This window comes from Pseudomonas sp. LB1P83 (assembly GCF_054897885.1).
This window is the reverse complement of record NZ_CM142709.1, coordinates 860,058-1,087,466: the sequence shown is the minus strand read 5'-3', so window position 1 is coordinate 1,087,466 and position 227,409 is coordinate 860,058. Positions and strand designations below refer to the sequence as shown.

The 227,409-nt window shown below is 59.3% G+C and carries 218 protein-coding genes, 2 tRNA genes and 3 pseudogenes (2 of these 223 running past the window's edge); 89 read left to right on the top strand and 134 right to left on the bottom strand.

All coding sequences use genetic code 11. From position 1 onward, the window contains the following. A protein-coding gene (locus tag ACYZTY_RS04865) for an NAD(P)/FAD-dependent oxidoreductase (protein ID WP_461957520.1) crosses the window boundary here: on the top strand, positions 1-1,111 show its 3' portion. The gene continues 503 nt to the left of window position 1, outside the view; 1,111 of the gene's 1,614 nt are visible here — the last part of the coding sequence; its start codon lies beyond the left edge, outside the window; the stop codon is at positions 1,109-1,111. A 136-nt stretch (positions 1,112-1,247) separates the two neighbouring features. On the opposite strand, the gene ACYZTY_RS04860 is transcribed toward ACYZTY_RS04865, so the two are convergent. After that, complete coding sequence (locus ACYZTY_RS04860; RefSeq protein ID WP_461959253.1) at positions 1,248-2,345, bottom strand: PLP-dependent cysteine synthase family protein; 1,098 nt, start codon at positions 2,343-2,345, stop codon at positions 1,248-1,250. A gap of 247 nt (positions 2,346-2,592) precedes the next feature. Between ACYZTY_RS04860 and nhaA the strand changes: the two genes are divergently transcribed. The 4 genes from nhaA (at position 2,593) to ACYZTY_RS04840 (ending at position 5,780) form a co-directional block, all read left to right on the top strand. Next, a complete protein-coding gene (gene nhaA / locus ACYZTY_RS04855; protein WP_461957519.1) occupies positions 2,593-3,780 on the top strand; it encodes a Na+/H+ antiporter NhaA in 1,188 nt (395 codons plus the stop codon). A gap of 120 nt (positions 3,781-3,900) precedes the next feature. Further along, on the top strand, positions 3,901-5,124 hold the full coding sequence (locus ACYZTY_RS04850; RefSeq protein WP_461957518.1) for a colicin E3/pyocin S6 family cytotoxin: 1,224 nt from the start codon (positions 3,901-3,903) through the stop codon (positions 5,122-5,124). A gap of 7 nt (positions 5,125-5,131) precedes the next feature. Then, positions 5,132-5,386 carry a colicin E3-like toxin immunity protein gene (locus tag ACYZTY_RS04845; RefSeq protein WP_083374882.1) on the top strand — a complete coding sequence of 85 codons (255 nt, stop codon included), beginning with the start codon at positions 5,132-5,134 and terminating at the stop codon, positions 5,384-5,386. 142 nt (positions 5,387-5,528) lie between these two features. Further along, positions 5,529-5,780, top strand: coding sequence for a pyocin S6 family toxin immunity protein (locus ACYZTY_RS04840; protein WP_461957517.1), 252 nt, complete (start codon positions 5,529-5,531; stop codon positions 5,778-5,780). Positions 5,781-5,850: 70 nt separating this feature from the next. Here the strand turns inward: ACYZTY_RS04840 and ACYZTY_RS04835 are convergent, their stop codons facing one another. Further along, complete coding sequence (locus tag ACYZTY_RS04835) at positions 5,851-6,315, bottom strand: outer membrane lipoprotein (RefSeq protein ID WP_461957516.1); 465 nt, start codon at positions 6,313-6,315, stop codon at positions 5,851-5,853. A 165-nt stretch (positions 6,316-6,480) separates the two neighbouring features. Between ACYZTY_RS04835 and ACYZTY_RS04830 the strand changes: the two genes are divergently transcribed. After that, a complete protein-coding gene (locus ACYZTY_RS04830) occupies positions 6,481-6,717 on the top strand; it encodes a hypothetical protein (RefSeq protein ID WP_461957515.1) in 237 nt (78 codons plus the stop codon). A 5-nt stretch (positions 6,718-6,722) separates the two neighbouring features. Here ACYZTY_RS04830 and pdxH read toward each other — a convergent pair whose 3' ends face one another. The 5 genes from pdxH to dinG form a co-directional block, all read right to left on the bottom strand. Continuing rightward, positions 6,723-7,370 carry a pyridoxamine 5'-phosphate oxidase gene (gene pdxH, locus ACYZTY_RS04825; RefSeq protein ID WP_461957514.1) on the bottom strand — a complete coding sequence of 216 codons (648 nt, stop codon included), beginning with the start codon at positions 7,368-7,370 and terminating at the stop codon, positions 6,723-6,725. A 24-nt stretch (positions 7,371-7,394) separates the two neighbouring features. Continuing rightward, positions 7,395-8,525: an OmpA family protein gene (locus tag ACYZTY_RS04820; protein ID WP_461957513.1), complete on the bottom strand. Its 1,131-nt coding sequence runs from the start codon at positions 8,523-8,525 to the stop codon at positions 7,395-7,397. Positions 8,526-8,638: 113 nt separating this feature from the next. Beyond that, positions 8,639-9,784 carry a serine hydrolase domain-containing protein gene (locus ACYZTY_RS04815; RefSeq protein ID WP_461957512.1) on the bottom strand — a complete coding sequence of 382 codons (1,146 nt, stop codon included), beginning with the start codon at positions 9,782-9,784 and terminating at the stop codon, positions 8,639-8,641. 232 nt (positions 9,785-10,016) lie between these two features. Continuing rightward, positions 10,017-12,527 (bottom strand): beta-galactosidase, encoded by a 2,511-nt coding sequence (locus ACYZTY_RS04810; RefSeq protein ID WP_461957511.1) that lies wholly within the window; start codon positions 12,525-12,527, stop codon positions 10,017-10,019. Positions 12,528-12,621: 94 nt separating this feature from the next. Then, a complete protein-coding gene (dinG, locus tag ACYZTY_RS04805; protein ID WP_017336806.1) occupies positions 12,622-14,766 on the bottom strand; it encodes an ATP-dependent DNA helicase DinG in 2,145 nt (714 codons plus the stop codon). Positions 14,767-14,865: 99 nt separating this feature from the next. On the opposite strand from dinG, the gene ACYZTY_RS04800 reads away from it, so the two are divergent. After that, the gene (locus ACYZTY_RS04800; RefSeq protein WP_102594168.1) at positions 14,866-15,330 is read left to right on the top strand and encodes a CopD family protein; all 465 of its coding nucleotides are present in this window, start codon (positions 14,866-14,868) and stop codon (positions 15,328-15,330) included. Positions 15,331-15,508: 178 nt separating this feature from the next. Here ACYZTY_RS04800 and ACYZTY_RS04795 read toward each other — a convergent pair whose 3' ends face one another. The 4 genes from ACYZTY_RS04795 to ACYZTY_RS04780 all read right to left on the bottom strand — a co-directional run bounded on the left by ACYZTY_RS04795 (position 15,509) and on the right by ACYZTY_RS04780 (position 18,184). After that, the gene (locus ACYZTY_RS04795) at positions 15,509-16,267 is read right to left on the bottom strand and encodes a collagen-like triple helix repeat-containing protein (RefSeq protein ID WP_461957510.1); all 759 of its coding nucleotides are present in this window, start codon (positions 16,265-16,267) and stop codon (positions 15,509-15,511) included. Beyond that, entirely contained in the window at positions 16,260-16,538 is a 279-nt protein-coding gene (locus ACYZTY_RS04790; RefSeq protein WP_461957509.1) for a DUF1145 domain-containing protein, read from the bottom strand. The genes ACYZTY_RS04795 and ACYZTY_RS04790 overlap by 8 nt, the downstream gene beginning before the upstream one ends. A 146-nt stretch (positions 16,539-16,684) precedes the next feature. Continuing rightward, a complete protein-coding gene (locus ACYZTY_RS04785; protein ID WP_461957508.1) occupies positions 16,685-17,398 on the bottom strand; it encodes an OmpA family protein in 714 nt (237 codons plus the stop codon). Between the two features lie 90 nt (positions 17,399-17,488). Further along, positions 17,489-18,184 carry an OmpA family protein gene (locus ACYZTY_RS04780; RefSeq protein ID WP_461957507.1) on the bottom strand — a complete coding sequence of 232 codons (696 nt, stop codon included), beginning with the start codon at positions 18,182-18,184 and terminating at the stop codon, positions 17,489-17,491. A 189-nt stretch (positions 18,185-18,373) separates the two neighbouring features. Between ACYZTY_RS04780 and ACYZTY_RS04775 the strand changes: the two genes are divergently transcribed. The 4 genes from ACYZTY_RS04775 to ACYZTY_RS04760 all read left to right on the top strand — a co-directional run bounded on the left by ACYZTY_RS04775 (position 18,374) and on the right by ACYZTY_RS04760 (position 20,218). Continuing rightward, a complete protein-coding gene (locus ACYZTY_RS04775; RefSeq protein ID WP_461957506.1) occupies positions 18,374-18,871 on the top strand; it encodes a DUF6231 family protein in 498 nt (165 codons plus the stop codon). Positions 18,872-18,875: 4 nt separating this feature from the next. Beyond that, positions 18,876-19,352: a YchJ family protein gene (locus tag ACYZTY_RS04770; protein ID WP_461957505.1), complete on the top strand. Its 477-nt coding sequence runs from the start codon at positions 18,876-18,878 to the stop codon at positions 19,350-19,352. Between the two features lie 165 nt (positions 19,353-19,517). Further along, on the top strand, positions 19,518-20,012 hold the full coding sequence (locus ACYZTY_RS04765; RefSeq protein WP_461957504.1) for an LEA/WHy family protein: 495 nt from the start codon (positions 19,518-19,520) through the stop codon (positions 20,010-20,012). Continuing rightward, positions 20,009-20,218 carry an SEC-C metal-binding domain-containing protein gene (locus ACYZTY_RS04760; RefSeq protein WP_461957503.1) on the top strand — a complete coding sequence of 70 codons (210 nt, stop codon included), beginning with the start codon at positions 20,009-20,011 and terminating at the stop codon, positions 20,216-20,218. Before ACYZTY_RS04765 ends, ACYZTY_RS04760 begins: the two co-directional genes overlap by 4 nt. Positions 20,219-20,401: 183 nt before the next feature. Here ACYZTY_RS04760 and ACYZTY_RS04755 read toward each other — a convergent pair whose 3' ends face one another. After that, on the bottom strand, positions 20,402-20,959 hold the full coding sequence (locus tag ACYZTY_RS04755) for a cysteine hydrolase family protein (protein WP_461957502.1): 558 nt from the start codon (positions 20,957-20,959) through the stop codon (positions 20,402-20,404). 146 nt (positions 20,960-21,105) lie between these two features. Here ACYZTY_RS04755 and ACYZTY_RS04750 point away from each other — a divergent pair, with 146 nt between their 5' ends. The 11 genes from ACYZTY_RS04750 (at position 21,106) to pdeM (ending at position 35,206) form a co-directional block, all read left to right on the top strand. Then, on the top strand, positions 21,106-21,750 hold the full coding sequence (locus tag ACYZTY_RS04750; RefSeq protein ID WP_461957501.1) for a glutathione binding-like protein: 645 nt from the start codon (positions 21,106-21,108) through the stop codon (positions 21,748-21,750). A 198-nt stretch (positions 21,751-21,948) separates the two neighbouring features. Continuing rightward, positions 21,949-24,399, top strand: a complete 2,451-nt coding sequence (locus ACYZTY_RS04745) for a penicillin acylase family protein (RefSeq protein WP_461957500.1) — start codon at positions 21,949-21,951, stop codon at positions 24,397-24,399. Between the two features lie 189 nt (positions 24,400-24,588). Beyond that, positions 24,589-25,623, top strand: coding sequence for a ligase-associated DNA damage response exonuclease (locus ACYZTY_RS04740; protein WP_461957499.1), 1,035 nt, complete (start codon positions 24,589-24,591; stop codon positions 25,621-25,623). Next, positions 25,620-27,308, top strand: coding sequence for an ATP-dependent DNA ligase (locus tag ACYZTY_RS04735; protein ID WP_461957498.1), 1,689 nt, complete (start codon positions 25,620-25,622; stop codon positions 27,306-27,308). The genes ACYZTY_RS04740 and ACYZTY_RS04735 overlap by 4 nt, the downstream gene beginning before the upstream one ends. 384 nt (positions 27,309-27,692) lie before the next feature. Then, positions 27,693-28,475 carry a transporter substrate-binding domain-containing protein gene (locus tag ACYZTY_RS04730; RefSeq protein WP_461957497.1) on the top strand — a complete coding sequence of 261 codons (783 nt, stop codon included), beginning with the start codon at positions 27,693-27,695 and terminating at the stop codon, positions 28,473-28,475. 56 nt (positions 28,476-28,531) lie between these two features. Next, the gene (locus ACYZTY_RS04725; protein ID WP_131059231.1) at positions 28,532-29,260 is read left to right on the top strand and encodes an ABC transporter permease; all 729 of its coding nucleotides are present in this window, start codon (positions 28,532-28,534) and stop codon (positions 29,258-29,260) included. Next, a complete protein-coding gene (locus tag ACYZTY_RS04720; protein ID WP_131059230.1) occupies positions 29,257-29,967 on the top strand; it encodes an ABC transporter permease in 711 nt (236 codons plus the stop codon). Before ACYZTY_RS04725 ends, ACYZTY_RS04720 begins: the two co-directional genes overlap by 4 nt. Positions 29,968-29,976: 9 nt before the next feature. Further along, positions 29,977-31,095 carry a succinylglutamate desuccinylase/aspartoacylase family protein gene (locus ACYZTY_RS04715; RefSeq protein ID WP_461957496.1) on the top strand — a complete coding sequence of 373 codons (1,119 nt, stop codon included), beginning with the start codon at positions 29,977-29,979 and terminating at the stop codon, positions 31,093-31,095. Between the two features lie 13 nt (positions 31,096-31,108). After that, a complete protein-coding gene (locus ACYZTY_RS04710) occupies positions 31,109-31,873 on the top strand; it encodes an ABC transporter ATP-binding protein (RefSeq protein WP_131059228.1) in 765 nt (254 codons plus the stop codon). A 190-nt stretch (positions 31,874-32,063) separates the two neighbouring features. Further along, entirely contained in the window at positions 32,064-34,553 is a 2,490-nt protein-coding gene (locus tag ACYZTY_RS04705; protein ID WP_461957495.1) for a ligase-associated DNA damage response DEXH box helicase, read from the top strand. Further along, positions 34,550-35,206: a ligase-associated DNA damage response endonuclease PdeM gene (gene pdeM, locus ACYZTY_RS04700; protein ID WP_461957494.1), complete on the top strand. Its 657-nt coding sequence runs from the start codon at positions 34,550-34,552 to the stop codon at positions 35,204-35,206. Before ACYZTY_RS04705 ends, pdeM begins: the two co-directional genes overlap by 4 nt. A gap of 134 nt (positions 35,207-35,340) precedes the next feature. Here pdeM and ACYZTY_RS04695 read toward each other — a convergent pair whose 3' ends face one another. Both ACYZTY_RS04695 and dcd read right to left on the bottom strand, forming a co-directional pair. Beyond that, positions 35,341-35,550 carry a hypothetical protein gene (locus tag ACYZTY_RS04695; RefSeq protein WP_017336784.1) on the bottom strand — a complete coding sequence of 70 codons (210 nt, stop codon included), beginning with the start codon at positions 35,548-35,550 and terminating at the stop codon, positions 35,341-35,343. A 106-nt stretch (positions 35,551-35,656) separates the two neighbouring features. Further along, positions 35,657-36,223 carry a dCTP deaminase gene (gene dcd, locus ACYZTY_RS04690; protein WP_010462661.1) on the bottom strand — a complete coding sequence of 189 codons (567 nt, stop codon included), beginning with the start codon at positions 36,221-36,223 and terminating at the stop codon, positions 35,657-35,659. 354 nt (positions 36,224-36,577) lie between these two features. On the opposite strand from dcd, the gene ACYZTY_RS04685 reads away from it, so the two are divergent. Further along, a complete protein-coding gene (locus ACYZTY_RS04685; protein ID WP_002554837.1) occupies positions 36,578-36,787 on the top strand; it encodes a cold-shock protein in 210 nt (69 codons plus the stop codon). A gap of 109 nt (positions 36,788-36,896) precedes the next feature. Here ACYZTY_RS04685 and ACYZTY_RS04680 read toward each other — a convergent pair whose 3' ends face one another. Then, positions 36,897-37,904: a DUF481 domain-containing protein gene (locus ACYZTY_RS04680; protein ID WP_461957493.1), complete on the bottom strand. Its 1,008-nt coding sequence runs from the start codon at positions 37,902-37,904 to the stop codon at positions 36,897-36,899. Positions 37,905-38,163: 259 nt separating this feature from the next. Between ACYZTY_RS04680 and ACYZTY_RS04675 the strand changes: the two genes are divergently transcribed. The 4 genes from ACYZTY_RS04675 to ACYZTY_RS04660 all read left to right on the top strand — a co-directional run bounded on the left by ACYZTY_RS04675 (position 38,164) and on the right by ACYZTY_RS04660 (position 42,938). Further along, complete coding sequence (locus tag ACYZTY_RS04675) at positions 38,164-38,517, top strand: MGMT family protein (RefSeq protein ID WP_461957492.1); 354 nt, start codon at positions 38,164-38,166, stop codon at positions 38,515-38,517. 44 nt (positions 38,518-38,561) lie between these two features. After that, entirely contained in the window at positions 38,562-40,121 is a 1,560-nt protein-coding gene (locus ACYZTY_RS04670) for an AmpG family muropeptide MFS transporter (protein ID WP_461957491.1), read from the top strand. Between the two features lie 130 nt (positions 40,122-40,251). Continuing rightward, positions 40,252-41,967, top strand: coding sequence for a proline--tRNA ligase (locus ACYZTY_RS04665; RefSeq protein WP_461957490.1), 1,716 nt, complete (start codon positions 40,252-40,254; stop codon positions 41,965-41,967). A gap of 17 nt (positions 41,968-41,984) precedes the next feature. Next, positions 41,985-42,938, top strand: a complete 954-nt coding sequence (locus tag ACYZTY_RS04660; RefSeq protein WP_461957489.1) for a hypothetical protein — start codon at positions 41,985-41,987, stop codon at positions 42,936-42,938. Between the two features lie 100 nt (positions 42,939-43,038). Here ACYZTY_RS04660 and dinB read toward each other — a convergent pair whose 3' ends face one another. After that, positions 43,039-44,100, bottom strand: a complete 1,062-nt coding sequence (gene dinB, locus ACYZTY_RS04655) for a DNA polymerase IV (protein WP_461959252.1) — start codon at positions 44,098-44,100, stop codon at positions 43,039-43,041. 300 nt (positions 44,101-44,400) lie between these two features. Here dinB and ACYZTY_RS04650 point away from each other — a divergent pair. The 4 genes from ACYZTY_RS04650 to ACYZTY_RS04635 all read left to right on the top strand — a co-directional run bounded on the left by ACYZTY_RS04650 (position 44,401) and on the right by ACYZTY_RS04635 (position 48,977). Then, positions 44,401-44,477, top strand: a tRNA-Met gene (locus tag ACYZTY_RS04650). A gap of 207 nt (positions 44,478-44,684) precedes the next feature. Then, positions 44,685-44,761: transfer RNA gene (locus tag ACYZTY_RS04645), tRNA-Met, on the top strand. A gap of 278 nt (positions 44,762-45,039) precedes the next feature. Further along, positions 45,040-47,682: a bifunctional lysylphosphatidylglycerol flippase/synthetase MprF gene (gene mprF / locus ACYZTY_RS04640; RefSeq protein WP_461957488.1), complete on the top strand. Its 2,643-nt coding sequence runs from the start codon at positions 45,040-45,042 to the stop codon at positions 47,680-47,682. Beyond that, on the top strand, positions 47,682-48,977 hold the full coding sequence (locus ACYZTY_RS04635; RefSeq protein WP_461957487.1) for a virulence factor family protein: 1,296 nt from the start codon (positions 47,682-47,684) through the stop codon (positions 48,975-48,977). The genes mprF and ACYZTY_RS04635 overlap by 1 nt, the downstream gene beginning before the upstream one ends. A 263-nt stretch (positions 48,978-49,240) precedes the next feature. On the opposite strand, the gene ACYZTY_RS04630 is transcribed toward ACYZTY_RS04635, so the two are convergent. Together ACYZTY_RS04630 and ACYZTY_RS04625 are read right to left on the bottom strand one after the other, a co-directional pair. Next, positions 49,241-49,528, bottom strand: coding sequence for a type II toxin-antitoxin system RelE family toxin (locus ACYZTY_RS04630; protein WP_461957486.1), 288 nt, complete (start codon positions 49,526-49,528; stop codon positions 49,241-49,243). Between the two features lie 11 nt (positions 49,529-49,539). Continuing rightward, a complete protein-coding gene (locus ACYZTY_RS04625) occupies positions 49,540-49,830 on the bottom strand; it encodes a Phd-YefM (protein WP_027925020.1) in 291 nt (96 codons plus the stop codon). A gap of 525 nt (positions 49,831-50,355) precedes the next feature. Between ACYZTY_RS04625 and ACYZTY_RS04620 the strand changes: the two genes are divergently transcribed. After that, on the top strand, positions 50,356-50,679 hold the full coding sequence (locus tag ACYZTY_RS04620; RefSeq protein WP_461957485.1) for a DUF3077 domain-containing protein: 324 nt from the start codon (positions 50,356-50,358) through the stop codon (positions 50,677-50,679). Positions 50,680-50,868: 189 nt separating this feature from the next. Here ACYZTY_RS04620 and ACYZTY_RS04615 read toward each other — a convergent pair whose 3' ends face one another. Next, positions 50,869-52,770, bottom strand: coding sequence for a potassium transporter Kup (locus ACYZTY_RS04615; protein WP_461957484.1), 1,902 nt, complete (start codon positions 52,768-52,770; stop codon positions 50,869-50,871). Positions 52,771-53,059: 289 nt separating this feature from the next. Here ACYZTY_RS04615 and rimO point away from each other — a divergent pair, with 289 nt between their 5' ends. The 6 genes from rimO (at position 53,060) to tsaA (ending at position 58,276) form a co-directional block, all read left to right on the top strand. Next, complete coding sequence (rimO, locus tag ACYZTY_RS04610) at positions 53,060-54,397, top strand: 30S ribosomal protein S12 methylthiotransferase RimO (RefSeq protein ID WP_131059214.1); 1,338 nt, start codon at positions 53,060-53,062, stop codon at positions 54,395-54,397. A 112-nt stretch (positions 54,398-54,509) separates the two neighbouring features. Continuing rightward, positions 54,510-54,983 (top strand): GNAT family N-acetyltransferase, encoded by a 474-nt coding sequence (locus ACYZTY_RS04605; RefSeq protein WP_461957483.1) that lies wholly within the window; start codon positions 54,510-54,512, stop codon positions 54,981-54,983. Between the two features lie 201 nt (positions 54,984-55,184). Beyond that, the gene (locus ACYZTY_RS04600; protein WP_010462687.1) at positions 55,185-55,895 is read left to right on the top strand and encodes an rRNA pseudouridine synthase; all 711 of its coding nucleotides are present in this window, start codon (positions 55,185-55,187) and stop codon (positions 55,893-55,895) included. Positions 55,896-55,968: 73 nt separating this feature from the next. Continuing rightward, a complete protein-coding gene (locus ACYZTY_RS04595) occupies positions 55,969-56,436 on the top strand; it encodes a YehS family protein (protein WP_461957482.1) in 468 nt (155 codons plus the stop codon). A 208-nt stretch (positions 56,437-56,644) separates the two neighbouring features. After that, positions 56,645-57,415, top strand: coding sequence for an SDR family oxidoreductase (locus ACYZTY_RS04590; RefSeq protein ID WP_461957481.1), 771 nt, complete (start codon positions 56,645-56,647; stop codon positions 57,413-57,415). 159 nt (positions 57,416-57,574) lie between these two features. Beyond that, entirely contained in the window at positions 57,575-58,276 is a 702-nt protein-coding gene (gene tsaA, locus ACYZTY_RS04585; RefSeq protein WP_461959251.1) for a tRNA (N6-threonylcarbamoyladenosine(37)-N6)-methyltransferase TrmO, read from the top strand. Between the two features lie 166 nt (positions 58,277-58,442). On the opposite strand, the gene fpr is transcribed toward tsaA, so the two are convergent. Continuing rightward, entirely contained in the window at positions 58,443-59,222 is a 780-nt protein-coding gene (gene fpr, locus ACYZTY_RS04580; protein WP_003443014.1) for a ferredoxin-NADP reductase, read from the bottom strand. A 123-nt stretch (positions 59,223-59,345) separates the two neighbouring features. Between fpr and ACYZTY_RS04575 the strand changes: the two genes are divergently transcribed. Further along, positions 59,346-60,272 carry a LysR family transcriptional regulator gene (locus tag ACYZTY_RS04575; protein WP_461957480.1) on the top strand — a complete coding sequence of 309 codons (927 nt, stop codon included), beginning with the start codon at positions 59,346-59,348 and terminating at the stop codon, positions 60,270-60,272. On the opposite strand, the gene ACYZTY_RS04570 is transcribed toward ACYZTY_RS04575, so the two are convergent. The 3 genes from ACYZTY_RS04570 to ACYZTY_RS04560 form a co-directional block, all read right to left on the bottom strand. Beyond that, the gene (locus ACYZTY_RS04570) at positions 60,269-60,631 is read right to left on the bottom strand and encodes a diacylglycerol kinase (protein ID WP_008010143.1); all 363 of its coding nucleotides are present in this window, start codon (positions 60,629-60,631) and stop codon (positions 60,269-60,271) included. The two genes, ACYZTY_RS04575 and ACYZTY_RS04570, sit on opposite strands and share 4 nt — an antisense overlap. A gap of 75 nt (positions 60,632-60,706) precedes the next feature. Next, entirely contained in the window at positions 60,707-61,357 is a 651-nt protein-coding gene (gene erdR / locus ACYZTY_RS04565; protein ID WP_010462704.1) for a response regulator transcription factor ErdR, read from the bottom strand. Between the two features lie 208 nt (positions 61,358-61,565). Continuing rightward, positions 61,566-62,324: a tRNA-uridine aminocarboxypropyltransferase gene (locus ACYZTY_RS04560; protein ID WP_461957479.1), complete on the bottom strand. Its 759-nt coding sequence runs from the start codon at positions 62,322-62,324 to the stop codon at positions 61,566-61,568. A gap of 189 nt (positions 62,325-62,513) precedes the next feature. Between ACYZTY_RS04560 and ACYZTY_RS04555 the strand changes: the two genes are divergently transcribed. Then, positions 62,514-62,939: a PA3611 family quorum-sensing-regulated virulence factor gene (locus tag ACYZTY_RS04555; RefSeq protein ID WP_131059206.1), complete on the top strand. Its 426-nt coding sequence runs from the start codon at positions 62,514-62,516 to the stop codon at positions 62,937-62,939. On the opposite strand, the gene ACYZTY_RS04550 is transcribed toward ACYZTY_RS04555, so the two are convergent. Further along, positions 62,940-63,134, bottom strand: coding sequence for a hypothetical protein (locus ACYZTY_RS04550; protein WP_461957478.1), 195 nt, complete (start codon positions 63,132-63,134; stop codon positions 62,940-62,942). 477 nt (positions 63,135-63,611) lie between these two features. On the opposite strand from ACYZTY_RS04550, the gene ACYZTY_RS04545 reads away from it, so the two are divergent. After that, complete coding sequence (locus tag ACYZTY_RS04545; protein ID WP_461957477.1) at positions 63,612-64,730, top strand: LOG family protein; 1,119 nt, start codon at positions 63,612-63,614, stop codon at positions 64,728-64,730. 55 nt (positions 64,731-64,785) lie between these two features. On the opposite strand, the gene recX is transcribed toward ACYZTY_RS04545, so the two are convergent. The 24 genes from recX to ACYZTY_RS04425 form a co-directional block, all read right to left on the bottom strand. After that, positions 64,786-65,253 carry a recombination regulator RecX gene (gene recX, locus ACYZTY_RS04540; protein ID WP_461957476.1) on the bottom strand — a complete coding sequence of 156 codons (468 nt, stop codon included), beginning with the start codon at positions 65,251-65,253 and terminating at the stop codon, positions 64,786-64,788. A gap of 8 nt (positions 65,254-65,261) precedes the next feature. Then, on the bottom strand, positions 65,262-66,314 hold the full coding sequence (recA, locus tag ACYZTY_RS04535; protein WP_461957475.1) for a recombinase RecA: 1,053 nt from the start codon (positions 66,312-66,314) through the stop codon (positions 65,262-65,264). 83 nt (positions 66,315-66,397) lie between these two features. Further along, the gene (locus ACYZTY_RS04530) at positions 66,398-66,898 is read right to left on the bottom strand and encodes a CinA family protein (RefSeq protein ID WP_461957474.1); all 501 of its coding nucleotides are present in this window, start codon (positions 66,896-66,898) and stop codon (positions 66,398-66,400) included. A gap of 80 nt (positions 66,899-66,978) precedes the next feature. After that, the gene (locus ACYZTY_RS04525; RefSeq protein WP_461957473.1) at positions 66,979-67,515 is read right to left on the bottom strand and encodes a lysis protein; all 537 of its coding nucleotides are present in this window, start codon (positions 67,513-67,515) and stop codon (positions 66,979-66,981) included. After that, positions 67,497-68,060: a glycoside hydrolase family 19 protein gene (locus ACYZTY_RS04520; protein ID WP_461957472.1), complete on the bottom strand. Its 564-nt coding sequence runs from the start codon at positions 68,058-68,060 to the stop codon at positions 67,497-67,499. The genes ACYZTY_RS04525 and ACYZTY_RS04520 overlap by 19 nt, the downstream gene beginning before the upstream one ends. Before the next feature lie 74 nt (positions 68,061-68,134). Next, complete coding sequence (locus ACYZTY_RS04515) at positions 68,135-69,151, bottom strand: phage late control D family protein (RefSeq protein ID WP_461957471.1); 1,017 nt, start codon at positions 69,149-69,151, stop codon at positions 68,135-68,137. Positions 69,152-69,160: 9 nt separating this feature from the next. Next, positions 69,161-69,373 carry a tail protein X gene (locus ACYZTY_RS04510; protein WP_461957470.1) on the bottom strand — a complete coding sequence of 71 codons (213 nt, stop codon included), beginning with the start codon at positions 69,371-69,373 and terminating at the stop codon, positions 69,161-69,163. After that, the gene (locus ACYZTY_RS04505; protein ID WP_461957469.1) at positions 69,366-69,749 is read right to left on the bottom strand and encodes a phage tail protein; all 384 of its coding nucleotides are present in this window, start codon (positions 69,747-69,749) and stop codon (positions 69,366-69,368) included. Before ACYZTY_RS04505 ends, ACYZTY_RS04510 begins: the two co-directional genes overlap by 8 nt. Continuing rightward, positions 69,749-71,899, bottom strand: a complete 2,151-nt coding sequence (locus ACYZTY_RS04500; RefSeq protein WP_461957468.1) for a phage tail tape measure protein — start codon at positions 71,897-71,899, stop codon at positions 69,749-69,751. The genes ACYZTY_RS04505 and ACYZTY_RS04500 overlap by 1 nt, the downstream gene beginning before the upstream one ends. Positions 71,900-72,027: 128 nt before the next feature. Next, on the bottom strand, positions 72,028-72,612 hold the full coding sequence (locus ACYZTY_RS04495; protein ID WP_461957467.1) for a phage tail assembly protein: 585 nt from the start codon (positions 72,610-72,612) through the stop codon (positions 72,028-72,030). Between the two features lie 179 nt (positions 72,613-72,791). Next, positions 72,792-73,298 (bottom strand): phage major tail tube protein, encoded by a 507-nt coding sequence (locus ACYZTY_RS04490; RefSeq protein WP_461957466.1) that lies wholly within the window; start codon positions 73,296-73,298, stop codon positions 72,792-72,794. Next, complete coding sequence (locus ACYZTY_RS04485) at positions 73,298-74,464, bottom strand: phage tail sheath protein (protein WP_461957465.1); 1,167 nt, start codon at positions 74,462-74,464, stop codon at positions 73,298-73,300. Before ACYZTY_RS04485 ends, ACYZTY_RS04490 begins: the two co-directional genes overlap by 1 nt. Position 74,465: 1 nt before the next feature. After that, positions 74,466-74,651 (bottom strand): hypothetical protein, encoded by a 186-nt coding sequence (locus ACYZTY_RS04480; protein ID WP_461957464.1) that lies wholly within the window; start codon positions 74,649-74,651, stop codon positions 74,466-74,468. 87 nt (positions 74,652-74,738) lie between these two features. Continuing rightward, positions 74,739-74,996, bottom strand: a complete 258-nt coding sequence (locus ACYZTY_RS04475) for a tail fiber assembly protein (RefSeq protein WP_461957463.1) — start codon at positions 74,994-74,996, stop codon at positions 74,739-74,741. A gap of 10 nt (positions 74,997-75,006) precedes the next feature. After that, positions 75,007-75,627, bottom strand: coding sequence for a hypothetical protein (locus ACYZTY_RS04470; protein ID WP_461957462.1), 621 nt, complete (start codon positions 75,625-75,627; stop codon positions 75,007-75,009). Between the two features lie 76 nt (positions 75,628-75,703). Further along, complete coding sequence (locus tag ACYZTY_RS04465) at positions 75,704-76,234, bottom strand: hypothetical protein (RefSeq protein ID WP_461957461.1); 531 nt, start codon at positions 76,232-76,234, stop codon at positions 75,704-75,706. Positions 76,235-76,305: 71 nt separating this feature from the next. Then, a complete protein-coding gene (locus ACYZTY_RS04460) occupies positions 76,306-76,965 on the bottom strand; it encodes a phage tail protein I (RefSeq protein WP_461957460.1) in 660 nt (219 codons plus the stop codon). Beyond that, positions 76,962-77,957, bottom strand: a complete 996-nt coding sequence (locus ACYZTY_RS04455; RefSeq protein WP_461957459.1) for a baseplate J/gp47 family protein — start codon at positions 77,955-77,957, stop codon at positions 76,962-76,964. The genes ACYZTY_RS04460 and ACYZTY_RS04455 overlap by 4 nt, the downstream gene beginning before the upstream one ends. After that, a complete protein-coding gene (locus tag ACYZTY_RS04450; RefSeq protein ID WP_461957458.1) occupies positions 77,954-78,286 on the bottom strand; it encodes a phage baseplate protein in 333 nt (110 codons plus the stop codon). The genes ACYZTY_RS04455 and ACYZTY_RS04450 overlap by 4 nt, the downstream gene beginning before the upstream one ends. A gap of 11 nt (positions 78,287-78,297) precedes the next feature. Continuing rightward, on the bottom strand, positions 78,298-78,909 hold the full coding sequence (locus ACYZTY_RS04445; RefSeq protein WP_461957457.1) for a phage baseplate assembly protein V: 612 nt from the start codon (positions 78,907-78,909) through the stop codon (positions 78,298-78,300). Positions 78,910-78,912: 3 nt separating this feature from the next. Next, on the bottom strand, positions 78,913-79,425 hold the full coding sequence (locus ACYZTY_RS04440) for a hypothetical protein (RefSeq protein ID WP_461957456.1): 513 nt from the start codon (positions 79,423-79,425) through the stop codon (positions 78,913-78,915). A 47-nt stretch (positions 79,426-79,472) separates the two neighbouring features. After that, a complete protein-coding gene (locus ACYZTY_RS04435; RefSeq protein WP_461957455.1) occupies positions 79,473-79,823 on the bottom strand; it encodes a phage holin family protein in 351 nt (116 codons plus the stop codon). 155 nt (positions 79,824-79,978) lie between these two features. After that, positions 79,979-80,398, bottom strand: a complete 420-nt coding sequence (locus ACYZTY_RS04430; protein WP_461957454.1) for a tail fiber assembly protein — start codon at positions 80,396-80,398, stop codon at positions 79,979-79,981. Between the two features lie 486 nt (positions 80,399-80,884). After that, complete coding sequence (locus ACYZTY_RS04425) at positions 80,885-81,619, bottom strand: LexA family transcriptional regulator (RefSeq protein ID WP_461959250.1); 735 nt, start codon at positions 81,617-81,619, stop codon at positions 80,885-80,887. Between the two features lie 199 nt (positions 81,620-81,818). On the opposite strand from ACYZTY_RS04425, the gene mutS reads away from it, so the two are divergent. Both mutS and fdxA read left to right on the top strand, forming a co-directional pair. Continuing rightward, a complete protein-coding gene (mutS, locus tag ACYZTY_RS04420) occupies positions 81,819-84,398 on the top strand; it encodes a DNA mismatch repair protein MutS (RefSeq protein WP_461957453.1) in 2,580 nt (859 codons plus the stop codon). A gap of 142 nt (positions 84,399-84,540) precedes the next feature. Next, complete coding sequence (fdxA, locus tag ACYZTY_RS04415; RefSeq protein WP_461957452.1) at positions 84,541-84,879, top strand: ferredoxin FdxA; 339 nt, start codon at positions 84,541-84,543, stop codon at positions 84,877-84,879. A 470-nt stretch (positions 84,880-85,349) separates the two neighbouring features. On the opposite strand, the gene rpoS is transcribed toward fdxA, so the two are convergent. The 8 genes from rpoS to ACYZTY_RS04375 all read right to left on the bottom strand — a co-directional run bounded on the left by rpoS (position 85,350) and on the right by ACYZTY_RS04375 (position 92,494). Then, on the bottom strand, positions 85,350-86,357 hold the full coding sequence (rpoS, locus tag ACYZTY_RS04410; RefSeq protein ID WP_056856224.1) for an RNA polymerase sigma factor RpoS: 1,008 nt from the start codon (positions 86,355-86,357) through the stop codon (positions 85,350-85,352). Positions 86,358-86,462: 105 nt separating this feature from the next. Then, positions 86,463-87,320 carry a peptidoglycan DD-metalloendopeptidase family protein gene (locus ACYZTY_RS04405; RefSeq protein ID WP_461957451.1) on the bottom strand — a complete coding sequence of 286 codons (858 nt, stop codon included), beginning with the start codon at positions 87,318-87,320 and terminating at the stop codon, positions 86,463-86,465. A gap of 211 nt (positions 87,321-87,531) precedes the next feature. Further along, positions 87,532-88,167: a protein-L-isoaspartate(D-aspartate) O-methyltransferase gene (locus tag ACYZTY_RS04400; protein WP_461959249.1), complete on the bottom strand. Its 636-nt coding sequence runs from the start codon at positions 88,165-88,167 to the stop codon at positions 87,532-87,534. Positions 88,168-88,208: 41 nt separating this feature from the next. Then, a complete protein-coding gene (gene surE / locus ACYZTY_RS04395; protein ID WP_059407838.1) occupies positions 88,209-88,958 on the bottom strand; it encodes a 5'/3'-nucleotidase SurE in 750 nt (249 codons plus the stop codon). Then, entirely contained in the window at positions 88,946-90,004 is a 1,059-nt protein-coding gene (truD, locus tag ACYZTY_RS04390; RefSeq protein ID WP_461957450.1) for a tRNA pseudouridine(13) synthase TruD, read from the bottom strand. The genes surE and truD overlap by 13 nt, the downstream gene beginning before the upstream one ends. Next, a complete protein-coding gene (gene ispF, locus ACYZTY_RS04385; RefSeq protein ID WP_010462780.1) occupies positions 90,001-90,474 on the bottom strand; it encodes a 2-C-methyl-D-erythritol 2,4-cyclodiphosphate synthase in 474 nt (157 codons plus the stop codon). The genes truD and ispF overlap by 4 nt, the downstream gene beginning before the upstream one ends. A gap of 53 nt (positions 90,475-90,527) precedes the next feature. Next, positions 90,528-91,373, bottom strand: a complete 846-nt coding sequence (gene fghA, locus ACYZTY_RS04380; RefSeq protein ID WP_461957449.1) for an S-formylglutathione hydrolase — start codon at positions 91,371-91,373, stop codon at positions 90,528-90,530. Between the two features lie 8 nt (positions 91,374-91,381). After that, positions 91,382-92,494, bottom strand: coding sequence for an S-(hydroxymethyl)glutathione dehydrogenase/class III alcohol dehydrogenase (locus ACYZTY_RS04375; RefSeq protein ID WP_131059174.1), 1,113 nt, complete (start codon positions 92,492-92,494; stop codon positions 91,382-91,384). Between the two features lie 107 nt (positions 92,495-92,601). On the opposite strand from ACYZTY_RS04375, the gene ACYZTY_RS04370 reads away from it, so the two are divergent. Beyond that, a complete protein-coding gene (locus ACYZTY_RS04370) occupies positions 92,602-93,498 on the top strand; it encodes a LysR substrate-binding domain-containing protein (RefSeq protein WP_461957448.1) in 897 nt (298 codons plus the stop codon). 164 nt (positions 93,499-93,662) lie between these two features. Here ACYZTY_RS04370 and ispD read toward each other — a convergent pair whose 3' ends face one another. From ispD to rpsB, 23 genes are all read right to left on the bottom strand, one after another. Beyond that, entirely contained in the window at positions 93,663-94,370 is a 708-nt protein-coding gene (ispD, locus tag ACYZTY_RS04365; RefSeq protein ID WP_461957447.1) for a 2-C-methyl-D-erythritol 4-phosphate cytidylyltransferase, read from the bottom strand. Next, positions 94,367-94,645 (bottom strand): cell division protein FtsB, encoded by a 279-nt coding sequence (ftsB, locus tag ACYZTY_RS04360; protein ID WP_008028992.1) that lies wholly within the window; start codon positions 94,643-94,645, stop codon positions 94,367-94,369. The genes ispD and ftsB overlap by 4 nt, the downstream gene beginning before the upstream one ends. Positions 94,646-94,816: 171 nt before the next feature. Continuing rightward, complete coding sequence (gene eno / locus ACYZTY_RS04355; protein ID WP_131059171.1) at positions 94,817-96,106, bottom strand: phosphopyruvate hydratase; 1,290 nt, start codon at positions 96,104-96,106, stop codon at positions 94,817-94,819. A gap of 156 nt (positions 96,107-96,262) precedes the next feature. Further along, a complete protein-coding gene (gene kdsA, locus ACYZTY_RS04350; protein ID WP_007949350.1) occupies positions 96,263-97,108 on the bottom strand; it encodes a 3-deoxy-8-phosphooctulonate synthase in 846 nt (281 codons plus the stop codon). Positions 97,109-97,113: 5 nt separating this feature from the next. Beyond that, positions 97,114-98,745 (bottom strand): CTP synthase, encoded by a 1,632-nt coding sequence (locus ACYZTY_RS04345; RefSeq protein WP_461957446.1) that lies wholly within the window; start codon positions 98,743-98,745, stop codon positions 97,114-97,116. Positions 98,746-99,019: 274 nt separating this feature from the next. Then, positions 99,020-100,348 (bottom strand): tRNA lysidine(34) synthetase TilS, encoded by a 1,329-nt coding sequence (gene tilS, locus ACYZTY_RS04340; protein WP_461957445.1) that lies wholly within the window; start codon positions 100,346-100,348, stop codon positions 99,020-99,022. A 131-nt stretch (positions 100,349-100,479) separates the two neighbouring features. Continuing rightward, positions 100,480-101,427 carry an acetyl-CoA carboxylase carboxyltransferase subunit alpha gene (locus ACYZTY_RS04335; protein ID WP_010462799.1) on the bottom strand — a complete coding sequence of 316 codons (948 nt, stop codon included), beginning with the start codon at positions 101,425-101,427 and terminating at the stop codon, positions 100,480-100,482. Between the two features lie 139 nt (positions 101,428-101,566). Further along, the gene (dnaE, locus tag ACYZTY_RS04330) at positions 101,567-105,088 is read right to left on the bottom strand and encodes a DNA polymerase III subunit alpha (protein WP_461957444.1); all 3,522 of its coding nucleotides are present in this window, start codon (positions 105,086-105,088) and stop codon (positions 101,567-101,569) included. Positions 105,089-105,171: 83 nt separating this feature from the next. Continuing rightward, a complete protein-coding gene (gene rnhB / locus ACYZTY_RS04325) occupies positions 105,172-105,810 on the bottom strand; it encodes a ribonuclease HII (protein ID WP_461957443.1) in 639 nt (212 codons plus the stop codon). After that, the gene (gene lpxB, locus ACYZTY_RS04320) at positions 105,807-106,937 is read right to left on the bottom strand and encodes a lipid-A-disaccharide synthase (protein WP_461957442.1); all 1,131 of its coding nucleotides are present in this window, start codon (positions 106,935-106,937) and stop codon (positions 105,807-105,809) included. Before lpxB ends, rnhB begins: the two co-directional genes overlap by 4 nt. A 2-nt stretch (positions 106,938-106,939) precedes the next feature. Next, positions 106,940-107,716 (bottom strand): acyl-ACP--UDP-N-acetylglucosamine O-acyltransferase, encoded by a 777-nt coding sequence (lpxA, locus tag ACYZTY_RS04315; RefSeq protein ID WP_131059164.1) that lies wholly within the window; start codon positions 107,714-107,716, stop codon positions 106,940-106,942. Continuing rightward, a complete protein-coding gene (gene fabZ, locus ACYZTY_RS04310) occupies positions 107,713-108,153 on the bottom strand; it encodes a 3-hydroxyacyl-ACP dehydratase FabZ (RefSeq protein WP_017336708.1) in 441 nt (146 codons plus the stop codon). Before fabZ ends, lpxA begins: the two co-directional genes overlap by 4 nt. Before the next feature lie 108 nt (positions 108,154-108,261). Then, positions 108,262-109,317: a UDP-3-O-(3-hydroxymyristoyl)glucosamine N-acyltransferase gene (lpxD, locus tag ACYZTY_RS04305; RefSeq protein ID WP_461957441.1), complete on the bottom strand. Its 1,056-nt coding sequence runs from the start codon at positions 109,315-109,317 to the stop codon at positions 108,262-108,264. 3 nt (positions 109,318-109,320) lie between these two features. Beyond that, positions 109,321-109,824 carry an OmpH/Skp family outer membrane protein gene (locus ACYZTY_RS04300; RefSeq protein ID WP_010462812.1) on the bottom strand — a complete coding sequence of 168 codons (504 nt, stop codon included), beginning with the start codon at positions 109,822-109,824 and terminating at the stop codon, positions 109,321-109,323. 45 nt (positions 109,825-109,869) lie between these two features. Next, complete coding sequence (gene bamA, locus ACYZTY_RS04295; RefSeq protein WP_461957440.1) at positions 109,870-112,260, bottom strand: outer membrane protein assembly factor BamA; 2,391 nt, start codon at positions 112,258-112,260, stop codon at positions 109,870-109,872. 74 nt (positions 112,261-112,334) lie between these two features. Then, on the bottom strand, positions 112,335-113,687 hold the full coding sequence (gene rseP / locus ACYZTY_RS04290; protein WP_461957439.1) for a sigma E protease regulator RseP: 1,353 nt from the start codon (positions 113,685-113,687) through the stop codon (positions 112,335-112,337). 53 nt (positions 113,688-113,740) lie between these two features. Next, complete coding sequence (ispC, locus tag ACYZTY_RS04285; protein WP_461957438.1) at positions 113,741-114,931, bottom strand: 1-deoxy-D-xylulose-5-phosphate reductoisomerase; 1,191 nt, start codon at positions 114,929-114,931, stop codon at positions 113,741-113,743. Then, positions 114,928-115,734, bottom strand: a complete 807-nt coding sequence (locus ACYZTY_RS04280; RefSeq protein ID WP_461957437.1) for a phosphatidate cytidylyltransferase — start codon at positions 115,732-115,734, stop codon at positions 114,928-114,930. The genes ispC and ACYZTY_RS04280 overlap by 4 nt, the downstream gene beginning before the upstream one ends. Beyond that, a complete protein-coding gene (uppS, locus tag ACYZTY_RS04275; RefSeq protein ID WP_461957436.1) occupies positions 115,734-116,489 on the bottom strand; it encodes a polyprenyl diphosphate synthase in 756 nt (251 codons plus the stop codon). The genes ACYZTY_RS04280 and uppS overlap by 1 nt, the downstream gene beginning before the upstream one ends. Before the next feature lie 13 nt (positions 116,490-116,502). Further along, the gene (gene frr / locus ACYZTY_RS04270; RefSeq protein ID WP_131059158.1) at positions 116,503-117,060 is read right to left on the bottom strand and encodes a ribosome recycling factor; all 558 of its coding nucleotides are present in this window, start codon (positions 117,058-117,060) and stop codon (positions 116,503-116,505) included. Next, positions 117,057-117,800, bottom strand: a complete 744-nt coding sequence (pyrH, locus tag ACYZTY_RS04265) for a UMP kinase (protein WP_003172271.1) — start codon at positions 117,798-117,800, stop codon at positions 117,057-117,059. Before pyrH ends, frr begins: the two co-directional genes overlap by 4 nt. Before the next feature lie 209 nt (positions 117,801-118,009). After that, positions 118,010-118,873, bottom strand: a complete 864-nt coding sequence (gene tsf / locus ACYZTY_RS04260; protein ID WP_461957435.1) for a translation elongation factor Ts — start codon at positions 118,871-118,873, stop codon at positions 118,010-118,012. Positions 118,874-119,064: 191 nt separating this feature from the next. Continuing rightward, positions 119,065-119,802 (bottom strand): 30S ribosomal protein S2, encoded by a 738-nt coding sequence (rpsB, locus tag ACYZTY_RS04255; protein ID WP_007907989.1) that lies wholly within the window; start codon positions 119,800-119,802, stop codon positions 119,065-119,067. A gap of 373 nt (positions 119,803-120,175) precedes the next feature. Here rpsB and map point away from each other — a divergent pair, with 373 nt between their 5' ends. The 5 genes from map to ACYZTY_RS04230 all read left to right on the top strand — a co-directional run bounded on the left by map (position 120,176) and on the right by ACYZTY_RS04230 (position 126,785). After that, positions 120,176-120,958, top strand: a complete 783-nt coding sequence (gene map / locus ACYZTY_RS04250) for a type I methionyl aminopeptidase (protein ID WP_461957434.1) — start codon at positions 120,176-120,178, stop codon at positions 120,956-120,958. Between the two features lie 50 nt (positions 120,959-121,008). Beyond that, positions 121,009-123,711, top strand: coding sequence for a [protein-PII] uridylyltransferase (locus tag ACYZTY_RS04245; protein WP_461957433.1), 2,703 nt, complete (start codon positions 121,009-121,011; stop codon positions 123,709-123,711). A gap of 56 nt (positions 123,712-123,767) precedes the next feature. Next, positions 123,768-124,967: a succinyldiaminopimelate transaminase gene (dapC, locus tag ACYZTY_RS04240; RefSeq protein ID WP_461957432.1), complete on the top strand. Its 1,200-nt coding sequence runs from the start codon at positions 123,768-123,770 to the stop codon at positions 124,965-124,967. A gap of 373 nt (positions 124,968-125,340) precedes the next feature. Then, a complete protein-coding gene (locus ACYZTY_RS04235; RefSeq protein WP_461957431.1) occupies positions 125,341-125,988 on the top strand; it encodes a zinc metalloprotease in 648 nt (215 codons plus the stop codon). Between the two features lie 62 nt (positions 125,989-126,050). Further along, on the top strand, positions 126,051-126,785 hold the full coding sequence (locus ACYZTY_RS04230; RefSeq protein ID WP_461957430.1) for a M12 family metallopeptidase: 735 nt from the start codon (positions 126,051-126,053) through the stop codon (positions 126,783-126,785). Positions 126,786-126,847: 62 nt separating this feature from the next. Here the strand turns inward: ACYZTY_RS04230 and ACYZTY_RS04225 are convergent. Further along, a pseudogene (locus ACYZTY_RS04225) lies at positions 126,848-127,064 on the bottom strand (hypothetical protein); the annotation flags it as partial. A 202-nt stretch (positions 127,065-127,266) separates the two neighbouring features. Between ACYZTY_RS04225 and ACYZTY_RS04220 the strand changes: the two are divergent. From ACYZTY_RS04220 to ACYZTY_RS04205, 4 genes are all read left to right on the top strand, one after another. Then, complete coding sequence (locus ACYZTY_RS04220) at positions 127,267-127,575, top strand: arsenate reductase (RefSeq protein ID WP_229801834.1); 309 nt, start codon at positions 127,267-127,269, stop codon at positions 127,573-127,575. 33 nt (positions 127,576-127,608) lie between these two features. Further along, positions 127,609-128,643 carry a 2,3,4,5-tetrahydropyridine-2,6-dicarboxylate N-succinyltransferase gene (gene dapD / locus ACYZTY_RS04215; RefSeq protein WP_461957429.1) on the top strand — a complete coding sequence of 345 codons (1,035 nt, stop codon included), beginning with the start codon at positions 127,609-127,611 and terminating at the stop codon, positions 128,641-128,643. A 152-nt stretch (positions 128,644-128,795) separates the two neighbouring features. Next, positions 128,796-130,001, top strand: coding sequence for an aminotransferase class V-fold PLP-dependent enzyme (locus ACYZTY_RS04210; RefSeq protein WP_461957428.1), 1,206 nt, complete (start codon positions 128,796-128,798; stop codon positions 129,999-130,001). Next, positions 129,998-130,408, top strand: coding sequence for a SufE family protein (locus ACYZTY_RS04205; RefSeq protein ID WP_461957427.1), 411 nt, complete (start codon positions 129,998-130,000; stop codon positions 130,406-130,408). Before ACYZTY_RS04210 ends, ACYZTY_RS04205 begins: the two co-directional genes overlap by 4 nt. 98 nt (positions 130,409-130,506) lie before the next feature. Here ACYZTY_RS04205 and tcdA read toward each other — a convergent pair whose 3' ends face one another. Then, positions 130,507-131,316, bottom strand: coding sequence for a tRNA cyclic N6-threonylcarbamoyladenosine(37) synthase TcdA (gene tcdA, locus ACYZTY_RS04200; RefSeq protein WP_461957426.1), 810 nt, complete (start codon positions 131,314-131,316; stop codon positions 130,507-130,509). A 217-nt stretch (positions 131,317-131,533) separates the two neighbouring features. On the opposite strand from tcdA, the gene ACYZTY_RS04195 reads away from it, so the two are divergent. The 4 genes from ACYZTY_RS04195 (at position 131,534) to ACYZTY_RS04180 (ending at position 136,759) form a co-directional block, all read left to right on the top strand. Then, entirely contained in the window at positions 131,534-134,125 is a 2,592-nt protein-coding gene (locus tag ACYZTY_RS04195; protein WP_461957425.1) for a glycosyltransferase, read from the top strand. A gap of 220 nt (positions 134,126-134,345) precedes the next feature. Beyond that, positions 134,346-135,497 (top strand): succinyl-diaminopimelate desuccinylase, encoded by a 1,152-nt coding sequence (gene dapE / locus ACYZTY_RS04190; RefSeq protein ID WP_461957424.1) that lies wholly within the window; start codon positions 134,346-134,348, stop codon positions 135,495-135,497. Beyond that, the gene (locus ACYZTY_RS04185; RefSeq protein WP_461957423.1) at positions 135,497-136,306 is read left to right on the top strand and encodes a putative RNA methyltransferase; all 810 of its coding nucleotides are present in this window, start codon (positions 135,497-135,499) and stop codon (positions 136,304-136,306) included. The genes dapE and ACYZTY_RS04185 overlap by 1 nt, the downstream gene beginning before the upstream one ends. A gap of 75 nt (positions 136,307-136,381) precedes the next feature. After that, the gene (locus ACYZTY_RS04180; RefSeq protein WP_461957422.1) at positions 136,382-136,759 is read left to right on the top strand and encodes a hypothetical protein; all 378 of its coding nucleotides are present in this window, start codon (positions 136,382-136,384) and stop codon (positions 136,757-136,759) included. A gap of 121 nt (positions 136,760-136,880) precedes the next feature. Here the strand turns inward: ACYZTY_RS04180 and ACYZTY_RS04175 are convergent, their stop codons facing one another. After that, on the bottom strand, positions 136,881-137,090 hold the full coding sequence (locus tag ACYZTY_RS04175) for a cold-shock protein (RefSeq protein WP_010462862.1): 210 nt from the start codon (positions 137,088-137,090) through the stop codon (positions 136,881-136,883). A 235-nt stretch (positions 137,091-137,325) separates the two neighbouring features. On the opposite strand from ACYZTY_RS04175, the gene plsB reads away from it, so the two are divergent. The 5 genes from plsB (at position 137,326) to ACYZTY_RS04150 (ending at position 142,231) form a co-directional block, all read left to right on the top strand. Next, entirely contained in the window at positions 137,326-139,812 is a 2,487-nt protein-coding gene (plsB, locus tag ACYZTY_RS04170; protein WP_461957421.1) for a glycerol-3-phosphate 1-O-acyltransferase PlsB, read from the top strand. 105 nt (positions 139,813-139,917) lie between these two features. Beyond that, positions 139,918-140,520 carry a hypothetical protein gene (locus tag ACYZTY_RS04165; RefSeq protein ID WP_461957420.1) on the top strand — a complete coding sequence of 201 codons (603 nt, stop codon included), beginning with the start codon at positions 139,918-139,920 and terminating at the stop codon, positions 140,518-140,520. Positions 140,521-140,673: 153 nt separating this feature from the next. Beyond that, positions 140,674-141,039, top strand: coding sequence for a YbaY family lipoprotein (locus ACYZTY_RS04160; RefSeq protein WP_461957419.1), 366 nt, complete (start codon positions 140,674-140,676; stop codon positions 141,037-141,039). Positions 141,040-141,115: 76 nt separating this feature from the next. Further along, the gene (locus tag ACYZTY_RS04155) at positions 141,116-141,514 is read left to right on the top strand and encodes a YbaY family lipoprotein (RefSeq protein WP_461957418.1); all 399 of its coding nucleotides are present in this window, start codon (positions 141,116-141,118) and stop codon (positions 141,512-141,514) included. A 27-nt stretch (positions 141,515-141,541) separates the two neighbouring features. Then, positions 141,542-142,231, top strand: a complete 690-nt coding sequence (locus ACYZTY_RS04150) for a DUF4197 domain-containing protein (RefSeq protein ID WP_461957417.1) — start codon at positions 141,542-141,544, stop codon at positions 142,229-142,231. Positions 142,232-142,280: 49 nt separating this feature from the next. On the opposite strand, the gene ACYZTY_RS04145 is transcribed toward ACYZTY_RS04150, so the two are convergent. The 3 genes from ACYZTY_RS04145 to ACYZTY_RS04135 form a co-directional block, all read right to left on the bottom strand. Further along, entirely contained in the window at positions 142,281-143,627 is a 1,347-nt protein-coding gene (locus tag ACYZTY_RS04145) for a Fic family protein (RefSeq protein WP_461957416.1), read from the bottom strand. Between the two features lie 96 nt (positions 143,628-143,723). Beyond that, entirely contained in the window at positions 143,724-146,789 is a 3,066-nt protein-coding gene (locus ACYZTY_RS04140) for an efflux RND transporter permease subunit (protein ID WP_461957415.1), read from the bottom strand. A gap of 6 nt (positions 146,790-146,795) precedes the next feature. Continuing rightward, entirely contained in the window at positions 146,796-147,896 is a 1,101-nt protein-coding gene (locus ACYZTY_RS04135; RefSeq protein WP_461957414.1) for an efflux RND transporter periplasmic adaptor subunit, read from the bottom strand. Positions 147,897-147,990: 94 nt separating this feature from the next. Between ACYZTY_RS04135 and ACYZTY_RS04130 the strand changes: the two genes are divergently transcribed. Then, positions 147,991-148,635, top strand: a complete 645-nt coding sequence (locus ACYZTY_RS04130; RefSeq protein WP_461957413.1) for a TetR/AcrR family transcriptional regulator — start codon at positions 147,991-147,993, stop codon at positions 148,633-148,635. 123 nt (positions 148,636-148,758) lie between these two features. Here the strand turns inward: ACYZTY_RS04130 and ACYZTY_RS04125 are convergent, their stop codons facing one another. Next, positions 148,759-149,541, bottom strand: coding sequence for a class I SAM-dependent methyltransferase (locus tag ACYZTY_RS04125; RefSeq protein WP_461957412.1), 783 nt, complete (start codon positions 149,539-149,541; stop codon positions 148,759-148,761). Positions 149,542-149,634: 93 nt separating this feature from the next. Between ACYZTY_RS04125 and ACYZTY_RS04120 the strand changes: the two genes are divergently transcribed. Then, the gene (locus tag ACYZTY_RS04120; RefSeq protein WP_461957411.1) at positions 149,635-150,255 is read left to right on the top strand and encodes an energy transducer TonB; all 621 of its coding nucleotides are present in this window, start codon (positions 149,635-149,637) and stop codon (positions 150,253-150,255) included. Positions 150,256-150,272: 17 nt separating this feature from the next. On the opposite strand, the gene ACYZTY_RS04115 is transcribed toward ACYZTY_RS04120, so the two are convergent. The 7 genes from ACYZTY_RS04115 to ppc form a co-directional block, all read right to left on the bottom strand. Next, positions 150,273-150,968 (bottom strand): extensin-like domain-containing protein, encoded by a 696-nt coding sequence (locus ACYZTY_RS04115; protein WP_461957410.1) that lies wholly within the window; start codon positions 150,966-150,968, stop codon positions 150,273-150,275. A gap of 2 nt (positions 150,969-150,970) precedes the next feature. Then, positions 150,971-151,792, bottom strand: a complete 822-nt coding sequence (locus ACYZTY_RS04110; protein ID WP_461957409.1) for an isocitrate lyase/PEP mutase family protein — start codon at positions 151,790-151,792, stop codon at positions 150,971-150,973. Between the two features lie 33 nt (positions 151,793-151,825). Further along, the gene (locus ACYZTY_RS04105) at positions 151,826-152,686 is read right to left on the bottom strand and encodes a DUF72 domain-containing protein (RefSeq protein ID WP_461957408.1); all 861 of its coding nucleotides are present in this window, start codon (positions 152,684-152,686) and stop codon (positions 151,826-151,828) included. Beyond that, the gene (locus ACYZTY_RS04100; RefSeq protein ID WP_461957407.1) at positions 152,686-152,991 is read right to left on the bottom strand and encodes a hypothetical protein; all 306 of its coding nucleotides are present in this window, start codon (positions 152,989-152,991) and stop codon (positions 152,686-152,688) included. Before ACYZTY_RS04100 ends, ACYZTY_RS04105 begins: the two co-directional genes overlap by 1 nt. A gap of 278 nt (positions 152,992-153,269) precedes the next feature. Continuing rightward, entirely contained in the window at positions 153,270-153,944 is a 675-nt protein-coding gene (gene tsaB, locus ACYZTY_RS04095) for a tRNA (adenosine(37)-N6)-threonylcarbamoyltransferase complex dimerization subunit type 1 TsaB (RefSeq protein ID WP_461957406.1), read from the bottom strand. A gap of 93 nt (positions 153,945-154,037) precedes the next feature. Beyond that, a complete protein-coding gene (gene adk, locus ACYZTY_RS04090; RefSeq protein WP_461957405.1) occupies positions 154,038-154,685 on the bottom strand; it encodes an adenylate kinase in 648 nt (215 codons plus the stop codon). A 288-nt stretch (positions 154,686-154,973) separates the two neighbouring features. Beyond that, positions 154,974-157,604: a phosphoenolpyruvate carboxylase gene (ppc, locus tag ACYZTY_RS04085; protein WP_461957404.1), complete on the bottom strand. Its 2,631-nt coding sequence runs from the start codon at positions 157,602-157,604 to the stop codon at positions 154,974-154,976. Positions 157,605-157,819: 215 nt separating this feature from the next. On the opposite strand from ppc, the gene ACYZTY_RS04080 reads away from it, so the two are divergent. From ACYZTY_RS04080 to ACYZTY_RS04070, 3 genes are all read left to right on the top strand, one after another. After that, on the top strand, positions 157,820-158,164 hold the full coding sequence (locus tag ACYZTY_RS04080) for a pilin assembly protein (RefSeq protein WP_461957403.1): 345 nt from the start codon (positions 157,820-157,822) through the stop codon (positions 158,162-158,164). A gap of 376 nt (positions 158,165-158,540) precedes the next feature. After that, on the top strand, positions 158,541-158,954 hold the full coding sequence (locus tag ACYZTY_RS04075) for a DUF4398 domain-containing protein (protein ID WP_131063158.1): 414 nt from the start codon (positions 158,541-158,543) through the stop codon (positions 158,952-158,954). Positions 158,955-159,009: 55 nt separating this feature from the next. Continuing rightward, entirely contained in the window at positions 159,010-159,798 is a 789-nt protein-coding gene (locus tag ACYZTY_RS04070; RefSeq protein WP_461957402.1) for an OmpA family protein, read from the top strand. A 333-nt stretch (positions 159,799-160,131) separates the two neighbouring features. On the opposite strand, the gene ACYZTY_RS04065 is transcribed toward ACYZTY_RS04070, so the two are convergent. The 18 genes and pseudogenes from ACYZTY_RS04065 to ACYZTY_RS03980 all read right to left on the bottom strand — a co-directional run bounded on the left by ACYZTY_RS04065 (position 160,132) and on the right by ACYZTY_RS03980 (position 178,402). Continuing rightward, the gene (locus tag ACYZTY_RS04065) at positions 160,132-160,461 is read right to left on the bottom strand and encodes a hypothetical protein (protein WP_461957401.1); all 330 of its coding nucleotides are present in this window, start codon (positions 160,459-160,461) and stop codon (positions 160,132-160,134) included. Beyond that, on the bottom strand, positions 160,458-161,372 hold the full coding sequence (locus tag ACYZTY_RS04060) for an alpha/beta hydrolase (RefSeq protein WP_461957400.1): 915 nt from the start codon (positions 161,370-161,372) through the stop codon (positions 160,458-160,460). Before ACYZTY_RS04060 ends, ACYZTY_RS04065 begins: the two co-directional genes overlap by 4 nt. Positions 161,373-161,538: 166 nt before the next feature. Then, positions 161,539-162,816 carry a flavohemoglobin expression-modulating QEGLA motif protein gene (locus ACYZTY_RS04055; RefSeq protein WP_461957399.1) on the bottom strand — a complete coding sequence of 426 codons (1,278 nt, stop codon included), beginning with the start codon at positions 162,814-162,816 and terminating at the stop codon, positions 161,539-161,541. Positions 162,817-162,852: 36 nt separating this feature from the next. Then, the gene (locus tag ACYZTY_RS04050; RefSeq protein ID WP_461957398.1) at positions 162,853-163,419 is read right to left on the bottom strand and encodes a hypothetical protein; all 567 of its coding nucleotides are present in this window, start codon (positions 163,417-163,419) and stop codon (positions 162,853-162,855) included. A gap of 157 nt (positions 163,420-163,576) precedes the next feature. Next, complete coding sequence (locus ACYZTY_RS04045; RefSeq protein ID WP_461957397.1) at positions 163,577-164,293, bottom strand: TetR/AcrR family transcriptional regulator; 717 nt, start codon at positions 164,291-164,293, stop codon at positions 163,577-163,579. Between the two features lie 102 nt (positions 164,294-164,395). Then, a complete protein-coding gene (lysS, locus tag ACYZTY_RS04040; RefSeq protein WP_461957396.1) occupies positions 164,396-165,895 on the bottom strand; it encodes a lysine--tRNA ligase in 1,500 nt (499 codons plus the stop codon). A gap of 112 nt (positions 165,896-166,007) precedes the next feature. After that, positions 166,008-167,103 (bottom strand): peptide chain release factor 2 gene (gene prfB, locus ACYZTY_RS04035; protein ID WP_102593528.1). Its coding sequence is split into 2 segments (ribosomal slippage): positions 166,008-167,030 and positions 167,032-167,103, totalling 1,095 coding nucleotides; the frame shifts between segments, so codons are not numbered across the junction. 278 nt (positions 167,104-167,381) lie between these two features. Then, positions 167,382-168,383 (bottom strand): diguanylate cyclase domain-containing protein, encoded by a 1,002-nt coding sequence (locus tag ACYZTY_RS04030; RefSeq protein ID WP_461957395.1) that lies wholly within the window; start codon positions 168,381-168,383, stop codon positions 167,382-167,384. Positions 168,384-168,431: 48 nt separating this feature from the next. Next, the gene (cheB, locus tag ACYZTY_RS04025; protein WP_461957394.1) at positions 168,432-169,442 is read right to left on the bottom strand and encodes a chemotaxis-specific protein-glutamate methyltransferase CheB; all 1,011 of its coding nucleotides are present in this window, start codon (positions 169,440-169,442) and stop codon (positions 168,432-168,434) included. Further along, positions 169,439-171,727 (bottom strand): response regulator, encoded by a 2,289-nt coding sequence (locus ACYZTY_RS04020; protein WP_461957393.1) that lies wholly within the window; start codon positions 171,725-171,727, stop codon positions 169,439-169,441. Before ACYZTY_RS04020 ends, cheB begins: the two co-directional genes overlap by 4 nt. Beyond that, positions 171,724-172,407: a chemotaxis protein CheW gene (locus tag ACYZTY_RS04015; protein ID WP_461957392.1), complete on the bottom strand. Its 684-nt coding sequence runs from the start codon at positions 172,405-172,407 to the stop codon at positions 171,724-171,726. The genes ACYZTY_RS04020 and ACYZTY_RS04015 overlap by 4 nt, the downstream gene beginning before the upstream one ends. Next, positions 172,404-173,669, bottom strand: a complete 1,266-nt coding sequence (locus ACYZTY_RS04010) for a CheR family methyltransferase (protein WP_461957391.1) — start codon at positions 173,667-173,669, stop codon at positions 172,404-172,406. The genes ACYZTY_RS04015 and ACYZTY_RS04010 overlap by 4 nt, the downstream gene beginning before the upstream one ends. Then, entirely contained in the window at positions 173,666-174,202 is a 537-nt protein-coding gene (locus tag ACYZTY_RS04005; protein ID WP_461957390.1) for a chemotaxis protein CheW, read from the bottom strand. Before ACYZTY_RS04005 ends, ACYZTY_RS04010 begins: the two co-directional genes overlap by 4 nt. After that, positions 174,202-175,377 (bottom strand): annotated as a pseudogene (locus tag ACYZTY_RS04000) (methyl-accepting chemotaxis protein); the annotation flags it as partial. The gene ACYZTY_RS04005 and the pseudogene ACYZTY_RS04000, both read right to left, overlap by 1 nt. Continuing rightward, positions 175,357-175,764, bottom strand: a pseudogene (locus tag ACYZTY_RS03995) (MCP four helix bundle domain-containing protein); the annotation flags it as partial. The pseudogenes ACYZTY_RS04000 and ACYZTY_RS03995, both read right to left, overlap by 21 nt. A gap of 192 nt (positions 175,765-175,956) precedes the next feature. After that, the gene (locus ACYZTY_RS03990) at positions 175,957-176,469 is read right to left on the bottom strand and encodes an acyltransferase family protein (RefSeq protein WP_461957389.1); all 513 of its coding nucleotides are present in this window, start codon (positions 176,467-176,469) and stop codon (positions 175,957-175,959) included. 95 nt (positions 176,470-176,564) lie between these two features. Then, the gene (locus ACYZTY_RS03985; protein ID WP_461957388.1) at positions 176,565-177,524 is read right to left on the bottom strand and encodes a YncE family protein; all 960 of its coding nucleotides are present in this window, start codon (positions 177,522-177,524) and stop codon (positions 176,565-176,567) included. A gap of 155 nt (positions 177,525-177,679) precedes the next feature. After that, entirely contained in the window at positions 177,680-178,402 is a 723-nt protein-coding gene (locus ACYZTY_RS03980) for a tellurite resistance TerB family protein (RefSeq protein ID WP_461957387.1), read from the bottom strand. Positions 178,403-178,577: 175 nt separating this feature from the next. Here ACYZTY_RS03980 and ACYZTY_RS03975 point away from each other — a divergent pair, with 175 nt between their 5' ends. The 8 genes from ACYZTY_RS03975 to ACYZTY_RS03940 all read left to right on the top strand — a co-directional run bounded on the left by ACYZTY_RS03975 (position 178,578) and on the right by ACYZTY_RS03940 (position 188,629). After that, complete coding sequence (locus tag ACYZTY_RS03975) at positions 178,578-179,492, top strand: LysR family transcriptional regulator (RefSeq protein ID WP_027924928.1); 915 nt, start codon at positions 178,578-178,580, stop codon at positions 179,490-179,492. 130 nt (positions 179,493-179,622) lie between these two features. Next, the gene (locus tag ACYZTY_RS03970) at positions 179,623-181,080 is read left to right on the top strand and encodes a gamma-aminobutyraldehyde dehydrogenase (RefSeq protein WP_461959248.1); all 1,458 of its coding nucleotides are present in this window, start codon (positions 179,623-179,625) and stop codon (positions 181,078-181,080) included. Positions 181,081-181,162: 82 nt separating this feature from the next. Beyond that, positions 181,163-182,314: a putative ABC transporter substrate-binding protein YdcS gene (gene ydcS, locus ACYZTY_RS03965; protein ID WP_461957386.1), complete on the top strand. Its 1,152-nt coding sequence runs from the start codon at positions 181,163-181,165 to the stop codon at positions 182,312-182,314. 209 nt (positions 182,315-182,523) lie between these two features. After that, the gene (locus ACYZTY_RS03960) at positions 182,524-183,561 is read left to right on the top strand and encodes an ABC transporter ATP-binding protein (RefSeq protein WP_131062597.1); all 1,038 of its coding nucleotides are present in this window, start codon (positions 182,524-182,526) and stop codon (positions 183,559-183,561) included. A 1-nt stretch (position 183,562) separates the two neighbouring features. After that, on the top strand, positions 183,563-184,510 hold the full coding sequence (locus ACYZTY_RS03955; RefSeq protein WP_461957385.1) for an ABC transporter permease: 948 nt from the start codon (positions 183,563-183,565) through the stop codon (positions 184,508-184,510). Further along, complete coding sequence (locus ACYZTY_RS03950; RefSeq protein WP_461957384.1) at positions 184,500-185,324, top strand: ABC transporter permease; 825 nt, start codon at positions 184,500-184,502, stop codon at positions 185,322-185,324. Before ACYZTY_RS03955 ends, ACYZTY_RS03950 begins: the two co-directional genes overlap by 11 nt. Positions 185,325-185,494: 170 nt before the next feature. Next, on the top strand, positions 185,495-186,919 hold the full coding sequence (locus ACYZTY_RS03945; protein ID WP_461957383.1) for a gamma-aminobutyraldehyde dehydrogenase: 1,425 nt from the start codon (positions 185,495-185,497) through the stop codon (positions 186,917-186,919). 225 nt (positions 186,920-187,144) lie between these two features. Beyond that, on the top strand, positions 187,145-188,629 hold the full coding sequence (locus ACYZTY_RS03940) for an APC family permease (RefSeq protein ID WP_461957382.1): 1,485 nt from the start codon (positions 187,145-187,147) through the stop codon (positions 188,627-188,629). 50 nt (positions 188,630-188,679) lie between these two features. Here ACYZTY_RS03940 and ACYZTY_RS03935 read toward each other — a convergent pair whose 3' ends face one another. Beyond that, a complete protein-coding gene (locus tag ACYZTY_RS03935) occupies positions 188,680-189,306 on the bottom strand; it encodes an RloB family protein (RefSeq protein ID WP_461957381.1) in 627 nt (208 codons plus the stop codon). Between the two features lie 2 nt (positions 189,307-189,308). Continuing rightward, positions 189,309-190,559, bottom strand: a complete 1,251-nt coding sequence (locus tag ACYZTY_RS03930) for an AAA family ATPase (protein ID WP_461957380.1) — start codon at positions 190,557-190,559, stop codon at positions 189,309-189,311. Positions 190,560-191,002: 443 nt separating this feature from the next. Between ACYZTY_RS03930 and ACYZTY_RS03925 the strand changes: the two genes are divergently transcribed. Next, positions 191,003-191,515, top strand: coding sequence for a BRO-N domain-containing protein (locus ACYZTY_RS03925; RefSeq protein WP_461957379.1), 513 nt, complete (start codon positions 191,003-191,005; stop codon positions 191,513-191,515). A 59-nt stretch (positions 191,516-191,574) separates the two neighbouring features. On the opposite strand, the gene ACYZTY_RS03920 is transcribed toward ACYZTY_RS03925, so the two are convergent. Continuing rightward, positions 191,575-191,760: a hypothetical protein gene (locus ACYZTY_RS03920; protein ID WP_438662641.1), complete on the bottom strand. Its 186-nt coding sequence runs from the start codon at positions 191,758-191,760 to the stop codon at positions 191,575-191,577. 392 nt (positions 191,761-192,152) lie between these two features. On the opposite strand from ACYZTY_RS03920, the gene ACYZTY_RS03915 reads away from it, so the two are divergent. Continuing rightward, complete coding sequence (locus tag ACYZTY_RS03915; RefSeq protein ID WP_461957378.1) at positions 192,153-193,778, top strand: glucan biosynthesis protein D; 1,626 nt, start codon at positions 192,153-192,155, stop codon at positions 193,776-193,778. A gap of 178 nt (positions 193,779-193,956) precedes the next feature. Here the strand turns inward: ACYZTY_RS03915 and ACYZTY_RS03910 are convergent, their stop codons facing one another. The 4 genes from ACYZTY_RS03910 to ACYZTY_RS03895 form a co-directional block, all read right to left on the bottom strand. Next, a complete protein-coding gene (locus tag ACYZTY_RS03910) occupies positions 193,957-195,063 on the bottom strand; it encodes an NADH:flavin oxidoreductase/NADH oxidase (RefSeq protein ID WP_461957377.1) in 1,107 nt (368 codons plus the stop codon). Positions 195,064-195,321: 258 nt separating this feature from the next. Next, positions 195,322-196,317: an IS110 family RNA-guided transposase gene (locus ACYZTY_RS03905; RefSeq protein WP_461954766.1), complete on the bottom strand. Its 996-nt coding sequence runs from the start codon at positions 196,315-196,317 to the stop codon at positions 195,322-195,324. A gap of 293 nt (positions 196,318-196,610) precedes the next feature. Then, positions 196,611-198,320 carry a single-stranded-DNA-specific exonuclease RecJ gene (gene recJ, locus ACYZTY_RS03900; RefSeq protein ID WP_461957376.1) on the bottom strand — a complete coding sequence of 570 codons (1,710 nt, stop codon included), beginning with the start codon at positions 198,318-198,320 and terminating at the stop codon, positions 196,611-196,613. A 66-nt stretch (positions 198,321-198,386) separates the two neighbouring features. Further along, entirely contained in the window at positions 198,387-198,929 is a 543-nt protein-coding gene (locus ACYZTY_RS03895) for a YaeQ family protein (RefSeq protein WP_010462971.1), read from the bottom strand. Positions 198,930-199,076: 147 nt separating this feature from the next. Between ACYZTY_RS03895 and ACYZTY_RS03890 the strand changes: the two genes are divergently transcribed. After that, the gene (locus ACYZTY_RS03890) at positions 199,077-200,276 is read left to right on the top strand and encodes a CaiB/BaiF CoA transferase family protein (protein WP_461957375.1); all 1,200 of its coding nucleotides are present in this window, start codon (positions 199,077-199,079) and stop codon (positions 200,274-200,276) included. Positions 200,277-200,385: 109 nt separating this feature from the next. After that, positions 200,386-201,198 (top strand): TIGR02285 family protein, encoded by an 813-nt coding sequence (locus tag ACYZTY_RS03885; protein ID WP_371928434.1) that lies wholly within the window; start codon positions 200,386-200,388, stop codon positions 201,196-201,198. Positions 201,199-201,367: 169 nt separating this feature from the next. Here the strand turns inward: ACYZTY_RS03885 and ACYZTY_RS03880 are convergent, their stop codons facing one another. From ACYZTY_RS03880 to ffh, 11 genes are all read right to left on the bottom strand, one after another. Then, a complete protein-coding gene (locus ACYZTY_RS03880; RefSeq protein WP_131062584.1) occupies positions 201,368-201,655 on the bottom strand; it encodes a DUF3509 domain-containing protein in 288 nt (95 codons plus the stop codon). A 162-nt stretch (positions 201,656-201,817) separates the two neighbouring features. After that, positions 201,818-203,173, bottom strand: coding sequence for a transporter substrate-binding domain-containing protein (locus ACYZTY_RS03875; protein ID WP_461957374.1), 1,356 nt, complete (start codon positions 203,171-203,173; stop codon positions 201,818-201,820). Between the two features lie 121 nt (positions 203,174-203,294). Continuing rightward, positions 203,295-204,704 (bottom strand): threonine synthase, encoded by a 1,410-nt coding sequence (thrC, locus tag ACYZTY_RS03870; RefSeq protein WP_461957373.1) that lies wholly within the window; start codon positions 204,702-204,704, stop codon positions 203,295-203,297. A gap of 104 nt (positions 204,705-204,808) precedes the next feature. Next, complete coding sequence (locus ACYZTY_RS03865; protein ID WP_027924910.1) at positions 204,809-206,113, bottom strand: homoserine dehydrogenase; 1,305 nt, start codon at positions 206,111-206,113, stop codon at positions 204,809-204,811. A gap of 133 nt (positions 206,114-206,246) precedes the next feature. After that, positions 206,247-206,978 carry a bifunctional protein-disulfide isomerase/oxidoreductase DsbC gene (gene dsbC, locus ACYZTY_RS03860; RefSeq protein WP_010462985.1) on the bottom strand — a complete coding sequence of 244 codons (732 nt, stop codon included), beginning with the start codon at positions 206,976-206,978 and terminating at the stop codon, positions 206,247-206,249. A gap of 253 nt (positions 206,979-207,231) precedes the next feature. After that, positions 207,232-208,128, bottom strand: a complete 897-nt coding sequence (gene xerD / locus ACYZTY_RS03855; protein WP_010462986.1) for a site-specific tyrosine recombinase XerD — start codon at positions 208,126-208,128, stop codon at positions 207,232-207,234. 99 nt (positions 208,129-208,227) lie between these two features. Beyond that, a complete protein-coding gene (gene rplS / locus ACYZTY_RS03850; RefSeq protein ID WP_003175895.1) occupies positions 208,228-208,578 on the bottom strand; it encodes a 50S ribosomal protein L19 in 351 nt (116 codons plus the stop codon). A 45-nt stretch (positions 208,579-208,623) separates the two neighbouring features. After that, complete coding sequence (gene trmD / locus ACYZTY_RS03845; RefSeq protein WP_173860472.1) at positions 208,624-209,397, bottom strand: tRNA (guanosine(37)-N1)-methyltransferase TrmD; 774 nt, start codon at positions 209,395-209,397, stop codon at positions 208,624-208,626. Continuing rightward, positions 209,379-209,915, bottom strand: a complete 537-nt coding sequence (gene rimM / locus ACYZTY_RS03840; protein WP_010463008.1) for a ribosome maturation factor RimM — start codon at positions 209,913-209,915, stop codon at positions 209,379-209,381. Before rimM ends, trmD begins: the two co-directional genes overlap by 19 nt. A 5-nt stretch (positions 209,916-209,920) precedes the next feature. Then, positions 209,921-210,172 (bottom strand): 30S ribosomal protein S16, encoded by a 252-nt coding sequence (rpsP, locus tag ACYZTY_RS03835; protein WP_007944872.1) that lies wholly within the window; start codon positions 210,170-210,172, stop codon positions 209,921-209,923. Positions 210,173-210,421: 249 nt separating this feature from the next. Next, positions 210,422-211,798 (bottom strand): signal recognition particle protein, encoded by a 1,377-nt coding sequence (ffh, locus tag ACYZTY_RS03830; protein ID WP_461957372.1) that lies wholly within the window; start codon positions 211,796-211,798, stop codon positions 210,422-210,424. A gap of 210 nt (positions 211,799-212,008) precedes the next feature. Between ffh and ACYZTY_RS03825 the strand changes: the two genes are divergently transcribed. The 3 genes from ACYZTY_RS03825 to ACYZTY_RS03815 all read left to right on the top strand — a co-directional run bounded on the left by ACYZTY_RS03825 (position 212,009) and on the right by ACYZTY_RS03815 (position 215,835). Then, entirely contained in the window at positions 212,009-212,821 is an 813-nt protein-coding gene (locus tag ACYZTY_RS03825; RefSeq protein ID WP_461957371.1) for a cytochrome C assembly family protein, read from the top strand. A gap of 12 nt (positions 212,822-212,833) precedes the next feature. Continuing rightward, positions 212,834-214,069: a transporter associated domain-containing protein gene (locus ACYZTY_RS03820; RefSeq protein WP_461957370.1), complete on the top strand. Its 1,236-nt coding sequence runs from the start codon at positions 212,834-212,836 to the stop codon at positions 214,067-214,069. Positions 214,070-214,521: 452 nt separating this feature from the next. Then, a complete protein-coding gene (locus ACYZTY_RS03815; RefSeq protein ID WP_461957369.1) occupies positions 214,522-215,835 on the top strand; it encodes an MFS transporter in 1,314 nt (437 codons plus the stop codon). Positions 215,836-215,948: 113 nt separating this feature from the next. Here the strand turns inward: ACYZTY_RS03815 and purT are convergent, their stop codons facing one another. From purT to ACYZTY_RS03790, 5 genes are all read right to left on the bottom strand, one after another. Further along, entirely contained in the window at positions 215,949-217,130 is a 1,182-nt protein-coding gene (purT, locus tag ACYZTY_RS03810; protein WP_461957368.1) for a formate-dependent phosphoribosylglycinamide formyltransferase, read from the bottom strand. Positions 217,131-217,229: 99 nt separating this feature from the next. Then, complete coding sequence (locus ACYZTY_RS03805; protein ID WP_461957367.1) at positions 217,230-217,697, bottom strand: preQ0 transporter; 468 nt, start codon at positions 217,695-217,697, stop codon at positions 217,230-217,232. Between the two features lie 183 nt (positions 217,698-217,880). Beyond that, positions 217,881-218,096: a DUF1289 domain-containing protein gene (locus ACYZTY_RS03800; protein ID WP_461957366.1), complete on the bottom strand. Its 216-nt coding sequence runs from the start codon at positions 218,094-218,096 to the stop codon at positions 217,881-217,883. Next, positions 218,093-218,617 carry a gamma carbonic anhydrase family protein gene (locus ACYZTY_RS03795; protein WP_150701971.1) on the bottom strand — a complete coding sequence of 175 codons (525 nt, stop codon included), beginning with the start codon at positions 218,615-218,617 and terminating at the stop codon, positions 218,093-218,095. Before ACYZTY_RS03795 ends, ACYZTY_RS03800 begins: the two co-directional genes overlap by 4 nt. A 54-nt stretch (positions 218,618-218,671) precedes the next feature. Next, the gene (locus ACYZTY_RS03790; protein WP_461957365.1) at positions 218,672-219,271 is read right to left on the bottom strand and encodes a CoA pyrophosphatase; all 600 of its coding nucleotides are present in this window, start codon (positions 219,269-219,271) and stop codon (positions 218,672-218,674) included. A gap of 146 nt (positions 219,272-219,417) precedes the next feature. Between ACYZTY_RS03790 and ACYZTY_RS03785 the strand changes: the two genes are divergently transcribed. The 7 genes from ACYZTY_RS03785 to nagE all read left to right on the top strand — a co-directional run. After that, on the top strand, positions 219,418-219,969 hold the full coding sequence (locus ACYZTY_RS03785; protein WP_145306858.1) for an NUDIX hydrolase: 552 nt from the start codon (positions 219,418-219,420) through the stop codon (positions 219,967-219,969). Positions 219,970-220,033: 64 nt separating this feature from the next. Further along, positions 220,034-220,537 (top strand): L,D-transpeptidase family protein, encoded by a 504-nt coding sequence (locus ACYZTY_RS03780; RefSeq protein ID WP_131062569.1) that lies wholly within the window; start codon positions 220,034-220,036, stop codon positions 220,535-220,537. 506 nt (positions 220,538-221,043) lie between these two features. Next, positions 221,044-221,775 (top strand): GntR family transcriptional regulator, encoded by a 732-nt coding sequence (locus ACYZTY_RS03775; RefSeq protein WP_010463034.1) that lies wholly within the window; start codon positions 221,044-221,046, stop codon positions 221,773-221,775. Positions 221,776-221,806: 31 nt separating this feature from the next. Continuing rightward, on the top strand, positions 221,807-222,913 hold the full coding sequence (nagA, locus tag ACYZTY_RS03770; RefSeq protein WP_461957364.1) for an N-acetylglucosamine-6-phosphate deacetylase: 1,107 nt from the start codon (positions 221,807-221,809) through the stop codon (positions 222,911-222,913). After that, on the top strand, positions 222,894-223,916 hold the full coding sequence (locus ACYZTY_RS03765) for an SIS domain-containing protein (protein WP_461957363.1): 1,023 nt from the start codon (positions 222,894-222,896) through the stop codon (positions 223,914-223,916). Before nagA ends, ACYZTY_RS03765 begins: the two co-directional genes overlap by 20 nt. A 156-nt stretch (positions 223,917-224,072) precedes the next feature. Beyond that, complete coding sequence (ptsP, locus tag ACYZTY_RS03760) at positions 224,073-226,589, top strand: phosphoenolpyruvate--protein phosphotransferase (protein ID WP_461957362.1); 2,517 nt, start codon at positions 224,073-224,075, stop codon at positions 226,587-226,589. A gap of 29 nt (positions 226,590-226,618) precedes the next feature. Continuing rightward, on the top strand, positions 226,619-227,409 hold the beginning of the coding sequence (gene nagE / locus ACYZTY_RS03755) for an N-acetylglucosamine-specific PTS transporter subunit IIBC (protein WP_461957361.1). It continues 925 nt past the right edge of the window; only the first 791 of its 1,716 coding nucleotides appear in the window; it begins with the start codon at positions 226,619-226,621; its stop codon lies off the right edge, out of view.

The window sequence follows — 227,409 nt, the reverse complement described above, 5'->3', positions numbered from 1 at the left end:
GCTCTACAGCCAGATCAAGGACCCGAAATTCATCGGTCGCAAAGTCCTGCACGAGTTCGTCAAGGCCGGTGCGCCGGAAGAAATCCTCTACGTCAGCAAACCGCACATCGGTACGTTCCGTCTGACCGGCGTTGTGGAAAACATGCGTGAGCAGATTCGTGCGCTGGGCGGCGAAGTGCGCTTCCAGCAGCGGGTCACCGACGTGTTGATCGAGGACGGCCAACTGGTCGGCGTCGAACTCAATGGCGGCGAACAGATTCATTCCAAACACGTGATTCTTGCCTTGGGCCACAGCGCCCGGGACACTTTCCGCATGCTCCACGGGCGTGGCGTGTTCATGGAAGCCAAGCCGTTCTCGGTGGGTTTCCGCATTGAACACCCGCAGTCGCTGATCGACCGTGCGCGCTTGGGCAAATACGCCGGCCACCCGAAACTCGGGGCTGCCGACTACAAACTGGTGCACCACGCCAAGAACGGTCGTTCGGTCTACAGCTTCTGCATGTGCCCGGGTGGCACCGTGGTGGCGGCAACGTCCGAGCCGGGTCGCGTGGTCACCAACGGCATGAGCCAGTACTCGCGTAACGAGCGCAATGCCAACTCCGGGATCGTCGTCGGGATCACCCCGGAAGTCGATTACCCGGGCGGCCCGCTGGCGGGTATCGAGTTGCAGGAACGCCTGGAATCCCACGCCTTTGTGCTGGGCGGCAGCAACTACGAAGCGCCGGCGCAACTGGTCGGCGATTTCATTGCGGGCAAGCCGTCCACCGAGTTGGGCAGCGTTGAACCGTCCTACAAACCAGGCGTTGCCTTGGGTGATCTGGCGCTGGCTCTGCCCGCGTTCGCGATTGAAGCGATTCGTGAAGCCTTGCCGGCGTTCGAGAAACAGATTCGCGGCTACTCGCTGCACGATGCCGTGTTGACCGGGATCGAGACACGCACCTCGTCGCCGCTGCGGATTACCCGTAACGAATCGATGCAGAGCCTGAATGTGAAGGGTCTGTTCCCGGCGGGTGAAGGCGCGGGTTATGCGGGCGGGATTCTGTCGGCGGGTGTCGATGGCATTCGCATCGCCGAAGCCGTGGCGCGCGATATCCTCGGCCTGGAAGCTTGATCGGCATTTTCTGACACACCAAAAAACCCGTAGGAGCGAGGCTTGCCCGCGAAGAAGTTGACGCGGTCTTCCTGAAAGACCGCATTATCGTTCTTCGCGGGCAAGCCTCGCTCCTACAGGGATAGTGTGTGTGTCTTTAAATGTTGGCGCGCAGCACGGTGGCTGGCAAAGGCTCACCACGCTCGACACTCGCCGCGACAACATCCATCAACCCACTCAACTCATATCCCTGAGCCTTCAGCCAGTCCTGATCGTAATAGCTGGTCTCATAACGCTCGCCGCCATCGCACAGAATCGCCACGATCGACCCCGACTCCCCCGCCGCCGCCATCTGCCCCGCCGCCATCAAGGCGCCGATCAGGTTGGTCCCGCTCGACCCACCAACACGCCGTCCCAAATGTTGAGCCAGGTAATGCATCGCCGCCAGCGACAACGCGTCCGGCACCTTGACCATCGCATCAATCACCTTGGGCAAAAACGAAGCCTCGACCCGTGGCCGGCCAATGCCTTCGATCCGCGAACCATGATCCAGTCGCAGCGTGGCATCGCCGGTCTTGTAGTAATCGAAGAACACCGAACGCTCGGCATCGGCGCACAACACGCGGGTGCAATGCTGGCGATAACGCACGTATCGACCGAGGGTCGCGGTGGTGCCGCCGGTGCCGGGGCTGGAAATCAGCCAGCTCGGTTCCGGGTGCCGTTCGAAACGCATTTGCTGGAAGATCGACTCGGCAATGTTGTTGTTCGCCCGCCAGTCGGTGGCACGTTCGGCGTAGGTGAACTGATCGATGAAATGCCCGTCATGCTCGCGAGCCAGACGCTCAGACTCGGCGTAGATCTGCGTCGGATCGTCGACCAGATGACTCTTGCCGCCGTAAAAAGCGATCTGCGCAATCTTCTCTTTGGACGTGGTCGCCGGCATCACCGCAATGAACGGCAACCCCAGCAACCTGGCGAAGTAGGCTTCGGAAATCGCCGTCGAACCGCTGGACGCTTCAATCACCGGCGCGCCGGGTTTGAGCCAGCCGTTACACAAGGCGTAGAGGAACAACGAGCGCGCCAGTCGGTGCTTGAGGCTGCCGGTGGGGTGGCTGGACTCATCCTTGAAATACAACTCGATACCCGGAAAACCCGGCAGCGGCAAGGGGATCAGGTGGGTGTCGGCGCTGCGCTGGAAGTCGGCCTCGATGATCCGGATGGCTTCGCGGGCCCACTGTCGGTTGTCGCTCATGATGGTTTTCTCGTTGAATCGGACAAGAGTCGGCCTTGTCGCAAGGCTCAGCCAATAAGCTTAGGAAAAATCCCACGTTACGCACAGATACAGCTGAGGCCCAATACGTCTGGCAACTGCTAGGCTCAGGTCCGTGCCGGCCCTTCGCGTTGTAACGGCATATAACAAAAAAGAATATAACTTTTGTTTTAACAACTAACGGTACGGGTTAGGGTGTGCCACCTTTTTGATTATTCGATGGAGAGCGACCTTGCCTCTGCGTAGCACTTTCACGCGTTTCTTTCAGTTGGAAGCTGCCAGCGGTCTGTTATTGATCGCTGCGGCAGCCCTGGCTTTGATCATCAACAACTCCCCGTTGTCGTGGCTTTACAGCAGTTTTCTGGACACGCCCGTGGTGGCGCAGGTCGGTGCGCTGCAAATCGCCAAACCGGCGCTGCTGTGGATCAACGACGGCCTGATGGCCCTGTTCTTCCTTCTGATTGGCCTGGAAGTGAAGCGCGAAGTCCTCGACGGTCAACTGTCGAAACCGTCGCAGATCGTCCTGCCCGGCGCGGCAGCGATTGGCGGCATGGTCGTTCCGGCGCTGTTCTACTGGTTTCTCAATCGTGACAACCCGGCCGCCCTGAGTGGCTGGGCCATCCCGATGGCCACCGACATCGCCTTCGCCCTCGGCGTCCTCGCCCTGCTGGGCAAACGCGTGCCGGTGTCGCTGAAACTGTTCCTGATGACCCTCGCGATCATCGACGACCTCGGCGCAATCATCGTCATTGCGATCTTCTATTCCGGCACCCTTTCGACGCTTTCCCTGGCGTTGGCCGCAAGCTGCATCGTTGCGTTGATCGCGATGAACCGGCTCGGCGTGGTCAAACTCGGGCCGTACATGATCATCGGCTTGATCCTCTGGGTCTGCGTGCTCAAGAGCGGTGTCCACGCGACACTGGCCGGTGTCACCCTGGCGTTCTGCATTCCATTGCGTACAAAAAACGCCGAGCCGTCGCCGCTGCTGACCCTCGAACACGCCCTGCATCCATGGGTCGCCTACGGCATCCTGCCGCTGTTCGCCTTCGCCAACGCTGGCCTGTCCCTGAGTGGCGTGACCATGGAAAGCTTCACCCACCATGTGCCAATGGGCATTGCGGTGGGCCTGCTGCTGGGCAAAACCCTCGGCGTGTTCGGCCTGACCTGGCTGGCCGTGAAAATCGGCATCGCCGCCTTGCCCCAAGGTGCCAACTGGGGCCAGGTGCTGGGTGTGGCGATCCTGTGCGGGATTGGCTTCACCATGAGCCTGTTTGTCGGTTCCCTGGCGTTTGAGCCGGGTGTCAGCGAATACGCCGGGATGGACCGGATGGGCATTCTGACCGGTTCGATTCTGGCGGCCTTGATCGGTTATGCGGTGACGGCGGCCGCGAGTCGCAAGCGCATCGCGCTGCAATCCTGAGTGATAGAGAACACTCTTAACGACATCCAGGATTCGTCCTACAGCCACGATTAGCCCCGTTCGTTAACGTCGCACAGTCCCTTTCTGGGGGCTGCCGACGTACGAACGCAAGGAAGATCAGTGGCTGGCAACAAGGAAATCCCCAGGGTTAAAAACCCGCCGTCCGGCGACGGACATCACGTCACTCACCGCTTCATGACGGCCACCGAACTGGCCGAACGGGACGCCCGACAAAACGCTTACGATGCGATACTCGCCAGGCAAGACGCCTTCGAGCGCAGCCGTGAGGTCGTCGCAAAAAAGGACAAGTCCGTTCGTGCCGGATGCGTCTTCGCCAAGTCCTGCAAGCTGCCGGACGCCATCATCGATTACTCGAACCCTTCGGGCATGGTGCCCACCGACAGCCTCAAGGATTACGGGGAAGTCGCCTGGCTTGGTGCCCGTGAAGCAAACGATGCCGGGCTGCTGAATCTCGAAACCATCAGCGGCAGTACCGTTTCGCTTGGCATTGGCCGAATGGCGCTTCGTGCTCCGGCGCTGGTCGCTCCGGCCGTCGTACTAGGCGCTGCTGGGTCCACCGCATTGGCCACGGTGGTCGCGCTGTTCTGGACGCCAAGCCTGGGCGACAGTGCGCTCTATACAGAAGATCAGCTGCGCGCCTTGAAACAGGCCAGGACTCGCGTTCGCCTGCGAGTGGAACAACAGGCTGATGGCAGCCTCAAGGGATACGCTTTCTACACCGGCAAGAACCGCGACTGGGAAATGGTTGATGTTGTGCAGTTCACACTGCGCGAGAGTCAGCAGGTGGCGAATCTGGGGGATGGGATTGAGCTGATCTGGACACCGGCTGTGGATGGTTCGGACATCCTTGGTATTCCAGCGCTGGAGGCTGCACCGCAAGCGCCGCATATTTGGGTTTATCCACCGACGAAAGCGGCTGACAGCATTATCGTGAATCCGGTTTATCCGCCTGATTACAAGGATTTCATTCTTGTGTTTCCGGTGGGGTCGGGGGTGAAGCCGGTTTACATTGTGGTTAGTGTTTCAGGACGAAAACTTCCTAACCCCGATCACGACTATCACTCCGCGCCCGAAACAGAAGAAATCACCGGATTTTCAGGCTTGCGCGATGCGAAGAAGAAGACGCCACGACAAGGAGGCGGAGGCCTTCGAGAACGTTGGATTGATGCCAAAGGCCGAACCATCTATGAATGGGACTCTTTGCATGGAGAGCTAGAAGCCTATCGTGCAAGCGATGGAAGTCATCTTGGCTCGTTCGATCACAAAACGGGTGAGCAAATAGATCTACCCAAGAAAAACCGAAGCATTAAAAAGTACTTGTGAGGACTACATGGGACTGAAAGTCAGATTGGACTGGTATGACAAGGAAACGGAAATAGCGGACGGAAAGGAATACTCCGCGGACCTTGGCGATGACGGCTCAATAATCGCAGCGTTGGGTTTGATGGCGGAAAGCGAGATATACGACGGAGGATTCGATGTCTTGGTGGCTTGGATTCCTGAGATTCAACCTCTATTCAACCATCAAATTGATATTTCCGCTTTCGACTACCAGATTGCGTTTCGATATCGGAAAGAATGGTGAGAGAAGCCAGTCGTTTTTTTACCAAAAAATAACTAGTCATCAAAAAAAAGCCATGAAACATCCAATTATGGGAGTTAACCGGCGAACGAACTAAAAAGGCAAAGCCTGGGAGAAGAACCTCAAAAAACTGAAGAGAAAAATTATGCGCTATCTATCCATCACCGGTTTTTACCCTGAAAAAAAACAAGATGATTCATTGCAGTTCCAACTGACCATCAAAGACTATGAGATGAACCAGACATTGGCTCAATTGACCGAGTCAAAAAAACTGGAAGACATAGAGCCTGGAGAATTGGAGCTGACAGGTGCTCAACTCCTACAGGTTGCAAAACTACTAAAAGTCGACTTCCCAGAGGGGCTGGAATATTTCATAGGCGCCCGCGCCGCGCCGTGATAATCCTCAAACAAACAAAAACCCCGACCAGTTCACCTGATCGGGGTTTTCTTTTACCGCTCGTTCCCGCTTAGTGCGAAACGCGGCTAGTCCCATCAACAGTAGCAATCCGCACCCGCTCGCCCACACGGAACACTTCATTCTCCTGAACCTGCTGCACATAGGCGCGCATGCTGCCGTCGTCTTCACGCACGGTGATTTCGACGCCTTGGGCGCGGGTCAGGCCTTCTTCAGTGGCCGAACCGATCAGCCCACCAGCCACGGCGCCGATGACTGCAGCGACGATGCTGCCTTTACCGCCGCCGATAGCGCTGCCGCCAACACCACCGACTGCCGCACCGGCGAGGCCGCCGATCGGGGTCTTGGTGCCTTCGATTTTCACCGGACGCAGGGATTCGATGGTGCCCATGCGAACGGTCTGCACACGACGCGCTTCGTCACGGGAGTAGGAGTCACCGGTCAGGCTCGATTGGCAGCCAGTGAGCAACATCGCCATCGTGGAAAAGGAAGCAACCAGCAGAACAGACTTACGCATAGCATCAACTCCAAAGGACAGGTATTCATTAAACTCCGCAGCTTGACGCCTGTCACGTCATCACCCGGATAAAAATGGTTTCATTCAGGCCCGGTACAGGCGCCTCGGACTCACCACACAGTAGCGGCAAATTGAAAAATCTGCGCCACCGACCCAAGGATTTTCATGGATTACTTCATCATTGTCGTCACCACTGTCGCCGGTTTGTACTTCCATTGGTGGCTGTACGTGCGGATCAAACGCTGGATGGACCGCGATCTGGCGTTGGCTCTGGCGGGTAAAGACGAGCAGAAAAAGGCGTTCATGCTCGAGCAACTGGCGAGCGCTCGGGCGCAGAAGGTCAAGCGCCGGGACCTGCCGCAGTGGCTTGAAGCCGCTGCGGCGGGCTATCCCGATCGGTAGACTGCTTAAGGTGCCAGACGTTCAAGAATCCAGTCGGCGCCTTGCTGACGGTAGTTGAGGCGATCGTGCAGGCGGCTCGGACGGCCTTGCCAGAACTCGATGCGCTCGGGTAGCAAGCGGTAACCGCCCCAGTGTTCCGGGCAGTGCGGTTGAGTGTCGCTGAAGCGTTGCTCGGTGTTCTTGAGCAGCGCTTCCAGTTCAGCGCGATCGGCAATCACGCGGCTCTGGGGCGAAGCCCAGGCACCGAGACGACTGCCCAGCGGGCGGACCTGGAAATAGGCGTCGGACTCTTCAGCCGTGACCTTCACCACTCGCCCTTCAATGCGCACCTGACGCTCCAGGGTCGGCCAGAAAAACGTCATGGCGGCGAACGGGTTCGCCGCCAGATGCTGGCCTTTGGCGCTGTCGTAGTTGGTGAAGAAGGTGAAGCCCTCTTCGTCCAGGCCTTTCAGCAGCAAAATGCGGCAATGCGGTCGACCGTCCTGATCGACCGTGGCCAGGGTCATGGCATTGGCCTCCACCGGCGGTTGCTCGGTTTTCACCGCGTCGGCAAACCACTGATGGAACAACCCGAACGGCTCGGCCGGGGCTTGCGCCTCGGTCAGGCCATCACGGGTGTAGTCGCGACGCATATCAGCCAGGCCCTGGGTCATGGCGCATTCCTTTTGGTTAACGAATTACTTTTTGTCCGCATCGGCGGCAACGACTTTCTTGTCGGCCGCTGCGGCTTTGGCTGGCGCCGTTTTTTTCGCAGGCGTTGCCGTTTTAGCCGGTGCTTTCTTGGCTGGAGCCTTGGCCGCTTTCTTGGCCGGGGCTTTTTTCGCAGCAGGTACAACCGCTTTCTTCGCGGCTGGCGCTGGAGTAACCGGCTTGACCACTGGCTTGACGTCCGTGGCAGCGACCATCTTCACTGGCGCCGGCGCTGGCATGTTGTACTTGCTCAGCAGCGCGACCATGGTGTTCTGCGGAGTCACCAGCAATTCCACACGACGGTTCAAGGCACGACCTTCATTGCTGTCGTTGGCAGCACGCGGGGCTTCGCCACCCATGCCGCGCAGCATCAGACGATCACGCTGCAAACCGCTGAGGCGGAAGATCGCGGCCACGGCCTGTGCACGCTCCTGGCTCAGCTTGACGTTGGCCGGTGCTGCGCCCGAGGTGTCGCTGTGACCCAGTACCAGCACGGCAGTCTTGGGATCGACTTCAAGGATTTTCGCAACGCGAGTGAACGGGCCGAGGGTCACCGGCAGCAACATGGCCGGACGGTCCGGGTTGAACGAGCCTTCTACCGGCGCGATAACCACCAACACGTTTTCACGGCGCTCAAGCTTCAGGTTGCTGTCCTTGATCGCGTCGCGCAGGCGCGGCTCGTAATCGTCGAGCCAGGCCTGGGTGACTTTAGGATCCGGCATCGGCACAGCTTTGGCGGTCGGTTGTTCTTTACCACCGAACGGCCACCACCATTTGCCACCGGCATCGGCTTCAGCCTTTGCCACTTCCACAGGTTTGGAGGCTTCGACAGGCTTGGCTTCTGCTTTTACTTCCGGTTTTTTGTCGGCCACTTCATCGGAACCGAACGGCCAGTACCATGGGCTGGAGCTTTCAGCCTTGGCCACTGGAGCTGTGGCGGCAGGTTTCAGCGGCGCGGGAGCCGGAGTGGGTGCCGGGGCGGAATCTTTGGCGGCGACTTTGTCGGAGGAGCCGAACGGCCACCAGCTGCTGCCATCGGAATCACTTTGTGGAGTCTGTGCACAACCGGTGATAGCGACGCACAGGGCCAAGGCAAGGGTGGTTTTATTGAATGACATTGGATATCCACAAAAATGAAGTCATAAAAAATCAGGCCGGGTGACCCGGATAAACAGACGCTTGGAAACCATAAAGGCCTTCGGGTTCCGGCCCTGGAGCCCGAGAGTGCGTTTTACAGACAAGTGGCCAGTACTCGCGCAAGCTTTTGCGCGCGTGGATCCATCAAGACGTACGGCCCCAGGGTATTTGTCACAAAACCGAAGGCGACATCGTGTTCCGGGTCAGCAAAACCGATGGAGCCGCCAGCGCCCGGGTGGCCGAATGCCCGTGAGCCGAGGCCGTAGGTCGCATTGGGAACATCCGGTTGATCGAGCATGCAACCCAGGCCAAAACGGGTCCGGGTCAATAAAGTCTTGTCTTCGCCCAGGCTGTGTTCGCGGGTCAGCTCCTCGAGCATTTCGCTTTCCAGCAGGCTGCCGTCGAGTAGGCCGGCGTAGAAACCAGCGAGGCTGCGGGCGTTACCGTGGCCGTTGGCGGCCGGTTGTTGCATCCGGCGCCATTCGGGTTTGTTGGTGCTGGTCATGATCGACGGCGGGTTGGTGAAAGCCCGGGTGGTCATGGCGGTCGGCTCACGCATGGTCACTTGCAGCAAGCGCTGGGCCGCCGCATCGCCAACATTGCCCTTGCCACGGGCGATGTGCGCCACGCGGTGGAACTCTTCGTCCGTCAGGCCAATGTGGAAATCCAGCCCCAAAGGCTTTGCGACCCGCGCCACAATCGATGCGCCCGGCCCACGACCGTCGACACGACGCAGCAATTCGCCTACCAGCCAGCCGTAGGTGATCGCCGCGTAACCGTGGCCTTCGCCCGGTGTCCACCAAGGTGTTTCAGCGGCCAGGGCATCGACCATGGTGTACCAGTCGTAAAGCGCTTCGGGCGCCAGCAACTCGCGCAGCGCCGGCAGACCGGCCTGATGGCAGAGCAACTGACGCAAAGTGACGGACTCTTTGCCGGCGGCGGCGAATTCGGGCCAGTAGCGAGCCACCGGGGCATCCAGTTGCAACTTGCCTTCGGCCACCAATTGCAGGGCCGTGACGGCGGTGAAGGTCTTGGTGCAGGAGAACAGGTTGGCGATGGTGTCGCTGTGCCAGGCTTCCAGGCCATCCTTGTCGGCAGTACCGGCCCAGAGGTCGAGGACGGTTTCGCCACCGACCCGGATGCACAACGCCGCGCCACGTTCCTGAGGATCGTCGAACAGCGCCGCGAAAGCTTCACGTACCGCTTCAAACTTAAGCTCGTAATGACCCTGAATCTGCACCCGCAACTCCCCGAACTCTACAAAGTGGTCCGCATTGTTCCAGCCCTTGGGGGATTTGGGAACAGGTGCGGGCTGGGCGGTCGGTTGCCCATGGATTGGATCAGAAATTTGTTGTGCCTTTGAGGGTGCCTTCGCGGGCAAGCCTCGCTCCTACGAATCGCACGGACCTGTAGGAGCGAGCGGGCGGCGATCCGACTTGCCCGCGAAGAACGATAACGCGGTCCAGCAGGACTCAGTGGCTGTTGGCCGAATGCCCGCCCGCATGGCCGGCGCCCTGCCCCGCACCTTTGCCGGCGTCAGCTTTTCTGCCGCCCTCGCCTTCATGGCTGGCTTTATCCGCTTCAGCCCTGGCCTTCTCGGCCTCTTTACCCAAATGATCGACGGTCGCCAGGTTGCTCTTGCGCACGCTATCGACGAAACCCTGGAACGGCAGATCGGTAATGCCCACCAGACCAAAGTGACCGTTCTCGCCATCCAGCAGACGGCCGGTCACGGGTTGATCGAGGTATTGAAACCAGTGCACGCCGACAATCGACGGTTCACTGAGCGCTTGTTTGAGGAAGTTGGCATACGCCGGCCCACGGTCTTCTTCCTTGGCCAATTGCGTGACGCCGCCCCAGAACGGGCCGCGATCGGCGGAGCCGAAGTTGAACTCGGTGATCAGCACCGGTTTGTCCAGGCTGCGTAATTTGGCGAAGTCATAGCCGTCTTGCGGTTGCAGGGTGTACATGTTGAAGCTCAGCACGTCGCAGTACTGCGCGCAGGACTCCACGGCTTCCGGGGTGCTGATGGCAAAGCGACCGCCCAGCAACAGCTGATTCGGCGCGTGCCACTTGAGCGAATCGGAGAGGGTCTTGAAGTAGGTATCGGCGAAGACCTTCTGGAAGTATTTGAAATCGGCCTCGATTTCCGGATGTTCGGCGCTTGGCAGCGGCGGTACGAAGCCCGGGTCTTCCATCAGTTCCCAGGCTGGCAAGTCGATGCCCCAGGCCTTGGAAAGGCCGGCCTGGTTGCGATACTTGTCACGCAATTGCTTGAGGAACGCACGTTTGGCCGGCACGTCGGTGGTCATTTTCAACGTGCCATAGGCCAACGCGTAACGGGCTTTCGGATCGTCGCCGGGGCCGGCCCAAGCCAGTTCGTTGTCGGCGAAGTAACCGATCAACCATGGATCGTCGCGATGGTCGCGGGCGGCGATGGCCACGGCCCGTTCGGTGGCCATGGCGAAACGCGGGTCAAACGGGTCGGGCATACCGCCCCACCAGTCGGTGCCGGTACTGATGCTGGCGTAATCGCCGACGATCGACAGCGGCAGGGTGTACGGCACACGGTCAGCATTGGCCAGCGCCGGGGCGCTCCAGTTGCCGACGGTGTTGAAACCCCAGGCTTGCAGGCGATCCAGGGTGTGGCTGGCCCAGCGTTTTTCATCCACCACTGCTTTGCAGGGTTCGGCGGGGGCTTGCTCAACGGCTTTCGCAGCAGCCGCTTCGACTGCGCCGGTCTTGGCGGCTTCGGCGACACCGGATTCGGCAGTCGTAGGCGCGACCGGTTGCTCAGCCGCCTTATCGGCCGTTGCCTCGACCGCATCGGCCTTGGCCGCTTCGGCGACACCTGCCTTGGTATCGCTGCCCAGCGCGCAAGGTTCGCCATACAGGCGCTGCAAGTTAGCGCCATAGAAGTCGTACCAGCGACCGGCGTTATAGCCACGGCCCTGATCGGCACCGTTGCCGCCACGGTTGTCGCCTTCGCCATAATGGCTGGCCATCGGCTCTTCCGGTTTTGGCAGGGATTCAAACATCCACTCGCGGCCGGCGACGTAGGTCTGGTTGACGTCCGGGGTCACGGTGTTGACCCCCAGCGAATAGAACGGATGCCCTTCCGGGGTCACCAGATACCAACGTCCGTCACGCTTTTCAGTGCGGAAAAAACCGCTGGCCTTGAACGCCGGGCCTTTGTTCAAGCCACCGAATTTGTCCAGGGACAACTTCTGGCGCTCGGCGAGCCAGATTTTGGTTTGTTGCTGTTCTTTGGCGGCCGCGCTTTTCAGTTGCTCATCGCTGCCGACCTTCTCTGGCCATTTGGCCCGGGTCGATTGACCGTAGGCGTCCACCAGGCCGCCATACGCGGCCTTGGTCACCGCTTCACCGTCCTGCACACCGAATCGCTCAAGCAAGACACTTTGGGCCACTTTCGGCTGATCCATCGACAACGTGACCGACACCACCTGGCTGCGATCCAGCTCACCGGCGCTACTGGCCAGCAAGACGCGCTGGCCATCAAATGTCATCGGCATCGGCGGTCCGGCTTTCATGCCCAGGCTCAGCGGCGAACTGGGTTGCAGCGGCACCAGCAAGGTCTGCGCTGGTCCGGCCGGAAAATCGACACGACTGATCAACGTCTTGCCATCGTTGCTCTGGATTTTCACGTACAGGGTCACTGCCCAGTCCATCGCGCTCTGGATCCGCAAGCTCATGACGCCTGACTGCGACCAGTCCCAGGCACCGGTTTGCGGGGTGAGGCGCAAGGTCGGTTGCGCCACCGGGTTGAACGTCACTCGACGCAACACTTCGCCTTCGGCCGTTTGCTCCGCATTGGATTGCGGCAGGCTGGCATCCTGAGTCGCCACTTGGACCACGTCAGCGGGGCGCACAAAGTTGAACAGCGTCTGTTGGCCGGCAGGGGCTGCCAGCAAAGGGGCTGAGAAGATCAAGGCGAAAACAGCAGGCAACGAACGGCGAATCATAGGAACGTGGTTCTCCCTAACGACCAAATGGGCCAATGGAAAATCGGTGGCTGAAAGATAGACAACGCGGCGGGCTAAAAAGCCCACCGGTGTTTCAGGAAATTTCGCGACGGAATGGCGGCAATGCGTTGAGGATCGCTTTGCCATAACGCTGGGTAACCAGGCGCCGATCCAGCAGGGTGATGGTGCCGCGGTCTTCTTCGGTGCGCAGCAAGCGACCGCAGGCCTGGACCAGTTTCAGCGAGGCATCCGGCACGGAGATTTCCATGAACGGATTGCCGCCACGGGCTTCGATCCACTCGGCAAGCGCCGCTTCGACAGGATCGTCGGGTACCGAGAACGGAATCTTCGCGATCACCACGTGCTCGCAATACGCGCCGGGCAAGTCGACCCCTTCGGCAAAACTCGCCAGGCCGAACAGCACGCTGGAGTCTCCGCCATCGACCCGCGCCTTGTGCTTGTTCAGGGTTTCCTGTTTCGACAGGTTGCCTTGAATGAACACTTGCTTGCGCCAGTCGCGGTCCAGACCGTCGAACACGTCCTGCATCTGTTTGCGCGAGGAGAACAGCACCAGGGTGCCGCGCGAACCTTCCACCAGTTGCGGCAGGTCACGGATGATCGCCGCGGTGTGCGCCGGTGCATCACGGGGATCGGCTTTCAGGTCCGGCACTCGCAGCACACCGGCGTCGGCGTGATGGAACGGGCTCGGGACCACGGCGGTCACGGCTTTTTTCGGCAGGCCGGCGCGCATGCGGAAGCGGTCGAACGTGCCGAGTGCGGTCAGGGTCGCCGAGGTCACCAGCGCGCCGTAAGCCACGTTCCACAGATTGCGACGGAGCATTTCCGCCGCGAGGATCGGGCTGGCGTTGACCTCGATGTCGAACAGCGAACCGCTTTCGGCCAGGGTCAGCCAACGAGCCATGGGCGGGTTGTCTTCCGGGTCCTCGGCGGTGAACGCGACCCACAACTCCCAGTTGCCCGAAGAGCGCGACAACAGACTGCCGAAAAGCGGATACCACTCTTCGGCCTGGTTGCTGGCGATGCCGATGTTGACCTCGCCGTCCATGCCTTCCTTGAGCAGTTCGGTGAGCCGGGTGAACAGGTCGGTGAGACGGGCAAAGCCCTTCTTCAGCTCGACGCCCATTTCGCGCATGTGCTCGGGAATCACCCCGCCGACGAAGCGATGACGTGGCCGCTCGCGGCCTTCGACGTCTTCGCCGGGTTTGAAATCGGCAACCTGCTCACAGGCGCTGAACATGAATTGCTGCTGGGTCTTGATCTCACGGGCCAGTTCCGGCACCTGCTCGATCAACTTGCCCAGGTCGCCCGGCAATGGATGCTGGGCCAGCAGTTTGGTGAGGTTCTTGGCGGTGGTTTCCAGCCAGTCGGCGGTGGAACGCAGGCGCGTGTAGTGGGCGAAGTGACCGATGGCCTTGTCAGGCAGGTGGTGGCCTTCATCGAACACGTAGATGGTGTCGCGCGGGTCCGGCAGCACGGCGCCGCCGCCCAGGGCCAGATCGGCTAGGACCATGTCGTGGTTGGTGACGATCACGTCAACCTTGCCCATGCCTTCACGGGCCTTGTAGAAGGCGCACTGGCCGAAGTTCGGGCAATGACGGTTGGTGCACTGGCTGTGATCGGTGGTCAGGCGCGCCCAGTCGGCGTCTTCCAGGGCGGTGGACCAACTGTCGCGGTCGCCGTCCCATTTATTGCCGGCGAGTTTTTCGATCATGCTGGTGAACAGCTTCTGACTGGCCTCGTCGACCTCGATCTTGAAACCTTCTTCTTCGAACAGCTGCGCCGTGGCGGTTTGCGCGTGACCTTCCTGGAGCAACATGTCGAGCTTGGACAGGCACATGTAGCGCCCGCGCCCCTTGGCCAGGGCGAAGCTGAAATTCAGCCCGCTGTTGCGCATCAGGTCGGGCAAGTCCTTGTAGACGATCTGCTCTTGCAGGGCCACGGTGGCCGTGGCAATCACCAGGCGTTTGCCGGCCGCCTTGGCGGTGGGGATCGCCGCCAGGCTGTAGGCCACGGTTTTACCGGTACCGGTGCCGGCTTCCACCGCGACAATCGCGGGGTCGCCACTGCGCCGGCCTTCGTCGTCGGTGTCGATGTCACCGAGGACTTTGGCAATTTCGGCGATCATCAGGCGTTGGCCGTAGCGCGGTTTGAGGCTCTTGGCTTCAAGAAAACGCGAGTAGGCGCCCTGGATCGTGGTTTTGAGTTCGGTGCTGATCATGGTTTGTCGGGCGCAAAAAACGCTGGATAAATTTTCAGTGGTTCGGATCGGCCGCTATCATACCCCGCTAATTAATCCCGCGCAGAACGGAGTACCTCAATGACACCTTTTGGCATCGTTTACACCCTGCATGTCCTGTCCGCCCTGGTGTGGGTGGGCGGCATGTTTTTCGCCTGGATGGTCTTGCGGCCTGCGGCGATGAAGGCTCTGGAGGGCCCTGCCCGGTTGAAGCTGTGGGTGGAAGTGTTTCAAGGTTTTTTCCGCTGGGTCTGGGTCGCGGTGGTGCTGTTGCCGATCAGTGGGGTCGGGATGATTCATTTGCAGTACGCCGGGTTTGAGGCCGCGCCACGGTATGTGCAGGTGATGATGGGGTTGTACGTGGTGATGACGGCGCTGTTTATCCGAATTCAGGCGCTACTGCTGCCGGAGTTGCGCACGGCGGTGGCGGCGCAGGATTGGCCGACCGGGGCCGCGACGCTCGGGAAGATTCGCAAATTGGTGGGGATCAATCTGATAGTCGGGTTGGTGCTGGTGGCGATTGCTGCGGCCAGACCGATGTTCTAAAGCAAACAGCGCACCTGTGGCGAGGGAGCTTGTCGAATCGTCGCACCGTCCCGCTGGGTCGCGAAGCGGCCCCAAAACCAGCGTCCCAATCCACACGAAAGTGCGCGGTGCTTGGTTTCACGGCTGCTTCGCAGCCGAGCGGGAGCAAGCTCCCTCGCCACAGGGTTCTCGGGAGTTCTTACAACCGCTGAACCGTCACCGCACCCGCCGCACCGGCAGGCCCGGGCTGGCCATCCACACCAGAGCGGCCGCTTTTTCCGCCATCAGCTTCGTACACCAGGCAGCCCTTGGCCTTACCGCCGGCACCCGGTTTACCGCCAGGGCCCGCAACGCCACCGGCACCGCCCGCCACCTGAACCTTGATCTGTTCCACCGGATAATCACGTGGCACTTCCAGCCTGACCAGCGCACCGGGCGCACCCGGCTGGCCATCACTGCCATTGCTGCCATCGGCACCGCGACCCGCCTGGCCCCAGGTGCAACCCGGTGCCTGACCGTTGGCCCCGTCGAGGCCGACAAAACCTGGCGCGCCCGCGCCACCGCGAGCGTCTACCGACAACTGCGGCGCATTCAGTGCCTTGATCTGCAGATTCAGATTGCGTCCCGAACGGGCAGCCTTGAGGTACGTCCCCGGCGCCCCACGCGCCGTGATCTGGCTGCCTTCGGACAACTCGGCCCGGCTGACTTTCAATTCCAGTGCCTGTTCACTCGGCACAATGGCGATCCGCGCCTCACGCCCCAGATGCAGTTCGCCGACGGTCACTTCAGTCACATTCGAAGGAATCAACAAGGTGCCGTAATCGGCGACTTCCAGGCGTTCGAGTTGCAAGGTGCTGGCGGTGTTGGGCAGGCGCATCAACGAATTGGTTTCGACACTGACCACCTGAGCGCAGGCTAATGGGCTGATGAGTGCGGCGAGCAGACAGAATTTACGCATGGGAAGCCTTCGATGCGGTCGGAGCCGGGAGGGTTTGCAGGTGGAATACGCCGAAAAACAGGATCTTCAAGCGATCACGCCAAGGGTGGGCGCGACCTCTGAGGCTGCGGAAACAGAACACCGCCTCAAGAAGATGAAGGGACGCCAACGCGCCACCGGCCACATCGACCAACTGGTGCAGCGGATTGACAAACGGCATCAGCAGATTGACCAGCACCACCAGCCAGAACAGCAGGGTCAATAACTTCCCCAGCCCCCAAATCACCTTCATACGCCCCCCGTTGAGAATTATTCTTTGCGCGCACAGTAACGGCTTCCGCGAGGGATAAGCCAGAGGGCAACAGAAAATTCTTCATGAAGGCCGCCGAATGGCCGCCGGATCAATCGAAATATCATCCGACGGCTCTAGTTCGGGGTTTAGCGATTAATGTGCAACTCAACCCGACGGTTTTTTGCGCGTCCTTCATCCGTTTCGTTGTCGGCTACCGGCTGGCTTTCGCCCTTGCCTTCACTGGTGAGTTTGTCCGGCGCCAGGCCCTGGCTCAACAGATAGGCGGCCACGCTGCTGGCGCGGCGCTCCGAGAGTGCCTGGTTGTATTCATCCGAACCCACGCCATCGGTGTGGCCGATCACCTTGATGCTCACCACATCGGCGTTTTGCAGTTTGCTCATCAGCGCATCCAGCTGACTCTGCGCGGAGGCACTCAGGTCAGACTTGTTGAAGGCAAACAGCACGTCGCCGGGCAGGGTGATGACTTCGGGTTGCACCACTTCGACAGGTTTCACGCTGGCCGGATACTGCGGCAGTGGACAACCATGATGTTCGACAGGGGTATTGGCCGGGGTATCGGGGCAACGATCACGTCGATCGAAGACACCATCGTCGTCCTCATCGCCATCCTGGGCGTAACAGATCAAGCCACCGGTCAAGATACCGAGCGCTGCTCCACCGCCTGCCCAACCGGCACTTTTGATCGCGCCCAAGCCTCCGCCGACCAGTCCGCCGATGACGCTGCAGATCGGCCAGGTACGTTGATTGAGGGGGGCGGTGCCATCGCTGTGGGTTGCGCAGCCGGTCAACAGGCTGCCTATTAGCAGAACCGGCAAGACGGTCCGTGTGAGAACGCTCATATGGAAAGCTCCTGTGTCACCGGCCCATACCGGTTACACAGGAGTAAAGACCGGCATCCGCGACTGCACAAGCCGCGGAGCGGATGGGGCCTAGCGGTTGATTTTGATTTCAGTACGACGGTTCTGCGCGCGACCGTCAGCGGTTTTGTTATCGGCGACTGGCTGGCTTTCACCGGCACCGGTCACAGATACGAAGCTGCTGCGTGGCACGCCTTGGGAAATCAGGTATTCCACCACCGAGTGCGCACGACGATCCGACAGTTTCTGGTTGTAGGCATCACTGCCCACGCTGTCGGTGTGACCGGTCACGGTCAACTGGGCGGTGCTGGCTTCCTGTTTCAGGCGAGTGGCAATTGTGTTGAGTACATCTTTGTCGGAAGGGGTCAGTGTGGCTTTGTCGAACTGGAAGTGAACATCGCGTATGACGATAACTTCTTCCTTGACCACTACGGCTTCTTCGACCACTGGCGCAGGCACCGGTGGAGGGCAACCGTCAGCATCGACCTTCACGCCTCTAGGCGTACCCGGGCACTTGTCGCGACTGTCCGGCACACCATCGCCGTCTTCGTCTCCATCACCGTGAACCCAGCAATAGGCTGCTGCCGTGCCGCCGACAAGCAGCGCGCCATACCCCGCCCATGCCGAACTCTCGGTCGCACCGAGACCCGCACCGATGACACCGCCGACCGCCGCACAGGTCGGCCAGTCGGTTTTCTGCAAACCTGCGCAACCAGTCAACACACTGGTTAGCAGAACCAAGGGTAATGCTGTCCGAACTATGCTCATCTAGTTTTCTCCTGAGGGATCGGCTTAGAACCGATTCAGGGAGTAAAGACCGGAGTTTTAATCTCCGCCAGCAATAGGCCATTGCTGTTTTGCCCCGTGTTCACGGCAGATCGCCGCTTTTGGAGGAAACACGCTCTAGGCCCGGACGTTTGGGCAGGCTAGTCTTGGTGCTCTGATTGAGGATCTCTGATGATTGCAGGTATTTCTTCGCGCACGCCGCAGCAGGCGTTGGCCGCTTTGCTTGATCGATACGCCCCCGCGCGCCTGTTGTTGATCGGCGCCAGCGAATTTCCCGCGCTTGAGGCGTTCAAGCTCGCGCACCCGGACAGCTGCGTGGCGCATGCAGCACCTGGCGTGTTGCCCGCTGAGCTGGCGGCGCGGCGGTTTGACCTGGCGCTGGTGGTCGATTGCCTTGAACACCTGCCAAAGCGCGACGGTCTGAATTTGTTGGGCGGGATCCGTAATCTGAACGCCAGTCGCATTGCGGTGCTGGCGGATTTGCCGGCGAGCGGTTGGCAGGAGACGGATTTCTTTTCCCTGGCCTTGCAAGCCAGTGAACGTTTCCAGCGCGACGAACAAGTGCTGACGCTGTTCACCTATGATCTGCTTGACTATAAACAGGTGCCCGACTGGCTCAACTCGCGGTTCTGGGCCAATCCGGAAAACTTCGGGAAATATTGGTGGTAACGCAATGAGTACATCCATTTGCCCTTGCGGCAGCGGCACCCTGCTCGACGCCTGCTGCGGCCATTACCATGCCGGGCATCCGGCGCCGTGTGCCGAAGCCTTGATGCGCTCGCGCTACAGCGCCTATGTGCTGGGGCTGATCGACTATCTGGTGGGGACCACCCTGCCCGCCCAACAGCCCGGCCTGGATCGTCAGTCCATCAGCGACTGGAGTGCGCAAAGCACCTGGCTGGGCCTTGAGGTGGAAAGCTCCGAGGTATTCGGCGGTCAGCCGGAACACGCGTTCGTCACGTTCACCGCACGTTGGCATGACGGTGGCGGTGAACACAGCCACCGCGAGCGCTCCTCGTTCGTGCAGAACGCCGGACACTGGTACTTCATTGACCCCACCGTGCAACTCAAGGCTGGACGCAACGATGCCTGCCCATGCGCCAGCGGGCAGAAATTCAAGAAGTGTTGTGCGGGGTATTTCGGCAGTTGAGGGAGCCGCTCGACCTGTAGGAGCGAGGCTTGCCCGCGAAGAACGATTATGCGATTTAACTGAAGGATCGGGGGGCCTTCTTCGCGGGCAAGTCGGATCGCCGCACCGCTCGCTCCTACAGGTCGAGCAGGCTCCGCCAGCTGCTACAAGGGAGGGAGTCAGATCATGCTCAGTCAGCGACGCGCACTTCACGTGCTCACCTTGTTCCTCTTTCTCGGGCTCGGCGGCTGCGCGTCCTGGTTCGGTGACGATCTGCCGGATCCCCAAGTGCATCTGGTCAAAGTCGAAGTGGTCCGGGCCAAGTTGATGGAGCAGAAATTCATCCTGCACTTTCGCGTCGACAACCCCAACGACAGCGACCTGACGGTGCGCGGCCTCGAATACCGCATTCACCTGGGCGACATGTTGCTGGCCGAAGGCGAGCATGAACACTGGTTCACGGTCGGTCCCAAACGCAGTGCCTATTTCAAAGTACCGATCCGTACCAACCTGTGGCCCAAGGTGCGGGATCTGGTGAAAATGCTGAAAAAACCCGATCAGCCCATCCCCTATCGTCTGGAAGGTGAAATGGAAACCGGTTTATTCATCGCGCACTACGTGCACCTGGCGCGCAATGGCGTGATAATCCCCGCCGATTTAATTCCGGAGAAAACCCGATGACCCAGCAACCCCATGTCCATGGCCCTGACTGCAACCACGATCATGACCCTCACGACCACCATGATCACGACCATGGCCATGTCCACGGCCCGAACTGCGGCCACGCCCACCAGGAACCAGTGCGCAACGCCCTGAAAGACGTCGGCCGCAACGACCCTTGCCCATGTGGCAACGGCAAGAAATTCAAGAAGTGCCACGGCGTTTGATGCTTCTGGCGAAGATCTTCTTCGCCGGTTGAATCGCTATCGCGAGCACGCTCGCTCCCACGGGGATCTAAGTCGTTCATAGAACCAATGTAGGAGCGAGCCTGCTCGCGATGACTGCGGCACATCCACTATCGATGTGTCAGTTAAACCGCTTTCGCGAGCAGGCTCGCTCCTACAGGGATTTCAGTCGGGCATGAGAATTTTCGCGGTGCTGACGACCGTCGCATACTCCCCGTGCAAATTCCCCAGCGACATCGCATGCACTTCTTCAGCTGAATGCGCATTGCCAAAAAAATCGGCCTTGTCGAACGTAAAGCACGCATCCTCCGCCACCCACGCCTCAAACCCCAGGTTCCCGGCCGTTCGCGCCGTGGACTCCACCGAGTTGTTGGTCGCAACGCCCACGATGATCAACTGCTCGATCCCCGCCTCGCGCAAACCCGCCTCCAGCCCCGTCACACAAAACGCATCCGGCACCTGTTTGGAAATCAGCTGCTCGCCGATCAATGGCTGGAAACGTTCCTGAATCTCCACCCCCGATTGCTGCGGCCAGAACACTGAGTCCGGTGAACGGGACAGGTGCTGCACATGAATCACCGGCCGCCCGGTTCGACGCCAATGACCCAACAAATCGAGAATTCTCTCTTCGGCCTGAGGATTATTTCGGCGACCGAGTCTGGGCTGCAGGATGCCTTTTTGTTGGTCGATGATGATCAGTGCTGCGTTGGTCTTGAGCTCCATGCCGACTTTTCTCACACAAGGTCATTGAATTTCACGCACTTCAGCATCACCTCCTCTTACAGGCAAGCCATCGAACGCAAACAGGACGACCTGATGCCCGCGGTCGCTGTCCGACCCTATCGACGTCTCTTGATGTGGAGTACTTCATGATCGACCTGTATTACTGGACCACCCCCAACGGCCACAAGATCTCGATTTTCCTGGAAGAAGCCGGCCTGCCGTACAACGTGCACCCGATCAACATCAGCCAGAACGAGCAGTTCCAGCCGCACTTTCTGAAAATCTCCCCGAACAACAGAATCCCGGCCATCGTCGACAATGAGCCGGTGGATGGCGGTGAGCCGTTGTCGGTGTTCGAGTCGGGGGCAATTTTGCTGTACCTGGCGGAAAAGACCGGCAAGTTCCTGCCCAAAGACCTGCGCGGTCGCCAGCAAGCGCTGCAGTGGTTGTTCTGGCAGATGGGCGGACTAGGGCCGATGGCCGGGCAAAATCATCACTTCAGTCAGTTCGCGCCCGAGAAGATCCCTTACGCGATCAAGCGCTACATTGACGAAACGGCCCGCTTGTATGGGGTATTGGACAAGCAACTGGCCAACCATGAGTTTGTCGCAGGCAACGAATACAGCATTGCCGACATGGCGATTTACCCGTGGATCGTTTCCCACAAGTGGCAGAGCCAGAACCTGGAAGACTTCCCGAACGTGCTGCGCTGGTTCAACCACATCCAGAACCGTCCGGCGACGGTGAAGGCGTATGCCTTGGCGGCCAAGGTCAACCCACCAAAACCCTGATGAAAGCAGCCTCGCTTCACTCGACAGCTCCTACACGGTTTTGTATTCCCCTGTAGGAGCTGTCGAGTGAAACGAGGCTGCGATCTTTTGCGTTTGACAGACAAATCCTGAAATAACCTGATACCCCGCTTGCGCGCCCTCCTCCTGCTCTCTAACGTAGCGCCTTTATTGCGCCTCTACCCCCGCAGGAGCTTTGCCATGGCCTCGCCAGCCCTTACACATTTTCTTCCCCGGTTCGGCGTTGCCGCAGCAGTGGCCGGTGTTTTGAGCCTGACCGGTTGTCAGACCTGGAACACTCAGGACACCCTCCCGCCGACCACCGGCGTACAGCCGCTCAAGGGCCTGGCGCAGAACGTTTCGGTACGCCGCAATGCCATGGGCATGCCGCTGATCGAAAGCAACAGCTTCCACGACGCCCTGTTCGCCCTCGGCTACGTCCACGCCAGCGACCGCATCACGCAAATGGTCACCTTGCGCCTGTTGGCCCAGGGCCGTTTGTCGGAGATGTCCGGTTCCGACCTGCTGGACGCCGACCGCTACATGCGCGCCGTCAACCTGAAGAAAAGCGCCGGCGAGCTGTACAAGGCGTCGTCGCCACGTCTCAAACGCTTCTTCGAAGTCTATGCGCGCGGCGTCAACGCCTACCTGTTCCGCTACCGCGACAAGCTGCCGGCCGACCTCGTAGCCACCGGTTACAAGCCCGAATACTGGCAACCGGAAGATTCGGCGCTGATTTTCTGCCTGCTGAATTTCAGCCAGTCCGCCAACCTGCCGGAAGAAATCGCCGCGCTGATGCTGGCCCAGACCGTCACCACCGACAAACTCGGCTGGCTGACGCCGTCCGCTCCCGACGAAAAACTGCCGCTGGGCGAAGCCGAAAAACTTCAGGGCATCAAGCTCAATGGAGCAATCCCGGGCCTGGCCGACATCAGCAAAGCCACCGGGCAACTGTCCGACCTCAATCTGTTGGGCGCCACCTCGTCGAACAACTGGGCCATCGGCCCGCAACGCAGCCGCAGTGGCAAAAGCCTGCTGGCCAGCGACAGCCATGGCCCGCTGGGCGTGCCGTCGTTGTTCAGCTACGTGCAGATTCGCGCGCCGAAGTACCAGGCTTCTGGCGTAACGATTGCCGGTTTGCCCATGGTGCTCGGTGGTTTCAACGGCAAAGTGGCGTGGAGCCTGACTTCGGTCATGGGCGACAACCAGGACCTGTTCCTGGAAAAAATCAAACGCCAGGGCAACGGCCTCACGTATGAAGTCGGCGGCAAATGGCAGCCGGCAATCGTGCGTAACGAAACCTACTTCGTCAAAGGCCAGCGGCCGATTCGCGAAGTGGTGTACGAAACCCGCCACGGCCCTCTGCTCAACAGCGCCCAGGGCACGACGCTGGCCAATGGTTTCGGCCTGGCCTTGCAGACACCGAACTTCACGGACGACAAAACCCTGGACGCGTTTTTCGACTTGTCCCGGGCCCAGAACGTCGAGAAAGCCTCGGACGCCAGCCGTGAAATCCGCGCCATTGCCTTGAATCTGGTGTTCGCCGACGCCAGCAACATTGGCTGGCAAGTCACTGGACGTTACCCGAACCGTCGCGAAGGTGAAGGTTTGCTGCCGTCGCCTGGCTGGGAAGGTCGCTACGATTGGGACGGTTACGCCGACCCGATGCTCCACCCGTATGACCAGGACCCGGCCCAAGGCTGGCTCGGCACCGCCAACCAACGGGTCATTCCCCATGGCTACGGCATGCAGCTGTCCAATTCCTGGTCGGCGCCGGAGCGTGGCGAACGCCTGGCCGAACTGGCGGGTGTGGGCAAACACGACACGCGCAGCGTGATCGCGATGCAATACGACCAGACCACGACGTTCGCCGCCAAACTGAAGAAAATGTTTGAAGCACCGGGCATGTCCCAGCCGCTCAAACAGGCCATCGAAGCGCTGCCGGTTGCCGATCGCGGCAAGGCTCGCGAGGCCTACACCCGCTTGATGGCGTTCGACGGCAAACTCAGCCCGACTTCCGCGGATGCGGCGATCTACGAGCTGTTCCTGCAGGAAAGCACCAAACAGATTTTCCTCGACGAACTGGGCCCGGAAAGCAGCCCGGCGTGGAAAGCCTTTATCGCCAACGGCAAGTTGTCCTACGCGGCGCAAGCCGATCACCTGCTGGGACGTGAGGACAGTCCGTTCTGGGATGACGCCCGCACGCCGCAGAAAGAAGACAAGCCTGCGATCCTCGCCCGCAGCCTGGCGGCGGCGATCAGCGCCGGTGACAGCCAATTGGGTGGCGATCACAAAGCCTGGCAGTGGGGCAAATTGCACCGCTACGAATGGAAGAACGCCAGCGGCCAGACCGTTCGCGGACCGTTGGCGGCCGGGGGCGATCACACCACGCTGAACACTGCGGCGTTCACTTGGGGGCAGGACTTCAACACCACCCTGGCGCCCGCCATGCGCTTTATCGTTGACTTCAGCCAGGCTGAACCGTTGATGGGGCAAAATGGCACCGGTCAGTCCGGTAACCCGGCGAGCCCGAATTATCTCGACAGCATTGATCCATGGCTGAAGGGGCAATACATGAGTTTGCCGATGCAACCGCAGAACTTTGACAAGGTGTACGGGAACAAGCGGTTGACTCTGACACCCGGCAAATAACCCCGTCCCTGTGGGAGTGAGCCTGCTCGCGATGAGGCCATGTCAGCCACCTTTTTGAGTGACTGACACACCGCTATCGCGAGCAGGCTCGCTCCCACAGTGGGATTTCATCTGCCGATGAAAATTCGATAGAACTTCTGCCTTCGCGCAAACCTCATACCTAACAAGTCCCTCCATTTTGGTAACAACATGGATCTTGTTATCGCGCGTCCTGAAGGCTTGTACTGCCCCGCCGGCGATTTCTATATCGACCCGTGGCGGCCGGTCGAGCGTTCAGTCATCACCCACGCTCACGGCGACCATGCCCGTACCGGCAACCAGCATTACCTGGCGGCCGCGCCCGGCGAAGGGATTTTGCGTGCGCGATTGGGCCAGGACATCAACCTGCAAACGCTGCCTTACGGCGAGCGCATGCAGCACCAAGGCGTCACCCTGAGCTTTCACCCCGCCGGCCATGTCCTCGGCTCCGCGCAGGTGCGTCTGGAATACGGCGGCGAAGTCTGGGTTGCCTCGGGGGATTACAAAATCGAACCCGACGGCACCTGCGCGCCGTTCGAGCCGGTGCGTTGCCATACCTTCATCACTGAGTCGACCTTCGGCCTGCCGATTTATCGCTGGCAACCCCAGGCGCAGATCTTTGCCGAGATCAATCAGTGGTGGCAGGCCAACGCCGCCGCCGACAAAACCAGCGTGCTGTTCTGCTATTCCTTCGGCAAGGCCCAGCGAATTCTCCACGGCATCGACGCCAGCCTCGGCCCTATTTTGGTGCATGGCGCGGTGGAACCGTTGAACCGGGTGTATCGCGAGAGCGGCGTTTACATTCCGCCGACGATCTATGCCGGCGACGTGCAAAAGAGCGACCCGATGATGCGCAAGGCGCTGGTCATCGCCCCACCATCGGCGGGCGCCAGCACCTGGATGCGCCGCTTTGGTGATTACAGCGATGGCTTCGCCAGTGGCTGGATGCGTTTGCGTGGCACGCGGCGCAGACGCGGTGTGGACCGTGGCTTTGTCTTGTCCGACCACGCCGACTGGCCCGGCCTGCTCTGGGCCATCGAACAGACCGGCGCCGAACGGGTGATGGTCACCCACGGTTCGGTCGGGGTGCTGGTGCGTCATCTGCGCGAGCAAGGCCTTGATGCCATGGGTTTCAGCACCGAATACGGCGACGATGAGGAAGACAACGCCGCGGTCGAAACCGACAGCGCCGAGGTAGCGTCATGAAGGCCTTCGCCGAGCTGTACGCCGAACTCGACGCCACCACGTCAAGCAACGCCAAACTGGCCGCCATGCAATCCTACTTTGCCCACGCTGCACCCGAAGACGCCGCGTGGGCGGTGTACTTTTTGTCCGGCGGGCGACCTCGGCAATTGGTGCCGGTACGCGTTCTGCGCGAACTGGCGGTCGCGTATTCCGGCCTTCAGCCCTGGCTGTTCGAAGAAAGTTACCAGGCGGTTGGCGATTTGGCGGAAACCATTTCGCTGGTCCTGCCCGAGGCTCTGCACAGCTCCACCGACGGGCTGGCGGTATGGATTGAAGACAAATTGCTGCCATTGCGCGGTGAATCCCCGGAAGTCCTCGCAGAGCGATTGCCTGCGCTCTGGGCGCAATTGGATCGCCATAGCCTGATGCTCTGCATCAAACTCATTACCGGCAGTTTCCGCGTCGGCGTCTCCAAGCTCCTGGTGACGCGCGCCCTGGCGGCCATGGCCGGGATCGACAGCAAACGCGTAGCCCAGCGATTGGTCGGTTACACCGACCTGTCCAATCGTCCGAGCGCTGCCAGTTATCTGAAATTGATCGCGGCCGAATCGTCCGACGAACATGCCCAACGCGGTGGCCAGCCTTACCCGTTTTTCCTGGCCCATGCCTTGGCGCAACCGGTCGAGCAATTCGAAAACGTGCTCGGCCCGGCGAGCCAGTGGCAAGTGGAATGGAAGTGGGATGGGATTCGCGCCCAGGTGGTCAAGCGAGACGGGCGGTTGTGGATCTGGTCGCGCGGCGAAGAGCTGGTAACCGAGCGCTTTCCCGAACTCGACAGCTTGTTGCACGGCTTGCCTGACGGGACGGTAATCGATGGTGAAATCGTCGCCTGGAAAACCACTCGCCCGAACACCGAAGACGCCTTTGACACGCAATCGCCGGCCTCTCCCGCCGTGCTGCCGTTCGCGCGGTTGCAGCAACGGATCGGCCGTAAAACCCTGGACAAGAAAATTCTCGAAGAAGTACCGGTGGTGGTCCTCGCCTACGACTTGCTCGAATGGCAAGGCGAGGACTGGCGCAGTCAGCCTCAGGTCAAGCGCCGCGCTCAATTGGATCAGCTCGTCACGACTTGCAACAACCCGGTGTTACTCGCCTCACCAGTGCTCACCGGCCAAGACTGGTTCGACTTCGCCAGACAACGCGAAGCCTCCCGCAGCCTCGGTGTCGAAGGCATGATGCTCAAGGCCCGGGATGCGCTGTATGGCGTCGGCCGGACCAAGGACATGGGCGTCTGGTGGAAATGGAAAGTCGACCCCTTCAGCGTCGACGCGGTGCTGATCTATGCACAGCGCGGCCATGGTCGGCGGGCGAATCTCTACAGTGATTACACCTTCGCGGTCTGGGACGGCCCGCCCGACGCCAGCGAGCGAACCCTGGTGCCGTTCGCCAAAGCCTACTCAGGGCTGACCGACGAAGAAATGCGCCAGGTCGACAGCATTGTACGCAAGACCACGGTGGAGAAATTCGGACCGGTAAGCAGTGTGAAACCGAGCCTGGTATTTGAACTGGGGTTTGAGGGCATCGCCCTGTCGAAACGCCACAAGAGCGGGATTGCCGTGCGATTTCCGAGGATGTTGAGGTGGCGACAAGACAAGTCGGTGGAAGAGGCTGACAACCTCGCAACGCTGCAAGATTTGCTGGGCTAACCCAATTTCCCTGTAGGAGTGAGCTTGTGGCGAGGGGATTTATCCCCGTTCGGCTGCGCAGGAGTCGCAAACCGGTGAATGCGGTGTGCCTGATGAAACGCGGTGAAAGGTTTGGGGGCCGCTTCGCAGCCCAACGGGGATAAATCCCCTCGCCACACAAGCCCGCTCCCACAGTTTTTTGTGCCATTCTGAACCAAGATGGTGCAGCAATTTTCCGACGCCCGTTTTCGTGCACAAATCCCCGATTGCCATTTCTTGAATCACCTTTTAAAACGCTTGTTCGGGACTCTGGTTCGGAAATTGCTACTTTCATTGAGTCTTACGCTTTCCAGTAACAATAATTCTGCGCCACAAGCGCTCATATTGGTTCTTAGGGATTGAATAATGAAAAAAGCATTGCTGACCCTTTCTGCACTGGCGTTGTGCATGGCTGCTGGTTCCGCCATGGCAAAGGAATACAAAGAATTGCGTTTTGGCGTTGACCCTTCCTATGCGCCATTCGAGTCGAAAGCGGCCGACGGCAGCCTGGTGGGCTTTGACATCGATCTGGGGAACGCGATCTGCGCCGAGCTGAAGGTCAAGTGCAAATGGGTCGAGAGCGATTTCGACGGCATGATTCCGGGCCTGAAGGCCAATAAATTCGACGGTGTGATCTCTTCGATGACCGTCACCCCGGCTCGCGAAAAAGTCATCGACTTCTCCAGCGAGCTGTTCTCCGGCCCAACCGCTTATGTGTTCAAGAAGGGTTCCGGCCTGACCGAAGACGTCGCTTCGCTGAAGGGCAAGACCGTTGGCTACGAGCAAGGCACCATCCAGGAAGCCTACGCCAAGGCTGTGCTGGACAAGGCAGGCGTGAAAACCCAGGCTTATCAGAACCAGGATCAGGTGTATTCCGACTTGATGTCCGGCCGTCTCGATGCAGCCATCCAGGACATGTTGCAAGCCGAACTGGGCTTCTTGAAGTCGCCAAAGGGCGAAGGCTACGAAGTCAGCAAGCCGGTTGACAGCGAATTGCTGCCGGCCAAAACAGCTATCGGTATCTCTAAAGGTAACAAAGACCTCAAGGCACTTTTGGATAAAGGTATCAAAGCGTTACACGACGATGGCACCTACGCCACCATTCAGAAGAAACACTTTGGCGATCTGAATCTGTACAGCGGCAAATAATGCCCGGCGCCCATCTCACGATGGGCGCTTTTTTCACCCGATCAGGTTGCTGATTTATGTTCGAAAACCTATTACAAAACCTGGGGCTCTCAGCCTTCAGCCTCAAGGGCTTCGGTCCGTTGCTGATGGAAGGCACCTGGATGACCATCAAATTATCGGCGTTGTCGCTGCTGGTGGCCGTATTGCTCGGCTTGCTCGGCGCCACTGCCAAACTGTCAAAAGTTAAACTGGTGCGGGTTCCGGCCCAGATCTACACCACGCTGATTCGCGGCGTACCCGACCTGGTGCTGATGCTGCTGATTTTCTACAGCCTGCAAACCTGGTTGACGTCGTTTACCGATTTCATGGAATGGGAATACATCGAGATCAACCCGTTCAGTGCCGGGGTCATCACCCTGGGCTTCATTTATGGTGCGTATTTCACCGAAACCTTCCGTGGCGCGATTCTCTCGGTGCCTCGGGGTCAGGTCGAAGCCGCTACCGCTTATGGCCTTAAACGCGGCCAGCGTTTTCGAATCGTGGTGTTCCCGCAAATGATGCGTTTCGCCCTGCCGGGGATCGGTAACAACTGGATGGTGATGCTCAAGGCGACCGCACTGGTCTCGATCATCGGCCTGGCCGACCTGGTCAAGGCAGCCCAGGACGCCGGTAAAAGCACCTATCAGCTGTTTTACTTCCTGGTGCTTGCCGCGCTGATTTACCTGCTCATCACCAGCGCCTCCAACTTCGTCCTGCGCTGGCTCGAACGCCGCTACGCCGCCGGGTCCCGGGAGGCCGTACGATGATCGAACTCTTGCAGGAGTACTGGAAACCCTTCCTTTATACCGACGGCTACAACATCACCGGCCTGGCCATGACCATGTGGCTGCTGACCGCCTCGATCGTCATCGGTTTCCTGGTGTCGATCCCGCTGTCCATCGCCCGGGTGTCGCCGCACTTCTACGTCCGCTGGCCGGTGCAGTTCTACACTTACCTGTTTCGCGGCACGCCGCTGTATATCCAGTTGCTGATTTGCTACACCGGCATCTACAGCCTGGCCGCCGTGCGTGCGCAACCGGTGCTGGATGCGTTCTTCCGCGATGCGATGAACTGTACGATCCTGGCGTTCGCCCTGAACACCTGCGCCTACACCACGGAGATTTTTGCCGGGGCGATCCGCAGCATGGCCCATGGTGAAGTCGAAGCGGCCAAGGCCTACGGCCTGACAGGCTGGAAGCTGTATGCCTACGTGATCATGCCGTCAGCCCTGCGTCGCTCGTTGCCTTATTACAGCAACGAAGTGATTTTGATGCTGCACTCGACCACCGTGGCGTTCACCGCGACCATCCCGGACATCCTGAAAGTCGCGCGGGACGCCAACTCGGCGACCTTCCTGACCTTCCAGTCGTTCGGTATTGCCGCGCTGATTTACCTGACCATTACCTTTGCGCTGGTCGGCCTGTTCCGCCTCGCCGAACGCCGATGGCTGGCCTTCCTCGGGCCGACCCACTAGGACTTGCAAATGCGCCACCAAATACACGACCTGTTGGCCCCGCTGCCGGGGACTGCACGACAGATTCACAGCTTCCATTTCGGCCCATCGGCGGCCAAAGGCAAAATCTACATCCAATCGTCCCTGCACGCCGATGAAATGCCCGGCATGCTGGTGGCCTGGTACCTCAAGCAGCGTCTGGCGGAACTTGAAGCCGCCGGCCGCCTGCGCAGCGAAATCGTGCTGGTGCCGGTGGCAAATCCCGTTGGCCTGGAACAGGTGCTGATGGATGTCCCGCTGGGCCGCTACGAGCTGGAAAGCGGACAGAACTTCAATCGCTGGTTCGTCGATTTGAGCGAAGCGGTGGGCAACGAGATCGAAGGCCATCTGGGCGATGATCCGCAGCACAACCTCGAGGTCATTCGCACCAGCCTGCGCAATGCGCTGGCCCGGCAAACCGCCGGCACTCAACTGCAATCCCAGCGCCTGACCCTGCAACGACTGGCCTGCGATGCGGACATGGTGCTGGACCTGCACTGCGATTTCGAAGCGGTCGCCCACCTTTACACCACACCCGAAGCCTGGCCGCAGGTCGAACCTTTGGCGCGGTACATCGGCGCCGAAGCGAGCCTGCTGGCGACCGACTCGGGCGGTCAGTCGTTCGATGAATGCTTCACCCTGCTCTGGTGGCAGTTGAAAGAACGCTTCGGCGAACAGTTCAACATTCCGCTCGGCAGCCTCTCGGTCACCGTCGAATTGCGCGGCCAGGGCGACGTCAATCACCCGTTGGCCAGCCTCGATTGCCAGGCGCTGATCGACTACCTGATTCACTTCGGCGCCATTGTCGGCGAACCGGCGCCACTGCCCGAGCTGCCCTACCCCGCCACACCGCTGGCCGGCGTCGAGCCAGTGTCGACACCGGTGGGCGGTCTGCTGGTGTTCACCGCGCTGCCGGGTGAATACCTCGAAGCCGGGCAACTGATCGCCGAAATCATCGACCCGATCGCCGATCGCGTCACCCCTATTCATTGCACCGTCGCCGGCCTGATGTACGCCCGCTCGCTGCGGCGCATGGCCACTGCCGGGATGGTGATCGCGCACGTCGCGGGCACCGAGGCCTACCGCAGCGGCTACCTACTTTCGCCTTGAGGATGCATGCCCCATGTACAAACTGACCATCGAAGGCCTGCATAAAAGCTATGGCGATCATCATGTGCTCAAAGGCGTTTCACTCAAGGCCAACACCGGCGACGTCATCAGCCTGATCGGCGCCAGTGGCTCGGGCAAAAGTACCTTCCTGCGCTGCATCAATTTTCTCGAACAACCCAACGACGGCGCCATGACCCTGGATGGCCAGAACATCCGTATGGTCAAGGATCGCCACGGCATGCACGTGGCCAACCCCGATGAACTGCAAAAAATCCGCACGCGCCTGGCCATGGTGTTCCAGCACTTTAACTTGTGGAGCCACATGACGGTGCTGGAAAACATCACCATGGCGCCGCGCCGGGTGCTGGGTTGCAGCAAAGAGGAAGCCGAAGACCGCGCGCGGCGTTATCTCGACAAGGTCGGGCTGGCGGCGCGCGTGGCGGATCAATACCCCGCGTTTCTTTCCGGTGGTCAGCAGCAACGCGTGGCGATTGCACGCGCCTTGGCCATGGAGCCGGAAGTCATGCTGTTCGACGAGCCGACGTCGGCACTCGACCCGGAACTGGTGGGTGAAGTGCTTCGAGTGATTCAAGGCCTGGCTGAAGAAGGCCGGACCATGATCATGGTGACTCACGAAATGAGCTTCGCCCGCAAGGTGTCGAGCCAGGTGTTGTTTCTGCACCAGGGCCTGGTCGAGGAAGAAGGCGCGCCGGAAGACGTGCTGGGCAATCCGAAGAGCGAGCGCTTGAAGCAGTTCCTGAGCGGCAATCTCAAGTAAACATCAAACCCTGTAGGAGCGAAGCTTGCTCGCGAAAGCGGTGTGTCAGCCGACGTCATCCACGCCTGACATACCGCCTTCGCGAGCAAGCTTCGCTCCTACAAAAACAGCTCCGTACACCCTTGAAATTAAACTAGTCCCATACTGGCGCGGTCACTGAAAGAACACTTTCAGAGCGCACACCGCCGGCATGGGAACCTCCCCCGACTACGCAAAACAATGGTTCAGCGCCCGCGACTGGAAGCCATTCGCCTTTCAGAAGCAGGTGTGGACGGCCGTTAAACGCGGTGAGTCCGGCTTGCTGCACGCCAGCACCGGCGCCGGTAAAACCTATGCAGTCTGGTTTGCCGCACTCAATCGCTTCGCCACCTCGATTACTCCTGTTGAAACCCCTCGCAAACGAAAATCTCTGGCCCAACCGCTGACGGTGCTGTGGATAACTCCCATGCGCGCCTTGGTCGCCGACACCGCCCGCGCCCTGGAAGCGCCGCTGCACGACCTGCAGATCCCGTGGAGCGTCGGCCTGCGCACCGGCGATACCAGCAGCAGCGAACGTGCGCGACAGAGCCGACGGTTGCCCACCACACTCATCACCACCCCAGAAAGCCTGACGTTGATGCTCGCCCGTGCCGATGCGCAAACAGCGCTGTCGACATTGCGCATGGTGGTGGTCGACGAATGGCACGAACTGCTCGGCAACAAGCGCGGCGTGCAGCTGCAACTGGCCCTCGCTCGTTTGCGCCGGTGGAATCCGGATCTGATCGTGTGGGGCGTTTCCGCGACGCTGGGAAATCAAACCCATGCCGAACAAGTACTGATCCCACAGGGTGGCGGCATCAGCGTTCAAGGCCGGACGTCCAAGGAACTGCGGGTCGACACCTTGCTGCCGTCGGCCATCGAGCGATTTCCATGGGCCGGGCACATCGGGTTGAAGATGTTGCCGCAAGTCGTCGCCGAAATAGACTCCAGCCCCAGCAGCCTGGTGTTCACCAATACCCGCGCGCAATCCGAGATCTGGTATCAGGCCTTGCTGGAGGCTCGACCCGATTGGGCCGGGCTGATTGCCTTGCATCACAGCTCACTGTCACGGGACACCCGCGACTGGGTCGAGCGAGCGCTGAAGGAAGGTCAGCTCAAAGCGGTGGTCTGCACCTCAAGCCTGGACCTCGGGGTAGATTTCCTGCCGGTGGAGCGGGTGATGCAAATCGGCTCGGCCAAAGGTGTGGCGCGCCTGATGCAGCGTGCCGGACGCTCCGGGCATGCGCCGGGGCGTGTGTCACGGGTGACGCTGGTGCCGACTCACAGTCTGGAGCTGATCGAGGCGGCGGCGGCTCAAGACGCCGTGGCCCAACGCCGTATCGAGCCCCGCGAGTCGCCGTACAAACCACTGGATGTGCTGGTTCAACACTTGGTCAGCATGGCCTTGGGGGGAGGGTTCGTGCCCGATGAGTTGTATGAAGAAGTTCGTGGTGCCTGGGCTTATCGCGATCTCACCCCGGCGGATTGGACCTGGGCACTGGCTTTCGTACGCAACGGAGGGCTTTCCCTGACAGCCTATCCGGATTATCGCCGGGTCGAACCGGACGAGCAGGGCGTCTGGCGCGTACCGGATGCGCGACTGGCCCGTCGACATCGCATGAGCATCGGCACCATCGTCAGCGATGCGAGTATTCAGCTGAAGTTCTGGAGCAAGGGTGGCGGCGGCAAGCAGCTGGGCAGTGTCGAGGAAGGGTTTATTGCTCGACTCAAACCAGGCGACGGCTTTCTGTTCGCCGGGCGCTTGCTGGAGTTTGTGCGGGTGGAAAACATGACCGCTTACGTCAAACGCAGCACCGCGAAAAAAGCCGCAGTGCCGCGCTGGAATGGCGGGCGAATGCCGCTTTCCAACGAACTGGCACAGGCGGTGATCGCGCGTTTCAGTGCGGCGGAACAAGGCGAGTTCATCGGCCCGGAGATGCAAGCACTGCGTCCGCTGCTGGAGGTGCAACAACGCTGGTCCGGGCTGCCAACCTCAAATACGTTACTGGCCGAAGCGCTGAAATCCCGCGAAGGCTGGCACCTGTTCCTGTACCCGTTTGCCGGGCGCCAAGTGCACCTGGGACTGGCGAGTTTGCTGGCATGGAGGGTCAGCCAACAGCAGGCGGTGACGTTCTCCATAGCGGTCAACGACTACGGGCTGGAATTGCTCAGCGCCACTGACGTGGGCTGGTCGCAGGTTTTTAACCCCGGGCTGTTGAGCCCCGAGCATTTGTTGGAAGACGTGCTCGCCAGCTTGAACGCCGGTGAACTCGCGCTGCGCCGCTTTCGGGAGATTGCACGTATTGCCGGACTGGTGTTTGCCGGCTACCCCGGCGCGCCGAAAAGCACACGACAGGTTCAAGCCTCCAGCGGGCTGTTCTTCGAAGTGTTCAAACAGTACGACGCCGGGAATCTGTTGCTGGCTCAGGCCGGGGAGGAAGTCCTACGTGAAGAACTGGATATTCATCGTCTGGAACAGACGTTGGCGCGCATCAATCAGCTGAAACTGGAAATGCATCAGATCAAACGTCCTACACCGCTGGGGTTTCCACTGTTGGTGGAGCGCATGCGGGAAAGCATGAGTTCGGAAAAACTCGCGGACCGTATCCGACGCATGGTCACCGATCTTGAGAAAACCGCCGCAACCGGAAAAACCAGATGAGTACGCCCTATCCCGTGCGACTGGCCGGCGAAGAACTGTGGCTGCTGCCGGAAAAAGCCATTTACTGGCCAGCGCAACAAGCGCTGCTGATCGCCGATGTGCATTTTGGCAAAGCGGCGGCGTATCGGAGCCTTGGTCAGCCGGTGCCGCATGGCACCACCGCCAGCAATATCGCTGTGCTGGACGAGTTATTGGCCGCCCTGCCCTGCCGTCAGCTGATTTTCCTCGGGGACTTTCTGCACGGGCCGGGCTCTCATGCTACTGGCACGTTAAGCGCACTGGCAGAGTGGCGAGCGCGCCACACTGATCTGCCGATGACGCTGATCCGCGGCAACCACGACAAAAGCGCCGGCGACCCGCCAGCCTCGTTAAACATTCGTGTGATGCCTGAGCCGTTGTTGCTCGGACCGTTCGCCCTGCAACATGAGCCCGACCCGCATCCGCACCGGCATGTGCTCGCCGGGCATGTGCATCCGGTTTATCGGCTGAACGGCAGAGGTCGGCAGAGTCTGCGACTGGCGTGTTACAGACTGGGAGAGGACATCAGCCTGCTACCGGCCTTCGGCGCGTTTACCGGCGGTTATCAGGTCGATCGGGACGACAGCTGCAGGATCTTTGTCATCGGCGACAACGAAATATGGCCAGTCAGCTGAATTCCGCCCCTTACCCTGCAGGAGCGAAGCTTGCTCGCGAAGGCGGTGTGTCAGTCAACACATTCTTATCTGACACACCGCCTTCGCGAGCAAGCTTCGCTCCTACATGAAGCCATTCAATTTCAGATTGGCAATCAGGCTACAGGCGCGGGAGGCGGCTCATCCGGTAGGGTGGGCTCACCGGGCTCGGTAGGTTGTTCGTTGGGGGTATCGGGATCAGGCTGACCGGGGATGCCCCCTGCCATGCTGATGGGCGGATGTGCCAACAAGGACCAGGCCAGGACGCCAACCTGATTGGGCTCAAGCCTTGCCAGTTCGGCACTTATTCGCGGATCGATCTTCATAAAGCACTCCTGAGCGATGGCCCCGTCCGCTGTGCGCGAACCGGGCAGTACACCCAATAGAGTGTCTACCCGCTCAAGAATTCCCGCGACCTGCCAGATGGATCGATCAGGTGCGTGGCAGGGTCACGCCGCGTTGCCCCTGATACTTGCCGCCACGGTCCTTATAGGACACTTCACACTCTTCGTCGGATTCAAGGAACAGCATCTGCGCCACGCCTTCGTTGGCATAGATTTTCGCCGGCAGGTTAGTTGTGTTCGAGAATTCCAGGGTCACGTGCCCCTCCCACTCAGGCTCAAGCGGGGTGACGTTGACGATGATGCCGCAGCGGGCGTAGGTGCTTTTGCCCAGGCAGATGGTCAATACGTTGCGCGGAATACGGAAGTATTCGACGGTGCTGGCCAGGGCGAAAGAGTTCGGCGGGATGATGCAGACGTCGCTGTGGATGTCGACGAAGCTGCCGGCATCGAAATTTTTCGGGTCAACAATGGCCGAATTAATGTTGGTGAACACTTTGAAATGACTAGTACAACGAACGTCGTAGCCGTAGCTCGACACGCCGTAGGAGATCACACGGTTATCGTCGCTGCCGCGAACCTGACGCTCGACGAACGGCTCGATCATGCCGTGTTCCTGCGCCATGCGGCGAATCCACTTGTCCGATTTGATGCTCATGGCGGGTGTCCTGAATAGCGAGGTGGAAAAATTCTGTCCGGCATCTTACCGGGCGCGCGCTCCGGGTTCAAAGTCCGAGGGACAATTCTCGCCGATCCCCCGTGATAACTGGGCCTTCGTCGGAATCCGATGCACCGTCAGTCATGAAAACAGAGAAACCTTCACCGGAAGCATTGGCACGTTCCGGAAAAAGGGTTAAGGTGGCGCCACTGTGCTGCTTGTGTCACTGAGAATCTCTACACGATATGTTGAATTTCGATCCAACCATCTACAAGAATTTTTCCTGCTCTTTGCACTCAGTCTCGGCCAGGGTTCTTCCTGCGTCGCAGTTATCTTTGTTCAAGGAGTTACACCATGTCTAATCGCCAAACTGGTACCGTTAAGTGGTTCAACGATGAAAAAGGCTTCGGCTTCATCACTCCACAATCCGGTGACGACCTGTTCGTTCACTTCAAAGCTATCCAATCCGACGGCTTCAAAAGCCTGAAAGAAGGCCAACAGGTTTCTTTCATCGCTACCCGCGGTCAGAAAGGCATGCAAGCTGAAGAAGTTCAAGTTATCTAACTTGTACTTGCTTTAGTAAAAAGCCCCGCCCTCAAAAGCGGGGCTTTTTTGTGTCTGTGTGATTTGCAGGCAAAAAAAATCGCAGCCAGTGGCTGCGATTTTTTGCGTCTTACCAGGCTACGCCAAACCCTGCGGTGTAGCGGGTCTTGTCCAGATCGGCATCGTCGGTGCCGCTGATGATGTCTCGCTCAGCCTTCAGGTTAAGTGACGCCCAATCGGTGACTTTGTAGCGCAAGCCCATTTCGGCATCGAGCGCGTAATCCGCAACACCCGACAGCGGCTTGCCCACTTCGCCGTTCGTGAAGAACTCCACCTTCTTGCCGATCAGGTAGCGGTTGTAATCCCACTTCATTGCCAGGGAATAGAAGTTTTCCTTGCTGCCGTCGGAGAACTCATAGTCCGTGCGGTTGACCAGCGAACCCAGGGAGAATGCGCCCAGCTCGTTATCCCAGAACTGGTAACCCGGACCGGTACCGACTGTGCGCTGACGGGAGAGGTCTTCAACCTTGTCGCGCTTATAAACCGCGCGCCCCTGCCAGAACCATTTCTCGGTCAAGAAGCGGTCGAGCGAGTATTCACCCCGCCAGTTGTCAGTGGTGACCACGTCATCCTGGAACTCGCGGTTGTACTCACCTTCCGCGATATGCCGCCATTTGCCATGGCGCGCGGTGGTCTTGAAGTCGATGTCGTAGTCATCGGTATCTTTTTCCGCCCGCTGGTAATCCAGCGCCGCGTCGATATTCCCTTTCCACACCAGGTCTTCGACCACCGGCTTGGGCTTGAGAATCTGCTGGATACTGGCCAGCTCGACCGTCTTCGGCGCCTCGCTGTTTTCCAGCGTCACCTTGCCGTCGCCTGCCGCATGCAGCGACTTGGCCTTCTCGCCGGTGTAGGCATCCTGCTTGACCAGCAGCTCCTGATCACTTTCCAGTGTCTTGACCTGTTTCCAGTCGATCGGGACCGCACCGGCGTACTCGGTCTGGATCAGCAATTTACCGCCATCGAACAGCGTGATCTTGCCGCTCAATTTGTCACCGTTCTTCAACCAGACGGTATCAGCGAGCAACGGCGTGGAGGCGCTGAGAACAGCGAGGCACAGCAGGGTTCTGGACACCATAAGCAAATACAGGCTCAAGTTTGCGAAAAAAAGTCGGCATTATCCCGGAGAATAAGACCCTAGCAAGGACTGACCCGACTATTTCTATTGAGTTCATTTCTCAGTCACTGATCGAGGATTTACCCTACAGACGGTAATCCACTGTAGGAGCGAGCCTGCTCGCGATAAACTCAAGATCGACGCGTTTTCCCAGATAGCTCGCGTTATCGTTAACGACCATCGCCGGCAAGCCGGTCTCGCTCCTACAGGGATCCCGGATGTGACCGACACCTATGCAGAAACCGAAAGTGCGGCGCAAATCCGACGCACGGCGCTCTACCTGACCCTCGCGCAGGTGCCCGAGGGCAAAGTGGTGAGCTATGGTCAACTCGCGGAGCTGGCCGGACTCGGCCGCGCTGCGCGCTGGGTGGGCCGCACATTGAGCCAACTGCCCGGCGACACCAAATTGCCATGGCACCGCGTACTCGGCGCCGGCGGTCGGATCAGTCTGCCTGTGGGCAGTCCTTCAGGTGATGAGCAGCGCGCGCGATTGCGCTCCGAAGGTGTCAGTATCCTGAACAATCGTGTTGATATTCAGCGCCATGGCTGGCGCCCGGTAGAGCACAGCGGTTAGAGTGCGCGCTTTGTTTCCGTAATTCTTGAGGCAGACTCCAGCCCATGCCCCGTAAAACCTGGCGCGCCGCGCTCGCCGCCTATGCCAGCCCCTCGACGCTTGTGTTGTTGTTGCTTGGTTTCGCCGCCGGCCTGCCCTACATGCTGGTGTTTTCGACGCTTTCCGTCTGGCTGCGTGAGGCCGGTGTGGCCCGCGAAACCATCGGCTATGCAAGCCTGATCGGTTTGGCCTATGCCTTTAAATGGGTCTGGTCCCCGCTGCTCGACCAATGGCGCCTGCCATTTCTCGGCAAGCTCGGCCGACGACGCTCCTGGCTGGTGCTGTCCCAGGTGCTAGTGATCCTCGGCCTGATCGGCATGGGTTTCTGCGACCCGCAAAAGCATTTGTCCTGGCTGATCGCCATCGCTGTGGTCGTCGCCTTCGCCTCGGCGACGCAAGACATCGCGGTTGACGCCTATCGCCTGGAAATCGCCGATGACACTCGCCAGGCTGCGCTCGCTGCCAGCTATATGTCCGGCTATCGGATCGCCGCCCTGCTGGCGACGGCCGGCGCGCTGTTCTTCGCTGAAGGCTTCGGCTCCACCGGTTTCAACTACAAGCATTCGGCCTGGGCCGGCACCTACATACTGTTTGGCGCCCTGATGGTCCCGGCGCTGCTGACCACACTGTTCATGCGCGAACCGCCCGTCCCCCTGCGCACTCAACTTCAGGCCGGGCGCTACAGCTTTATGCATCAACTGATGTCGGTGTTCGTGCTGATCGTGCTGCTGGTGTCCGTGCCGGCCATGTTCACCCAGCTCTACAACACCGATTTCGCCGGCGTGCTGTTCGAAGGCGTGAGCCCGCTCGACCTGCTGCTCGAAGACCGCGCCTTCCTGCGGGCCATCCTCTACACCACGCTCACGTTTATGTGCCTTTCGGCCATCGGCCGCCGTGGTCTGGCGCCGGTTCTGACACCGATCAACGACTTCATTCTGCGTTACCGCTGGCAGGCGTTCCTGTTGCTCGGGCTGATTGCCACCTACCGCATGTCCGATACGGTTATGGGCGTGATGGCCAACGTGTTCTACATCGACCAAGGCTTTACCAAGGATCAGATCGCCAGTGTCAGCAAAATCTTCGGCCTGATCATGACTCTGGTCGGTGCCGGCATGGGCGGCCTGCTGATCGTGCGTTTCGGCATCCTGCCGATTCTGCTGATCGGCGGCATTGCGTCGGCCGGCACCAACCTGCTGTTCCTGATGCTCGCCGACATGGGCGCCAACCTGAACATGCTGATCCTGACCATTTCCCTGGATAACTTCAGCTCGGGCCTGGCGACGTCGGCATTCGTCGCGTACCTGTCGAGCCTGACCAACCTCAAATTCTCGGCCACCCAGTACGCCCTGCTCAGCTCGATCATGCTCCTGCTGCCACGCCTGATCGGCGGCTATTCAGGGGTCATGGTGGAGAAATTCGGTTACCACAACTTCTTCCTGATCACCGCGCTTTTGGGCGTACCGACCCTGCTGTTGATCGCCTTGCACTGGTTCCAGGAGAGCCGCCGTGCAGGTCCGACGCCGACACCCGAACCGGTGCCGACCCAGGTCGCGGAAGAATCGTAGGACATTTCGCAGAGGGCGCGGCGATTCCCGCCCTCCTGCCACACCGCCGACCGCACGCCTGTACGCCAGCGGATCTCGCCCGTACAATGCTCCGTCATTTCTCGTCATCAGCAACCGACAACGGCCAACCATGCGCACCAGTCAATTTTTGCTCGCCACACAGAAAGAAACGCCTTCCGACGCGGTCGTCATCAGCCACCAGCTGATGCTGCGCGCCGGCATGATCCGCAAACTCGCCTCGGGCCTCTACACCTGGCTGCCGATGGGCTTGCGAGTGATGCGCAAGGTCGAAGCCGTCGTTCGTGAAGAAATGAACGCCGCGGGCTCTCTCGAAGTGTTGATGCCGAGCACCCAACCGGCTGAGCTGTGGCAGGAATCCGGTCGCTGGGAAGAGTACGGCCCTGAATTGCTGCGCTTCAAGGATCGCCACGGTCGCGACTTCTGCGCCGGCCCGACTCACGAAGAAGTGATCACCGACCTGATGCGCAACGAGTTGAGCAGCTACAAACAGCTGCCGATCAACCTGTATCAGATCCAGACCAAATTCCGTGACGAAATCCGTCCACGCTTCGGTTTGATGCGCGGCCGCGAATTCATCATGAAGGACGCCTACTCCTTCCACGCTGATCAGCCTTCGCTGCAGGTCACCTACGACCGCATGCACCAGGCCTACTGCAACGTGTTCACTCGTCTGGGCCTGAAATTCCGTCCTGTAGAAGCCGACAACGGCTCCATCGGCGGCGCCGGTTCCCACGAGTTCCACGTACTGGCCGAATCCGGCGAAGACGACATCGTCTTCAGCAACGGTTCCGACTACGCCGCGAACATCGAGAAAGCCGAAGCCGTGCCACGCGAAACTTCCCGCGCCGCACCGGCTGAAGAACTGCGCCTGGTCGACACACCGAACGCCAAGACCATCGCGCAACTGGTCGAAGGCTTCAACCTATCGATCGAAAAGACCATCAAGACCCTCGTGGTTCACGCCGAAGAGCCAGGCAAGCTGATTGCCCTGATCATCCGTGGCGACCACGAGCTGAACGAAATCAAGGCCGCCAACCAGCCAGGCGTTGCCAGCCCGCTGGTCATGGCTTCCGAAAGCGAATTGCGTGACGCCATTGGCGCCGGTGCCGGCTCCCTCGGCCCGCTGAACCTGCCGCTGCCAATCATCATCGACCGTTCCGTCGAACGGATGAGCGACTTCGGCATTGGTGCCAACATCGACGACAAGCACTACTTCGGCGTGAACTGGGAGCGTGATCTGCCGGTTCCGACCGTTGCCGACCTGCGTAACGTGGTCGCCGGCGACCCAAGCCCGGATGGCAAGGGCACCCTGGAAATCAAGCGCGGCATCGAAGTCGGGCACATCTTCCAGCTGGGCAACAAGTACAGCAAGGCGATGAAGTGCGAAGTGCTGGGCGAGAACGGCAAGCCGGTCACCCTGGAAATGGGTTGCTACGGCATCGGCGTTTCCCGCGTGGTAGCTGCGGCCATCGAACAGGGCAACGACGAAAAGGGAATCATCTGGAGCGACACACTGGCTCCATTCCAGATCGCCCTGGTGCCACTGCGCTACGAAACCGAACAGGTTCGCGAAGCCACCGACAAGCTGTATGCAGAACTGACTGCAGCCGGCTTCGAAGTACTGCTGGACGACCGCGACAAGAAAACCAGCCCGGGCATCAAGTTCGCGGACATGGAGCTGATCGGCATTCCTCACCGGATCGTGGTCAGTGACCGCGGCCTCGCCGAAGGCAATCTGGAATACAAGAGCCGTACCGAACCTGAAGCGCAAGCGCTGCCGGTTGCCGACGTGCTGTCTTTCCTCCAGGCCCGTATCCGCCGCTGACACCAGATAGAGAAGTCATGTTCAAGCGAAACACCTTAGGCCTCGGTGGTGCCGCCCTGTGCGGCACCCTGCTGGTCAGCGGCTGTGCCAATCACATGTCCCAACGCAGCGAGCACGAGGAACGTGTCGAGCGCAAACTGCTCGATCACAGCCTGCAGATCGATGTCGGTGAGCCCAAGGTGCTTGAGCTGCCGCAACGGCGGGTGAAAATCCACGAGCAGAAGACGTTCGAAGTCACCGAATTCGAAGTCACGCGTCACTACGACCGCTACACGCCTTACCAACCCTGGCGGGAGGTCTACGAGATCCCGTTGGGCGCGGTGGCGGTGGTGGGCGGTGTCGGCGCCAATGTGGTCAACGTGTTTGCCCTCGGCAACCTGCCGGACAGCGTCACCAAGGATTGGCTGAGCTACGGTTTTGCCGGGCTCAACCCGTTCATGAACGTGCAGTCCAACGGTCGCGCGCAGCAAAACCTGGCCGGCATCGACGAAGTGCAGCTCGACAAACGCACCGAATACTCGAGCCTGCCCTGGAGCGAGCGTCCGGTTGTGGTGAAAGCCGGCAAGGAAACGTTCGAGCTGAGCACCGACAAAAACGGTGTTTTACGCATTAACCTGCTGGACAGCCCGTTCGCCGAACATGACATCAATCATCTGAGCCGACTGTTGATCAGTGTCGAAGACGGTCAGGACGATGTGCACACCGACTCGTCCCTGGCGGTCAGCAGTGGCTTGCGCGGCAAGTTGCTCGAAGCGCATGGCCTGATTTATGACGACCTCGAAGACGACGAAGTGAGCCAGTGGGTCCACCGGGTCAAGCGTTTGTCGGAACTGGGCCTGGAAGAAGAAGCCAGCGAGCTGGAACAAAGCCTGATCGAACTGACCCGCAATGATCCAGAGTTGCAGACTGAATTCCTGAAGTCGCTGACCAAGGATGCAGGGCGACTGGTGGCGGATCCGGGACCGAACTAAAGGCAAAAGCTTCGGCGGCAAGCCTCGCTCCTACAAGGAATATACGTTACCTGTAGGAGCGAGGCTTGCCCGTGAAGAGGCCACCACATTCACCGCAAATCTACCGCTCAAACAACTCCATCTGCTCAAACCCACCGCGCAAATCCTCCAGTCGCACGCCGACCCCCAACAACCGCACCGGTTTCCCGCCGCGATTGAACGCCTGGGTCAGCAACAGCTTATAACTCTGAAGATCCCGCCCTGCCCCGGCCTGTTCCAGTGTCGTCTGGGTAAAGTCATGGAATTTCACTTTGACGAACGGCTTACCCGGCCGATAGCTGCTGTCGATCCGCGCCATGCGGCCCGACAGGGTTTCCAGCAGCTCGGGTAATTTATCCAGGCAGCTCACCAGATCCGGCAGGTCTACGTCGTAGGTGTTTTCGACACTGATCGACTGCCGACGGCTGTCGTTGTGCACCAAACGCTCATCAATCCCACGGGCCAGGCTCCAGAGTCGCTCGCCGAAACTGCCAAATTCACGCACCAGCGCCAACTTGTCCCACTCGCGCAGATGCGAGCAATCGACAATGCCGAGTTTGCCCAGTTTGTCGGCAGTCACTTTGCCAACGCCGTGCAGCTTGCTCACGGGCAAACCGCTGACAAAGTCTTCTACTTGATCCGGCGTGATCACAAACAAACCGTTGGGCTTCTTCCAGTCACTGGCGATCTTGGCCAGAAACTTGTTCGGCGCGACGCCCGCCGAGACCGTAATGTGCAACTGATTGGAGACTCGGCGGCGAATGTCCTGGGCGATACGTGTGGCGCTGCCACCGAAATGCTCACAGTCGGACACGTCGAGGTAAGCCTCGTCGAGGGAAAGCGGCTCGATCAGGTCGGTGTAATCGCGAAAGATCGTGTGAATTTCCTTCGACGCTTCTCTATAGGCGTCCATGCGCGGCTTGACGATGGTCAGGTCCGGGCACAGTTTCAGGGCATGCCCGGAAGACATCGCCGAGCGCACGCCATAGGCACGCGCCTCATAGTTGCAGGTGGCGATCACCCCGCGCCGATCCGCCGAACCACCCACCGCCAGAGGCTTACCCGCCAGGCGTGGGTCGTCACGCATCTCGATGGCAGCGTAGAAGCAGTCACAATCGACGTGGATGATTTTTCGCTGGGTCATATAAAAGCGGTGTTCATGGTGAAGAAATGGAGTCATGGCGCGCCGGATCGGCAGTATCTCACTGACACCTGTATATAGCACCAGTAGTCTGAATCTTCTTCCACGGTCGTAGGAAAAGTAACCGGAGAATATATTTTCTCAATCGAAAAGCACCACCTGATAGAGCTGCAAGCCTTGCCACACCTGCCTCGCAGACGATCACCTGCCCCACCTTATAGCTAAGCGATTGAACCAGAAGAGATTTTATCCGGATTGAAGGTTGACAGCCCGGCAATCCTCTGTAGAATGCCGACACACAGACGCGGGATGGAGCAGTCTGGTAGCTCGTCGGGCTCATAACCCGAAGGTCGTCGGTTCAAATCCGGCTCCCGCAACCAAACATCAAAAAAGGCTACTCGAAAGAGTGGCCTTTTTTGTGCGTGACTGTTTTGTGCTCCTCTATACTTACCAGAGGGAGAAATCGTTCTGATTCCGAAACTTAAGTCTGCCCTGCGACCGTTCGCCGCTTATTTACGCTTATTTGACCCGGTTCCAGATTAACGGTTGACACACCGGCGTATCTCTATAGAATGCCGCCACACAGACGCGGGATGGAGCAGTCTGGTAGCTCGTCGGGCTCATAACCCGAAGGTCGTCGGTTCAAATCCGGCTCCCGCAACCAAACATCAAAAAAGGCTACTCGAAAGAGTGGCCTTTTTTGTATCTGTTGAAAAAGTCCTTTCGCAACAATGACCTGTCACTGTGTAGAGAAGCGTTCGGGATCTCCAAGGCTGTGAGTTCAGACTATGTTGAATCGCAGACAGAACCCTCTACGACCAATGGCATGCCATCGCCGATAACCGGTGAGAGGCGTTAATATTTGTGATTATTTTTTTCTACAGGGATTGGTAACTTGGCTGGATACCCCCATCCTGTCGCGCACAATCCAAGAGGTGATTGATGCGCGCCAACTCGTCTGATCCACAAGACACCGTCACAGCGACACAACCGATCAAGGTCGAGCGTCTGCGCTGGCTGGATCTGGTCAGCAAGTACCGTCAGCCCATCGGCCTGGCGGTCACTCTGCTGTTGTTCGCTATCGCGCTGATTGCCTGTCGTCATCTGCTGAGCGAACTCGATCTGTACGCTTTGCATGACTCGATCCTGGAAGTACCGAAACCGGCATTGTTGGGGGCATTGGGTGCGACCGTGGTCGGCTTCATCATTCTGCTGGGGTACGAATGGTCGGCCAGTCGCTACGCGGGCGTGACACTCGCGCCGCGAATCCTCGCTCTGGGCGGTTTCACTGCATTTGCCATTGGCAACGCCATCGGGCTTTCGATGCTCTCCGGGGGCTCGGTCCGCTACCGTTTATATGCACGTCATGGCTTGGGGGCTTCGGAAGTCGCTCACATGACATTGTTCGCCAGCCTCTCGCTCGGCTGCGCCCTGCCGCCACTCGCGGCCCTGGCAACCCTCAGCAACCTGCCTGCTGCCTCAGCTGCCTTGGGCCTGTCCGAAAGTTTGCTGGGCGCAGTTGCAGCGGCCGTTTTGCTGCTCTTCAGCGTATTGGCCATCGGCATCTACCGCCGTCGTCTTCCGGAACAACCTTCCAAGGACAACTTGCTGGTCAAGGTCGGACGCCGCACCTTGCGCCTCCCCGGCCGGCGCCTGACCTTCCTGCAACTGATCATCACCGCCCTGGACGTGGCCGCCGCCGCGACCGTGCTCTATTTGTTGCTGCCGGAAGCGCCGCCCTTCGGTGCGTTCCTGCTGGTGTACCTGCTGGCCCTGGCCGCTGGCGTGCTCAGCCATGTGCCCGGCGGTGTCGGCGTGTTTGAAGCCATCTTGCTGGCCGCCTTCGCCGACACACTCGGCGCCGCGCCACTGGCCGCTGCGCTGCTGCTCTATCGCCTGATTTATGTGGTGCTGCCATTGCTGGTGGCGTGTGTGTTCCTGTTGATCAACGAAGGCCAGCGTCTGTTTCAGTCGCGCCAGTCCCTGCGGGCCGCTTCCGGTCTGGCGGCGCCGATTCTGGCGGTGCTGGTGTTCCTGTCCGGCGTGGTGCTGCTGTTCTCCGGCGTGACGCCGGAAATCGACACCCGCCTGGAACACATCGGTTTTCTGATCCCGCATCGACTGGTCGACGCTTCGCACTTCGGTGCCAGCCTGATCGGTGTGCTGTGCCTGCTGCTGGCTCAAGGTCTGCGTCGTCGGCTGTCCGCCGCGTGGATGCTGACCACCATTCTATTGCTGGTCGGCGCCCTGCTCTCCCTGCTCAAGGGCTTTGACTGGGAAGAAGCCTGCCTGATGACCCTGACGGCGAGCCTGTTGGGAGTTTTCCGGCGCTCGTTCTATCGCCCGAGCCGTCTGACCGAACTGCCGTTCTCGCCGCTGTATCTGGTGTCCAGCCTGTGCGTGCTCGGCGCGTCGATCTGGTTGCTGCTGTTCGCCTATCAAGACGTTCCGTACAGCCATCAACTCTGGTGGCAGTTCACCCTCGACGCCGATGCCCCGCGTGGCTTGCGCTCGCTGCTCGGCGCCGCCGTGCTGCTGGTGGTGGTGTCCCTGACTTGGTTGCTGCGCACCGCGCGTCCGGTGATTCACCTGCCGACGCCTGACGAACTGGATCGCGCGATAAAGATTCTCATGGCCTCCTCGCAACCGGACGGTGGCCTGGCCCTGACCGGTGACAAGGCGCTGCTGTTTCACCCCAACGACGAGGCGTTCCTGATGTACGCCCGCCGTGGCCGCAGCCTGGTGGCCTTGTACGACCCGATCGGTCCGACCCAGCAACGGGCGGAAATGATCTGGCAGTTCCGCGACCTCTGCGACATCCACCACGCTCGCCCCGTGTTCTATCAAGTCCGCGCCGAAAACCTGCCGTACTACATGGATATCGGCCTGACCGCGATCAAGCTCGGCGAAGAAGCCCGGGTCGATCTGCAACGCTTTGATCTCGAAGCCAAGGGCAAAGAGATGAAAGACCTGCGCTACACCTGGAACCGCGGCACCCGCGATGGCCTGTCGCTGGAAATCTTTGAGCCGGGCCATGCGCCGATGGATGAGCTCAAGGCTATTTCGGACGCCTGGCTGACCGGCAAGAACGTGCGCGAGAAAGGCTTCTCGCTCGGCCGCTTCAGCGACGACTACCTCAAGCATTTTCGCGTGGCGGTGATTCGTTTCGAAGGGCGCCCGGTGGCGTTCGCCAACCTGCTCGAGACTTACGGCCATGACCTGGCCAGCCTCGACCTGATGCGCGCGCACCCGGACGCCCCCAAGCTGACCATGGAGTTCATGATGGTCGGCCTGATTCAACATTATAAGAATCATGGATACGCGCGCTTCAGCCTGGGCATGGTGCCGCTGTCGGGGTTGCAACCCCGGCGTGGCGCACCGCTGACCCAGCGTCTGGGCTCGATGGTTTTCCGCCGTGGTGAGCAGCTCTACAACTTCCAAGGCTTGCGCCGCTTCAAAGACAAATTCCAGCCTGACTGGGAACCCCGTTATATGGCCGTGCCCGCCGGACTCGATCCGCTGGTAGCCCTGGCCGATACTGCTGCCCTGATTGCGGGCGGCTTGACCGGATTGGTGAAACGCTGATGATTCAACGCTCCTTGCGGTACGTACTGGGCACGCTGGTCGTGCTGGCCCTGATTGTCGGTGGCGGTTACTGGTACCTGAAACGCCCGGCACCCCAACCGACCCTCGAACAGCTGACACCGGCCGATGGCACGGCGATGACCCGCGTCATCCCCGGCAACACGCCACGCGCCCAAGTGCTGGTGGCGGTCAACGAAGACCAGAAACTCAGCGACAAACAATTGATGACCCTGAGCCGCACCGGCTCGGCGCAGATTGTTCAGGTGATCCTGCCTAAAGACTGCCTGCTGCAAAGTCGCGCCCTGCAATCGGGCCTGAGGGAACTCAACGGCCCGGCGACCCTGGTCAGCGGCATCGGCCCTGGCGCCGTGCTGGCGTGGCGCTGGTTGTCCGAGCAGAAGGACGACAAGGCGCAGGCCGTCTCCGTCGACCTGGCCCTGGAAAAACCCGGTTGCACCCACCTACTGCCAAAAAGCGCCGCTCACGGTCACTGGCTGGTGGCCTGGAACGACAACCCGGACGACACCAGCGCCGGCTTCGTGCGTGATCAACCCAACGCCGAAACCAGCATCAGCGACTACGACATCAACCTGCCGCAAGTGCTGAACAACGAACTGCGCAAGCTCCTCGTCGGCGGCGACAAAGCCGCCGGTGGCCTGCAAATCCCCGTGGTCGAAGTCCCGGCCGGTCAAGCCAAGGACACCGTCACCCTGTTCCTGTCGGGTGACGGCGGCTGGCGCGACCTCGACCGCGACGTCGCGGGCGAGATGGCCAAGATCGGCTACCCGGTGGTCGGCATCGACACCCTGCGCTACTACTGGCAGCACAAGAGCCCAGAGCAAAGCGCTCTGGACCTCGCTGAGCTGATGCAACACTACCGGCAGAAATGGGGCACCAAGCGCTTCATCCTGACCGGCTACTCGTTCGGCGCCGACGTCCTGCCGGCGATCTACAACCGCCTGGAGCCTGCGGAACAGCAACGCGTCGACGCAATCATCCTGCTGGCCTTCGCCCGCACCGGCAGCTTCGAAATCGAAGTCGAAGGCTGGCTCGGCAACGCCGGCAAAGAAGCCGCCACCGGCCCGGAAATGGCCAAGCTGCCGCCGGAGAAAGTGGTGTGCATCTACGGCGAAGAAGAAGTCGACGAAAGCGGCTGCACCGACAAGAGCGCCGTGGGCGAAGCGATGAAACTGCCTGGCGGCCACCACTTCGACGAGAACTACCCGGCGCTGGCAAAGCGCTTGGTGGACATCATCGAGAAGCGCCAGGCCAAGGGTGAGACGGCTCAGGAGTGATCTGAGGCCCGTCCCAAAAAAGCCCCCGCAGCCATGAGGCTGCGGGGGCTTTTTTCATTTCTACAGACACCACAAATCTCTTGGGTAGATCAGATCCCTTGTAGGAGTGAGCCTGCTCGCGATAGCGGTCTGCCAGATACACCGATGGTGAATGTCAGCCCGCTATCGCGAGCAGGCTCACTCCCACAGGGATGGTCAGTGGCTTCAAAATCACCGGGCACAAAAAAGCCCCCGTCACCTTCACGGCAACGGGGGTTTCCTACTTATAGGCGACGCTCTGCGGCGTCATAAACCTCTTCATCACGTCGGGCCCCGACTGCAACGATCAATACCTGAATGGCCTTGCCGTCGACTCGATATACAATCCGCGTGTCGCCTGTCCGGATCCGTCTGCAGCCCGCAAGACTGGCTCTTAGGGGCTTGCCGCTCTTGTCCGGCTCACCATTGATAATCCGCTCTTCGATAACCTCAAGAATGCGATTCGCCACCACAGCTCCCAGCAGATCCAGATCCTTCTGAACCTCCGGATGATAGATAACGCCCCAAACCATCCACAGCTCCTTTAGTCTTTCTTGGCGTACCGCGCCCGCATATCGTCGTGGCTGACAGCCTTGGCCTGATCAAAACCGATCAGTCGCTCTCGAGCCGCCGCTTCAACCCGAAGGTCCTCAAGCTCGTCGAGCATTTCCTGATACGCATCGACATTGATAATGACCGCTGCGGGTTGGTTATCTTTGAAAATGACCAGCCGTTCGGTGGCTCGGCTGGAAATCTCCTTTAGCCTCGCACTAAACCCCCTGACCATCGCAGTCACCGAAATCGCTTGGTCAGCACGTTCCAGTAATGCCGTCATACTCACCTCTCTACACAATCATGCAAATTTGAACACACAGTTCTACGCAGAGTATTGCGTTTGATTCGACATACAGCAAGCTGCAAAAAACGCGAATTCGTCAACCCGCGTTTTTCGTGCCGACAAAAACATGAGCCGATCGACGTATAAACGCTCTCTCCACGTTTAGTTTCGTTTACTTAAGGTGTCGCAATATCGGATGACGCCCGCTTACCTTGTAGGCAAACTCCGAATCTTGCGTTTGGGCACTTTGCCGCCTTGTTGCGCTTTTCTTCGACGGGATACTCTCCGGACGTCGCTGACCATTCAGCGATCGGGCTTGGAAACCCGTCGGATCACAGCGCAATGGCACCTTCACCACGATTCCAGACGTTTTTACGACTGCGAACCTAGTGTTATGGCGGCTGTGCGTGGGACGCCTTCGGGCGTGCCGGTTTTGTGGTCCCCGGTTTTCCAACCTGCGTACAGCCGCCACCCATTCGCTTGGAAACGAACGTGGCGCTCCTCTAATTCTGGAGAATGACCATGACTAAAATTGATTCAACCGCGATTTCAGATTTAAAAACCATAGGCTTCACCCCACTCATCTACTGCCCGGATCAGGCGTTGTTCAACGTCCGCGCCGGCGTTCCCATCGTTGATGCCTTGTCACAAGCCTCCGATCTGCTGTTCCTCGGCAAATCATTCGCCGAGGATGCCGCCTACGCAAAAGACACCGACCGTCATGCCTGGGCCGCTCACTATCTGACGGCGATGGGTAAGGCGGTGATTGATGATGTGGTGAAGGTGCTGACGCCGCGACCTGCACGGACGAAGACTGAATCCGAAGAAGACCTGCCCGAAAACTAATAACACCGCAAAGCCCCTGTAGGAGCGAGCCTGCTCGCGATGGCGGTGTATCAGCCGATGCAGGTATCAACTGACACGACGCCATCGCGAGCAGGCTCACTCCCACAGGGGATGGTCAGTGGATTCGAAATCATCGGCCACAAAAAAGCCCCCGCTGCCGCACTGGCAACGGGGGCTTTTTTAATCAGGCTACATCTCGACCTGCGTACCCAACTCAATCACCCGGTTCAGCGGCAAATTAAAGAACCGCAAATTGCCATTGGCATTCTTCAACATGAAGGCGAACAGCGCTTCACGCCAGCGGGCCATGCCTTCGAGTTTGGAGGCGATCACCGTCTCGCGGCTGAGGAAGTAGGTGGTGCGCATCGGGCTGAAGTCGAGGTCATCGAGGTGACACAGCTTCAGCGCTTGCGGCACGTCCGGCTCGTCGATGAAACCAAAGTGCAGGATGACCCGGAAGAACCCTTCGCCGTGGGATTCAACCTCGAAACGCCGTGTGGGCGGTACGCGCGGGATGTCTTCGTAGACCACGGTCAGCAGCACAACCTGTTCGTGCAATACCTGGTTATGCAGCAGGTTGTGCAACAACGCGTGGGGCACGGCGTCCGGACGCGCGGTGAGGAACACCGCGGTGCCCTGGACCCGATGCGGCGGTTGCACGGCGATACTGCTGATGAATATCGGCAGCGGCAGCCCGCCCTCGTCCATGCGTTCCACCAGCAGCTGTTTGCCGCGCTTCCAGGTGGTCATCAATACAAACAGCGCGATACCGGCGATCACCGGGAACGCACCACCCTGAAAGATTTTCGGCACGTTGGCGGCGAAGTACAGACCGTCCACCAACAGGAAACCGAGCAACAGCGGCACCGCGAAGATCGGAGGCCATTTCCACAGCAGCAATATCACCGCCGAGACCAGGATGGTGGTCATCAACATGGTCCCGGTCACCGCCACCCCGTAAGCCGAGGCCAGGGCGCCGGAGGATTCGAAGCCGATCACCAACAGGATCACGCCGACCATCAGCGCCCAGTTCACCGCGCCAATGTAGATCTGGCCTTGTTCGGCACTGGAGGTGTGCTGGATGTGCATGCGCGGAATGTAACCGAGCTGGATCGCCTGACGGGTCAGGGAGAACGCGCCGGAAATCACCGCTTGCGAGGCAATCACCGTGGCCAGGGTAGACAAACCGACCAACGGGATCAACGCCCAGCTCGGCGCCAACAGGTAGAACGGGTTGCGAGCGGCTTCCGGATTACCGAGCAGCAAGGCGCCCTGACCGAAGTAGTTCAGCACCAGCGCCGGCAGCACGAGGATGAACCAGGCGCGGGCAATCGGCTTGCGACCGAAGTGGCCCATGTCGGCGTACAACGCTTCGGCGCCGGTCAGTGCCAGCACCACCGCGCCGAGGATGGCTACGCCCATGCCCGGGTGCACGATGAAGAAGCGCACGCCCCAGACCGGGTTCATCGCTTGCAACACTTCCGGATGCTGCAGGATGCCGTAGACACCCAGTGCACCCAACACCAGGAACCAGGTGACCATGATCGGCCCGAACAGGATGCCGATGCGCGCGGTACCGTGGCTCTGGATCAGGAACAGCGCCACCAGCACGACCAGCGACAACGGCACCACCCAATGGTCGATGCCATCGAATGCCAGCCCCAGGCCTTCAATTGCCGAGAGTACGGAAATCGCCGGCGTGATCATGCTGTCGCCGTAAAATAGCGCCGCACCGATCAGCCCGCAGACCACCAGAAAAATGCGCAGCTTTGGATGCCCGGCCGCAGCCCGCCGAGCCAGGGCGGTCAAGGCCATGATCCCGCCTTCGCCCTGGTTGTCGGCACGCAGCACGAACAGCACATATTTGATTGAGACAACCCATATCAGCGACCAGAAAATCAGCGCCAGAATCCCGAACACGCCGTCATGGTCGACCGGTACACCATAGTGACCGGAAAACACTTCTTTAAGGGTGTACAGCGGGCTCGTGCCGATATCGCCATAAACCACCCCGACCGCCGCGACCAGCATGCCGATCGGCTTCGCGGCCGAATGCTCGGCACCCGCCGCCTGACTACTTGCCTGACCCATCCACCACTCCTACTACCCAGACCGGGCTTCTTTGAAAGAAGCACTATGCTTTGCCACGCAGCATGCGCTGTTTTACATGACGTTACAGACGTTTCGTTGACTGTAAAGAATCGGTAAAGCGTAACGGCGCGAAGCATAGCGCAGCACTCGTCGTATTTCCCTGCATAAAGCTGGTCAACTGCGCCTCTCATCGCTAGAATTGCGCACTTTTTGACCAGAGGCGCAACATAGCGCCCGTCAGTCGCCTTGCCGTCTTCGGCTGGAGGCGTCTCAAATACCGAGGTTAGACATGTCCACCACTCCTGCGCCGGCCAATCCAAAGGTTGGCTTCGTATCCCTGGGTTGCCCCAAAGCACTGGTCGACTCCGAGCGCATCCTTACCCAGCTGCGCATGGAAGGTTATGACGTTGTGTCCACCTACCAGGACGCCGACGTCGTGGTGGTCAACACCTGCGGTTTCATCGACTCGGCCAAGGCAGAATCGTTGGAAGTGATCGGCGAAGCCATCAAGGAAAACGGCAAGGTCATCGTGACCGGCTGCATGGGCGTCGAAGAAGGCAACATTCGCAAGATTCATCCGAGCGTGCTGGCCGTGACCGGTCCGCAGCAGTACGAGCAAGTGGTCAACGCCGTGCACGACGCCGTGCCGCCGCGTCAGGATCACAACCCGCTGATCGACCTGGTGCCGCCGCAAGGCATCAAGTTGACCCCGCGCCACTACGCGTACCTGAAGATTTCCGAAGGCTGCAACCACAGCTGCAGCTTCTGCATCATCCCGTCGATGCGCGGCAAACTGGTTAGCCGTCCGGTCGGTGACGTGCTCGACGAAGCCCAGCGCCTGGTCAAGGCCGGCGTCAAAGAGCTGTTGGTGATCTCGCAAGACACCAGCGCCTACGGCGTCGACGTGAAGTACCGCACCGGGTTCTGGAACGGCGCGCCGGTGAAAACCCGCATGACCGAACTCTGCGAAGCCCTGAGCACCCTCGGCGTCTGGGTGCGTCTGCATTACGTTTACCCGTATCCGCACGTCGACGAGCTGATCCCGCTGATGGCCGCCGGGAAAATCCTGCCGTACCTGGACATTCCGTTCCAGCACGCCAGCCCGAAAGTCCTGAAGTCGATGAAACGCCCGGCCTTCGAAGACAAGACCCTGGCGCGGATCAAGAACTGGCGCGAGATCTGCCCGGACCTGATCATCCGCTCGACCTTCATCGTCGGCTTCCCGGGCGAAACCGAAGAAGACTTCCAGTACCTGCTGAACTGGCTGACCGAAGCCCAGCTCGACCGCGTCGGCTGCTTCCAGTACTCGCCGGTGGATGGCGCTCCGGCCAATGATATGGACCTGGAAGTCGTTCCGGACGACGTCAAGCAAGACCGTTGGGATCGCTTCATGGCGCACCAGCAGGCCATCAGCTCGGCGCGCCTGCAAATGCGCGTCGGCCGTGAAATCGAAGTGCTGGTCGATGAAGTCGACGAGCAAGGCGCCGTTGGCCGCTGCTTCTTCGATGCCCCGGAAATCGACGGCAACGTGTTCATCGACAACGGCAGCAACCTGAAGCCGGGCGACAAGGTCTGGTGCAAAGTGACCGACGCCGACGAATACGACCTGTGGGCTGAACAGATCTAAACGCAAAAAATACGAAAAGCCCCGCTCACTTGACGTGATGCGGGGCTTTTTTACGTCTATCGTTTCGTGAGGAAAGGATTCTCGACACTCACAAGAAAAGGGGCATCCGGCCATGCGCCAACATTCGGTTATCCACACGCCGAAACAGAGCGACTACGTAGAACTCACGCAAGTCTGGGAAGCTTCGGTGCGCGCCACCCACGACTTTCTGCCGGACAGCTACATTGAATTGCTGAAGAACCTGGTGCTGACCCGCTACCTCGACGCGGTGATGCTGATCTGCACCAGGGACTCGCGCCAGCGCATCACCGGGTTTGCCGGGGTGGCGGCGGGCAAGATCGAAATGCTCTTCATCGACCCGGCCCACCGCGGCCAGGGCCTGGGCAAGAAGTTGCTGCGCTATGCCATGGAACACCTGAACGCTGACGAACTGGACGTCAACGAGCAGAACCCGCAGGCGCTGGGGTTCTACTTCAAGCAGGGTTTCGAGGTGATCGGCCGCTCGGAAGTCGATGGCATGGGCCAGCCTTATCCGCTGTTGCACATGCGTTTGCGCCAAACGCAACAAAAGACACGCAATGGCTGACCTGTAGGAGCCGGCTTGCTGCGGGCGGCGTTCCGACGATGGCATCTCATCGGTCTGTCAGATGCACCGCGGTGATGCCATCGTCGGAACGCCGCCCGCAGCAAGCCGGCGCCTACAAAAAAGCTTCCTGCGCAAATGGAGCCGGGATTAACCGGCGCCACGCAGGTACAATGCCCACCCCTTTTTTGTTACGGCCCTGTCATGACTGACCCGATTCGTCTCTCCAAACGCCTCATCGAACTCGTCGGCTGTTCCCGTCGGGAGGCTGAGCTGTTCATCGAGGGCGGCTGGGTCACCGTGGACGGCGAGGTCATCGACGAGCCGCAATTCAAGGTCGACACCCAGAAAGTCGAGCTCGATCCCGAGGCCAAGGCCACTGCACCGGAGCCGGTGACCATCCTGCTGAACGTGCCCGTGGGCATGGACGCGGAAACGGCGATGGCGACCATCAGCGCCGAGACCCTGAGCGAAGAACACCGCTTCAGCAAACGTCCGCTCAAGGGCCACTTCCTGCGCCTGACCGCCAGCACCGACTTGCAGGCCAATGCCAGCGGTCTGCTGGTGTTCACCCAGGACTGGAAGATCCTGCGCAAGCTCACTGCCGATTCCGCCAAGATCGAACAAGAATATGTGGTCGAGGTAGAAGGCGACATGGTGGCTCACGGCCTCAACCGCCTGAACCACGGCCTGACCTACAAAGGTAAGGAACTGCCGCCGGTCAAGGCCAGCTGGCAGAACGAAAACCGCCTGCGTTTTGCGATGAAGAACCCGCAACCGGGCGTGATCGCCCTGTTTTGCCAGGCCGTAGGCCTGAAGGTCGTCGCCATCCGCCGCATCCGCATCGGCGGCGTGTCCATCGGCAAAGTGCCGTTGGGGCAATGGCGTTACCTGTCCGGCAAAGAGAAGTTCTAAGACTTCTCACGCCGCCACACATTTCGGCACCGCTTTATGCGGCGCCCACTGCTGAATATCAGGATTGCACACCATGATTCATAACGACGTACTGCGCAGCGTGCGCTACATGCTCGACATCAGCGACAAGAAAGTCATCGAGATCATCAAGCTCGGCGGCATGGACGTGTCCCTGGAAGATCTGCTGACCTACCTCGACAAGAAAGAGGAAGACGAGGAAGGCTTCGTACGCTGCCCGGACGAAGTCATGGCGCATTTCCTCGACGGCCTGGTGATCTTCAAGCGCGGCAAGGACGAAAGCCGTCCTCCGCAGCCAATCGAAGTGCCGGTGACCAACAACATCATCCTGAAGAAACTGCGCGTGGCCTTCGAGCTGAAAGAAGACGACATGCACGCGATCCTCAAGGCGTCCGAATTCCCGGTGTCCAAGCCTGAGCTGAGCGCGCTGTTCCGCAAGTTCGGCCACACCAACTACCGCACCTGTGGCGACCAGTTGCTGCGCAACTTCCTCAAGGGGCTCACTCTTCGAGTGAGAGCGTAAAAGAAGCTGCAAGCTGCAAGCCACAAGGGGATTACCTCTAGCTTGTAGCTTGTAGCTTGTAGCTTGTAGCTTGTAGCTTGTAGCTTGTAGCTTGTAGCTTGTAGCTTGCAGCTGGGCCGAATGGCCCTTCATTCCTCGCAAAAATAGTGGCTCCGCTTCTGGCGGCTGACGACTAGGGTGTATTGACCCTCAGCTCTCAGGATTCGCCATGCACCCGTACTTTTCCCTGCAAGGCCGCACCGCTCTGGTGACCGGCGGCACCCGTGGTATCGGCAAAATGATCGCCAAGGCGTATGTCGAGGCCGGCGCTACCGTTTACGTCTGCGCGCGGGATGCCGAAGCGTGCAAGCAAACGGCTGATGAATTGAGCGCCTTCGGGACTTGCCACGGTGTGGCGGCCAATCTGGCCACCGAAGAAGGCGTGCAGCATCTGGCCCTGCGGCTGGGTGAGCAAATCACTCATCTGGACATTCTGGTTAACAACGCCGGCACCACGTGGGGCGCTCCGCTGGAAAGCTATCCGGTCAAGGGATGGGAGAAGGTCATGCAGCTCAACGTGACCTCGGTATTCAACTGCATCCAGCAGTTTTTGCCACTGCTGCGCAAGGCCGGTTCAGAAGCCAATCCGGCGCGAATCATCAACATCGGTTCGGTGGCGGGGATTTCTTCCTTTGGCGAACAGGCTTATGCCTACGGGCCGAGCAAGGCCGCCCTGCATCAACTGTCGCGGATTCTCGCGCGGGAGCTGGTGAGCCAGCACATCAACGTCAACGTGATTGCTCCGGGGCGTTTCCCGAGCAAGATGACGCAGCACATCGGCAATGATGAGCAGGCGCTGGCCGAGGATACGGCGTTGATTCCGATGAAACGCTGGGGGCGCGAGGAAGAGATGGCGGCGCTGGCGATCAGTCTGGCGAGTACGGCTGGGGCTTACATGACCGGGAATATTATTCCGCTGGATGGTGGGTTTAGTCTCTAGATCGGCGGGGCGGCCATCGCGAGCAGGCTCACTCCCACAGGGGATTGCATTCCAAAATGTGGGAGTGAGCCTGCTCGCGATGGCGGACTGACAGGCACCACCGAAGCAACGGTCGATCGGGTTATCATGCCCGCCCAAATTCCCGCCTCGACCCAAACCATGACCTACAGCGTTTCCCCCATCGGCTTCGTGCGCTCCTGCTTCAAGGAGAAGTTTGCCATCCCGCGCCAGCCGCAACTGGCCCCGGCCGCTCGCGGCGTGCTGGAACTGGTGGCGCCGTTCGATCAGGGCGATGCAGTGCAAGGCCTGGAACAGGTGAGCCACGTCTGGTTGCTGTTCCTGTTTCATCAGGCCCTGGAAGAAAAGCCACGCCTGAAAGTCCGCCCTCCTCGCCTGGGCGGCAACAAATCCATGGGTGTGTTCGCCACCCGCGCAACGCATCGGCCCAATGGCATCGGTCAATCCGTGGTGAAGCTGGACAAGGTTGAAGCCAATCGCCTGTGGATTTCGGGAATCGACCTACTCGACGGCACGCCGATTCTCGACATCAAACCCTACGTGCCTTACGCGGACATCATCGACACGGCCTCCAATAGCATTGCCAGCGCCGCGCCACTGTTGATTCCCGTGCAGTGGACGGATTCAGCGCTGCGACAGGCTCACGAGCACGCTCAGCGCCTTGAAGAGCCCTTGGTCGAGCTGATCGAGCAATGCCTGGCGCAAGATCCACGGCCGGCGTACCAGACGCCAACACCGGAACGAGAATACGGCGCACAATTCTGGGACCTGGATGTGCGCTGGCATTACCCTGAGGCTGGTGTGATCCGCGTTCTCGAAGTCATTTCCGCCTCCAACCTGTAGGAGCTGTCGAGTGAAACGAGGCTGCGATCTTTTGATGTTGCTTGTAAAAACAAGATCAAAAGATCGCAGCCTCGTTTCACTCGACAGCTCCTACAAGGTTTGCCTCAGGCATAAAAAACCCCCATGCCTGCACAGGCAATGGGGGCTTTCTGGTGGTGCGTTGTGCTTACTTCTCTACGAATGCGCGCTCGATCAGGTAGTCACCCGGCTCGCGCATCCGCGGCGAAACTTTCAGGCCGAAGCTGTTCAACACTTCGCTGGTCTCGTCGAGCATGCTCGGGCTGCCGCATAGCATGGCGCGGTCGTCCTGCGGGTTGATCGGTGGCAGACCGATGTCGCTGAACAGCTTGCCGCTGCGCATCAGGTCGGTCAGGCGACCTTCGTTCTCGAATGGCTCGCGGGTCACGGTCGGGTAGTAGATCAACTTGTCACGCAATGCCTCGCCGAAGAACTCGTTCTGCGGCAGGTGCTCGGTGATGAACTCGCGGTAAGCGACTTCGTTGACGTAACGTACGCCGTGGCACAGGATCACTTTTTCGAAACGCTCGTAGGTTTCCGGGTCCTGGATGACGCTCATGAACGGCGCCAGACCGGTACCGGTGCTGAGCAGGTACAAATGTTTGCCAGGCTTCAAGTCATCCAGCACCAGGGTACCGGTAGGCTTTTTGCTGATGATGATCTCGTCGCCTTCCTTCAGATGCTGAAGTTGGGAAGTCAGCGGGCCATCAGGCACCTTGATGCTGAAGAACTCGAGATGCTCTTCCCAGTTCGGGCTGGCGATCGAGTAAGCGCGCATGAGCGGCCGGCCGTTGGGCTGTTGCAGGCCGATCATCACGAACTGACCGTTCTCGAAGCGCAGGCCCGGATCGCGGGTGCACTTGAAGCTGAACAGAGTGTCGTTCCAGTGATGAACACTGAGGACACGCTCGTGGTTCATGTTGCTCATGTACGTGGGACTCCTGGGAGATTTTGCCTGCGCCGCTGATGTGCGCAATTGCATCGCATTCTAATGGCAGCGACAATATCTGTTAAATGGATTATTAAGATAAGGGTTATCGGTTATATAGATATGCGATTTACTCTCCGTCAACTTCAAGTATTCGTCGCCGTCGCCCAGCAGGAAAGCGTATCCCGTGCTGCCCTGACGCTCAACCTCTCGCAATCGGCGGCGAGCACCTCGATCACCGAGCTAGAGCGCCAGTCCAGCTGCCAGCTGTTCGACCGCGCCGGCAAACGGCTGAGCCTCAACGCCCTCGGCAAACAGCTATTGCCGCAAGCGGTGGCGCTGCTCGACCAGGCCAAGGAAATCGAAGACTTGCTCAACGGCAAATCCGGTTTTGGCTCTCTGGCGGTCGGCGCGACCCTGACCATCGGCAATTACCTGGCCACCTTGCTGATCGGCAGCTTCATGCAGCGCCATCCCGAAAGCCAGGTAAAGCTGCACGTGCAGAACACTGCCAACATCGTGCAGCAAGTTGCTCACTATGAAATTGATCTGGGTCTGATCGAAGGCGATTGCAGCCATCCGGACATCGAAGTGCAGAGCTGGGTCGAAGATGAGCTGGTGGTGTTCTGCGCACCGCAGCATCCACTGGCCAAGCGTGGCAGCGCGACCATGGAAGAACTGACCCACGAGGCCTGGATTCTGCGGGAACAAGGCTCTGGCACACGGCTGACCTTTGACCAGGCCATGCGTCACCATCGCAGCGCGCTGAACATCCGTCTGGAACTGGAACACACCGAAGCGATCAAGCGCGCGGTGGAATCAGGCCTGGGGATTGGCTGCATTTCGCGCCTGGCGCTGCGCGATGCGTTCCGTCGCGGCAGTCTGGTGCCGGTTGAGACACCGGATCTGGACCTGGCGCGGCAGTTCTATTTCATCTGGCACAAACAGAAATATCAGACGTCGGCGATGCGCGAATTCCTCGACCTGTGCCGCGCCTTCACCGCCGGGGTTCAGCGCAGCGACGAGATCGTGCTGCCCACCATCGCTTAAAGCAGAATCACCGCCCACACCAGCGCGATCATGCTCAACGCCACGAACTGAGCGGCGCTGCCCATGTCCTTGGCGTTCTTGGACAGCGGGTGCAGCTCAAGGGAAATGCGGTCGATGGCCGCTTCCACTGCCGAGTTCAGCAACTCGACGATCAACGCCAACAGGCAGACCGCGATCAGCAACGCCTGCTCGACACGGCTGACGTTCAGAAAGAACGAAAGCGGGATCAGGATGACGTTGAGCAACACCAGTTGCCGAAAAGCCGCTTCACCGGTGAAGGCTGCGCGCAGGCCGTCCAGCGAGTAGCCCGAAGCGTTGAGGATACGTTTGAGGCCGGTTTGGCCTTTGAATGGAGACATAGAGTAGGCAACTGACCAAAAAGGAGTGGGAAAGCTAGATCAACCAAAGTCAAAAAAGCGTGAACAGGCCAACTCTTAGTGGCTCGAAATTGACTCAAGTTGTTGCAAGAGCAACGCAGCCTGGGTGCGAGTGCGCACATTCAGCTTACGGAAAATCGCCGTGACATGCGCCTTGATGGTCGCTTCGGAGACGCTCAACTCGTAGGCAATCTGCTTATTCAGCAACCCTTCGCAGACCATGGTCAACACCCGAAACTGCTGAGGCGTGAGGCTGGCAAGGCCTTCACTGGCCGCCTTGGCTTCAGCGGAAACGCTCACGGCCTCGAACGCCTGGGGTGGCCAGAACACATCGCCATCGAGCACCGCACGCACGGCTTTCTGGATGACGCTCAGATCACTGGACTTGGGAATGAAACCGCTGGCGCCGAATTCGCGGGACTTCACCATGATCGAGGCTTCTTCCTGGGCCGACACCATCACCACCGGAATCTGCGGGTACTGACCACGGAGCAGCACCAGCCCGGAAAAACCGTAGGCCCCCGGCATGTTGAGGTCCAGCAGCACCAGATCCCAGTCAGATTTTTCGTCCAGTCGGGTTTCCAGCTCGGCAATGCTTGCCACTTCCACCAGACGGACATCCGGCCCCAGACCGAGGGTCAACGCTTGATGCAGGGCGCTACGAAAAAGAGGGTGGTCATCGGCAATCAGGATTTCGTATGTGGCCATTTTTCTAATGATCCTGTTTTTCTAACAACTAAGGCACAGCCACGGAGCTGCACCAACAGGGCACGTTCAACGCCAATCACGTGGCTATCACGTAAAGAATACGGCGTATCAAACTTTGGCCGCGCCCCAATCGGCGCCAAGCATGCCCAGCGAAACCGGGGTGGTCAAGGTGCCTGGCCGGTACAGTTCTTTGCAGTATGGGCGACAATCAGCAGATGACCGGAGCCCTGTTCTGCACGAAAGGCATCAGTTCGGTGTGGGCGGGCGTGGCAACGTTCATGTCCAGCTGATGTTTCGCGTCCAGGTAATGCTGGCTGAACACATCGAAATAAGCGTCCAGCGCCGATGCCGCCTCGGTATCGCCCGCAAGATCCAGACACAAAGCCGCCACTTCGGCGGTGCACAAGTGCTCGCTGCGGGTCGACCTGCGCAACCGGTACCGCGACAGTTTCTCGGGCAGCAGGCTCAGGATCGGCAGCCGATCAAAATACGGGCTCTTGCGGAAAATCTTCCGGGCTTCGGTCCAGGTCGCGTCGAGCAGAATGAACAATGGCCGCTTGGTGCTATCGGCCTCGACGGTGTTCGTCACTCGCTCGGGCTCGACGTATTCACCCGGAAAGACCAGGTACGGTTGCCATTGCGGATCGGCCAGCAACGCCAGCAACTGCGGATCAGTTTCCGTGCGGGACCAGATAAAGGCATGGTTGTCGCGCACCACATCAGCAATCAGCCAGCCGGTGTTGCTCGGTTTGAACACTTCTTTATTGGTCATGATCAGGCACACGCCCGAGCGCGCATCGACCTGCGGGCGCCAGGCGCACAGGCAGTGGCTCTCGATCACGCGGCAGGCACGGCAACGCGGCGCCCTCCAGCCACGGGCCTGGGTCGGCTTGATGCCCTCCTCTTCTCGCTCGTCGCGCAAGCGGGCGACGGCGTTTGCAGCAAAGGGTGGGGGGACAGGGCTCATCGAAGGCAGCACCGGAGGGGATAGAAAATCGACACGAAAAGCACTCGACAGGGCACAAAGACGCGGCAGTTTATCAGAGCAGCCGGTGCAAGCCTGTACCGTCCAGGCCTCGTCCCCTATAATTCGCCGCCACTGAACGCACAGTCATGTGACAGGTCGAACCACCAGTCACTGAACCAGGAGAGTTTCATGCTGCGCCTTATCGTTCCCACCGCTGCCATTTTGCTGGCGTCGTCTTTCAGCGCTCAGGCTGCGTCCTTGAGTGAGCAGAATCTCAATCGAGAACTGCGAAACGTCGCCGCACAAAGCAGTGTTGGCACTCCACGGGCGATCAACGAAGACATTCTTGATCAAGGCTACACCGCCGAAGGCAATACGCTGATCAACCACTTGAGCGTACAAAGCAGCCACGCCAACAAGATGCGTGCCGATCCCAAAGCCGTGTATTTCCAGTTGGGTGCCTCTGTGTGCAACAACCCATCGTTCCGCAAACTGATGGCCAAGGGCGCGGTCATGCGTTACGACTTTACCGAAGTGAAGACCAATCGCTCGGTCGGTTCCGCCAGCTATCAGGAATCGGATTGCCCCAAAGCTGCACCGGCCAAGAAAAAGTAATCATCCGGAATTGGCGCGCCGTTGTTCATCCTCGGCACGCAGTTCTGCCACCAACGCCTGCAAATAACGCGAACGCTGCTCCGCGCCTTCCAGACGCCGGCAGCACTCCTCTTCGAGACTCAAATGATGGGTCTCGGCGGATGACTTCAGTAATCGATACAGTTGCGTATCGATTTCCAGAATGACTCTGGCCATCGTTTCCAGCCTCCCTGCACCTCGCCCTGTTTGGGCGAAAAATCCTTGAACCGCTTGAACCGTGCGCCCTGCCTTTGACGCAAAGTTGTCGTGTCACGCCTGTCACTTAGTAAATCAGAGCGGTGAGCCCGTGGCTTACGTTCAGACGAACGGTGAATTCACCTTGCAAATCGTCAATAAGCGATTGCCAGGAAAGACTTTGCGGCGCAATGATCAAGTCAGCGAGAATCTCTGCAAGGGTCTAGATTCAGAGTGTTCACGATCACTTTTCAGGGCAGGAAAGGGGCTGCCCGTCGCGTGTCTTGTTGTGCGAACGTTTCTTTCATCCAAGGGAAAAACAGAGCCTGTATGGACGACTCGAACCGAGTCGGGTGGAGCGCCCAGGCATGGGCTTGGGCAGACAGCGACACATGAGGTGTCGCGGCGCTGACGACTGCTTTGTCGGCGCCAAGGGTTCTGTGCAGAAGGAGTAGTTGAATGCCTTACCAACCGAATGACCTCCTGAGCCGTCATTTCGAAGAAAGCGGCCACGACCTCATCAGCAAGGTCGAAGAGCAACTCAACCTGGTTTCACCCAACAGCCCCAACATCCCGATTTACCGCGACATGATCCTGACCGTGCTGCGCATGGCCCAGGAAGATCACAACCGATGGAATGCCAAGATCACCCTTCAAGCCCTGCGCGAACTGGAGCATGCCTTCCGCGTGCTCGAGCAGTTCAGGGGGCGACGCAAGGTCACCGTTTTTGGCTCGGCGCGCACACCGATCGAACACCCGTTGTATGGCCTGGCCCGGGAACTCGGCGCCGCGCTGGCGCGCTCGGACCTGATGGTCATCACCGGTGCCGGCGGCGGCATCATGGCGGCGGCCCATGAAGGTGCCGGCCTGGAACACAGTCTGGGGTTCAATATCACCCTGCCCTTCGAGCAGCATGCAAACCCCACCGTGCAGGGCACCGCCAACCTGCTGCCCTTCCACTTCTTCTTTACCCGCAAGCTGTTCTTCGTCAAAGAAGCCGATGCGCTGGTCCTGTGTCCAGGCGGTTTCGGAACCCTGGATGAAGCGCTCGAAGTCTTGACGTTGATTCAGACCGGCAAAAGCCCATTGGTGCCTGTGGTGCTGCTGGACGCGCCGGGTGGTAAGTTCTGGCAGGGCGCGCTGGACTTCATTCACCATCAACTGGAGGAAAACCGCTACATCCTGCCGACCGACATGAAGCTGGTGAGCCTGGTCTACAGCGCCGAAGAAGCGGTAGAGCAGATCAATCAGTTCTACGGCAACTTCCACTCCAGTCGCTGGCTCAAGCATCAGTTCGTGATCCGCATGAACCACAAGCTCAGCGACCAGGCGCTCGAAGACATGCAGGAAGCGTTCGCCGACCTGTGCCTGAGCGATCACTTTCATCAGCATGCCTATAACGGCGAGGAGCACGATGAAGCGCAGTTCAGTCATCTGGCGCGACTGGCCTTCAACTTCAACGCCAGGGATCATGGCCGTTTGCGGGAACTGGTGGACTACATCAACCTGCCGGAAAACTGGGCCCATTCCAAACCCCAGGCGCCACAGCGCACGCGAGAGCCGTCCAAGGTGACATGAAGCAAAAGCCAGGCAAAAAAAAACGGCCCGCTATCGAAATAGCGGGCCGTTTTTATTAATCATCCACTCCCCTACCGCTGAACAAGCGGCCGATCATTTCCATGGAGTATCCCCGATAACTCAGGAAACGCCCCTGCTTGGCGCGCTCCCGGACGTCTATCGGCAGATGCCCGGCAAATTTGCGTCGCCAGGTCTCTTCCAGTTGCTCCTGCCAGTTGATACCGCTCTCGCGAAGGGCGAGTTCGATGTCGTTACGTTGCAGGCCGCGCTGGCTCAATTCTTCGCGAATACGCAAAGGGCCGTAGCCGGAACGAGCACGGTAGGAAACGAAGCTTTCGAGGTAACGGGATTCGGACAGCAAGCCCTCTTCCGTCAAACGGTCGAGTGCTGTGTCGATCATTTCAGGGAGAGCGCCGCGCTGACGCAGTTTACGCGTCAGCTCGACTCGACCGTGCTCGCGTCGTGCGAGCAGGTCCATGGCGGTTCGCCGCACTGCGACGAGTGTATCGAGTACGGCGGTCATCGGATCAATCAGATATCCGCGTCAGCCAGGTCATCAGCCGTCACTTTGGCGGGCGATGCTTTGACGTCAGGAGCGGGGGTCAGCAACTTGTCACGCAGTTGCTTCTCGAGCTTGGCGGCGATTTCCGGATTGTCTGCCAGGAACTTGGCCGAGTTGGCCTTGCCCTGACCAATCTTGGTGCCTTCATAGGCATACCACGCGCCGGACTTCTCAACGAAACCGTGCAGCACGCCCAGGTCGATCATCTCGCCGTTGAGGTAGATGCCCTTGCCATAAAGAATCTGGAACTCAGCCTGACGGAACGGCGAAGCCACCTTGTTCTTGACGACTTTTACGCGGGTTTCGCTACCGACGACTTCATCACCTTCTTTCACCGCGCCGGTACGACGGATGTCCAGACGAACCGAAGCGTAGAACTTCAGCGCGTTACCACCGGTGGTGGTTTCCGGACTGCCGAACATCACGCCGATTTTCATACGGATCTGGTTGATGAAGATCACCAGGCAGTTGGCGTTCTTGATGTTGCCGGTGATTTTACGCAGCGCCTGGGACATCAGACGGGCTTGCAGGCCCACGTGCATGTCACCCATTTCGCCTTCGATTTCAGCCTTCGGAACCAGGGCCGCCACGGAGTCGACGATGATCACGTCAACCGCGTTGGAACGCACCAGCATGTCGGTGATTTCCAGGGCTTGCTCGCCGGTGTCCGGCTGGGAGACCAGCAGGTCGTCGACGTTGACGCCCAGTTTGCCGGCGTATTCAGGGTCGAGGGCGTGTTCGGCGTCGACGAATGCGCAGGTCGCGCCGGCTTTTTGAGCCTGGGCGATCACCGACAGTGTCAGCGTGGTTTTACCGGAGGATTCAGGACCGTAGATTTCAACGATACGGCCTTTTGGCAGACCGCCAATGCCGAGCGCGATGTCCAGACCCAGAGAGCCAGTGGAGATAGCCGGGATCGCCTGACGGTCCTGATCGCCCATACGCATTACGGCACCCTTGCCGAATTGACGTTCGATCTGACCCAGGGCCGCAGCCAAGGCTTTCTTCTTGTTGTCGTCCATTAAAGTCCTCACGTAATCAATAAGGCCTGACGGCCAACACCTGTATAAGTAGCCAGTATTATTCCACAGCGTTTCAGGATCGCCTACCCCTGATTTGAGATTTCTCCAGCGGCATGACGCAGCAGCCCCTCTAGCGCGGCCTTAACCGTTTGTCGGCGGACCTCATCGCGGTTACCGGCGAAGTGCTGCACCTCGCTGAACACCTGCTCACCGACGCCCCAGGCCAGCCAGACCGTGCCGACCGGTTTGTTCGGAGAGCCGCCATCCGGGCCGGCCACACCACTGACCGCCACGGCAAAGTACGCCCGGCTCTTTTCCTGCGCGCCGCGAACCATCGCCTCGACCACCTCGCGACTGACCGCGCCCACCACAGGGAACAATTCGGAAGGCACGTTCAACTGCTCGGTTTTCTGTCGGTTGGAATACGTGACATAACCGGCCTCGAACCACGCCGAACTCCCCGGAATGCGAGTGATCGCCTCTGAGATCCCACCGCCGGTACACGACTCGGCAGCGGTGACGTGAGCATTCAGAACCTGCAAGCGCCTGCCAAGTTCAGCGGCCAGTTGAGTGATTTCTTTCACGGTCATCTCCTGAGCGGGCGGAATGAGCACTACCGTACACGAGCAGATTGCGCTTGCAAGGCACAGGATCGATCAAAATGTTAGCGAACGACGGCTCTGACATAGGCCTGGCAGGCCTGCAAAGCAATCAGTCCGCTGTCGCCGGCACCGGTGATGGCGATAATTCGTTGAGCATGCGCCGGGTCAAGTCGGGCTCGCGCCGTTCCATGATCCACGCCGCCGGCACCGGAGGTGGCTGACATTGAACAGCCTGAGGCAGCGTCATTGGTATCGAGGAGGACTGACAAGCGCAGATCAGCAGTGGCAAGACGATCGCGCAGGCGACCTTGATCACGTTGGGCATCGCTTAGCGCTCGATAGTGGGTTTGTTCACTGGCCGACAGACGTTGCTCCAGGGCCAGGCGTTTGTCCTGCTCGGCCTGTTGCTGGGTTGCGGCGGCCAGCGTCAGTTGATTCAGTGCCTCGGCGTGCAACCTGGCCTGTTCCGCCAGTTGCCGACCGTACCGCCAATCCTGAAAGTGCCAGGCCAGCGCCGCCGAGCCACCGGCCAACACCGCCAGAAACACAATAAGGCCGATTGCCCGGTAAGGCGCCGCCATCAAACCGAAGTCTGGCATAACACCGCCCTCGCCCGCGCCCAGAGTTGCAAGCGATCCTGCAACCCGTTCAAGCCGCCATTGATGCGGCGAGTGATGCTGTTGAACTGATCGCGGTCAGCCAGTTCGTTAAGGCCGTTTTGCTCCCAGAACCAGGCGGCTGATTCGACGGCCCATTGCGGCTTTTCCAGCAGTTCAGGCAAAAACAGCAAACGATCATCGCCGAACAGTCCGAGGCTGCATTGGCGATAGTTGTCGCGACCGGTGATCTGGATCAGGCCTCGGCCGCGGTACTTTTGGCCGTCGCCGTCGGGTTCCGGGGTGTTGCCCAAGCGGCTGGCCAAGGAGCCGGTGTCGTACTTGCTCAGATACTGCTCACTGCCGAGTTCACGCACGTACTGCAACTGACCCGATTCGTGCCCGACTTGTGCCAGAAAAGCAGCGATGCGTTTGGGCGTGTTGATGTTGAATCGCCCCATGGCGAGGTTGAGACAGGAAACAAAAACGCCCGCTTGCTGGCGGGCGTTGGGCAGGATGCTTTGCAACATTTGTTGAGTAACCGACATGATCCCCCCAGAGAGAGAATGGGAAACAGCATTGACGTTATTGGGTTGGCGCATTCACGAATCGAGCAAGGGCGTCAGACCTTGGCGTCCAGGCAGGTCGCGTCTATCGAACAGCGATAGCTTTTCTCCCGACTGCCGCTGGCGGTGACCTTGTCGATCGACCAGCGACCGCGCATGAAATCCGGCCAGGTGGGATCCAGCAGTACGACGCCTTCGGCGGACAATCCGGGATTGCCCGGGCACTCGATCGTCACCTTGAGGGCTTCCCGCAGCATCCGGCGAACCTCGCCCTCTCCTGCGGCCTGGGCATCGTCCGCACTCTGGTAGCGCTGGCGCATTGTCTTGAACGGCGCGATGCCGCTTTCCACCACCTGCACTTTGCCGGCGGCCGCGTCCCACCAGCCGGTTTTGCAACCCTGATATTTCGCCCGGGCGGTTTCCACCAGCACCGCGGAGATAAAGGCGTTATCGCCCGGGCGATTGTTGGTCGTCACCGACAGCTTTATGTTCGGTAGAACTTTGCCCGACAAGGATTTCGCCTGACCGCGCCGCGCCAACACATACAGTTCGTTGATCGGCTTGGCGACGGCGTCATGAAGGTGGGCCAGCCGAGTCAGAAACCCCATGTCCGTTTCGTTGGACTGATCGATGTGTTCGATTCTGATCAGCGCCAGCTCGGGTGCGACACGAGGCGAAAACCCGTGCCTGGACGTCAGTTGGCGAAACAGCGCACCCAACGTCGTCGGACCATGGCTGACCGATCGACGCTGCTTGAAACCGGTCTGGTCCGCCGCACTGAACGGTGCCGCCGTGGCCACCAGCATCAGGCGCAACGGGAACAGCGTCGGCGTACGTCGTGTAATGACGAACTCGCCTTTGTCCACCAGTCCCGACTCCCGATAACCGACCCGCAGGCCGATCTTTCCACCCAGGTCCGGCAAGCCTTCAATCCCGTCCAGACTGATGGTCAGCGTCAAACTATCGGACTCGATTCCCGCCGCATCGACGTGCTGCCAGGAGAGCAATCGTTCGTTGAGCAGCGCAGCGTTGGCGCCATAAATTTCCACCGCAGGGGTGAATCCCAGTGACATGTTGCCTCCTTAATCCCAGGCCGAAACCGGCGTGGGTGCAACGGGTTTTGCATCCACTTCCGGCAAGACCACCCACACCCCTGCCGGCAACACAGCAGCGTATTCGGCCAGCCCCGGATTGAGCCGCCAGAGCGCTTCCTCGACGGCGTCGTCACAACGCTCGAGCTCGCGGTAGAGCAACAGATTCACCGAATCACCGGCAATACTTCGAACCCTACGCATTGGCGACCTCCATCAACTCAATCGTCCAGTCGACCACCATCGCGGTACCGTCATCAATGATGTTGTTTTGGGTTTCCGACACATCGTTGATCCGCCACAAGCCCCAGTTGCGACCGATGCCGTCAACCAATGGCAAAGGGATGCGCAGCGCCTGCAAGGCACGCAGTTCATCGAGCCGATCCATGGCGGTCGCGTACATTGATTTGCCCGAAACCGTCAGGGTTTGCAGGCCTTGGCCGATCTGGATGGACCTGGGTTTGCTGGTGAGGATTTCGATGTTCGTCCAGCCACCGCTCGACTTGTGCACCAAGGCGCTGTAGGCGAAGTTTCTGGACAGGCCGAAAATGAAACTGCCCAGGATCATTTGCTGGCGCATTACGTACCTCCGTCGGTCAGGGCCGCGTCACTTCGCACAGAGAGCGGATTGATCATCATCGGCATAAATTCGCCGTTGAACTGCATGCGCAGGTTCGCCATGATTTTTTCAGTCAGTCGATCAGAGTCCGTCGGATCGGCACCGGTGATTTGAATGACCGGCGAGTAGTTGATCTGTCGGTTGTCTGCGGCTGCGCCGGTCAGGTCTTTGCTGACCTGGTCCGGTGACCGAAGCCGGTCAACCTCGGTGTAGAGAGACTCCCCAAGCATTTCCCCGCCCTGACTGCCGACGTAGGAACCGATCAGGCCGCCGACCAAAGCGCCAATGGCAGTGCCCACGACCGGGACCGGGATGAAGCTGCCGATCATCGCGCCGGTGGCGGCGCCCGCATAGCCGCCGGCCAAACCGCCAACGCCCGACCCGAGAGCTCCGGAAGCGGCTTTGTAATCACCCGCCATCAGCGCTTTAACGCCGTCGTAACTCGCGCTGGCGACCGCCATAGGAGCGCCCAGCCTACCGGTGAAGGTCTTGGCTCTGGCCATGGAAGTGGCCAGCCGACTACGCATCGCAGGACGTGGGGCTTTGGTGTTAGCAGCACCCTGTGGTTTCTGTTTACCGTCGTTGTCCGGCGTGCCGTCGCCTGCCTTTTTCTGGTCTTGACCCACGACCTCATCACTTCCCGGTGGCTTGATGGCAGCGTCCGGTTTCAGCAGTTCTGTTTTTGCGGAAGAAACAATCGACGTCAGCTTGTTCATGATCGCCCCGCGAAACGGAGTCGCAAGCGCGGCACCCAGCAAGGACAATCCGGCGATGACTTTCGGGAGTGTCTCAACCACCGAACTGACGCCGCTGACCACAAGATCGGCGCCGAGTATCGCAAGATCCGTGATGGGAGCGACCGCGTTACCGAGCGCCGTATAAAGACGGGTCAGGCTTGCGTCCAGCGCACTCCAGCGTGCTTGCGAGGTATTGCCACGGGCGTCGGCAGTCTCTGCCATTGAACCTTTGTTCTTATCGGACGCCACCGTAAACGCGGTATTCAGGTCCTGAGGGCTCTTCAGCAATTCGCGGATGCCGGCATCGCCCTCAAACAGCGTCTTGATCAATGCGCCCTGTTGCTCGGCAGGCTTGCTACTCAGCGCCGCCAGCACATCCTTGATCGCGCCCGATGCGTCCGTGCGCATCCTGCTGGCCAGTGCTCCCGGCTCGATATCAAGCTCGGCCCAGGCGGCCCGTTGCTCCGGCGTCGCCTTGTCGCCCTTGCCGAACGCCGTGCCCAGCGTTTTCAACGATGCCCCGGCGCCTTCCTTGCTCACGGAAGCGCTCAGCAGGGCCGCCGCGATCGCTGCCACTTGCTCGGGCTTCATGCCCGCCGCCAGACTCGTCTCGCCACCGTTTTTCACCACCGAACCGATGTCTGCCGCTGAGGCTTTCAAATCGACACGGGCGCCAAGGCGATTGGCCGCATCGCCCAGGTCGAGACTTTTTGCCCGATCAAGTTTCAACGACGTATGCCAACCAGCCATCAGCTCGCCGGCCTCCTTGGCGTCAATCTTGTACGCAGACGCCATGGTGCCGGTATCGCGAGCGAAATCCGTCAGCACTTGCGTCAGGTCATCCGGTTTGACGTTTTTGACCAGGCCCGTATTGACCGCCGCCAGTTGAACCTGCAACAGCTGCACCCCTGTCGTACCACTGGGAGAGGTGCGTTTTTCAGCGGCTATTTTCGAGGTTTCATTCGCCAGCGCCTGAAGCGTTTCCGGATCCAGCTGCAACTTTTGATTGAGGTCGACCAAGGCCGTCTGCATCGCCATTGCCGGCTTTAACTCCTCCGGTGGTGCACGCTGGTCAACCTCGGCCTTGAGCTTTGACTTTGCCTCAGCGGCTGGCACAGGTGCCGATGCGTTTGCCTTGAGCAGCGACTGCTGCGACGACAGGGCACCGTTCAACGACGCCAGGGTTTCGCGCAGCTTTTCCTGCGCCGCCACCAACAAACGGATGTCGAGGCTGGCCGTGGTGAGTGCCAGATTCAGCCCCGACAAAGGGTCCCGGATACCGGCAAGTCCCGGCGTTTCTGATGCACTGCCGGGTTGCGGCAGCTCAATTTGCTTTATCGCCGCACCGGGCGGCGAATATTTGCTCTCTGCCATCCCGCTCTACTCCTGTTTTACGCCAAGGCGAGTGATCGCGATGTCGTAGCGGCGCAATGCCTTGCCGGCGTCCCATTCCAGAATTTCCGCCTCACTTACCGAGTAAATGAGGGGCACCACATCGAGGATTACTTCGATGTCGCGCTCCGAAAGAAGTCCGCCGGTTTGTTTAAAAAATCGTCGATGCGTACCTGAAGCTGTGTCCAGTCGGGCACGGTCAGCAGGTCCAGATCGGGAAGCATCAGCCCGGTGCAATGGGCGGTGATGAACTCGGCGCGTTCCTTGGCCGTTTTCAGTTTTTTCATCGCCTTGGTCGCCCGCAGTACCGGCATTTCCAGGGTCAGCGAGGTCAGGCTGCGGCCCGCTGCGTTGAGCGGCTGCAGCAGTTGCACTTGGTCGGGATCGTCCGATGCTGCGTCAGCTTCGCTGTCTTTCTGTAGAAAATATGACGCCGGTCGGGTCGACATCTCATGCACGTACTGCGCGATGCTCACGTAGTCCGGGCGCTTGAGCTGGTCGAGTTCCTTGACCGACAGGCCGGTGGCCAATTTGGCCAGCTCGAAGAACTGATCGTCTTCATCATCGCCGGCACGGGCCAGGGCTTCTTTCTGTGCGGCATAAAACAACGGTTTGAGCTGAATCTGCTCGAGCGTCGATTGATCGTCGGCAGTGATCGGCGACAACAGTTCATGTTTGGGTGGCATCCAGGACATGGAAGAAATTCCTTGGTGACTCATGGAGGGGTGCTGCGCAGGGAGCTGTTCGCCACAATCCTTGTGGGAGCGAGCCTGCTCGCGATAGCGTCGGGGCAGTCAACAATGATGTTGAAAGTGAAGCCCTCATCGCGAGCAGGCTCGCTCCCACAGGTAGTGCGCCTTGGTTGGTCTTGGTGTTACGGGATCAGCACAGCGCGGCGGGCGTTGCCGAGAATGTCCACGCCGTTGAGCACGAACTTTTGCGTGCGCACATCGATGTCGATCACCGGGATGCCGTTTTCGAGGCGGTTGTAGGTGCGGCAGGAAAGCTCGAGGGTGGTCTTGGGTTTGTCGTTCATTTTGAGGACGGCTTCCTCAAGGGATTTCAACTTGCCGCCAACGGTGTGGTAGGTGAACCAGGTGTTACCGTCCTGATCCTGACCGGCTTCACGCACGTTCAGCAGAATATCGTCGCCCAGCTTCACGCCGAGGGCGAGCATGATCTCCGGTCCGGCGCCTTGCAGGATCAGCTTGGAGGTCAGCGCCTTGCCACTTTTGGCCATTTCTTCGCCGATGAAGCGGCCGCCGACCATGTTTTCCATCTCGAACTCGATCTTTGGCGGGGTGAACTCTTCCACCGTCGCCGACAACGGCAGGCCTTGCAGGGTGGCCGCGATGGCCTGTCTTACGCGGTTGGTAAACATTAGAGAACGTCCTCCAGGAATTGCTCGATGATTTCATCGCGGGCGTTGAGTTGATAAACCATGTGTTCGTTCGGCGCGTAGCGGCCGTAGTCGATGACGATGAACCAGGTGCCGTTCTTGTATTTCTCGACACTGTTCAATTCCGGGTGCAGGTACACACTGCCGCCAGGGATGGTTTCATCGGCAACCAGGGTTTGCAGCCAGTCGTTGATGCGCTTGACCTCCTGATCCATGAACGACTTGGTCAGGTTTTTCGCCATGGCTTTCTGGCCGGCCTTGACCAGCTTGCGGCTGATCGCATCTTCGAGGCCGACGTAGCTGATGAACTTGCCGGTGATGGAGCGGTTACCCAACAGCGAGAAGCCGCCGAGGATGGTCCGGGCGTAGTAGCTGATGCCGTAGCGGTTGAGCAGATCGCCTTCGGTGGATTTGTCGAGGATGTTGTATTCCACGACCCGCGACACGTCTTCGGCGAAGGTCACCTGGTTGCCCGGGCTCTCCCACTGCTTGACCTTGGCCAAGGCGGCGATGGCCAGGCTCGATGGCGACAGGAACACGTTTTTCTTCGCCGCCTTGGAGTACACCGACGGCATGTTGTGCACCAGCAGGCAGCGGTCGAAGCCGAGGTCAGCGCCGCCCAGCTCCTGGCTGTAGGTCACTTGATCGGCCACCGCGGCGTCCTTGCCGTCGAGTACCACACGCGCCTTGATGCGCTTGCCGAACGAGGCGAATTCACTGGCCACGGCTTTGGTGCCGGTGAAGCCTGGTGCACCGATGATGGTCAGGTCTTCGGGCACACCGCTCAACGCGGCCAGGCCCAGTTTGCGACCGGTGAGAGGCTCGACGCCGCCGATCACGTTATTCACCGTGTCCGCCGGGGTTGCGCCCTCTTCGACGATGACCACGTAGACCGGCACCTTGACCACTTTCAGGATCTGGAACACCGCGTGGAACAGCGTGCCCGACTCAGTGCCGGTCGGATCGAGCAGCGCCTGAGTGGTGAAGCTGTTGATGCGGAAAGGGGCATTGCGCGGAATCAGCGGATCGGCCTTCGGCGCGGTACCGATCAGTCCGATGACGTTGTCACCGAGGCCACCCATGGCCTCGGGGGATTCAGTGGCATTGACGGTAATGCCGTTGTGCTCGAAGTTCAAAACCTCAGCCATGTTATTCAGCCTTCTTGGCAGCGGCCTTCACGGCCTTGGTGGATGTGGATTTCAGCTCCAGGCGACCGGCGCTGAGCAGTGCATTGGCCTCGACGTCGAGCAGGTCCAACTCTTGGCCGGAGGCGGACCAGTGACCGCGCCCGACGGGGAACGGGACGAGGACGGTGTAGGTTTGGCGGATAGACATTTGCGAATTTCTCCAGACGCAAAAACACAAAACCCCCTTCATGGGGGTATTGTGCGGGCGAAAAAAAACCGCTTTCGCGGTGGGGGGTTACTTCACGACGGCCGGGAGCTCCGGCCACACCAACTTGTCAGGGTGTTCAGCCATTTCAGGAATATCCCGCAGCGCCTTACGGTAAGCGGTGACCTGGGCCAGTTGTGCAGCCGTGACCGGATAATCCGGCAACTGGGTAAAATCCGTTGCGCGCAGAAGCTGATCGCGACGGGTACGAACCGCCGCCCATTCGATTTCAGGCAGAGGCACTGCGAGCGGCATTTGCGTGCTGCTGATGACAGGTGTATCGGACATTATTGACTCCTTAACTAAAGGCTACGGTTTCAGCGAGCGACAACTTTGTTTTAAGATCACCCAAATTAAACAAACGTCCGTTACCCACTCGCATGGTGTCGATGCGTACTGTTGTGTAATAAATATTCGGGATCAGAATACGCATAATAACGTTCCCATTAGCATCGGCATAAACAGCAGGTGTCATGTTGCCGAACGTCGAAACGTTTTGCAGTGTACGAGTGGGCTGGTAGCAATAGCCAACCAGCGTCTCTTCAATGATCTTTGCAGTTCCGTAGCTGTAACCCTTGATATTGAACCAGAACATCTCCGAATTGACGTTGATGTTTAGCGGCACTTTGAAATGCATGTAAACATTGGCGCTGATGCCGAGGTCGGTCGAAACAAAGTCGCCCTGCCCTCCAACACCTTGCAAGCCGCCGGTACCCGGGACAAACCCTTGCAACAGGTTGCGGCGAATAGTGCCGAGTGCTGCCGGATCCCCTTCTACGTCCTTGAGGTTCCGCCATTCACTGAACTGGCTCAACGCGGTGGCCATGGTGCTGTTGATGCTGCCAATCTTTCCATTGACTACAGTGGTCAGGTTATTGGCCGCCGTCACCAGCGATGCGACAGTAGTTTCTAAACTCACGCTTCAGATTCCTTTGCAATTAATCAGGTCGGCAGTATTCAGGCACAAATACTTTCCATGTGAACTTCACATCGTATTACTTGGTTTGCAGCGACATCACTCGAAGCAGCAACTCGACATGGCGTGCCATGTTGTCAATATCGGCGCAGGCGAGTGCTGTAAACTCTTCACTCAACAAGATATTGAGATTTTCCGATCCTACAATCACCGTTACGCTTTCCGTTGGTAACGGTGAAACATCCAATGTGAACTTCTGCAGGACTCGAGCGGCGGCGGCCTTATACGTCAGCAAACTACCGGCAACGGAATAAACCGCAAGCAAAGTGCCGCTGGCAAGATAAAAGCCGAACTCACCAATTTCATATTCATCCGGGCCACTGAACAGCGCCCCCATCCGGAGTTCCCCGGCGCCCAGGTCCTCATAATCAACAATCGCCACCCGCTGGCGCTCATCACGCAGAGCCGTTTCCGAGCCATTCGGGTCATAACGAGCCGTCCCGGCCCCGATATGGGTAATTTCTCCTTTCAAGCCTTGGTTCTTTGCCTGTAACACTTCTGCCAGACCGGCGGAAGTGAAGCGAACCAAGCGCGTAATTTCATCTGTCATGGCAGCGCCTTGAGATCGTCGTTCGTTAATGGTTTAGCACCAGGAGGCCCCGGCGCCGATAAGTCCGGCCGTTAACCTTGACCGGGCAGTGCGGCGCGAAGAGGCAACTCGCCAACTGAAAGCGGTATCCACATCGCACTGCTCAACACCAGCGCGCTGCTGAGTTTTACGTCGGGCAATAAGGTTGGCTGGCTGTCGTCGCGGACAGTCAGTACAGGATCCGCCGCGGCAGTCATCCGCAGGCCACCGCGGGTTTCATGCACGATGGTGATGGTTGCTTGGTCGCGCTCGCTTTTGGCCGCATTGATGCGGCGTATCAAGCGCGTGTGATCGCCGCTCGACCAACTGCGCCCGACAGTCGCCTGTACGTCGAAGGTGTAGGGATTGCCGCGCGGTTGCTGTTGGTACCAGGGCGAGATGTGGGGCGTAAAACCCATCGACTCGACAGCGTGACTCAACGCTTTGTCAGTGCCGGCCTGACGCTGGATTTGCCAGGAAAGCGCGACCGTCAGGCGCTTTTCCGATTCACTGGCCTGCGTGTCCCACTCGCCGACTCCGCGATCCAGCGCAAGGTACGGAAGGAATGCGAAGGGGGTGGCGGATGGCTCCATCAACTCTGGAAACGGAGGCTCGATACGCTCAAGCAATGTGCCAAAGCCAAGATCGAGGGCTTTTTCCAACAGTGAACTGTTGGCAGGCAACAGGCTAGGACGAGGCTTGTCGTCACTCATAACGTATTCACCTCGACCTCGACGCCCGTGCAAAACGGTGCTTCAAAGGCGGTTGTCACAATCGGCTCGACCGGTTCGAGAATCTCAAGCTGAACCGCGCCGGCACTGTGCAACGTGTAGTCGATCCAGCTCGGATCCACCCGCCCTTCCAGTCGATGACAGGCATCGGCATACGCTTGCAATTGCTGTTGCGCGGCCACCTTGGTCAACCCGGAATCAGGCCCGGCGTTGATCGTCGCCACGACCCGGATTTTGTAGGTCTTGATGTGCGCTCCCTGCACCGTGACAAGGTCCGTTTCGGGGCGCACATCAGGTCGGGCGAAATGCTGTCGAACACCGTCAAGTAACGTTTCGGATGGCGTGCCATCGCCCTCGCGGGCAAGTACGGTGACCATCACTTCGCCGGGGGCAGTGCGGCGTCCGTTGCCGTCCTTGACCTGGGCCGCGTAGCCGTCCGGGTCGAACGTGTAGGTGACCGTCACCACGCCCGCAGCAGGGGTGTCCACCTTCACAGCGGGTCGCTCACCGAGGGTGAATACTTCACGACGGTATTGCATGCGCGACCCGGCCGCCGGTGCATGGGGCGCCAGGTAGTAACGCAACCGGGCGTCATCGTCGCTTTCATAAACCGGAGCCACTGGCGGAAATGCCGCCGGATCGCCCGGGTGCAGCAACTGTCTTTCAAGGCCCATGTCCGCCAGTCGCGCGTCGAGATTGCTACCCGTCGCCCACCACGCCAGCATCTGCTTGATGCGGGCGTTGTACTTGCGTTCGTGGATTTGCAGACGCACACAAAAGGCTTCAAGGGCCAGGGTCAGCAACTCGCTTTCGTTGTCGAAGCTGACTTTGAGTTTTGCCGCACGCTCGGGGGAGCGGGCTGCGACGTACTCGACGACAAACGTCTTGAACTCCGCAAGCAGGTCCTCGAACGCTTCGACGGTGACGATCGCAGGTTCGGCCAGCTGATTCTGGCCAGGTATCAACATACTCATGTCACCACCTCGAATGTCTGATTACGGTTTTTCCAGAGGCCGGCGAAACGCAACAGCAGCCCTGCCCCGTGGCGGCTGGCAACAATGACCTGAGGCTGGAAATCACCAATGCCGTTCTGCTCGTTGTAAAAAGCCTGCGCCGCGTGGCTCTGGGCAAGCATCAGCAGGTCGTCGCCGAGGTTCTGGCCGAGCAGGTCCGGGATCAGGGAGCCGTACAAGGGACGCTTCTGACGAGTGCCCAAAGGAGTGGTCAGCGCCCGTGTCGCGCGCTGTACGAACTGCAGCCAGTCGTCGACCGTTACGCCGGTGTTTCTATCGATTCCGATCATGGAAAACTCTTTTATGCAGTGCTAATGACTCGACCCTGGTGATCCACCAAGGGGCCGCTCAGGTGCACACCGGATGCGTCGAGCCGTAAGCCGGTCGCACCCAGTTGCAGTTGGATCGCCTCAGGCGTCATGACCAACCGGGCCGGGCCGATGCTCAGTTCGAGCGATTCGCGAGTGCCGGTAAATGCTGCCGGGCCGTTTTGCCAGCGCAGGGCATGACTGGCGTCGTCGTAGCCACTTTCGGTGCCGTCCTGATAGCGACGACGCGTCAGCGAAGCCTGCGTTGAGACCGGCGGAAACTGGCCACCATTGAGGCCGAACAACGCAACGGACTGACCGCTGCTGGCGCCGCCGCCATGGTTCAGCAACACACACTGTTCACCGACGGAGGGAATGCGCGACTCGCTTTGTGCACCGGCACTCGGGTTGAAAAAGCGGATGGCCGGGGTTAGCAACTCACCATGGCGGACCCTGCACGTATTGCTGCTCGCATCGACTTCCTCGCACACACCAATGCGGCAGAGGCTGTCGGTGCGCCGGTGCAGGTCTTCAATCTCGGTTTCCATTTCGGCCAGACGCTCGATGATCGGGCCCAGTTGCTGGTTGAACAGTGCATCGAACATGGATTACGCCTCGAGTGGCTGGTACTGGTCCGGATCGTCGATGTTCGACACCTCCCAGGTACGGGCGAATTTCGGAGTGCCCACCGGGTCGTCCAGCAGCAATGGACCGAGGTACAAGGTCTGGGTGAAGGAGACGGTCCAGGTGGCGTATTCCCGGGCGCCGCTGATCAATGTGGACGCAATGCCGTCGATGCTCACCGGCAGATCGCATTGATCGGCGGGTAGCTTCCAGCGGTTGTCAGTGATCAGGTTTTTCAGCTGGCTGCCCAGATCGCAGGCGGCCAGAGCAGAAACGGGCGACACGACCTGCAACGAAACCGTCATTGCATGAGCGATGCGTCCGTCATTGCCACGGTCGCCGGGTGCGTCGTGTTCCAGTGCAATCAGAACCGAGGCGGAATCGTCCGTACTGTCGAATTCTTGATGACTTGATACTTTCAATCCTGCAATTGCAGTGCGCAGCGCCTCGGTGATGGCGTAAACCAGCTGCGAAGGTTTTTCGATGATGGCGGGCATTAATGGCCTCCTGTTCCTATAGCAATGCGAAGATCAACGAGGCCTGCTCACTGTCGATCAGAGCGAGAGTCGCGCGGCGGCGCTTCGCAAACACCTATCCGCCTGGCAGCCCAGCGCTCATAAAGTCCGATGGACACGTCCGCCCCGGCCATCGCTGTCAGACAGCCAAACGCACCAGCAGCCCACATCGACATACCCGCCGCGTACAGCAGCATGATGGCCGACACCCCGCAGACCATGCAGGCTCCGGATCGCAACGCCAGGCGCCGCAGCAGAGACCAGCCGCGGGCGCCCTCCTTGTCCGCGCGCCACATTTCGCCGGACACCCCGCCCACCAGGGCAAGGACGATGACGAGCCAGATCGGCATGTCCAGCAACGCTTGTTGCTCGTTTGTCATGTCACGCCTCCCGGGGTGATTGATGAATGATGTGTGGTTGTTTCACACGGTGTCTCTTGAGGACTCTGGCGGTAGGCAGGCACTCCAAAAAGCCCGGCGTTGGCCGGGCTTTTCAGTAATGCAGTCCTGCGTTGTATCGCGATGGCAGAGCTTGCTTAAGGCTGTACCGGCCAAACGATGGTCAGCGGAAAACCAGCTTGTTTATTCACCTGATTGAAAGCGACGCAATATTCCTTGAAGGCCTGCAGGTAAGCCTCCTCTGCATCCGTGGCCACACCCAGATCGACTTTGAACTGCAAGGTCGAAGACGCGACGCTGGCGGTGAGTTTGTCGAGGCGCTGAGTTCGTTCGTTGCGCAACTGCTCACCCAACACAGATTGCGGCCAAGGAAAACCGGAGTTGAACGTCCATACACCGTCTGTGTTGACTGCGTTATACGAGTAGTCGACCTGACTGGTGACGGTGCCGGTCACATCCACCCAGAGTTGATCGGCGGGAAACTCATCCGTGATGGCGTTGACGGTTTCGTAGAGGTTGTCGACTTTTCCATCGACAACGCGGGCGTACTTTTTCATGTTCATATCCTTATTGATTGCCGGCATCCGGCACGCTTTTATCTGCCTGACCGTAGGTAGGCATTCCAAAAAGCCCGGCGCTTGCCGGGCTTTTCAGTAATGCGGTCCTTCGCGTTGACTTTTCGGCGCTACTGGCGCGGTACGAGTCCATTCAGATTGTTTTTCCGACCGCGGTCCCTGCCCGCCGGATAACTGCTTCTGGTGCTTTACGCTGCACACCCGGGTCAGTTGCCAACCCTCTGAACCGTTGAGGCCGGTTCATCGCTGCCTTGTGGTGGAACTAAAGAGCTTCGTTTCGAGCTGCTTTGTTGAGCGGCTTGAGACAAAGAGTATGCATGGATGCATATACAGTCAATGCATAAATGCATTTATTTATGCGTGACAAATGCACTGACGCATCAAAGTCCTGCAAACAAAGGCGCTGGCGGTTTTTGGCAGGCGAAAAAAAACCCGCTCTCGGACGGGTTTTAGCGGACGGCGGTGAGGTTAACGGGCGTACATGCCCCACCAGAAAACGTGGCCGAGGATGACGATTTGCTCTTCCTGGACTTCCTGGAAGGTGTAGTCCTCGTCCGGATGTTCATCGCGATTGAAGCTGCGCAGGCGAATGCCGGTGGGCAAGCGATAAAGCTGTTTCACGCGCAACTGGCCGTTGTGGTTGATGGCATACAGGTCGCCATCAATGATGTCGCCAATCCCGCACTTGCCCGCATTCACGCCAACGGTGGCGCCATCGCGCAGCACCGGCAACATGCTGTTGCCGCGCACCGTCACGCATTTGGCCTGATCGAACTGCACGCCGTTGTGGCGCAGACTGCGCTTGCCGAAGCGCAGACTAGAGCGTTCGCTCTCTTCGATGACGAATCTTCCTGATCCAGCAGCCAATTCAACCTCGCGAAGAAAGGGGACCGACACCTCGTCATCATCGACAGGCGTATCGTCGTCCCACAGACTTATGTCCTTGAGTTCGGAATGCAATTGATCGCGCCCGGTATTGACGGTTGCAGCGACATCCGCGCGCCCCCGCAACTGATCGGTGCTCACGGCGAAGTACTCGGCGATCTTCGAAATGTGTTTATCCGAAGGATCGACGATCTTCCCGCTGAGGATCCGCGAGAGAGTGGATTGAGGCACGCCGGTGCGACGGTGAAGCTCCGTGGGGGAGATCCCGTGCTGATCGAGCAGCGCTCTTAGGACGGTAGAAACATTGCGTTTTTGCATAACGGGCATAGTGCTTGAACTTTTTTCGGAAGACAAATGCTGTTTTGCATAAATCGTGCATAGGCAGCAGAAATGTGCAGCAGGGCGTTCATGCCTGCGCCCAGCAGACCGCTCATGTTAACCTTGCGACCATCGCGGAAAAGCCGGGCCGATGTCCCTCCTTTGCCCTACACCTTTCAACGAATTTGCCTGATATCCGATGAATAAAGCACTCTCCGATCTGTCCTCCCACACGCCAATGATGCAGCAGTACTGGCGCCTGAAGAACCAGCACCCCGACCAGCTGATGTTCTACCGCATGGGCGACTTCTACGAGATCTTCTATGAAGACGCGAAGAAGGCCGCCAAGTTGCTGGACATCACCCTGACGGCCCGCGGGCAGTCGGCCGGTCAGGCGATTCCGATGTGTGGGATTCCTTACCACGCCGCCGAAGGTTACCTGGCGAAACTGGTCAAGCTCGGCGAGTCGGTGGTGATTTGTGAGCAGGTCGGCGATCCGGCCACCAGTAAAGGGCCGGTGGATCGTCAGGTCGTGCGGATCATCACGCCGGGTACGGTCAGTGATGAGGCGCTGCTGGATGAGCGTCGGGACAACCTGATCGCGGCGGTGCTGGGGGATGAGCGTCTGTTCGGTCTTGCCGTGCTGGACATCACCAGCGGCAACTTCACCGTGCTGGAAATCAAAGGCTGGGAAAACCTGCTGGCGGAACTGGAGCGGGTCAATCCGGTGGAGCTGATGATCCCGGATGACTGGCCGAAGGATCTGCCGGCGGAAAAACGTCGTGGGGTTCGTCGCCGTGCGCCGTGGGATTTCGAGCGCGACTCGGCGCTGAAAAGTCTTTGCCAGCAATTTTCCACTCAGGACCTGAAGGGTTTTGGCTGTGAAAACCTGACCCTGGCCATCGGCGCCGCCGGTTGCCTGCTCAGCTACGCCAAGGAAACCCAGCGCACCGCCCTGCCGCACTTGCGCAGCCTGCGTCATGAACGTCTGGACGACACCGTGGTGCTGGATGGCGCGAGCCGTCGCAACCTCGAACTGGACACCAACCTGGCGGGCGGGCGCGACAACACGTTGCAATCGGTGGTCGATCGTTGCCAGACGGCCATGGGCAGTCGTCTGCTGACGCGTTGGCTGAACCGTCCGCTGCGCGATCTCACTGTATTGCTGGCACGCCAGACCTCGATCACCTGCCTGCTCGACGGTTACCGTTTCGAAAAACTGCAACCGCAGCTCAAGGAAATCGGCGACATCGAGCGGATCCTGGCGCGGATCGGCCTGCGTAATGCGCGTCCTCGTGACCTGGCTCGCCTGCGCGATGCGCTCGGTGCACTGCCTGAGTTGCAAGTGGCGATGACCGAGCTGGAAGCTCCCCACATCATTCAACTGGCGAAGACCACCAGCACCTACCCCGAACTCGCGGCACTGCTGGAAAAGGCCATCATCGACAACCCGCCCGCGGTGATCCGTGACGGCGGCGTGCTGAAAACCGGTTACGACAGCGAACTCGACGATCTGCAATCGCTCAGCGAAAACGCCGGGCAATTCCTGATCGATCTGGAAGCGCGCGAGAAGGCTCGTACCGGTCTGTCGCACCTGAAGGTCGGTTACAACCGCATTCACGGCTACTTCATCGAGTTGCCGAGTAAGCAGGCCGAGTCGGCGCCGGCCGACTACATCCGCCGCCAGACGTTGAAAGGTGCCGAGCGGTTCATCACCCCGGAATTGAAAGCGTTCGAAGACAAGGCGCTGTCGGCCAAGAGCCGTGCCCTGGCCCGCGAGAAGATGCTCTACGAAGCGCTGCTCGAAGACCTGATCGCCCAGTTGCCGCCGCTGCAAGACACCGCCGCCGCACTGGCCGAACTGGACGTGCTGAGCAACCTTGCCGAGCGCGCCCTGAACCTCGACCTGAACTGCCCGCGCTTCGTCGACGAGCCGTGCATGCGCATCACCCAGGGTCGCCACCCGGTGGTCGAGCAAGTGCTGACCACACCGTTCGTGGCCAACGACCTGAGCCTTGACGACAATACGCGCATGCTGGTGATCACCGGTCCGAACATGGGCGGTAAATCCACCTACATGCGTCAGACCGCGTTGATCGTGCTGCTGGCGCACATCGGCAGTTTCGTGCCGGCGGCCAGTTGCGAATTGTCGCTGGTGGACCGGATCTTCACCCGTATCGGCTCCAGCGATGACCTGGCGGGCGGACGCTCGACCTTCATGGTCGAAATGAGCGAAACCGCGAACATTCTGCACAACGCCACCGAACGCAGTCTGGTGCTGATGGACGAAGTCGGTCGCGGCACCAGCACCTTCGACGGCCTGTCCCTGGCCTGGGCCGCCGCCGAACGCCTGGCCCATCTGCGGGCTTACACGCTGTTCGCCACCCACTATTTTGAGCTGACGGTGCTACCGGAGGCGCAACCGCTGGTGGCCAACGTTCACCTCAATGCCACCGAGCACAACGAGCGCATCGTGTTCCTGCACCACGTGCTGCCCGGGCCTGCCAGCCAGAGCTACGGCTTGGCGGTTGCGCAACTGGCCGGCGTGCCTAGCGAAGTGATCGTGCGTGCTCGCGAGCACCTGGGACGACTGGAAGCCACCGCACTTCCGCATGAAGTTCCGAAGCCAGGCAAAGGCAAACCGGCCGCGCCGCAGCAGAGCGATATGTTCGCCAGCCTGCCGCATCCGGTGCTGGATGAACTGGCCAAACTTGATCTGGACGACATGACACCGCGTCGCGCGCTGGAAATGCTCTATGCACTAAAGACACGGATCTAACGCACTTGCCTGCAAGCTGTTAGAATCTCGCGCGGTTTGGGATGCTGCAGGCTAATAGCCTGGCCTGCAGACTATCGCTCCCAAACCTGGCGACCCCAACGTGAAGGGGCTCCGCTGCCGCCGCCTGAGGAGAAAATTAGAAATGACCTTCGTCGTCACCGACAACTGCATCAAGTGCAAGTACACCGACTGCGTAGAAGTCTGTCCGGTGGACTGCTTTTACGAAGGCCCGAACTTCCTGGTGATTCACCCGGATGAGTGCATCGACTGCGCACTGTGCGAACCAGAATGCCCTGCCGTGGCCATCTTCTCGGAAGATGAAGTCCCGCAAGACATGCAGGAATTCATTCAGCTGAACGTGGAGTTGGCCGAAATCTGGCCGAACATCACCGAGAAGAAAGAATCGATGCCCGATGCTGAAAAGTTTGATCGCGTCATCAATAAATCTGTAGGTAGCAAACTTAAAGACCTCGAACGCTGATTAGCCCGCGTTCTCGAAAAGGCCCTCGCGGGCCTTTTTGCTTTTCTGCAGGCAAAAAAAGGGGCGGTTTGACCCGCCCACATTTTTTCCCTATTCCCTGTGTTCCTTTTCATCGTCCTGATGAATCGCTTCCTGCGATGTCCCTTCCCCTCATCCTTGAAGGGCGTGTCTGTCCGTCGACACAGTTCAGATACTAGAGAGTTCACTACCAAGAGCAATCGGCCAAAATCACCGAAACCGTTTGTCATATGCTTTTAACATTAAAAAACAATCATAAAAATCAGATAGATAGACACACATGTGGAGGAAGATGGACGACAGCCACGCTGTAAAAATAACGAACACTTACGAGAGAGTAAGCAAAGACTTACAGCGCAAGACTACAAACCTGAGTCGATTGCCACCCATATCCCAGGCAATAAAAAACCCCGTACCAGTCGGGGTTTTTTAATGCCTCTCAAGCTTGCCGCTTACTGAAACAGCGACTCGCTCGACAGGCCATTCTTCTCGAGAATCTCCCGAAGACGTTTCAGGCCTTCCACCTGAATCTGTCTGACCCGTTCCCGGGTCAGGCCAATTTCCAGGCCCACATCTTCAAGCGTGCTGCTCTCGTGACCGCGCAGGCCGAAGCGGCGTACCACCACCTCGCGTTGCTTGTCGGTCAGCTCCGAAAGCCATTGATCGATGCTCTGGGACAGGTCGTCGTCCTGCAACAGTTCACAGGGATCGGTTGGGCGGTCATCCGTGAGGGTGTCCAGCAGGGTTTTATCCGAATCCGGACCCAGCGAGACGTCGACCGAAGAAACCCGCTCGTTCAAGCCGAGCATGCGCTTGACCTCTGCCACTGGTTTTTCCAGCAGGTTGGCAATTTCTTCAGGCGAGGGTTCGTGATCGAGCTTTTGAGTCAGCTCCCGTGCAGCCCGCAGGTACACGTTAAGCTCTTTGACCACATGGATCGGCAACCGGATGGTCCGGGTCTGATTCATGATTGCGCGCTCGATGGTCTGACGAATCCACCAGGTAGCGTAGGTCGAAAAGCGGAAGCCGCGTTCAGGGTCGAACTTTTCCACTGCCCGGATCAGTCCAAGGTTGCCCTCTTCGATCAGGTCCAGCAGCGACAGCCCACGATTGACGTAACGTCGGGCGATCTTCACCACCAGCCGCAGGTTGCTTTCAATCATGCGCTTGCGCCCGGCTGGATCACCACTTTGCGACAAGCGCGCAAAATGAACTTCTTCTTCCGGGGAGAGCAATGGGGAAAAGCCGATTTCATTGAGGTACAGCTGCGTGGCATCGAGTGCCCGCGTGTAATCGATGTACTTGTGTTGCTTTAACGAAGCGGAGTGTTTGGATTTGGCACGAACGGAAGGTGGAGCAGCCCCTTCATCATTCGACATCGAATCCGTACCGATGCCGGTCTCCATAAGGAGAACCTCATCGTCGATGTCAAACTCCGGCACTTCTTTACTGAGAGCCATTGTTATAGTCCTTTGGTGAGTTCGACCTCAAGCTCAAGCGGCGCCTTTATCCTTGGCAACGCTGGAGCCTGTTCCCTCTACGTGACGGAACAGGCTGACAACAAATCAACGACGTGGCAGGAATTGCAGCGGATCTACAGGCTTACCTTGTCGGCGAATCTCAAAATGCAGTTTCACCCGGTCTGTACCCGTTGACCCCATTTCGGCAATTGTCTGTCCGACCTTGACCTGCTGCCCCTCCCGAACCAACAGCCTGCGGTTATGTCCGTAGGCACTGACGTAGGTATCGCTGTGTTTGATGATGACTAATTCGCCGTAGCCCCTTAAGCCACTCCCGGCGTATACCACCGTCCCATCAGACGCAGCTAAAACAGGCTGTCCCAAATCCCCGGCGATATCAATTCCTTTATTCAAACTGCCGTTTGAAGAGAATTTTCCAATCAGGATGCCATTAGAAGGCCATCCCCAGCCGGTCGGGGCCGGACCGGCTGGGGGCATCGGAGCCGGGGTCGGCTTGCTGCCGACGGACGGTGCAACCACCGGTGTGCTCGTAGTTGCGCCATTAGGCTGGCGCCGGATTACCGTGGTTTTCAGCGACGACGAAGGCGTTGAATCGGTAGCGCTGGCGACCGGCGCCGGGGTTGAACCGGGGCGACCATCGAAGCGAATTGTCTGACCCGGGTGGATCGTATACGGCGTAGGAATATTGTTCCGTGCGGCGAGGGCTTTGTAGTCCCAGCCGTAGCGAAAAGCGATCGAGAACAACGTATCTTTGGGTCGAACGACGTACTGACCCGTGGTCACCGCCGGACGCTGGGCGACGGTCTTGTTGCGGTCGACGACACGCACGTCACTCGTTTTGGAACTGGAGCAACCGACCAGCAAGGTGCTCAAGACGAGGCCAGTCACCAGGCGCTGAAAGCTCTTTGTACCCATACGCTGCGCAATGACTGTGAGACTCACCCGCCGCTCCCTTTGTGGTGGCTGAAATTGTGGATTGCCGTGTTCTGGCACGAAATGTCGCAAGTATAACGGGCCAAACAGGCTTTACCTTTAATGAAGCAAAATCGTTTCGCGCACACGTTTGCTGGCTGCCGATGAATCCCGTTTAACACTTCGATGCCGCTGTAAGACCCGGGCAATCGAAGAGAATTCAGCGCGCCTGAATAAATGCTCAGGCCAGCGGTCCGTTGAGCAGTGGCACAAAGCGAACCGACCCCAGAACACGACGGGAAAAGCCTTGTTCTTCGCGGATGATCAGCATCAGTTGCTGCACCTCACCGGAGCCGACAGGGATCACCAGTCGCCCGCCTGGCGCCAACTGATCGAGCAGCGCCTGAGGTACGTCGGTGGCCACCGCAGTGACGATAATGCCGTTGTACGGCGCCAGTGCCGGCCAGCCTTCCCAACCATCACCCCACCGGAACACCACGTTGCGCAGGTTCAGCTCCACCAGGCGTTCCTTGGCCCGATCCTGCAAAACCTTGATGCGCTCCACGGAAAACACCCGCTCAACCAGCTGCGACAGCACCGCCGTCTGGTAGCCCGAACCGGTGCCGATTTCCATCACCTTGTCCAGCGGACCGGCTTCCAGCAGCAGCTCGCTCATGCGAGCCACCATATAAGGCTGGGAGATGGTCTGGTTGTGGCCGATCGGCAGCGCCGTGTCTTCGTAGGCGCGATGAGCCAGCGCTTCGTCGACGAACAGGTGACGCGGTGTGCGACGGATGACTTCCAGCACCTTGGCGTTGCAAACGCCCTCTTCATACAGGCGCTGAATAAGGCGTTCGCGGGTCCGTTGCGAGGTCATCCCGATACCGCGACGCAGCATATCGTCTTGTTCACGAGCCATTAGCGCAGTCCCTCCAACCAGCCATCGAGACTTCTGAAGGCATCATTGAAGGTGCGATCCAGTTGCAGCGGGGTAATCGACACATAGCCCTGCATCACCGCATGAAAATCGGTGCCCGGGCCGCCATCTTCGGCATCCCCGGCGGCGGCGATCCAGTAACCGGATTTGCCTCTCGGGTCGACCACTTTCATCGGCGCCGCAGCACGTGCGCGGTGCCCGAGGCGGGTTAGCTGGATACCGCGAATGTGATCCAGCGGCAAATTGGGAATATTCACGTTCAATACCGTGCGCGGTGGCAATTCGAGGTCAGCGTGGGCCTCGACCAGCTTGCGCGCAAAGTACGCGGCTGTGGGAAGGTTCTCCACTTGCCGTGAGACCAACGAAAAGGCGAACGAAGGACGCTCAAGGAAACGCCCCTCAAGTGCCGCAGCGACGGTGCCGGAATACAACACGTCGTCGCCCAGGTTGGCGCCCAGGTTGATGCCGGAAACCACCATGTCCGGTTCGCGCTCCAGCAAGCCGTTAAGGCCCAGGTGCACGCAATCGGTGGGTGTGCCGTTCAGGCTGATAAAGCCGTTGGCCAGGGTTTGCGGGTGCAACGGACGGTCGAGCGTCAGCGAGCTGCTGGCGCCGCTTTTGTCCTGGTCCGGGGCGATAACCACGCACTCGGTGTAATCCGCCAGCGCAGCATAAAGCGCGGCGAGACCGGGTGCGGTCACCCCATCGTCGTTAGAAATCAGAATACGCATGGGCTGTCCGTCTGCCCCACCGGCACCAGATCAACAAGCTCGCGCACCAATACGGTGGCAAAGCATCCGGCCGGGAGGACGAATTCCAGTTGCAGAATGTCAGGCTCGGGATAATGCCACGTCAACCCACCAATGGGCAGCCGCAGGATGCGACGTTCGTGGCTCATTCCGGCGTTAATCAACCAATCGCGCAGATCCGCTTCGCGAGCGGCGATTGCCTGCTCCAGTACATGGACAGCGCCGGTCGCCGGCGAGTCACCTTCGCCCCACTGAGGACCGGTCGGGTGCAGGTCGAGAATCGCCAGGCGCGGGTCGCTGCACTCGGCAACACCTGCCGGGAAAAAACTGCGGCTGTCGGTGAAGGCCAGCAGATCGCCGACCAGCGCTTGCTGCCAGGTACCATCGGCCACACGCGCCGCCAACACCTGATTGAACAGAAAACTGCGGGCAGTGGAGAGCAGACGCGAACGCACGTTGCGCTGCTCCGGCAGTGCTTTACGCGCGGCCCAGGCACGGGCATCGACCACGTTACCGCCGTCGAACCCGAAACGCTGGGCGCCGAAATAATTCGGAATACCTTGCTTGGCGATCAGTTGCAGTCGCGCTTCGATGGCTGCCTTGTCGCCAGCAAATTGCGTCAGGCGCAAGGTGAAGCCGTTGGCCGAGTGGGCACCGCGTTGCAACTTGCGCTTGTGCCGACCAGTCTTGAGGATTTTCAGCGTGTCGTTTTCCGCCGCCGACAAATCAGGATCAGCCTTGCCCGGCAGTTGCACGCTGAACCACTGGCGGGTCAGCGCCTGGCGATCCTTGAGGCCCGCATAACTGACGGTGCGCAACGGCACGCCCGCCGCCTTGGCGATCCGTCGTGCCGCTTCTTCCGTATTCAGGCCGCGTTTTTCCACCCAGATCCACAGGTGTTCGCCATCGCCACTGAGGGGGATATCAAGCACTTCATCGACCTGGAAATCTTCCGCCGTGGCTTTTAAAACCGCAGTGCCGAGGGCTTCACCATAGGCCCGCGGGCCGAGCAATTGCGCTTCGTTCATGCGCGCAGCAACAAGGCAACGGAATGCACGGCAATGCCTTCTTCGCGACCGACAAAGCCGAGCTTTTCGGTGGTGGTAGCTTTCACGTTCACTTGATCCAACTCAACTTGAAGATCCGCGGCAATTAGCGCGCGCATCGATTCGATATGCGGGGCCATTTTTGGCGCCTGGGCGACGATGGTGTTATCGACGTTGCCGACTTTCCAGCCTTTGGCGTGGATCAGTGCGACGACGTGACGCAACAGCACTCGGCTGTCGGCGCCCTTGAATGTCGGGTCGGTGTCCGGGAAGTGCTTGCCGATATCACCCAACGCAGCAGCGCCGAGCAAGGCATCGCTCAAGGCGTGCAGCAGGACGTCACCGTCGGAGTGAGCGAGCAGCCCGAAGCCGTGTGCAATGCGCACACCGCCCAGAGTAATGAAATCGCCTTCAGCGAAACGGTGCACATCATAGCCGTGGCCAATACGCATAAAAAAACGCCCCGATTTTTGTCAGGGCGTGATTCTACCTGCTTTGTCGGACATTAGGCGCTTAGAGCGCGCGCATGATGTTGCAAGTGGTCGTCGATGAAACTGGCGATGAAGAAATAGCTGTGGTCGTAGCCCGGTTGCAGGCGCAACGTCAGCGGATGACCGGCCAGTTTGGCAGCCTGTTGCAAAGCTTCAGGCTTGAGCTGAGTGGCGAGGAAATCATCGCGATCACCTTGATCGACCAGCAACGGCAACTGCTCGTCAGCCTCGGCAATCAATGCACAGGCATCCCATTCGCGCCACTTCGACCGGTCTTCACCCAGGTAACGGGAAAAGGCTTTCTGGCCCCACGGGCAATCCATCGGGTTGTTGATCGGCGAGAACGCCGACACCGAATGATATCGCCCCGGATTGCGCAAGGCACAGACCAGCGCACCGTGGCCGCCCATGGAGTGACCGCTGATGCCGCGCTTGTCCGACGCCGGAAAATGGGCTTCGACCAATGCCGGCAATTCCTGCACGACATAGTCATGCATCCGATAGTGACGCGACCATGGTTCCTGCGTGGCATTCAGATAAAACCCGGCACCGAGACCGAAGTCCCAGGCACCATCCGGATCGCCCGGCACATCAGGGCCGCGCGGGCTGGTGTCTGGCGCAACGATGATCAATCCAAGCTCGGCGGCCATGCGCATCGCGCCGGCCTTGTGCATGAAATTTTCATCGGTGCAGGTCAGGCCGGACAACCAATACAGCACCGGCAGCTTGCCGCCCTGCTCCGCTTGCGGCGGCAGGTACACGGCGAACACCATGTCGCAGCCGAGCACATCGGAGCGGTGCTTGTAGCGTTTGTGCCAGCCGCCGAAGCTTTTCTGGCAGGAGATATTTTCCAGGCTCATGACCGACCTCAGAAATGGATGACGCTACGGATGCTTTTGCCTTCGTGCATCAGGTCGAATGCCTTGTTGATGTCTTCCAGGCCCATGGTGTGGGTGATGAACGTATCCAGCGGAATTTCGCCGGTCTCGGCCATTTCGACATAGCTTGGCAACTCGGTACGACCGCGTACGCCGCCGAATGCCGAACCGCGCCAGACGCGACCGGTCACCAACTGGAATGGACGGGTGGATATTTCCTGGCCAGCACCGGCCACGCCGATGATCACCGACTCGCCCCAACCCTTGTGGCAGCACTCAAGTGCGGCGCGCATCAATTGGACATTGCCGATGCACTCGAAGGAAAAGTCGACGCCGCCATCGGTCATGTCGACGATGACTTCCTGGATCGGGCGGTCGAAATCTTTCGGGTTCACGCAGTCGGTTGCACCCAGCTGCTTGGCGATCTCAAACTTGCCCGGGTTGATGTCGATGGCAATGATCCGCGCAGCCTTGGCTTTGACCGCGCCGATCACGGCCGACAGACCGATGCCGCCGAGACCAAAAATGGCCACGGTGTCACCCGGTTTTACCTTGGCGGTATTGAGTACCGCACCGATGCCGGTGGTGACACCGCAGCCCAGCAGGCAGACTTTTTCCAGTGGCGCTTCTTTAGCAATCTTGGCGACGGAGATTTCCGGCAGCACGGTGTACTCGGAAAAAGTCGAGGTACCCATGTAGTGGAAAATCGGCTGGCCCTTGTAGGAAAAGCGCGAAGTACCGTCCGGCATCAGACCTTTGCCTTGCGTGGCACGAATGGCCTGGCAGAGGTTGGTTTTGCCCGACAGACAGAATTTGCACTGACGGCATTCCGGGGTGTACAGCGGGATCACATGGTCGCCGACGGCGACGGAGGTCACGCCCTCACCGATCGCTTCAACCACCGCGCCACCTTCGTGACCCAGGATCGACGGGAAGATGCCTTCCGGGTCAGCGCCCGACAGGGTGTAGGCATCGGTATGGCAGACACCGGAGGCCACCACACGCAACAGAACTTCACCAGCCTTGGGCATGGCGACATCGACTTCGACGATCTCGAGAGGTTTCTTGGCCTCGAAGGCAACGGCAGCGCGCGACTTGATCATGTGGATTCTCCAGTGAATAAAAACGAGACAGGGAGTGTAATACACCGCTTTACGAGGAATAATCCGGACAAAAGCAAAACATTATTGCCATACAGGGATAATCCTTGATGTCCGAAAATCGCTGGGAAGGGATCGACGAGTTTGTCGCCGTGGCCGAGTGCAGCCAATTCACGGCGGCTGCGGAACGGCTTGGGGTTTCTTCCTCTCACGTCAGTCGACAAATCGTACGCCTCGAAGAGCGTCTTCAGACCCGTCTGCTTTATCGCAGCACCCGCCGGGTCACGCTGACCGAAGCCGGGCAAACCTTTTTGCAGCATTGCCAGCGTTTGCAAGATGGTCGCGAAGAAGCCTTGCGCGCGGTCGGCGACTTGACCAGCGAGCCCAAGGGGATGCTGCGCATGACCTGCGCCGTGGCGTATGGCGAACGCTTCATCGTGCCGCTGGTGACCCGCTTCATGGGCGTCTATCCGCAACTGCGCGTCGACATTGAACTGAGCAACCGCCCGCTCGATCTCGTGCACGAAGGGCTGGACCTGGCGATCCGTCTCGGCCGTCTTCAGGATTCGCGACTGGTCGCCACACGCCTGGCACCACGGCGCATGTACTTGTGCGCATCACCGTCCTACCTGGAACGGTATGGTCGCCCACACAGTTTGTCGGAACTCAGCCGCCACAATTGCCTGATCGGCAGTTCGGACATGTGGCAACTGGAACAGAACGGGCGGGAATTTTCGCAACGGGTACAGGGAAACTGGCGCTGCAACAGTGGGCAAGCGGTATTGGATGCGGCGCTACAGGGTGTCGGGCTGTGTCAGCTGCCTGATTATTACGTGCTGGAGTATCTGAAAAACGGTGAATTGATTTCTCTGCTGGAAGCGCACCAACCGCCGAACACGGCTGTTTGGGCGCTTTATCCGCAGCAACGGCATCTGTCGCCGAAGGTGCGCAAGTTGGTGGATTATTTGAAGGAAGGATTGGCTGAAAGGCCGGAGTATCGGAGCTAGGTGTTCGCTGGCTTGCCAGCAAGAGATCGATTGCCTGGCCTACCGCAATCGCGAGCAGGCTCACTCCTACAGTGGACGGGGAAATACACAAATTTTGTGTACACCAATAAACCTTGTAGGAGTGAGCCTGCTCGCGATTGGGGATAACACTTAACCCGAGAAAATCAGCGACGATTGGCCCAACGCTGACGCAGCCATTCCAGGTCTTCAGGGCGTGTGACCTTGAGGTTATCGGAACGGCCTTCGATCAAGCGTGGTGCCAGCCCTGCCCACTCCATGGCCGAAGCCTCATCAGTCACCAAAGCATCCGCCACCAGACTGTCAGCCAATGCCCGATGCAACGCGCCAAGGCGAAACATCTGCGGCGTATAGGCTTGCCAGATCACGCTGCGATCCACGGTTTCAACCACGCGACCGTGCTTGTCGACCCGCTTGAGGGTATCGCGTGCCGGCACTGCCAACAGCCCACCCACCGGATCATCAGCCAACTCTGTCAGCAACTTGTCCAGATCATCACGGCTCAGATTCGGCCGTGCGGCGTCGTGAACCAGCACCCAGTCTTCATCGTCAGCACCCAGCACATGCAGATGCAGCAAGGCATTGAGCACCGAACCGGAACGCTCGTCGCCACCGTCTACCCGCTGAATGCGCGGATCGGTAGCACACGCCAGGTTCGGCCAATAAGGATCATCAACAGCAAGACTGACCACCAACCCCTTCAGGGCAGGATGATCAAGGAAACAGCCAAGGCTGTGTTCGAGAATAGTGCGCCCGCCCAGTTGCAAGTATTGCTTGGGACGGTCCGCAGCCATACGGGCACCGACGCCCGCGGCAGGAATCACGGCCCAGAAGGCCGGAAACGACTGGATCATTGGGCCAACTGGTAAAGGGTTTCACCGTCCTTGACCATGCCCAACTCATGGCGAGCCCGCTCTTCGACGGTCTCCATGCCTTTTTTCAGCTCACTGACTTCAGCGTCCATGACCCGATTGCGTTCCAGCAACCCTTCGTTCTCAGCGTGTTGATCCGCGATCTGCTGAGTCAGCTCGGCCACTTGCGCCAGACTGCCATTACCCACCCACAGGCGGTATTGCAGGCCAGCCAGCAGCAAGAGCAAGACGAGGAACAACCAATTGGGACTGCGCATCGAATATCAGGTATCCAGTGGAAAAAGACAGCCATGCCAAAACTTTGAAGCTTTTGATAGCACGAAGCCTGGAAAATCCAGGCTTGTGCTTATAAGGCATCAGATTAGTGGCAAAAACGTCGCTGTAGCGATTTTTCCGACACAATCCGGTGTCTTTTTACCAGTTAACGATTAACCGCGGAATTCGCTGCGACCGTTGTACTTGGCTTTGCCATTCAACTGCTCTTCGATACGCAGCAGTTGGTTGTACTTGGAAACGCGGTCCGAACGGCACAGGGAACCGGTCTTGATCTGGCCTGCAGCCGTGCCCACAGCCAGGTCGGCAATGGTCGAATCTTCGGTTTCGCCGGAGCGGTGCGAGATAACGGCAGTGTAACCAGCGGCCTTGGCCATCTGGATGGCTTCCAGGGTTTCGGTCAGGGTGCCGATCTGGTTGAATTTGATCAGGATCGAGTTGGCGATCTTTTTATCGATGCCTTCTTTCAGGATCTTGGTGTTGGTCACGAACAGGTCGTCGCCTACCAGCTGGGTTTTCTCGCCGATCTTGTCGGTGAGGATTTTCCAGCCAGCCCAGTCGGACTCGTCCAGACCATCTTCGATCGAGATGATCGGGTAGCGCTCGGTCAGGCCTTTCAGGTAGTCAGCGAAACCTTCAGCGGTGAACACCTGGCCTTCGCCGGACAGGTTGTATTTACCGTCTTCGTAGAATTCGCTCGCCGCGCAGTCCAGTGCCAGGGTCACGTCGGTGCCCAGCTTGTAACCGGCGTTGGCCACGGCTTCGGAGATCACTTTCAGTGCGTCTTCGTTGGAAGCCAGGTTCGGTGCGAAACCACCTTCGTCACCCACAGCAGTGCTCAGGCCACGGGCCTTCAGAACGGCTTTGAGGTGATGGAAAATCTCGGTGCCCATGCGCAGACCTTCCGAGAAAGACTTGGCGCCAACCGGCTGAACCATGAATTCCTGGATGTCGACGTTGTTATCGGCGTGCTCGCCACCGTTGATGATGTTCATCATCGGAACCGGCATCGAGTAAACACCCGGGGTGCCGTTCAGGTTGGCGATGTGCGCGTACAGCGGCAGGTCCTGGTCCTGTGCTGCTGCCTTGGCCGCGGCCAGGGAAACGGCGAGGATCGCGTTGGCGCCCAGGGAACCTTTGTTTTCAGTACCGTCGAGCTTGATCATCGCGTGATCCAGCGCTTTCTGGTCGCTTGGGTCTGTACCTTTCAACAGGTCGCGGATCGGACCATTGATGTTGGCGACGGCTTTGAGTACGCCTTTGCCCAGGTAACGGCTCTTGTCGCCATCACGCAGCTCGAGCGCTTCACGCGAGCCAGTGGAAGCACCGGACGGCGCGCAAGCGCTACCGATGATGCCGTTATCGAGAAGCACGTCCGCTTCCACGGTGGGATTGCCACGGGAGTCGAGAACTTCACGACCTTTGATGTCGACGATTTTTGCCATTGTTGTAAACACTCCAAAGTTGACGAAAACGACGCAGCTAGAGGAAATCTTTTACCGTCGGCAAGTGGTGTGCAGCGGGCAGACTTGCGGACGATAAGGCTCAGGCCCAAGGGCCTGAGCAACAAATCGTGCGGTACTTTACCGGAGAAATGAGGTTTACGCGGTTTCTACCGTCGGAAAACTCTTCACCAGTTCGTCCAGCGCTTTGAGCTGGGCCAGGAATGGCTCCAGTTTGTCCAGACGCAAGGCACAAGGGCCGTCGCACTTGGCGTTGTCCGGGTCCGGGTGGGCTTCGAGGAACAGACCGGCCAGCGACTGGCTCATGCCTGCCTTGGCCAGGTCAGTGACCTGGGCGCGACGACCGCCGGCGGAATCGGAGCGACCGCCGGGCATTTGCAGCGCGTGGGTCACGTCGAAGAACACCGGGTATTCGAACTGCTTCATGATGCCGAAGCCGAGCATGTCGACGACCAGGTTGTTGTAGCCAAAGCTCGAACCGCGTTCGCAGAGGATCAACTGATCGTTACCCGCTTCCACGCACTTGCTCAAGATGTGTTTCATCTCATGCGGGGCGAGGAACTGGGCTTTCTTGATGTTGATCACCGCGCCGGTCTTGGCCATCGCGACCACGAGGTCGGTCTGGCGCGACAGGAAGGCCGGCAGCTGGATGATATCGCAGACTTCAGCGACGACCGCGGCCTGATCAGGCTCGTGGACGTCGGTGATGATCGGCACGCCGAAGGCTTGCTTGATGTCCTGGAAAATCCGCATGCCCTCTTCCAGGCCGGGGCCGCGGTAAGAGGTCACGGAGGAACGGTTGGCCTTGTCGAAGCTGGCCTTGAACACGTAAGGGATACCGAGTTTCTCGGTGACCTTGACGTATTCTTCGCAGACCTGCATCGCCATGTCGCGGCTTTCCAGCACGTTCATGCCACCGAAAAGCACCATTGGCTTGTCGTTGGCAATCTCGATATCGCCTACACGGATGATCTTCTGCGCCATCGGATTTACGCCTTCTTCTGGTGTTGGATCAAAGCTGCTTTAACGAAACCGCTGAACAACGGGTGACCGTCGCGAGGTGTCGAGGTGAACTCAGGGTGGAACTGGCAAGCGACGAACCATGGATGATCCGGGGCTTCAACCACTTCTACCAGCGCGCCATCACCGGACCGACCGGAGATTTTCAGGCCGGCTTCCATGATTTGCGGCAGCAGGTTGTTGTTCACTTCGTAGCGATGACGGTGACGCTCGACGATCACGTCCTTGGCGTAGCAATCGTGAACCAGGGAACCTGGCTCAAGCAGGCAATCCTGCGCACCGAGGCGCATGGTGCCGCCCAGGTCAGACGTTTCGGTACGGGTTTCGACGGCGCCGGTGGCATCTTCCCACTCGGTGATCAGACCCACGACCGGATGACCGCTGGCGCGATCGAACTCGGTGGAGTTGGCATCTTTCCAGCCCAGCACGTTACGAGCGAACTCGATCACGGCCACTTGCATGCCCAAGCAGATGCCGAGGTACGGAACCTTGTTTTCGCGAGCGTATTGAACGGCGGTGATCTTGCCTTCCACGCCACGCAGACCGAAGCCGCCCGGTACGAGGATCGCGTCGACACCTTCCAGCAGCGCGGTGCCCTGGTTTTCGATGTCTTCGGAATCGATGTAGCGCAGGTTGACCTTGGTACGGTTGCTGATGCCGGCATGACTCATCGCTTCGATCAGCGACTTGTAGGCGTCCAGCAGTTCCATGTACTTGCCGACCATCGCGATGGTGACTTCGTGTTCCGGGTTCAGCTTGGCGTCAACCACCGCTTCCCACTCGGACAGATCGGCGCTGCCGCATTGCAGGCCGAAACGCTCGACAACGAAATCATCCAGACCCTGGGAATGCAGGATGCCCGGGATCTTGTAGATGGTGTCGGCGTCTTCCAGCGCGATCACCGCACGTTCTTCAACGTTGGTGAATTGCGCGATCTTGCGACGCGACGAGATGTCGATCGGGTGATCGGAGCGGCACACCAGCACGTCTGGCTGCAGGCCAATGGAACGCAGTTCCTTGACCGAGTGCTGGGTCGGCTTGGTTTTGGTTTCGCCGGCCGTGGCGATGTACGGCACCAGCGTCAGGTGCATCAGCATCGCGCGCTTGGCGCCGACTTCGAAACGCAATTGACGGATGGCTTCGAGGAACGGTTGCGACTCGATGTCACCCACGGTGCCACCGATCTCGACCATGGCCACGTCAGCATCGCCCGCGCCCTTGATGATGCGGCGCTTGATTTCGTCAGTGATGTGCGGGATCACCTGGATGGTTGCACCCAGGTAGTCACCACGGCGCTCTTTGCGCAGGACGTGTTCGTAGACACGGCCGGTGGTGAAGTTGTTGTTCTGGGTCATGGTCGTGCGGATGAACCGCTCGTAGTGGCCCAGGTCCAGGTCGGTCTCGGCGCCGTCGTGGGTGACGAACACTTCACCGTGCTGGAACGGGCTCATGGTGCCCGGGTCAACGTTAATGTACGGGTCCAGCTTCAGCATGGTGACCTTAAGTCCCCGCGCCTCCAGGATGGCCGCCAATGAAGCCGAGGCAATGCCTTTCCCCAATGAAGAAACAACACCGCCCGTGACGAATATGTAGCGCGTCATGAAAAACCCTAGAAGTCTGCGTTAAAGCGGTCCGAGCCGCCGGGGAAAGCGAAGGAAGGCCGAAGCCCCCGATCACCTGCATTAATCACAGTGCAACCTTCGAAAAAACCGCCGCGTTGGGACAGACCGGCAGATGAAACACCGGTACGTTGCTCGCTACACATTTTTTGGAATCGCCCAGCAAAGACTGCTTGGTAATCGGCAACTCCTGCAATTCAGGCGAATCCACAGAAGTTGTATCAAGAAGGGAGCGTAGTCTACCGGAAAGCCCCTTTCAGCTCAAACCTTGATCTTCGTTCGGTGGCTGCCAATGCAAATGCCAGCCGTCCTGCTCACTGCCATTCAAGCCCCGCAGGTTGGCCACCGCCAGCAATTGTTCGCCGCGATAGACCAGCGGCAATCTGCCACGGACAAAGCCCGGAACCCCGCGTTCATTGAGCAAACGCTTGAGATCCCGGTGGCCGCGACCAGGCAGATTCATGACCTCACCTCCCTCACGATAGCGGATATGCAGCGGGCCAGCGGGGATTTGGCCGGTGCAGGTGAGCACACCATTTTCCGGTAACGCCAGCGCTGTCGAGGGATCAGCCCAGACGCCGGCGTATGGCGGGATACGCAGCCAACCGCCTGACAGCCACCAGATCCGCCCACCCGCCCTATGTAAGTCGCCATCCGCCAATCGCCAAACCGGACGGGCATCACCCGTGGCATCGCGCAAGTCGTCCCAACCCGACCAATGGTCGCTATCGGGTAGCCGCGTCAGCGCCGAGAGCCAGTGACTCAATGCGTTGCGTTGTCGCGCAGTAGAGAGTTTTGCGAACGGCGCCAACGCCAGGGACGGCAAACCCAGCCAATCGAAATCACTGACAGTGCGGGCACTGGCCAGATCGATTTGCGCCAGGTCATCGAGCAACCCCTGCGCTTCACTCAGGTGGGCGGCGCTGCGAGCCATGGTCGCCATCGCTTGCGGCCAGCGCTCGGTCAACACCGGGAACACCTGGTGCCGCAGGTAATTGCGCGAGAACTGTCGGTCCTGGTTCGAAGGGTCTTCGATCCAGCTCAACTGATGCTCGGCCGCGTAGGCCTCAAGCTCGGCGCGGGTGACATCGAGCAACGGCCGCAGAAGATGCCCGCGACCCAGGACGCGCTCGCGAGGCATGCCCGACAAGCCCCTCACCCCTGCCCCGCGCAGCAGCCGAAACAACAGGGTTTCCGCCTGATCGTCGCGGTGCTGTGCGGTCAGCAGCAGTTCATTCGCTTGAGTGGTTTCAATGAACGCGCCATAGCGCGCATCCCGGGCCGCACGCTCAAGACTGGCGCCCGACTGAACCTGAACATGCACCACCTGTAGCGGCACGCCCAGCGCGTCACAGACCGACTGACAATGTTGTGGCCACGCATCAGCCGCAGTCTGAAGGCCGTGGTGGATATGAATGGCTTGAAGTTCGGGCAGGGATTGGTTTTTTGCGAGATGGGCGAGGAGGTACAGCAGAACGGTGGAGTCGAGCCCGCCGGAGAAGGCGATGCGCCAGGTTTTGGCCTCGCGCCAGGGCTTCAGACTCAGCAAGAGCCGGGAAGGCAAATCAATCATGGACTGACCCATATCGTTCTCTTTGCCCAAATCAAATGTAGGAGTGAGCCTGCTCGCGATAGCGGTGTAACAGCCAACACATCTGTTGAATGTTACGCCCTCATCGCGAGCAGGCTCACTCCTACATGGATACTGCAGTTGGCTTAGAGACCGTAGCTCATCAGACGCTCGTAACGACGGGCCAGCAGCGCTTCGTTATCGAACTTCTTCAGCATCGCCAGTTGCGAGCTCAGCTCGGCACGGATCGATGCAGCGGCCGCAGCCGGATCACGATGAGCGCCGCCCAAAGGCTCGCCGATCACTTTGTCCACGATGCCCAGGCCTTTCAGGCGCTCGGCGGTGATGCCCATGGCTTCAGCGGCGTCCGGCGCTTTTTCGGCGGTTTTCCACAGGATCGAAGCGCAACCTTCCGGCGAGATCACCGCATAGGTCGAGTACTGCAGCATGTTCAGCTGATCGCAAACGCCGATCGCCAAAGCACCACCCGAACCACCTTCACCGATCACAGTGGCGATGATTGGGGTTTTCAGGCGGGCCATGACGCGCAGGTTCCAGGCAATCGCTTCGCTCTGGTTGCGCTCTTCAGCGTCGATGCCAGGGTAGGCGCCCGGGGTGTCGATGAAGGTCAGGATCGGCATTTTGAAACGTTCGGCCATTTCCATCAGGCGGCACGCCTTGCGGTAGCCTTCCGGACGCGGCATGCCGAAGTTGCGGCGAACTTTCTCGCGCACTTCACGGCCTTTCTGGTGACCGATAATCATCACCGGCTGATCGTCCAGACGGGCAATGCCGCCAACGATCGCAGCGTCGTCGGAGAAGTGACGGTCGCCGTGCAGCTCGTCGAACTCGGTGAAGATATGTTCGATGTAGTCCAGGGTATACGGACGTTTCGGGTGACGCGCGAGACGTGCGATCTGCCAGCTGGTCAGCTTGCCGAAGATGTCTTCGGTCAGCGTGCTGCTTTTGTCCTGCAGGCGGGAGATCTCATCGCCGATATTCAGCGAATTGTCGTTACCGACCAAGCGCAACTCTTCGATCTTGGCTTGCAGGTCGGCGATCGGCTGTTCGAAATCTAGAAAATTCGGGTTCATAGGCGTCCGTCTTGGGTCGACGTCCAAGAGAGCTTGGGCCGGCCGGTTGTCTATTCGCGCCCTACCTTAAGGGACAGGCGCGTTCAGGTCGAGATTAAAAATTCAGGTCGAGATCAGGGCCTTCGGCAGAACCTGACCGTCAACGGTATTGGAGGAAGACGTTGTCTCGCCCGAACTGGTCACGCAAGGCTTGAATCAACGCATCCGCCGGGTCGATTCGCCAGGTCTCGCCAAACTGCAGCAAGGCCTTCGCATCGGGGCTTGTGTACTCCATGGTGATCGGGCACGCGCCACGGTGACGCTTGAACAGCTCACCCAGCCAGCGTAGCTGATCGCCCTTCAAATCCTTGGTCTGCAGCTTCAGGCGCAAGCTTTCGGCGAGGTTGGTGCGCGCATCTTCCATGCTCATCACCCGCTTGACCCGCAGGCGCAAGCCGCCGGAGAAGTCGTCGTTGCTGACTTCGCCTTCGACCACCACCATCGCGTCGGTCTGCAACAGCGATTGCGCGGAATGGAACGCTTCGGCAAACAGCGAAGCTTCGATTCGCCCGGAGCGGTCATCGAGGGTGATGAAACCCATCTTGTCGCCCTTTTTGTTCTTCATCACCCGCAAGGCGATGATCATGCCCGCGACGGTTTGCGTATCGCGAGCCGGCTTCAGGTCGATGATGCGTTGACGGGCAAAACGGCGGATCTCGCCTTCGTATTCGTCAATCGGGTGGCCGGTCAGGTACAGGCCCAGGGTGTCTTTCTCCCCTTTCAGGCGTTCCTTCAAGGTCAGCTCTTTCGCCTTGCGATGATTGGCGTAGACATCGGCGTCTTCCTCGACGAACAGCCCGCCAAACAAGTCGGCGTGGCCGCTGTCGTGGGTGCGGGCGGTTTGTTCGGCGGCCTTGATCGCCCCTTCCATCGCATTCAGCAAAACAGCGCGGTTCTGGTCGATGCTGGCCTGGTAGGCTTTCGGTTCGTCATGGAAATAAGGCCCCAGACGATCCAGCGCGCCGCTGCGGATCAAACCGTCCAGGGTGCGCTTGTTGATTCGCTTGAGGTCGACACGGGCGCAGAAGTCGAACAGGTCCTTGAACGGACCGTCTTGGCGCGCCTCGGTGATCGCTTCCACCGGACCTTCGCCCACACCCTTGATCGCGCCGAGGCCGTAAATAATCCGGCCTTCGTCATTCACCGTGAACTTGAACTCCGACGTATTCACATCCGGCGCGTCGAGACGCAGCTTCATGGTGCGAATTTCTTCGATCAAGGTCACGACCTTGTCGGTGTTGTGCATATCCGCCGACAGTACCGCAGCCATGAACGGCGCCGGGTAGTGCGTTTTCAGCCACGCGGTCTGGTACGACACCAGGCCGTAAGCAGCGGAGTGGGATTTGTTGAAGCCGTAACCGGCGAATTTTTCTACCAGGTCGAAAATGTTACCGGCCAGGTCCGCGTCGATATTGTTAGCGGTGCAACCTTCAATGAAACCGCCGCGCTGCTTGGCCATTTCTTCGGGCTTTTTCTTACCCATGGCCCGACGCAGCATGTCCGCACCGCCGAGGGTGTAACCGGCCATGACCTGGGCAATCTGCATCACCTGTTCCTGATACAGGATGATGCCGTAAGTCGGTGCCAATACGGGCTTGAGGCCTTCGTACTGGTAGTCCGAGTGCGGGTACGCCAGTTCGGCGCGGCCGTGCTTACGGTTGATGAAGTCGTCCACCATGCCCGATTGCAGCGGGCCCGGACGGAACAGGGCCACCAGTGCGATCAAGTCTTCCAGGCAGTCGGGCTTGAGCTTTTTGATCAGCTCTTTCATGCCGCGCGACTCGAGCTGGAACACCGCAGTGGTTTCAGCTTTTTGCAGCAACTGGTAAGTCGGCTTGTCATCCAGCGGGATGAACGCGATGTCCAGCGGCGGCTCATCGACCTTGGCACGGTCGCGGTTGATGGTTTTCAGTGCCCAGTCGATGACCGTCAGGGTCCGCAGACCCAGGAAGTCGAACTTCACCAGGCCCGCAGCCTCGACGTCATCTTTGTCGAACTGGGTCACCAGACCATCACCGGCCTCATCGCAATAGATCGGCGAAAAGTCCGTCAGCTTGGTCGGGGCGATTACTACACCACCGGCGTGCTTGCCGACGTTACGCACAACGCCTTCCAGCTTGCGCGCCATTTCCCAGATTTCCGCGGCTTCTTCATCGACCTTGATGAAGTCGCGCAGGATCTCTTCCTGCTCGTAAGCTTTTTCCAGGGTCATGCCGACTTCGAACGGAATCATCTTCGACAGACGATCCGCCAGACCGTAGGACTTGCCCTGCACCCGCGCCACGTCACGGACCACAGCCTTGGCGGCCATGGAACCGAAGGTGATGATCTGGCTCACCGCATTGCGGCCGTATTTCTCGGCCACGTAGTCGATCACGCGGTCACGACCGTCCATGCAGAAGTCGACGTCGAAGTCGGGCATGGAGACCCGTTCCGGGTTAAGGAAACGTTCGAACAGCAGGTCATATTCCAGCGGATCGAGGTCAGTGATCTTCTGCACATAGGCCACCAGCGACCCGGCACCCGACCCCCGGCCAGGGCCGACCGGCACGCCGTTGCTCTTGGCCCACTGGATAAAGTCCATAACGATCAGGAAGTAACCCGGGAACCCCATCTGGATGATGATATCCAGCTCGAAATTCAACCGGTCGACATAGACCTGGCGCTTGGTTTCGTAGTCTTCGGTGGTGTCCCTGGGCAGTAGCACGCTGAGGCGATCTTCCAGACCGTCGAACGAGACCTTGCGGAAATACTCGTCGATGGTCATGCCATCAGGAATCGGGAAGTTGGGCAGGAAGTGAGTGCCCAGCTTCACTTCGATGTTGCAGCGCTTGGCGATCTCGACGGTGTTGGCCAGCGCCTCGGGAATGTCGCTGAACAGCTCGGCCATTTCCTCAGCGCTTTTGAGGTATTGCTGATCGCTGTAATTCTTCGAACGCCGCGGATCGTCAAGGGCGCGGCCCTCACCGATGCAGACGCGGGTTTCGTGAGCGGCAAAATCTTCCTGCTTGATGAAACGCACGTCGTTGGTGGCGACCAGCGGCGCACCGATTTTTTCGGCCAGGGCCACGGCGCCGTGCAACTGTTCTTCGTCGTTGGGGCGGCTGGTACGCTGGATCTCCAGATAGAAACGGTCCGGGAACACGGCCATCCATTCACGCGCGAGGTTTTCCGCTTCAGCCGGATTGCCACTGAGCATCGCCAGGCCGATCTCGCCCTCCTTTGCCGCCGACAGCATGATCAAGCCTTCGCTGGCTTCGGCCACCCACTCGCGCTCGATGATGACCGAGCCATTGCGCTGGCCATCGATGAAGCCGCGGGAGATCAGTTCGGTGAGGTTGCGATAGCCCACGGCGTTCATCGCCAGCAGGCTGATCCGGCTCAAGGCGTTGTCCGGATCCTTGTTCGACAGCCACAGGTCGGCGCCGCAGATCGGCTTGATGCCTGCGCCCATGGCCGCTTTATAGAATTTGACCAGGGAACACATGTTGTTCTGGTCGGTGACCGCTACGGCAGGCATGTTCATGCCGACCAGGGTCTTGACCAGCGGTTTGATCCGCACCAGACCGTCGACCAGGGAATATTCAGTGTGCAGGCGTAGATGAACGAATGAAGCCGGCATAGTGATCCTGTCTAGAAACTAGAAACGTGAAGACAACAAGGCCCGGATTGTACCGGGCCTTGGCAAAAACATCAGCCTTGCAACTAACTCTCGATCAGGTTTTCCCGCGCCTCATAAGCCAGGCGTACCGGGGCGAACGAGCGACGGTGAATCGGGGTCGGGCCCAGGCGTGCCAGGGCTTCCAGATGAACGGGTGTCGGGTAGCCTTTGTGGCCGCCGATCCCGTAACCCGGGTAAATCAATTCGAAAGCAGCCATTTCACGATCACGGCTGACTTTGGCCAGGATCGATGCCGCAGCAATGGCCGGCACCTTGCCGTCGCCCTGCACCACCGCTTCGGCGCGCATGGACAGTTTCGGGCAACGGTTGCCGTCGATCATCGCCAGTTTCGGCTGGATGTGCAGGCCTTCGATCGCGCGCTGCATGGCCAGCATCGTGGCATGCAGAATGTTCAACTCATCGATTTCTTCGACTTCGGCCCTGGCGATGCACCAGCTCAGGGCTTTTTCGCAGATTTCATCGTAGAGCTTTTCACGGCGGGCTTCGGTGAGTTTCTTCGAGTCGTTGAGACCGAGGATCGGACGGTTCGGATCAAGAATCACCGCCGCCGTCACCACGGCACCACACAGCGGGCCGCGGCCGACTTCGTCAACGCCGGCAACCAGGTCTTCAACTTCAGCGACCAGAGTGAAATCGAGGCCCATCTGTAGTGCTTTTGTCATTGTGTTTTGCCGATCAGGTTCAATACTGCGTCCGCTGCCTGATTGGAGGCGTCCAGACGCAAGGTACGGTGGATTTCATCGAAGCCACGGGTCTGTTCCTGGCCACCTTCGATCAGTGGCGACAACGTCTGGGCCAGCGCTTCAACCGTCGCATCGTCCTGCAGCAACTCGGGCACCAACAGGCGCTGGGCCAGCAGGTTCGGCAACGAAATGTAGGGGCTCTTGACCATGCGCTTGAGAATCCAGAACGTCAGCGGCGCCAGACGATAAGCGACGACCATCGGCCGCTTGTACAACAACGCTTCAAGGGTCGCCGTTCCGGAAGCAATCAATACCGCGTCGCAGGATGCGAGCGCCAGATGAGACTTGCCATCAAGCAGGGTCAGCGGCAGATCGCGACCGGCGAGCAACTCTTCAAGCTGCGCGCGGCGCTGAGGGCTGGCGCACGGAATAACGAACCGCACGCCTGGGCGCATGGCGCGCAAACGCTCGGCGGTATCGAGGAACAACGCGCCCAGGCGCCCGACTTCGCCACCGCGACTGCCCGGCATCAGCGCGACCAATGGTCCATCAGGCAAACCGAGTTCGGCGCGTGCGGCGGTACGATCCGCTTCGAGGGGGATCGCATCGGCCAGGGTGTGCCCGACAAAACGCACCGGCACGCCCTTCTCTTCATAGAATTTTGCTTCAAACGGAAAAAGCGTCAGCATCAGGTCGCAGCCTTCGCGAATCTTCAGCACCCGCTTCTGCCGCCACGCCCACACCGACGGGCTGACGTAATGCACGGTCTTGATCCCGGCCTGACGCAGCTTTAGTTCGATATTGAGGTTGAAGTCCGGGGCATCGATGCCGATAAACGCGTCCGGCTTTTCGGCGATCAGGTCGGCAATCAGCTTTTTGCGACGCGCCATCAACTCGCGCAATCGACCCAGCACTTCCACCAGGCCCATGACCGAAAGACGCTCCATCGGGAAATACGAAGTCAGGCCTTCGGCCTGCATCAGCGGACCACCGACACCGATGAACTCCACCGCCGGATGCTGAGCCTTCAGCGCGCGCATGAGACCCGCGCCCAGAATGTCACCGGAAGCCTCACCCGCCACCAGCGCTATACGCAGATTAGCCATGATTAACGTGTGATGCCGCGGGTCGAAGACTGGATGGAATCACGGAACACCGCGACTTCCGGGAACTGGTCCGACGGTTCAGCCAATTCGGCGAGTGCCTGTTCAACCGTCAGGCCCTGGCGGTAAACCACCTTGTAGGCACGACGCAGGGCGTGGATCGCGTCTTCGCTGAAACCACGACGGCGCATGCCTTCGAAGTTCATGCTGCGCGCTTCGGCGGGGTTGCCAAACACCGTGACGTACGCTGGAACATCCTTGCCAATGGCGGTACCCATGCCGGAAAAGCTGTGGGCGCCGATGTGGCAATACTGGTGGACCAGGGTAAAACCGGACAGGATCGCCCAGTCTTCCACGTGCACATGACCCGCCAACGCTGTGTTGTTGACCAGGATGCAGTGGTTGCCGATCACGCTGTCGTGGCCGATGTGGGCATAGGCCATGATCAGGTTGTGATCGCCCAGGGTCGTTTCCGAACGGTCCTGAACAGTCCCGCGGTGAATCGTCACGCCTTCACGGATGACGTTGTGGTCACCGATGACCAGACGGGTTTCTTCGCCTTTGTATTTCAGATCGGGCGTGTCCTCACCTACCGAAGAAAACTGGTAGATGCGGTTATGCTTACCGATTCGGGTCGGGCCCTTGAGAATCACATGCGGCCCGATCACTGTCCCCTCGCCGATTTCCACACCTGCGCCGACGATCGACCATGGGCCGACCTCGACACCTTCGGCCAGAACGGCCGTCGGATCGATGATTGCGCGAGGGTCAATCAAACTCATAGTTTGCGTTCCGCGCAGATGATTTCAGCGGAGCAGACTGGTTTGCCATCGACCGAAGCCTGGCACTCGAACTTCCAGATCTGGCGCTTGCAGCTGATGAAGCGGGCTTCGAGGATCAACTGATCGCCTGGGGTGACGGGCTGGCGAAAACGCAGCTTGTCGGAGCCGACGAAGTAGTAAAGCGTGCCGTCGGCGGGCTTCACGTCGAGCATTTTGAAGCCAAGGATACCGGCAGCCTGAGCCATCGCTTCGATGATCAACACGCCCGGCATGATTGGATGCGCAGGGAAGTGACCATTGAAGAACGGTTCGTTGATGCTGACATTCTTGTAGGCGCGAATGCGCTTGCCTTCCACATCCAGTTCCACGACCCGGTCCACCAGCAGGAACGGGTAACGGTGAGGCAGGTATTCGCGAATCTCGTTGATGTCCATCATTTCGGGGGGAAGCCTATGTAAAGATTGGGAGCGCGCGACTGACGCGCACCCCTCTAGCAAATCAAGGAGGCAGTCTAGCGGCTGTGCACACTTGATATGGAAATGGTATCAGCCATCTGATGAAGCATTACCGTCAGGGGTCACGTCCCCTACACGCTTTTCCAGCTGTCGCAAACGTCGCGCGATGTCATCGAGCTGACGGATACGGGCCGCGCTTTTGCGCCATTCGGCTGCTGGTTGCATTGCCGTACCGGAAGAATAGGAACCCTTTTCGGTGATCGAGTGGGTCACCATGGTCATCCCGGTGATAAAAACGTTGTCGCAAATTTCGATATGCCCCACCAGCCCTACGCCACCGGCGAGCATGCAATGCTTGCCGATTTTGGTGCTGCCGGAGATCCCCACGCACGCGGCCATGGCGGTGTGATCACCGACCTGCACGTTGTGGGCGATCTGAATCTGATTGTCGAGCTTCACACCATTACCAAGAACGGTATCGGCCAGCGCGCCGCGGTCGATAGCGGTATTTACGCCAATCTCCACATCATCACCAACCAATACACCACCGATCTGGGCGATTTTCTGCCAGACACCCTTCTCGTTGGCAAAACCGAAGCCTTCGCCACCGAGCACGGCACCGGACTGAATCACGACCCGTTTGCCGATGCGCACGTCGTGGTACAGCGTGACCCGCGGGGCCAGCCAGCCGCCCTCGCCAATTTCGCAGCGGGCACCGATGAAGCAGTGCGCACCCACGGTCACACCGGCAGCAATACGTGCGCCGCTTTCGATCACCGCAAAGGCACCGATGCTCGCCGCCGGATCAACCACTGCGTCCACGGCCACTACCGCTGTCGGGTGAATACCGGCAGGCGCCTTGGGCTTGGGATCGAACAGATGGGAAATACGCGCGTAGGCCAGATACGGATCAGGCACCACCAATGCATCGCCGGCATAACCTTCAGCGTCAGCAGCCTTCAGCAACAGGGCTGCGGCCCGGCAGTCCACCAGGTATTTACGGTATTGGGGGTTTGCGAGAAAGCTCAACTGAGCTGGGCCAGCCTCTTGCAAAGTGGCTAGCCCAGTAATTTCTTTCTCCGGGTCGCCACGTAGCGTGGCGCCGAGGAACTCGGCCAATTGGCCGAGCTTTATAGTCGCTGTCATGGATTACTTCAGCTGATTCATGCGCTCGATAACCTGGCGAGTGATGTCGTACTGAGGTTTGACATCAATCACTGCGCCACGCTCGAAGACCAGGTCAAAAGCACCTTTTTTGATGACTTCTTCCACAGCGCTGTCCAGTTTCGGCTTGAGCTGCTTCAGCATTTCACGGTCGGCAACGGCTTTGGCTTCGTTCAGTTCCTTGGACTGGAACTGGAAGTCACGGGCCTTTTGCTTGAATTCGAGCTCAAGACGTTCACGCTCGCCTTGCTGCATCTTGTCGCCGCCCGCCATCAGACGGTCCTGGATGCCTTTGGCGCTGCTTTCCAGCGTCTTGAGCTTGGACAGTTGCGGGCCGAACTTCTTCTCGGCATCCACGGCGTATTTCTTGGCTGCGTCGGATTCCAGCAGGGCCATCTGATAGTTCAGAACGGCGATTTTCATGTCGGCAAAAGCCGGACCTGCTACCAGTACGGTCGCCAGTAGAACCAATTGAGTCAACTTACGCACGATGCACTCCTACAAAATCCATTGTCGTTATTGTGGGGCAGACGCTTAGAACGTCTGGCCAAGAGAGAATTGGAACACTTGAGTCTCAGCGTCATCCGGTTTCTTGATCGGCATGGCCAACGCGAAACTCAGAGGACCCAGTGCGGTGACCCAGGTCACGCCTACACCGACGGAACTCGCGACGTTGCTCAGGCTGATGTCGTTGCACTCTGTCTGAGAGGTCGAACCGACATTGGCGTTCGTCGTTTTGTCGCACTTGGAATCGAATACGTTACCCACGTCCCAGAATACCGAAGTACGCAGGGAACGCTGATCCTTGACGAATGGCAGCGGGAACAGCAACTCGACACCACCCTGGATCAGGACGTTACCACCGAACGGCAGCGGATCCTGGTCCGGGTCGGCGAGCGTACCGGTGTTACCTGTCACATCCTGACCACGGCTAGGAGTACTGCGCGGGCCGAGGGTACTGTCCTTGAAGCCACGAACCGAGTTGAAACCACCAGCATAGTAGTTTTCATAGAATGGCAAGCCATCGGTGGAACCGTAGCCATCGCCATAACCCAGTTCGGTGTGAAGACGAACGGTGTAGTTTTCAGTGATTGGCTGGAACAGCTGACCACGGTAATCAAGTTTGAAGAACGACAGGTCGCTGCCCGGTGTGGTGGTTTCCAGAGTCAGGCTCTGGGAATGGCCACGGGTCGCCAGGACGCCTTTGTTCAAAGTCGACTCGGACCAGCCGGCAGACGCCTTGAAGTTCAGGTAGCTGTCGCCTTCACGGTTAACGAAGTCGAAAATCTCGTCGACGGTGTATTGACCGGTCTTGATCTTGTCTTGTTGCGCCGTCAGGCCGAAGGTCAGACGCGACGTCTCGCTGATCGGGTATCCGACGCTCACACCAGCACCCAGGCTGTCTACGGCATAGCTGGCTACGTCGACATCGAGGTCATCGTAATCGGTGGTGCGATAGAAAGCGTTGTAACCCAGGCTCACGCCATCAGCAGTCCAGTACGGGTCGACATAACCGAAGTTATAGCGGCTCTGGTATTCACTGCGGGTCAAACCGATGCTGACCTTGTTACCAGTACCCAGGAAGTTGTTCTGAGTGATCGAACCACCGAGGATCAGGCCGGCGCTCTGCGCAAAACCGACGCTGGCGGTGATCGAACCGGAAGCCTGCTCTTCAACGCTGTAGTTCACGTCAACCTGGTCATCGACACCCGGTACGGCAGGTGTTTCGACGTTGACCTCTTTGAAGAAGCCCAGACGCTCAAGACGGGTCTTGGATTGGTCGATCAGGTAGGTCGAAGCCCAGCCGCCTTCCATCTGACGCATTTCACGACGCAGCACTTCGTCTTCGGACTTGGTGTTGCCACGGAAGTTGATGCGGTTGACGTAAGCACGCTTGCCCGGATCGACGGCGAAAGTAATATCGACCGTGTGGTCTTCATCGTGTGGCTGAGGCACGCCGTTGACGTTGGCGAAGGTGTAACCCTCGTTACCCAGGCGACGGGTGATCAGCTCGGACGTGGTGGTCATCAGCTTGCGCGAGAACACTTGGCCTTTCTGAACCAGCAGCAGGGACTTGACCTGGTCTTCAGGGACTTTCAGGTCGCCGCTCAGCTTGACGTCGCGAACGGTGTACTTCTCGCCTTCGTTGACGTTGACGGTGATATAGACGTGTTTCTTGTCCGGCGTAATGGACACCTGGGTCGAAGCGATATCCATGTTGATATAGCCGCGGTCCAGGTAGTAGGAACGCAGACGCTCCAGGTCACCGGAGAGTTTTTCACGAGCGTACTTGTCATCGTTCTTGAAGAACGACAGCCAGTTGGTGGTTTTCAGTTCAAACAGGTCGATCAGGTCTTCATCAGGGAAGACCGTGTTGCCCACCACGTTGATGTGCTGGATAGCCGCAACGGTGCCTTCGTTGATATTGACCTTCAGGCCGACGCGGTTACGCGGCTGCGGCACCACTTCGGTGTCGACGGTAGCCGAGTAGCGACCCTGGGCGACATATTGGCGCTGCAGTTCGTTACGGACACCTTCGAGGGTGGCGCGCTGGAAGATTTCGCCTTCGGCCAGACCGGATTGTTTGAGGCCCTTCATCAGGTCTTCAGTAGAGATCGCCTTGTTACCTTCGATCTCGATACTGGCGACCGACGGACGCTCGACTACCGTGATGACCAGGACGTTGCCATCGCGGCCCAGCTGGATATCTTGAAAGAACCCGGTTTTGAACAGCGCACGAGTGGATTCCACCAGGCGACGATCATCCGCCTGTTCACCGACGTTTAACGGCAAAGCACCAAAGACGCTACCCGCGGAGACCCGCTGGAGGCCATTGACGCGAATATCAGAGATAGTGAAGGACTCGGCGTGAACTTCGGCGATCATCAATACGGTGAGAACCGCAGTTAGCAGCAGACGTTTCATGAAGTCCTTTCTTATTCCAACTGGCAATAAACAAACTGCCGCAAAATGCGGCAGATTCGCAATTCAGCGAAGTGTTACAGACGGCCCAAATCATTGACCAGAGCAAGCAACATCACCCCGACCACCAAACTGATACCGATCTGTATCCCCCAACCCTGCACCCGATCTGACAAGGGACGACCACGCGCCCACTCGATCAGATAAAACAACAAATGCCCCCCATCCAGTACAGGAATGGGCAGCAAATTCAGAACTCCCAGGCTAATACTCAGATAAGCAAGGAAATTCAGGAAATCAGCGACACCCGACTGGGCAGAAGCGCCCGCCACTTTAGCAATGGTTATCGGTCCACTCAAGTTTTTTACCGAGAGCTCGCCGAACAACATTTTCTTGAGCGAATCGAGGGTCAGTACGCTCATGGTCCAAGTGCGTCGAGCACCCTCGCCAATTGCGGCCACCGGGCCATAACTGACTTCGCGAATCATCTCTGGTGGCCAATCGACCGCTTTCACCCCGGCGCCCATATAACCGGTAGGCGCCTTTTTCTCGCCGCGAGCGGCCAAGGTCACTGGGACGTCGATTTGAGCACCATCACGCTCAACGCGCAGCATGATTTTGGTATCGGGATGCATACGCACCGTGTCGACTACCTGCTGCCAGTCATCAAGTGACTTGCCATCGAGGGCCAGCAGTCGATCACCGGTCTTCAGTCCCGCGGCCTGGGCCGGCCCTTTCGGATCAAGTTCGGCCAACACGGGCGGCAACGCCGGACGCCAGGGGCGAATACCCAGCGAACGAATCGGGTCCGGCTCGTCAGCGCCCTTGAGCCATTTATCCAGCATCAGCTCACGCGGCGAATCTGCCGTGGAGCCTTGCTCACGCACCAACAATTGAAGAGAACCGCTCTCGCCAAGACGACGGACCAATTGCAGATTCACTGCGGCCCAGCCGGAAGTCGGCTCGCCATCGATGGCAATGATTTCCTGACCGGCACCCAGACCGGCCTTGGCAGCGATGCTGCCGGATTCGACCGCGCCGATGACCGGCCGCACCTGCTCGCTGCCGAGCATGGCCAACACCCAAAAAAACACCATTGCCAATAAAAAATTGGCGATTGGTCCCGCGGCCACGATAGCAATACGCTGACGGACAGATTTGCGATTGAAGGATTGATCGACCTGATCGGCCGGCACTTCGCCTTCGCGCTCGTCGAGCATCTTCACGTAGCCGCCCAACGGAATGGCCGCCACCACGAACTCTGTGCCTTTCTTGTCGTGCCAACGCAGCAGTGGCATGCCGAAGCCCACGGAGAAACGCAGCACTTTGACTCCACAGCGACGTGCGACCCAGAAATGGCCGAATTCGTGGAAGGTGACCAGCACGCCCAATGCAACCAGGGTGCCGACAATCATATAGAGCGCGCTCATCTACTTTCTCCGCAATCCTATCCAGTGCTGCATGGGCCAACGTATTGCAGCACTCACCGCCCGTGACGACTCAACCATTGCCCGGCCAGTACACGCGCTTTCGCGTCGGCCGTGAACACCGCCTCGAGATCATCCACCGCAACGACAGGCTCGAGGTTTAACACTTCCTCGATGATACTCGCGATTTCCGGGTAGCGAACCCGCCCGTCGAGAAACGCCGCGACAGCCACTTCATTCGCCGCATTGAGCATGGCCGGCGCGCTATTGCCCGCTTCCGCGGCCTGACGCGCAAGGCGCAGGCAAGGGAAACGTTCCTCATCGGGCGCCTGGAAGTCCAGGCGGGCGATGGCAAACAGATCCAGCGGCGCTACGCCCGACTCGATGCGCTCCGGCCAGGCCAGGGCATTGGCGATCGGCGTGCGCATGTCCGGATTGCCTAACTGCGCCAGCACCGAGCCATCGATATAGTCGACCAGCGAATGAATCACGCTCTGCGGGTGAATCACCACTTCGACCTGGGACGGCTTGGCGTCGAACAGCCAGCAGGCTTCAATCAACTCAAGCCCTTTGTTCATCATGCTGGCCGAGTCGACCGAAATCTTGCGACCCATGGACCAGTTTGGATGAGCGCACGCTTGCTCAGGGGAAACATGCGCCAACTCGGCCATCGGTGTCTGTCGGAACGGACCACCAGAGGCTGTCAGCAGAATCCGACGCACACCGACTGCGCCAAGCCCACGGGCGAAATCCTGTGGCATGCACTGAAAAATCGCGTTGTGTTCGCTGTCGATCGGCAGCAGCACCGAGCCGCTTTTGTGCACGGCCTGCATAAACAGGGCGCCCGACATGACCAGCGCTTCTTTGTTCGCCAGCAGGATCTTCTTGCCCGCCTCGACCGCCGCCAGGGTCGGACGCAAGCCCGCCGCGCCAACGATGGCCGCCATGACCGCATCGACTTCGGGGTCGGAAGCAACCTGGCACAGGCCCTCCTCCCCTACCAACACGCGGGTCGACAGGCCTGCGGCGCGCAAGTCGTCCTGCAAGGTTCGGGCAGCGCCCGCTTCCGGCACGACGGCAAACCGCGGCGTATGACGCACGCACAAGGCCAGTAGCTCACTCAGGCGGCTGAAACCGCTCAAGGCGAACACCTGATAGCGCTCGGGATGGCGAGCGATCACGTCAAGGGTGCTCAGACCGATCGAACCGGTCGCCCCCAGAACGGTAATCTGTTGTGGGCGGCTCACGGTGCGGCCATCCACAACAGCACGGCAAAGACAGGGATCGCGGCCGTCAGGCTGTCGATGCGATCCAGCACACCGCCATGCCCCGGAAGCAGGTTACTGCTGTCCTTGATGCCCGATTGACGCTTGAACATGCTTTCGGTGAGGTCACCCACGACCGAGATGAATACGATCACTGCCGCACCGATCAGGCCCATCAGCATCTGCCCGAAGCTCCAGTCACGCACGAAGCCAACGATCGCCGTGATCACCAGGCTCAGCAACAAGCCGCCGTACACGCCTTCCCAGCTCTTGCCAGGGCTGACCTGCGGCGCCAGCTTGCGCTTGCCAAAGGCCCGACCGGAAAAGTACGCGCCGATATCGGCACCCCAGACCAGCACCATCACCGCCATGATCAACCAGTTACCCAAGGGTTGCTGCTTGATATAAACCAGACCTTGCCAGGCCGGCAGCAGGATTAGCAAACCGATCACCAGCTTGCAGGCGGCGCTGGACCAGCGCTCGCTGGAGCGCGGATAGGTCAGCACCAAGTACGTCGCCGCGCCCCACCACAGCACTGAAGCGCCCAACACCCACGGCGCAAGCTCCGGCCGGATGTGCATGACCAACAGCATCAGCGCGACCACTGCCGCATAGGCCACGCGAATCGGCTGGGCGTTGAAGCCTGCCAGACGAGCCCACTCCCATGCACCGAGGGTCACGACCAACCCGATGAACAGCGCAAAGCCTGCGCCTTCGAGCAGGAAAAACCCGCACAAGGCGATCGGCAGCAGGATCAGTGCGGTGATGATTCGTTGTTTAAGCATTAAACCCGGGCTCCAGACTCGACCTGCTCGCTCGTTTTACCGAAGCGGCGCTGACGAGAAGCGAAATCGGCCAGCGCGTTACGCATGGCGTCGTGTTTGAAGTCCGGCCAGAACAGGTCGGAGAAGTACAACTCGGCATAAGCCAGTTGCCACAGCAGGAAGTTACTGATGCGGTGTTCGCCACCGGTGCGGATGCACAAATCCGGCAACGGCAGATCACCGGTGGCCAGACAGGTCTGCAACAGCTCGGGCGTGATGTCCTCCGGACGCAGATGCCCGGCCTGAACCTCACGAGCCAGACGCTGTGCAGCTTGCGCGATGTCCCACTGACCGCCGTAGTTGGCGGCGATCTGCAAGACAAAACGGTTGGCACCGGCGGTCATCGCCTCGGCTTCACGCATGGCAGCCTGAAGCTCGGGATGAAAGCGCGAACGATCACCGATGATGCGCAGACTGATGTTGTTGTCATTGAGGCGCTTGGCCTCGCGACGCAACGCCTTGAAGAACAGATCCATCAAGGCACTGACTTCATCGGCCGGGCGCTGCCAGTTCTCGCTGGAGAAGGCGAACAGGGTCAACACCTCGACCCCGGCCTCGGCGCACACCTCGATCACTGCGCGAACGGCATCCACGCCCGCTTTATGCCCGGCGACACCCGGCATAAAGCGCTTTTTCGCCCAGCGATTATTACCATCCATGATGATCGCGACATGGCGCGGCACCGCGGACGGCGGAGTCTGCTTAGTCTTTTCCATGAAAACGCGACCCTTATACGGCCATCAGGTCGGCTTCTTTCTGCTTGGTGGCCGCATCAATGTCAGCCTCAGCCTTGTCGGTCAGTTTCTGGATATCGGCAGCGGCACGACGCTCTTCGTCTTCGCTGATTTCCTTGTCTTTCACCAGCTTCTTCAAATCACCCAAAGCATCGCGACGGATGTTACGTACCGCCACACGAGCGTCTTCGGCAGCGCTACGTGCCTGCTTGGTAAAACCTTTGCGGGTCTCTTCGGTCAGCGCCGGCATGGAGATCAGCAGCAGCTCACCCAGGTTGGTCGGATTGAGGTTCAGACCTGCGCTCTGGATAGCCTTGTCGACAGCGGCAAGCATATTGCGTTCAAAAGCTACTACTTGCAGGGTGCGGGAGTCTTTTACGGTGATGTTGGCCACTTGGGTGATGGATGTATCTGCGCCGTAGTACGGCACCATCACGCTACCCAGAATGCTCGGGTGTGCCTTGCCAGTGCGAATCTGGCCAAATGCATGGTTCAGAGAATCCAGGGATTTCTGCATGCGCTCTTGAGCGTCTTTCTTGATTTCATTGATCATTGTTGGCCTTCCTCGATCAGGGTCCCTTCAGCGCCGCCATGCACGATATTCAGCAGGGCGCCGGGCTTGTTCATGTTAAAGACGCGCAACGGCATCTTGTGGTCGCGGCACAGGCAAATGGCCGTCAGATCCATCACGCCCAGCTTGCGATCCAGCACTTCATCGTAGGTCAGATGATCGAACTTCTCGGCATGCGGATCTTTGAATGGGTCAGCGGTGTAGACGCCATCGACCTTGGTCGCCTTGAGCACGACATCGGCGTCGATTTCGATCGCTCGCAAGCAGGCTGCAGAATCCGTGGTGAAGAACGGATTGCCGGTACCGGCCGCAAAGATCACGACTTCCTTGGCGTTCAGGTGACGCATGGCTTTGCGGCGATCGTAGTGATCGGTCACGCCAACCATGGAAATGGCCGACATCACGATGGCCGAGATATTGGCACGTTCCAGCGCATCGCGCATGGCCAGGGCGTTCATCACAGTGGCCAGCATGCCCATGTGGTCGCCAGTCACCCGATCCATGCCGGCTGCGCTCAGCGCTGCACCACGGAACAGGTTGCCACCGCCGATCACCAGACCGACCTGAACACCGATGCCGACCAGCTGGCCGACTTCAAGCGCCATGCGATCCAGAACTTTCGGATCGATCCCGAACTCTTCCGAGCCCATCAGGGCCTCGCCGCTAAGCTTGAGTAGAATGCGTTTATAGCGAGCCTGATAACCACTGCCCTGCTGAGCCATTGCGAATCTCTCCTGCGGCGTATTTTAAAATTCTTTGCTAGCTGTTTACAGCTGGCGTTCACTCTAGCTTGGCGCTGCTTCAGCGCCATCGGAACATGGCTTTGTAAGCCAGTTCCAAAGGGAAACCAATTAAAAATTGGTGCCCCATCTGAAAAGAGGCTGCGCGCGTAAGCGGGCAGCCTCTTCAGGGCGACAGTTAAAAAACCGTCTTATTGCTTGGCGGCAGCCAGCTGGGCAGCAACTTCTTCAGCGAAGTTGTCGACCGGCTTCTCGATGCCTTCGCCTACTTTGAAGTAGGTGAAAGAAACGATTTCTGCACCGGCTTTCTTGGCCAGGTCGCCGACCTTGATTTCAGGGTTCTTGACGAACGCCTGCTCAACCAGGCTCGCTTCAGCCAGGAACTTGCTGATACGGCCTTTGACCATGTTTTCAACGATGTTTTCCGGCTTGCCGGCGATCTTGTCAGCGTTGAGGGTCAGGAACACGCCTTTCTCGCGCTCGACCGCTTCAGCGGAAACTTCCGATGGCAGCAGGAATTCAGGGTTGGTGGCCGCTACGTGCATAGCGATGTCTTTGGCCAGCTCAACAGTGCCGCCCTTCAGAACAACCGCAACACCGATCTTGTTGCCGTGCAGGTAACCACCAACAACATCACCTTCAACGCGAGCCAGGCGACGGATATTGACGTTTTCGCCAACCTTGCCGACCAGAACCAGGCGATCAGCTTCTTGAGCTGCGATCAGCGGAGCAACATCAGTCAGCTTGTCAGCGAATGCTTTTTCAACGCTGGAAGCAACAAATGCCTTGAAGTCGTCCTGCAAAGCCAGGAAGTCGGTCTGCGAGTTCACTTCCAGCAGAACGGCGGTTTTACCGTCTTCTTTCAGAGCGATAGCGCCTTCAGCAGCTACGTTGCCTGCTTTCTTGGCAGCCTTGATGGCGCCCGAAGCACGCATGTCATCAATGGCTTTCTCGATGTCGCCGCCAGCCTTGGTCAAGGCCTTTTTGCAGTCCATCATGCCTTCGCCAGTACGCTCGCGCAGTTCTTTGACCAACGCTGCAGTAATCTCTGCCATTTCAAAATTCCTCTTGGATAGGTTTTCAACCATTCCACCCGATCGAACGGGCGATCAATTCTTCCCGAACCCACTTGTTAGCAGCTGCACGTTACAGAGGCTGTAGCTGCGCCGCTCACAAACGGTTTTCGAGGTGGCAAAAAGGGGGCCAAGCCCCCTTTTTGCTTACTGAGTCAACGCCAAGGCGTCAATTACTCAGCTGCAGCCGCCGGAGCTTCTTCAACGAACTGCTCGGTGCCGCCAGCAACGTGGTTGCGACCGCGGATTACTGCGTCAGCCATCGAACCCATGTACAACTGGATAGCGCGGATTGCGTCATCGTTGCCTGGGATGATGTAGTCAACGCCTTCCGGGCTGCTGTTGGTATCGACTACGCCGATAACCGGGATGCCCAGCTTGTTGGCTTCGGTGATCGCGATGCGCTCGTGATCAACGTCGATAACGAACAGAGCGTCTGGCAGACCGCCCATGTCCTTGATACCACCCAGGGAACGATCGAGCTTCTCAAGATCGCGAGTGCGCATCAGCGCTTCTTTCTTGGTCAGCTTGGCGAAAGTACCGTCTTCGGCTTGAACTTCAAGGTCACGCAGACGCTTGATGGAAGCACGGATGGTTTTGAAGTTGGTCAGCATGCCGCCCAACCAGCGGTGATCGACGTACGGCGAACCGCAACGTGCTGCTTCTTCAGCAACGATCTTGCCAGCGGAACGCTTGGTGCCGACGAACAGAATCTTGTTTTTGCCCTGGGCCAGACGCTCTACGAAAGTCAGAGCTTCGTTGAACATTGGCAGGGTTTTTTCAAGGTTGATAATGTGGATCTTGTTACGCGCGCCGAAAATGTACTTACCCATTTTCGGGTTCCAGTAACGGGTCTGGTGACCGAAGTGCACACCGGCCTTCAGCATATCGCGCATGTTGACTTGGGACATGATAGTTCCTTAATAAGTCGGGTTTGGCCTCCACGTATCCCAATGACCAACCAGCAGCATCAGCTGAAGGCACCCAGGTCATCGTGTCGACACGTGTGTGGATTTAAGCCTTTCGGGGTATCCCCGGAAAGCGGCGCATTTTATATCACAGGGCTGCAAAAAACGGAACCCGGATTCTCGATTCCTGACGCACGACTTCAGCCGCGCCCTTGGAATCTCCCAAGAATGCGCCAATCTATAGAGAGAAGCGATGCACAGAGGCTCAGATTTGCGCTGATCGTCTGTTAGAATCGCGTTTTTCAGGGCCGCGAAGACCGATCGCGCAATGCCCATTTCGTTTTAGCAAGCGCCATCGAGCGCAGAGAGAGCCTGTATGACCGTCACCCTCAAAACCCCCGAGGACATCGCCAAGATGCGTGTCGCCGGCAAACTGGCCGCCGATGTGCTGGAAATGATTGCCGAACATGTCAAGCCGGGCATCACCACCGAAGAACTCGACCGCATCTGCCACGACTACATCGTCAACGAGCAAAAAGCGATCCCTGCCCCGCTCAACTATAAAGGCTACCCGAAGTCGATCTGCACCTCGATCAACCACGTGGTCTGCCACGGCATCCCGAACGAGAAGCCGCTGAAGGATGGCGACACCCTGAACATCGACGTCACCGTCATCAAGGACGGTTTCCACGGCGACACCAGCCGCATGTTCCACGTTGGCACCGTGCCGGTCTGGGCCGAGCGCTTGTCGCAAATCACCCAGGAATGCATGTACAAGGCCATCGAAATCGTCAAACCCGGCTGCCGCTTGGGCGACATCGGTGAAATCATCCAGAAACACGCTGAAAAGAACGGTTTCTCGGTGGTTCGCGAGTTCTGCGGTCACGGCATCGGCAAGGTGTTTCACGAAGAGCCGCAAATCCTGCACTACGGCCGCGCCGGCACCGGCATGGAACTGAAAGCGGGCATGACCTTCACCATCGAGCCGATGATCAACCAGGGCAAGGCCGACACCAAGGTATTGGGCGACGGCTGGACCGCGATCACCAAGGACCGCAAGCTGTCGGCCCAGTGGGAACACACTCTGTTGGTGACCGAGACCGGTTACGAGATCTTTACCTTGCGCGCCGATGACACCATCCCGCGCGTTTCGGCCTGATCCGAACCCAGGCAGCACCCAGCCTTATAGATAGATAGGAAAGCCAATCGATGCCGCAGGTGGATCCCGAACTCTTCGACCGCGGCCAGTTCCAGGCTGAACTGGCCCTGAAGGCAAGCCCGATCGCGGCCTTCAAGAAGGCGATCCGCCAGGCCCGCGAGGTACTCGACGGGCGCTTTCGCAGCGGCCGGGACATTCGCCGGTTGATCGAGGATCGCGCCTGGTTCGTCGATAACATCCTGCAAAAGGCCTGGGAGCAATTTAACTGGAGCGAAGACGCCGACATCGCGCTGGTCGCGGTCGGCGGCTACGGTCGCGGCGAGTTGCATCCTTATTCCGACATCGACCTGCTGATCCTGCTGGACAGCGCCGATCACGAAGTTTTCCGTGATTCCATCGAGCGTTTCCTGACGCTGCTGTGGGACATCGGCCTGGAAGTCGGTCAGAGCGTGCGCTCGGTGGACGAGTGCGCCGTTGAAGCCCGCGCCGACCTGACGGTTGTTACCAACCTGATGGAAAGCCGCACCATCTGCGGGCCCGAGCGCTTGCGCCAGCGCATGCTCGACGTCACCAGCACCGCACATATGTGGCCGAGCAAGGACTTCTTCCTGGCCAAGCGCGCCGAGCAAAAGGCTCGTCACCACAAATACAACGACACCGAATACAACCTGGAACCCAACGTCAAAGGTTCGCCCGGAGGCCTGCGGGACATTCAGACAATTCTGTGGGTGGCCCGCCGCGAATACGGCACCCTGAACCTGCGGGCCCTGGCCGGCGAAGGCTTCCTGGTCGAAAGCGAAAACGCCCTGCTGGCCTCGTCCCAGGAGTTTTTGTGGAAGGTCCGGTACGCGCTGCACATGCTTGCCGGTCGCTCCGAAGACCGCTTGCTGTTCGACCACCAGCGCTCGATCGCCGGGCTGCTGGGTTTCGAGGGCGATGACGCCAAGCACACCATCGAAAACTTCATGCAGCAGTATTACCGGGTGGTCATGAGCATTGCCCAGCTCAGCGACCTGATCATCCAGCACTTCGAGGAAGTCATCCTCGCCCCGGAAGACGAAGCGCCGCCGCAGCCGATCAATTCGCGGTTCCAGTTGCACGATGGCTACATCGAGGCGCGCAACGACAACGTGTTCCGTCGTACGCCGTTCGCCATGCTCGAGATCTTCGTGCTGATGGCCCAGCAGCCGGAAATCAAAGGCGTGCGTGCCGATACCATTCGTCTGCTGCGTGAGCATCGTCACCTGATCGACGACGATTTCCGCAATGACATTCGCAACACCAGCCTGTTCATCGAACTGTTCAAGTGCAAGATCGGCATCCATCGCAACCTGCGCCGGATGAACCGCTACGGGATCCTCGGGCGTTATCTGCCGGAATTCGGCTTCATTGTCGGGCAGATGCAGCACGACCTGTTTCACATCTATACGGTCGACGCCCACACCCTGAATCTGATCAAGCACCTGCGTAAGTTGCAGTACACCCAGGTGTCGGAAAAATTCCCGCTGGCCAGCAAGCTCATGGGCAAACTGCCAAAACCCGAGCTGATTTACCTGGCCGGGCTGTACCACGACATCGGCAAGGGCCGGCACGGCGATCACTCGGAAATCGGTGCGGTGGATGCCGAAGCCTTTTGCCAGCGCCACCAATTGCCGGTATGGGACAGTCGCCTGATCGTCTGGCTGGTGCAGAACCACCTGGTGATGTCGACCACCGCCCAGCGCAAGGATTTGTCCGACCCGCAGGTAATCCACGACTTCGCACAAGCCGTCGCCGACGAAACCCGTCTCGATTATCTGTACGTGCTGACCGTTGCCGACATCAATGCCACCAACCCGACCCTGTGGAATTCCTGGCGGGCCAGCCTCTTGCGTCAGCTCTACACCGAGACCAAGCGCGCCTTGCGCCGCGGCCTGGAAAACCCGGTGGACCGCGAAATGCAGATCCGTCAGACCCAGAGCGCAGCCCTGGACATTCTGGTGCGCGGCGGTACCGATCCGGACGACGTCGAACAGCTGTGGTCGCAATTGGGCGATGACTATTTCCTGCGTCACACCGCCGGCGACGTCGCCTGGCACAGTGACGCGATCCTCCAGCAGCCGGCCGATGGCGGGCCGCTGGTGTTGATCAAGGAAACCACCCAGCGCGAATTCGAGGGTGGCACGCAGATCTTCATCTACGCGCCGGATCAGCATGATTTCTTCGCGGTGACCGTGGCCGCGATGGACCAGCTCAACCTGAACATTCACGACGCCCGGGTCATCACCTCCAGCAGTCAGTTCACCCTCGACACCTACATCGTGCTCGACACGGACGGCGACTCGATCGGCGATAACCCGGCACGGGTCAAGCAGATCCGCGACGGCCTGACCGAAGCCCTGCGCAACCCGGATGATTACCCGACCATCATCCAGCGCCGTGTGCCGCGCCAGCTCAAGCATTTCGCGTTTGCGCCGCAGGTGACGATCCACAACGACGCTCAGCGACCGGTGACGGTGCTGGAACTCAGCGCGCCAGATCGCCCCGGGTTGCTGGCGCGAATCGGCACGATCTTCCTCGAGTTCGATCTGTCGCTGCAGAACGCCAAGATTGCGACCCTCGGTGAACGGGTGGAAGACGTGTTCTTTATCACCGACGCCCACAACCAGCCGCTGTCCGACCCGCTGCTGTGCACCCGCCTGCAGGATGCGATCGTTGAACAGCTGAGCGTCAGCCAGGAACCCGATATCAAACTGTCCCGACTCAGTATCTGAGTTAACACATTTTCCCCTGTGGGAGCAGGCTCCCTCCCACATTTAAAGAGGCCCCCATGAACAACGCTTTGTCCCAGTTGCAGCCCTACCCGTTCGAGAAGCTCCGCGCCCTGCTCGGCAGCGTCACGCCAAACCCGGACAAGCGCGCCATCGCGCTGTCCATCGGCGAGCCGAAGCACCGTTCGCCAAGCTTTGTCGCCGAAGCCCTGGCTAGCAATCTGGATCAGATGGCCGTTTATCCGACCACCCTCGGCATCCCGGCCCTGCGTGAAGCCATCGCCGCATGGTGCGAACGCCGCTTCAGCGTCCCGAACGGCTGGCTCGACCCGGCGCGCAACATACTGCCGGTCAACGGCACCCGCGAAGCGCTGTTTGCCTTCACCCAGACCGTGGTCAACCGTGGCGATGATGCGTTGGTCGTCAGCCCGAACCCGTTCTATCAGATCTACGAAGGCGCGGCGTTCCTCGCCGGGGCCAAGCCGCACTACCTGCCATGCCTGAACGAAAACGGCTTCAACCCGGATTTCGACGCTGTTTCGCCGGACATCTGGAAACGCTGCCAGATCCTGTTCCTGTGCTCGCCAGGTAACCCGACCGGTGCACTGATTCCGGTCGACACCCTGAAAAAACTGATCGCCCTCGCTGACGAATACGACTTCGTCATTGCTGCGGACGAGTGCTACAGCGAACTGTATTTCGACGAACAAACCCCACCGGCCGGCCTGCTTAGCGCCTGCGTCGAACTGGGCCGCAAGGATTTCAAGCGTTGCGTGGTGTTCCACAGCCTGTCCAAGCGCTCCAACCTGCCAGGCCTGCGCTCGGGTTTTGTGGCCGGCGATGCCGACATACTCAAGGGCTTCCTGCTCTATCGCACCTACCACGGCTGCGCGATGCCGGTTCAGACCCAACTGGCCAGCGTCGCCGCGTGGAATGACGAAGTGCATGTACGCGCCAACCGTGCGCTGTACCGCGAGAAATATGATGCGGTACTGGAAATTCTCGGCCCGGTAATGGACGTGCAACGTCCAGATGGCGGCTTTTACTTGTGGCCGAATGTTGAAGGCGACGACGAGGCGTTCTGCCGTGATCTGTTTGTTGAAGAACACGTGACGGTGGTGCCGGGTTCTTATCTGTCCCGTGAAGTGGACGGATTTAATCCGGGCGCAGGCCGTGTGCGCATGGCGTTGGTTGCGCCGTTGGCTGAGTGTGTTGAAGCGGCCAAGCGGATTCGCGCATTTATTACCAGCAAGCAGTAAGCCATGAAACCGTGCCAGTCAATCTGGCACGGAAACTTGTACTATCAGCACCCTACTTCAATACAAACAACCCTGCTCAATTATAAGACACCAACGTTTTTATAAAACCATATTGCTTGCCGAGTGCAATACCCGGCAACTCTAACAACACCAAGTAACACATCCCGCAAGTTCTCCCCTTTACCAAATCCAATACCAACACTAGATTCTACTTCCGCAGACAAATCTGCTCCTTCACTAATAAACAAGGAAGTTAAATCATGTACTCCACAGTAACTTTTACGATCACGATGCCCGAAAACCTAGAAGCGCCCAGCAACTTTGCATTTAAACGACACACCCCTACTCAGATTTTCCCAGGAGTAGCAGAATAATGTGGGCCAAGAAAAACCCTTCCAAACTCTGGACTCCCGGCCGCACTCTACGCATCGCCTTCCTCAATGGCACCGAAGAGTTCAAGGCCGCGACCATCGCTGCCGCCAGCAATTGGCTGCCGCACATCAATTTAAAATTCGACTTCGTCGAAGGTAAAGAAGGCGACATCCGCATACTTAGCGAGGAAGGAACGTTCTCGTCTACCGTCGGCACAGACGCATTGTTATCTACAGATGAACCGACGATGAGGCTCTGGCCACACTCACCGATTCACGCACGTTATTTTGCAGCCAATGTAATGCATGAATTCGGCCATATGCTGGGGGCCGAACATGAGCAGACCAACCCGACAGCCAACATCCCCTGGAACACGTCAGCCTTTTATGCAGAGCATGGATTAACCGACAACCCTGAAAAAGACGACTACCAAGCCAAAAGGACACGAGAAACGCTGCACCAATGGTATCTGGATCGCGCAGCCCCCGACACGAGCATTTATTCAGAGTACGACCGAAAGTCGATCATGCACTACGTCATCTACCAATCCTGGACCGAGGGCGACTTCGCGGTCTATCCCATTCTTGATCTCAGCGAAAAAGACAAGGCTTTCATGTCAAAAGCGTATTCCTATCAGGAAAGCGAATGAGGCAGGCACGTTTTCGCCCTACATTAAAAATACTTACCCACCTTAAACAAGGAAGTTTTTAGATGTGCAAATTATCATCCTGTATAGCGTTCAAGCCTGAAAACGAACACGCATCGTACGAGGCAGCAATCAATGCAAATCCAGATAACGCACCCCAACCTGCACCCGGTGGCGCAAGCATCAGTGCTATTGCCAAACACACAAAATTTTGGCCAAGGCATCGCTGGTTAACCATCTCCTTCGTCGACAACCCACCCGAATCATTACAAGACGCAATCGAACAGCTTATTTGGCAATGGGACCCGCACGTCAGCCTGATTTTCGGCTTATCCAAGGATGCCAATGCGGACATCAGAATTTCGACAAACACGCAGCTGAATGGCTCCTGCATCGGGACTGATGCGCTGACTGTTGAAGCTGGCGAACCGACAATGTGGATCGGCCTCAAACCTGCTGACCCAGATTTCAAGGTGACTGTTTTGCATGAGTTTGGCCACGCATTGGGCCTGGAACATGAACACCAACACCCTCGAGCGAATATTCCGTGGAACAAACCAAAAGTCTATAAAACCTATGCTTCGCAATACGGTTGGGACAAAGAGACGGTTGATGAGCAGATATTCACACCAAAAGTCGCGGACAGCTTGCGAAACGCCCCCTACGATAAAACCTCGATTATGCATTACCCCATCCCGAAGGAATTTACCGATGGCGTTTGGGAAGTCGGCACCTATTCGGAGTTGAGTGAACAAGACATAAAGTCCATTAAAGAGTTTTATCCAAAGACCAGCGCCTGACTTCAGCCCACTTACGACGTTGTTCGTCCGGATTTTTTCCGTACCGCGACAACAGCGCCGACCTCGGTGAACAGCAGCGAGGGCAAGAACAGGAAGTGGAAGATACCGATTCAGCGTCACATGCAATGCGAGAGTCGGCCAGGCCAACAAGGTGCCCGCGCCGATTTGCACCAGCGGCAACGGCAACGGCAACGGCAGCAGGATTACCTGCCCGATCAGACTTGAAACGCCAAATCCTTGTGGGAGCGAGCCTGCTCGCGAAAAAGGACAGACATTCACTCGAGATGTCGCCTGATGTACCGCTTTCGCGAGCAAGCCCGCTCCCACAGGTTTTGCGCTGGCATGACAACCGCAGCCGACGCGAAACCGTCCGGTCATGGCATAATCCGTCACCTTTAATTTCCAGCACCTGCAAAGGGGCAATTCCTTGACCGTTTCAAGCAAAACGTTGCACCTTTTCGGCATCAAAGCCTGCGACACCATGAAAAAGGCGCGCACCTGGCTCGATGAACACGCTGTCAGCTATGACTTCCATGATTACAAGACGGCCGGAATCGACCGTGAACACCTGACCCAATGGTGCGACGAGCACGGCTGGCAAGTGGTGTTGAACCGTGCAGGCACGACCTTTCGCAAACTCGATGACGAACGCAAAGCCGATCTCGACCAAGCAAAAGCCATCGAACTGATGCTCGCACAACCCTCGATGATCAAGCGCCCGGTGCTTGATCTCGGTGACCGAACCCTGATTGGCTTCAAGCCAGATATCTACGCGGCAGCTCTCAAGTAAGGCAGCCCGTTCCATTTTGTTAGAGGTATCAACATGTCCACTACTCTGTTCAGCCTGGCCTTTGGTGTCGGCACTCAAAACCGTCAAGGCGCATGGCTGGAAGTGTTTTACGCACAGCCACTGCTCAACCCGTCGGCCGAACTGGTCGCGGCCATCGCGCCGGTTCTGGGCTACACCGAAGGCAATCAGGCCATCGCGTTCAGCACCGCTCAGGCTTCGCAACTGGCTGAAGCGCTGAAAGGCGTCGACGCTACACAGGCTGCCTTGCTGACCCGTCTGGCCGAGAGCCACAAGCCGCTGGTTGCCACCATTCTGGCTGAAGACGCGCAACTGACCTCCACGCCTGAGGCTTACCTCAAGCTGCATCTGCTGTCCCATCGCCTGGTCAAGCCGCACGGCCTGAACCTGGCGGGCGTGTTCCCGTTGCTACCGAACGTGGCCTGGACCAGCCAGGGCGCAATCGACCTGGCCGAACTGGCCGAACATCAACTGGAGGCCCGTCTGCGCGGCGAGCTGCTGGAAGTGTTCTCGGTAGACAAGTTCCCGAAAATGACCGACTACGTGGTTCCGGCCGGCGTGCGTATCGCTGACGCGGCGCGTATTCGTCTGGGCGCTTACGTCGGCGAAGGCACCACCGTCATGCACGAAGGTTTCGTCAACTTCAACGCCGGCACCGAAGGCCCGGGCATGATCGAAGGTCGTGTGTCGGCTGGCGTGTTCGTCGGCAAGGGCTCGGACCTGGGCGGCGGTTGCTCGACCATGGGCACCCTGTCGGGTGGCGGCAACATCGTGATCAAGGTCGGCGAAGGCTGCCTGATCGGCGCGAACGCCGGTATCGGTATTCCGTTGGGCGACCGCAACACCGTTGAGTCGGGCCTGTACGTGACCGCGGGTACCAAAGTGGCGCTGCTGGATGAAAAAAATCAGCTGGTCAAAGTCGTGAAGGCCCGTGAACTGGCCGGTCAGCCTGACCTGCTGTTCCGCCGCAATTCGGAAACCGGCGCCGTGGAATGCAAAACCCACAAATCGGCGATCGAACTGAACGAAGCGCTGCACGCTCACAACTAAGCAGCGCGTTAAACGATCCTCTGACCTGTAGGAGCGAGGCTTGCCCGCGAAGCTTTTGGCGGCCTCGAGGGCCCCTTCGCGAGCAAGCTTCGCTCCTACAGGGACATGAAGGTCAGGCGTACATTCGCCCATGTTTACCAGGGCCCGATAGCATGATGATTCCCTCTCCCTGGCGCGCCGATTTTCCGGCCATCGCCGCATTACAACGGCAAGACCAGACGTATCTGGACAACGCCGCCACCACGCAAAAACCTCAAGCCCTGCTGGATGCCCTGGCGCATTACTACGCCAATGGCGCGGCCAACGTGCATCGGGCGCAACACTTGCCCGGCGCCCATGCCACCCAGGCCTTCGAGGCCAGCCGCAGCAAAGTCGCCCAATGGCTGAATGCTGGCGAGTGCGGGCAGATCATCTTTACCCACGGCGCGACTTCCGCGCTGAACCTCCTGGCGTATGGCCTGGAACACTTATTCAACCCGGGCGATGAGATTGTCATCAGCGCCCTGGAGCATCACGCCAACCTGCTGCCATGGCAACAGCTGGCCCTGCGTCGCGACTTGAAACTGGTAATCCTGCCCCTGGACGCTGACGGCTTGATCGACCTTGACTCCGCCGCACAATTGATCGGCCCGAACACCCGCTTGCTGGCGGTCAGTCAGCTGTCCAACGTACTCGGCGCCTGGCAGCCCTTGTCCGCCTTGCTGGCGATGGCCAAGGCGCACGACGCGTTGACCGTGGTCGATGGCGCGCAAGGCGTGGTTCATGGCCGGCATGACGTGCAGGCGCTGGGTTGCGACTTTTATGTGTTCTCCAGCCACAAGCTCTATGGCCCCGACGGCTTGGGCGTTCTGTTCGGTCGCCATGAAGCGCTGAAACAACTGCGCCATTGGCAGTTCGGCGGCGAGATGGTGCTGGATGCGGATTACCACAGCGCACGCTTTCGCCCCGCTCCACTGGGGTTTGAGGCGGGCACACCGCCGATTGCCGGTGTGATCGGCTTGGGGGCTACGCTGGATTATCTCGCGGGGCTGGATCAGGACGCTGTGTCTGCCCATGAAACGGCGCTGCATGACTATTTGTTGAAGGGTCTTGAAGCGCGCAATGGCATTCGACTGTTGGGCAAGCCGCAACTGGCGCTGGCCAGTTTTGTCGTCGAGGGTGTGCATAACTCGGATCTGGCGCATCTGCTGACGGAACAGGGCATCGCGGTGCGCGCCGGACATCACTGCGCCATGCCGCTGCTCAAAAGCTTCGAACTGGCCGGGGCGATCCGGGTGTCGTTGGCGCTGTACAACAATTCCGAAGACCTGGAGCGGTTCTTTGAAGCGCTGGATCAGGCTCTGGAGCTGTTGCGATGAGCTTGCCGGCCGATGCCGTTGTTGCACTCGAAACCTTTCAAAATGCTGCAGGCTGGGAACAGCGGGCGCGGCTGTTGATGCAATGGGGCGACCGCCTGCCTGCGTTGAGTGATGTGGATAAGGTGGAGGCCAACCGTGTGCATGGCTGTGAAAGCCAGATGTGGCTGGTGGCTTCGCTGGATGACGGTCACTGGCAGTTTGCGGCCAGCAGCGATGCGCGAATGATTCGAGGGTTGGTGGCGTTGCTGCTGGCGCGGGTTAACGGGTTGTCGGCGGATGAGTTGCGGCAGGTGGATTTGCCGCAATGGTTTGATCAGCTTGGCTTGTCGCGGCAACTGTCACCTTCGCGCAGTAATGGCCTTAATGCCGTGCTACAGCGGATGCGGGAGTTGTCTACGCCCCTGTAGGAGCGAGCGGTGCGGCGATCCGACTTGCCCGCGAAAGCGGTGTGTCAGGTAAGACGCCTTCGCGGGCAAGCCTCGCTCCTACAGGATTTGTGCGAAGGTCAGGCAGGTTTAACCCGATCCGCCGGGCGCCGAACGCCCGCCACAATCTTATCCACAGCCTTGGTCGCCGCGACCATGCCGAACGTCGCCGTCACCATCATCACCGCGCCAAACCCGCCGGCGCAATCGAGCTTCACGCCATCGCCGACAAAACTTTTCTGCAAACAAATGCTGCCATCCGGCTTCGGATAGCGCAGTTGTTCGGTCGAAAACACGCACGGCACGCTGTAATGACGGGTCACAGTGCGTGAGAAGTTGTAATCCCGGCGCAGGGTCGAGCGCACTTTCGAGGCCAACGGGTCATTGAAGGTCCGGTTCAGGTCGCAGACCTGAATCAGCGTCGGGTCGATCTGCCCGCCCGCCCCGCCGGTGGTGATGATCTGGATCTTGCGACGTTTGCACCAGGCAATCAGCGCCGCCTTAGCATTCACGCTGTCGATGCAATCGATCACGCAGTCGATGTTCGGCGTGATGTACTCGGCCATGGTCTCGCGCGTCACGAAATCCGCCACCGCGTGCACGGTGCAGTCCGGGTTGATCCCGCGTAAACGCTCGGCCATGACCTCGACCTTGGGTTTGCCTACGGTGCTGTCCAGCGCGTGCAACTGACGGTTGGCGTTGCTGACGCAGACGTCATCGAGGTCGAACAGGGAAATTTCGCCCACGCCACACCGGGCGATGGCTTCCGCCGCCCAGGAACCGACGCCACCGACGCCGACGATGGCCACATGGGCCGCGCGCAGCCGCTCAAGGCCGTCGATGCCATACAAACGGGCGATGCCTGCAAACCGCGGATCTTCTGTACTCATGACCATTACCCTAAAAACCGGCGCGCATTATAGGGCTACCGGCCAACAAGATCTAAGTTACCGCGACAAGTGTAAGAACTTATACGAAACGGGATTGCCAAACGTAAGGCATTTCCCTGTCAGCTATACGCTCAGGGAATGCCCGGTGTAGGATGCGCGCCCCTTGGCACACGCCGACCGGTCCTTCGTTCCACAGCCTTTGGAACCTGAAATAGCTATGTCATCGCGTAAATTTGGACTCAACCTGGTCGTGGTGCTCGCCATCGCAGCCTTGTTTACCGGCTTCTGGGCGTTGATCAATCGCCCGGTCACCGCTCCCAACTGGCCTGAACAGATCTCCGGCTTTTCGTATTCGCCGTTTCAACAAGGCCAGTACCCACAAAAAGAGCAGTACCCGACCGACGATGAGATGCGTCGCGATCTGGAGATCATGAGCAAGCTCACGGACAACATCCGTACTTACTCAGTCGACGGTTCCCTTGGGGACATCCCCAAACTGGCGGAAGAATTCGGCTTGCGGGTCACCCTCGGTATCTGGATCAGCCCGGACGAGGTGCGCAACGAGCGTGAGATCCTGCGCGCCATCGAACTCGCCAACACCTCCCGTAGTGTGGTTCGCGTGGTGGTAGGCAACGAGGCGATCTTCCGTAAGGAAATTACCGCCGCGGAACTCAGCATTATTCTGGATCGCGTTCGCGCCGCGGTGAAAGTGCCGGTGACCACGTCCGAGCAATGGCACGTCTGGGAAGAGAACCCGAGCCTGGCCAAGCACGTCGACCTGATCGCCGCCCACGTCCTGCCGTATTGGGAACATGTGCCGATGGAGCAATCCGGGCAGTTTGTACTCGACCGTGCCCGTGATCTGAAAAAAATGTTCCCGAAAAAGCCGCTGTTGCTGTCGGAAGTCGGCTGGCCGAGCAACGGCCGCATGCGCGGTGGCGCCGACGCATCGCCGGCGGATCAGGCGATTTACCTGCGCACGCTGGTCAACAAGCTCAACCGCCAGGGTTTCAACTACTTCGTGATCGAAGCGTTTGACCAACCGTGGAAGGCCAGCGACGAAGGTTCGGTGGGCGCTTACTGGGGTGTTTTCAACGCCGCGCGCCAGCAGAAATTCAACTTCGACGGACCGGTCGTTGCGATCCCGCAATGGCGCGTGCTGGCGGTCGGCTCGGTGGTCTTGGCCCTGCTGTCCCTGACCCTGTTGATGATCGATGGCTCGGCCTTGCGTCAACGGGGCCGTACCTTCCTGACCTTCATCGCCTTCCTTTGTGGGTCGGTACTGGTGTGGATCGGTTACGACTACAGCCTGCAATACAGCACCTGGTTCAGCCTGACGGTCGGGTTCCTCCTCGCCCTCGGCGCACTCGGGGTCTTCATTGTGCTGCTGACCGAGGCGCATGAACTGGCCGAAGCGGTCTGGACCCACAAGCGTCGGCGTGAATTCCTGCCGGTGGTGGGCGATTCGGACTACCGACCAAAAGTGTCGATCCACGTCCCTTGCTACAACGAGCCGCCGGAGATGGTCAAACAGACCCTCAACGCCTTGGCCAACCTCGACTATCCGGACTTCGAAGTCCTGATCATCGACAACAACACCAAGGACCCGGCGGTCTGGGAACCGGTGCGCGATTACTGCGAAACCCTCGGCCCGCGCTTCAAGTTCTTCCACGTCGCACCGTTGGCCGGCTTCAAGGGCGGCGCGCTGAATTACCTGATTCCGCACACCGCCAAGGATGCCGAAGTGATTGCGGTGATCGACTCCGATTACTGCGTCGACCCGAACTGGCTCAAGCACATGGTGCCGCACTTCGCCGACCCGAAAATCGCTGTGGTGCAGTCGCCACAGGATTATCGCGATCAGAACGAAAGCACCTTCAAGAAGCTCTGCTATGCGGAATACAAAGGCTTCTTCCACATCGGCATGGTCACCCGCAACGACCGTGACGCGATCATCCAGCACGGCACCATGACCATGACCCGGCGTTCGGTGCTCGAGGAACTCGGCTGGGCCGACTGGTGCATCTGTGAAGACGCCGAGTTGGGCCTGCGCGTGTTCGAAAAAGGTCTATCGGCGGCGTATTACCACACCAGCTACGGCAAAGGCCTGATGCCTGATACCTTTATCGACTTCAAGAAACAGCGTTTCCGCTGGGCCTATGGTGCGATTCAGATCATCAAGCGTCACACCAACAGCCTGTTGCGCGGCAAGGGCACCGAGCTGACCCGTGGCCAGCGCTACCACTTCCTCGCGGGCTGGTTGCCGTGGGTGGCGGACGGCATGAACATCTTCTTCACCGTTGGCGCGCTGTTGTGGTCGGCGGCGATGATCATCGTGCCGCAGCGGGTCGATCCGCCGTTGCTGATTTTCGCGATCCCGCCACTGGCGCTGTTCGTGTTCAAGGTTGGCAAGATTATCTTCCTCTACCGTCGTGCGGTCGGGGTCAACCTCAAGGATGCGTTCTGCGCGGCACTGGCCGGGCTGGCGTTGTCGCATACCATCGCCAAAGCGGTGCTGTACGGCTTCTTCACCAGCAGCATTCCGTTTTTCCGCACACCCAAGAACGCCGATAACCACGGCTTCTGGGTGGCGATTTCGGAAGCGCGCGAAGAAGTGTTCATCATGTTGCTGTTGTGGGGCGCGGCGCTGGGGATTTACCTGGTGAACGGCATGCCGAGCAACGACATGCGCTTCTGGGTGGCCATGTTGCTGGTGCAGTCGCTGCCGTACCTGGCGGCGCTGATCATGGCGTTCCTGTCTTCGCTGCCGAAACCGGCACCTGAGGCCGAAACGGCACCGGCAGTCTAAATCTGCGCAGATGCACTAAACGGCGGCCAATGGCCGCCGTTTTGCTTTAAGATAACCGCCATTTTGCAGGGCTTGGCGTGATATCCATCCCTGTGGGAGCCAGCCTGCTGGCGATGGCAATGTAACAATCAACGTTTATGTTGACTGACACACCGCCATCGCCAGCAGGCTGGCTCCCACATTTAGTCCGCGCCCATATTCAAGATTTCCGGAGTTTTCCATGACGGCCCACGCCGACCTTTCGCCGACCCTTCAACTCGCCATCGACCTGATCCGCCGTCCGTCCGTGACGCCGGTCGACGCCGATTGCCAGAAGCAGATGATGCAGCGCCTGGGCGATGCCGGTTTCACCCTGGAACCGATGCGCATCGAAGATGTGGATAACTTCTGGGCGACCCACGGCAAACAAGACGGCCCGGTGCTGTGCTTCGCCGGTCACACCGACGTGGTGCCGACCGGCCCGGTGTCCGCCTGGCAGATCGACCCGTTCAACGCGCTGATCGACGAACACGGCATGCTCTGCGGCCGCGGCGCGGCGGACATGAAAGGCAGCCTCGCCTCGATGACTGTGGCGGCCGAGCGCTTCGTCGCCGACCACCCGGATCACAAGGGCAAGGTCGCGTTCCTGATCACCAGTGACGAAGAAGGCCCGGCGCACCACGGCACCAAGGCAGTGGTCGAACGCCTCGCGGCGCGCAAGGAGCGTCTGGACTGGTGCATCGTCGGCGAACCGTCGAGCACCACCCTGGTCGGTGACGTGGTCAAGAACGGCCGTCGCGGTTCCCTCGGTGCCAAGCTGACCGTACGCGGTGTGCAGGGTCACGTGGCGTATCCGCACCTCGCCAAAAACCCGATCCACCTCGCCGCCCCAGCCCTGACCGAACTGGCCGCCGAGCATTGGGACCACGGTAACGATTTCTTCCCGCCGACCAGTTTCCAGATTTCCAACGTCAATTCCGGTACCGGCGCGACCAACGTCATTCCGGGCGACCTGGTGGCGGTGTTCAACTTTCGCTTCTCCACCGAGTCCACCGTTGAAGGCCTGCAAAAGCGCGTCGCCGACATCCTCGACAAACATGGCCTGGACTGGCACATCGACTGGGCGCTGTCCGGTCTGCCGTTCCTGACCGAGCCGGGTGCACTGCTGGATGCCGTCGCGTCGAGCATCAAGGACATTACCGGCCGCGAAACCAAGGCGTCCACCAGCGGTGGTACTTCCGACGGGCGCTTCATTGCGACCATGGGCACGCAAGTGGTTGAACTGGGCCCGGTCAACGCGACGATCCACCAGGTCAACGAGCGTGTACTCGCTGCCGACCTCGACGTGCTGACCGAAATCTACTACCAGACCCTGATCAAGTTGCTCGCCTGATGCTCGCCTGCCCGATCTGCAGCGAACCGCTGAACGCGGTGGACAACGGCGTGGCCTGCCCCGCCGGGCATCGTTTCGACCGTGCGCGGCAGGGTTACCTGAACCTGCTGCCGGTGCAGCACAAGAACAGCCGCGACCCTGGGGATAACCTGGCCATGGTCGAAGCCCGTCGCGACTTCTTGAACGCCGGCCATTACGCGCCGGTGGCCAAGCGCCTGGCTGAACTGGCGGCGCAATACGCGCCCCAGCGTTGGCTGGACATCGGTTGTGGCGAGGGTTACTACACCGCGCAAATCGCCGAGGCCTTGCCGAATGCTGACGGTTACGCGCTGGACATCTCCCGGGAAGCGGTCAAACGCGCCTGCAAACGCAACCCGCAGCTGACCTGGTTGATCGCCAGCATGGCGCGGGTGCCGTTGGCCTCGGGGAGCTGCCAGTTTCTCGCCAGTGTCTTCAGCCCGCTGGATTGGGAAGAAGCCAAGCGCTTGCTCAGCCCCGGCGGCGGTTTGATGAAAGTCGGGCCGACCAGCGGCCATCTGATGGAATTGCGCGAACGGCTGTACGACGAAGTCCGTGAATACACCGACGATAAGCATCTGGCCTTGGTGCCGGAAGGCATGGCGCTGCAACACAGCGAAACCCTGGAGTTCAAACTGACGCTTTCAAAGGGTCAGGACCGGGCGAACCTGCTGGCGATGACCCCTCACGGCTGGCGCGCCAGTGCTGAACGTCGGACAGCAGTGATCGAACAGGCCGAGCCGTTCGAGGTCACCGTATCGATGCGCTACGATTATTTCGTACTTCAATAATTTTTGGTTTCGAGCAATGGCTCGAGGCCGGCTAAATCCGCGAATGGATTTTTCAGACCCGCAGTGAGGACATCCATGCGCCAACCCGATATCGAGATTTACCTGAAAGACGCCGACGTCGACTACAAGGCCATCGCGGCCTGGCTCGGTGCCGCGTTAGGTCCTTGCACCGACTGGGTCCAGAAAGGCCAGACCTTCAAGTGCAAGGCCGGCAACGTGCCAGTGACCTGGCTGCCAAAAGCCGTCGGCAAATGGAACAGCCTGTATCTGGAAAGCGGTCAAACCCCGTGGGAAGACGACATCGCCTGCGCCCGCGCAGCGTTTGCCGCGCTGAATGTCGAGGTGCGATGCGCACCGGGAACGTGGGTTGAAGAAGAAGGCGAAGAGACCGCGGATCGCTGGATGCGCATCAGCGCGGATGGTGAAGAAGAAATCACCTGGAAAACCACTTAAGCCGCCTTTCACGAACCTGTAGGAGCGAGGCTTGCCCGCGAAGCTTTTAGCGGCGCCAGTGATGACGCCTTCGCGGGCAAGCCTCGCTCCTACAGGGATTTGAGTGATCTGGAGGGTGGGTTTACAGACCCACCACATCCTCAGCCTGCAAGCCCTTCTCGCCAGTCACCACGGCGTATTCAACCTGCTGACCTTCAGCCAGCGAACGATGCCCCTCGCCGCGGATCGCGCGGTAGTGCACGAACACGTCCACCCCGTCCTCACGCTGGATAAAGCCGTAGCCCTTGGCGTCGTTGAACCACTTCACGTTGCCGGTTTCACGTGTTGCCATCTGTTCATACTCCTTTCTTATTATTGATCGGGCTTTTCGCAGGAAAGCCTCGGGAACATTGCTTGCACTGAGAGGTGCCACTGTATGGCCAGTGCGGGCACGCCGAGTATATGACAGGCACCAAAACTCTCAATAGGAGATTACTTCACCGCTTTTTTGCCGATTTTCGACGAATCCGGCACACTACCGACCGCCCGAGCAAACGCTCGGTTTTATTCACTCATGCAGATGCCGTATGACCCGTTCCCCGTTCCGCCGTCTTGTGTTTGGCACCCTGCGCCGACTGCTCTATCTCTGGGTTCGCTCGGAGACGATCAACCAGTCGTCGTTCACCCTCAACCTCGACCGCAGTCGTCCGGTGTTCTACGTCCTGCAAAACCCTTCGATGACCGACCTTGCCGTGGTCGACACTGAATGCAGCAAGGCCGGTTTGCCCCGTCCGGTGCTGCCAGTGTCGGTAGGCAACCTGGTGGAACCGGCCGCGTTTTTCTACCTGACGCCGGAGCCCGACTGGCTCGGCCGTCAGGACAAACGCGGTGCGCCGCCGACCCTGACCCGTCTGGTCAGTGCCCTGAGCCAAAACGTCGCCGAAGACGCGCAGATCATTCCGGTCAGCGTGTTCTGGGGGCAGTCGCCGGACAGCGAATCGAGCCCGTGGAAATTGCTCTTCGCCGACAGCTGGGCCGTGACCGGGCGCCTGCGCCGGTTGCTGAGCATCATCGTGCTGGGGCGCAAGACCCGGGTGCAGTTCTCGGCGCCGATTCACTTGCGCGAGCTGATCGACCACGACAAAGGCCACGAGCGCACCGTGCGCATGGCCCAGCGGATCCTGCGCGTGCACTTCCGTAACCTCAAGGCTGCGGTGATCGGCCCGGACATTTCCCACCGTCGCAATCTGGTCAAGGGCCTGCTCAATCAGCCGCTGGTCAAACAAGCGATCCTCGACGAAGCCGAGCGCGAAAATATCTCCCCGGAGAAAGCCAAGGCCCAGGCCCTGCACTACGGTAACGAAATCGCCTCGGACTACACCTACACCGCGATCCGCTTTATGGAAGTGGTGCTGAGCTGGTTCTGGAACAAGATCTACGACGGCATCAAGGTCAACAACATCGAAGGCGTGCAGAAGGTCGCCCCCGGTTACGAAGTGATCTATGTGCCGTGCCACCGCAGCCATATCGACTACCTGCTGCTGTCCTATCTGCTGTTTCGCAACGGCCTGACCCCGCCGCACATCGCCGCCGGGATCAACCTCAACATGCCGGGCATCGGCGGCCTGCTACGTCGCGGCGGCGCGTTCTTCATGCGTCGTACCTTCAAGGGCAACCCGCTCTACACCTCGGTGTTCAACGAATACCTGCACACCCTGTTCACCAAAGGTTTCCCGGTCGAGTACTTCGTCGAAGGCGGCCGCTCGCGCACCGGGCGCATGCTGCAACCGAAAACCGGGATGCTGGCGATTACCCTGCGCAGCTTCCTGCGTTCGTCGCGCATGCCCATCGTGTTCATCCCGGTGTACATCGGTTATGAGCGTGTACTGGAAGGCCGGACTTACCTCGGCGAACTGCGTGGCGCGAGCAAGAAGAAAGAATCGATCTTCGACATTTTCAAAGTCATCGGCGCGCTCAAACAGCGTTTTGGCCAGGTGGCGGTGAACTTCGGCGAACCGATCAAACTCGCGGAATTCCTCGACAGCGAACAGCCCGACTGGCGTAAACAGGAGCTCGGTCCGCAGTTCAAACCGGCCTGGCTCAACGAAACAACCAACCGTTTGGGCGAGAAAGTCGCGCAGCATCTGAACGAAGCGGCGGCGATTAACCCGGTCAACCTGGTGGCGTTGGCATTGCTGTCCACCACCCGCCTGGCGCTGGACGATCGCGCCATGGCGCGGGTGCTTGATTTGTATCTGGCGCTGTTGCGCAAGGTGCCGTACTCGCCGCACACCACGCTGCCGGAAGGTGACGGTCGAGCGCTGATCGAGCATGTGAAGGACATGGACTTGCTGTCTGAACAGAGCGATGCCCTGGGCAAGATTCTGTATCTGGACGAGCAGAACGCTGTCCTGATGACCTACTACCGCAACAACGTGCTGCACATTTTCGCCTTGCCGGCGCTGCTCGCGAGCTTCTTCCAGAGCGCGTCGCGCATGAGCCGCGAACAGATCCTGCGCTACGCCCGGGCGCTGTATCCGTACCTGCAATCGGAACTGTTCATTCGCTGGACGCTGGACGAGCTGGATGGCGTGATCGATCAATGGCTCGAAGCGTTCGTCGAGCAAGGGTTGTTGCGTTTCGAGAACGACGTCTACCTGCGACCGGCGCCAAGCTCGCGGCATTTCGTATTGCTGACCTTGTTGTCGAAGAGCATCGCCCAAACCCTGCAACGCTTCTACATGACCGTTTCCCTGCTGCTCAACAGCGGCCAGAACAGCATCAGCGCCGAAGAACTGGAAGACCTGTGCACCGTCATGGCCCAGCGCCTGTCGATCCTGCACGGGCTGAATGCCCCGGAATTCTTCGACAAGAGTTTGTTCCGGCACTTCATTCAAACGATGCTGGATCTCGACGTGCTCAAGCGCGACGAGGCCGGCAAGCTGAGCTACCACGAACTGTTGGGGGAACTGGCAGAAGGTGCGGCCAAACGGGTGTTGCCGGCGGAGATTCGTTTGTCGATCCGTCAGGTGGCGTTGCATCGAAGTGAAGATGCGGCGGATCAGGCTAGTTGAAGTAGCCCGTAACTTTCTGACAATGACTATAGGAACAAGGATGTTCTTATAATCGGTCAGTTATGGATTAATAGAGTCCTATTTAATTCAGATACGGATATCGCAATGAACCCATTGGAAGACGTCAACCCGTACGTCACCCTCACTTTTAGTTTGCCTGAAGACTTTCTGCCGCCAAGCGATGGATTAGGCGAAACCTATATAAGCGTTCAAACCGCCAATGTTTTATCTCCCGTCACAGTGGCGCAATCCCGCAAGCCGGAACTGTATAGCGGGCGTTGGAACTTTTCATTTGCGCACAACTATTCCGATGTCAGCGTCAAATACCTTGTGACGATCAACATGACCCACAATGGAGTCCCCCTGTTGATAGACCTGGACTATTTTGTGATTGTCCATCGTACGCCGCACCGACAGACCCTGCATCTCAGCCCGATCGGCCGCCTCTATATCCAGGCGCAAGCGCCTCGATCAGTCGAGCCCGAACACGCCGTCACCGTTGCCGCCCATGAGCACGACAACACCCAGGCACTCGTCACTCAAATACATATCAGCGAAAAAGCGGCGGAAGCATTTTATCTGGAATACGATCCAGCCACTGTCGTTCCCGGCAAGCGCTATACCCTGACCGCCACCGAAAACGAATACCGGAATTCAATCGCGGTGTATCCGGGATCCGTTGTATTGAAGCCCTTTGGCACCGTTTGAAAGAAGCCCGACAAGATCACCTACGCCGCTCGATATCTATCTGGCAGCCTATTCGTTCAGCATGTCAGGAAATACCCTACATAGCATTCGTTGCTCTCGGCTATATCCTGATGACTCGTCATTTCCGACGATGAAATTGATAAGGAAATCAAAATGAGCACCGATTACGAAAAGAGCATCAGCGGCACCGTGCACTATCTGCTGAAAATTCAGTTACCACCAAACTCGACACTTCACGTCAATCTGCTGGATGTCACTTTCGCAGACGCACCTGCCAAAGAACTCGCCCAGCAAGTCATCCCTCACGCAGAAACAACAGGGTTGAACTTTGACTTGCTGTACAAGGTTGCCGACGTCCTGCCTGACCATCGCTATGCAATCCGTGCACGGATCGAAACCACCGAACAAGTGATCTTCGCGACCACTAAAGATCACGCAGTGCAGTTGGGTGTCGACCACCTGCGCCCTGAGGACGTCGTTGTCCGCAACGTTCGTACAAAACCAGACAGTAACTTCTAAGCCTTGGGCTGAAAAAATCCGTTAAATTGTCGTTGGCGCCGGTCTTATTCGGGCGCCAATGACAGGGATTTACCTCATGAAAAAACTATCGCTTCTTGGGCTTACCGCTCTACTCGCAGCCTGCCAATCGCTACCACCTGCCGCGAAAACCAGCCTCGATGGTGAAGTCTTCTACCTGCAACGCATCGCCCTGCCGCCAAGCGCCACCTTGAGCGTCAGCCTTCAGGACGTGTCCCTCGCCGACGCGCCCGCCGTTATCCTCGATGAACAGAAAGGCCCGGTCAAAGGCCAGGTGCCCCTGCCGTTTCATCTGAGTTACGATCCGGCCCAAGTCAAACCCGGCCATCGCTATTCGGTCAGCGCGCGCATCGAAGTCGACGGCAAACTGATGTTCATCACCACCGAACACCACGCCGTACAGCTTGATGGCCGCGATCCGCAGCCACTGAAAATCCGCGTCGACGCCGTCCGCTAATTTCCTCTTTCGAACAAGGAAGCTGCCATGCTCCGCCCTACCCTTCGCTTCGCCGGCCTCTGCGCAGGCTTGATGATCTCCGCCAGCGCGATGGCCCTGTCGCTCAGTGACCTGTCACAAAAAGACGCCACCGGCGGCCTCAAGGACGCCCTGACCCAAGGCGCACAACTGGCCGTCAAACAACTCGGCACGCCGGGCGGTTTCAGCAACAATCCGGACGTGAAAATCGAACTGCCGGGAAAACTGGGTAAAGTCGCCAGCAAAATGAAACAGTTCGGCATGGGCGATCAGGTCACTCAGCTGGAAGCCAGCATGAACAAAGCGGCCGAAACCGCTGTGACCCAAGCCCAGCCAATCCTGGTGGACGCCGTGAAGAAGATGAGCGTCGAGGACGCCAAAGGGATTCTCAGCGGCGGCAACGACTCGGCCACCCAATACCTGAGCAAAACCAGCCGCGAACAGATTCGTCTCAAATTCTTGCCGATCGTGAAACAAGCCACCGACCAGGTCGGCCTGGCCAAGCAATACAACACGTTCGCGGGCCAGGCGGCGACCATGGGCGTGCTGGATACCAAGAACGCCAACATCGAAAGCTACGTCACCGAGCAGGCGCTGAACGGCTTGTTCGAGATGATCGGCAAACAGGAAGAAACCATCCGCCAGAACCCTGCGGCGGCGGCGACGAGTTTGGCGAAGAAAGTTTTCGGTACGCTCTAAGCCTTAACACCGATCCTGTGGGAGCGGGCTTGCTCGCTCCCGCAAAAGTTCAGATCGCCGAGGCGGCACGCAGAAAGAACACCCATTCACGCCCCATCTTTCTCTTCTCAAACACATTCAACTCCACCAGCCCGTTCAACGTGGCTGAGGCGGTGTTGTACGAGCAGTCCAGATTTTCCTTCACATTGACAGCCGTGAACTCTTTCGCCATTCCACTCTTGGCCACTTGGTAAACGGCGCGCTGCTTCTCGGTCAGGCGATCGAAAAATCCGGATTCTGTCAGCCAGCGATCAAAGCGTTCCGTATACGCCAGACTTTTCCGATAAGCCTCGGTAAAACCAGTGACAGCTCGCAGAATCACTGAACACTGAAAGTCGATGAAATAGGTCAGATCCAGATCGTCAGCCTCGGTATTCAAATAGGATCGCCCATATTTCACCGGCGCATTGCGCAGCAAAATGCTGATCGCTATATAGCGAAACGCAGAGAAATCATTCTTGAACATGAACCAGTAGAACAGCGCCCGCGCGACCCGGCCGTTGCCATCACGGAAAGGATGCTCATAACCCAGGGCAAAATGCAGCGCGATGCCTTTAATCATCGGATGCAGATAGTCCACCCGCTCGGGATTGTCGTGTGACTGGTTGATCCATTCCGACAATGTACGTAATCGCGAAACCAGACCCGCAGCAGGCGGCGGTGTATAAACGGTGTTGCCCTCCCCGTCCTGAACCACCACATCGTCGTTGGCCCGCAATACCCCAGGGGAATACTGAGTGTCATCAATACCCTCGACACCAACACGGTGCATCGCCGTCATCAGTTCGACACTCAACGGTTCGTAACACTGTTCCCAGGCGAAGTTCATCATCTTGTAATTGCCCACCACCATTCGCTCATCCGGCGTGCGCGGCAGACGCTTGCGCTTGAGCATGTCCTTGGCCACCCGCGTGGTGGTGGCCGCACCTTCGAGCTGACTGCTGCTGATGGCTTCATCTTCGATCAGATCATTCAGCAGGTAGCTGAAATGCGCATGCTCACCGATCTGGCTGGTCATGTACTCCAGCGCAGCGGTCGTGGCTTGTCGGTCGACGATCGAAATGGCTTTTTGCGCCAACGGGGTCAGCACGCAGTTGCCCCACTGAACGGGCTCGCCCAATGGCAGAAGGCTTGAATATTGTGCGATCCGGGCTTTCTTCACCAACGCCCAGCACAGACTGGAATCCATTCCTGGCGACCAGCGATAGCGTAATTCGTCGAATGGAAGGTACCGCCCCTGATCATCCAGCGGCTTGAGCAAGGCGAGATAGTCCGGGAGTCGCTCTTTGTGGGGTGATTGCGCCAACCGGTCAAACACCGGGGCCGACCTCCCCGTGAGCACGGGCGGTTTTTTCATCATTGATATCTCAAGTGCTCATTAAACTGAGCCTTGAGTACAGCATCCGGATCTCTCTGACTCAATATCAGAGAGATCCGAGATTGTCGTAGGAATTCAGACCGACTCTTTCTTGATCCTGAACCACGCCGCATACAACGCCGGCAAGAACAGCAACGTCAATGCCGTCGCCACGATCAGTCCGCCCATGATCGCCACCGCCATCGGCCCGAAGAACACGCTGCGTGACAACGGGATCATCGCCAGCACCGCCGCGAGCGCCGTCAATACAATCGGCCGGAAACGCCGCACCGTGGCTTCGATAATCGCTTGCCACGGTTTGAGCCCGGCCGCGATGTCCTGCTCGATCTGGTCCACTAGAATCACCGAGTTACGCATGATCATCCCGGACAACGCGATGGTCCCGAGCATGGCCACAAAACCAAACGGCTGACGGAACACCATCAGGAACAGCGTCACACCAATCAAGCCCAGCGGCGCGGTCAGGAACACCATCACCGTACGAGAGAAGCTGCGCAACTGCAGCATCAGCAAGGTCACCACCACCACAATGAACAGCGGCACGCCAGCCTTCACCGAGTTCTGCCCACGGGCCGAGTCTTCCACGGTGCCGCCGACGTCCAGCAAGTAGCCATCCGGCAGTTCGGCGCGAATCGGATCGAGGGTCGGCATGATTTGCTGCACCAGCGTCGCCGGTTGTTCCTTGCCGTAGATGTCAGCGCGGATCGTCACGTTCGGCAGGCGATTACGGTGCCAGATAATGCCCTCTTCGAAGCCATATTCCAGGGTCGCGACTTGCGACAGCGCCACGCTGCGACCGTTGTCGGTCGGCACCGCCAGGCTTGGCAGCAACGACAGTTCGGTGCGCTCGTGCAAGGTGCCGCGCAGCAGGATCTCGATCAATTCGTTGTCTTCGCGGTACTGGCTGACACTCGAACCGGTCAGGGAGCTTTGCAGAAACTTCGACAGGTTCGCCGTGCTCACACCCAGCGCCCGGGCGCGGTCCTGATCAACGTTCAGGTACACGACTTTGCTCGGCTCTTCCCAGTCCAGATGCACGTTCACCACGTGCGGGTTCTCGCGAACCTTGGCCGCCACTTTACGGGCCAGTGCGCGGACTTCCTCGATGTGTTCACCGGTCACCCGGAACTGCACCGGATAGCCAACCGGCGGACCATTTTCAAGTCGTGTGACCCGCGAGCGCAGGGCCGGGAATTGTTCGTTGAGGGTTTCGATCAGCCAGGTGCGCAGGGTTTCGCGCTCCTCGATGGTCTTGGCCAGGACGACAAACTGGGCGAAGCTCGCCGCCGGCAGTTGCTGATCCAGCGGCAGGTAGAAACGTGGCGAACCCGTGCCGACGTAGGCCACGTAGTTGTCGATGCCGGCGTGATCCTTCAGCAAGGCTTCAAGGCGTTTGACCTCATCGGCGGTGTTGCTCAGGGACGCGCCTTCAGCGAGTTTCAGATCGACCATCAATTCAAGTCGACCCGAGGCCGGGAAGAATTGTTGCGGCACAAAACGAAACAGCACGATAGAGCCGATAAACAACACCACGGTCAACACGATGACGGTTTTACGCCAGCGTACGCACCACTCCACCAAGCGTCTGACCCGCTGATAGAACGGCGTGCCGTAAGGATCCGGCTGACCCGTGCCATGTTTGGCGGCATGAATCTTCGCCAGGTCGGGCAGGAGTTTTTCCCCCAGATACGGTACAAAAACCACCGCCGCAATCCACGAGGCCAACAACGCGATGGTCACTACCTGGAAGATCGAACGGGTGTATTCGCCGGTGCCCGACTGCGCGGTGGCGATCGGCAGGAACCCGGCAGCGGTAATCAGGGTGCCGGTGAGCATCGGGAACGCGGTGCTGGTCCAGGCGTAACTGGCGGCCTTGATGCGGTCGAAGCCTTGCTCCATTTTGATCGCCATCATTTCCACGGCGATGATCGCGTCGTCCACCAACAAACCCAACGCCAGCACCAACGCACCGAGGGAAATCTTGTGCAGGCCGATGCCGAGGTAATACATGCAGGCGAAGGTCATCGCCAACACCAGCGGAATCGCCAACGCCACCACCATGCCGGTGCGCACGCCGAGGGAGAAAAAGCTCACCAACAACACAATCGCCAAGGCTTCCACCAGCACTTGAACGAACTCGCCAACACCGGTTTTCACTGCGGCCGGTTGATCGGAGACCTTGCGCAGCTGCATGCCTGCCGGGAGGTTTTTCTGGATGCGGTCAAACTCGATTTCCAGCGCCTTGCCCAGCACCAGAATGTCGCCGCCCTCCTTCATCGCCACCGCCAGGCCGATGGCGTTTTCTGCCATGAAGCGCATGCGCGGGGCCGGTGGATCGTTGAAGCCGCGACGCACGTCCGCCACATCGGAGATGCGGAAGGTGCGATCACCGACGCGGATCGGGAAGTTCTTGATCTCGTCGACTGTCTGGAAATTCCCCGAAACCCGTAGCTGTAATCGCTCGCTGGTGGTTTCAAAGAACCCGGCCGTGGACACCGCATTCTGCTCTTCAAGGGCTTGCTGCACGGCGGCCAATGGCAAACCGAGTGTCGCGAGTTTGACGTTGGAGAGCTCGATCCAGATCTTCTCGTCCTGCAACCCGAGCAGATCGACCTTGCCCACATCCTTCACCCGTTGCAGCTGAATCTGGATGCGGTCGGCGTAATCCTTGAGCACCGCGTAATCAAAACCGTCGCCGGTCAGCGCGTAGATATTGCCGAAGGTGGTACCGAATTCATCGTTGAAAAACGGTCCCTGAATACCCGGCGGCAAGGTGTGCCGGATGTCACTGACCTTTTTGCGAACCTGATACCACAGCTCCGGTATTTGCACCGAATGCATGGAGTCACGGGCAATGAAGGTCACCTGGGATTCGCCGGGACGCGAGAAGGAGACGATGCGCTCGTATTCACCGGTTTCCATCAGTTTCTTTTCAATGCGCTCGGTGACCTGACGCGACACTTCCTGCGCCGTGGCGCCCGGCCAGTTGGTGCGGATCACCATGGCTTTGAAGGTGAACGGCGGGTCTTCGCTTTGGCCGAGCTTGGTGTAGGAAAGCGCGCCGACGATGGCCAGCAAGAGCATCAGGAACAGTACGATCTGGCGATTGCGCAGCGCCCATTCGGAAAGATTGAAACCCATCGGGGATTACTCCTTGTCGGCCAGATTGACCACGCGGTTGGAGCGATCCACCGGGCGCACTTGCTGCCCCTCCAGAAGGACATGGACACCCGCGGCCACCACCCAGTCGCTGGCATTCAGGCCTTCGAGTACCGGAACGGTTTTCTCGCCGAATGCACCGACCCGGACCGGGGTTTTCTTCAAGGTATTGTTGGCGCTGACGACCCAGACGTAAGTCGCGCCGTTTTCCGCGGTCAATGCCGACAGCGGCACAGACAGCGGTATCACATCAGCGGTCTGGACGAACACCCGGGCGCTTTGGCCGAGTTCAGCGGGGACCTTGCCGCCGGTGAATGAAATTCGCGCAGCGAAGGTACGAGACTTTGGATCGGCGGCAGGCGACAGCTCACGGATGCGCCCGGCGAAACGCTGATCGGGTTGGGTCCAGAGTTCTACCGACACCGGCTGACCGACCTTGAAGCGACCGAAGCTCTGCTCCGGCAGGCTGATCAACACTTCGCGTTCGCCATCGGTGGCGAGGGTAAATACGGTTTGCCCGGCCGCCACCACTTGTCCGACTTCAACTGCACGTTTAGCCACCACGCCATCCTGAGGCGCACGCAGCACCGCGTAACTGGCCTGATTGGTCGAGACGTTGAATTCGGCTTTGATTTGCTTGAGGCGCGCTTCACCGGATCGGTAAAGGTTTTCGGAATTGTCGTACTGCGAGCGGCTGACCATCTGACGGTCCATCAGCGTCTTGTAGCGATCACGCTCGGCGCGCACCAGGCTCAGATTGGCCTCGGCGGCGGCCACCTGGGCACGGGTGGCTTCCAGTTGCAGGCGTACATCCTGAGGATCGAGTTCGGCCAGAGGCTGATCGGCCTTGACCCGCTGACCCTCTTCGACCAATCGTCGGCTGACTTTGCCGCCAATGCGAAACGCCAGGTCCGGCTCATAACGAGCCCGCACTTCACCCGGATAGCTTTCCATTGCCTGCGCCGAAGGCTCTGGCTGCACGACCATGGCCGGGCGGACAACGTCCTTGGGCGCCTCTTCGTGGCCACACGCAGACAATAAAAACGCCAGACTGACTGGCAACGCGAGGGGCAAGGCATAGCGGAACATGGTGAAGGACCTTTCGCTAATGGTGCTTGGAATAATTATACTGGCGAGTATGTTATTAATAGCAAACTCACCAGTCCAGTATTAAAAGCGAAGAATGTCGAACAATCTTTCAGCACCCAACGGTCCGGGCCGTCCCAAGGATCTGGCCAAGCGCCAGGCCATCCTCGATGCGGCGAAAATTCTGTTTCTGAGTAATGGTTACGCCAGCACCAGCATGGATGCCGTGGCGGCTGAAGCCGGCGTGTCGAAGCTGACGGTCTACAGCCACTTCAATGACAAGGAGACGCTATTCTCCGCCGCCGTGATGGCCAAGTGCGAAGAGCAGCTGCCCACGCTGTTTTTCGAGTTGCCGGACGGTGTTTCAGTCGAAACGGTGCTGCTGAACATCGCGCGCGGTTTTCATCAACTGATCAACAGCGATGAATCGGTGAACCTGCATCGGCTGATGATGACCCTGGGCAGCCAGGACCCGAAACTCTCGCTGATCTTCTTCGAAGCCGGGCCGCAACGCATGCTGCATGGCATGGAGCGGTTGCTGACCAAGGTTGATCAGAGCGGCGCACTGAGCATCGATAAACCGCGCAATGCGGCCGAGCATTTCTTCTGCCTGCTCAAGGGCGCGGGGAATTTTCGGTTGCTGTATGGCTGTGGTGAGCCGGTGACGGGCGATGCGGCCGAGGAGCATGTGCGGGAAGTGGTGGGGTTGTTTATGCGGGCTTATCGACCAGAGACAGCCTGATAGATATTGGATGTCTGGTCTGGCGTCTTCGCGGGCAAGTCGGATCGCCGCCCGCTCGCTCCTACAGGGGTCAGCGCAGATCCTGTAGGAGCGAGGCTTGTCCGCGAATGAGGCGACGCGATCTCAGGGCTTGAGTGCTTTCTTCGGATAAATATCATACCGACTGGATTTCCCGTCCAGCGCATGACTGGGCTTGGGCCCCGCAATACAAGGCGCCTTGCGCGGCCGCTTGACCACCACACGATGGCTGGCCAGTGCCAATGCGGCTTCGAGCAGCGCCGGCGCATCCGGATCATCGCCGACCAACGGCCGGAACAGACGCATTTCCTTCTTCACCAACGCCGTTTTCTCACGATGCGGAAACATCGGGTCGAGGTAGATCACCTGCGGCGGCTCCCCTTCCCAATTGCGCATCACCTCGATGGAATTGCCCTTGAGCAATTTCATCCGCGCCACAATCGGCGCTACATCGAAATCTTCCGCACCACGGGCCAGCCCATCCTCCAGCAACGCACCAATCAGCGGCTGACGCTCGATCAGGTTCATCTCGCAGCCCAGGCTCGCCAGCACGAACGCATCCTTGCCCAGCCCCGCCGTGGCATCCAGCACGCGCGGACGCACGCCTTGGGCGATGCCAACCGCCTTGGCGATCATCTGCCCCGTGCCACCGCCGAACAACCGGCGATGCGCCGCGCCACCTTCGACGAAGTCCACCCGCACCGGCCCTGGTGCGTCCGGCCCGAGTTGTTGCAGCTGCAAACCCTGTTCGCCCACCTGCAAGGCAAACTCGCCGTCATCCACGTGCAAAGGCAAGCCCAGGCGTTCGGCCCATTGCTCGGCTTGTGGCTGAAATGCCGGGGCCGAGGCCTCGACATGGATGCGGCAGGCCGCAGGTTGCTCAATCATGGGAAAACACGCTCAAAAAATTAATGATCGGCAAAAACGGCCGATAACAAAACTAACGAGCATTTTGCCAGAGCTGAGCGTCGACCGAGAAAAATGTCAGGCATTCAATCCACATCCGTAGGCTACCTATCGCGTCATGGCGATTATGGCCTGCGAAATTCACAGGCACTGAGCGGCGTCAGTCACCTGTGGCAGGATTTTTTTGCCCAGGCCCTGGCCGAACAGTCGACCGATGTGGTGCCGGCGTGCGGGACTTTCCCACCGGTTGATCTTGAAAGCCCGGTCGAGCCGACCGTCGGCAGCGAGCTGCTGGCGCACATCGTCAGCCAGCGCGAATGCGATGTGAAAGAAACCCAAGTCAAGCCACCCGAGCCGCTGTTCCTGCCGATTGCCGAGTTCGAAATGGACCTGGCCGACAAGCCTTTCCCGCCGTTCCCGGCTGAAGAAATCGTCGCTCAACAGAAACAACAAGACTTCGAAAGCGGTTGGGTGCGTCCGATCGTGCTCACCGCCGGTCAGCCTGTGCCCGAAGCCGGCCCGGCGCCACAACCGCGTCCGCTGCACTTGCCGATCGCTGAATTCGAACTCGACCTGCTGGACAAACCGTTCCCGCCGTTCTCCCCCGAAGAATTGGTGGCGCAACAGAAACAACTCGATTTCGACAACGGCTGGGCTCGCCCGATCGTCCTGCAGAACCTGCGCATCGCCGCCTGATCTTTAATAACAGGCAGTCAGCGACACACCCACCACGGCCCGACATCGACATGAAAGTGATTGCGATGGGCTGCGTTGTAGTCCGGGCTCAACACCACACTGAACAGACCACAGGCGCCATCGCGAACCTGGCGTAGAAACCGTGCGTCCTGATTATCCTTCGGCCAATCCTTGAGAACGCTGATGGATCGACCGTCAGCCAGGCGAAAACCGGCAATGTCCAGCGCATCGGCGCTGGCATGCTGGCTTCGCCTGCCGTTTTCGCGACCGTAGACGTTGCGGCAGGCAAAGCTGCCGAGATGATCGACCCGGCTGACGGGCTGACCATAAACCGCTTGCGCGGCAGGTTGCAGGGCATGGTGTTCGAACAGGGCAAACGAAACCGCCAGGCGGCAACTGGCGAGGAAGCTGCTGCTCAGCGCCACATCGCCGCCCTGCACGCGCAAAGTGTTGATCAACGGACAGGTCGCACCAGGGCTGTCGGCTTGATGCGCAACGCGTAATCCGGAGCTGCTCAAGGCTTGATTACACAATTGCGAATCATCGCGCAGGCGCATCAGTTTGTAGCGCGTCAGAAAATTCGGTTCGGCCTTCACGTCCAGCGGCGCCCAAGGGTTCCACTGGGGTGGCAGAGAGATCCAGCCGCGCCAGACGCTCACGCCCGTCGCACCGATGATCAACAGCACCAGCAACAGCCACCACCGAAACCGCATCGTCAGCCTTTGAACAATTGATTGGCCTTGGCGTACGGCATGGACCGCGACGTAAATCCGAAGGTGCCCGACGTCTTGATCTCTTCAGCCGCGCGGAAAAACTCGCCATAAGCCGCCAAGGCCAGCGCCGACCCCACGCTGATGCGTTTGACGCCCATCTCGCTCAACTGCTCAACCGTCAATTTGAGCCCGCCGGACATCAACACATTGACCGGTTTGGGTGCCACGGCACGGACCACCGCCAACACGTCTTCAGCGCTGCGCAGACCCGGCGCGTACAACACGTCGGCACCCGCCTCGGCGAACGCCTGCAAACGGCGAATGGTATCGGCCAGGTCAGGATTGCCGTGCAGAAAGTTCTCGGCACGGGCGGTCAGCATGAAAGGGAAAGGCAAGCTGCGAGCGGCTGCGACGGCGGCTTCAATGCGCGCCACGGCATGCTCGAAACAGTAGATCGGTGCGTCTGCACGGCCGGTAGCGTCTTCGATCGAACCACCGACAGCGCCGGCCGCGGCAGCCGACAAAATGCTTTGCGCGCATTCGGTCGGATCGTCAGCGAAACCGTTTTCCAGGTCCACCGCCACCGGCAAGTCGGTTGCCGCGACAATCGCCCGGACGTTCGCCAGCGTATCGTCCAGCGTCAACCCGCCATCGGGCCGGGCGTTGGAAAAAGCGTAACCGGCACTGGTGGTCGCCAGCGCCTCGAAACCCAGGCTGGCAAGCATCTTCGCCGAGCCGGCGTCCCACGGATTGGGAATGACAAAAGCGCCCTCGCGTTCGTGCAGTGCTTTGAACGCCTGGGCTCGAAGGGTTTGCGCATCCATTGGCAGGCTCCTGAAAAGGGGAACGAATCCGCCTCAGAGCAGGCCAAGTTGCTCGGCGGCGGGCTCTCTGTATAGCTCAGGCAACGGCGGCAAGCCAGGCAAACGCACCATCAGCTTTGCGTGAAAACGTTGCGCCAGCTTGGCGGCCAACAGGTTATCGGCGGTGTGCAGGAAGATGTAGGGCGTACGACCCTCTTCGATCCACACGGCAATTTTCTCGACCCATGGCTCCAGGAACGGATCATTCGCCTCAAGCTGTGGATGGCCGATGAATCGCACCTGCGGGAATTGAGTAAACGCTGCCGGACGCGGCGGCACCCTGGGCTTTTTCGATTGGGCGTGGAGCACCGGCGGATCGGTCGACGTGCAGCTGAACAGCGCTCGCGGATCGAGGCAGATACGTTCTACGCCACGATCCAGCAGCAGACGATTGAGCATTCGCTCGCTATCGCCTTTGGCGAAGAATTCGTCATGCCGCACTTCAACGGCCAGCGGTCGCTCAAGCGCATCGATGAAGCCGGCCAGTTCGGGCAATCGGTGCGGGGTGAAGCTTTTCGACAATTGCAGCCACAGGGGCGAAACCCGTTCACCGAGTGGGCTGAGCAATTGCAGGAAGGTCTCGGCGGCGGTCAGTTGTTCGCGCAGGTCACCGCCGTGGCTGATGTCGCCGGGAAACTTGGCCGTAAAGCGAAAGTGTTCGGGCATGGTCTCGGCCCAGCGTTGCACGGTGCTGGAGGCCGGGCTCGCGTAGAAGGTCGTGTTGCCTTCTACGGCGTTGAATACCTGGGAATAGAGATTCAGAAATTCGGTGGGTTTGGCGTCCGGCGGATACAGATAATCGCGCCAGGCGTTTTCACTCCAGGACGGGCAGCCGAGGTAGTAAGGCAGCACCATCAGATGTACAGGTCGAGGCCCAGCACATCCGCATCCCAATCGACAAAACCGGCGGTACTCAGGTAGCTGGCGAGTGCCATGGCTACGCTTTTCTTCATGGCGCGATGGTAGATCATGTCTTGCTGACGAGCCGGAAGATTGCTCAGGCGTTGCGCAGAAGTTTTGGCGGCACGGGCGGCCAGTTGCTCTTCGGACGGAATTTCCAGCTCGCCGTCGATATCGACGTAGTCGTCATCCGCCACAGGGCCTTTGCGGGGCTTGCGCTTTATGGGGTAGGACTGGGAGGAAACGCCGTCTATACGCATGAGTACATGTCCGGTATCAGTAATGGCAGTTTAGTGGCACACAACCCACTTCGCAAACCGCCGAGTGATAACTAGAACACAGAAATACGAAAAGGTTTAAAAGCGGGGGGAGAAATCGACGATTGGCTGCAGCTGGAAAGTTTTTTGTGGCGAGGGAGCTTGCTCCCGTTCGGCTGCGCAGCAGTCGCAAAACCTGCCGGCTCGGCGTTACTGATGAACTCCTGGGGTCGCTTCGCAACCCAACGGGAGCAAGCTCCCTCGCCACAAAAGCAGTGGGATCAACGAGCCTTGGGTGTCGCCACTTTGTCGCGCAGATAAACCGGCTGAGCCAAATCCGCCACAATCGCCTCACCGCGTTCCCAGGCAAATCGCGCCAGCGTCAGCAGGTCTTCAGCGTGCGGCAACATGCCTGCGTCCTGCCCGCTCGGATTGACGGCGATGCGCTCGGCATACCCCCAGCCCGTGCCGGCACCGAACCATTCACCACTGGCATCGGCCGGCAAAGCGGCCGCTTCCGGCGGCAACACCGCTTCATTGCCGACCAGGCGCATCTCGCCCGCCGTTTCGCGGTAGCAACCCCAATACACCTCGTCCATCCGCGCATCGATGGCAGCCGCGACCTGGCTGACGCCGTGCTCGCGATAGGCCCGCTGCGCCAGCACCGCCAGGTTGGAGACCGGCAACACCGGGCGGTCCAGTGCAAACGCCAGGCCTTGCACCACACCGATGGCGATCCGCACGCCGGTGAAAGCGCCCGGCCCGCGACCGAAGGCGATGGCATCGACCGCTTGCAGGGTGGTCCCGGCATCGGCGAGCAACTGCTGGATCATCGGCAACAGTTTCTGCGCATGCAGGCGCGGGATCACCTCGTAATGACTCGTGACTTTGCCGTCATGCAGCAAGGCAACGGAGCAAGCTTCAGTCGCGGTGTCCAGGGCCAGCAAGGTGCTCATCGATGTTTCCGTAAGAGAGGTCAGAAAAAGTGCGCCAGTATAAACAACTACGGCCCGCAAGCGGGCCGTAGAAGATGAAGCGGTTCAGACTTTTCAGTTCAGTGCTTCAAGCACCTTCCCTGTGATCGCTTCAACCGAGCCAACACCTTCGATGTGGCTGTACTTCGGTTTGCCCTGAGCGGCGGACAGCTCCTGGTAAAACTTCACCAGTGGCTCGGTCTGAGCGTGGTAAACGGAGAGACGATGACGCACGGTTTCTTCGGTATCGTCTTTGCGCTGCACCAGCTCTTCACCGGTGATGTCGTCTTTACCGGCAATTTTCGGCGGGTTGTAGACGATGTGGTACACGCGGCCGGAAGCCTCATGCACGCGACGACCGGCGATACGCTGGACGATGTCTTCGTCCTTGACGTCGATTTCGACCACGTGATCCAGTTCAACGCCGGCTTTCACCAGGGCTTCAGCCTGAGGAATGGTGCGCGGAAAACCGTCAAACAGGAAACCGTTGGCGCAATCCGCCTGGCTGATGCGTTCCTTGACCAGATTGATGATCAGGTCATCGGAAACCAGGCCACCGCTGTCCATGATGCTCTTGGCGATCAGGCCCAGCTCGGTGCCGGCCTTGACCGCAGCACGCAGCATGTCGCCGGTGGAGATTTGCGGGATGCCGAACTTTTCGGTGATGAACTTAGCCTGAGTACCTTTACCGGCCCCGGGAGCTCCCAGCAGAATGACGCGCATCGATGTGCTCCTCAATTTTTTATATAGATAACAACGGATTCGCCTCGTGGGGCCAATCTCAAAAACAGGGTCGTGACCGCCCAAACGGCCAAAGGCTGATCAAGATACACAGCAGGCCCGGACCACACAAGCCGCCGAAAGTCGGAGAAACCTGCGCCACGCGTGACCTTTCGACGGGGTACCCCAAGTCGCAACCCCATCATTAACTGTCGCCTTGCAGACCTTTTCTGCCCCTCGCCCACAGGCACCCGACGCTCGCGCCGGGCACCTTCCCCCACGACGAAAACCTTAGCCGGTATTTCGCAAACCGGCAGCAATCCCCGCCACAGACACCAGCAGCGCCTGTTCTACCGGGCTGCCCTGCGCCACTTCCTGTTGCCGAGAACGTGCCAACAGTTCGGCCTGCAATAGATGAAGCGGGTCGAGATAGGTGTTGCGCAAGCGGATGAATTCGAGGGTGTCTGGGCTATGTGCCAGTAGTTGAGACTGGCCAGTCAGCCCAAGGACCACGGCGCAGGCCTGCGACAATAGGTCGCGTAAATGCGCACCCAAAGGGAGCAAATCCGGCTCGACCAGCCGCTCATCGTAGGATCGGGCGATGTCGGCATCGGCTTTGGCCAACACCATTTCCAGCATATCGATGCGCGTGCGGAAGAACGGCCACTGTTCGCGCATCTGCCCCAGCAGCTCGCCTTCGCCACGCTCCAGTGCCTTGCTCAGCGCCGCTTCCCAGCCGAGCCAGGCCGGCAACATCAGGCGCGTCTGGGTCCAGCCGAAGATCCATGGAATGGCGCGCAGGCTTTCGATCCCGCCGGCACGGCGCTTGGCCGGGCGGCTGCCCAACGGCAAACGCCCCAGTTCCTGTTCCGGGGTGGACTGGCGGAAATACTCGACGAACTGCGGATTTTCCCGCACGACGGCGCGGTAAGCCTTGACCCCGTCAGCGGCCAATTCATCCATCAGATGGCGCCAGGCAGGTTCCGGTGGAGGGGGCGGCAGCAAGGTCGCTTCCAGCACGGCGGCCAGGTACAGATTGAGGTTTTGCTCGGCGATGTCCGGCAGGCCGAATTTGAAACGAATCATTTCCCCCTGCTCGGTGGTACGGAAACGCCCCGCCACCGAACCCGGCGGCTGCGACAGAATCGCCGCATGCGCCGGACCGCCGCCGCGACCGACGGTGCCACCGCGACCGTGAAACAACAGCAGCTCAACTTGCTGCTCGCGGCAGATATCGACCAAGCGCTCCTGCGCCCGATATTGCGCCCAAGCCGCCGCGGTCGTGCCGGCGTCCTTGGCCGAGTCGGAATAGCCGATCATCACTTCCTGCGGGCCTTGCAGGCGCGAGCGATAGCCCGGCAGCAGCAACAGTTTTTCAATCACCGGACCTGCGTTGTCGAGGTCGGCGAGGGTTTCGAACAGCGGCACCACGCGCATCGGCCGCAACACGCCGGACTCTTTGAGCAACAGTTGCACGGCGAGCACGTCGGAAGCGGCGCCGGCCATGGAGATCACATAAGAGCCGAGCGAAGCCCCCGGGGCGGCCGCAATTTCCCGGCACGTCGCCAGCACCTCGGCAGTGTCGGCCGATGGTTTGAAGTACGTCGGCAACAACGGCCGGCGGTTGTTCTGTTCACGCACCAGGAAGGCGATGCGCTCCTCCTCGCTCCAGTCTTCGTAGCGACCGAGGCCGAGGTAATCGGTGATTTCTGTCATGGCCGCGGTATGCCGCGACGAGTCCTGTCGTACATCGAGCCGTACCAGGAACAGCCCGAAGGTCACCGCGCGGCGCAGGCAATCGAGCAACGGACCATCAGCGATCACGCCCATGCCGCACTCGTGCAAAGACTGGTAACACAACTCCAGCGGATCCAGCAGGTCACGGTTGTTGTGCAGCACATCGACCGGCGCCGGGGTGGTTGCCGTCAATGAAGCGTGCGCCCAGCTACGCGTGGCCCGCAGACGTTCGCGCAACTGTTTAAGCACCGCGCGATAAGGTTCGGCGCTTTCTCCGGCCTTGGCTTTCAGTGCATCGCTGGCCTGCTGCATCGACAGTTCGGCAGCGAGCTGATCGACATCACGCACGTACAAATCAGCGGCCATCCAGCGCGCCAGCAGCAAAACTTCGCGGGTCACGGCGGCCGTCACGTTGGGGTTGCCGTCGCGGTCGCCGCCCATCCACGAGGCGAAGCGGATCGGCGCGCCTTCCAGCGGTAAATGCAGGCCGGTAGCGGCATGCAGGGCTTTATCGGCCTTGCGCATATAGTTCGGGATCGCCTGCCACAGCGAATGCTCGATCACCGCGAAACCCCATTTGGCTTCGTCGACCGGCGTCGGACGCGTGCGACGGATTTCTTCGGTGTGCCAGGCTTCGGCAATCAGGCGCTGCAACTTCGCCTGGATCTGCTCGCGCTCGGCAGTCGTCAGATCGCGATGGTCCTGGGCGGCCAGTTGCGCAGCGATGGCGTCGTATTTCTGGATCAGCGTGCGGCGCGCCACTTCGGTCGGGTGAGCGGTGAGGACCAGCTCGATCTCCAGCCGACCCAGTTGTCGGGCCAGGGATTCGGCGCTATGGCCTTCAGCGCGCAGGCGAGCGAGCAGCTCCGGCAGCACCCGTGATTCGAACGGGGCCGGCTGCGACTCTTCGCGGCGGTGAATCAGCTGATACTGCTCGGCGATATTGGCCAGGTTGAGAAACTGGTTGAACGCCCGCGCCACCGGCAGCAACTCTTCTTCGCTCAATTGGTTGAGGCTGGCGCTCAGTTCAGCGTCCATCGAACCACGACGGTCGGCTTTGGCGCCCTTGCGGATCTGCTCGATCTTGTCGAGAAAGCCGTCCCCGTACTGTTCACGAATGGTATTGCCCAACAGCTCACCCAACAGGTGAACGTCCTCGCGCAAGCGTGCATCAATATCGGTCATCAGCAGTTCTCCAGCGAAAATCCGGGTGTCTTGGAATGCCATGCTCTGATAGCAGAGAGTGCCGCTCTAAAGCGCTTCTTACAAGCAGACGACGAAGGGACGTTAAACCTTGTGCGTTCGAGCTAGTCTGAAGAGTAAGCCGTACAACGGCTTGCCGCCGACCATTGGCGGACACTCACACCGCCTGCCACGAGCAGGAGCGCAATGAGGTTTTTATGAAAATCCGCGAACTTGCCCAGCATTGGGAAGAAAACGCCAAGGGTCGCCTGACCGACACCGGTTACAGGATTCATCTGGACATGGAAGCCGCCGCACGGCTGGCGGCGATTACCGAGATGTACCCCAAACGCCAACCCGAAGAACTGCTTGGCGAGCTGATTGGCGCCGCGCTGGAAGAGCTCGAAAAGAGCTTTCCTTACGTGAGAGGATCGACCGTGGTGGCCACCGATGAAGAAGGTGATCCGCTGTATGAAGACGTTGGTCCGACCCCGCGTTTTCTCGCGTTGTCCCGTCGTCATCTGCACGATTTGTCATCCGGTGACGACAAGCAAAAACATTGATTCCCCCCGACCCCCTGTAGGAGTGAGCCTGCTCGCGATTGCGGTTGAACATTCAAAATTTCTGTTGAATGACACACCGCAATCGCGAGCAGGCTCACTCCTACATTAGCTTGCGCACCCCCTTCAAAAATGCGTGTTCCGAGCGTTGAAACGGTCGGGGATACCGCTGCACATCGCCAAAGTTCCCGATCTAGAGCCTTTTCCGCTCGGTCAAAGTTTTTTCGGGCGTTAGGCCATCTTCTCTGAACTTTTGAAAAACGCCTCGGGTCACAGCCATTAACCACGCCTGGGACGGCCGTTTCAGAACACCCCCGGAAATTGACGGTTACGGCTCCTTGCCCAGCATGGATTTTTGAGTTTTTCAGGAGTTTTACCAATGGAGTTGAAGACCATGAAGATCAGCACTGCCAAGTCCTCGTTCAATCACCTGCGCGGTCTGAAACTGGCTGCCCTGGCAATCGGCAGCAGCTTCGTACTGGCCGGTTGCGCGGGCAATCCGCCGACCGAGCAATTCGCTGTGACCCAATCCGCTGTGAATGGCGCCGTCAGCGCCGGCGGCACCGAGTTTGCCGCCGTGGAAATGAAGTCCGCGCAGGACAAGCTCAAACAAGCCGAAATCGCCATGCACGACAAGAAGTATGCCGAGGCTAAGGTTCTGGCCGAACAGGCTGAGTGGGACGCTCGCGTAGCCGAACGCAAAGCCCAGGCACTGAAAGCCGAACAAGCTGTGAAGGACTCCCAGAAAGGGGTTCAGGAACTGCGTCAGGAAAGCCAGCGCACCGTGCAGTAAGCGCGCATCCAGACCTCAGACTTGAAGCTCTTATCGATAAAAAGGACGAATTATTATGCGTAAACAACTGATGATCCCCGCTCTCCTGGCCGCAAGCGTTGCACTGGCTGCCTGCTCCACCCCGCCTAACGCGAACCTGGAACAGGCCCGCACCAACTACAGCGGCCTGCAAGCCAACCCGCAAGCCAGCAAAGTGGCGGCACTGGAAACCAAAGACGCCAGCGATTACCTGGACAAGGCCGACAAGGCTTATCTGGACAAAAAAGATCAGAACGAGGTCGACCAACTGGCCTATCTGACCAATCAGCGTGTTGAAGTGGCGAAGCAAACCATCGCCCTGCGCACCGCTGAAGCCAACCTGAAAAATGCTGCCGCGCAACGTGCCCAGGCCCGTCTCGATGCTCGCGATCAGCAGATCAAGCAGTTGCAGGACAGCCTGAACGCCAAGCAGACTGATCGCGGTACGCTGGTGACCTTCGGTGATGTGCTGTTCGCGACTGACCGTGCAGATCTGAAATCCAGTGGCTTGGTGAACATCAACAAACTGGCGCAGTTCCTCTCGGAAAACCCTGATCGCAAAGTGATCGTCGAGGGTTACACCGACAGCACCGGCACCGCGAGCCATAACCAGTCGCTGTCCGAGCGTCGTGCCGGTTCTGTGCGCATGGCGCTGGTGAAAATGGGCGTTGATCCAGCACGCGTCGTTGCGCAGGGTTATGGCAAGGAATACCCGGTTGCGGAAAACACCAGCACCTCGGGTCGTGCGATGAACCGTCGTGTGGAAGTAACCATTTCCAACGACAACCAGCCCGTGATTCCGCGTTCGGCTGTCAGCTCGAACTAAGCCTCACCTGCTGAAACACAAAAGCCCCGTCTGAGTCGATCAGGCGGGGCTTTTTTATGTCCGCGGTGTGTCTGACGCTCCGCGTTATCGTTCTTCGCGGGCAAGCCTCGCTCCTACGGGATGGTGGAGAACTTGTAGGAGCGAAGCTTACTCGCGAAGGACGCGACTCGGCGTGTCTGACGCTCCGCGTTATCGTTCTTCGCGGACGCCTCGCTCCCACGGGATGGTGGAGAACCTGTAGGAGCGAAGCTTGCTCGCGAATGAGGCGACTCGGTGTGTCTGACGATCCGCGTTATCGTTCTTCGCGGGCAAGCCTCGCTCCTACGGGATCGATTACTGCTCGAGTTTTTGTGGGGTTTCTTCGCCCATGCAGCGCACGGCTTTTTTCTTGCTGTTGATCAATACGCCGGTCAGGCCTTTTTGTTCGGTGTCGAACATCACCAGCACGCCATCGATGCACTGGGCCACTTGCGACGCGGGTTCCAGGGAGACTTTGTAGTCTTCACCCGGCACGGTCTTGAGCATGGTGAAGTCGCTGAGCAGCAGCGCATCTTCAGGTTTGGCGAAGTGCAGGTAGCCGTAGAACCACAGGGCCCCGACGGTGCCGAGGATGCTGCAGATACCGGTGATGATCAGCGGGATGGCGTTACGTTCTTCACTCATTGCGGGCTCTCTGATGGTTCATCTTCTGAATGCTTGGGTGCCGGGTAATTGGGGATTTCACCCAGGCGGCGCAGGCCGTTGAAATGCTGCGGATCGTCGAGATAACGCAGCATCACTTTGCGCCAGACCGGGTCGGCGAATGTCTGCACATGACCACCCCGGGTCAATTGCAGCACGCGCGGCGGCGGCGCAGCTTGATACAGACGGATGCCGTTGGAAAGAGGCACGATCGGATCGTCGATGCTGTGGTAGATCAGTTTCGGCACGCCGTTGAGCTGCGCCATGGAATTGATCGCGCTGTCGCCGTCCGGCACCAGCCAGGATAACGGCACCTGGAACGCCCAGGTCAGCCAGGAATTGCTCAGGGCAAACCGGCCGATGCTGCGATAGCTGGCGGGCACGCCGTCGAGGACGAAAGCCTTGAGTTGTTTCTGGCGCTCGGGATGTTGAACCAGGTAATGCACGGCCATCGAACCACCGAGGCTCTGGCCGAGCAGGATCAGCGGTTTGCCTTTGACCTCGGGTGCCTGATCGAGCCACTTGAACGCGGCGTCGATGTCCTGATAGATCGCCGGCAGACTTGGTTCGCCTTCGGACAGTCCGTAACCGCGATAATCGATCAGCAGGACCTGATAGCCTTCCTCCGGCAACCACCAGCTGCCGCCCAGGTGCATGGGCAAATTACCGCCGTTGCCGTGCAGATGCAGCACCGTGCCCTTGACCTCGACGCCTTTTTTCGCCGGCAGCCACCACGCGTTCAGCCTGAGGCCGTCGGCGGTGGTCAGGGTCACTTCGCGGTATTCGAGCTTGGCTTTTTCCGGGGTGAACAACTGACCGGGTTCGGGGTAGAACAGCAGGGAGCTGCAACCGCTCAGGGTCAGGAGAAGGCAGAGAATGCCGAGGATTCTCATCCGTTGAAACCTCGCGAAAATGGGGGTTGGAATACACCGCTGACCTTGTAGGAGCGAGGCTTGCCCGCGAAGGCGTTGTGTCAGTCAACATACCTGTTGAATGTTATACCGCCTTCGCGGGCAAGTCGGATCGCCGCACCGCTCGCTCCTACAGGTCTTGTGGTGATTACAGGATGTTCGAGTAATCCGCTTCGATCCGGTCCAGGCTCAGGTGGTTGAGGAAGTTGGAGAAGCACATCCACGCCGACAGTGCGTTCAGGTCGCGGAACTGATCCGGCAAATACTTCGGTGGCACCACCAGCCCTTCGTCCACCAACTGGCGCAAGGTCCGCATGTCTTCCAGTGTGGTCTTGCCGCAAAACAGCAGCGGAATCTGCTCAAGCTTGCCTTTACGCACGGCCAACTGAATGTAGTTGTAAACCATGATAAAGCCCTTGAGGTAGGACAAGTCTTTGGTAAACGGCAGACCGGTCGGTATCGAACCACGGAAAACCCGGCTGGCGTTGCCGTAGCTTTCAGCCATTTCGAAGCCTTGTTCGCGGAAAAATTCGAAGACCTGCAAAAAGTCCGCGCCCTCCTCCACCATGTGAATGGCACGGGTGCGGTTGGTCAGTTTGCGCAGGCGGCTCGGGTAGGAAGCGAAGGTGATGATTTCCATCAGGATCGCCAGTCCTTCCTGAGTCACGGTCGACGACGGTGGGCCTTTGGAGAGGAAGGTGCAGATTGGCTGGTTCAGCCCGTTGAGCGTGGTGCCGACGTGCACCAGCCCTTCATGGACCTCCAGGGCGCGCACGTCACGTTCGTTGAACATCGCGTCGGTGCGGATCTTGATGTAGTCGGCGCCGGCCGCCGCATCGGCAACGATACCGTCAGACTCGAACACACGAATGGTTTCCTCGGCTTCGCCAAACACCTTGCTCAGCCGGGTTTGCAATAAATGCACGGCGTCTTTGGCAGTGAGGATTTTCGGCTCGTCCTTCAGGTCACCCCGGCCATCGATGTTGTTCAGGTAATCGGAGAGCATCAGGCCGAGGTCGGACAGGGTCGGGTCACCGGCGTGGAACGCGTCGGACGCGGCGCCGTACAACTCCTGGGAAATCAGCCCGAAATCTTCGGTGCCGCGCGCTTCGAGCATGCGCACCACCATCCGGTACTCCTTGCACATGCGCCGCATGATCTGGCCGACCGGGTTGAACTGGCCGAGCTGACGGGTGATATCACGCTCGATGTTCTGGAATTCCAGTTTCACTTTGCTGGAATCAAACGACAGCGGCCGATTGAGGTAATAGTCACGGTCCACCGCCGGCATTTCCTTGCCCTTGGCCTTGAGGAAATTCTTGCGAATGCTGTCGTCCCACTTGACCGCATCGAGGACGCGAATCGGCGTCTGTGCCAGCACAATGCGATCGGACAAAATGCGTATCGTCTGCTGGTAATCGTCCACCCGAAACTCCTGTAGAAAAACCGTTATGTGCTGGCTTTATTTAACTTCAGCTTTGGCTTTGGCCAGGCGCTGATAGCGCGCCGCCTCGACGAAGACATCGGAATTGGCCGGATCATCGAGGTAAGCAAAGACCTGATCCATGCTGGTGCTGATCAACACGCCGTCGCCATCGTCGGTCTGGAAGCCTTCGCCGCTCAGGACTTTTTGCCCCAGGGCCTGATTGATCTGCTCGAGATCGAGGTTGTAGACCACCAATTCGTGCTTATCGTTGAGTTCAAATCCGAAGAGGGTGAAATGCCCGCCGAATTGCGCCGGGACCTTCGCCGACAGGTACCAGCGACTGCCATGGCGCGATACCGTAAAGGGATAGGCTTCACGCTCTTTGGGCTTGGCCTTGAAGTAGCTGACCGCCTGGTAGCGATTTTCGCCCAGACGCGTCAGTTCAAGGTTCATCGGCTCGCCCCAGGCGTTGGTGCTGGTCCATTTGCCGAGCAGACCTTTGGGCGCGGGGTCGCTGGCGGGCAGTGGCTCCTTGAAGGTCACCAGACAGCCACTGAGCAGCAGGAACGACAAGGCGATCACAACGACACGCCAGGCTTTCATTCAACACTCCCTATGAACACAGTTCCCCGAATGCTCACCGTCCTTGTAGGAGCGAGGCTTGCCCGCGAAGGCGTAGTGTCAGTCAACATACCTGTTGAATGTTAAACCGCCTTCGCGGGCAAGCCTCGCTCCTACAGGGTTGCGGTCAAGCGAGGAGTTACACCGACGCCAATACCAGGTGCATGTAGCGATTGAGGATACCGAGCATTTCGGCTTCGGCGACAGGCTCGGCGTCGTTGAGCAGGCCCTGATATTCCATCCGTCCGATAATCGCCGTCAACACCTTGGCATCCTGTTGCGGTTCGCGCGAACCCAATACCTGGAAAAGCTGGCACGTACCCTGGAGCAGAATTTGCTGATGCGAGCGCACCAACAGCGCCAGGCGCGGGTTCAGCAGCGCTTCCTGGCGGAACGCCTGTTCGGCCATCAGGTGTTCGCGGCGGTTGATCAGTTGCCGGTGAACATAGTCCGCCATCAACCGCGCAATGTCGTCCGCCAGTTGCGAGCGCGACTCGGGGCTGCCGTCGCCGCTGACCACCATCTCGCGCAGCAGGCCTTCGTTGTTGACCCACAACTTGGCCATGAAAGCCGCGCTGCGTTCCACGTATTGGGCGAAGGTATCGGTGAGCAAGTCATCGATATCCTTGAAATAGTAAGTGGTGGCCGACAGCGGCACACCGGCCTCAGCAGCCACCGCGCGATGACGCACGGCCCGCACGCCATCACGCACGACAATGCGCATCGCCGCATCGAGAATGTCCTGTCGACGCTGCTCGCTGCCCTGTCGGCTGGCCTTGCGACCCTGGTACTGAACGCTTTCAGCGACCGCAGTGGCGATGCCCGCTGCACCTTCTTGAGCAATTGCACGGTTCACGACAGGTATTCCTCTCTTACTTCAAAAGTAACCATTTGATACGTTTGTACCAGACAGGCAATAAAAAGCCGCCTGTTATAGGCGGCTTTTTTATTGAAACACTTACGCTTGCGGCCGCATGTGCGGGAACAGGATCACGTCGCGGATCGACGGTGAGTTGGTCAGCAACATCACCAGACGGTCGATGCCGATACCTTCACCCGCCGTTGGCGGCATGCCGTACTCCAGCGCACGAACGAAGTCGGCGTCGTAGTGCATGGCTTCGTCGTCGCCCGCGTCCTTGTCGGCCACCTGAGCCATGAAGCGCTCGGCCTGGTCCTCCGCGTCGTTCAACTCGGAATAGGCGTTGGCGATTTCGCGGCCACCGATGAACAGTTCGAAACGGTCGGTGACGCTTGGGTTCTCGTCGTTACGACGGGCCAGCGGCGACACTTCGAACGGGTATTGGGTGATGAAGTGCGGCTGCTCCAGCTTGTGCTCGACCAGTTCTTCGAAAATCATCACCTGCAACTTGCCCAGACCTTCGAAGCCCAGCACTTTGGCGCCGGCCTTCTTGGCGATGGCGCGAGCCTTGTCGATGTCGGTCAGGTCGTCAGCGGTAAGCTCAGGGTTGTACTTGAGGATCGAGTCGAACACCGACAGACGCACGAACGGTTCGCCGAAGTGGAACACCTTGTCGCCGTACGGCACGTCGGTGCTGCCCAGAACCAGCTGCGCCAGTTCACGGAACAGTTCTTCGGTCAGGTCCATGTTGTCTTCGTAGTCGGCGTAAGCCTGGTAGAACTCCAACATGGTGAATTCAGGGTTGTGACGAGTCGAAACACCTTCGTTACGGAAGTTGCGGTTGATCTCGAACACTTTCTCGAAGCCGCCGACAACGAGGCGCTTGAGGTACAGCTCAGGTGCGATACGCAGGAACATTTCCATGTCCAGCGCGTTGTGGTGCGTCTCGAAAGGCTTGGCCGCCGCGCCACCGGGAATGGTTTGCAGCATCGGTGTTTCGACTTCCAGGAAGTCGCGCTTCATCAGGAAGCTGCGGATGTGCGCAATCACTTGCGAACGCACGCGGAAAGTCTGGCGCACCTCTTCGTTGACGATCAGGTCAACGTAGCGCTGGCGATAGCGCTGTTCGGTGTCGGTCAGGCCGTGGTGCTTGTCCGGCAGCGGGCGCAGCGACTTGGTCAGCAGGCGCACTTCGGTCATTTCAACGTACAGATCGCCCTTGCCGGAACGGGCCAGGGTGCCAACGGCTGCAATGATGTCGCCCATGTCCCAGGTTTTCACCGCGGCCAGGGTTTCTTCGGACAGGGTCTTACGGTTGACGTAGACCTGAATGCGCCCGGTCATGTCCTGGATCACCATGAACGAGCCACGGTTGAGCATGATGCGACCGGCAACCTTGACCGGGATCGCAGCCTCTGCCAGCTCTTCCTTGGTCTTGTCCGCGTACTGTTTCTGCAAGTCTTCGCAGTAGTTGTCGCGGCGGAAGTCGTTGGGGAAGGCATTGCCCTTGGCGCGCTCGGCAGCCAGCTTTTCCTTGCGCAGGGCGATCAGGGAGTTTTCTTCCTGTTGCAGGGCCTGGTCGATTTGTAGGTCGCTCATGTCTTTAAAAATTCCATCACAGGTTCGTTGCCCCCAGCCTGCGGCTGGGGATCGCGGGCAAGCCCGCTCCCACAGGGATCGCGATGTATCAGGCGATCCCGTGTTGCATGTCTTACAGCCCTTGTTTCAGGCTCGCCACCAGGTATTCGTCGATATCGCCGTCGAGTACCTTGTCGCAGTCACTGCGTTCGATGTTAGTGCGCAAATCCTTGATTCGCGACGCATCAAGCACGTAAGAGCGAATCTGGTGACCCCAGCCGATGTCCGACTTGGTGTCTTCCAGGGCCTGGGAGGCGGCGTTGCGTTTCTGCACTTCCTGCTCGTACAAGCGCGCCCGCAACATTTTCATCGCGGTGTCTTTGTTGGCGTGCTGGGAGCGTTCGTTCTGGCAGCTGACCACGGTGTTGGTCGGTACGTGGGTGATACGTACGGCCGAGTCGGTGGTGTTTACGTGCTGACCACCGGCACCCGAGGAGCGGTAGGTGTCGATGCGCAGGTCCGACGGGTTGATGTCGATTTCGATGTTGTCATCGATTTCCGGCGACACGAACACGGCCGAGAACGAGGTGTGGCGACGGTTGCCGGAGTCGAACGGGCTCTTGCGCACCAGACGGTGCACGCCGATCTCGGTGCGCAGCCAGCCAAAGGCATATTCACCCTTGATGTGGACCGTGGCGCCCTTGATCCCGGCGACTTCACCGGCCGACAGCTCCATGATGGTCGCGTCGAAACCGCGTTTGTCAGCCCAGCGCAGGTACATGCGCAGCAGGATGTTGGCCCAGTCCTGGGCCTCGGTACCGCCAGAGCCGGCCTGGATGTCCAGGTAGGCGTTGTTGGCGTCCATCTCACCGCTGAACATGCGACGGAATTCGAGTTTTTCCAGCGACTCGCGCAGGCGCTCGACTTCGGCAGCGACGTCATCGACGGCGGCCTGGTCTTCTTCTTCGGCGGACATCAGCAGCAAATCTTTGGCGTCGGCCAGACCGCTGTGCATTTCGTCGAGGGTTTCGACGATCTGAGCAAGCAGGGACCGCTCGCGGCCCAGTTCCTGAGCGTACGACGGGTTGTTCCAGACAGCCGGATCTTCAAGCTCGCGATTGACTTCAGTCAGACGCTCATGCTTTTGATCGTAGTCAAAGATACCCCCGAATAGTTTCGGAGCGCTCGGACAGGTCCTTGATACTGTTAAGGATCGGGTTGATTTCCATGGCGGGCAGCACTCGTTGGCGAACTTTTGAAAGCCGGCGAGTATAACGTAATCAAGCTGTCACGGCAGCCCGCCTGGCGGCTTTAGGGCGAATGGTTTGCGAACACCTGCAGCAGCGGTCGAGCCCCGCGAGGCCGCGTTCGGCGGCGAAGCCGTCGTAAACCATACAACATGGTCTTTCAGACAAACCGCGTACACAGGACTGGCGAGGACTTCGTCCTCGGACGCGGCCTCGCGGGGCTCGACCGCTGCTACATGGGATCGTATTTCAGCAACGAATTACTCAATCCCCACCTGATTACGCCCATTGTTCTTCGCCAGGTACAGCCCCTTGTCCGCCGCCGAGATCAATTGCCGGCAGTCACTGCCCTGCTGCGGGATCATGGTCGACAGGCCGATGCTAATGGTCAGGCTTGAGCCTTCGCTGGGGAAAATGTGCGGAATCTTCAGCGCTTCCACGGTCATGCGCAGTTTTTCCGCCACCAGCCGTGCGCCACCCGGCGTGGTGTTGGGCAGCACCAGGACAAACTCTTCTCCACCGTACCGGGCCGGCAGGTCCGAAGGCCGGGCGCTTGCGTTTCGAATCGCGGTAGCGACTTTACGCAGGGCTTCATCGCCTTCAAGGTGGCCAAAGCTGTCGTTGTAGGACTTGAAATAGTCGACATCAATCATCAACAGCGACAATTGGCTCTGATCACGCAGCGAACGGCGCCATTCCAGTTCCAGGTATTCGTCGAAATGCCGGCGGTTCGACAGCCCGGTCAAGCCGTCGGAGTTCATCAACCGCTGGAGTACCAGATTGGTGTCGAGCAACTGCTGCTGGCTGACCCGCAACGCGCGGTAGGCCGCATCGCGCTGCAACAACGTCATGTAGGAGCGCGAGTGGTAGCGAATGCGCGCCACCAGTTCGATGTTGTCCGGCAGCTTGACCAGATAATCATTGGCCCCGGCCGCAAACGCCGCGCTCTTGATCAGCGGGTCTTCCTTGGTCGACAGGACAATAATCGGAATGTTTTTGGTCGCCGGATGGTTTCGGTATTCGCGCACCAGGCTGAGGCCGTCCAGACCGGGCATCACCAGATCCTGGAGGATCACCGTCGGCTTGATCCGGATCGCCTGCGCGATGGCCTGGTGCGGGTCGGCGCAGAAGTGGAAGTCGATATTCTCTTCGTTCGACAACCCGCGGCGCACCGCCTCGCCGATCATTGCCTGATCGTCCACCAACAACACCATGGCGGCGTTTTCGTCGGTCTTGAAGTCGTCGAGTTGTAAGTCATTCATGTGCGGTCACCTGAATACTGCCTGGGTCAGGATTGCTGCGAAAAGTCTTCATTTGGGGAAAATCTCCAGCAATCGTGGCGCTATCTTGTCCAGTGGGCGAACTTCCACGGCGGCATCGATGGCCGCTGCCGCTTTCGGCATTCCGTAGACCGCACTGCTTTGTTGGTCCTGAGCGATGGTCATGTAGCCCTGTTGGCGCATGAGTTTAAGCCCCTGCGCGCCGTCACGCCCCATCCCTGTGAGCAAAACACCCACGGCATCGCCGTTCCAGTAACTGGATACGCTCTCGAAAAACACATCGATCGAGGGCCGATAGATCTCGTTGACCGGTTCGGCGGTGTAGGCCAGCGTGCCGTTTTTCAACAAGCGAATATGGTGGTTGGTGCCCGCCAGCAACACGGTGCCGGCCAATGGGGGCTCGCCTTCCTGGGCCAGGCGCACCTTCAGGCCGCTGGCGCTGCTGAGCCATTCGGCCATGCCGGCGGCGAACACCTGGTCAACATGCTGCACCAGCACGATGGCAGCCGAAAAATCTTTTGGCAGGCCTTTGAGCAAGACTTCCAGCGCCGCAGGACCGCCTGCAGACGAGCCAATCGCGACCAGTCGCTGGCGTGAAGCCGAACTGCGCAGCGGGCTGGGGGCCGGTCGCTCCCGGTTGCCCTTGTCACCAATCAGCCAGCCGATGTTCATGATCTTGCGCAACAATGGCGCCGCCGCCTCTTGGGCATTGCCCGCACCGAGGGCCGGGGTGTCGACCACGTCCAGCGCGCCGTGGCCCATGGCCTCGAACACCCGGTGCACGTTCTGCTGCCGGTCGACCGTGACGATGACGATGGCGCAGGGGGTTTCGGCCATGATCCGCCGGGTCGCCTCCACGCCGTCCATCACCGGCATGATCAGGTCCATCAAGATCAGGTCCGGGGTATTTTCGGCGCAACGCTGCACCGCCTCGGCGCCATTGCCGGCGACCCAGACCACTTCATGCGCCGGTTCGAATGCCAAGGCGCGGCGCAGGGCCTCCACCGCCATGGGCATGTCGTTGACGATGGCTATTTTCATGCCCGCGCTCCTCCTATGAGCTCAACCACTGCATCGAGCAGGGCGTCGTCATGAAAACTGGCTTTGGCTAGATAATAGTCGGCTCCGGCGTCCAGTCCACGACGACGGTCCTCTTCGCGATCTTTATAGGACACCACCATAACCGGCAGCGATTGCAGGCGATTGTCCTGGCGCAACAAAGACACCAGTTCGATGCCGTCCATGCGCGGCATATCAATATCGGTAATCAGCAGATCGAAATCCTCCGAACGCAGGGCGTTCCAGCCATCCATACCGTCGACCGCCACGGCCACGTCGTAGCCGCGATTGAGCAGCAACTTGCGCTGCAACTCCCGCACGGTCAACGAATCGTCTACCACCAGAATCCGTTTGCGCGCCGCCTCGATGGCCTGGCTGCCTTGACGAGCAATCCGCTCCAGACGCCCAGTATTGAGCAGTTTGTCCACCGAGCGCAGCATGTCTTCGACGTCGACGATCAGCACCACCGACCCATCGTCGAGCAAGGCCCCGGCGGAAATGTCCTGCACCTTGCCCAGACGTTCGTCCAGCGGCAAAACGACCAATGTCCGCTCGCCAATAAACCGCTCGACTGCCACGCCGTAAATTGCCTCGCGCTCGCGGATGACCACGACTTTCAGGGTTTGTTGACTGCTCGGGCTCGCAGGCCGCTGCAACAACTGACTGGCGGCGACCAGTCCGACATGCCGGCCTTCGTGCCAGAAGTGCTGGCGCCCTTCGACCTGAACGATGTCCGCCGCCTCCAGATCACACATGCGCTCGATGTGCGCCAGCGGAAAGGCGTACGCCTCGTCACCGACTTCCACCACCAGACTGCGCACCACTGACAGCGTCAGCGGCACCTCGAGGTGAAAACGGCTGCCCTCGCCCGCCGTCTGCTCCAGCACCACCGCGCCGCGCAACTGACGGACCATGTGCTGAACCGCGTCCAGGCCGACGCCGCGCCCGGACACTTCAGTCACCTTGTCGCGCAGGCTGAAACCGGGCAGGAACAGGAACGTCAGCAGCTCTTCTTCGCTTAACTGGGCGGCGGTTTCGGCTGGGGATAGCTGCCGCTCGATGATGCTGCGGCGGACCTTTTCCAGATCGACGCCGTGACCGTCATCGCTCAACTCCAGCACCAGCAGACCCGCTTGATGGGAAGCGCGCAGCCGAATCAGGCCTTCTTCAGGCTTGCCGGCCAGCAAGCGTTGTTCGGGGGACTCGATACCGTGATCGACGGCGTTGCGCAGCAAGTGCGTCAGCGGCGCTTCGAGCTTTTCCAGGACGTCGCGATCAACCTGGGTTTTCTCGCCCTCGATCTCCAGCCGCACCTGTTTACCGAGGCTGCGACCGAGGTCGCGGACCATGCGCACTTGTCCGCTCAATACGTCGGCAAACGGCCGCATGCGACAGGCCAGCGCGGTGTCGTACAACACCTGCGCCCGTTGACTGGCTTGCCAGGCGAACTCATCCAGTTCGGCGTTTTTTTCCACCAGCAATTGCTGGGACTCGGCCAGCAGCCGCCGGGCATCGCTCAGGGCTTCCTGGGCTTCGAGGCTCAAGGCATGTTCCTTGAGGTGGACGTTGAGGTTTTCCAGCGCCCGCAGGCCATTGTTCTGCATTCGCTTGAGGCGCTGCATCGTGGCCAGGTGCGGCTTGAGTCGCTGGGTTTCCACCAGGGATTTGCTCGACAGGTCGAGCAGGCTGTTCAAGCGTTCGGCCGTGACGCGCAGCACGCGTTCGCCGCCTTCGGTGGTGCGCCGGTTTTTTTTCGGTGGTTCTGCGGCTGGCGGTTCGGCAACCGGAACCAGCTCCTCGACCTTTGGTGCGAGCGCTTCGGGCTCGAACTCGGTGATGAACGGCGCTATCGGCGTGCTGATTGGCATGGCTAACGCCAGCGGATCCAGCAACCGCGCCATCAGCGCCACATAGGCCTCGATGTCCGCCGTCCCGGGATTGTTATTCGGTGTCGCGATGCGCATCAGCAAATCGGTGCCTTGCAGCAAGGCGTCAATGTGCTCGGGCCGCAAGTACAGGCGCCCTTCCTGCGCACTGACCAGGCAATCTTCCATCACATGCGCGACGCTCACGCCGGCATCGACCCCGACAATCCGCGCCGCGCCTTTTAGCGAGTGGGCTGCACGCATGCACGATTCGAGGTGATCGGCCTGGGTCGGATCGCGTTCAAGCGCCAAAAGGCCTGCGCTCAGCACTTGGGTCTGGGCTTCGGCTTCGAGGCTGAACAGCTCCAGCAACGAGGCGTCGCGCATTTGCTCGGGGGTCATGTGAGGCTCCGGGTCACGGCGGACAACAGCTGTTCTTCATCCAGCCAACGCAGGCTGCGACCTTTGAATTGCAACACGCCCCGGGTGTATTTGGCACTGGCCTGGGTGCCGGACTGCGACGCGGCATCAAGGATGCGCTCGTCGATGGCGTGAATCCCGTCCACTTCATCCACCGGCACCACCACCGGCCCGCCGTGGGCAGCGATGATCAGCATCCTCGGCATCACCCGGGCACCAGACGCCACGCTGCCGGTGCCATCGAGCCCGAGCAGCTCCACCAGCGACAAACACGCCACCAAAGCACCGCGCACGTTCGCCACGCCGAGCAGAGCCCGGGAGCGCTGGTGCGGCAAGGAATGAATCGCTTGCAGCGGCGCCACTTCCACCAGACTGCGGGTGGCCAGGCCCAGCCATTCTTCGCCGAGACGAAACATCAGCAGCGAGCGGGTTTTCACGTCGATTTCGGCCGCCGTCGAGACCTGCTCGTGATCGTCCTGTTGCAAGGCATAGCGGTCGAGCAAGCGCGTGGCAGCGGCGGAATACACCGCGCAGTTGCGGCAATGAATGTGCTCGATCAGCAGCGGGCAGGACTTGTCGCCGTGGATACCGATACGGTTCCAGCAGTCGTCGATGGCCTGGGCATCTTCATGGGTGACGCTCAAGGTGTCGGCGGCCTTCATCGTTTACGCTCACTGTCGGCGGTGCGCTCGCTGCGGGCGGCGCGGTCTTGCAATCTTTTCGCACCCGCCGTATCGCCCTGGGATTGCAGCAAGGCTGCCAGGTGCATCAACGCGTCGGGGTGTTGCGGTTCGAGGTATAAGGCCTTGCGATAAAAACCCTGGGCTTCGAGGACTCTGCCGGCGACATCGCTGAGCAGCCCCAACCAGTAAAACACCTGGGCCACCGGTTCGTGACTGCGCAAATAACGTTCGCAGGCCGCGCGGGCATCGGCGCTTTTGCCTTCATTGGCCAGCGCGGCGATGTTCGCCAGCAGTGCGGCAGCATCCGAGGTTTTCGGGGTGACGGTCGGTGGCGTAATGGGTGTGAACGGGCGATTGCGCACGGGTGACGGTGTGACGCTGCGCACCGGTTGACGCACCGGCAGCGGTGTTGGGACGAAGGCTGGCAGAGGCTCGGGCACAGGTGCGCTTTGCCGGCTGAACGCAAAAGACTGCGGGATGCCAATCGAGCGCATGCCGAAACGACCGAGCAAACTGCCTTCGGCCGGGCCGATAAACAGCACGCCGTCGACATGCGTCAGGCGTTTGAGCACTTCGAAGACTTGCTGCTGGGTGGGCAGATCGAAATAGATCAGCAGATTGCGGCAGAACACAAAATCATAAGGCGGCTCGCTGGCCAGCAACGCCGGATCCAGCAGATTGCCGACCTGCAAACGCACCTGTTCAAGCACTCGCTCGCTGAGGCGGTAGCCGTCTTCTTCGGCACTGAAATGCCGTTCGCGAAACTCGATGTCCTGGCCCCGAAACGAATTCTTGCCGTACAGCGCACGCCTGGCTTTTTCCACCGACAGCGGGCTGACATCCATGCCTTCGACCTTGAACTGATGCGGTTTGAGTCCGGCATCGAGCAAGGCCATGGCGATGGAGTACGGCTCCTCGCCAGTGGAACAGGGCAGGCTGAGAATCCGCAGCGCGCGCATATTGTTGATGTCGGCCAAGCGTTTGGTGGCCAGTTTCGCCAAAGTGGCGAAAGATTCCGGGTAGCGGAAAAACCAGGTTTCGGGAACGATCACCGCTTCGATCAACGCCTGCTGTTCGTCCTGCGAGCCTTGCAGCGTGTGCCAATACTCATCGGCCGTCATCGCCCTGGAAGCCGTGCTGCGCTGGCGTACCGCGCGCTCGATGATCGCCGGCCCCACCGACGTCACGTCGAGGCCGATGCGCTCCTTGAGGAAATCGAAAAAACGCTGATCGCTGCTCATCGCCGTTCCTCCAGCAGCGCCAGGTCCAGCGGTGGCGAAGGAAACAGCAGCGCGCGCACCTGATCATCGAGCAGATCGGCCACCCGCACCCATTGCAGCAAGCCCTGGGCATCTTCACGAACCGGCCCCAGGTAGGGCGCCCGGCGATTGTCCAGGCCATAGGGTTTAAAGTCCGCCGGGTTGCAGCGCAAGGTATCGGTGGCTTGCTCCAGAATCAGCCCGAGCAACTGTGAAGGCGTCTCCTCATCCGGCCAATAGTGCACCAGTACCAGCCGCGTACTGGTGCGGGCTTGCGCCGGTTGACCAAAGGTCAGCGCGCTGAGGTCGATCACCGGCACCACCGCGCCGCGATAGGCGAACACCCCGGCGACCCAGTCCGGTGCCTTGGCAATCGGCTTCAACGGCAGGCGCGGCAGCACTTCGGCCACTTCGCGCGCCTGCAAGGCATAACGCTCGTTGCCGATGCGAAACAGCAGAAACAACGCGTGTTTTGCCGGCATCACCGCGCCGCGTTTGACCACAAGTTCGCTCATCAGACTTTGAATCGCGAGACGCCGCCCCGCAGCCCCACGGCCACCTGGCTCAGCTCGTCAATGGCGAAACTGGCCTGGCGCAAGGACTCGACGGTCTGGCTGCTGGCATCGCCCAACTGCACCAGCGCATGGTTGATCTGTTCGGCGCCGGTGGCCTGCGCCTGCATGCCTTCGTTGACCATCAACACCCGCGGCGCCAGCGCCTGAACCTGGTGGATGATCTGCGACAGCTGCTCGCCGACCTGCTGCACTTCGGACATGCCACGGCGCACTTCTTCAGAGAATTTGTCCATGCCCATGACCCCGGCCGACACCGCCGACTGGATCTCGCGCACCATCTGCTCGATGTCGTACGTGGCCACGGCAGTCTGGTCCGCCAGACGCCGCACTTCGGTGGCGACCACGGCAAACCCACGACCGTATTCACCGGCCTTTTCAGCTTCGATGGCGGCGTTCAGCGACAGGAGGTTGGTCTGGTCGGCGACTTTGACGATGGTCACCACCACCTGGTTAATGTTGCCGGCCTTCTCGTTGAGGATCGCCAGTTTGGCGTTGACCAGATCGGCCGCGCCCATCACCGAGTGCATGGTCTCTTCCATCCGCGCCAGGCCTTGCTGCCCGGAACCGGCCGCTACCGAGGCCTGATCGGCGGCGGTGGAAACTTCGGTCATGGTGCGCACCAGATCGCGAGAAGTGGCCGCGATTTCACGGGACGTCGCGCCGATTTCGGTGGTGGTGGCGGCGGTTTCGGTGGCGGTGGCTTGCTGTTGCTTGGAGGTGGCGGCGATCTCGGTCACCGACGTGGTGACCTGCACCGAGGAGCGTTGGGCCTGAGACACCAGCGAGGTGAGCTCGGCCATCATGTCGTTGAAGCCGGTTTCCACCGCATTGAATTCGTCTTTGCGCTCCAGGTTCAGACGGCCGCTGAGGTCGCCGGTGCGCATGATTTCGAGGATCTGCACAATCCGGTTCATCGGCGCCATGATTGCGCGCATCAACAGCAAACCGCAGAGACCGGCGGCTAACACGGCGACCAGCAGGGAAACGCCCATGATGATTTTGGCGGTGACCACGGCGTCATCGATGTATGCGATGTCCTGGTCGGCCACCGCTTTGTTTTCGCGCAGGATGTCATTGAGCTTCATTCGACCAGCGCTCCAGGCCGGAGTCAGTTGCTCGTTGAACAGCTTGATGGCGTCGGCCTCTTGATTGCGCTTGTGCAAGTCGAGCACCGCGGCCAGGAGCTTGCCGTACTCCGCATGGAGTTTTTCGAATGTCGCGAATTCGACCTTGTCTTCCTCTGTAGTAACGGTGGCGCGATAGTTACTCATCGCTTCCTGCACACGCGCTTCGTAGCTTTTGAAGTCTGCGGCGTCTTCGGCACTGATGCCCTGCCCTTCCTTCAGGCCCAGCATTTCCTGAATATGGAGAAAACTGTCGACCCAGGCGCCGCGAATCGTCGAGCTGTAATAGACCCCGGGCAACGCGTCCTCACGGACACTGGCTTCGCTGGTTTCAATCTTCAGCAGTCGGGAATACGAGACGACGACCATCAGCAACATGATGGTGATAATCACCGCAAAGCTCGCCAAGATGCGTTGGCGCAACGTCCAGTTCTTCACAGTCAGTCCTCGGGGCGGTTCAAATGCTGCGGAGTATAGCTGAGGGTGTTCCATTTATAAGACAGGTGACATGCCTCTGCCTCCCCCGACGAATACCCGTTGGGTGACTGCATTCGTCAGCCGCGGCAATCCTCAAGAGTTGTTGTCGCTTGCTCGCGGGCTCACCGGCTGCAGCCCTTGTGCCAGACCGGTCTGCAGTCTTCTGTTGATTGTCCTTGCGAGGCTGACGCAGGGCTTTTCCAGCAGGACATAGCTGATGCTCGACAGCGTGAGCGTCGCCAGGACATACAACAGAAAAACACCCACGTTGAATGCGGCCGACAGGTCTGTGGCGTGCGCTGCCCATTCCAGAAAGAAAGGGTGCACCAGATAAACTGAATAACTGATGGTGCCCAGCCAGGCCAGGCTCTTTATTGTCTTGCGGAAAAACAACGTCATGGCGATAGCGCATGCCATTCCGGCCATGTAGCTAATCAAGTAGGCGTAGGGATTTTCGTTATGTCCATAGTCGGCGTTATAGGCGAGCACACAGATAAACGGCAGTAAAACCAGGAATAGCGCTACCCACAAAAAATGTAAAAGCGAACCTGTCTGGTAACAGGCCCCAAACTGGCGTCTCGCCAAAAACTGCCTGGCAATTTCCAAGCATTGTTCCGAAACTTATGTATTGAGCAACGTGACATTGAATACAGGAGTCGTTATCACCTCACCGACTCCTGTTATTTTTTCAGCTCGGCTGACTAGACATCCTCTACCGCCTCAGACTGCAGAGATGCCGGACTGATAACCGAGATCGAGTTAGACAATACGTTGGCGACATACACAAACTCACCAATACCATCAGCCGCAACATCGTATGGAGACGATCCAACATCCCAGCGCGTAATCTCTTCAAATGTTTTGGTGTCGAAAACACAAACCACGTCTTGTGAGTGAAGACACACGTACGCATGCAGACCGTCAGGGCTTAGCGCGACGGCAATAGGCGAACCTCCAAGAGCAACTGTCAAAACCACCTGATTTTCGACCAGATTAACAATTGAAAGAGTATGATCTAACTGATTACATACCCAGAGGAAACAGCCATCTTTCGAGATAGCGATATCAAATGGTTTTCTTCCAACTGTTATAACGCCGACAACTTTCAGATCGGCAGCATTAAACACCGTGATTTCGCCTTTCTCTTCCCCTGACAAGTAAATCTTGGGCTCAGTCGGACTAACGGCAACCGCTAATGGAGTGCCACAGTCCCAAATCGAGTGAACCTCTTCCAAAGTTTTAGCATCTAACACGACAAGCTGGGGCAATCTACGCCGAACAAAATAGATGTGTTTCCCATCCGGACTGTACGCCACCGACAAATCGGAACCAACACATGGAGTAGCTTTTATAAACTCCAACGTAACAGCGTTAAAAAGCGAACCGCCGTTCTGCCAACATGCAATGAAGCGCTGACCATCCGGACTAACTGCTATAGCTCTAACCGCCCTATCGACTTCGAGCACTTTTATTACCGAAGAAGTTTTTACATCAATTACCGATATTGCACCTTTACCGTCAGTATCGTGACAGACGAATGCACGCGTCCCATCCGGACTGAAACCAACGGAGATAGGTCTCTCGCTGACAGCGATTTCGGGATGTTTACCCGTATTGGTTAAGGCACTGATGCTGTTTTCAGATAGTGAGTTAGCGATCATGGTAATGGCTCCTGCCAATGGTTTTGACAGGAACATTGAATGCCCGAAACAAGATATCCGGCTACTGTCAGATCTGACAGTAGCCGCCGTATTCCGATGAGTGGTGACAATGAATATTCAACGCGATACAGATGTCTGCAGGTGTCCGGATCGGCCTACATGGCAGCCTGTCGCACCTGCTTCTCCAACTCCGCCTTCAACCCCGGCTCCAGCTTCAACTGCCGCGCCAGTTCATCCAGGTAGGACTTCTCCATGAAACTCTCCTCATCCACCAGCATCACGCTGGCGATGTACATCTCCGCAGCCATTTCCGGCGTGCTGGCAGCGCGCGCCACTTCCGTCGGGTCGAGCGGCTTGCTGAGTTCGGCGTGCAGCCACTGCTGCAATTCCTGATCGTTGTCGAGTTTGGTGAATTCGCCTTCTATCAATGCCCGCTCGCGCTCATCAACGTGGCCATCGGCTTTGGCCGCGGCGACCAACGCTTTGAGAATCGCCTGGCTGTGCAGTTCTACTTGGGCCGGAGGCAAACGATCGAGTGTCTGCGGCTCAGTCTTCGGCGCAGTGCCCTGCTGGGCCTGCCAGTTGCCGTAAGCCTTGTAAGCAATGACGCCAAGCGCCGCGAGGCCACCGTAGATGGCGACTTTTCCGCCAACGTTGCGGGCCTTTTTGCTGCCGAGTAACAGGCCCATGGCGCCTGCGGCCAATGCACCACCGCCCGCCCCCGAGAGCAAACCGCCGAGGCCGCCCGAACCACCGCTGCCACCGAGCAATCCGCCCAATCCACCGCTGGACGCTTTGTTCTGAGCGCCGCCGGCCTTGTTCTGCATCAGGTCCTGACCGGACTTGAGTAGTTGATCGAGCAATCCACGCGTATTCATTTTGCCGCCTCCACGAAAGGGGTTAACCGGACACTAAGGCCACCAGCCTAGAACGAAAGTGCCCGGCGACCGGGGAAGAGAGTGCTTCTGAATGTTGCCTGGAAAAACCTGGCCATCGATAAAAGCGATATACACTCAAGCGAATCTATAAAAACCGCCCACCGGGTAATTCCCCATGATGACCTTGCGTCAGATTCGTCACTTCATCGCCGTGGCCGAGACCGGCTCGATCTCCGCTGCCGCGCAAACCGCGTTCATATCCCAATCGACATTGACCCTGGCGATCCAGCAACTGGAAGAGGAGATTGGTGTCGGCCTGTTCAACCGACATGCCAAGGGCATGAGCCTGACGCACCAGGGCCATCAGTTCCTGCGCCAGGCACACCTGATTCTCGCCACTGTGGACAACGCAAAACGCAGCCTGCAACAAAGCACCGACCAGGTCGCCGGCCAGTTGATCATCGGCGTGACCAGTCTGGTGGCCGGTTACTACCTTGCGGATCTGCTTACTCGTTTCCAGCGTGCGTACCCCAACGTCGAAATCCGCGTGATGGAGGACGAGCGGCCGTACATCGAGCATTTGCTGGTCAGCGGCGAAATCGATGTCGGCGTATTGATCCTTTCCAACCTCGAAGACCGCCACGCCTTGCAGACCGAAGTGCTGACTCACTCGCCCCATCGCCTGTGGTTGCCGGCCCAGCATCCGCTGCTGGAACACGACAGCATCAACCTCGCCGACGTGGCCCGTGAGCCGCTGATTCAGCTCAACGTCGATGAAATGGACCGCAACGCCCAGCGCATGTGGTCCGCAGCCTCGCTGCAACCGCGCATCACCCTCAGAACAGCCTCGACGGAAGCCGTTCGAAGCCTGGTGGCCGCAGGACTGGGCGTATCGATCCAGCCCGACATGACCTACCGCCCATGGTCTCTGGAGGGCGACATCATCGAAGCGCGGCCGATTGCCGACCTGAGCCAGACCCTCGACGTCGGTCTGGCCTGGCGTCGTGGCACGGCGCGCCCGGCGTTGGTGGACCCGTTCTTGACCGTCGCCCGCGAGCAACCCCACGGCGGGCGCAAGCCATCTATTTAATCGAACGCCACCTTCAGTATTTAGAATTTGTCGACCTCGGGCCCGCGCACTAGTCTTGGTACATCAATAAGACGGCCGGGCCCCAGTCACAGGGAGCACCATGGCCACACAAGAAAAGAGAACCCGAAAAATGGCTGGCGCGCAGACCCCGTTGTTCACCGCGTTGTTGATCGATGGCGAATTGGTCGCGGGCCAGGGTTTTGTCGAACCGATCCTCAACCCGGCCACCGGGGAAGTGCTGGCCCACATCGCGGAAGCCAGCACCGAGCAAGTCGAAGCCGCCATCCTCGCCGCCCACCGCGCCTTCGCCGGCTGGTCGCGGACCACACCGCAGCAACGCTCGAACCTGTTGCTGGACATCGCCAACGCCATCGAAAAACAAGCCGACCTCCTCGCCCGCCTCGAATCCCTGAACTGCGGCAAGCCGTTGCACCTGGCCCGTCAGGACGACTTGAGCGCGACGGTTGACGTGTTCCGCTTCTTCGCCGGTGCCGTGCGCTGCCAGACTGGCCAGCTTAGCGGCGAATACCTGCCGGGCTACACCAGCATGGTCCGTCGTGATCCGATTGGCGTGGTCGCTTCGATTGCGCCGTGGAACTACCCGATCATGATGGCCGCGTGGAAAATCGCCCCGGCCCTCGCTGCCGGTAACACGCTGGTGTTCAAACCTTCCGAACACACGCCGCTGTCGATCCTGGCCTTGGCGCCCGCGCTGGCCGAGATCCTTCCTCGTGGCGTAATCAACATTGTCTGCGGCGGCGGTGAAGGCGTCGGCAGCCACTTGGTCAGCCATCCGAAAGTGCGCATGGTGTCGTTGACCGGCGATATCGTCACCGGGCAAAAAATCCTCCAGGCCGCTGCAAAAACCCTGAAACGCACGCACCTTGAGCTCGGCGGCAAAGCACCGGTCATTGTCTGCAACGATGCGGACATCCAGGCCGTGGTCCAAGGCGTACGCACTTACGGTTATTACAACGCCGGCCAGGATTGCACCGCGGCTTGCCGAATTTATGCACAGGCCGGGATTCACGACCGCTTGGTGGCTGAACTCGGCGCGGCGGTCAGCAGCCTGCGCTTTGCCGGTAAACGCGACGCCGACAACGAAATCGGCCCGCTGATCAGCACCCGCCAGCGCGACCGCGTGGCCAGTTTCGTCGAGCGTGCCCTCGGCCAGCCACACATCGAACGGGTGACCGGCGCGGCGGTGCATTCCGGCGCCGGCTTCTATTACCAGCCAACCTTGCTGGCCGGTTGCAAACAGAACGATGAAATCGTCCAGCGCGAAGTGTTCGGGCCGGTGGTTACCGTGACCCGCTTCGATGAACTCGAACAAGCCGTGGACTGGGCCAACGACTCGGAATATGGCCTCGCCTCGTCGGTCTGGACCCAGAACCTCGACAAGGCCATGCAGGTCGCGGCGCGGTTGCAGTATGGATGCACCTGGATCAACAGCCATTTCATGCTGGTCAGCGAAATGCCCCACGGCGGCCTGAAGCGTTCGGGCTATGGCAAAGACTTATCCAGCGATTCGCTTCAGGACTACAGCGTGGTGCGGCACATCATGGCGCGCCACGGACAGCATCTCTGACTACGCTAATAACAAGCCGCTAACGGCATGCTTCACCACGTTCACAACTGCCCCGACCATAATTAAAGAAGAGGGAATTCCCATGTTCGTGCACAAGACCGCACTGCTCAGTGCAATCACCACCGCGCTGTTGGCCAGCGCCAGCCTCCAGGCCGCTGAACCGCTGAAAGCCGTCGGTGCCGGCGAAGGTCAGCTGGATATCGTGGCGTGGCCCGGCTACATCGAACGTGGCGAAAGCGACAAGGCGTACGACTGGGTGACCGGTTTTGAAAAGGAAACCGGCTGCAAGGTCAATGTGAAGACCGCGGCGACTTCCGATGAAATGGTCAGCCTGATGGCCAAGGGCGGTTATGACCTGGTGACCGCATCGGGCGATGCCTCGTTGCGGTTGATCGCCGGCAAGCGTGTGCAGCCGATCAACACCGCGTTGATCCCGAACTGGAAGAACATCGACCCTCGTCTCAAGGATGGCCCGTGGTACGTCGTCAATAACCAAACCTACGGCACTCCGTATCAGTGGGGCCCGAACGTGTTGATGTACAACACCAACGTGTTCAAGACGGCACCGGACAGCTGGAGTGTGGTGTTCGAAGAGCAAACCCTGCCGGACGGCAAGTCCAACAAGGGTCGGGTTCAAGCCTATGACGGCCCGATCTATATCGCCGATGCGGCGCTTTATCTCAAATCGAAACAGCCGGAGCTGGGCATCAAGGACCCGTACCAGCTCAACGAAGTGCAATACAAAGCGGCGCTGGACCTGCTTCGTAAACAGCAGCCTCTGATCCATCGCTACTGGCACGACGCGACCGTGCAAATGAGTGACGTCAAGAACGAAGGCGTCGTGGCGTCCAGCACCTGGGGCTACATGGTCAACGGTCTGGTGGCGGACAAGCAGCCGGTGGCCTCGGTCATTCCAAAGGAAGGCGCAACAGGTTGGGCCGACACCACCATGCTGCACGCCGACGCCAAGCACCCGAACTGCGCTTACAAGTGGATGGACCATTCGCTGCAACCCAAAGTCCAGGGTGACCTGGCCGCCTGGTTCGGTTCGTTGCCGGCGGTTCCTGAGGGTTGCAAAGCGAGCGAGCTGCTCGGTGCCGAAGGTTGCAAAACCAACGGCTTCGACCAGTTCGAGAAGATCGCCTTCTGGAAAACCCCGCAGGCTGAAGGCGGCAAGTTCGTGCCGTACAGCCGCTGGACCCAGGACTACATCGCGATCATGGGCGGTCGCTAGTCCCTTGTAGCAGCTGCCGAGGAACGAGGCTGCGTTGCGTGTCCGCAGGACCGCCCTCGGGGGCCGCTGCGCAGCCCAACGCAGCCTCGTTCCTCGGCAGCTGCTACAGATCGCTCCCACAAGATCACCGCAAAATCTGTGGGAGCGAGTCGGCTCCGACGGCGATCCGACGATGCTTTTGAAGATTCAGATTTTTGGAGTTGAGCACCATGACGCTTGCAGTCCAGTTCACCAACGTTTCCCGTCAGTTCGGCGAAGTGAAGGCCGTTGACCGGGTTTCCATCGATATCCAGGACGGCGAGTTCTTTTCCATGCTGGGCCCTTCCGGCTCGGGCAAAACCACGTGTTTGCGCCTGATCGCCGGTTTCGAACAACCGAGCGCAGGTTCTATTCGAATTCATGGCGAAGAAGCCGCCGGGCTGCCGCCGTATGAGCGTGACGTCAACACGGTGTTTCAGGATTACGCGCTGTTCCCGCACATGAACGTGCTCGACAACGTCGCCTACGGCTTGAAAGTCAAAGGCGTCGGTAAAGCCGAACGGCAGAAACGTGCCGAAGAAGCCCTCGACATGGTCGCCCTCGGTGGCTACGGCGAGCGTAAACCGGTGCAACTTTCCGGCGGTCAGCGCCAGCGTGTGGCCCTGGCCCGCGCCCTGGTCAATCGCCCCCGCGTACTGCTTCTCGACGAGCCGTTGGGCGCGCTCGATTTGAAGCTGCGCGAACAAATGCAGAGCGAGTTGAAGAAGCTGCAACGCCAGCTCGGCATCACCTTCATCTTCGTCACCCACGACCAGACCGAAGCGCTGTCGATGTCCGACCGCGTGGCCGTATTCAACAAGGGCCGCATCGAGCAGGTCGACACACCGCGCAACCTGTACATGAAACCGGCCACCACATTCGTCGCGGAATTCGTCGGCACGTCCAACGTGATTCGCGGTGATCTGGCGAAGCAATTGAGCGGCAATCCACAGCCGTTTTCGATTCGCCCGGAACACGTGCGTTTCGCCGAAGGTCCGCTGGCCAGTCACGAGATCGAAGTCAGCGGCTTGCTTCACGACATTCAGTACCAGGGCAGCGCCACGCGCTACGAACTGAAACTGGAAAACGGCCAGACCCTCAATATCAGCCAGGCCAACGTGCAGTGGCTGGACGTCAGCGCCCAGCACCAGACCGGGCAACGCATCAGCGCACGCTGGGCGCGCGAAGCGATGATCCCGCTACACGACACCGTTGTTGGCGGGGTGTGAGATGACCAGCGTGGTTATCCCTCAAACTCCGGCCGGCGGTTCGCCGTTACGCAGGTTTTCCAACCTGCTGTATCGCCGACCGAATTTCTACCTGTCGCTGCTGCTGGTGCCGCCGCTGCTGTGGTTCGGTGCAATTTATCTCGGCTCGCTATTGGTCCTGCTGTGGCAAGGCTTCTACACCTTCGATGACTTCACCATGGCGGTCACCCCCGACCTGACCCTGGCGAACTTTGCAGCGCTGTTCCAGCCGGCGAACTTCGACATCATCCTGCGCACTCTGGGCATGGCCGTTGCCGTGTCGATCGCCAGCGCCATCGTCGCGTTCCCGATTGCCTACTACATGGCGCGTTACACCACCGGCAAGACCAAGGCGTTTTTTTACATCGCGGTAATGATGCCGATGTGGGCCAGTTACATCGTCAAGGCGTATGCCTGGACTTTGCTGCTGGCCAAGGGCGGCGTGGCGCAGTGGTTCGTTCAACACTTGGGACTGGAGCCGGTTTTGCAGTTCGTGCTGGGCATTCCCGGTGTGGGCGGCAGCACGTTGTCTACCTCGCATCTGGGCCGTTTCATGGTGTTCGTCTACATCTGGCTACCGTTCATGATTCTGCCGATCCAGGCTTCACTGGAACGTCTGCCGCCGTCTCTGCTGCAGGCTTCTGCCGACCTCGGTGCCAAGCCGCGCCAGACCTTTATGCAGGTGATTTTGCCGCTGTCGATTCCAGGCATCGCGGCCGGTTCGATCTTCACCTTTTCCCTGACCCTGGGCGACTTCATCGTGCCGCAACTGGTGGGGCCGCCGGGCTACTTCGTCGGCAGCATGGTTTATGCCCAGCAAGGCGCGATCGGCAACATGCCGATGGCGGCGGCCTTCACGCTGGTGCCGATTGTGTTGATCGCTATTTACCTGACCATCGTCAAACGACTGGGGGCCTTCGATGCACTCTGACTCTTCATCACAACGGCAGGCTTCCATCGGATTAAAAATCGCAGCCTGGGGCGGGTTGGTGTTTCTGCACTTCCCGATCCTGATCATCTTCCTGTACGCCTTCAACACCGAAGAGGCGGCGTTCAGTTTTCCACCCAAGGGCTTCACCCTGAAGTGGTTCAGCGTGGCGTTTTCCCGTCCCGACGTGCTGGAGGCGATCAAGCTGTCAGCTGAAATTGCCGCCATCGCAACGTTGATCGCGATGGTCCTCGGCACCCTCGCCTCCGCGGCGTTGTATCGGCGGGATTTCTTCGGCAAGCAAGGCATCTCGCTGATGCTGATCCTGCCGATTGCGCTGCCCGGGATCATCACCGGGATCGCGCTGCTGGCGACGTTCAAGACATTGGGGATCGAACCGGGGATGTTCACCATCATCGTCGGCCACGCGACCTTCTGTGTGGTGATCGTCTACAACAACGTCATCGCCCGTTTGCGTCGCACTTCACACAGTCTGATCGAAGCCTCGATGGACCTCGGTGCCGACGGCTGGCAGACCTTCCGCTACATCGTCTTGCCGAACCTCGGCTCGGCGCTGCTGGCCGGCGGCATGCTCGCGTTTGCGCTGTCGTTCGACGAGATCATCGTCACTACCTTCACCGCCGGCCATGAACGCACCCTGCCGCTGTGGCTACTCAATCAGCTCAGCCGCCCACGGGACGTGCCGGTGACCAACGTCGTCGCGATGCTGGTGATGATGGTGACCATGCTGCCGATTCTCGGCGCGTATTACCTGACCCGGGGTGGTGAGAGCGTGGCGGGCAGTGGCGGGAAATAACTGAATGAGCACTGAAGGAACCGAATCTCTGTAGGAGTGAGCCTGCTCGCGATGACTGACTGTTATTCAACAGTAATGTCGACAGTAAGACTGCTATCGCGAGCAGGCTCACTCCTACATTTAGATCCGGTTCAGGCAGAAAAATAAAAGTGTTAGTGAGGACAAATGCCATGCAAACCAAACTCTTGATCAACGGCCAACTGATCGACGGCGACGGCCCCGCCCAACCCGTATTCAACCCGGCCCTCGGTCGTGTGCTGGTGGAGATAAACGAAGCCAGCGAAGCCCAGGTCGATGCCGCCGTGCGTGCTGCCGACAGCGCCTTCGAAAGCTGGTCACAAACCACCCCCAAAGAACGTTCATTACTGCTGCTCAAACTCGCCGACACCATTGAAGTCCACGGTGAAGAGCTGGCCAAACTGGAGTCGGACAACTGCGGCAAACCTTACAGCGCCGCGCTGAACGACGAGATCCCGGCGATTGCCGACGTGTTCCGTTTCTTCGCCGGCGCCAGCCGTTGCATGAGCGGTTCGGCGGGCGGCGAATACTTGCCCGGCCACACCTCGATGATCCGCCGCGACCCGGTCGGTGTAATCGCCTCCATCGCGCCGTGGAACTACCCGCTGATGATGGTCGCCTGGAAAATCGCCCCGGCCCTCGCCGCCGGTAATACCGTGGTGCTCAAACCGTCGGAACAAACCCCTCTGACTGCACTGCGTCTGGCTGAATTGGCGTCGGAAATTTTCCCGGCTGGTGTGCTCAACCTGGTGTTTGGTCGGGGTCCTACGGTGGGCAGCCCGCTGGTCACCCATCCGAAAGTGCGCATGGTTTCGCTCACCGGTTCGATCGCCACCGGTTCGAACATCATTTCCAGCACCGCCGACAGCGTCAAACGCATGCACATGGAATTGGGCGGCAAGGCTCCGGTAATCATCTTCGACGACGCCGATATCGACGCCGCCGTGGAAGGTATTCGCACCTTCGGTTTCTACAACGCCGGCCAGGACTGCACCGCGGCTTGCCGTATCTATGCGCAGGAAGGCATCTACGACAAATTCGTCGAGAAGCTCGGCGAAGCGGTCAGCAGCATCAAGTATGGGTTGCAGGATGATCCGTCGACCGAGCTGGGGCCGTTGATCACTGCACAACATCGCGACCGTGTGGCCGGGTTTGTCGAACGTGCCGTGGCGCAACCGCATATCCGTCTGGTCACCGGCGGCAAGTCTGTGGAGGGCAATGGTTTCTTCTTCGAACCGACCGTGTTGGCGGATGCCCAGCAGGACGACGAAATCGTTCGTCGCGAAGTGTTCGGGCCGGTGGTGTCGGTGACCAAATTCTCCGATGAAGCACAGGTGCTGGGCTGGGCCAACGATTCGAATTACGGCCTGGCGTCGTCGGTCTGGACCTCGGACGTCGGTCGCGCACATCGCTTGTCTGCACGCTTGCAGTACGGCTGCACCTGGGTGAACACGCACTTCATGCTGGTCAGCGAAATGCCCCATGGCGGTCAGAAACTGTCCGGCTACGGGAAGGACATGTCCATGTACGGGCTGGAGGACTACACCGTCGTTCGGCATGTGATGTTCAAGCACTAAAAGCTTCGCGAGCAAGCTTCGCTCCTACGGGTTCACCGCAATCCCGTAGGAGCGTGGCTTGCCCGCGAAGGCGTCACCTCGGTTTCAAGGCAGAAACCGGCACCACGCACCACCAGGTTTCAAAGCCAGAAAAACAAAACAATAACCACCGACCCGGGCAGCGCCTTCACGGCCCCGCCACGGTTTCGGACATCCGAAATCTGCCGATTTTCCGGAGCTAACACCATGGATACAACCCCCGAACTCGCTGTACCCGTCGCGGACAGCGATGCCGAGCAGCTACGCAAGCTGGGTTACACCTCGAACTTCAATCGCAGCATGAGCCTGTGGGAAAACTTCGCCCTGGGCTTCACTTATCTCTCCCCGGTCGTAGGGGTTTATACCCTGTTCGGACTGTGCCTCGCCGCCGGTGGACCACCGATGTTCTGGGCCTATTTGCTGGTCGGTTGCGGCCAGTTGCTGGTGTGCCTGATCTTCGGTGAAGTGGTCTCGCAGTTCCCGATTTCCGGCGGCGTGTATCCGTGGGCTCGCCGCTTGGTGGGCAAGCGCTGGGCGTGGATGGTCGGCTGGATCTACTCCATCGCCCTGTGCGTCACCATCGCTGCCGTTGCCGTCGGTGCCGGCCCGTACCTGGCCGCAATGATGGGTTTTGAACCGAGCAACAACACCAACATCGTCATCGCGCTGTTCCTGACGCTGTTCGCCACCCTGGTCAACCTCAGCGGCACCAAAGTGCTGGCGCGGATCGCCATGTTCGGCTTCCTCTGCGAACTGGTCGGCGCAGTGATTGTTGGCGTTTATCTGCTGATCTTCGAGCGTCACCAGTCGATCAGCGTGTTGTTCAACACCTTCGATATCAGCATCAACGGCTCGTACTTGCCGGCCTTCCTCACCGCCTCGCTGGCGGGGATGTTCCTGTACTACGGCTTCGAGGCCTGCGGCGATGTCGCCGAAGAAACCCCGAACCCGAGCAAACAAATCCCGGTGGCGATGCGCATGACCATCTACATCGGCGGCATCGCGGCGATGTTCGCCTGCCTGGCGCTGATCCTCGCCGTACCGGACATGCAAGCCGTGATCAACGGCACCGACAAAGACCCGGTCACCACAATCCTCAACAACGCCTTCGGCCCGGTCGGTTCGAAAGTGGTCATGGGCGTGGTGATGATTTCCTTCATCTCCTGCGTCATCAGCCTGCAAGCGGCGGCGAGTCGTCTGCTGTATTCCTACGCCCGGGATGAAATGGTCATCGGCAGCTCACTGCTGAAGAAGATCTCTCCTACGACGCAGGTGCCAGTTGCTGCACTGTTCGTGTCCGGCGTCCTGCCTGCACTGATCATCATCCTCGGCTTCTTCCTGCAAGACGCAGTGGCCACGATCGTCAGCTTCGCCGCGATCGGCATCTACCTGGCGTTCCAGATGATCGTGCTCGCCGCGCTGTATGCGCGCATGAAAGGCTGGAAACCGAGCGGCAAATTCACCCTCGGTGCCTGGGGCTGGCCCGTGAACATCGGCGCGCTGGTTTACGGCGTCGGCGCAATCATCAACATGGCCTGGCCGCGCACGCCGGATGCGGCGTGGTACATCAACTACGCGATGGTGCTGAGTACGGCGATCGTTATTGGGTTGGGGTTGTTGTACATGTGGATTGCCAAGCCGTATGACCACGGGACTGCGCCTGCGGGGGATGCCTGGAAGGTTAGTCGGTAAATGAGTTCGCCCCGGGGCTGGTTGTTGTGCCGGGGCGAGTTGTTTCGAGGTTAGATCGATTGAGGCCTGGAAAGGCTTTCAAACTCATTCATCAGCAGATGGATTTCAGTGCTGGGGTTGGGCTCACCGCTGTTAACAGCATCGAGAAGAATTCGAGGGGCGAGTGTCCTGGCAGTAATAAAAGGCTCTCCCTTCAACAGATCAAAATGACTGACATTTTTACCCTTCTCATAACCCTCCATCAGAGGCTGGCCCCTAAGACTTTTGGTGACAAGATCGCGTGGGGATTTCCCTCCCGCAGCAGCGAATGGCTTTCTGTTGTAGCCAAAGTGCAGTAGCAACCAAAACTCGAAACAGGGAAAAGACGCTATCACTTTTATCTTGGGATGCGGCTTTGCCAAGTCGACCGCACGGTCGAAGCAAAGATGAGTGTCGCGGTCCAAGGCACAAAAAACCTTATCGAAGTTTTTTTGCCGTGCAATTGCCCTTTCGACAATCCCACTTGGATGAGTCACGCCGCAATGAGCAATTTCAACTTGAGCATTGGCTCGAAAGTGAAATGCCGCATCCTCCAGGTATCGCTTTCCTGACTGACTGTCCTCACAAAGGATCAGTACTTTGGGTTGCGGTTTGAACCGCGATTTCTTTCGATCAAATAAGCGTGTCGTGCGCACCATGGTCACCTCCGCCTGATCAGCGGCAAACCACGGTAACGGCCTTCGAAGTAACGCTTTTCGACATCTTCTCCCTCGCGCCCGTCAAAATCGTGGACGGAAAAAAGGCAAGTTGCACCATTGGCATCGCGCTCGGTGATCCAGATTTGATCTCGCCGAAGCGTCTGGGTATTCATCAGATGGGTGTCGTGAGTTGTAAAAATCAGCTGGGTGTTCTGCCCGCTGTCCAAATGTTTTGCAATCAGATCAGCGACTGTTGCCGGGTGAAGGCTGCTGTCCAACTCATCGACGGCCAGTATCCCGCTCCCATCGGTGTGATTGATCATGAACCAGGGCAACCAGAATCCAATCAGGTTTTTCGTGCCGCCGGACTCTTCAGAGAAATCAAACTCCGCTTTCCCCAAATGACTCGTATGCGTCAGGGTCACTTTGTCTTTTCGCGCCGCGGCGAAGAACTCTTTAAGCGTGAGTTTTTTACTGGCTGGAGCAGAGTCTGCATCAGTATTGAGCTGAATATCCGAGACTGGAATATCGACCTCCTTCAGAAAGTCTCTCAAGTCGCTGGTGTAGTCCGATGCCATTTGAAGAAACCTTATGGATGCCGCCGACAACCCCATCATGTTGTTCTGCTCAATGACGAGAAGTCCGGATTGAAACCAGGTGAAGGGTTCTCGCAATTGCGTCAGCTCTTCGCTGCTATTCGCGACGGCCTGCGCAATAAACAACATCTTCGGACTGGTCAAACGTCGCCAGGCATTGTGAACCTCTTTGCCCCCCTCGAGGCTTGAACCAAAAACGTACTGCTCACCCTCCTCACCCAAACACCGCTGATACAACAGTGTTTCCTTGCCCTTGGGGTATGAAACGAGGTGTTCCTCGAGTATTCGCTGAGCCGTCATGCGCAGTACAAACCGATAGCGGAGTGTGCCTTGAATAAAGTTGTATTCGAAACAACTTGGCTGGTCTTTAAGCAGCGGGTCAAAGCGAAACGGGGAAACCGGCAGTGGCTCCTCATTTGAGACCGGGGGCGAAGCGAGCAAACTTCCCATGATTCCCATCGCCCGGACCAGCGACGATTTACCCGACGCGTTCGGCCCGTATATCGCAGCGACCTTCAGTAAATCCGGTAGCTTCTCTCCGTTCACCGGCGGCTTGAAGATGTTGCGCTTTTTGCTCAGGCGCGGCGTCGCTGCCATGGACAGGGTTTGCCTGTCACGGAAGGAGCGGTAATTGGAAACTGAAAATTCGATCAACATGTAGCAAACCTGCAGTTCGTTCCTGAAAGCGGAAAAAACTATAGGAAAAACCACGGCAATGATGCGGCTTGCCTGCACTTCGGGCGAAAACAGGAAATTCCTACAGACCGAACCTTCCCGTAAAAGCTCCAATTCCTACAACATGCGGCGCCAGAGTAGACTTGGCGCCGCGAGCGCCTGAACGATAGGCTTTACCTCGTCGCTGCCAAATCAGCGACCCGGGGTCGAAGCCGGGAAATCATCAACATGGCGCATCCGCGCCCCCATATGAACTGGGGCAATTTTTTGCCTTTCAGTTTCGCTTTATGGTGGGCCGTGTGGCGCGGGCCTCTCGGCTTTTCCGTGTTGATCGAGAATGTTCCGACTTCGAACGCCGCACGGTCCGCCACCCATAATCTGTCGAAGGATTAGTGGCGGCTCCTTTTTCAACATGGAGTCGAAAAATGCTTAAGCACACGCTAAATCCGTCTGAAACCCATCCTCATTTCACCCCCACTGTCTTCACCCGCCACAACCGCTTCCTCCACGCTTTCATGCAAGACAACCAAGCCTGGTTCTGCGTCCAGGTCCTCGGTCGCCTGATGGGCCGTCCGCTGGACCAACGCCTCACTTTTAAACTTGATCCCGATCAACGCCGATACGTCTGGCTGCAGAAGGACGGCAAAACCGTCGAATCGCTGATGGTCAGCGAATCGGGAATGTATGCCCTGCTTGTCCATCATTTCATCCCGGAAAACCGAAACCTGCGCCAATGGTTGAGCAACGAAGTCATCCCCATGCTGCGTAATTCGAATGCGCCATCTGTGGATAACATTCCAAGCCTCAGCTCGTTGCAGTGGGCAGGCATCTCGGTGCCGCTGTTGCATTGGCAGAATCAGGCGTGGATCAAGTGGCGGGACGTGCCTGATCTGATGCAGGCACAACGACCGTTCACGATCGTGGGCACTTGCAGTTGAGGGAAGGGTGAAAGAATGAAAAAGGGGCAGACTTCACAGTCCGCCCCTTGGTTTATCGCTCAAAACCGCGAAACACTCCGCATCGCATCCACCAGATACCGCATCGCGATCCGGTCGCTCTCCGACAATTCGCGATACCGCTCCAACAGCTTCATTTCGTCCGAATTGAGGCGATGCCTTCGCCGCCCGGTCGCCAGGCAGGGAAAGATTCCTAACATTTCAGTGATGCCTTGTACTTTCGTCATGGACGATGTCCTTCTATAAGACCGAGAAAACTTCAAAAACCGCATCGCCCTATCCTTTTCATTAGCCGCCGGCCTGAAGGGCAGAAACCGGTCATGCACACAGAATAGGAACATTCCCGACGCTGAAAAGCAGTTTTTAGAGTAATTAGTCAAAAAAAGCAGAAATGCCCTATAAATCAGAAAGTGCTGTCGGAAAACTTAACCGACATTTCTTGTTTCATTGCCGCATCATCAAAGTGCTACCAATCATTTTTTCTCTGCGGCCGAACGGTTTAAGCTAATTGGCATCTGTTTAGAGTCCGTTGCGTTTGGCCGAAGGCATGTCCGAACCGATATTTTTGATCCAGCACGTGCCAGGAACGGCGCGGGATTGTTAACGACAGGTTGTACTTATGCATCGCAGGAATTTGCTCAAAGCGTCCATGGCCATCGCTGCCTATACCGGCTTGTCAGCCTCCGGCTTGCTGGCCGCGCGTGCATGGGCGGGCACCGGAGCCGCTGATGGCGAGGCTCAGGCGTTCGATTTCGAGGCGCTGAAGATTCAGGCCAAGCAACTCGCCGGCAATCGCTATCAGGACACCAAGCAGGTGCTGCCGCCGACGCTGGCGACCATGACGCCGCAGAATTTCAACGCGATCCGCTACGACGGCAACCACTCGCTGTGGAAGGACCTGAACGGTCAGCTGGACGTGCAGTTTTTCCACGTTGGCATGGGCTTCAAGCAGCCGGTGCGCATGTACAGCGTCGACCCCAAGACGCGTCAGGCACGTGAAGTGCATTTCCGCCCTTCTCTGTTCAACTATGAAAAAACCACGGTCGACACCAAACAGCTGACCGGCGACCTGGGGTTTTCCGGATTCAAGTTGTTCAAGGCACCGGAACTGGACAGGCATGACGTGTTGTCCTTTCTCGGCGCCAGTTATTTCCGTGCGGTAGACGCCACTGGCCAGTACGGTCTGTCAGCCCGCGGGCTGGCGGTCGATACCTACGCCAAGAAACGGGAGGAGTTCCCGGACTTCACCAAGTTCTGGTTCGAGACCCCGAACAAGGACAGCACCCGCTTTGTGGTCTACGCCCTGCTGGATTCGCCGAGCGCCACCGGCGCGTACCGCTTTGACATTGATTGCCAGGCCGAACGCGTGGTGATGGAGGTTGATGCCCACATCAATGCGCGCACCGCCATCGAACAACTGGGCATCGCACCGATGACCAGCATGTTCAGCTGCGGCACCCATGAGCGCCGCATGTGCGACACCATTCACCCGCAAATCCACGACTCCGACCGACTGGCCATGTGGCGCGGCAACGGCGAGTGGATCTGCCGGCCGCTGAACAACCCGGCGACCCTGCAATTCAACGCCTTCGCCGACACCGATCCGAAAGGTTTCGGCCTGCTGCAGACCGATCACGAGTTCGCCAATTATCAGGACACCGTCGACTGGTACAGCAAGCGCCCGAGCCTGTGGGTAGAACCTACGACTGCTTGGGGCGAAGGCTCTATCGATTTGTTGGAAATTCCTACGACTGGCGAAACCCTCGATAACATCGTCGCGTTCTGGACCCCGAAAAAACCGGTCGCGGCCGGTGATTCCCTGAACTATGGCTACAAACTCTACTGGAGCGCCCTGCCACCCGTGGGCACACCGTTGGCGCGGGTCAACGCGACCCGTTCGGGCATGGGCGGCTTCATCGAAGGCTGGGCGCCGGGCGAGCATTACCCGCAAGTCTGGGCACGACGGTTTGCCGTGGACTTCACCGGTGGCGGTCTGGACCGTTTGCCGGAAGGCGCAGGGATCGAGCCGGTTGTCACGTGCTCGAACGGTGAGGTGAAGGACTTCAATGTGTTGGTGCTGGATGACATCAAGGGCTATCGGATTACCTTCGACTGGTACCCGACCAACGACAGCGTGGCGCCGGTTGAGCTACGGTTGTTTATTCGCACCAATGACCGGACGTTGAGTGAGACCTGGTTGTACCAGTATTTCCCTCCGGCGCCGGATAAGCGTAAGTACACCTGATAGTAAGAGTTTGTCTGGGCCGCCCCATCGCGAGCAGGCTCACTCCTACAGGGGCATGCGATTAACTGTAGGAGCGAGCCTGCCCGCGAAGACGGCCTGACAGGCAACAAAAATTCCAGCACAGAAACACAAAAGCCCCGATCACATCGATCGGGGCTTTTTGTTTTTACAGCCGCATTCAGTCGCGCAAATCCGACTCATGAATCGGCTGTTCGCGATGGGTCGCCCGCTGATACTGCGCCGGCCAGATAGCCTTGCGACCACCCAAATCGTCATCCGCATGCAGCGGCCAATACGGATCGCGCAACAGCTCCCGCGCGAGAAAGATGATGTCCGCCTGGCAGGTGCGCAATATGTGCTCGGCCTGGGCCGGCTCGGTAATCATGCCTACCGTACCGGTGGCGATGCCTGACTCCTTGCGCACACGTTCGGCGAAACGGGTCTGATAACCCGGCCCTGTAGGAATTTCAGCGTTGGCCGCCGTACCGCCCGACGAAACGTCTATCAGATCCACGCCCAGATCTTTCAGGCGTCGCGCCAACTCTACCGTTTCATCCGGGTTCCAGCCGTCTTCCACCCAGTCGGTGGCCGACACTCGCACGAACAACGGCAGTTCTTCAGGCCAGACAGCACGCACCGCTTCGGTGACTTGCAGCACCAGCCGGATCCGGTTCTCGAACGAACCGCCATATTGATCGCGTCGCTGATTGCTCAGGGGCGAAAGAAACTGATGCAACAGGTATCCGTGAGCGGCGTGTATTTCGACCACTTTGAAACCGGCAATCAGTGCCCGCTTGGCTGCGGCGACAAAGGCCTGAATGACTTCGGCGATCTCGCCGTCATCCAGCTGCTTGGGGTGCGTGTGCTGCGGGTCGAAAGCAATCGGCGAAGGCCCCACCGGCACCCAGCCACCGTCTTCGGGCTTGACGCTGCCGTGCTTGCCGATCCATGGCCGATGGGTGCTGGCCTTGCGCCCGGCGTGCGCCAGTTGAATGCCGGCCACCGCCCCCTGAGCAGCGATGAAGCGCGTGATGCGTTGCAGGGGTTCGATCTGTTCGTCATTCCACAAGCCGAGATCCTCGGCGGTGATGCGCCCGTCGGCCGTGACCGCCGTGGCTTCGGTGAAAACCAGACCGGCGCCGCCGACGGCACGGCTGCCGAGGTGGACCAGATGCCAGTCATTGGCCAGGCCATCGACGCTGGAGTACTGGCACATCGGTGAAACGGCAATGCGGTTGAGCAGGGTCAATTGACGAAGGGTATAGGGTTCAAGCAGCAGACTCATGGGGCACCTCTCGAATCAGTGGGCAGGCTCCAGGGTTCTGTTTGAAAAGTCGACGAGTGACAGGAAAAAGGCGCAGCACCCGCCCCCGCGGGCAAAAAATTCGACAAGACGTCACAAGGCCAATCAAGCAGTGCTTAGAGCCTAGTCGACATCGGGGGATGAGGGAGGGTTCCGAGGGATTGGATGTCAGATAGATCGCTTTCGCGGGCAAGCCTCGCTCCTACAGTGAACGGTGATCTGTAGATACTCTGTTCACGGTCAAGCTTTCGCGAGATGTTTTTCGCTAAAAAGCTTGGCCGTATTAAATTCTTCTCCAGAACGCATGCATGCCCATAACCCGGTCAGGTATTTGCGCATCACTGCTCCGATGGCCTGCATTTTCTTCTTGCCGCGGGCTACCAGCGCCTCGTAAAAGGCTTTCACATTCTCATCACAGCGAATTGCCGTCATTGCCGGCATGAACATCGCTGCACGTAAATACGCGTTGCCGCATTTGGACATTCGGCCTGGCCGGTTCACGCTGGTGCCTGACTGGGTCAACCTTACATCGAGTCCTGCATAACGGCTTACCTGCGCCGATTTAAGCGTCACAGGAAGTGTCGTCAACTCAGCCAGTGCTGCGATGGCCGAGGCCTCTCCCACGCCGGGTGCAGCCATCATGCAGCGAAACTGCAAGCTCAGATCTGGGCATTTGGCGATGGCCTCGCGAGCGGCCTTCTTCAAACGATCAATCCGTGTGTCTAGCGCTGCAATCGCATCTTTTTCATCCTCGATCAGCAGCTCAACACTCGTTTCCGTCGCTTGTAGTGCGTGCAACTCATTCTTGGCTCGGGTCCGATGGCCAATCAGCCGGTTGATATGGCGACCAATAGCACGCAGCATCAGTTGATCTGCAGTAGGTGGCACCCACAGTCTAGGCGCCATACGTTCGCCATACTCGGCCAGCAACTGAGCATCAATCTGGTCAGTTTTGCTGTTTTGCAGCATCAGCTTGGCAAAGTTATGGAAGCTTTTGGGGTTGATCACCGAGACCGGTAAGCCGGCGGCATGCAACTCTATCGCCAGGTCCAGGTAGTAAATGCCGGTGGCCTCCATGACCACGCTCAGCGGTTTGAGGCCCAACATCTTGGTCACGGCAGCCTTACGCCCCTTGGGTGTGTGCTGAATGTCCCACTGGCCTGATGTTTTACCGTTCTGCCGCCATCCCATAGCAGATGTGCGGGCACCAATGTCTATGCCGACATGAGTATTCATGCTTTTCACTTCCCTGACTTTCGGTAAGATTGCTCCTGGTTCCCCCGACCTCGAACTTCATGCCACTGCAACCTTGTAATGCGAAGTCCGACTTGTCGGCTTCTCGATACTCTTCGTGGTGGGCAATGAGGCGGGGGGGCCTCTCTACAGACAAGGTCAGGAGTAAATCCTGCCTTTAGGAGCGATCGACCTCCCCCAGAAACACACTTGATGTTGTATGAGTCCTTGAGCGTAACCTCTCTCGTTGGAATCAGGGTCAACATACAAGGAGCGAAGCTTGCTCGCGAATGGGGTCAACGCGGTTCGATGTGGGCAATCATCAGTTGCACGGTCTCGTTGCCACGGAACTCGTTGAGGTCGAGCTTGTAGGCCAACTCCACCCATTTGATGGTCGGGTTCGGCCAGATGTCGCGGTCGATGCCGAAGGCAATTCCATCAAGTTTCACCGAGCCGCATTCGCTTTTCAGCACCACTTTGAGATGTCGCTCACCAACGACCCGCTGTTCAACCAACTGAAACACGCCATGGAACAGCGGCTCCGGGAAGTGCTGCCCCCAAGGTCCGGCATGCCGCAGCGCGCGGGCCAGTTCAAGGTGGAATTCCTCGACCGCCAGCGTGCCGTCCGACAGCAGACGGCCGGTCAGGTCTTCTTCGCGCAATTGCCTGCGCACTTCAGCGTCAAAGGCTTCGGCGAACAACGGAAAATTCGCTTCCGGCAAGGTCAAACCGGCCGCCATGGCGTGGCCGCCGTACTTGCTGATCAGGTTCGGATGTTGCGCGGCCACCACGCTCAAGGCATCGCGAATATGAAAGCCTTGAACCGAACGCCCCGAGCCCTTGAGCAAACCATCGCCGGCATCGGCAAAGGCAATGGTCGGACGGAAATAACGCTCTTTCATACGCGAGGCGAGGATTCCGATGACACCCTGGTGCCATTCGGGATCAAACAGGCACAGGCCAAACGGCATCGATTCCACCGGCAGATCTTTCAGCTGAGCCAGCGCTTCACGCTGCATGCCCTGCTCGATGGATTTGCGGTCCTGGTTCATACCGTCAAGCTGCACGGCCATTTCCCGCGCCAGACCCGCGTCGTCGGTGATCAGGCATTCGATACCCAGGCTCATGTCATCCAGGCGCCCCGCCGCATTGAGGCGCGGGCCGACAATGAAGCCCAGGTCGGTCGAGGTGATGCGCGCCGGTTCACGCTTGGCCACTTCGAGAATCGCCTTGATGCCCGGACGGGCTCGCCCGGCGCGAATCCGTTCCAGGCCTTGGTGCACCAGAATCCGGTTGTTGGCATCCAGCGGTACCACGTCGGCAACGCTGCCCAGCGCCACCAGGTCCAGCAATTCGCCGATGTTCGGCTGTGGCGTGTTCGCGTACCAGCCGAGGCTGCGCAAACGCGCGCGCAGGGCCATCAACACATAGAAAATCACCCCGACGCCGGCCAATGCCTTGCTCGGAAACTCGCAACCCGGCTGGTTCGGATTGACGATGGCATCGGCCAGCGGCAGTTCGTCACCGGGCAAGTGGTGGTCGGTGACCAGCACGTTCAGGCCAGCCTTTTTCGCCGCCGCCACGCCTTCGACACTGGAGATGCCGTTGTCCACGGTGATCAGCAACTGAGGCGTGCGCGTCAGCGCCACTTCAACGATTTCCGGGGTCAGGCCGTAGCCATACTCGAATCGGTTCGGTACCAGATAATCGACATGCGCCGCGCCCAGCAACCGCAACCCCAGCACACCCACGGTACTGGCGGTCGCGCCATCGGCATCGAAATCGCCGACGATCAGAATCCGCTGGCGCTGTTCGAGCGCCGTGACCAGCAAATCCACCGCCGCATCGATGCCTTTGAGCTGCTGGAACGGAATCAGCCGCGCCAGGCTCTTGTCCAGTTCCGCCTCCGATTGCACGCCCCGCGCCGCGTAAAGACGCGTCAACAGCGGCGGCAGATCACCGAGGAATGGCAGAGTGTCGGGCAACAGGCGAGGTTCGATGCGCATGGGGTGACAGGTGCTTCTCTTGAATACGTAGGATAAAACCGGATAACGCGAACGACTGGCGAAAAATCAGCCGCGTTCGCCGCTCAGCCACTGCAACTGGACTTCGTGCTGACCACGGTCGTCAGTGACGAAAATCGTCCCTTCACTAATCATCACGTCCCACTTGATAACGCGGGGCATGTCTTTGGCCAGGGTTTCCAGGATGTCCTGCGGAACAGCTGCGATGTGCACGTTCTTCAGGTTTTTGATCGCCGGAATCACTTTGGTTTCCCACACGCGCAGGCTGCCGTAGGCCAACAGGCTGGTGCGCTCGGTACGGCGCGAGCACCAGGTCAGGCGATCAGCATCAGGCTGGCCGACTTCGATCCAGTGCAGGACACGGTCGTCCAGGCTCTTTTCCCACAGGGCCGGCTCATCCACGTCTGACAGACCGCGTCCGAACGACAGCTGCTCGTTGTACCAGAAGGCGTAGGCCAGCAGCCGCACGGTCATACGCTCTTCGGTTTCCGAAGGGTGACGGGCGATGGTCTGCTTCACGCTCTCGTAAACGCTGCGGTCGAGGTCGGTGAGGTTCAGTTCAAACTTGTAGGTCGTGGACGGCTGGGCCATGAACGGGCTTCTTGATACGAGGAAAGGCGGCAAGTCTAACCGATGCAGTAGGCAATCAACGAATTGAAGGCGATCAACCTTGGTCGTCTGACATTCGGCTATGTTAAAAGGCTATATCCGCTCAGCCTTTGTCCTACAGGATCCAGCATGCCCTTCACCGCCAAACCGCTCTCAGGTCTGAAAGTCATCGAATTGGGCACATTGATCGCCGGGCCGTTTGCCTCGCGCATTTGCGGTGAGTTCGGCGCCGAAGTGATCAAGATCGAATCCCCCGACGGCGGTGATCCGCTGCGCAAATGGCGAAAACTGTACGAAGGCACCTCGCTGTGGTGGTTCGTCCAGGCTCGCAATAAAAAATCCCTGACCCTGAATTTGAAACACCCGGACGGCCTGGCGATTCTGAAAAAGCTGCTGAGCGAAGCGGATATCCTGATCGAGAATTTTCGCCCTGGCGTGTTGGAAAAGCTCGGCCTGGGCTGGGAAGTCTTGCACGCCCTCAACCCGAAACTGGTGATGGTGCGGCTGTCCGGGTTTGGCCAGACCGGGCCGATGAAAGATCAGCCAGGTTTTGGTGCCGTTGGTGAGTCCATGGGCGGCCTGCGCTACATCACCGGTTTCGAAGACCGGCCTCCGGTGCGCACCGGGATTTCCATCGGTGACTCGATTGCCGCGCTGTGGGGCGTGATTGGCGCGCTGATGGCTCTGCGTCATCGTGAGGTCAACGGCGGCCAGGGCCAGGTGGTGGACGTCGCGCTGTATGAAGCGATCTTCGCCATGATGGAAAGCATGGTGCCGGAGTTCGACGTTTTCGGCTTCATCCGCGAACGCACCGGCAACATCATGCCGGGCATCACGCCCTCCTCGATCCACACCAGCGCCGACGGCAAGCATGTGCAGATCGGCGCCAATGGTGACGCGATCTTCAAACGCTTCATGCTGATCATCGGTCGCGAAGACCTGGCCAACGACCCGGTGCTGACCAGTAACGACGGACGCGACAGCCGCCGCGACGAGATTTACGGAGTAATCGATCGCTGGGTCAATTCGCAGCCGCTGGACACCGTACTTGCGCTGCTGAATCAGGCCGATGTGCCCGTCAGCCGGATCTTCAGCGCCGAAGACATGTTCAGCGATCCACAATACCTGGCCCGGGAAATGTTCCTGCAGGCCAAGCTGCCGGACGGTAAAGACTTCAAGATGCCGGGAATTGTGCCGAAACTCTCTGAGACCCCCGGCGATTGCGAATGGGTCGGGCCCCAACTGGGTGAGCACAACGCACAGGTACTCAACGAACTTGGCTATAGCGTGTCGCAGATTGCACAGCTGCGCAAAGATGGAGCCATCTAAGCTGAGGCGCCGGCTAGTGCACTCCATCAGAATCTGCCTGACGCATGGCGGGGGGGCGGGGCGCGCGTTGCTGGTTACGCTTCTGTTCGTCGGACTGTCCCCGTCAGCGATGGCGCAACCCAAGGAAACGCTGGTCTGGCTGATGCGCGATTTGCCGCCGCTGACGATTTTCGAGGGACCGAAAAAAGGCCAGGGGGTTATCGATCAACTGTTGCCGCTGTTGATCGCCGGCATGCCGCAGTATGAACACACGCTGATGCGGGTCAATCGCGCCCGCGGCTTGCAAATGCTCCACGAGCCCTCCCTCACTTGCGACGCGGCGCTGAACAAGAGCAAGGAGCGCGAGCGCTGGATCGCGTTTTCCGTTCCGGTTTTTCGAGCAATGAGTAACGGTGTTGCGGTACGGCGCGTGGATCGTGAGACGCTGACGCCCTTTATCCAGAACGGTGAATTGGACTTGGCCGCTCTGCTCGCCAGTGGCCGTGAGAAGCTGGGCATCATTGCCGAGCGCAACTACGGCGAGTACCTCGACGCGCTGCTCAAGCAAGCGCCGCCCGGCGCGCTGACGCTGCACTACGGCAACGACGCCCTGGGCAGTCTCCTGCAAATGCAACGCCTGGGGCGCTTGCGCCTGTTGCTGGGCTATCGTCCGGAAATCCGCTACCAAGCCCAGCAGCAGGGGATCGCGGAGGATGATTTGCAGTTTTACCCGATTCGTGGCGCGGAGAAATTCCTGTCCGGTTACATCGGCTGTACCGACACGCCCATGGGTCGGCAGGCGATCGTCGAGATCAACCAGCTGCTACGCAAACTTCCACGCGACCACTTGAGCGAGGCCTATGCCGAGTGGCTCGACCCGGAAAGTCGCAGCGCTTACCTCGAAGAAGCCCGAGTGTTTTTCGAGCATCAGGCGCAGCAATGACAAATCGCAGGCAAAAGAAACCCCGAGAAGTGGGGAGACGACTCGGGGTTAAACGTGGTCTACATAAAGACCAGTAACAGCAAGCTACAAGCACCGGAGCACAATGCTTGATCCTGCTGTTACATGCTCTGACTGACCTGAGAGCCGGAAGGTTCCCACAAAAAAAAATTCAATTTCTGCGGGCCAGAATCTTGTCCTGAGCCGCATGGCGTAAAGCCGCGATCACGCAGGGCTCCAGCCGTCCTTCGGCAATCAGCACGTCGCGGTGCAAGCCGTCGACAACATCCGTCAGCAGGCGGTAATCGGTTAACTGGGCCTGATTGAATGCCCGCTCGACCACGATCGCGCCGGTCGCATTCTTCAGTGTCACCAGGCATTCGCCATGGGCGCCCGACGGGGTCAGCGTGACCTGATACGGGCTCAGAGCCTCACCGAGCAATAGACTGATACTTTCCATCTCGATCACCACTCAATAGTCCGAAAACAAAGTGCCTGGGGCGTGTTCACAGTAAATGACCACTGGCCCGAGAAGAAAGTTCTGGATTCCAGGTGCAGACGCGTCGGCGTCCCTGGTCGATAGAGCATGCACGGCAAAGATGACAGGGAAAAAACAGTCGATTCACCTGTGCCTTGTGCGGTGACCGATATCGGTCCAGCCCCCCAGCAATCCTCGCAATTGACCGTCGGCGCTGTAGAACGGTACGGTCCACTGGTAGATGTCCCTGACACCGTTGTTGAACATCAATTGACGCTCACTGAAGCGTGGCTTTCGAGTCTCCAGCTGAGCCATGAATTCTGCATGCAGCATCGCAGCGGTTTCCTTGGGCAACACATCGAGTTCAATCAGTTGTCGCCCCTGAACCTGATCAAACCGGGCGCAGAGACTTTCCTCGTAACTCTTGTTGCACATGATCAAACGCCCTTCCAGATCACGAACAAACATCGGATCGGGCATGGCGTCCATCAACGCTTGCTGGAACGCCAGTTGATCGCCCAGACCTTTCTCAGCGTCTATGCGTTGCTTGATCAGCGCTGCGAGCCTGCGGTTCCAGAGCAAGGAAAGCAGACCGAACAGGCTGACGATGAACATGCCCCAGCAAACCCAGTGAGTCATCTGCCGCCAGGGAGACGGTGGCTGAACGGGAGCGATTCCATTGAGCCATTTCAGGCGAATGGCGCGCAATTCAGCCGCAGGAAAAGCCTCAAGCGCCTTGTTCAGAATGCTCAGCAACGGCGACTGACCTTTGCGAACCGCGAGGTGATCAGCCTCCCATTTGCCCTCCACTGCCCGCCCGAACTTGAGTTGTCCCAACGGATAGAGCTGCGCCCCGATTTCATTTTCGATGGTCGCATAGGCTTCACCACTTTCAACCAGCGCCCGGGCTTCGGCGTAAGTCTTGACCGTGCGCAACTCGATCGCCGGGTAGTCGCGGCGAATCGTGCCCTCGAGTGCATGCCGGGCCGGCAGCACCAGCACTCGTTTTGCCAACTGCTCGAGGGAGTGCACGACAGGTGCATCTGCCCGCCCGACAACCACCCAACCAGCGCCACCGAACGCGTGACTGAAATCCAGGAATACCTTTCGCTCCTCATTCATTGCCAGGGTGGTGCTCATGTCCGCCTCGCCACTTTCCAGACGCCCGAGCAACTGATCGGTGGAAAACGACTCTTCGTGAACAAACTGCAAGCCCGTCATGGCACTGATGCGATTGAGCAGATCGTTGTTCAAACCGCTCCACTGACCGTGCTCATCCTTGAACAGATAAAGCGGGTATTGCACCGACGAAACAATGACTTGCGGGTGCTCGGCAATCCATCTCGACTCCTGGGCATCCAGCTCGATGGTGGCGCCGACTCCCGATCCCCTGGATTCTGGAATCGCCAATTGAGCCGCCGCCCCTCCTTGAGCAACGCCCAGGACGCCGATCAAAAACATCCAGCACGCAGCTGGCCTTAACCCTCTGAAAAACAGCATTACCACTTCCTTCACGATCAACTCGCCCGTCCTTCCCGGGGCGAAAACGCGACAAGTGTGGCATGCAGAAATGAGAAAGCCCGTCAGGAGACGGGCTTCAAAATGTGACAGCTTTTACCGGTTACAGAGGCTTGCCGCGGTTGCCATGCTGACTGACAAAGGCCTGCACGGCTTTCAAATCATTCGGCAACACGGTGCAACGCTCATCTCGCTCAAACAAATCAGAAAGATGTGCAGGTAGTTCGAGCGCTTTTCCTACGCCGGCTTTCTCCACTGCATCCGGGAATTTGACCGGATGGGCGGTGCCGAGAATCACCATTGGAATATCCAGGCTACGACGGCATTCGCGCGCAGCTTTCACACCGATGGCGGTGTGCGGGTCCAGCAACTCGCCGGTCTGCTCGTAGACTTCGGCGATGGTTTCGCAAGTTTGCGCGTCATCCACGGCCAGGGAATCGAACAACTTGCGGGCTTCGGTCCAGCGCTCCTCTTCGACGCTGAAACCGCCACCCTGTTTGAACGTATCCATCAATCCGGCAATCGCGGCGCCGTTGCGACCATGCAGGTCGAACAGCAGGCGTTCGAAGTTCGACGAGACCATGATGTCCATCGACGGCGACAGCGTGGCGTGCAGGGTTTCTTTGACGTACTGATTGCCGCTCATGAAGCGGTGCAGGATGTCGTTGCGGTTGGTGGCGACGATCAATTGGTTGATCGGCAGGCCCATGTTGCGCGCGAGGTAACCGGCGAAGATGTCGCCGAAGTTGCCGGTCGGCACCGAGAACGACACCGAACGTTCCGGGCCGCCCAACTGTAGGGCTGCGTGGAAGTAGTAAACGATCTGGGCCATGATCCGCGCCCAGTTGATCGAGTTCACCGCCACCAGGCGCGTGCCCTTGAGGAAGCTCTGGTCGGCGAAGCTCGCCTTGACCATTTCCTGGCAGTCATCGAAGTTGCCTTCGATGGCGATGTTGTGGATGTTCTCGCCGAAGATGGTGGTCATCTGGCGACGCTGCACTTCGGACACACGGTTGTGCGGGTGCAGGATGAAGATGTCGACGTTTTCGCAGTGCTTGCAGCCTTCGATGGCAGCCGAACCGGTGTCACCGGAGGTAGCGCCAACGATGACCACGCGCTCGCCGCGTTTTTCCAGCACGTAATCGAGCAAACGACCGAGCAGTTGCAGGGCGAAGTCCTTGAACGCCAGGGTCGGGCCGTGGAACAGCTCCAACACCCATTCGTTACCGTTCAGCTGACGCAGCGGCGCAACGGCGTTGTGGGAAAACACGCCATACGTTTCTTCAAGAATCTTTTTGAAATCGGCATCCGGGATGCTGCCGGTGACGAACGGGCGCATGACGCGGAAAGCCAGCTCGTGATACGGCAGGCCGGCCCAGGAAGCGATTTCTTCCTGGGTGAAACGTGGCAGGTTTTCCGGGACGTACAGACCGCCGTCGGTGGCGAGACCGGCCAGCAGGACATCTTCGAAATTCAGGGCCGGTGCCTGGCCGCGGGTACTGATATAGCGCATAGGGGCAAACCTTCGGTTTGGGCTTCAAGGGGCAAGCTACAAGCTGCAAGTAAAAGCCGATCTGCCTTTGACTTGCTGCTTGAAGCTTGCTGCTTGCCGCTGTGTTAATTCAGGTGTTCGACGCGGATCCGTACGACCGGACCGACCACGCCTGTCAGGGCTTCCAGAGCGGCGATCGCGTCGTTCATGTGCTGTTCCAGCACGCGATGAGTCAGCAGGATCATCGGCACCAGACCGTCATGCTCTTCGACTTCTTTCTGCATGATCGATTCGATGTTGATGCCACGCTCCGACAGGATGCTCGCAACCTGGGCCAACACGCCCGGATGGTCTTTGGCCTGAATGCGCAGGTAGTAAGCGCTTTCGCAGGCTTCGATCGGCAGGATCGGGTGCGCCGACAACGAATCCGGCTGGAAGGCCAGGTGCGGCACACGGTTTTCCGGGTCGGAGGTCATGGCGCGAACCACGTCCACCAGGTCGGCGATCACCGACGAAGCGGTAGGCTCCATGCCGGCTCCAGCGCCGTAGAACAGGGTCGATCCGGCAGCGTCACCGTTGACCATCACCGCGTTCATCACGCCGTTGACGTTGGCGATCAGGCGATCGGCCGGGATCAGCGTCGGGTGCACGCGCAGTTCGATACCGGCCGCGGTGCTGCGCGCCACGCCCAGGTGCTTGATGCGATAGCCCAGCGCTTCGGCGTAGTTCACGTCAGCCGTGGTCAGCTTGGTGATGCCTTCGGTGTAGGCCTTGTCGAATTGCAGCGGGATGCCGAACGCGATGGACGCCAGGATCGTCAGCTTGTGGGCTGCGTCGATGCCTTCAACGTCGAAGGTCGGATCGGCTTCGGCGTAACCCAGGGCTTGCGCCTCGGCGAGTACGTCTTCGAAGGTGCGACCCTTCTCACGCATTTCGGTAAGGATGAAGTTGCCGGTGCCGTTGATGATCCCGGCGACCCAGTTGATGCGGTTGGCGGACAGGCCTTCACGGATCGCCTTGATCACCGGAATGCCACCGGCCACAGCCGCTTCGAACGCCACAATCACGCCCTTCTCGCGAGCCTTGGCGAAAATTTCATTACCGTGAACAGCAATAAGCGCCTTGTTCGCGGTGACCACATGCTTGCCATTCTCGATGGCCTTGAGTACCAGCTCGCGGGCAACGGTGTAGCCGCCCATCAGCTCTATAACGATGTCGATCTCAGGGTTCGTGGCCACTTCGAAGACATCGTTGGTAATCGCAATACCGGTCGTTTGGAACTGAGGCTTTGGCGTGCGCATGGCAATTTGTGCCACTTCGATTCCACGCCCGGCACGACGAGCAATTTCCTCGGCGTTGCGCTGAAGTACGTTGAAGGTACCGCCACCGACGGTCCCTAACCCACAGATGCCTACTTTGACCGGTTTCACTGTGAACTCCCCATAAAACGGCCGACTCAAGGCCGGCCGTGAAAACAGCCGCATGCTCGCGGCTCTCTATTAATGGCCCGGCAAATGTTGCCGCCGGACCATGATCGTCAAAGGCTGGCCGTGACGATGCGAATTATTTCGCGCCCAGCGCCAGTTTGGCGACTTGTGGCGCAGGCTGGTAGCCCGGAATGACCTGACCGTCAGCCAAAACGATGGCCGGTGTGCCGTTCACGCCAATCGACTGCCCCAGGGCGAACTGTTTGGAAACCGGGTTATCGCACTTGGCGGCCTTGATTTCCTTGCCGTCGACCATTTTGTCCATGGCGGCTTTCTTGTCTTTCGAGCACCAGACCGCTTGCAGCTGTTCGTCACCCGGCGAGCCCAGGCCCTGGCGCGGGAACGCGACGTAACGCACTTCGATGCCGCGCTTGTTCAGCTCAGGCACTTCGGCGTGCAGTTTGTGGCAGTACGGGCAGGTGGTGTCGGTGAACACGGTGATGTGCGATTTGGTTTCGCCGATCGCCGGGTAGACCACGGTTTCCGCGACTGGAATGGCGTTGACCAGTTTGGACACGCCCAGGCGTTCGGTCTTCTCGGTCAGGTTGACCGGCTTGCCGTCCTTGAGCTGGAACAGGTAGCCCTGAACCACGTATTGGCCGTCGGCGCTGGCGTAGAGCACGCGGCTGCCTTGCAGTTTGACTTCGTACAGGCCTGGCAGCGGACTGGCGGAGATGCTTTCTACCGGCACTTCGAGCTGGAGGTTTTCCAGGCTTTTACGAATCGCTTTGTCGGCCGCGTCATCGGCGACGGCAAAGGTGCTGACCAACGCAATGGCTGCGGCGGCGAAAATCTGGGTCAGACGCATGAGAACTCCTGAAGACGGACAAATGGGACGATCAGAACGCCCGTGCCGAAGCACCGGGTCATAACCGCCCATCGTGCAAACCGGCAAAGCCTACCACATAAGGCCCCTGTGGCCGAATGCGCCTGACGCAAGACATTGGGACAACGCAATCCCCTGTAGGAGTGAGCCTGCTCGCGATAGCGGTAGTCCTGACAACACAGCGGTGACTGACAGATCGCCATCGCGAGCAGGCTCACTCCTACAGGGACTTTGTTCAGCCTCTGGGGTGATGTTTGGCGTGCAGGTCCTGCAAGCGTGCGCGGGCGACGTGGGTGTAGATCTGCGTGGTCGACAGGTCGCTGTGGCCGAGCAGCATTTGCACCACCCGCAAGTCGGCGCCGTGGTTGAGCAAATGCGTGGCGAAAGCGTGACGCAAGGTGTGTGGCGACAGCGACTTGCCGATCCCGGCGACCTTGGCCTGGTGCTTGATGCGGTGCCAGAAGGTCTGACGGGTCATCTGCTCGCCGCGCTGACTGGGAAACATGACATCGCTGGGACGCCCACCGAGCAGCTCCTGGCGGCCATCACGCATATAACGTTCGACCCAGACAATCGCCTCCTCGCCCATCGGCACTAACCGCTCCTTGCTACCCTTGCCCATCACCCGCAGCACACCCTGGCGCAGATTGACCTGCTCCAGTGTCAGGCTGATCAACTCCGTCACCCGCAGGCCGCAGGCGTAAAGCACTTCGAGCATGGCGCGGTCACGCTGACCGATGGCTTCGCTCAAGTCCGGCGCCTTCAGCAGCGCTTCCACGTCGGCTTCCGACAGCGATTTAGGCAACGGCCTACCCAGCTGGGGCATATCGACACGCAACGTCGGATCGACTGCGATCAACTTTTCCCGCAGCAAGTAGCGATAAAACCCACGCACGCCAGAGAGAAATCGCGCCGTGGAACGGGGTTTGTAATTCTGCTCCAGGCGCCAGGCCAAGTGATCGAGGATCAATTCACGGCCGGCGTTGATCAACTCCAGCCCCTTCTCCTGCAGCCAGCCGTTGAATAAGGCCAGGTCACTGCGGTAGGCATCGCGGGTGTTATCGGAAAGACCTTTCTCCAACCACAGCGCGTCGAGAAACTGGTCTATCAAAGGATGATCGATGGCGGGCATAAAGACTCAGGCAAGACCGACAGTACGGTCAGGGAAGATAAATCGCAGGCAACAAAAAAGCAGCCCGTAGGCTGCTTTTTTCTGCATCGGAAGCTGGACTTAAGCCAGTTTTTCCTTGATGCGAGCTGCTTTACCGGACAGGTCACGCAGGTAGTACAACTTGGCTTTACGTACGTCACCGCGACGTTTAACGGCCATGCTGTCGATTTGCGGGCTGTAGGTCTGGAAAGTACGCTCTACGCCAACACCGTTGGAGATTTTACGAACGGTGAAAGCACTGTTTACGCCGCGGTTACGCTTGGCGATAACAACACCTTCGAACGCTTGCAGACGCGAACGGTCGCCTTCCTTCACTTTCACCTGAACGACAATGGTGTCGCCCGGGGCAAAGGTAGGGATCTCTTTGGTCATCTGCTCTGCTTCGAGTGCAAGGATGATTTTGTTAGTCATGCTGTGCTCCTAAGGTAAATCGTCGGATCTACCATCGATACGTTGTTAACTATCGTCCCGCTCGCGGATGTATTCCTCGAGCAGCTTCTTCTCTTCTCCAGAAAGCGAGCGGCTTTCCAGAAGATCGGCGCGTCGTTCAAAGGTCCTACCAAGGGACTGCTGTAAACGCCAACGCCGGATATGCGCGTGATTGCCACTTAGCAACACGTCGGGAACACGCTGATCCGCATACACCTCAGGTCGGGTGTAGTGCGGGCAATCCAGCAAACCATCCGTAAAGGAATCTTCCTCGGCGGAGTCCGCATGCCCTAAAGCTCCAGGCAGCAGTCGTGTAACCGCATCGATCAGGACCATCGCTGGCAGCTCGCCGCCAGACAGTACATAGTCGCCAATCGACCACTCTTCATCGACATGAGCATCAATAAAACGCTCGTCAATGCCTTCATAGCGGCCGGCAATCAGGATCAATGCATCCAGATTCGCCAACTCGCGTACCGCCGACTGAGTCAGTTGACGGCCTTGGGGGGACAGGTAAATTACCTTCGCCGCCTCCCCGGCTGCTGCCTTGGCCTGAACCAGTGCATCTTCCAGGGGCTTGATCTTCATCACCATGCCCGGACCACCGCCAAATGGGCGATCGTCCACAGTGTGATGTCGATCCGTCGTGTAGTCTCGCGGATTCCAACAGGTGAGCTGCAACAGCCCCTGTTTCACCGCACGACTGGTGATGCCGTACTCGCTGATGGCGGAGAACATCTCGGGAAACAAACTGATCACTTCTACGCGCAAGTTAGCCACGCTTAGAAGTCCGCATCCCATTCCACCTTCATCTCGCCTGCTGCGAGGTCGACGGCCAACACGCATTGCTCCGTATAGGGCAACAGGCGTTCGCGATCATCCAGGCTGCCAGCGCAAGGCTTGACCACCATTACATCATTGGCGCCGGTTTCCAGAAGATGATCGATTTTCCCGAGCAATTGCCCGAGTTGATCAATAACCTTCAGACCTTCCAGCTGGTACCAGTAGTACTCGCCGTCGGTCAATTCAGGGAACAGGTTGCGCGGCACGCAGATCTCATAACCGGCCAGAAGACGAGCTTCTTCACGATCATCAAGACCCTTGAGCTTTGCGACCAGGAACTTGTCGTTCCCACGTCCGCTGACCAGCTCGACCTGTTTCACATTGCCTTCGCGCTTGAGCGTCCAGGTTTTGTACTGCAACAGGTTTTCAGTCGGATCAGTAAAGGAATAAACCTTCACTTCGCCGCGAACGCCATGAACAGAATAAATCTTGCCGATAACGATCAAATCATCAGCAATAGCAGGCGTCGCGTTCATATTGCTCAGGCCGCAGCCTTAGCAGCGTCCTTCAACAACTGAGCAACACGCTCAGAAGGTTGTGCACCAACGCTCAGCCAGTAGGCTACGCGCTCTTGGTTCACGGACAGACGGACTTCTTGACCACGAGCAACAGGGTTGAAGAAACCAACCTGTTCCTTGTGCGAACCGTCGCGCGGGTTGCGGCTGTCGGTTACGGTCAAGTGGTAAAACGGGCGCTTTTTGGAGCCGCCAAGGGCAAGACGGATTGTTAGCATGTGAACATCGTTCCTGTAGTCGGTGCTGCAAATCTAAAGGCACAGCGGGCATAGGTGCCCGAAAGGCCGCATATTCTAAGGAATATCCGGACTTTTGCAAATGTCTTTTTCCGGCGGCCTAGCGGACGCCATGCAGATTTGCTATAGAGCCGTCGTTGAAAACGGCCAGTCAGCTCCCGCCAAGTGCGGGTTTGCTGGAGATCCCACTTCCGTGTGGGCTGCGCAAGAGCAAGCCCTTGCGCGAATTCTTTACATTTTCGGCATGCCGCCGCCGGGCAACATACCGCCCATGCCGCGCATCATTTTGGCCATTCCGCCTTTCGCGGAGAATTTCTTCATCATCTTCTGCATCTGCTTGTGCTGCTTGATCAAGCGACCGATGTCCTGCACCTGGGTGCCGGAACCCATGGCGATCCGGCGTTTGCGCGAACCGCTGATCAGCTCAGGGTCGCGGCGCTCGGCCGGGGTCATGGAGTTGATGATGGCTTCCATCTGCTTGAATTGTTTCTCTGCCGCGCCCTGGGCATTGCCCATCTGCGCCAGGTTCACGCCGCCGATGTTTGGCAGTTTGTCCATGAGGCCGCCGAGGCCGCCCATGTTCTTCATCTGTTGCAGCTGATCACGGAAGTCTTCGAGGTCGAAACCCTTGCCCTTCTTCAGCTTCTTGGCCAGTTTGTCGGCCTTGTCCTTGTCGAGGGTCGCTTCGGCCTGTTCGATCAGGCTGAGCACGTCGCCCATGCCGAGGATGCGCGAAGCAATACGCTCGGGGTGGAACGGTTCGAGCGCTTCGCTCTTCTCGCCCATACCGATGAACTTGATCGGCTTGCCGGTGATGGCACGAACCGACAGGGCGGCGCCGCCACGGGCGTCGCCGTCAACCTTGGTCAGGATCACACCGGTCAGCGGCAATGCGTCGCCGAAGGCCTTGGCCGTGTTGGCGGCGTCCTGGCCGGTCATGGCGTCGACCACGAACAGGGTTTCGACCGGGTTGATCGCGGCGTGCAATGCCTTGATCTCGCCCATCATCTCTTCGTCGATGTGCAGACGACCGGCGGTATCGACGATGACCACGTCGATGAATTTCAGTCTTGCTTCTTTAATAGCCGCTTGCGCGATGTCGACCGGCTTCTGGCTCAGGTCGGACGGGAAGAAGGTAACGCCGACTTCACCCGCGAGCATTTCCAGCTGTTTGATCGCCGCCGGACGGTAAACGTCCGCGGACACGACCATGACCGACTTCTTCTTGCGCTCTTTAAGGAAGCGCGCGAGTTTGCCGGCGGTGGTGGTTTTACCCGCACCCTGCAAACCGGCCATCAGCACGACGGCTGGCGGCACGGCGCTCAGGTTCAAATCTTCGTTGGCCGCGCCCATCAGGCTTTCGAGTTCGGCCTGGACGATCTTCACGAAGGCCTGGCCCGGCGTCAGGCTGCGTGACACCTCGGTGCCGACGGCGCGTTCCTTGACCGAATTGACGAAGTCTTTCACCACTGGCAAGGCGACGTCAGCTTCGAGCAACGCCATGCGCACTTCGCGCAGGGTGTCTTTGATATTGTCCTCGGTCAGCTTGGCCTTGCCGGTGACATGGCGCAGCGTCTGCGAGAGACGGTCGGTTAAGTTTTCAAACATTGCGCGATCCTTTCAGGCCCTGTGTAGACCGGGATAATGGCGGCCCAGACCGGAATAAACATGTGCTCGGCGAGCCTGCGGCGTGGGCAGGTCGCGGATTATAGCGAAGACTGCGTCTGGCGGACACCTCATCGTCAGGTTGCATGGTCTTTCGTGCTACGGGGGTTCTATGCCAAACTCAGCGCCTTTCGGGCTTGCCTAACAGGATTTATGCTCCCCTTGTCACCCAGTTTGCTGACTACCCTCGCCGCCGCCTGCTTATATGCCGCTGCGACCCTCTATCAAGGCACTCGTCTGGCCACCGGCGCCAAGGCGAACAAACGCCTGCTGGTCACGCTCGGCGTACTTGCCGTGCTGGCTCACAGCGCCAGCCTGTTTACCCACCTGCTGACACCGATCGGCCTGGGACTGGACTTTTTCAGTGCCGCCAGCCTGATTGCCGCAGCGGTCATCACCCTGACCCTGCTGGCCTGTTCGCGGATCCCGGTGGAAAACCTACTTATATTGTTGTTCCCGCTCGGGGCCGCCACGGTACTGCTTGCGCAGTTCGCCCCTGCCGGCACGGTGCAGGTCATCGACGAAGAGCCGGGCATCCTCGCCCACATCCTGCTGTCGATCCTCGCCTACGGCATGTTCACCATCGCGATGTTTCAGGCCTTGTTGCTGCTGGTCCAGGACCATCAGCTCAAGCACAAGCACCCGTCGGGGCTGATCAAGAACTTCCCGCCGCTGCAAACCATGGAAAGCCTGTTGTTCGGCTTCCTCTGGGCCGGCTGGACCCTGCTGTCGCTATCGCTGCTGTCCGGCTGGTTGTTCGTCGACAACCTGTTCGCCCAGCACCTGGTGCACAAAACTCTACTGGCTTGCCTGGCCTGGATCGTCTTCAGCGTGCTGCTTTGGGGCCGTAACCGCCTCGGCTGGCGCGGACACAAGGCCATTCGCTGGACCCTCGCCGGTTTCTGCCTGCTGATGCTGGCGTACTTCGGCAGTAAGCTGGTCCGTGAATACATCCTGCACATCTGACGGGCGGCATTAATGGACGACTTGCCCATAGGGCCGATGCTCGCGGTATTGGCCCTGCTGATTCTATGGTCGGGGCTGTTTACCGCCATCGAAACGGCACAGCAGTACTTGCTGGCCCAGCGCACCGCCTCGCGCTCCAGCGACAAACCGGTCGCGAAGCTGAGCTTCCCGCTGAACAGCCTGATCTTCTGCAATACCCTGTGCCGCGCACTGGCAGTGGTCATCAGCACCTTGCTGGCGATCTTCATCTGGGCGGAAAACGGTCCGTGGATTGCCTGCCTGGGTGCAGGTGCCGCGCTTCTGGTGTTCGCCGATTACCTTCCGCGCACCCTTGCCGTGCGATACCCCGACGCCGTCCTGGCCTTGGGCAACACGCTGCTCGGCGCGCCCCTGAAAATCATCTACCCGGCCGCCTGGCTGCTCAATGGCTTCACCCATCTGCTGATGCGACCGTTTGCCCGCAAAGTCAAAGTGGTGCAACAGAGCGAAGACGAAAGCCCGAACGACCGGAATGACGATTACGATCAAGCCGTCTGCCGCCCACACCCGCTGGCGGGCATCCATGCGCTCGACAACATCACGGTCAACGACATTCTGGTGCCGCGCAGTGACGTCGACGGGATCAACCTCGACGACTCCCTTTCAGAGATCATCGAGCAACTGCGCAACAACAAGCGCACCCGCCTGCCGGTGTTCCACAGCGACATCAACCAGGTCGAAGCGGTGCTCAATACCCGGCAGATCCGCCACTTGCTGGCCGATGCGAGCCTGACCCTCGAAGCGTTGCTGGCCGCCAGTCACGAACCGTACTTCGTGCCGGAAAGCACTCCGCTGCAACTGCAACTGCTGAATTTCCACAAACAGCAGCGGCGCCTGGGCATGGTGGTCGACGAATATGGCGAAGTGCTCGGTATCGTGACCCTGGAAGACATTCTCGAAGAAATCGTCGGCGAATTCGAAAGCCAGCACAGCCTGGACAACCCGCACATCCATCCGCAGGCCGATGGGCGCCTGGTGATCGAGGGTGCAGCGTCGATCCGCGAATTGAACAAGAGCCTGGGCTGGCACCTGCCCAGCGATGGCCCGAAAACCCTCAACGGGTTGGTGACCGAGGCGCTGGAGACGATTCCGGACAGTGCGGTGTGCCTGAAGATCGGGCGTTATCGGCTGGAGATTCTGGAGACGGAAGACAATCGCGTCACGCGCGTGCTGATCTGGCATACCAGCTCGGTTCCGGCAGTCGTCTAAACCGTGACACCTCCTCTGTAGTGGGGGATTTATCTGTGGTGTGGGGTTTATCTGTGGCGAGGGGATTTATCCCCGTTGCGTTGCGAAGCAGCGCCAAAATCTCTGCAATCAGGCAAACCTCTTGGGGCTGCTTCGCAGCCCAACGGGGATAAATCCCCTCGCCACACTTTGATTCCCAATCTTAGTCACTGGTCGCTGGTTATCGTCGCCAGCGATTGGCCACTTGTTTGATCGTTAGCCACCTTCCTATAATCAAACCCGCTTACCCAAGCCCCGCCGGATCACGTGCTTACCCCGCACGCAGCAGGTTCCGGCCAGTCCATCGGCAATATCCGCACGACACCGACGACTGTTCCTACCTTGAACAGCGGCCGCGCCTCACTCCCACATCCCTGGGTGTTCGACCATAATAATTCGCTCCACTGGGGCACATGACTGTCAGGGAAAACCGCATGACAACCAGCACGACTTATATCGACGCGCCTACCCAACCGACGAACTCCGCCACCCGCGTAGCCACGGCGAGTTTTATCGGCACGGCCATCGAGTTTTACGACTTCTACGTCTATGCCACCGCCGCTGCGCTGGTGATCGGCCCGGTGTTCTTTCCGCAGACCTCCGGCACCGCCCAGATGCTGTCGGCATTCCTCACCTTCGGCATCGCCTTCCTTGCCAGACCATTGGGATCGGCGCTGTTTGGGCACTTCGGTGACCGCATCGGGCGCAAATCGACACTGGTCGCTTCGCTGCTATTGATGGGCGTGTGCACCACGCTGATCGGCGTATTGCCGGGTTACGACAGCATCGGGGCCTGGGCGCCAATCCTGCTCTGCGTGCTGCGTTTCGGCCAAGGCCTTGGCCTGGGCGGTGAATGGGGCGGTGCGGCGCTGCTGGCGACGGAGAATGCGCCCAAGGGCAAGCGTGCCTGGTTCGGCATGTTCCCCCAGCTCGGCCCTTCGATTGGCTTTCTGGCGGCTAACGGCCTGTTCCTGACGCTGGCCATGACCCTGAATGACGAGCAGTTCCGCTCGTGGGGCTGGCGGATTCCGTTCCTGCTCAGCGCCGCGCTGGTGATGGTGGGTCTGTATGTGCGACTCAAACTCCACGAAACCCCGGTGTTTGCCAACGCCATGGCGCGCCAGGAGCGAGTGAAGATCCCGCTGGTCGAGCTGCTCAGCCAGTACTGGGCGCCGATGCTGCTGGGTGCCGGGTCGATGGTGGTGTGTTACGCACTGTTCTACATCTCGACCGTATTTTCGTTGAGTTATGGCGTGGCGACACTCGGCTACAGCCGCGAAACCTTCCTCGGGCTGCTGTGCTTCGCCGTATTGTTCATGGCGGCGGCAACGCCGTTGTCGGCCTGGGCCAGCGACCGTTACGGGCGCAAACCGGTGCTGATCATCGGCGGCGTGCTGGCAGTTCTGTCCGGATTCTTGATGGAACCGTTGCTGACCCAAGGCTCGACCTGGGGCGTGGCGCTGTTCCTGTGCATCGAGCTGTTTCTGATGGGCGTAACGTTTGCACCGATGGGCGCGCTGCTACCGGAGCTGTTTCCGACTCGTGTGCGGTATACCGGCGCGTCGGCAGCCTACAACCTGGGCGGAATCGTCGGGGCCTCGGCGGCGCCGTTCTTCGCGCAGAAACTGGTGGCGATGGGCGGTTTGAGTTATGTCGGCGGGTATGTTTCAGGGGCGGCAGTGTTGAGTTTGATTGCGGTGCTGTGCCTGAAGGAGACGCGGCATAACGATTTGAATCGGATTGCCTGACAGAAAAAGCTTCGCGGGCAAGCCTCGCTCCTACAGGGTTGGGTTGAACCACAATTATGTGTTCGACGCTGATCCGTAGGAGCGAGGCTTGCCCGCGAAGGCCGCGCCTCGGTTTACAGCTCGACTACGACAGCCTGAGAAGCACGGGTCGCTTTTGCACGAGCAGCCTCAATCGACTCATCCCGCGCCAACGCCACGCCCATCCGGCGCTGGCCATTGACCTCTGGCTTGCCGAACAGACGCAACGCCGTATCCGGCTCGCTCAAAGCAGCACCCAAATTGGCGAAAGCGGTCTGGGTCGACTGCCCTTCCACCAAAATCACCGCCGAAGCCGATGGCCCGAACTGACGGATCAACGGAATCGGCAGGCCTAGAATCGCCCGTGCGTGCAGCGCGAACTGCGACAGGTCCTGGGAAATCAGGGTCACCAGACCGGTGTCATGCGGGCGCGGCGAGACTTCGCTGAACCATACCTGATCACCTTTGATGAACAGTTCGACGCCAAACAGACCACGGCCACCCAAGGCTTCGGTGACGGCTTTGGCAACGCGCTCGGATTCAGCCAGGGCAATCGGGCTCATGGCTTGTGGCTGCCAGGATTCCTGATAGTCGCCTTTCTCCTGACGGTGACCGACTGGCGCGCAGAAGGTCGTGCCGCCCACGTGGCGCACGGTCAGCAAGGTGATTTCGTAGTCGAAGTCGATGAAACCTTCGACGATCACGCGACCTTTACCGGCGCGACCGCCTTCTTGAGCGTAATCCCACGCGGTTTTCACATCGTCGGCGCTGCGCAGCAGGCTCTGGCCTTTGCCTGACGAACTCATCACTGGCTTGACCACGCACGGGAAGCCGAGGTCCTGGACGGCCTTGCTGTAGTCCTCGAAGGTATCGGCGAAATGGTACGGCGAGGTCGGCAGGTCCAGCTCTTCAGCGGCCAGGCGACGGATGCCTTCGCGGTTCATGGTCAGCTGCGCAGCGCGCGCGGTCGGGATTACGGTGAAGCCTTCAGCTTCCAGTTCGACCAGGGTCGCGGTGGCGATGGCTTCGATTTCCGGCACGATGAAGTGCGGCTTCTCGGCTTCGATCACGGCACGCAGGGCAGCGCCGTCGAGCATGTTGATCACGTGGCTGCGATGCGCAACTTGCATGGCCGGCGCGTTGGCGTACCGGTCGACGGCAATCACTTCAACGCCCAGGCGTTGCAGCTCGATCACCACTTCCTTGCCCAACTCGCCACAACCACACAGCAATACGCGGGTCGCGGTTGGCGACAATGGAGTTCCGATACGGGTCATCTCAGGTCCTCAAGAAGCGGATCATCGAGGGATGCAACGCCACGCGCGCTTCCCATGGGGAGAAAGCGCGGCATTTTACATGAACCGAAGGGTTTGGCTTCAGCTGGCGACGGCCTGTTTGCGCAAGCGCCAGGCCATGATCAGCCACACGACCGTCACACCCGCGAACTTCGAGCCCATGGCGGTGAGAATCACGGCCGGGGTGAACGCGTCGATCATGCCGAAGAAGATGAAAGTATCGAGGGGAATGCTCAGGGCCGAACTTATCCACAGCCGATCGTGCAACGGGCGTTTGGTGATACTGAACACCAGCCAGTCGATGCATTCGGACACCGCGAAGGCTGTGGCGCTGGCCAAAGCGATGGACGGGTCGGACGTGACATAGGACAAAACCAGCGCCGCGAGCATCGCCGCGATGGCGCCATGGCCAAAACGGGTTTGCACCATGTCGCGCAAGATAAACACCAACCCGCCCCAGGCCGACCAGATGATGTCCAGGTGCGGGGCGGTGGAAAAGGCGTAGTTGATCAGCACGACGCTGCTGATGTAGGCGATCAGGAAGAGCATGGGGATGTGGAAGGCCTGAGAATTCAAGGCGCACAGGGTACTTCAGGTAGTGGGGTCCGGCCAATGGAGGTGTTAGCGTCAGTGGGGACGCCTTCGCGGGCAAGCCTCGCTCCTACAGTTTGAACGCATCATGCAAATCGCCCCAGACCTGTAGGAGCGAGGCTTGCCCGCGAAGGCCGCACCTCAGGAGTCGGATTTGGAAGGCAACATCCAGAGCAAACCACTGGATTTGGCCCGCTCATGACACAACCCCAACACCTTGCGGCGCTCTTCGTTGTGCATCCGGCTCCAGCGCGTGATCTCCTCGACCGTGCGCTGACACCCGGTGCAGATATCATCCTCATCCAGCGCACAAATATTCACGCACGGCGACAGAACCGGCCGTTCGGACGTGTTCATTCTTCCTGCTCGGCCAGATCGCGGGCGTAACGCTGGGAGTTATGCACGTAGTGGGCGGCGCTGGCTTCGAGCATTTTCTTCTGCTGTTCAGTCAGTTCGCGCACCACCTTGCCCGGCGAGCCCATGACCAGCGAACCGTCGGGAATCTCCTTGCCCTCACCGATCAGCGAGTTGGCGCCGATGATGCAGTTCTTGCCGATTTTCGCGCCGTTGAGAATCACCGCATTAATACCGATCAGGCTGTAATCGCCCACGGTGCAGCCATGAAGCATGGCGTTGTGGCCGATGGTCACGCCCGTGCCGATGGTCAGCGGGTAGCCCATGTCGGTGTGCATCACCGTGCCGTCCTGGACGTTGCTGTTCTTGCCGATCAGGATCAGTTCGTTGTCGCCCCGCAACACGGCGTTGAACCAGACGTTGGCGCCCTCTTCCAGTTTGACCTTGCCCACCAGCACGGCATTGGGTGCGACCCAGCTCTGCGGATGGGTTTCGACGCGGGCGTCGCCCAGGCGATATTTCATCTAATTGTCCTCAAGGCTCAGGCAGCCGCGTTTCACGCCATACGAACGATGGCTTCAAATATTGATAAAGCTTTTGGGTGGGTGGTGCAGGCTGATGTCGGCGTCATAGAGCAGGTTGATCAACTCGACGATCATGATCGCTGTCAGACCCCAGATCTTATACTCGCCATAACGATAACTCGGCACGTACCAACTGCGCCCCTGGTAATCGATGCGATGGGTATGTTCACGAGGGTCCTCGCGGAAGAACTCCAGGGGAACGCTGAACACTGCGGCGATCTCCGCATCGTTGGCCAGGTACTCGACGAAATCAGGAATCACCCCGACATAAGGCGTGACCTTGATGCCGTGCAGGGAGATCAGCGGGCTCAACGGACCAATCACTTCGACCAGCCCCGGCGGCAAGCCGATTTCTTCTTCAGCCTCACGCAGCGCGGTGAAAATCAGGTCCGGGTCTTCGGGGTCGCGTCGCCCGCCGGGGAAGGCGACTTCACCGCCATGGGTCGAGAGCCCGCTGGCGCGCAGGGTCAGAACCAGTTCCGGTTCGTCACTGCGAGTGATGGGCACCAGTACCGCGGCTTCAGGGAAACGTTTGTCGGTTTCCAGTGTGCGAGGGGTGTGGTTACTTACTCGATGCAGTAGCTCGTCCAGCATGAGTCTTCTCGATCTGTTGGCTACTTTGCATCATGCACCAATCGAACCGGCCGCCCAAGCCCATAACCACTGCATGTCGCTAAACGACAACTTGCCGACTGACACCGTCGCACGCCAAGATAGGCGCAGCATTCAGGAACCCAAGCATGAAATTTTGCAGTCAGTGCGGCAACCCGGTCACCCAGCGCATTCCCGAAGGCGATTCGCGTCTGCGTTTTGTCTGTGACAGCTGTCAGGCGATTCACTACCAGAACCCCAATATCGTCGCCGGTTGCGTGGCGACCTGGGGCTCGAAAGTGTTGCTGTGCCGACGCGCCATCGAGCCTCGGCTCGGTTACTGGACCCTGCCCGCCGGTTTCATGGAAAACGGTGAAACCATCGAGCAGGCGGCCATTCGCGAAACGGCAGAAGAAGCCTGCGCGCGGGTGCGCAACCTGAGCATTTATACGTTGATCGACGTGCCGCACATCAGTCAGGTGCATGTGTTCTTTCGCGCAGAGCTGGTGGACCTGGATTTTTCCGCCGGCCCCGAGAGCCTGGAAGTGCAGCTTTTCGACGAAGCCGACATCCCGTGGTCCGAGTTGGCTTTCCGCACGGTGGGCCGTACCTTAGAATGCTTCTTCGCTGACCGGCGGACCGAGGTCTACCCCGTGCGGTCCGAGTCGATCCCGCCGCTTGCTCAGCCTGCCATCACATAAAGCTCCTGGCTCCAAAATCACCTATAACTAAATAGTCACGACACCTTTCAGGGATATCGTTTCAATGCGCTGGTTGCTTGCCGTGTTTTGCTTGTCGTTCGTCGCCATGTCACAGGCTTCCGTTGCGGAAACCCTGAACGGCAAAGTCATCGAAAAAGTTCTGGTGCTTAAATCCGCCCACCAATTGCAATTGATCAATGACGGCAAGCCGCTCAAGACCTATCGCATTTCCCTGGGCAAACGGCCCAAGGGGCCGAAGCTGATGGAAGGCGACAAACGCACGCCCGAAGGTTTCTATTGGCTGGACTGGCGCAAGGTCAGCGATAAATTCAACCTGGCGATGCACATCTCCTACCCGAATGTCAGCGACTCTGCCCGCGCGCGGCGCGAAGGCGTCCCGCCTGGCAGCATGATCATGATCCATGGCACACCGGACACCGAAGAGACCCCGGAAGACCTGTTCCACACCCTGGACTGGACCGACGGCTGCATCGCCATGCGCAACATGGACATGCGCGAGGTTTGGGGTCTGGTGCCGGATGGCACGATGATCGAAATCCGCCCGTAACCTAAAAACTTCCAGCCTGCTGAAGGGCTTTTGTGGTGAGGGGATTTATCCCCGTTGCGCTGCGAAGCAGTGCTAATACCTGCAATTGCATTATGTCTGACTCACCGCGTCGGCTGGTTTCACGACTGCTTCGCAGCCGAACGGGGATAAATCCCCTCGCCACAATGAACCGCGCCAGCCGCGCCTTCTCCTTTTGAACCACCCCATCCGTAACTTCTCCTTTTGAGCGCTACCTTCGGTCGCTCCTCCAAAAATAATTTCAAAAGAACGCAGCCTGCGGTAACGCCTGACGTGAAGATACCAATCCTCCCGACACGCATTACCGCAGGCTGCGATCTTTGCGCTCTAAATCCCCACCTCTAATACCACTTGAAACCACTGCGTCTGACAGAGCAGGCTTTCGCGTGCCATGCGCAAAGTGGTGGCATTGACATGGTATTCAAGTGGTATTAGTTTTCGACCATTCGCGGAAAACAACACTCCAATATCCGCATCGGACATCGCCCATGAATGACCTCCAGGCCCTACGCCCTGACGACACGCAGCCCACGCCGTTGTACCTGCAACTGGCGCGCAATCTGGAAGCGGCGATTCATGCCGGCCAGTGGAAAGCCGAGCAAGCGATGCCCTCGGAGCGCAACCTCAGCGAGCTGCTGGGCATCTCACGCGTCACGGCACGCAAGGCGCTGGAAGTCTTGTTCGAGCAAGGCCTGATCCGCCGCAACCAAGGTTCCGGCACGTTCATCACGCCGCGCCTGGAACAACCGCTGTCGCGCCTCTCGGGGTTCAGCGAAATGTTGCGTCTCAAGGGCTTCGTTCCCGGCTCGCAATGGCTGGAACGTGAAATCACCCCGCCGACCCACGAAGAACTGATCCGCCTCGGCCTCTCGCCCAACGACAAGGTCGCGCGGCTCAAGCGCCTGCGCAAAGCCGACGACACGGTGATGGCGATCGAGATGAGCACCCTGCCCGCTTCGATCATTCCCAAGCCGCAGGCGGTGGGCGACTCCCTCTACGAATACCTCGACGGCATCGGCAAGCCGATCGTCCGCGCGCTGCAGCACATCCAGGCGATCAACGCCTCGGACGAATTCGCCGCCCTCGTCGGCATCGCCCCCGGCACCGCCATGTTGCTGATGACCCGGGTCGGCTACCTGGAAGACAACACACCGATCGAAGTCACCGACACCTACTGCCGCAACGACTACTACGACTTTGTCGCAGAGCTTCGTCGATAAAGAGCTTCGCTGTTAAAACCGAGAACCGATCATGTCCGAAGACAACATCCTCACCGCCCACGGCTGGGTTCGTGGCCGGCTGATTCACGAACACGGCAAGGTCGTGTCCATCGAAGGCGTGCCGTGCGATCCGGCCGACAACGACTTGCCCTATCTGCTGCCCGGCTTTATCGACCTGCACGTTCACGGCGGCGGTGGCAAAGACATCATGGAAGGCGCGCCGGCCTTCGAAACCATCACCAAGACCCACGTGCGCTTCGGCACCACGTCGTTGCTGGCGACCACCATGACCGCACCGCCGGCAGAGATTTCCAGCGTGCTCAAGGCCGTGGGCGAGTTCTGCGAGCAGCGGCCAACAGGCAGCGCCCGCGTGCTCGGCGTGCACCTCGAAGGCCCGTACATCAACCCCGGCAAACTCGGCGCCCAGCCGAATTTCGCCCACACTGCGTTGATGGCCGAAGTCGAGGAATACCTGGCGCTGGCACCGATCCGGGTGATCACCATCGCCCCGGAAATTGCCGGCCACGATGCCTTGATCCGCACCCTCAGCGCTCGCGGTGTGCGCATGCAGATCGGCCACACCCTCGGCAGTTACGAGGAAGGCGTCGCTGCACTGGCCGCCGGCGCCAGCAGCTTCACTCACCTCTACAACGCCATGAGCCCGCTGCATCACCGCGAGCCGGGCATCGTCGGCGCGGCGCTGGCCCACGCCAAATACGCCGAACTGATCCCGGACTTGCTGCACGTGCACCCCGGTGCCATGCGCGTGGCCCTGCGCGCAATTCCATGCCTGTATTGCGTCACCGATTCCACCGCTGCTGCCGGCATGCCCGACGGTGAATACAAGCTCGGCAGCCACACCGTGACCAAATGCCTGGGCGGCGTACGCTTGCCCGACGGCACGCTGGCCGGCAGCACGCTGACCATGGATCAGGCACTGCGCAATCTGGTGAAGATCGGTTTGCCGATCGCCGAGGCTTCGCAACGTCTTTCGCAATTCCCCGCCGATTACCTCGGCCTTCAAGAACGTGGCCGCCTTGCTCCTGGCAGCTGGGCCGACTGCGTGCGGCTGGATCGCTCACTCACACTCACCGCCGTCATGGTCGAAGGAGAAGACATTGACTTCAAAAATGCTTGAAGAGGCGCTGTCCTCATTCGAGGCCGTGCAAGCCCAACTGCAACAACTCGACCCGCAGATGATCGAGATCGCCGGGCGCCTGCGCCGCCAGCCGCCGCAAGTGGCAATGACCGTCGCGCGCGGCAGCTCCGACCATGCCGCCAGTTATTTCGCCTACCTGACCATGCAGCAACTGGGCATCCCGGTGGCGTCGTTGCCGATGTCGGTGGTGACCATGCAACAGGCACCGCTGAAGGTCAGCGGCCAGGTGGCGTTTGCGTTCTCGCAGTCGGGACAAAGTCCGGATCTGGTGAACAGCCTGCGTCTGCTGCGCAAACGCGGCGCTTTGAGCATTTCCATGGTCAACGCCGAAAGTTCACCACTGGAAGCAGCGTGCGAATTCAGCCTGCCGCTGTGCGCCGGCACTGAAAGCAGCGTCGCCGCGACCAAGAGTTTTATCGCCACCCTCAGCGCCAGCGCCCGTCTGATCGCCCATTGGAACGAAGACTTGGAGTTGCTGGAGGCCGGCAGCGCCTTGCCGGAAGGTCTGCGCGAAGCGGCGCAACAGGATTGGAGCCTGGCCATCGACGCCCTGCGCGATTGCCAACGCTTGATGGTGATCGGTCGGGGCGCCGGTTTTGCCATCGCCCAGGAAGCGGCCCTCAAGTTCAAGGAAACCTCGGCGATTCAGGCCGAGGCCTTCAGCAGCGCAGAAGTCCGTCACGGTCCGATGGCATTGATCGACGAAAATTATCCTCTGCTGATCTTCGCCCCACGCGGTGCCGAGCAGGCCGGTTTGCTGAGCCTTGCTGCGGACATGCGCCAGCGTGGCGCTCGCGTTCTGCTGGCGGCACCGGATGACATCGCCGAACGCGACCTCACCCTGACCCGCGCCGAGCACCCGGCCCTTGATCCGATTCTGGCGATCCAGAGTTTTTACGTCATGGCCGCCGGTTTGGCCGTGGCCCGTGGCATGGACCCGGACCAGCCACGGCACCTCAGCAAAGTCACACGCACGCACTAGTCGAATGGCAACCCGATCCCTCATGTAGGAGCGAGGCTTGCCCGCGAAGAAGTCACCGCGGTCTATCTGAATGACCGCGTTATCGTTCTTTGCGGGCAAGCCTCGCTCCTACAGAGACCGCGTTGATCCGAACTGTATTTTTAATGAGACCGAGCCATGCATAACAACAATAAAGAGCTGACCCTAAGCGCCCCGCTCAGCGGCCCGGTGCTCACGCTCGCCAAAGTCCCGGACCCGGTGTTCGCCAGCGGTGCCATGGGCGACGGGATCGCCATCGACCCGCTGAACGACACCCTCCACGCCCCCTGCGCCGGCGTCGTGGTGCACGTCGCCCGCAGCGGTCACGCCGTCACCTTGCGTGCCGACAACGGTGCCGAATTGCTGTTGCACCTGGGCATCGACACCGTCGAGTTGCAGGGCGAAGGCTTCTCGATGCTGGTCAAGGAAGGCGCGCGGGTCAGCAACGGCCAGCCGCTGTTGCGCTATGACCTGGACAAGGTCGCGCAGCAGTGCAAAAGCCTGGTCAGCCTGATGATCCTGACCAACAGCCAGGACTTTCAGGCGCGGCCCATTACGCTGAAATCGGTGAAGGTCGGCGACCCGCTGCTGCACATCATTCGCCGGCTGGCGCCGGGTGCTCAAGCGGACGTGGACCTGTCGGGCGAAGAACTTTTCGGCCACGTTTGCATCGCCCATCGCGGCGGTCTGCACGCACGACCGGCCGCGCTGATTCGTCAGACCGCGCAAGGGTTCAAGAGTAAATCGCAGCTGCATTTCGCTGGCAAATCGGCGACCTGTGACAGCTTGATCGGGTTGATGAGTCTGGCCGTCGGCGAGCAGGACGAGGTTCAGGTCAGTTGCCAGGGCCCGGATGCCGAAGCGGCGTTGCAAGCCTTGCTGATCGCCTTGTCCACAGCGTTGGCCGAAGACAGCCACGCCGCCGCGCCGACACCGATTAACCGACGCCATCGGGCGGCCGAAGCGGGCGTGCTGCACGGTGTCTGCGCAGCTCCCGGCCTGGTCGGTGGGCCGTTGTTTCGCTTGAACGCCATCAGCCTGCCGGCGGATACCGGCCGTCACGATCCCGAGCAACAATTGCACGCCCTCGAGACCGCGCTGACCGTCGTGCGCAGCGAAATCGACCACACCCTGACCCTGGCCAGGAAACACAAGGACACTGACGAAGAAGCGATCTTCACCGCGCACATCGCCTTGCTCGAAGACCCGGCGCTGCTGAACGCGGCCAACGTTTCCATCGTTCAAGGCATGGCCGCGACGCACGCCTGGAGCCAATCGATCGATGCGCAGTGCGACGTACTCCAGCAACTCGGCAGCGCATTGCTGGCCGAACGCGCCAACGATCTGCGCGACCTCAAACAACGGGTGCTGCGCGCCTTGCTCGGTGAAGCCTGGCATTACGACGTGCCAGCCGGCGCCATCGTTGCCGCCCATGAACTGACGCCGTCGGACCTGCTGCAACTGAGCGAGCAAGGCGTCGCCGGGTTGTGCATGGCCGAAGGCGGCGCTACTTCCCACGTCGCGATTCTGGCGCGCGGCAAAGGTCTGCCGTGCATGGTTGCATTGGGTTCCGCGCTGCTGGAGCAGACGCAAGGCCAGGCAGTGGTGCTGGATGCCGACGGCGGTCGTCTCGAATTGGCGCCGACGGACGGACGCCTGGCCGACGTGCATCAAGCACAACTTGATCATCAGCAACGCCGTGCGCTTCAACAATCTCAGGCTCACACCCCGGCACTGACACTCGATGGCGTGCACATCGAAGTCGCCGCTAATGTCGCGTCCAGTGCAGAAGCAGCCGATGCACTGGCCAATGGCGCCGATGGCGTCGGCCTGCTGCGCACCGAATTCCTGTTCGTCGACCGCAACACCGCGCCGGACGAACACGAACAACACCTCGCCTATCAAGCTGTGCTCGACGCCATGGGCGACAAGTCGGTGATCATCCGCACCATCGACGTCGGCGGCGACAAGCAACTCGATTACCTGCCGTTACCGGTTGAGGCCAACCCGGTGCTCGGCTTGCGCGGCATTCGTCTGGCTCAGGTGCGTCCGGAATTGCTCGATCAGCAACTGCGCGCGCTGTTGCACGTCAGCCCGCTGTCACGCTGCCGGATCCTGTTGCCGATGGTGACCGAGGTCGATGAGCTGCTGCACATCCGCCAGCGACTTGATGCGTTGTGCACTGAACTTGGAGTGAGTGAACGCCCGGAGCTGGGGGTGATGATCGAAGTCCCGGCCGCTGCGCTGCTGGCCGAGCAACTGGCCGAACATGCGGACTTCCTGTCCATCGGCACCAACGATTTGTCGCAATACACCCTGGCCATGGACCGCGACCACGCCGGCCTCGCCTCGCGAGTCGACGCGATGCACCCGGCGCTGCTGCGGCTGATCGCCCAGACCTGCGCCGGTGCGGCGGTGCATAACCGTTGGGTAGGGGTCTGCGGCGCACTCGCTTCCGACCCGCTGGCCACGCCGGTACTGATCGGCCTCGGTGTCAGCGAGCTGTCAGTCAGCCCGGTACAAATCGGTGAAATCAAAGATCGCGTGCGCCACCTCGACGCTGCCGAATGCCGACGCATCAGCCACGACCTGCTCAAGCTGAGCAGCGCCAGTGCGGTGCGTCATGCCTGTCACCAGCAATGGCCTCTGAGCTGAACAACAAAAAGAATCCAGGGAGATACGCCATGTACCAATACTTTATCGAAGGCCTGCAACGGCTCGGTCGCGCGCTGATGCTGCCCATCGCGATCCTGCCGATTGCGGGATTGCTGCTGCGACTGGGCGACACCGATCTGCTGAACATCGCGATCATCCACGACGCCGGCCAGGTGATCTTCGCCAACCTGGCAATGATCTTCGCCATCGGCATCGCGGTCGGTTTCGCCAAGGACAACAACGGCACCGCCGGTCTCGCCGGGGTCATTGGTTACCTGGTGATGATCTCCACGCTCAAAGTGCTGGATGCGAGCATCAACATGGGCATGCTCGCCGGGATCGTCAGCGGCTTGATGGCCGGCGCGCTGTACAACCGCTTCAAGGACATCAAGCTGCCGGAGTACCTGGCGTTCTTCGGTGGCCGGCGCTTCGTGCCAATCGTCACTGGCTTCGCCGCCGTCGGTTTGGGGGTGATCTTTGGTTTGATCTGGCCGCCGATCCAGCATGGCATCAACGGTTTCGGCACATTGATGATGGAGAGCGGCAGCATCGGAGCCTTCGTTTTTGGCGTGTTCAACCGCCTGCTGATCGTCACTGGCCTGCACCACATCCTCAACAACATGGCGTGGTTCGTCTTCGGCAACTTTACCGACCCGACCACGGGCGCGATGGTCACCGGCGACCTCTCGCGTTACTTCGCCGGTGACCCGAAAGGAGGCCAGTTCATGACCGGCATGTTCCCGGTGATGATCTTCGGCCTGCCTGCCGCCTGCCTGGCGATGTACCGCAACGCCCTGCCGGAACGACGCAAAATCATGGG

Coding starts and splice junctions, on each gene's coding strand:
- ACYZTY_RS04845 (WP_083374882.1), top strand. CDS start 5,132: ATGGGACTGAAAGTCAGATTGGACTGGTATGACAAGGAAACGGAAATA.
- ACYZTY_RS04840 (WP_461957517.1), top strand. CDS start 5,529: ATGCGCTATCTATCCATCACCGGTTTTTACCCTGAAAAAAAACAAGAT.
- ACYZTY_RS04835 (WP_461957516.1), bottom strand. CDS start 6,315: ATGCGTAAGTCTGTTCTGCTGGTTGCTTCCTTTTCCACGATGGCGATG.
- ACYZTY_RS04830 (WP_461957515.1), top strand. CDS start 6,481: ATGGATTACTTCATCATTGTCGTCACCACTGTCGCCGGTTTGTACTTC.
- pdxH (WP_461957514.1), bottom strand. CDS start 7,370: ATGACCCAGGGCCTGGCTGATATGCGTCGCGACTACACCCGTGATGGC.
- ACYZTY_RS04820 (WP_461957513.1), bottom strand. CDS start 8,525: ATGTCATTCAATAAAACCACCCTTGCCTTGGCCCTGTGCGTCGCTATC.
- ACYZTY_RS04810 (WP_461957511.1), bottom strand. CDS start 12,527: ATGATTCGCCGTTCGTTGCCTGCTGTTTTCGCCTTGATCTTCTCAGCC.
- dinG (WP_017336806.1), bottom strand. CDS start 14,766: ATGATCAGCACCGAACTCAAAACCACGATCCAGGGCGCCTACTCGCGT.
- ACYZTY_RS04800 (WP_102594168.1), top strand. CDS start 14,866: ATGACACCTTTTGGCATCGTTTACACCCTGCATGTCCTGTCCGCCCTG.
- ACYZTY_RS04795 (WP_461957510.1), bottom strand. CDS start 16,267: ATGCGTAAATTCTGTCTGCTCGCCGCACTCATCAGCCCATTAGCCTGC.
- ACYZTY_RS04790 (WP_461957509.1), bottom strand. CDS start 16,538: ATGAAGGTGATTTGGGGGCTGGGGAAGTTATTGACCCTGCTGTTCTGG.
- ACYZTY_RS04785 (WP_461957508.1), bottom strand. CDS start 17,398: ATGAGCGTTCTCACACGGACCGTCTTGCCGGTTCTGCTAATAGGCAGC.
- ACYZTY_RS04780 (WP_461957507.1), bottom strand. CDS start 18,184: ATGAGCATAGTTCGGACAGCATTACCCTTGGTTCTGCTAACCAGTGTG.
- ACYZTY_RS04775 (WP_461957506.1), top strand. CDS start 18,374: ATGATTGCAGGTATTTCTTCGCGCACGCCGCAGCAGGCGTTGGCCGCT.
- ACYZTY_RS04770 (WP_461957505.1), top strand. CDS start 18,876: ATGAGTACATCCATTTGCCCTTGCGGCAGCGGCACCCTGCTCGACGCC.
- ACYZTY_RS04765 (WP_461957504.1), top strand. CDS start 19,518: ATGCTCAGTCAGCGACGCGCACTTCACGTGCTCACCTTGTTCCTCTTT.
- ACYZTY_RS04760 (WP_461957503.1), top strand. CDS start 20,009: ATGACCCAGCAACCCCATGTCCATGGCCCTGACTGCAACCACGATCAT.
- ACYZTY_RS04755 (WP_461957502.1), bottom strand. CDS start 20,959: ATGGAGCTCAAGACCAACGCAGCACTGATCATCATCGACCAACAAAAA.
- ACYZTY_RS04750 (WP_461957501.1), top strand. CDS start 21,106: ATGATCGACCTGTATTACTGGACCACCCCCAACGGCCACAAGATCTCG.
- ACYZTY_RS04745 (WP_461957500.1), top strand. CDS start 21,949: ATGGCCTCGCCAGCCCTTACACATTTTCTTCCCCGGTTCGGCGTTGCC.
- ACYZTY_RS04740 (WP_461957499.1), top strand. CDS start 24,589: ATGGATCTTGTTATCGCGCGTCCTGAAGGCTTGTACTGCCCCGCCGGC.
- ACYZTY_RS04735 (WP_461957498.1), top strand. CDS start 25,620: ATGAAGGCCTTCGCCGAGCTGTACGCCGAACTCGACGCCACCACGTCA.
- ACYZTY_RS04730 (WP_461957497.1), top strand. CDS start 27,693: ATGAAAAAAGCATTGCTGACCCTTTCTGCACTGGCGTTGTGCATGGCT.
- ACYZTY_RS04725 (WP_131059231.1), top strand. CDS start 28,532: ATGTTCGAAAACCTATTACAAAACCTGGGGCTCTCAGCCTTCAGCCTC.
- ACYZTY_RS04720 (WP_131059230.1), top strand. CDS start 29,257: ATGATCGAACTCTTGCAGGAGTACTGGAAACCCTTCCTTTATACCGAC.
- ACYZTY_RS04715 (WP_461957496.1), top strand. CDS start 29,977: ATGCGCCACCAAATACACGACCTGTTGGCCCCGCTGCCGGGGACTGCA.
- ACYZTY_RS04710 (WP_131059228.1), top strand. CDS start 31,109: ATGTACAAACTGACCATCGAAGGCCTGCATAAAAGCTATGGCGATCAT.
- ACYZTY_RS04705 (WP_461957495.1), top strand. CDS start 32,064: ATGGGAACCTCCCCCGACTACGCAAAACAATGGTTCAGCGCCCGCGAC.
- pdeM (WP_461957494.1), top strand. CDS start 34,550: ATGAGTACGCCCTATCCCGTGCGACTGGCCGGCGAAGAACTGTGGCTG.
- ACYZTY_RS04695 (WP_017336784.1), bottom strand. CDS start 35,550: ATGAAGATCGATCCGCGAATAAGTGCCGAACTGGCAAGGCTTGAGCCC.
- dcd (WP_010462661.1), bottom strand. CDS start 36,223: ATGAGCATCAAATCGGACAAGTGGATTCGCCGCATGGCGCAGGAACAC.
- ACYZTY_RS04685 (WP_002554837.1), top strand. CDS start 36,578: ATGTCTAATCGCCAAACTGGTACCGTTAAGTGGTTCAACGATGAAAAA.
- ACYZTY_RS04680 (WP_461957493.1), bottom strand. CDS start 37,904: ATGGTGTCCAGAACCCTGCTGTGCCTCGCTGTTCTCAGCGCCTCCACG.
- ACYZTY_RS04670 (WP_461957491.1), top strand. CDS start 38,562: ATGCCCCGTAAAACCTGGCGCGCCGCGCTCGCCGCCTATGCCAGCCCC.
- ACYZTY_RS04665 (WP_461957490.1), top strand. CDS start 40,252: ATGCGCACCAGTCAATTTTTGCTCGCCACACAGAAAGAAACGCCTTCC.
- ACYZTY_RS04660 (WP_461957489.1), top strand. CDS start 41,985: ATGTTCAAGCGAAACACCTTAGGCCTCGGTGGTGCCGCCCTGTGCGGC.
- dinB (WP_461959252.1), bottom strand. CDS start 44,100: ATGACCCAGCGAAAAATCATCCACGTCGATTGTGACTGCTTCTACGCT.
- mprF (WP_461957488.1), top strand. CDS start 45,040: ATGCGCGCCAACTCGTCTGATCCACAAGACACCGTCACAGCGACACAA.
- ACYZTY_RS04635 (WP_461957487.1), top strand. CDS start 47,682: ATGATTCAACGCTCCTTGCGGTACGTACTGGGCACGCTGGTCGTGCTG.
- ACYZTY_RS04630 (WP_461957486.1), bottom strand. CDS start 49,528: ATGGTTTGGGGCGTTATCTATCATCCGGAGGTTCAGAAGGATCTGGAT.
- ACYZTY_RS04625 (WP_027925020.1), bottom strand. CDS start 49,830: ATGACGGCATTACTGGAACGTGCTGACCAAGCGATTTCGGTGACTGCG.
- ACYZTY_RS04620 (WP_461957485.1), top strand. CDS start 50,356: ATGACTAAAATTGATTCAACCGCGATTTCAGATTTAAAAACCATAGGC.
- ACYZTY_RS04615 (WP_461957484.1), bottom strand. CDS start 52,770: ATGGGTCAGGCAAGTAGTCAGGCGGCGGGTGCCGAGCATTCGGCCGCG.
- rimO (WP_131059214.1), top strand. CDS start 53,060: ATGTCCACCACTCCTGCGCCGGCCAATCCAAAGGTTGGCTTCGTATCC.
- ACYZTY_RS04605 (WP_461957483.1), top strand. CDS start 54,510: ATGCGCCAACATTCGGTTATCCACACGCCGAAACAGAGCGACTACGTA.
- ACYZTY_RS04600 (WP_010462687.1), top strand. CDS start 55,185: ATGACTGACCCGATTCGTCTCTCCAAACGCCTCATCGAACTCGTCGGC.
- ACYZTY_RS04595 (WP_461957482.1), top strand. CDS start 55,969: ATGATTCATAACGACGTACTGCGCAGCGTGCGCTACATGCTCGACATC.
- ACYZTY_RS04590 (WP_461957481.1), top strand. CDS start 56,645: ATGCACCCGTACTTTTCCCTGCAAGGCCGCACCGCTCTGGTGACCGGC.
- tsaA (WP_461959251.1), top strand. CDS start 57,575: ATGACCTACAGCGTTTCCCCCATCGGCTTCGTGCGCTCCTGCTTCAAG.
- fpr (WP_003443014.1), bottom strand. CDS start 59,222: ATGAGCAACATGAACCACGAGCGTGTCCTCAGTGTTCATCACTGGAAC.
- ACYZTY_RS04575 (WP_461957480.1), top strand. CDS start 59,346: ATGCGATTTACTCTCCGTCAACTTCAAGTATTCGTCGCCGTCGCCCAG.
- ACYZTY_RS04570 (WP_008010143.1), bottom strand. CDS start 60,631: ATGTCTCCATTCAAAGGCCAAACCGGCCTCAAACGTATCCTCAACGCT.
- erdR (WP_010462704.1), bottom strand. CDS start 61,357: ATGGCCACATACGAAATCCTGATTGCCGATGACCACCCTCTTTTTCGT.
- ACYZTY_RS04560 (WP_461957479.1), bottom strand. CDS start 62,324: ATGAGCCCTGTCCCCCCACCCTTTGCTGCAAACGCCGTCGCCCGCTTG.
- ACYZTY_RS04555 (WP_131059206.1), top strand. CDS start 62,514: ATGCTGCGCCTTATCGTTCCCACCGCTGCCATTTTGCTGGCGTCGTCT.
- ACYZTY_RS04550 (WP_461957478.1), bottom strand. CDS start 63,134: ATGGCCAGAGTCATTCTGGAAATCGATACGCAACTGTATCGATTACTG.
- ACYZTY_RS04545 (WP_461957477.1), top strand. CDS start 63,612: ATGCCTTACCAACCGAATGACCTCCTGAGCCGTCATTTCGAAGAAAGC.
- recX (WP_461957476.1), bottom strand. CDS start 65,253: ATGACCGCCGTACTCGATACACTCGTCGCAGTGCGGCGAACCGCCATG.
- recA (WP_461957475.1), bottom strand. CDS start 66,314: ATGGACGACAACAAGAAGAAAGCCTTGGCTGCGGCCCTGGGTCAGATC.
- ACYZTY_RS04525 (WP_461957473.1), bottom strand. CDS start 67,515: ATGCCAGACTTCGGTTTGATGGCGGCGCCTTACCGGGCAATCGGCCTT.
- ACYZTY_RS04520 (WP_461957472.1), bottom strand. CDS start 68,060: ATGTCGGTTACTCAACAAATGTTGCAAAGCATCCTGCCCAACGCCCGC.
- ACYZTY_RS04515 (WP_461957471.1), bottom strand. CDS start 69,151: ATGTCACTGGGATTCACCCCTGCGGTGGAAATTTATGGCGCCAACGCT.
- ACYZTY_RS04510 (WP_461957470.1), bottom strand. CDS start 69,373: ATGCGTAGGGTTCGAAGTATTGCCGGTGATTCGGTGAATCTGTTGCTC.
- ACYZTY_RS04505 (WP_461957469.1), bottom strand. CDS start 69,749: ATGCGCCAGCAAATGATCCTGGGCAGTTTCATTTTCGGCCTGTCCAGA.
- ACYZTY_RS04500 (WP_461957468.1), bottom strand. CDS start 71,899: ATGGCAGAGAGCAAATATTCGCCGCCCGGTGCGGCGATAAAGCAAATT.
- ACYZTY_RS04495 (WP_461957467.1), bottom strand. CDS start 72,612: ATGTCCTGGATGCCACCCAAACATGAACTGTTGTCGCCGATCACTGCC.
- ACYZTY_RS04490 (WP_461957466.1), bottom strand. CDS start 73,298: ATGTTTACCAACCGCGTAAGACAGGCCATCGCGGCCACCCTGCAAGGC.
- ACYZTY_RS04485 (WP_461957465.1), bottom strand. CDS start 74,464: ATGGCTGAGGTTTTGAACTTCGAGCACAACGGCATTACCGTCAATGCC.
- ACYZTY_RS04480 (WP_461957464.1), bottom strand. CDS start 74,651: ATGTCTATCCGCCAAACCTACACCGTCCTCGTCCCGTTCCCCGTCGGG.
- ACYZTY_RS04475 (WP_461957463.1), bottom strand. CDS start 74,996: ATGTCCGATACACCTGTCATCAGCAGCACGCAAATGCCGCTCGCAGTG.
- ACYZTY_RS04465 (WP_461957461.1), bottom strand. CDS start 76,234: ATGACAGATGAAATTACGCGCTTGGTTCGCTTCACTTCCGCCGGTCTG.
- ACYZTY_RS04460 (WP_461957460.1), bottom strand. CDS start 76,965: ATGAGTGACGACAAGCCTCGTCCTAGCCTGTTGCCTGCCAACAGTTCA.
- ACYZTY_RS04455 (WP_461957459.1), bottom strand. CDS start 77,957: ATGAGTATGTTGATACCTGGCCAGAATCAGCTGGCCGAACCTGCGATC.
- ACYZTY_RS04450 (WP_461957458.1), bottom strand. CDS start 78,286: ATGATCGGAATCGATAGAAACACCGGCGTAACGGTCGACGACTGGCTG.
- ACYZTY_RS04445 (WP_461957457.1), bottom strand. CDS start 78,909: ATGTTCGATGCACTGTTCAACCAGCAACTGGGCCCGATCATCGAGCGT.
- ACYZTY_RS04440 (WP_461957456.1), bottom strand. CDS start 79,425: ATGCCCGCCATCATCGAAAAACCTTCGCAGCTGGTTTACGCCATCACC.
- ACYZTY_RS04435 (WP_461957455.1), bottom strand. CDS start 79,823: ATGACAAACGAGCAACAAGCGTTGCTGGACATGCCGATCTGGCTCGTC.
- ACYZTY_RS04430 (WP_461957454.1), bottom strand. CDS start 80,398: ATGAAAAAGTACGCCCGCGTTGTCGATGGAAAAGTCGACAACCTCTAC.
- ACYZTY_RS04425 (WP_461959250.1), bottom strand. CDS start 81,619: ATGCAAAAACGCAATGTTTCTACCGTCCTAAGAGCGCTGCTCGATCAG.
- mutS (WP_461957453.1), top strand. CDS start 81,819: ATGAATAAAGCACTCTCCGATCTGTCCTCCCACACGCCAATGATGCAG.
- fdxA (WP_461957452.1), top strand. CDS start 84,541: ATGACCTTCGTCGTCACCGACAACTGCATCAAGTGCAAGTACACCGAC.
- rpoS (WP_056856224.1), bottom strand. CDS start 86,357: ATGGCTCTCAGTAAAGAAGTGCCGGAGTTTGACATCGACGATGAGGTT.
- ACYZTY_RS04400 (WP_461959249.1), bottom strand. CDS start 88,167: ATGACCTCGCAACGGACCCGCGAACGCCTTATTCAGCGCCTGTATGAA.
- surE (WP_059407838.1), bottom strand. CDS start 88,958: ATGCGTATTCTGATTTCTAACGACGATGGGGTGACCGCACCCGGTCTC.
- truD (WP_461957450.1), bottom strand. CDS start 90,004: ATGAACGAAGCGCAATTGCTCGGCCCGCGGGCCTATGGTGAAGCCCTC.
- ispF (WP_010462780.1), bottom strand. CDS start 90,474: ATGCGTATTGGCCACGGCTATGATGTGCACCGTTTCGCTGAAGGCGAT.
- fghA (WP_461957449.1), bottom strand. CDS start 91,373: ATGAGCCTGGAAAATATCTCCTGCCAGAAAAGCTTCGGCGGCTGGCAC.
- ACYZTY_RS04375 (WP_131059174.1), bottom strand. CDS start 92,494: ATGATCAAGTCGCGCGCTGCCGTTGCCTTCGAGGCCAAGAAACCTCTC.
- ACYZTY_RS04370 (WP_461957448.1), top strand. CDS start 92,602: ATGTCCGAAAATCGCTGGGAAGGGATCGACGAGTTTGTCGCCGTGGCC.
- ispD (WP_461957447.1), bottom strand. CDS start 94,370: ATGATCCAGTCGTTTCCGGCCTTCTGGGCCGTGATTCCTGCCGCGGGC.
- ftsB (WP_008028992.1), bottom strand. CDS start 94,645: ATGCGCAGTCCCAATTGGTTGTTCCTCGTCTTGCTCTTGCTGCTGGCT.
- eno (WP_131059171.1), bottom strand. CDS start 96,106: ATGGCAAAAATCGTCGACATCAAAGGTCGTGAAGTTCTCGACTCCCGT.
- kdsA (WP_007949350.1), bottom strand. CDS start 97,108: ATGGCGCAGAAGATCATCCGTGTAGGCGATATCGAGATTGCCAACGAC.
- ACYZTY_RS04345 (WP_461957446.1), bottom strand. CDS start 98,745: ATGACGCGCTACATATTCGTCACGGGCGGTGTTGTTTCTTCATTGGGG.
- tilS (WP_461957445.1), bottom strand. CDS start 100,348: ATGGGTCAGTCCATGATTGATTTGCCTTCCCGGCTCTTGCTGAGTCTG.
- ACYZTY_RS04335 (WP_010462799.1), bottom strand. CDS start 101,427: ATGAACCCGAATTTTCTAGATTTCGAACAGCCGATCGCCGACCTGCAA.
- dnaE (WP_461957444.1), bottom strand. CDS start 105,088: ATGCCGGCTTCATTCGTTCATCTACGCCTGCACACTGAATATTCCCTG.
- rnhB (WP_461957443.1), bottom strand. CDS start 105,810: ATGACAAAAGCACTACAGATGGGCCTCGATTTCACTCTGGTCGCTGAA.
- lpxB (WP_461957442.1), bottom strand. CDS start 106,937: ATGGCTAATCTGCGTATAGCGCTGGTGGCGGGTGAGGCTTCCGGTGAC.
- lpxA (WP_131059164.1), bottom strand. CDS start 107,716: ATGAGTTTGATTGACCCTCGCGCAATCATCGATCCGACGGCCGTTCTG.
- fabZ (WP_017336708.1), bottom strand. CDS start 108,153: ATGATGGACATCAACGAGATTCGCGAATACCTGCCTCACCGTTACCCG.
- lpxD (WP_461957441.1), bottom strand. CDS start 109,317: ATGACAGCGACTATAAAGCTCGGCCAATTGGCCGAGTTCCTCGGCGCC.
- bamA (WP_461957440.1), bottom strand. CDS start 112,260: ATGAAACGTCTGCTGCTAACTGCGGTTCTCACCGTATTGATGATCGCC.
- rseP (WP_461957439.1), bottom strand. CDS start 113,687: ATGAGCGCGCTCTATATGATTGTCGGCACCCTGGTTGCATTGGGCGTG.
- ACYZTY_RS04280 (WP_461957437.1), bottom strand. CDS start 115,734: ATGCTTAAACAACGAATCATCACCGCACTGATCCTGCTGCCGATCGCC.
- uppS (WP_461957436.1), bottom strand. CDS start 116,489: ATGGAAAAGACTAAGCAGACTCCGCCGTCCGCGGTGCCGCGCCATGTC.
- frr (WP_131059158.1), bottom strand. CDS start 117,060: ATGATCAATGAAATCAAGAAAGACGCTCAAGAGCGCATGCAGAAATCC.
- pyrH (WP_003172271.1), bottom strand. CDS start 117,800: ATGGCTCAGCAGGGCAGTGGTTATCAGGCTCGCTATAAACGCATTCTA.
- tsf (WP_461957435.1), bottom strand. CDS start 118,873: ATGGCAGAGATTACTGCAGCGTTGGTCAAAGAACTGCGCGAGCGTACT.
- rpsB (WP_007907989.1), bottom strand. CDS start 119,802: ATGTCCCAAGTCAACATGCGCGATATGCTGAAGGCCGGTGTGCACTTC.
- map (WP_461957434.1), top strand. CDS start 120,176: ATGACCGTCACCCTCAAAACCCCCGAGGACATCGCCAAGATGCGTGTC.
- ACYZTY_RS04245 (WP_461957433.1), top strand. CDS start 121,009: ATGCCGCAGGTGGATCCCGAACTCTTCGACCGCGGCCAGTTCCAGGCT.
- dapC (WP_461957432.1), top strand. CDS start 123,768: ATGAACAACGCTTTGTCCCAGTTGCAGCCCTACCCGTTCGAGAAGCTC.
- ACYZTY_RS04235 (WP_461957431.1), top strand. CDS start 125,341: ATGTGGGCCAAGAAAAACCCTTCCAAACTCTGGACTCCCGGCCGCACT.
- ACYZTY_RS04230 (WP_461957430.1), top strand. CDS start 126,051: ATGTGCAAATTATCATCCTGTATAGCGTTCAAGCCTGAAAACGAACAC.
- ACYZTY_RS04220 (WP_229801834.1), top strand. CDS start 127,267: ATGAAAAAGGCGCGCACCTGGCTCGATGAACACGCTGTCAGCTATGAC.
- dapD (WP_461957429.1), top strand. CDS start 127,609: ATGTCCACTACTCTGTTCAGCCTGGCCTTTGGTGTCGGCACTCAAAAC.
- ACYZTY_RS04210 (WP_461957428.1), top strand. CDS start 128,796: ATGATGATTCCCTCTCCCTGGCGCGCCGATTTTCCGGCCATCGCCGCA.
- ACYZTY_RS04205 (WP_461957427.1), top strand. CDS start 129,998: ATGAGCTTGCCGGCCGATGCCGTTGTTGCACTCGAAACCTTTCAAAAT.
- tcdA (WP_461957426.1), bottom strand. CDS start 131,316: ATGAGTACAGAAGATCCGCGGTTTGCAGGCATCGCCCGTTTGTATGGC.
- ACYZTY_RS04195 (WP_461957425.1), top strand. CDS start 131,534: ATGTCATCGCGTAAATTTGGACTCAACCTGGTCGTGGTGCTCGCCATC.
- dapE (WP_461957424.1), top strand. CDS start 134,346: ATGACGGCCCACGCCGACCTTTCGCCGACCCTTCAACTCGCCATCGAC.
- ACYZTY_RS04185 (WP_461957423.1), top strand. CDS start 135,497: ATGCTCGCCTGCCCGATCTGCAGCGAACCGCTGAACGCGGTGGACAAC.
- ACYZTY_RS04180 (WP_461957422.1), top strand. CDS start 136,382: ATGCGCCAACCCGATATCGAGATTTACCTGAAAGACGCCGACGTCGAC.
- ACYZTY_RS04175 (WP_010462862.1), bottom strand. CDS start 137,090: ATGGCAACACGTGAAACCGGCAACGTGAAGTGGTTCAACGACGCCAAG.
- plsB (WP_461957421.1), top strand. CDS start 137,326: ATGACCCGTTCCCCGTTCCGCCGTCTTGTGTTTGGCACCCTGCGCCGA.
- ACYZTY_RS04165 (WP_461957420.1), top strand. CDS start 139,918: ATGAACCCATTGGAAGACGTCAACCCGTACGTCACCCTCACTTTTAGT.
- ACYZTY_RS04160 (WP_461957419.1), top strand. CDS start 140,674: ATGAGCACCGATTACGAAAAGAGCATCAGCGGCACCGTGCACTATCTG.
- ACYZTY_RS04155 (WP_461957418.1), top strand. CDS start 141,116: ATGAAAAAACTATCGCTTCTTGGGCTTACCGCTCTACTCGCAGCCTGC.
- ACYZTY_RS04150 (WP_461957417.1), top strand. CDS start 141,542: ATGCTCCGCCCTACCCTTCGCTTCGCCGGCCTCTGCGCAGGCTTGATG.
- ACYZTY_RS04145 (WP_461957416.1), bottom strand. CDS start 143,627: ATGAAAAAACCGCCCGTGCTCACGGGGAGGTCGGCCCCGGTGTTTGAC.
- ACYZTY_RS04140 (WP_461957415.1), bottom strand. CDS start 146,789: ATGGGTTTCAATCTTTCCGAATGGGCGCTGCGCAATCGCCAGATCGTA.
- ACYZTY_RS04135 (WP_461957414.1), bottom strand. CDS start 147,896: ATGTTCCGCTATGCCTTGCCCCTCGCGTTGCCAGTCAGTCTGGCGTTT.
- ACYZTY_RS04130 (WP_461957413.1), top strand. CDS start 147,991: ATGTCGAACAATCTTTCAGCACCCAACGGTCCGGGCCGTCCCAAGGAT.
- ACYZTY_RS04125 (WP_461957412.1), bottom strand. CDS start 149,541: ATGATTGAGCAACCTGCGGCCTGCCGCATCCATGTCGAGGCCTCGGCC.
- ACYZTY_RS04120 (WP_461957411.1), top strand. CDS start 149,635: ATGTCAGGCATTCAATCCACATCCGTAGGCTACCTATCGCGTCATGGC.
- ACYZTY_RS04115 (WP_461957410.1), bottom strand. CDS start 150,968: ATGCGGTTTCGGTGGTGGCTGTTGCTGGTGCTGTTGATCATCGGTGCG.
- ACYZTY_RS04110 (WP_461957409.1), bottom strand. CDS start 151,792: ATGGATGCGCAAACCCTTCGAGCCCAGGCGTTCAAAGCACTGCACGAA.
- ACYZTY_RS04105 (WP_461957408.1), bottom strand. CDS start 152,686: ATGGTGCTGCCTTACTACCTCGGCTGCCCGTCCTGGAGTGAAAACGCC.
- ACYZTY_RS04100 (WP_461957407.1), bottom strand. CDS start 152,991: ATGCGTATAGACGGCGTTTCCTCCCAGTCCTACCCCATAAAGCGCAAG.
- tsaB (WP_461957406.1), bottom strand. CDS start 153,944: ATGAGCACCTTGCTGGCCCTGGACACCGCGACTGAAGCTTGCTCCGTT.
- adk (WP_461957405.1), bottom strand. CDS start 154,685: ATGCGCGTCATTCTGCTGGGAGCTCCCGGGGCCGGTAAAGGTACTCAG.
- ppc (WP_461957404.1), bottom strand. CDS start 157,604: ATGACCGATATTGATGCACGCTTGCGCGAGGACGTTCACCTGTTGGGT.
- ACYZTY_RS04080 (WP_461957403.1), top strand. CDS start 157,820: ATGAAAATCCGCGAACTTGCCCAGCATTGGGAAGAAAACGCCAAGGGT.
- ACYZTY_RS04075 (WP_131063158.1), top strand. CDS start 158,541: ATGGAGTTGAAGACCATGAAGATCAGCACTGCCAAGTCCTCGTTCAAT.
- ACYZTY_RS04070 (WP_461957402.1), top strand. CDS start 159,010: ATGCGTAAACAACTGATGATCCCCGCTCTCCTGGCCGCAAGCGTTGCA.
- ACYZTY_RS04065 (WP_461957401.1), bottom strand. CDS start 160,461: ATGAGTGAAGAACGTAACGCCATCCCGCTGATCATCACCGGTATCTGC.
- ACYZTY_RS04060 (WP_461957400.1), bottom strand. CDS start 161,372: ATGAGAATCCTCGGCATTCTCTGCCTTCTCCTGACCCTGAGCGGTTGC.
- ACYZTY_RS04050 (WP_461957398.1), bottom strand. CDS start 163,419: ATGAAAGCCTGGCGTGTCGTTGTGATCGCCTTGTCGTTCCTGCTGCTC.
- lysS (WP_461957396.1), bottom strand. CDS start 165,895: ATGAGCGACCTACAAATCGACCAGGCCCTGCAACAGGAAGAAAACTCC.
- ACYZTY_RS04030 (WP_461957395.1), bottom strand. CDS start 168,383: ATGAATGACTTACAACTCGACGACTTCAAGACCGACGAAAACGCCGCC.
- cheB (WP_461957394.1), bottom strand. CDS start 169,442: ATGAAAATAGCCATCGTCAACGACATGCCCATGGCGGTGGAGGCCCTG.
- ACYZTY_RS04020 (WP_461957393.1), bottom strand. CDS start 171,727: ATGACCCCCGAGCAAATGCGCGACGCCTCGTTGCTGGAGCTGTTCAGC.
- ACYZTY_RS04015 (WP_461957392.1), bottom strand. CDS start 172,407: ATGAAGGCCGCCGACACCTTGAGCGTCACCCATGAAGATGCCCAGGCC.
- ACYZTY_RS04010 (WP_461957391.1), bottom strand. CDS start 173,669: ATGAGCAGCGATCAGCGTTTTTTCGATTTCCTCAAGGAGCGCATCGGC.
- ACYZTY_RS04005 (WP_461957390.1), bottom strand. CDS start 174,202: ATGAGCGAACTTGTGGTCAAACGCGGCGCGGTGATGCCGGCAAAACAC.
- ACYZTY_RS03985 (WP_461957388.1), bottom strand. CDS start 177,524: ATGATCGCTAACTCACTATCTGAAAACAGCATCAGTGCCTTAACCAAT.
- ACYZTY_RS03980 (WP_461957387.1), bottom strand. CDS start 178,402: ATGAATACGCGTGGATTGCTCGATCAACTACTCAAGTCCGGTCAGGAC.
- ACYZTY_RS03975 (WP_027924928.1), top strand. CDS start 178,578: ATGATGACCTTGCGTCAGATTCGTCACTTCATCGCCGTGGCCGAGACC.
- ACYZTY_RS03970 (WP_461959248.1), top strand. CDS start 179,623: ATGGCTGGCGCGCAGACCCCGTTGTTCACCGCGTTGTTGATCGATGGC.
- ydcS (WP_461957386.1), top strand. CDS start 181,163: ATGTTCGTGCACAAGACCGCACTGCTCAGTGCAATCACCACCGCGCTG.
- ACYZTY_RS03960 (WP_131062597.1), top strand. CDS start 182,524: ATGACGCTTGCAGTCCAGTTCACCAACGTTTCCCGTCAGTTCGGCGAA.
- ACYZTY_RS03955 (WP_461957385.1), top strand. CDS start 183,563: ATGACCAGCGTGGTTATCCCTCAAACTCCGGCCGGCGGTTCGCCGTTA.
- ACYZTY_RS03950 (WP_461957384.1), top strand. CDS start 184,500: ATGCACTCTGACTCTTCATCACAACGGCAGGCTTCCATCGGATTAAAA.
- ACYZTY_RS03945 (WP_461957383.1), top strand. CDS start 185,495: ATGCAAACCAAACTCTTGATCAACGGCCAACTGATCGACGGCGACGGC.
- ACYZTY_RS03940 (WP_461957382.1), top strand. CDS start 187,145: ATGGATACAACCCCCGAACTCGCTGTACCCGTCGCGGACAGCGATGCC.
- ACYZTY_RS03935 (WP_461957381.1), bottom strand. CDS start 189,306: ATGGTGCGCACGACACGCTTATTTGATCGAAAGAAATCGCGGTTCAAA.
- ACYZTY_RS03930 (WP_461957380.1), bottom strand. CDS start 190,559: ATGTTGATCGAATTTTCAGTTTCCAATTACCGCTCCTTCCGTGACAGG.
- ACYZTY_RS03925 (WP_461957379.1), top strand. CDS start 191,003: ATGCTTAAGCACACGCTAAATCCGTCTGAAACCCATCCTCATTTCACC.
- ACYZTY_RS03920 (WP_438662641.1), bottom strand. CDS start 191,760: ATGACGAAAGTACAAGGCATCACTGAAATGTTAGGAATCTTTCCCTGC.
- ACYZTY_RS03915 (WP_461957378.1), top strand. CDS start 192,153: ATGCATCGCAGGAATTTGCTCAAAGCGTCCATGGCCATCGCTGCCTAT.
- ACYZTY_RS03910 (WP_461957377.1), bottom strand. CDS start 195,063: ATGAGTCTGCTGCTTGAACCCTATACCCTTCGTCAATTGACCCTGCTC.
- ACYZTY_RS03905 (WP_461954766.1), bottom strand. CDS start 196,317: ATGAATACTCATGTCGGCATAGACATTGGTGCCCGCACATCTGCTATG.
- recJ (WP_461957376.1), bottom strand. CDS start 198,320: ATGCGCATCGAACCTCGCCTGTTGCCCGACACTCTGCCATTCCTCGGT.
- ACYZTY_RS03895 (WP_010462971.1), bottom strand. CDS start 198,929: ATGGCCCAGCCGTCCACGACCTACAAGTTTGAACTGAACCTCACCGAC.
- ACYZTY_RS03890 (WP_461957375.1), top strand. CDS start 199,077: ATGCCCTTCACCGCCAAACCGCTCTCAGGTCTGAAAGTCATCGAATTG.
- ACYZTY_RS03885 (WP_371928434.1), top strand. CDS start 200,386: ATGGCGCAACCCAAGGAAACGCTGGTCTGGCTGATGCGCGATTTGCCG.
- ACYZTY_RS03880 (WP_131062584.1), bottom strand. CDS start 201,655: ATGGAAAGTATCAGTCTATTGCTCGGTGAGGCTCTGAGCCCGTATCAG.
- ACYZTY_RS03875 (WP_461957374.1), bottom strand. CDS start 203,173: ATGCTGTTTTTCAGAGGGTTAAGGCCAGCTGCGTGCTGGATGTTTTTG.
- thrC (WP_461957373.1), bottom strand. CDS start 204,704: ATGCGCTATATCAGTACCCGCGGCCAGGCACCGGCCCTGAATTTCGAA.
- dsbC (WP_010462985.1), bottom strand. CDS start 206,978: ATGCGTCTGACCCAGATTTTCGCCGCCGCAGCCATTGCGTTGGTCAGC.
- xerD (WP_010462986.1), bottom strand. CDS start 208,128: ATGCCCGCCATCGATCATCCTTTGATAGACCAGTTTCTCGACGCGCTG.
- rplS (WP_003175895.1), bottom strand. CDS start 208,578: ATGACTAACAAAATCATCCTTGCACTCGAAGCAGAGCAGATGACCAAA.
- trmD (WP_173860472.1), bottom strand. CDS start 209,397: ATGGGATGCGGACTTCTAAGCGTGGCTAACTTGCGCGTAGAAGTGATC.
- rimM (WP_010463008.1), bottom strand. CDS start 209,915: ATGAACGCGACGCCTGCTATTGCTGATGATTTGATCGTTATCGGCAAG.
- rpsP (WP_007944872.1), bottom strand. CDS start 210,172: ATGCTAACAATCCGTCTTGCCCTTGGCGGCTCCAAAAAGCGCCCGTTT.
- ffh (WP_461957372.1), bottom strand. CDS start 211,798: ATGTTTGAAAACTTAACCGACCGTCTCTCGCAGACGCTGCGCCATGTC.
- ACYZTY_RS03825 (WP_461957371.1), top strand. CDS start 212,009: ATGCTCCCCTTGTCACCCAGTTTGCTGACTACCCTCGCCGCCGCCTGC.
- ACYZTY_RS03820 (WP_461957370.1), top strand. CDS start 212,834: ATGGACGACTTGCCCATAGGGCCGATGCTCGCGGTATTGGCCCTGCTG.
- ACYZTY_RS03815 (WP_461957369.1), top strand. CDS start 214,522: ATGACAACCAGCACGACTTATATCGACGCGCCTACCCAACCGACGAAC.
- purT (WP_461957368.1), bottom strand. CDS start 217,130: ATGACCCGTATCGGAACTCCATTGTCGCCAACCGCGACCCGCGTATTG.
- ACYZTY_RS03805 (WP_461957367.1), bottom strand. CDS start 217,697: ATGCTCTTCCTGATCGCCTACATCAGCAGCGTCGTGCTGATCAACTAC.
- ACYZTY_RS03800 (WP_461957366.1), bottom strand. CDS start 218,096: ATGAACACGTCCGAACGGCCGGTTCTGTCGCCGTGCGTGAATATTTGT.
- ACYZTY_RS03795 (WP_150701971.1), bottom strand. CDS start 218,617: ATGAAATATCGCCTGGGCGACGCCCGCGTCGAAACCCATCCGCAGAGC.
- ACYZTY_RS03790 (WP_461957365.1), bottom strand. CDS start 219,271: ATGCTGGACGAGCTACTGCATCGAGTAAGTAACCACACCCCTCGCACA.
- ACYZTY_RS03785 (WP_145306858.1), top strand. CDS start 219,418: ATGAAATTTTGCAGTCAGTGCGGCAACCCGGTCACCCAGCGCATTCCC.
- ACYZTY_RS03780 (WP_131062569.1), top strand. CDS start 220,034: ATGCGCTGGTTGCTTGCCGTGTTTTGCTTGTCGTTCGTCGCCATGTCA.
- ACYZTY_RS03775 (WP_010463034.1), top strand. CDS start 221,044: ATGAATGACCTCCAGGCCCTACGCCCTGACGACACGCAGCCCACGCCG.
- nagA (WP_461957364.1), top strand. CDS start 221,807: ATGTCCGAAGACAACATCCTCACCGCCCACGGCTGGGTTCGTGGCCGG.
- ptsP (WP_461957362.1), top strand. CDS start 224,073: ATGCATAACAACAATAAAGAGCTGACCCTAAGCGCCCCGCTCAGCGGC.